The following is a 230207-nucleotide window of genomic DNA, read 5'->3' as shown; positions in this document are numbered from 1 at the left end:
CAGCTCCACATCCTTGGATGAGAGCAGCCCTTGATGGGTGACAATTCGTTCGATCAACTCCGACTTCGTCATATTTTTCCCTTCTTTTTCAAGCAGCTAGGAAAAGCGCTTCGAAGGTTTTAGCATGACTTGATGAATTTGAACAGCCCACGCAGCAACATATCTGCACGCATCTTGAGCCCTCAATTACAGATCACCAGCATGGTGCGGGTGACTGCGCCGGCGGGGTTCCAGCCGAACAGGTAGTCGCCCTCCTCGTCCTTGGCATCGCTGGATCGAGTGATGACCTTGTAGCCCTGCATCTTGCACTCACGGGCCGCGCGTTTCTCGCACTTGTCCCAGTTATTGCCAAGGCCCGAGCAGTCGACCTCGATGCCGCTGACGCCGCGCCTGGCGTGGGTCTTGGCGCTGGTGGCGGAACAGCCTGCAAGCATTACCACGACGAATAAGACGATAAGCCTGTTCATTCAAATCCTTATTAAAACCACTACGCTGGAACAGCTTTCATGAAGACTATAGACAGTTCTGACACTGAACCGTAAGGCTTGGTTCTCAGTGGTTGATTCAACGAATTTCAGGCACAAAAAAGGGCGACCGAAGTCGCCCTTTTTCTATGGTCTGACAGAACTTAGTTCTGTTTTTCCATTTGCGCACGCAGCAGAGCACCGAGAGTGGTGTCAACTGGGGTATCCGAGGAGACTGGCTTGTCGCGCAGGCTCTGGATAGCTTCTTTCTCTTCAACTTCGTCTTTCGACTTGATGGAGAGTTGGATTACGCGGCTCTTGCGGTCAACGCTGATGATCTTGGCTTCTACTTCCTGGCCTTCTTTCAGAACGTTGCGCGCGTCTTCAACGCGGTCACGGCTGATTTCGGAGGCTTTCAGAGTCGCTTCGATATCGTCGGCCAGAACGATGATGGCGCCTTTGGCGTCAACTTCTTTCACAGTGCCTTTAACGATGGCGCCTTTGTCGTTCTCTTGAACGTACTCGGAGAACGGATCGCTTTCCAGTTGCTTGATGCCCAGGGAGATGCGCTCGCGCTCTGGGTCAACCGACAGGATAACGGTGTCCAGCTCGTCGCCCTTCTTGAAACGACGAACAGCTTCTTCGCCAACTTCGTTCCAGGAGATGTCGGACAGGTGAACCAGGCCGTCGATGCCGCCGTCCAGACCAATGAAGATACCGAAATCGGTGATCGACTTGATGGTGCCGGAGATTTTATCGCCCTTGTTGAACTGGCCAGAGAAATCTTCCCATGGGTTAGATTTGCACTGCTTGATGCCCAGGGAGATACGACGACGCTCTTCGTCGATGTCCAGAACCATAACTTCCACTTCGTCGCCGACTTGTACGACTTTCGAAGGGTGGATGTTTTTGTTGGTCCAGTCCATTTCGGAAACGTGTACCAGGCCTTCCACGCCTTCTTCCAGCTCTGCGAAGCAGCCGTAGTCGGTCAGGTTGGTAACACGCGCGGTTACGCGAGTGCTTTCTGGGTAACGAGCTTTGATAGCAACCCATGGATCTTCGCCCAGCTGCTTCAAGCCCAGGGAAACGCGGTTACGCTCACGATCGTACTTCAGAACCTTTACATCGATCTCGTCGCCAACGTTGACGATTTCGGAAGGATGCTTGATACGCTTCCAAGCCATGTCGGTAATGTGCAGCAGGCCATCGACGCCACCCAGATCGACGAATGCGCCGTAATCGGTGAGGTTCTTGACGATACCTTTGACTTGTTGGCCTTCCTGCAGGGATTCCAGCAGAGCTTCACGCTCGGCGGAGTTCTCTGCTTCCAGGACGCTGCGACGGGAAACGACAACGTTGTTGCGCTTCTGGTCGAGTTTGATGACCTTGAATTCGAGTTCTTTGCCTTCCAGGTGCGTGGTGTCGCGCACAGGACGAACGTCGACCAAAGAACCTGGCAGGAACGCACGGATGCCGTTAACGTCGACAGTGAAGCCGCCTTTAACCTTACCGTTGATAACGCCCTTGACCACTTCTTCAGCTGCGAAGGCTGCTTCGAGAACAATCCAGCATTCAGCGCGCTTGGCTTTTTCACGGGACAGCTTGGTTTCACCGAAACCGTCTTCAACCGAGTCCAGAGCAACGTGAACTTCGTCACCGACATTGATAGTCAGGTCACCAGCATCGTTGTAGAACTGTTCCAGCGGGATCAGAGCTTCAGACTTCAGACCAGCGTGAACGGTTACCCAGCGAGCTTGGTAATCGATATCAACGATAACACCGGTGATGATGGAGCCTGCCTGAAGGTTCAGGGTTTTTAGGCTTTCTTCAAAGAGTTCCGCAAAGCTTTCGCTCATTTTAATTCCTGTTGATAAGGGCGAAGAATACGCCCATCTCCACACCCCAGACGGTATGGGTCAGTTTCAGTTAAAAGAAGCCACCGCAGGACTATGACTGGTCCCCTGCGGCCTTCTTGATCACCCGGCGATATCGCGAATGGCGATTTCACTCAAGATGCGTTCCAGCACCTGCTCGATGGACAACTCCGTGGAATCCAGCTGTATGGCATCAGCCGCCGGTTTAAGCGGGGCTACTGCGCGCTGTGTATCACGCTCATCGCGTGCACGGATCTCATCTAGCAGACTCGACAGACTAACACCATCGACTTTGCCCTTCAACTGCAAGTAGCGGCGGCGAGCCCTCTCCTCGGCGCTGGCCGTGAGGAAAATCTTCAGCGGCGCCTCGGGAAACACCACGGTGCCCATGTCTCGACCGTCGGCGACCAGGCCCGGCGGCTCCTGAAATGCCCGCTGACGCTGCAGCAAAGCGTCACGCACGGCCGGCAGCGCGGCAACCTGGGAAGCCCAGGAGCCGACTTGTTCGTTGCGCAGGTCATCAGTTACATCATCACCTTCGAGGATGATGCGCTGGGGATGACCTTCCGTCGCCCCGACGAACTGCACATCGAGGTGCGCCGCCAGCAGCTTCAGGGATTCTTCGTTGGTCAGGTCGACGCCATGGTTGCGTGCGGCGAAGGCCAGCAGGCGGTACAGCGCGCCGGAATCCAGCAGGCACCAGCCCAGGCGCTTGGCCAGGATGCCGGCGATCGTGCCTTTGCCCGAGCCGCTTGGCCCGTCGATGGTAATCACCGGTGCTTTGATATTCACAATTGAGCCTCTTGGGCAACACGGATGCCGACTTGGGCACACAGTGTAAGAAAATTCGGAAAAGACGTAGCAACGTTGGCGCAGTCACGGATACGAATCGGTGCAGCCGTCCGCAGGGACGCCACACTGAACGCCATGGCGATCCGATGATCACCGTGGGCATGCACTTCGCCGCCGCCGATCAGGCCACCATCAATGATAATCCCATCAGGGGTTGGTTCACACTTCACACCCAACGCCTGCAGACCGTCGGCCATCACCTGGATACGGTCGGACTCCTTCACGCGCAGCTCCTGCGCCCCACGCAGCACGGTGCGCCCTTGCGCACAGGCCGCCGCGACAAACAGCACCGGGAACTCATCAATCGCCAAAGGCACCAGCGCTTCGGGAATATCGATACCCTGCAGCGGCGCCGAGCGCACCCGCAGGTCAGCAACCGGCTCGCCGCCCACTTCGCGTGGGTTTTCCAAGGTGATGTCCGCGCCCATCAGCCGCAGGATATCAATCACCCCCGTGCGGGTCGGGTTGACGCCGACATGCTCCAGCAACAGCTCGGAACCCTCGGCAATTGACGCCGCCACCAGGAAAAACGCCGACGAAGAAATATCCCCCGGCACTTCTATATGGGTAGCGGTCAGCGCATGCCCGGACTCCACCGACGCCGTCGCGCCCTCCACCGCCACCGGATAACCAAACCCGCGCAGCATGCGCTCGGTATGGTCGCGGGTCGGCGCAGGCTCAGTCACTGAGGTTTTACCTTCGGCATACAAACCCGCCAGCAACAGGCAGGATTTGACCTGCGCACTGGCCATCGGCATCGAATAGGCCACGCCTTTCAAACCCTGCCCACCACGAATAGTCAGCGGCGGGCGCCCTTCCGGCCCGGTTTCGATCACCGCGCCCATTTCTCGCAGCGGCTTGGCCACGCGATTCATCGGACGCTTGGACAAAGACGCATCGCCGGTCAACACGCTGTCAAAGCTTTGCGCCGCCAGCAACCCTGACAGCAGGCGCATGGACGTACCGGAGTTGCCTAGATAGATCGGCCCCGGCGCGGCCTTCAGGCCATGCAAACCCACCCCATGGATGGTCACGCGCCCATGGTGCGGCCCTTCAATCACCACGCCCATGTCACGAAACGCCTGCAAGGTGGCCAGGGCGTCTTCGCCTTCAAGGAAGCCCTCGACTTCCGTCACGCCTTCAGCCAGCGAACCGAGCATGATCGAGCGATGGGAGATCGACTTGTCGCCCGGCACCCGGATGCGCCCGCTCAAGCGGCCGCCGGGGTTGGCGAGGAAGGTCAGCTCATCGGCGTTCACAGCGGTTTCCATGTAGGCCCGGCGCGCCAGGATCTTGCTGAAATGCTCACGCGCCACCCGCGCACGGGTGAACACGCCCAATAATTGATGGCCATCTCCGGCATCGACCGCGTCACGCAAGGCGTCGAGGTCACTGCGAAAGGTGTCCAGGGTGCGCAACACTGCTTCGCGATTGGCGAGGAAGATGTCGTGCCACATCACCGGATCGCTGCCGGCGATCCGGGTGAAATCACGGAAACCACCGGCGGCGTAACGGAAAATCTCGAGGTTTTCGTTGCGCTTGGCCAACGAGTCCACCAGACCAAACGCCAGCAGATGCGGCAAATGGCTGGTCGCCGCCAATACTTCGTCGTGGCGCTCGACCTGCATATGCTCCACATCCGCGCCCAGCTCGCGCCAAAGGCGATCCACCACCGCCAAGGCTGCCGGGTCGGTTTGCGCAAGCGGCGTAAGGATCACTTTATGGCGACGGAACAGTTGCGCATTGGACGCCTCCACCCCGCTCTGCTCGGAACCGGCAATCGGATGGCCCGGCACGAAGCGCGCCGGCATGCCGCCAAAGGCCAGTTGCGCAGCGTGCACCACATTGCCCTTGGCACTGCCAACGTCCGTGAGGATCGCCTGGCCCAGGTCGATGCCGGCCAATATCCCCAGCAACTTCTCCATGGCCAGGATCGGCACGGCCAACTGGATCACATCCGCACCCTGGCACGCGAGCGCCAGGTCGGCTTCACAACGATCCACCACGCCCAATTCAACCGCCAGCTTGCGCGATTGCGGGTCCAGGTCCACACCGACCACTTCGCCACACAGCCCGCTTTCACGCAGGCCTTTGGCGAAGGAGCCACCGATCAACCCCAGGCCGACCACCACCAGGCGACCGATCATAGGCACAGCAGGTTGCAATGCAGTGACATCAACCACGAGCCAGGACCTTGGCCAGCGCCTCCAGGAAGCGGGCGTTTTCCGCCGGCAGGCCGATGGTGATACGCAGGTGGTTCGGCATGCCGTAATTGGCCACCGGACGCACGATCACACCTTCGCGCAGCAGACCCTGGAAGACCGGCGCGGCCACTTGGCCGAGGTCGACACAGATGAAGTTGCCCTTGGACGGAATCCAGCCCAACCCCAACTCAGCAAAGCCTGCCTGCAATTGCAGCATGCCGCTTTCGTTGATGCGGCGACCTTGCTCCAGGTACTCGGCATCCTTCACCGCTGCACAGGCCGCCGCCAGGGCGAGGCTGTTGACGTTGAACGGCTGGCGCACGCGGTTCAGCACGTCGGCCACGACCGCGCTGGACAGGCCATAACCGACGCGCAACGACGCCAGGCCATAGGCCTTGGAAAAGGTGCGCGACACCAGCAGGTTCGGGTAGGCCTCCAGGAAGTCCAGGCCGTCCGGCAGGTCGCTGCCCTCGGCGTACTCGATGTAAGCCTCGTCCAGCACCACCAGCACGTGCTCGGGCACATCCTGCAGGAATTCATTCAGCGCCTGCGCATCGAACCAGGTGCCGGTCGGGTTGTTCGGGTTGGCGATGAACACTACGCGGGTCTGGGCGTCGATGGCGGCCAGCATCGCCGGCAGGTCATGCCCCCAGTCCTTGGCCGGAATAACGCGCGCGTCAGCACCAACGGCCTGAGTGACGATCGGATAGACCGCAAACGCGTGCTCGCTGAATACCGCATTGAGGCCCGGCGCCAGGTAGGCACGGCCGACCAGCTCAAGAATGTCGTTGGAGCCGTTGCCGAGGGTCACCTGGTTCAGCTCTACCCGGCACTTTTCGGCCAGCAGCGATTTGAGGGCAAAGCCGTTGCCGTCCGGATAACGGGTCAGCTCGGCCAGCTCTTCGCGAATCGCCGCCAGCACTTTGGGGCTCGGGCCCAGCGGGTTCTCGTTGCTCGCCAGCTTGACGATGTTGGACGGGTCCAGATTCAACTCACGCGCCAGCTCGTCCACAGGTTTGCCTGGAACGTAAGGCGACAGTTGTTGCACGCCCGGCTGTGCCAGGGCGAGGAAGTTGCCACTCATGTTAAAGCCTCACAAAACCGCTTTCGGGTAAGAGCCCAGCACCTTGAGTGCCACGGCTTCCTGACTGATTTGCTCGAGCACACCTTTGACCAGCGGGTCGCGGTGGTGGCCGACGAAGTCGATAAAGAACACGTAAGTCCATTTACCGCTGCGCGAAGGACGAGTCTCGATACGCGTCAGGTCAATCCCGTTGTCGTGGAACGGCACCAGCAGCTCATGCAGCGCGCCGGGCTTGTTGCTCATGGAGACGATGATCGAGGTCTTGTCGTCGCCGGTCGGCGGCACTTCCTGGTTACCGATCATCAGGAAGCGCGTGGAGTTGTCCGGGCGGTCCTCGATTTTCTCGGCCAGGCGCGTCAGGCCGTACAGGCCTGCTGCCATGTCACCGGCGATGGCCGCCGAGTTCCACTCACCCTTGACCCGCTTGGCCGCCTCGGCGTTGCTGGACACCGCCACACGCTCGACATTCGGGTAATGGGCGTCCAGCCACTTGCGGCATTGGGCCAGGGACTGGGCGTGGGAGTAGATGCGGCTGATGCTGTCGGTCTTGGTGTTCTCGCCCACCAGCAGGTGGTGGTGGATACGCAGCTCGACTTCGCCGCAGATCACCATGTCGTGCTCGAGGAAGCTGTCCAGCGTGTGGTTGACCGCGCCTTCGGTGGAGTTTTCCACCGGCACCACGCCAAAATTCACCGCACCGGCTGCCACTTCACGGAACACTTCGTCGATCGCCGCCATCGGCTTGCTGATCACCGCATGGCCGAAGTGCTTCATCGCCGCCGCTTGAGTGAAGGTGCCTTCAGGACCGAGGTACGCCACTTTCAGCGGCTGCTCCAGCGCCAGGCACGAAGACATGATTTCACGGAACAACCGCGCCATCTCCTCGTTGCCCAACGGGCCCTTGTTGCGCTCCATCACACGCTTGAGCACCTGGGCTTCACGCTCCGGCCGGTAGAACACCGGCACTTCGCCTTCAGCCAGGGACGCCATCTTCACCCGTGCCACTTCCTGGGCGCAGCGCGCACGCTCACTGATCAGCTCCAGGACTTTCTCGTCCAGGCTGTCAATGCGTACACGCAGGGCCTTGAGTTCTTGCTCAGACATTAGCCGTGTTCCTTTTCGAACTCTGCCATGTAGGCAACCAGCGCGTTGATCGCGTGGATGTCGACAGCGTTGTAGATGGAGGCGCGCATGCCACCCACCGAGCGGTGGCCCTTGAGGTTCAGCAGGCCACGCGCGTCGGCACCGGCCAGGAATGGCTTGTCCAGGCGGTCGTCGGCCAGGCGGAACGGCACGTTCATCCACGAGCGGTCGGTGAGGTTGATCGGGTTGCTGTACAGGCCGCTGGCGTCGATGAAGTCGTACAGGGTGCGCTTCTTCTCTTCGTTGAGCTTGCCCATGGCAGCCACGCCGCCCTGCTCCTTGAGCCACTCGAACACCAGGCCCGACAGGTACCAGGCGAACGCCGGCGGAGTGTTGTACATCGAGCCGTTATCGGCCGCGACCTTGTAGTTGAGCATGGTCGGGCACAGCGAGCGGGCGCGACCTAGCAGGTCTTCACGGATGATGTTGACCAGGATGCCGCTCGGGCCGATGTTCTTCTGCGCACCGGCGTAGATCATGCCGTACTTGGACACGTCGATCGGACGCGAGAGGATGTCCGAAGACATGTCGCACACCAGTGGCACGTCGCCCACTTCCGGCACCCAGTCGAATTCCAGGCCGCCGATGGTTTCGTTCGCGACGTAGTGCACATAGGCCGCGTCCTTCGACAGGTTCCACTCGTTCTGACCGGGGATAGCGAAGTAGTCGTAGGGCTTGGCGGTACCGGCAACATTTACGTGGCCGTAACGCGAAGCCTCTTCAATGGCCTTCTGACCCCAGATACCGGTGTCGATATAGTCGGCCGTGCCGTCTTCCGGCAGCAGGTTCAGCGGAATCTGGGCGAACTGCTGGCTCGCGCCGCCTTGCAGGAACAGCACTTTGTAGTTGGAGGGGATGCCCAGCAAGTCGCGCAGGTCCTGCTCGGCCTTGGTGGCAATGGACACGAACTCATCGCTGCGATGGCTCATTTCCATCACGGAGAGGCCTTTTCCATGCCAGTCGAGGAGTTCACCCTGCGCACGCTGCAGGACTGCTTCAGGAAGCGCCGCGGGACCGGCACAGAAGTTATAGGCTCTCTTGCTCACATCCAATCTCACTCTGATCTGGTGGTAGTCACACAAACATATCAGCCGACACCCGACCCAATGTGGGAGCGGGCTTGCTCGCGAATGCGATCCAACAAGCGACATTTTTACTGAATGTCAGACCGCTTTCGCGAGCAAGCCCGCTCCCACACTGGATCTCCATAGCTGTCGATATTTCCATCCGGACAAACAACAAGGGGGCGAATCTTCATCCGCCCCCTGTGTGTCCGCTTATTCCTGCGGTTCTTCTTCGTCTGCGGCAGCGTCGAGGGTTGGCTCGTCGACGTTGTCATCGCCTGCTGCGATCACCTCGCCTTCAAATTCCTCGCCTTCCAGCTCTTCGCCTTCGACTTCCGACGGCTCCTGCACACGCTCCAGGCCCACCAGTTTTTCGTCCTTGGCCAGCTTGATCAGCGTCACGCCCTGGGTGTTACGACCCAGGCTCGACACTTCAGCGACACGGGTACGTACCAGGGTGCCCTGGTCGGAAATCAGCATGATTTCCTCGCCGTCGAGCACCTGGACCGCGCCGACCAGACGGCCGTTGCGGTCGTTGCTGACCATGGCGATTACGCCCTGGCCGCCACGTTTGTACTCCGGGAACTCGCTGATGGCGGTACGTTTGCCGTAACCACGCGCCGAAGCGGTGAGGATCTGGCTGCCTTCTTCCGGGATCAGCATCGAAATCAGCTTCTGCCCTTCCGGCAGGCGCATGCCGCGCACACCGCGGGCGGTACGGCCCATGGCGCGAACGTCGGATTCCTTGAAGCGCGTGACCTTGCCGCCATCGGAGAAGAGCATGACTTCACGCTCGCCATCGGTGATGGCCGCGGAAATCAACACGTCGCCTTCGTCCAGTTCCAGGGCGATCAGGCCCACGCTGCGTTGACGGCTGAAGGATTCCAGCGGGGTCTTCTTCACGGTGCCTTTGGCGGTGGCCATGAAGATGAAGTGACCTTCGGTGTATTCCTCTACCGGCAGCATGGTGGTGATGTATTCATCACTGTCCAGAGGCAACAGGTTGACCAGTGGGCGACCACGGGCGGCGCGGGACGCTTCCGGGATTTCGTAGGTCTTGAGCCAGTACACCTTGCCTTTGCTGGAGAACAGCAGCAGCGTGGTGTGGCTGTTGGCGACCAGCAGGTGAGCGATGTAGTCCTCATCCTTCACGCCAGTAGCCGACTTACCTTTACCGCCACGACGCTGGGCCTGGTACGCAGCCAACGGCTGGGTCTTGGCATAACCGCCGTGGGAGATGGTCACCACGCGCTCTTCTTCCGGGATCATGTCACCCAGCGTCAGGTCGAGGCGAGCATCGAGGATTTCGGTGCGACGCACGTCGCCGTATTCGGCGCGGATCACTTCCAGTTCTTCGCGGATCACTTCCATCAGGCGCACGGCGCTGCTGAGGATGCGGATCAACTCGCCGATCTGGTTGAGAATCTCCTGGTACTCGGCCAGCAGCTTCTCGTGCTCCAGACCGGTGAGGCGGTGCAGGCGCAGTTCCAGAATGGCCTGAGCCTGTTCCGGCGACAGGAAGTACTTGCCTTCGCGCAGACCGTATTGCGGGTCCAGGGTCTCCGGACGGCACGAGTCGGCGCCGGCGCGTTCAACCATGGCCACCACGGCGCTGGATTCCCAAGGTGTGCTGATCAGCGCTTCCTTGGCTTCCGACGGGGTTGGCGAGGCTTTGATCAGGGCGATCACCGGGTCGATGTTCGACAGCGCAACGGCCTGGCCTTCCAGGATGTGGCCGCGCTCGCGGGCCTTGCGCAGTTCGAACACGGTACGGCGGGTAACTACTTCGCGGCGGTGACGGACGAAGGCTTCGAGCAGATCCTTGAGGTTCAGGATACGCGGGCGGCCGTCGATCAGTGCCACAACGTTGATACCAAACACGCTTTGCAGCTGGGTCTGGGCGTAAAGGTTGTTGAGGATAACCTCAGGCACTTCGCCACGACGCAGCTCGATCACCACGCGCATACCGTCTTTGTCAGACTCGTCGCGCAGCTCGGTGATACCTTCGAGCTTCTTCTCTTTAACCAGCTCGGCGATCTTCTCGATCAGACGCGCCTTGTTCAGCTGGTAGGGCAGTTCGGTAATGACGATCTGCTGGCGGCCACCGACCTTGTCGATGTCTTCGATCATCGAGCGGGCGCGCATGTAAATGCGGCCACGACCGGTGCGGTAGGCTTCGATGATGCCGGCGCGACCGTTGATGATCGCGGCGGTCGGGAAGTCCGGACCAGGGATGTATTGCATCAGCTCATCGACGGTCAGCTCAGGGTTGTCGATAAGGGCCAGGCAACCGTCGATGACTTCACCGAGGTTGTGCGGCGGGATGTTGGTGGCCATGCCCACGGCGATACCACTGGAGCCGTTGACCAACAGGTTGGGGATCTTGGTCGGCATGACCGCCGGGATCATTTCGGTGCCGTCGTAGTTCGGCACCCAGTCCACGGTTTCTTTGTGCAAGTCGGCCAGCAGTTCGTGCGCCAGCTTGGTCATGCGCACTTCGGTGTATCGCATGGCGGCGGCGTTGTCGCCGTCCACGGAACCGAAGTTACCCTGGCCGTCTACCAGCAGGTAGCGCAGGGAAAACGGCTGGGCCATCCGAACGATGGTGTCGTACACCGCAGTGTCGCCGTGAGGGTGATACTTACCGATCACGTCACCGACAACACGGGCAGATTTCTTGTACGGCTTGTTCCAGTCGTTACCCAGCTCGCTCATCGCGAACAGCACACGCCGGTGCACGGGCTTCAAGCCATCGCGCGCATCAGGCAGTGCCCGACCGACAATTACGCTCATCGCGTAGTCGAGGTAGGACTGTTTCAGCTCGTCTTCGATATTGACCGGGAGGATTTCTTTGGCCAGTTCGCCCATGAGAAGCCTGATTCCTTTTTCGGGTGAAACCTCGTCGCATCCATATGGGACGAACGAAGCTCGCCGCTGCCGGCAGAGTGCCTGACAACGACTTACGACAAATCAACGAGTTATGACACGGATCTGCACGTTATAGGCAACCCCTCGGGGCGGCCCTGGAAACCGCCGGATGTTATCACAATCGCCGCCACGCACCTATCCCCCTGATGCGCATGGAGCATAGTAAGTTGACGGGTGACAGGCTTGAGGGCGACGAGAGGGGCTCAGAAGCCAATCAGATGCGATTTTCAGTCACGAATCCAGCGCATCCGAGGGCGCAAAAGCGATCATTCCTGGAAATTGACAGCCCCGCTGGGCGCGCGCGCGCCAGAAAGGCTGACATCCAGCTCAAGCTGCACATCGCCCACAGGCCCGCCCGGCGTATAAAGGCGCTCCCCGGGAATCTTGATCGCCATGCGCTGCAGGGGTTTCGCATCCTTCACCAGCAGCCCCAGCGTCCCCGTCAGCTCGGCAAGGCCGGGCACCCCCTCCGCAGTGTTCATATGGTTGGCGCCAACCCAGGCGACCCACTTGCCATCGTCGCTACCGGGAGGGTGATAAGTTTCAATTTGCCGGACCGCAAAATAATTCATCTCCTGCAGTCGGGTCTGAATGTTGATGTGTGGGACATCCGTGTCGCGATTTCGGTGCAAGGTCAGATAATCATCATCCAGGCCTCGAACCGCCATCCCGCACGCGCTCGCTTTGCTGGCCACACGACGACGCGCTTCGTTCCCGGAACCTGGCCGCACCCAAAGCGTGGCATCCTCGGTCGCATGGCTTCCCTCGATGAAAAGCGTGCGCACGCCGTTGCCATACAAGGTCTGCATGTTGTCTTGCAGAAAGGTAACGCAAGCCATTTCGCTATGCCGTTCGCCCAACACCAAGCCATAACCGTTATCAAAGATGCTTTTGATCAGGTCAATCACCGTTGCGGTGGGTGCCAGCACCGGCGTCGCAGGCCGGGCCGGCGGAATATTTTCTTTAAAAAAACGCTGCCAATCCCGCTTGAACCAATCATCGTAAAACGCGATGAGCTCTTGGGAGAGCGAGAGAATCCCGTGTTTATTTTCCGCATACCCATCGGTCAACAGATATTCCGCCTCCGGCAGATCCCGTACCGGTTTGGAGAACACGCCTGCGCCCGCCCCCTTGACCGCGACAGACTGCCACTGCCCACGCGCCCCGGCATGCAACAGCCCTACCTCAATGCGACTGGATGCGTCGATGACCTGCACCGTCAGATCAGCCCCACTGTATAACTTGAAGTCAGCCTTGATGCGGTACACCGCCGCCTGCCCGTTGGCGTCTATCGGGCGTATCAGATATTCGCCTGCCGCCGTGCGATAAATTCCCCGGCTGTTGGGCTCAAGCCCGCTCAGGAGCGTTTCGGCCTGTTTCTGCGGCAGCGCCGAGGTATGCCACCCCTTGGGGATGAATGAAACGGAGGGGGCAGTCTCGGGCACCTGCAAAAGTGGCAGTCGGGTGGTGGCCGGCGCCTGAAATCTCGGGACGTACACTTGCAAAGGCTTGACCCCGATCGAAACCGCGCGCTCAGCGGCCGCCTCCATGGTGGGCAGCCATCGCCCGCCTGGCCCGAGGCGCAGTATCAGCCCTGGAATATTCTGCCCGCGAGCACGGAAGGTCTGCACAGCAGTTCGCGCCAAACGCCCCCAAACCCTTGCAGTCGAGGAAACCCAATGCGTCACCCAGGGAAACATATCCAGCAGCTGCCCCGCCACTTCAATCCCGAACATCACCTTGTTGAAGGCCGACTGGCGGCTGACTTGCGCATTACTGACCGCCCCGCGCCCGGCAACCTCCATTAAACGCACCACCTGCAAAACGTAAAGGCCTTGCAACAAAGGCGCTTCACACGGCACAAGGTTCAAGGCCAACGGCAGTAGGTGCTGCCTGAGCGGTGGATCCGTCAGTTTCCTGGTCAGAAAGCCGGCAATGCGGGCGAGCGTGGGCCACAGACTCAGCGGTCGCTCAATGGCATACGGCCCCCTGACCAGAAGCCGCGCGACCCAGTAGCGCTGCCATTGCAGCTGCTCCAGCAGGTCGCGTAGGGCCAGCGCCCCCGAGACCTCGCGCAACTCCCGGCCATCAGGCGCGTCCGGCGCATACAGCACCCACTCGGGGTCACTGGCGGTGGTAAAAATAATCACGCCGTGTACCAGCTGGCTCCCACCGCTCTCGGCGTCCAGATTCGGAGTGCCGACCGTCAGGAAGTTCGCCACAACCGACCGACCGTCGACTTTCGGCCTGGTGTGCGGCACCTCAGACGCCAACACCGCCGCCACCCACTGTGCGCCGCGTTTTTTGCCGGGGTCTTCAGAAAGCGCAGTGCTGTAGGCAATCTGGCTCAAGCTGGCCAGCGCCGCCTCGTAGGCCAGGGTGGACGCCTGTGCCGCCATCCACGCCTGCGCCATGCTACGGGCCTGCTCTGATGCCGTCGGCGGGGCAAACGCTTGCTTGAGAATATCTTCCCGGTAGTGATGACCCACGTTGATGCCCTTCACCCAGTCCTCAAGCACCTCCTTGGTAAGGCTGAGCGCCTCGCCGGCACGGTTGAACACGGTTGCGCCGTCGGCGTAGGTGAGAACGGCGCCCATGCTTTCGCTTGAACTCCACGACAGGCTCTTTTCCCATGGGTTCAGGTTCTTCAACGCCAGGTCGGTGAGGCTCATGCGCTCCACCGACACCCGCTCAATGGGGCGCGTGATGCCTGGACCGGGCACGTAATTAACCCTGACTGACTCCGATCTGACCACCATTACGCTGTCCGGATCGATCAGGCCCGCAGCGGTACCGGGTAAACCGTGGGTCTCCAGAAAGGCCTGCAGCTTGAGTCGCAGCTTTTCCTTGGCATAACCGGACAAGCTGGGAATCGCCTGAAGCAAGGTCGCCAGCGCCCGATTGCTTTCCCTGGCAACCGTTTCCAGGTTCAGCAAATGTTGCCGATCTTGCGCACCCAACGCTTTTTGCCACGCGGGCACCAACGCCTCTTCCAGGTAACGGTTGCGGGCGACAAACAGCGTGGCGACATCCAATTGGGGTACAAGGTCGACAATCAACCCCACCCGGCCGATCTCCAGCGCGGTGTCACTGCGCAGCACTGACGCTAGATCCTGCTGCTGCCGGCTGATCAGGGCCCCAACGGCATCAGCCACACAATCATCCGTGACCGCCGCCAGGGTAAAAGCCAGGGGGTCGTCCCAGCTTCCGGTTTTCTGTTCACGCATCGCCAAAGGCAAACTGCTCGCCAGTAACACGCCCGCATCCCCTCCCTCATTCAGACGCCGACAGAGCGCCTCACGCAGCGCAGCCAGGTCGGAAAACGCCTCGAAACCCTCGCTCGGGCTCCAGAAAACCAGCGCCCCGCCCGCAGGCTCCGCACTGTCGGCACTGAGGGCAAAGACCCCGGCGAATCGCGAACCGTCAGCCAGGCATACGGCAAAAACCTGCGGGCGCGGCGCCTGTGGAAACGCCAGCATGCGGGCGCTATGCGCCGGGTATTTCAGCACGTCGTCAATCAGCGCCCGACTAACCACTGTTAAAGTGCCATCTACCGTGCGCAAGGCCGCTTCAGTGGCTAACAGCTGTTTGCGCAGGCTCACCAGCAGGTCCTGTCGGGAGCCACGGCCCCCCTGAAAGCTGTGCCAAAACTCACGCAACAGCGTCGGGTATGCCGTTTTCAGTGCCGCCGCCAAGCTGCTCAGTGTGCCGACCGGTTGCAGCCGATAAGCGTCATCCAGCGTATCGGGCTCTGTATAGAACGCCTGCGCCTGGCCGTCCGCCCCAGGGCCTTCGACCCCAGTGATTGCCAATGACCGCGCAAGCGCCGACTTCAATGTCTGACAGGACAGCAGGTGCTTTTGCCCCTGCTCATCGAGACGATAACGGCTGAGATAAATTTGCAGCGGGCTGATCGGCTCGCCCATGGCTGGAAACATCGCCCTCAACTGCGCCTGGAAAAACCGATCAAACCCAGGTGATCCCTCGAGCACCCTGCCCGTCAGGGCGTTGAGTGCGTCGAGCTGGCGCATCAGATTGTGCTGCTGATCGCCCACCGCGAGGTCGGCAGACGGCACAACCGGCAAGGTATCGGGCCTCAGCGGCCTACGCGCCAGATCTCCCGGCATACCGCCTGTAAGCGCCAGCGCTGCTGCGACCCGCGCCTGCAGGCCAGGCCTGGGAGGCACAAAAGCGGCGCGGAGGTTGGCCTGCTGCTGAGCCAGCTGCGCATCCAGAAACGGCCCCAATAGCGAACCCTCACGGTCGGAGGAACGTTCGACGATCGCCCAACTGCCGCGCCCGCTGACGAGCACATCGAGCGCCCGTGCACGGTCACACACGCAGACATTCAGTAGCAGCTCATCACGAGCATCGGGTGTGACCTGGCGCAAATTCAGCTCGTTGAGCAGCGCCGCCCCGGAGGCAAACGCCTCCAGGCCCCGTTGCGGGGTGGACAACAGCACTGGCTTGCTGCGGAACAAACCACCTGGCGGCGCAAGAACCATGCTCGCGCCAAGGTCGATATCGTGCGCTGCACCGCGAATGGCCACGCTGTACGTCACAACCTCTACCCGTCTCGCTGCATGCACCTCGTGGCGCGCCAGCCCTTGCATCAGCGACAAGCCCTCGACGCTGATCCCTTGCGTCGGATCCGCAAGGTTATCGGCGCGTCGCAGCGCAGCCTCCGCCTCAAGCTCGCTTCGCCAGTAACGAAGCAAGGCATCACGCATGGCAATGTCACCCGCTTGACGGACAGGGCTGCACCAAAAGTGGCGCAACTTGAGTGTGTAGTGCTCAAACAGCCCACGCAGGTGCTCGGTGGCGACCTCAGCGAAGACTGTCGAATCAATGCCGGTAAGCGTCGTACGGCGCCCATCGCCATCCTCAACCGCGCAAAACCCGACGATTTCAGCGGCCTGTGGCACGCGCCCCGACACGAGCGCCTCTTGCATCACCTGCATCATGGAGCGCGGTGATGCACCTTGCGGACGCCCTTCAAGAAGAAAAACCTTTTCTGGGTCAATCCCTTGACCGCTGAATGCAGCATTGATCGAAAGCCGAAACAACCCTTGGCTGACACTCGCCAGGGACGGCTGATGGCGGAGCAGGCGCTGCCTGAAAACAACGGCGTGCTGCAACTGCTCCAGATGCCAGGCCCGACTGGGCTCCGGGAGCACGCCACGCATTTCGTCGGCGCCTGGGGCGAGGGAGGATGAAGCGGTTGTAACCATGGGTGAATGCCCTGAGAGTGCTCAAAGGCCTACTCTGCAAGGCACACCGCCGCGATGGGCAGTAGACATCTGCCGCCCGCGTTACTTAATGCAGGCGTTTACGGCACATCAGCTTGGCCAGCTTGGCGGCGTCCGGCCGCTCGACGACGCCTTTTTCGGTGACGATCACGTCGATCAAATCCGCTGGGGTCACGTCAAATACTGGATTGAACGCCTGCACCGCCAGCCGTTGACCATTAGCCTCCAACAACTCATCGGCATCGCGCTCTTCCAGGGCAACGTCCTCGCCAGTGGCCATCATCAGGTCCAGGGTCGAACTCGGCGCCACCACCATAAAACGCACGCCATGGTGCATGGCGCATACCGCCAGCTGGTAAGTGCCGATCTTGCTGATCACATCACCATTGGCGGCAATGCAATCGGCGCCGACGATCACCCAGGTCACGCCCTTGGTCTTGAGGATATGCGCGCCCGCCGAGTCGGCATTCACCGTCACCGGGGTGCCCTCGCCCGCCAGCTCCCAGGCGGTCAACCGCGAACCTTGCAGCCACGGGCGGGTTTCGTTGACGTAGACCTGTTCGACCAAGCCCTCGAGAAAGGCCGCGCGAATCACCCCGAGGGCCGTGCCGACACCGCCCGTGGCCAGGGCACCGGCGTTGCCGTGGGTCAGAATCGCCTGGGCATTGCCCTGGTGCTTGCGAATGCGCTCAACGCCGAGCTGGGCCATGACGAGATTGGCTTCGCGGTCACTTTCATGGATCGCGATCGCTTCGGCTTCCAGCACCGCCAGCGGGTCGGCATGCGTCTTGACGCGGTCCAGGCGGTCGCGCATGCGCTTCAGGGCCCAGAACAGGTTGGACGCAGTCGGTCGGGTATCGGCCAGCAGCGCGTAGTCTTCTTCCCACGCCGCCTGCCACTCATCGCCCTGCGCGATGCGCTCACGGGCAGCCAGTACCAGGCCATAGGCGGCGCTGATACCAATGGCCGCCGCGCCGCGCACCACCATCGCGCGAATGGCCGCGGCCACCTCGGCGACCGTGGAACACGCCACCCAGCTTTCCCGGGACGGCAGCGCGCGCTGATCGAGCAGGTGCAGTGCGCCATCACGCCAATCGATGGCCTTCACTTTCTCCGCTGCCAACAGTCGATCGCGCATCCCTCACCCCGTACTCATCAACAAAAGCCGCCGATTATAGCGATCCGCCAGCCCGGACGCTCGGGTATACTTCGCCCTTCTTTTATAGCTGCCCAGGAAGAAGCCCGCGATGACCTCCACTGCCGCCCCGCTCGACTTGCTGCTACTGCCGACCTGGCTGGTACCTGTCGAACCCGCCGGCGTGGTACTCAAGGAACACGCCCTGGGCATCCGCGATGGGCGCATTGCGTTTATCGGCCCACGGGCCGCCGCGCTGAAGCTGGCCGCCAGCGAAGTCCGCGAACTGCCGGGCATGCTGCTCAGCCCCGGCCTGATCAACGCGCACGGGCACGCGGCGATGAGCCTGTTTCGCGGCCTGGCCGACGACCTGCCGCTGATGACCTGGCTCGAAAAACACATCTGGCCCGCCGAGGCCAAGTGGGTCGATGAGGCGTTCGTGCGTGATGGCACCGACCTGGCCATCGCCGAACAGCTCAAGGGCGGCATCACCTGCTTCTCGGACATGTACTTCTACCCCAAGGTCGCCAGCGATTGCGTGCACAACAGTGGCATGCGCGCGCAGATCGCGATTCCGATCCTCGACTTCCCAATTCCCGGCGCCAGCAACGCCGACGAGGCGATCCGCCAGGGCATCGAGCTGTTCGGCGACCTCAAGCACCACCCACGCATCAAGATCACCTTTGGCCCCCACGCGCCCTACACCGTGTGCGATGCCAACCTGGAAAAGATCCGCGTAATCGCCGAAGAGCTGGACGCCGCGATCCATATGCATGTGCACGAAACCGCCTTTGAGGTACAACAGGCTGTCGAGCAGACCGGCGAGCGGCCATTGGCGCGACTCGGCCGCCTCGGGCTGCTGGGCCCGCGCTTCCAGGCCGTTCATATGACCCAAATCAGCGAGGATGACCTGGCTTTGCTGGTAGAAAGCAACACCAGCATCATCCATTGCCCGGAGTCCAACCTGAAACTGGCCAGTGGCTTCTGCCCGGTGGAGCGCTTGTGGCAGGCTGGGGTCAATGTGGCCATCGGCACCGACGGCGCCGCCAGCAATAATGACCTCGACCTGCTGGGCGAGACCCGCACCGCAGCGATGCTGGCCAAGGCCGTCGCCGGTTCGGCCACGGCCCTGGATGCCCACCGCGCCCTGCGCATGGCCACGCTCAACGGTGCCCGTGCCATGGGCCTGGACAGCGAGATTGGCTCGCTGGAAGTCGGCAAGGCCGCGGATATAGTGGCCTTCGATCTTTCCGGGCTGGCGCAACAACCGATCTACGATCCGGTCTCACAACTTATATATGCCACCGGGCGCGATTGCGTGAAACACCTTTGGGTCGCCGGCAAGCAGTTGCTCGACGACCGGCAATTGACCCGCATGGATGAGCAACAGTTGACCGCCACCGCCATTGCCTGGGGCCAACGCATCAGCGGGCACAACGAATAACGACGCTGTTGAACCTGCGGGTTCAGCACCGACACACCGATTTATCAGGTTTAGAGGATTCACCATGAGCAACGTCGACCACGCCGAAATCGCCAAATTCGAAGCCCTGGCTCACCGCTGGTGGGACCGCGAGAGCGAATTCAAGCCCCTGCATGACATCAACCCCCTGCGGGTCAACTGGATTGACGAACGCGTCAACCTGGCCGGCAAGAAGGTGCTGGACGTCGGTTGCGGCGGCGGCATCCTCAGCGAAGCGATGGCCCAGCGCGGCGCCACCGTGATGGGTATCGACATGGGCGAAGCACCGCTGGCCGTGGCCCAACTGCACCAGCTGGAGTCGGGCGTGAACGTGGAATACCGCCAGATCACCGCCGAGGACCTGGCCGAAGAGATGCCAGAACAGTTCGACGTGGTGACCTGCCTGGAGATGCTCGAACACGTGCCGGACCCGTCTTCGGTGATCCGCGCCTGCTTCCGTATGGTCAAGCCGGGCGGCCAGGTGTTCTTCTCCACCATCAACCGCAACCCCAAGGCCTACCTGTTCGCGATCATCGGCGCCGAATACATCATGAAGTTGCTGCCGCGCGGCACCCATGACTTCAAGAAATTCATCCGCCCGTCCGAGCTGGGTGCCTGGAGCCGCCAGGCCGGTCTCAGCGTAAAAGACATCATCGGCCTGACCTACAACCCGCTGACCAAGCACTACAAGCTGGCCAACGACGTTGACGTCAACTACATGATCCAGACCCTGCGCGAGGAGTGAGCCTGTGAAGTTGCGAGCGGTTCTCTTCGATATGGACGGTACCCTGCTGGACACCGCGCCGGACTTTATCGCCATTTGCCAGGCCATGCGCGCCGACCGTGGCCTGGCGCCGATCAACCCCCAGCACATCCGCGATGAAATCTCCGGCGGTGCGCGGGCGATGGTCGCCGTGACCTTTTCGATGGACCCGGAGTCGCCAGGCTTTGAGGAGCTGCGCCAGGAGTTTCTCGAGCGCTACCTCAAGGACTGCGCGGTCCACAGCAAACTATTCGACGGCATGGCCGAGCTGCTGGAAGACATCGAGAAAGCCAAGTTGGTGTGGGGCGTGGTCACCAACAAGCCGCTGCGCTTTGCCGAGCCGATCATGCAGCAGCTGGGCCTGGCCGAGCGCTCGGCGCTGCTGATCTGCCCTGATCACGTAAAAAACAGCAAACCGGACCCGGAGCCGATGATCCTGGCGTGCAAGATGCTCGGCCTGGACCCGGCCAGCGTGTTGTTCGTGGGCGATGACCTGCGCGATATCGAGTCCGGCCGCGACGCCGGCACCCGCACGGCGGCGGTCACCTACGGCTACATCCACCCGGATGACAACCCACGCCACTGGGGTGCGGATGTGGTGGTGGACCACCCGCTGGAGTTGCGCAAGGTGCTGGATAACGCGTTGTGCAGTTGCTGATTGCTCGAAGAGCTTACTGATCTTACTGACTGTTGAAGATCTAATGTGGGAGGGGGCTTGCCCCCGATGGCTGAGTGTCAGTCACTGTATCTGCTAACTGATCCACTGCCATCGGGGGCAAGCCCCCTCCCACATTTAGATCTGTGCAATGCCTGAGTGCTGGTCACCTACTGAATTCTGTCGAGGATGTTTATGTTTGATTACTCCGCACGTCCAGAACTGCTCAAAGGCCGGGTCATCCTGGTGACCGGCGCCGGTCGCGGGATTGGCGCGGCGGCGGCAAAGACCTATGCCGCCCATGGCGCCACCGTGCTGTTGCTGGGCAAGACCGAAGCCAACCTGGCCCAGGTCTACGACGAAATCGAAGCGGCCGGCCACGCCCAGCCAGTGGTGATCCCCTTCAACCTGGAGACCGCCCTGCCCCATCAATACGATGAGCTGGCCGCAATGATCGAAAAGGAATTCGGCCACCTTGACGGGCTGCTGCACAACGCCTCGATCATCGGCCCACGCACGCCGATCGAACAGTTGTCCGGCGAGAATTTCATGCGGGTGATGCACGTGAACGTCAACGCGATGTTCATGCTGACAGCCACGCTGCTGCCGCTGCTGAAATTGTCCCAGGACGCGTCGGTGGTGTTTACCTCCAGCAGCGTCGGGCGCAAGGGTCGGGCGTATTGGGGGGCTTACGGGGTGTCGAAGTTTGCCACCGAAGGTTTGATGCAAACCCTGGCCGACGAACTGGACACGGTTGCGCCGGTTCGCGCCAACAGCATCAACCCAGGCGCTACGCGCACCAGCATGCGCGCCCAGGCGTATCCGGGGGAGAACCCGACGGATAACCCGACCCCGGAAGAAATCATGCCGGTGTACCTGTACCTGATGGGGCCGGACAGTAGCGGCATCAATGGGCAGGCGTTTGATGCGCAGTAATCCCTGAAACAATAGAGATCAAATGTGGGAGGGGCGGTGCGACGATTCGACTTGCCCCCGATAGCTGTGGTTCAGTTGCTTATTAAGTGACTGACACTCTGCCATCGGGGGCAAGCCCCCTCCCACATTTTGTATTGCAGTGTTCTCTGGATTTTAGTTTTTCACGACTTCTTCAAGGGTGAAGCGCCCCAACGGGTTCTGCAGGAAGTTGCTCACATTCTTGCGTGAGATATTGATGTACGGGCTGTAGTACAGATCAATCCAGTTCACATCCTGTTTCGCCAGTTTCTGCAATTCCACATACATCTGCTCACGCTTGACCGGGTCGGCCTCGATGCGCGCCGCCGCCACCAGATCCTTGACCTTGTCGTTCTTGTAGCGGGTCATGTAGTTCTGGTTGGTGTCGTGGCCCAACACGAAGGTGGTTTTCTGGTCCGGGTCGAGGATGTCGTTGGTCCAGTACATCACCGAAATATCGTACTCACCGTCCACCAGCATCTGCCAGCTTTGGGTCGGGTCGACTTTCTGCAGGTTGGCCGTTACGCCGACCTTGGCCAACTGGTCCTTGATGATCACCGCAATCTGCTCGTCGGCTTCGTTGCCGGCGTTGACCACGTAGTTGAGCTTCAAGTCCTTGGCACCGGCAGCGGCCAGCAGCTTCTTGGCCTCGGTAGGGTCATACGGGCGTTGCAGGTTGTTGGCGTAGTGGTACAGCGAGCCCTTCGGGATGTAGGAATAGGCCACGGTGCCCTGACCGTACGTGGCGGTTTTGACCAGCGATTGCTTGTCGATCGCCATGTCCAGCGCCTGGCGCACTTCCGGCTTGGCCAGCAGGCCGTGTTCGTGGTTGATCAGCAGGTGATCTTCACGGGTGGACGGGTCGGAGTGGATCACCACGTTCTTGTCTTTCTTCAGCTCTTCAACCCGCGAGAACGGTACGAAGATCGCCGTGTCCAGTTCGTTGTTCTGCACCATGCGCATGCGTGTGTTGTCGTCGGTCACCGACACCCACTCCACGCCATCCAGGCTGACCTTGTTGGCCTGCCAGAAATTCGGGTTCTTTTTCAGGATTACCCGATCGCCCTTGCGCCATTCGTCCACGGTAAACGCGCCGGACGTCACCGGGTTTTCCGAGTAAGCGTCTTCGCCCATTTTGGTCATGGCTTTTTCCGACAGGATCGACACCGTCGGCGACGCCAGTTGCGAGAGGAAAGCTACGGCTGGAGTCTTGAGCGTGACCACCAGGGTTTTCGGGTCGGCGGCCTTGGCGGTGTTGATCAGGTTGAAGGGGTCGGCCCACAGCGAGGCTTTGTTGTCGCGGATGCGCAACAGGCTGAACGCCGCGTCGGCGGCGGTGATCGCCGAGCCATCGGAGAATTTCGCATCACGCAGCTTGAAAGTGTAAGTCAGGCCGTCCTTGGAGATCTCCCAGCTTTCAGCCAGGCCCGGCTCCATCTTGGTGCCCAGGTTGTCCACGCGTACCAGGGTGTCGTAGACGTTGGCGAACACCCAGGTGTCGCGGTTTTGCGCGCTTTTGATCGGGTCGAACGTGGTGCTGTCTTCACGGCAGCCGATGGTCAGGACGCCGGCGGCCTGGGCGAAGCCGGCGGTCAGCGACCAAGCGGTTAACGTAGCGGCGGCAAGCAACTTCAAGTGGCGCGATTGCATATCACAACTCCTTGTTAATGAATGGCAGAGGGTTAAAGCAAAGGTTCTTCAAGCACGCAACTGTATCGATGCTCGTGCAGGAAATGGGTCGGCGGCAACACCACGGAACACATGGCCCGGGCATGCCGGCAACGCGGGTGAAAGGCACAGCCTGTAGGCAAATTCAGTGGGCTCGGTGGCTCACCCGGCAAAGGCTCAGTAGGCAACGGCCGATGCGGATCAATCTCGGGAATCGCCTGGATCAACGCCGCCGTGTACGGATGGCGTGGCGCGCTAAACACCGCTTCCACCGGGCCTTCTTCGACGATCTTGCCCAGGTACATCACCGCCACGCGATCGCACAGGCGGCGCACGATGGCCAGGTCATGGGCGATAAACAGGATCGCCAGGTTCATGCGCTGTTGCAGTTCCAGCAACAGGTTGATGATCTGGCCCTGGATCGACACATCCAGCGCCGCCACGCATTCATCGGCGATGATCAGGCGCGGCTCCACCGCCAATGCCCGAGCGATCCCCACGCGCTGGCATTGGCCGCCGCTGAGGGAGCCGGGTTTACGCCCGGCCAGCTCGGGGCGCAGGCCTACCAGGTCGAGCAGCTCAACCACGCGCGCCGGGATTTGCTGCGGGCTGACTTTGCGCTGCACCCTTAGCACTTCGGCGATGGTTTCGCCGATGGTGTGGCGCGGGTTCAGTGCTGCGTAAGGGTCCTGGAAGATCATCGCGGTTTCATGCCGCAGGCGGGCGATGTCGATGGCGCTGCCGTGGGCCATGTCGATACCGTCAAACAACACCTGCCCGGCGCTGATCGGGTTGAGGTGCAAAATCGCCCGGCCCAGGGTGCTTTTACCACTGCCGGACTCACCGACCAGGCCCAGGGTTTCACCGGCGGCCAGGTTCAGCGACACGCCGTTCACCGCCCTCACCCACTGTTTGTTCAAGCCAAACAGGCCGCTGCCGGACGCCGCGAAGCGCACTTCAAGGTCCTTGATTTGCAACAGGCTCATGGGTGCACTCCCAGCGGGTAATGACAGGCGACGCGCGCGCCTTCCGGCAGCACCTCGGTACATAACGCGCCCACCTGCGGGCAGCGCGGGTTGAAGCGGCAACCGGCCGGTAATGCATCCAGCAACGGTGGCTGGCCAGGGATGGTGCGCAGCAATGCGTGCCCGCTGCTGTGGGCCGGCTGGCAGTCGATCAGGCCGGCGGTGTAAGGGTGCTGCGGATGGGCCAACAGCTCGTACTTGCTGCCGTGTTCGCACAGGCGCCCGGCGTACATTACCGCGATGGAGTCACAGGTCTGCGCCACCACGCCAAGGTCGTGGGTGATCATGATGATCGACAGGCCGCGCTGGTCGCGCAGGTCCAGCAGCAACCGCAAGATCTGCGCCTGCACGGTCACATCCAGGGCCGTGGTCGGCTCGTCGGCGATCAGCACTTTAGGGTTGCAGCCGAGGGCCACGGCGATCATCGCGCGCTGGCGCATGCCGCCGGAAAACTCGTGGGGGTAGTTGTCGACCCGCGCCTGGGGGTCAGGAATACCGACCTGGCGCAGCACCTCGATGGCCTGCCGGCGCGCGTCTTTTTTCGATGCCCCTTGATGCAGGCGGATGCCCTCGGCAATCTGCTCGCCGATGCGCATCAGCGGGTCCAGATGGCTGCTGGGGTTCTGGAAAATCATGCCCAGTTGCCCGCCGCGCACGGCGCGCATGCCGGCATCGTCCAGTTGCAACAGATCCTGGCCGGCCAGCCGTACTGCGCCGCCTTGCACCCGCAGGCTCGGCGACGGCAGCAAACGCATCAGGCCGCGACAGGCCATGGTCTTGCCCGAACCGCTCTCACCCACCAGGCCGAGGATTTCGCCTTCGGCCAGGTCGAAGGACACGCGGTCGACCAGGGTCACATCGCGCCCGGTGCTGTTGGCGATTACGCTCAGGTCCCGGACCTGCAACAGACTCATGCGCGATCCCCCAGCACTTGGGCCACGCCATCGGCCAACAGGCTGAAGCCCATGGCCAGGGTTACGATAGCCAGGCCTGGAAAGGTGCAGATCCACCAGGCGGTGGTGATGAACGCCTGCCCTTCGGCGACCATCGTGCCCCACTCGGCGGTCGGCGGTTGCACGCCAAGGCCCAGGTAGCTCACGGCCGCGCCGTTGAGCAGCACCAGCACCGCGTCCGACATGGAAAACACAATCGAACCGAACATGGCGTTAGGCAACAGGTGACGAAACAGAATGCGCCCATGGCCAAAGCCCAGGCTCTTGGCGGCCAGGGCAAAGTCGCTTTCCTTGAGCACCAGGATCTGCGAGCGGATCAGCCGCGCATACGACACCCAGCCCACCAGCGCCATGGCGATATAAAAGCTCTGCAAGCCCGGGCCAAGGATGGCCATGATCGCCAGCATCAACACCAGGAACGGGAACGCCAGGATCACGTCAATCACACGCATGCAGAAACTGTCGAAACGCCCGCCGATATAACCGGACACCGCGCCGATAAACGTGCCGATCATGAACGGGAAAATCACCCCGACGACGGCCAGTTGCAGGTCGATCCGCGCGCCCCAGATCACCCTCGACAGAATGTCCCGGCCGTAGTTGTCTGTGCCGAAGGGATGCGCGAGGCTCGGCCCGAGCAAACTCAAATCGGTGTTCTGCGCAATCGGGTCATACGGCGCGATCCATGGCGCAAACACAGCGAGGGCCAACCACACCAAGAGAATCAACAGGCCCCAGGCGGCGGTCAGGCGGCCATTGCGAAAACCAAAGCGCAGGCGCAAGCGCCACGGGGCAATCAACGGGCGGCTGCTCATTGCATCTTCACCCGCGGGTCCAGGGCCACCGTCACCACATCGGCGATAAAGTTGACCACCACCGTCGCACAGGCCAGCACCATGGCCACGCCCTGCACCACCATGTAGTCACGGGTGAAAATGCCACGCACCAGCAACTGGCCGATGCCGGGAATGGCGAACAGGCTTTCAATCACCACCGTGCCACTGATCAACCAGCCGATATTCACCGCCAGCAGGTTGACCGCCGGCACCAGCGAGTTAGGCAACACATGGCGCCGGAATACAGCCGCCTCGGACAGCCCGCGCGCCCGGGCAGCGGTCACGTGATCAGCCTGCAACTCCATCAACATGCTGGCCCGCAGGTTGCGCACCAGCACTGCCGACAGCGCGAGGGCGATGGTCAGGCAGGGCAACAGCATGTGGTGGGCCTTGTCCAACACGGTCCGCCCATAGCCGGACACGGGGAACAGGCCCCACTGCACACTGAACAACAGGATCAGCATCAAGCCCAGCCAGAACGCCGGCATGCCCAGGCCGACGGTGGTGAACACGCGGATCAGGTTATCTGCCCAACCGCCTTTATTGCGCGCCGCCACGGTGGCCAGCGGCACCGCGATCAGCAACGCCAGCAGCACACTGCCGAGCACCAGCACCAGGGTCGGTTCGATACGCGTGACGATCAGCTTCAAGGCATCGACCTTGTACAGCAGCGACTGGCCGAGGTCGCCCTTGAGCAGGTTTTTCAGAAAGTAGAAATATTGCAGCCACAACGGCTGGTCGAGGCCGTACTGGGCGCGGATTTTCAGCAAGGCGTCCGGCGTGCTGCGTGAGCCCAGCAGGGCACGCGCCGGGTCACCGGGGATCGAGCGCACCAGCACAAAGGTAATCAGGCTGATGCCAAACAGCACCGGCAGCAATTGCAGCGGCCGGGACAATACAAAACGGTAGCGCGCCAGGTTCATCCGTCAGCCTCGATGACGAGCGAGAAAGTCCAGCAGCACCGGAAAATACGCCTGGGGCTCTTCATAAAACGGCATATGGCTGCTGTTGGGGAATACATGCAACTCGGCGTGCCGGGCCGCCATCTTCATGCGCATGGCGCAGGCCGGGGTGAGTTCGTCGTGCTGGCCGGTGGTGATCAGCATCGGCATCCTGAAGTCGGCCATCTCCTTGATGCGGTTCCAATCCTTGAGGTTGCCGACGTAGAGGAATTCGTTGGGGCCCTGCATGGTTTCGTAGGGCCCCATGTTCCAATCGCCGAGGGAGCGCTTGACCGGCTCGGGCCATTCGTCCAGGCGGCATACGTGGCGATAGTTGAGCAAGGTGATTGCGGCCTGGTACTGGGGGTGGTCCAGGGTGCCCATGGCTTCATGGCGTTGCATCATGGCCACGGTTTCGCTGCCGAGGGCGCCGCGCAGGCGCTCCAACTCCTGGGACAGGTGTGGAATGTCACCCACGGTGTTTTCCAGGATCAGGCTTTTCAGCGCGTCGGGATAGTGAATGGCGTACTCGATACCCAGCCAGCCGCCCCAGGAATGCCCGAGCAGATGCACACGGCCAAGGCCCAGGGCCTGGCGCACGGTTTCGACTTCTTCGACATAACGGCCTATTTCCCACAAGGAAATGTCGGTTGGTCTGGCAGAAGCGCCAGTGCCAAGCTGGTCGAATGCAACCACTCGCAGGTTATGGTCCTTGAGCCAGCCATGGGCGTCGCGCAAGTAGTCACACGGCAGGCCCGGCCCGCCGTTGAGGCACAGCAGCACCTCATCGCCTTCGCCAAAGCTGTAGACCACGAGGTTATGGCCATCGACTTGCACGTTGTACTGCTGGTCGGGGGCAATTTCACGCCACATGCATACATTCCTTGTGTTGTATCGGCCTGGCAGGTAGCGGCCGTTTATCAGGCCAACACTACCGAGGAAGCCGTGCGTCCATAACCTAGTATTTCTTATAGGTTTGGCCTGGCAGTCCTTCGCCGGGGCGTGGCATTCTACTTGCAGCAAGTCGAGATTCAAATGAATTCGGGAGCAGAACGGATGCTGGCCAAGCTAACTGCCTTCAACAATCGTCTGATGCCGGGCAGGAGCCTGGATGAGCAGATGGACAACAGTTTTATCCTCGCCCAGCAGTTGGGCTTCGACGCACTGGTCTATGACTACACCCCGGTGCCGATCGACCAGGAAGGTGCATTGATCACCCCCTCGGTGCTGGAATTGCGCAATACCCCGCCCGACTGGCACGCATTATGGTGCAGCCAAGGCTACTACCAGATCGACCCGGTGCAACACCTGGCGCTGAGTACGGTGTCGCCGTTTGTGTGGTCCTACGAGGCCAAGGCCGATACGGCCCTGCAAAAGATCATCGACCCTTGCCACGCCCCGGTGTCCTCCTACCTGCATGACCAGCAACTGACCTGCGGCGTGAGCGTGCCAATGCATTTGCCCCGTGGCGGCTTCGCGTCGCTGACGGGCCTGCGTACCGGCACAGCCCGCACCGTGTTGCGGGATGTGCAGAAGACCCTGTCGGATTTCAGCCTGATTTCCCATGCCTTGCAGGAAGCGGCCTACCCGTTGTTCAGTAAAGAGCTACGCACCTACCCGCATATTCACCTGACTAAACGCGAACGCGAGTGCCTCAAATGGGCGGCCGACGGCCTCACCGCCGCCGAAATCGCCACCCAATTGAGCCGCTCCCTGGCAGTGGTCACCCTGCACCTGGCCTCGGCGATGCACAAACTGGGGGCCAGGAATCGCGTACAGGCGGTGGTCCGCGCCACCCATTACCGCCTGCTCGAAGACTGAACCGCGGAAAAACCTAGCTGTTTTGCTAGTTACCTGAATGTCGCGCACGGTTTATCGTAACCCTGATCTTTTTTTTCAGAGCAGGGTACGAAATGGAATTCATCGAAAAAATCCGCGAAGGGTATGCGGCGTTTGGCGACCACCAGACCTGGTACCGCGTGACCGGTGACCTCTCAAGCGGCCTCACCCCCCTGGTGGTCATCCACGGCGGCCCCGGCTGCACCCATGACTATGTCGATGCGTTCAAAGACGTCGCCGCCAGCGGCCACGCCGTGATCCACTACGACCAGTTGGGCAACGGCCGCTCCACTCATTTGCCCGAAAAAGCCCCGTCCTTCTGGACCGTCGAGCTATTCCTGAAAGAATTGGATAACCTGCTGGATCACCTGCAAATCAGCGATAACTACGCGATCCTCGGCCAGTCGTGGGGCGGCATGCTCGGCAGTGAGCACGCGATTCTGCAGCCCAAGGGCCTGCGCGCGTTCATCCCGGCCAACGCGCCGACGTGCATGCGCACCTGGGTCAGCGAAGCCAACCGCCTGCGCAAGTTATTGCCCGAAGGCGTGCATGAAACCCTGCTCAAGCATGAAGCCCTGGGCACCTATCAGGACCCGGAATACCTCACCGCCTCGCGGGTGTTCTATGACCACCACGTGTGCCGGGTCAACCCTTGGCCGGAAGAAGTGGCGCGCACCTTTGCCCAGGTTGATTCGGACCCCACGGTGTACCACGCCATGAGCGGCCCCACCGAATTCCATGTAATCGGCAGCCTGAAGGATTGGAAGTCGATTGGCCGTCTGTCGGCGATCAATGTGCCCACCTTGGTGATTTCCGGTCGGCATGATGAGGCCACGCCGCTGGTGGTCAAGCCGTTCCTGGAGGAAATCGCCGACGTGCGCTGGGCGCTGTTTGAAGACTCCAGCCACATGCCCCACGTGGAAGAACGCCAGGCGTGCATGGGGACAGTGGTGAAGTTTCTGGATGAGGTGTGTTCGGTGCCTTACAAAGCACTCAAGGCCGGCTGAGATCGGCTGAATTCAAATGTGGGAGGGGCAAGTCGAATCGTCGCACTGCTCCTCGCACATTTTCAGACCTCTGTGGTTTCGGCCTTTGCGGTCTTTCTTGGAGCATCCGCCACCAGCGGAATCTCCCTGCCCTCGGCATCGAACAACTTGCCGCCTTTGAAGTAATCCCCATCACGCAACTCCGACACATCGCGGAAGCACAAGCTGCGCTCGGTCCCCGCGACAAACACTGACTGCTGGTCCGAGTTACCCGCGGTGAAGTGGTTGAACGCCAGGTTCAGCAGGATCGCCATGATCGCCGACGAACTGATGCCCGAATGGAAAATGGTCGCGAACCAGCTGGGGAAATGGTCGTAGAAACTCGGCGCGGCGATGGGGATCATGCCGAAACCGATGCTCGTTGCCACAATGATCAGGTTCATGTTGTTGCGGTAATCCACCTTGGACAGCGTGCGAATACCGCTGGCCGCTACCGTACCGAACAGCACGATCCCGGCACCGCCCAGCACCGAGGTGGGCACCGCCGCAATCACCCGGCCCATGAATGGCAGCAGGCCGAGGATCACCAAAAACAGCCCGCCCGTGGCCACCACAAAGCGGCTCTTCACCCCAGTCACCGCCACCAGGCCAACGTTCTGGGCGAACGCGCTCTGGGTGAACGAGCCGAAGATCGGCGCAAACATACTCGACAGCATATCGGCGCGCAGGCCGTTGCCCAGGCGCTTGGAGTCGACCTTGGTGTCGATGATTTCACCCACCGCCAGGATATCCGCCGAGGTTTCCACCAGGGTCACCATCACCACGATGCACATGGAAATGATCGCCGCGATATGAAAGGTCGGCATGCCGAAATGGAATGGCGTGGGAAACCCGAACATCGGCCCCTGAGCCACGCCGGAGAAGTCGGCCATGCCCAGAAACACGGCAATCACGGTACCGATCACCATCGCCAGCAGGATCGACAGGCGCGAGATGGTGGCGCTGCCGATTTTGCTCAATAACAGCACCAGCACCAGGGTCAGCGCCGCCAGGCCGATATTGGGCATGCTGCCGAAATCCGCCGCGCGGCTATTGCCGCCCATGGCCCAGCGTGCCGCCACCGGCATCAGGGTGAGGCCGATGGTGGTGATCACAATGCCGGTGACCAGCGGCGGGAAAAACTTGGTAATCCGCGAAAATATCGGCGTGATCAGCAAACCGATCAACGACGCGGCCATCACCGCCCCGAGAATCGCCGGCACCCCGCCGGCGCCGTCGCTGCCGACAATCGCCACCATGGTCGCCACACCGGCAAACGAAACGCCCTGCACCAACGGCAGCTGACAGCCAAAAAACGGCAACCCAAGGGTTTGCAACAGCGTGGCCAAGCCACCGGCAAACAGCGACGCGGCAATCAACAGACCGATATCCGCCGGCGACAAACCCGCCGCTTGGCCGACGATCAACGGTACCGCGACGATGCCTCCGTACATGGTGAGCACATGCTGCAGGCCATAAGCCATGTTGGCGGCGACGCCGAGATTCTCATCTTCTGGCCGCTGCGGTGACGCCTTCGGGATAGTCATGGTGAGGGGTTCTCTGTTTTTGTTGTGCGGCCACTGTATGCAATGTTAGGACTAGATGTCCATAGAGTTGTATACAATCAATCGAACAAGATACCCTCCGTCGGCGTTACAAAAATAATCCGGCCGTGATGAGCCAGAACGCCAAAGGATCAGAACCATGAAAAAGGCATTACAGGGCGCAACCGTTGCACTCACCCTTCTCGGCGGCGGGGAGGCTGTCGCGGTGGAATGGATGAACAACAGCGTCGGTTTTCGCTACGGCCAGCAGTTCACCAACCCGAATAACCCCGACGACTTCAGCAAGCGCATTTACAGCTTCACCCACGCCAGCGGCTACCGCTACGGCAGCAATTTCCTCAACCTGGACGTGTTTCTGTCCGACAGCCGTGACCCGCGCAAGGGCACCGATCACGGTGGCAGCGAGGTGTATGCGGTGTACCGGCATCAGCTATACGCATCGCGCGTATTCGATCAGCCGCAGGGCACGGGGTTGATCAAGGATTACGCGCTGACCCTGGGCTTCGACGCCAACCGCAACAACAACTTCGCCTCGGCGAAAAAGCGCGCACTGGTGCTCGGCCCCACCTTGAAGTTCAACACTGTCGGGGTGCTGGACCTGAGCCTGATGTACTACAAGGAACGCAACCACACCGGCATCCCCGGTGCACAGGAGTCAAACCACACCTTTGACGACACCTATATGCTCAACCTGACGTGGATGCGCCCGTTCGAGATCGCCAACCATGGGGCGAAATTCCAGGGGTTCATCAACTACGTCGGGGAAAAAGGCGAGGACTACCATGGCCGTGATACTGCGCCGGAAGCGCTGATGCGCACGGCGCTGATGGTGGCGGTGCGGCCAGGTAAAAGCGTGAAGCCGAACCTGTACCTGGGGGTGGGTTACGAGTACTGGCATAACAAATTCGGTGTGGATGGCGGTCGGGGTACCCGGACCTCCACACCAACGGTCAACATGGAAGTCACCTTCTAACCCCCGATGAAACACGGTCAAAATGTAGGAAGGGGCAAGTCGAATCGTCGCACCGCCCCTCCCACATTTTAAAATGTATTATCACTCCAGCTCAGTGGCCATCTGGGAGCCATCCACCTTGGGCCGCGCCAGCCAATAACCCAACACCGCCAACGGCGCGGTCGCCAGCATCACAATCACGGTGATCAGCAACGGCTGCTCCAGCATCGACGACACCAGCAGGCTGCTGAGAAAGCACAAACCCAGTTGCAGGGTGTTTTGCAGTGCCGCCGCCTTGCCGGAATTTTCCGCAAACGGCATCAGCGCATTCGCCACCACAATCGGGTAGCTGGCGCCGTTGACCAACGCCATCAGGCAGAACGGAATCAGCAGGGTGGTGAGGCTCGGCACAGTCAAGGTCGCGACCAGGTACAACGCCAGCATGCTGATGCAATAGGCCAGCAGCAGCCAGGGCAGCAGTGTCTTGCCCTGGAAATGCTGCAAGGCGCTGCGGCAGCTGTAGCCGCCGATCAAGAAAGCCAGGGTTGGCAGCACATAGCTCAGCCCGATGTCATTCGGGCTGTAGCCCATGTCGCCAAGGATAAAGGGCGACGCGGTGAGCCAGGCGAAGAAACTGGCCGAGCACGCGGCGAAGATCATCACATTGCCGGTGAATACCCGGGAGGTGAGCAACTGCGCATAACCCAGGCGTGCTGGCGCTTGCGTAGGGCTTTTCGGCAAAGGGCGCAGGAACAACGTCGGCACCAGCAACAGCAGCGACGCCCCCAACAACACGCCGAAGATCGCCTGCCAGCCAAAGTGATTCAACACCATCGCGCCCAGCAGCGGCGCCAGTGCTGGCGACAACGACATCAGCGGCATGATGCTGGCGAACACGCGGTGCGCCTTGTCCGCCGGGTAGCGATCGATCACCAGCGCCTGCCAGCTCACAGCGGCGGAACACACGCCAATCGCCTGCATAAAACGCAGGGCCAGCAACTGCGGCGCCGTCTCGACCCAGAACATCCCTGCACAGCCGAGCACAAACAAACCGAGGCCCGCGAGCAGGATCGGCTTGCGCCCCAGCCGGTCGGACAACGGCCCCCAGAGCAACTGCCCCACGGCGAAGCCGGCGAGGAAAATACTCAAGCTGGCACCCACCGCGCCCGCGCCAATCTGCAATTGCTCGCCCATGGCGCCGAACGCCGGCAAGTACATGTCCATGGCCAGATAACCGAGCATGCTCAGCCCCGCCAGATACCAGGTGAAACCAAAAGAATTTTTCATTGAAGCCTTGTAGGTACTGCCATCAAACTATTTGCTGACTGGCGCCTATTATGAAGCTGACAGATTTTGTGTGAAGCGAGAATAATTGGGCGCTCTTATCAATAATTTTGAAGGCAACTGCTATGTGGTCTGAATATTCCCTGGATGTAGTCGATGCCGTGGCGCGCCATGGCAGCTTCAGCGCCGCCGCCCAGGAATTGCACCGCGTGCCGTCGGCCATCAGCTACACCGTGCGTCAACTCGAGGAATGGCTGGCGGTGCCACTGTTTGTGCGGCGCCATCGCGACGTCGAACTGACCCCGGCCGGCCGTCTATTTATAGACGAAGCCCGTGGCGTGATGAAAAAAATGCTCGGTACGCGGCGCTTGTGCCAGCAGGTAGCCAATGGCTGGAGCGGCCAGTTGAAGGTGGCGGTGGACTCCATCGTCAAGCCCCAACGCTGCCGGCAGTTGGTGCTGGATTTCTATCGGCAGTTCCCGGAGGTGGAATTGCTGCTGGAATATGAGGTGTATAACGGCGTGTGGGATGCCCTGGCGGATGAGCGCACCGACATTGTGATCGGCGCCACCAGCGCGGTGCCGGTGGCCAGCCACTTTACGTTTCGCGATATGGGCTTGTTGAACTGGCTGTGTGTGGTCAGCGCGCGGCACCCGTTGGCGAGCGTGGAAGGCTTGCTCAGTGACGACCAACTGCGGCCCTTCGCCTCGCTGTGCATGACCGACACGTCACGCAACCTGCCCAAGCGCGACACCTGGACCCTGGATAACCAGCGCCGCCTGGTGGTGCCCAACTGGGCTTCGGCCATCGACTGCCTGCGCGACGGCCTGTGCGTCGGCATGGCGCCGGCGCATCAGGTGCTGCCGTGGATCGAGCGCGGTGAGCTGGTGGCGTTGCAACTGACCCGGCCCTTCCCCGCCAGCCCGTCGTGCGTGGCCTGGGCACAGAACAAGCTGTCCCCGGCCATGGCGTGGTTGCTGGAGTACCTGGGAGATACACAAACCATGAATCAAGAATGGCTGAATGGCCCAGGCCTGTGAAATCCCACATTTTGATCGGGTTTCAATCCAGTAGTCGGGTGATGGCCCTTACGATCATCTCGACTTCTTTTGCATCCAGGGTCAGCGGTGGCAGCAGGCGAATGACTTTCCCCCGCGTCACGTTAATCAACAGTCCATATTCCTCGGCGGCACGCTGCGCCAGGTCGCGATAAGGGCTGGCCAGTTCGATACCGATCATCAGGCCTTGCCCGCGAATCGCCAGTACCCGCGGGTGGTCAGCCAGCTCCATGCGCAAGCGCGCCAGCAGGCGTTCCCCCTGTTGTGCGGCGTTCTGCAACAGGCCTTGCTCTTCGATAATGTCCAGCACTGTGCAGCCGACCCGACAGGCCAGCGGGTTTCCGCCGAACGTGCTGCCATGGCTGCCTGGAGTAAACAGCTGGGCCACGGCGGCACGGGCCAGGCAGGCGCCGATGGGCACGCCATTGCCGAGGCCTTTGGCCAGGGTCATCACATCTGGCACGATGCCTTCATGCTGAAAGGCAAACCAGCGGCCGGTGCGGCCGATGCCGGTCTGGATTTCGTCGAGCATCATCAGCCAGCCGTGGCGTGTGCAATGGTCGCGCAGGGCCTGCAAATACCCGGGAGGCGCGGGGAGCACGCCACTTTCGCCCTGGATGGGCTCCAGCAGGACCGCCGCGATACGCGCGCCGAATGCCTCGGTGAGCGCCTCAATCGCCGCCAGGTCACCAAACCTGACCTTGAGAAAATCCCCCGGCAAGCGCTGGAAGCCAAGGCGCACCGATGGCCCATCGCTGGCCGCCATAGTGCCTAAGGTGCGGCCATGAAAGGCATTCTCCATCACCACCACCAAGGGCTCCTCAATGCCTTTTTTCCAACCGTGCAAGCGCGCCAGTTTCAGCGCGGTCTCATTGGCTTCGGCGCCGGAGTTATTGAAGAAAGCGCGGTCCAGGCCGGATAACTGGGCCAGGCGCTGGGCCAGGCGCTGTTGCCAGTCAATGCTGTAGAGGTTGGACGTGTGCAACAGCAAGCCAGCCTGTTCGCTGATGGCTGTCACCAGTTTCGGATGAGAGTGCCCGACGTTGGTCACCGCCACGCCGGCCACCGCGTCCAGGTATTCGCGGCCTTGCTTGTCCCACAGGCGCGTGCCCAGGCCACGGGTAAAACTCAAGGCCATGGGTTGATAAGTGGTCATCAGGCAGGCGGCGGTCATGGTGGCAGGCTCCAGTGCAGCGTAAGGGTGGTTGAAGTATCGTTAGCCACCTCAGCTGGATAAACTGTGCTTTCCTGCAATGACTTTAAACCAGGGCTTGATAATGGATTTGTTCCAGGCAATGTCGGTGTACGTAAAAGTGGTCGAGGCCGGCAGCATGACGGCGGCGGCCCACGCCTGCGGGATGTCGACCACCATGGTCGGCAACCACCTGCGCGCCCTCGAACAGCGCCTGGGCGTCAGCCTGCTCAAGCGCACCACGCGCAAACAAAGCCTTACGGAATTTGGCGGGCAGTATTACCAGCGCTGCCTGGAAGTGCTGGGGCTGGTGGCCGACTCCGAACAACTCGCCGAGCAAGCCCACAGCGACGTGCCCAAGGGCACCCTGCGCATCACCGCCCCACCGGTGTTCGGCACCGAACGGCTGACACCCGCGCTGAGCGAATTTTCCCAGCGCTACCCGCAGATCAACCTGTACGTAGAGCTGAGCAATGAGCGCGTGGACCTGGTCGACAGCGGCTTCGACGTGGCGATCCGGCTCGGCGAACTGGAAACCTCCAGCCTGATCGCCAGGCCCATGCAAGCGTACACCCTCACCCTCTGCGCATCTCCTGCCTACCTGGCGCGACGTGGCACGCCGCAAACGCCCGAGCAGCTGCAGCATCACGACTGCCTGGCGTTCGCTTACCCTGCGACCGACAACTGGCGTGATACCGATAAACTCTGGCGCATGACTGGCGAGGGCGGTGAGGTGGAGGTTCCGGTGTCTGGCTCATTGACCATCAACAGTTCGCAAGGCTTGCGCCAGGCGGCCGTAAACGGCATGGGCATCATCATGCTGGCCGATGCATTGGTGCAACCAGATCTGGAGAGCGGCAAGCTGGTGGCCTTGTTGACCGAATACCAACTGCCCAGCCGGCCGATGCACCTGCTGTATCGCCAGGACCGCTATCGCTTGCCGAAGCTGCGAGCGTTTGTGGATTTCGCGATGGAAAAGTGGGCGCGGTAACAATGTGTATGCAAAGCAAAAATGTGGGAGGGGCTTGCCCCCGATGGCAGTGTGTCAGTCATACATAGGCTGACTGACACTCCGCCATCGGGGGCAAGTCGAATCGTCGCACCGCCCCTCCCACATTTATTAACGGGGTGTTCAGGCCTGGATCAGGCCATTGATCTTCACAGTCGGGTTCACGTCAGCCTCGTAGTCCACGCCGTCGATCTCAAAGCCGAACAGGCGCAGGAACTCCGCCTTGTAGCCGGCAAAGTCGCTGATCTCGTTGACGTTGTCGTCGGTGACCTGGTTCCACAGCGCCGCGACGGCGTCCTGAACCTTCGGTTCCAGCTCGGCCAGGTCGGCGCGCAGGCGGCCGTCGGCGTCGAGTTTCGGCTGGCTGCCGTACAGGCTGTCCTTGAACAGGCCGTAGACCTGCTCGATGCAACCTTCGTGGGTGCCCTGCTCTTTCATCACCTTGAACAGCAGCGACAGGTACAGCGGCATGATCGGGATCGCCGAGCTGGCCTGGGTGACCACGGCCTTGAGTACCGACACACGGGCGTCGCCTTTCAGCGCAGCGAGGTTGTCACGCAGGGTCAGGACTTTCTTGTCGAGGTCTTTCTTGGCTTCGCCGATGGAGCCGTTCCAGTAGATGTCCTGGGTCAGCTTCTCGCCAAGGTAGGTGAACGCGGTGGTCTTGGCGCCTTCGGCCAGCACATCGGCGTCACGCAGCGCGTCGATCCACAGCTGCCAGTCTTCGCCGCCCATCACTTTGACGGTGCCGTCGATTTCTTCCTGGGTGGCAGGTTCCAGGGTGGTGTCGACTACAACGCCCTTGTCGGTGTTGATCCCGCGCAGGGTCACAGCCTTGCCGATCGGCTTGAGGGTGGAGTTGTGCACCACGCCTTGCGGGTCGGTACGGCGTGGCGCGGCCAGGCTGTAGACCACCAGGTCGATCTTGCCCAGGTCTTTCTTGATGGTTTCGATGGTCAGGCGCTTGATCTCGTCGGAAAACGCGTCGCCATTGATGCTATTGGCGTACAGGCCTTTTTCAACGGCAAACTTCTCGAACGCGGCGCTGTTGTACCAGCCGGCGGAACTCAGCTTGCCTTCTTCGCCTTCTTTCTCAAAAAACACGCCCAGGGTGTCGGCGCCGCAGCCAAACGCAGCACTGATGCGCGCGGCCAGGCCGTAGCCGGTGGAAGCGCCGAGAACCAGCACCTTTTTCGGGCCGCTTTCGATGACGCCGTGTTGAGTCACGTAGTCGATCTGTTCCTTGACGTTCGCTTCACAGCCAACAGGGTGAGCGGTCACACAGATAAAGCCACGAACCCGCGGTTTGATGATCATAAAATTTCTGCCTCTTCCAAGGTGCCGAAGGCCAGTGGTGGCCATTCAACTTAATCGTACCGGTCTATGACGCCTGAAAAACCGAAGCGTCACGATAGTCGCAAATGTTCTGTTTACAAAATCCAATCCCACACAGCGTTCACACCGTGCAAATCTGCGTAATGCCTTCACAATTTCGCACTATTTAAAACGCCAATCCGCCGCAGAACGCCTTATCATGACGTAGTTGTTTCAATATGTTTCAAAACCCCCACCACTCGCAGCCAGGGATCCGGACCTGTCGAATGGCGCCCTCCTGGAGCTGTGTCATGAACAAGCCTGCTTTGCGTAAAAAGGCGATCTCGGTCGCCTGGGTACTCGGCGTACTGCTGATTATCGATGTATTCCCTGAAACCACGCTGGTGTTTCTCTGCCTGGTGCTGGTCTGCGGTATCTACGATTTCCTACGCAACGGTTTGTACGACGCGCCCACGATCAAGAAATACTTTGTCGGCAGCGGCCGCAACACCTGGCTGCTGGCGCCGTTCAACACGCTGTTCGACCTGCTGAGCTCGCGCAACCGCCACGTTTATACGATGCGCGACCTGCCACCGGCCTGGCGTGAAGACCTGCAACAAGTGATCAACGATGCCATGGCCCACAAGGATGAGATCATCGGCTACCTGGATGAGCGGATGGCCGAGAAAAAGCGCGGCATGTTGTTCTTCCAGTGGTATGGGCGGTCGATCGAGACCACCCTGGATATCCCGCAACTGCGCGAAAAGCTGCCGTTCGTGAAGACCATCGGTGTCTCGGTATTCAACGAAAACCGCTCCACCTCGTTTCACTTCGGCCCGCTGCGCATGATGTTCCGTGTGCTCTACAACATGGCCCCGGCGCCCCATCACGACGGCGTCTACATCCAGGTGGGCAAGCACAAGCATTACTGGCACGACGACCCGCTGTTCATCTTCGATGACACGTTGATGCACGCGTCCTTCAACAAAAACGACGCAAAGCGTTACTGCCTGTTTATCGATATCGTGCGGCCAACACCCGTACCCTTGGTGCTCAACGCCGTGATCGCGGGGTTTGCCGGGATGGTCTTTACCCTGCGTCGGGTTTTCTACAAAAACTGGAAGCTGATTCAGTAAGTTCTGCGGCATGATGGTGGTAGACGGCATTTGCGCTCGGCCTTGCGCCTGAGGTAAATAACCGTCTCGTGTGCCGTGATCGGCACCCATCATTCTCAAGCCATCGCCCCGCACGGGCGCGGTGGCTGTGCTTTCAAGGAATCAGAATGCCCCAACGTCAAGTCATCAATGCCTCCGTCAGCCCCAAGGGCAGCCTCGAAACCCTGTCCCAACGTGAAGTCCAGCAACTGAGCGAAGCCGGTACCGGCAGCATCTACACCCTGTTCCGCCAATGTGCCCTGGCGATCCTCAACACCGGCGCGCATATCGACAACGCCAAGACCATCCTCGACGCCTATAAAGACTTTGAAGTGCGTATCCACCAGCAGGATCGCGGCGTACGCCTGGAATTGCTGAATGCGCCGGCCGACGCCTTCGTCGATGGCGAAATGATCGCCAGCACCCGCGAGATGCTCTTCAGCGCCCTGCGCGACATCGTCTACACCGAGAACGAGCTGGACAGCCAACGCATCGACCTGAGCAACTCCCAAGGCATCACCGACTACGTGTTCCACCTGCTGCGCAACGCCCGCACGTTGCGCCCAGGTGTCGAGCCGAAAATCGTGGTGTGCTGGGGTGGGCACTCGATCAATACCGAAGAATACAAATACACCAAGAAAGTCGGCCACGAACTGGGCCTGCGCAGCCTCGACGTGTGCACCGGTTGCGGCCCTGGCGTAATGAAAGGTCCGATGAAGGGCGCGACCATTTCCCACGCCAAGCAACGTATTACCGGCGGCCGCTACCTGGGCCTCACCGAGCCGGGGATCATCGCCGCCGAAGCGCCGAACCCGATCGTCAACGAACTGGTGATCCTGCCGGACATCGAAAAGCGCCTGGAAGCCTTCGTACGCGTCGGCCACGGCATCATCATCTTCCCGGGCGGCGCCGGTACCGCCGAAGAGTTCCTGTACCTGCTGGGCATCCTGATGCACCCGGACAACCGCGACCTGCCGTTCCCGGTCATCCTCACCGGGCCAAAACACGCCGCCCCGTACCTGCAACAGTTGCATGCCTTCGTCGGCGCCACCTTGGGCGAAGCGGCGCAGGCCCACTATCAGATCATCATCGACGACCCGGCGGAAGTGGCACGCCAGATGACCGCCGGCCTCAAGGCGGTGAAGCAGTTCCGCCGCGAGCGCAACGACGCGTTCCACTTCAACTGGCTGCTGAAGATCGACGAGGGCTTCCAGCGCCCGTTCGACCCCACCCACGAAAACATGGCCAGCCTGCAACTGAGCCACGCGTTGCCGCCCCATGAACTGGCGGCCAACCTGCGCCGCGCGTTCTCGGGGATTGTGGCCGGCAACGTCAAGGACAAGGGCATCCGCCTGATCGAGCAGAACGGCCCGTACGAAATCCACGGCGACCCGGCCATCATGAAACCGCTGGACGAGCTGCTGCAGGCGTTTGTCGCCCAGCATCGCATGAAGCTGCCGGGCGGCGCGGCGTATGTGCCGTGTTATCGCGTGGTGCAGTAATCAGTCAGCGCTGTATTGCCACACATTTGATTTCCACCAGCAACCCGGGATGCGCCAGTTCGGACACACCTAGGGTGGTCCAGGCGCAATGCCCACGTGGGAACAGGCGGTTTTTCACCTCCCGAAAAACCGCCATGTGTTGGCTCATATTGACGTGGTAGGTGGTCATGTCCACCACGTCTTCGAAGGTGCAGCCGCCCTCTTCCAATACCACCCGCAGGTTGTCCCAGGCGGCAACGAATTGCGCCTCGGGGTCTTCGATTACGGCCAGTTCCGGCGTGCGGCCCACCTGCCCTGCGCAGTAGAGCGTCTTGCCGACCTTGACGGCGGGCACGTAGCCCGCGCGCTCGACAATCGGCAGCATGGCGGTCGGGATGACGAGGTGGCGGTCAGTCATATGCGGTATCTCTTTTCGGTCGTGTTCAGACGTGTCGACGGGAGGAAACGGGCTATCTTTTTACCTGTTCCTTTCAACCCACACCAGATGAGCGACCTATGGACCAACGGATCTTGTCCTCCATAATTCCTTACCCTAAGGTAAGGCGTATCACGATGGAGATTTTCGATATGGCAACCGCCACACTGACCTCAAAAGGGCAAATCACCATTCCCATCCAAGTCAGGACTGCCCTGGGCCTGGAAACCGGGGACCGGGTTGAATTTGTCGAAATGGAAGACGGCAAGTTTTCCATGATTGCCGCGAGCAAAACCGTTCACGACCTCAAGGGGCTGATCCAAAAGCCCGTCAGGGCAGTCTCCATCGAGGACATGAACCGCGCCATTGCAACACAGGGAGCGAAAGCTGGATGATCGGCCTGGATACCAACGTTTTGGTGCGCTATGTGACCCAGGACGATCCGGTTCAATCCCCCAAGGCCTGCGAGTTGATCGAATCTTTCACCGCGTTTTCACCGGGGTTTGTCAGCCTGGTGTCGGTAGTCGAGTTGGTCTGGGTGTTACAGAGCTGCTACCAGTCAGCCAAGAGCGATGTGGTCACGGTACTCGAAACGCTACTGCGCACCCGCGAACTGACCATCGAACACGCTGAGGTCATCTGGCAGGCACTGCGACGATTTTCCGCCAACAAAGCCGACTTCGCCGACTGCCTGATCGAGCGCTGCGCCCACGCCGCCGGTTGCGAGTACACCGCCACCTTCGACCTCAATGCGGCCAAGGCTGCAGGCATGAAACGGCTGGCGTGAGTCGCAGCGTTGCGGCAAAGGGCAGGCTTTGGTAAAAACCGCATCTACCCCTTGATCGAGAGAAATCCCCACGTGCGTACGCTTCTTCTCGCCGCCTTGGTGATCGCGCCAACGTTCGCCCAGGCCAACACCATCACCTGGCCCGAACTGCCGCAAACCTGCTTTGTGAGCGGTCGCTCTGCCACCAGCCTGGATGTCGACAGCGGTTGTGCGGCGTTCCTGATCAATGTGAAAGGCCAGGCAGCAGGTACGCCGATCAAGCTGGATATTCCCCAGTACGCGATGCACATCGACGAAACCACTGGCAAAGAGACGCCGGTGATCATCATCCAGGCGGAAGAGAACGGCGAAATCAAGGCCGTGGGTTACCGGGAACTCGGCACCGACCAGCTCGGTGCCGCGCTGTTGCGCGAAGTTCGGTTATTGGGCACCCAGAAACCGGGCTAACCAGGGCTCAGCGAACCCAGCCACCGCCCTGCCAGTGGTAACCATCGTTGCGTTGCACCCAGTGCGGATGCACATAGCGATAGCCCTCGCGCACTGGCTCCCAATGGCCGTGAACCGCGACGTAACGGCCGCCGTCCCAACGCCAGTAACCGCGTGACCATACATAGCCGTAGCGCACCGGCGGCTCGACTTCGATCACTTGCACAGGCGGCGGTTGCGGCGCCACGACTTCTACATACTCACGTTGCACCGGCCTGCGCTCATGCACCACACGCTCTTGAACACACCCGGATGCCGCGACGACCACGGCCGCCAATGCTGCATAACGTAGCAACATACAAAACCCTCGGGCGCTGACGCCCACTACCTGCAAACCGGAAAAAATTCCCCCTTGTTACAGCCATGCTCCTGCTTGGCCTGGGTAAGTTTTAACAGGTGGTGTCTGTCAGCTTGCTGAACCCCAGGGCCTCAAGAAGCGCACACGACGGTCGGTCGCTTCAGGCGCAGCAGAATCAGCCCGGCCACCACGACCGCAATGCCGGCGTAGGTCGAACCTTGGATCACATCCCCAAACATCAAGGCCGCCCACACCAAGGTGACCGGTGGTTCCAGATAGACCAGCGCCGCCACGTGAGTCGCCGTCATTACGCGTAACAACATCCACAGGCTCAAATAGGCGACGAAGGTGGAGAACAGCGTGAGCCAGACAATTGAGATCAACACGTCAGCGTCGTGGGGAATACTCAACGTATCGGTGTAGATCACCGCGCCGGTAAAGCCGACCAGGGTCAGCAATGACTGAATAAACAGCGGCAACGCCAGGCCGGCGTTCTGGTCTTGTACGGTGCGGCGTTCATACACGATTGCCAACGTCAGCCCCAAGGCCGCGGCCAATGGCAGCAGGTACATGACCAAGCCAACGTTTTGGCCCGCGCTGGCGTATTGCCCGGCAATCACGATCGACACTCCGACAAAGCTGATCATCAACCCGAGCCACTGCCAGCCGCCACTGCGCTCAGCTGCGCTTCCCGTGGACAACGCCGCCGTCATCAACGGCTGAAGGGCCGCGATGATCGCAGCAATGCCAGGCGGCAAGCCGTTTTGGATAGCGACGTAGAGGCAACTCAGGTACAGGAACTGCGACAAAAAGCCGATGACGGCGTAATGACGAATCTGCGCCCAGGTAACCCTCAATAACCTGACATTGATAAACAGCCCCAGGCATATCGACACCAACAGGAAGCGCCAGAACAGCAGGTTAAACGCCCCACCGCCCTGGGTGCCTAACTTGGCGCCGATATAGCCGGAGCTCCATGACAGCACAAACGCCACCTGCAACAGCAGCAGCTTCAAGGTTGATCGCGGCATGAAGCCTCCAGTCAGTGTTCGTTGACTGAAAGGCTAAGGGGCGCGCATGATTCTGTATATTTGAATAACACGCACAACTAATCCCAAAAACAGGAATCATGGCTAAACAATTGAACATCGAGCTGTTGCGAACCTTCCACGCCGTGGCGCGCTTTGGGCGGTTCAATGAGGCCGCCGAGCATGTGCACCGCAGCGCGTCCACCGTGACCACGCAAATCCAAAAGCTGGAAAACCAGGTCGGCCAACGCCTGTTCAGTCGCAGCAACCAAGGCGTGGAATTGACGCTGTATGGCACCAAATTGTTGGGCGAAACCACTGAATTCCTCAAAAGCCACGACCGCCTGCTGATCTCCCTGATGCCCCAGCGCATGCAGGGCAAGATCCGCCTGGGAGTGCCAGACACCTATGCCCCCGCTTTCATGCAGGAATTCCTGCCACGGTTGATCGCCGACAACCCATTGCTGGAACTGGAAGTCGAAGCGCGCACCAGCGGTGAGCTGCTGAATTTGTTTATGGCAAATCGGCTGGACTTGGCGATCACCGTTACAGCGCACCCGTTGGCACAAGGCGAACGCTTGGGGCCTGTGCAGCCGCTGTGGGTCGCGGCCGAGCATTTCAGTTGCGCCGCCAATGGGGCGCTGCCCATCACCGTGCCGATCGCCGGCTGCCCGTATCGCGCAGCGGCGCTGCAGACGCTGAAAGACCACGGAATTTATCACCGGGTGTTGCTCGAAAGCCCTAACTCCACAGCCGTCGAAGCCTGTATTCGCAGCGGTGTAGCAGTAGGCCTGATCGAGGAAAGCCGCATGGGCAAAGGGCTGACGCAGGTAATCCCGGGTTTCACGTTACCGCCGCTGCCGGTTCACCATCTGTACCTGCTGTGCGATAGCAGCAATGCGCTGGCCTTGCACCTGTACGAGCAAGTCAGGCACGGGTTCCACATTTGATGGTTTACAAGGGGCCGAAACGCCCCAATACAGCGTCGACAAAACGCCGCAGCTTGGCGGTGCGCTGGCGGTTAGCCGTGTAGACGAGATGCATCTGCCGGCTCGGCGAATCAAAACCCGGCAGCACCCGTACCAGCTCGCCCTTGGCCAGCGCCGTGCGCAGAAAGTCTTCGGGGCCCAGGACGATGCCAAAACCATCCAGCGCGGCCGACATCAAGGCGCGGCTTTCATTGATCTGCAAACGGCTGGAGACCTGCACCTTGTGTGGGGTCGCCCCTTCGTAAAGTACCCATTCACGATCCGCTGGACGCGACCAGAAGGCGTAGCCCAGGCATTCGTGGTGTTCGAGGTCTGCCGGCGCCTGCGGCGTACCGCGTGCCGCCAGATAAGCCGGCGCCGCGCAGACCACCAGGCGATAAGGGGCGAGCGGCCGGGCAGTGAGGCCGTTGGTCGCCAGGGGGCCGATACGAAAGGCCGCCTCATAGCCCTCCTCCACCAGGTCGACGAAACGATCGGTCAGGTGCAAGTCGATTTCCACATCCGGGTTGTCGCGCAGAAAACCGGTAATCAACGGCATCAGGCTGTATGAGCCGAAAGTCACCGGGGCGGTAATTTTCAACTTGCCACGCGGGGTGTCATTCATGACCTGCGCAAGGGAGTCGGCAGCCTCGGCCTCCGTCAGTATGTGCTTGCAACGCTCGTAATACGCGTTACCCAACTCCGTCAGGCTTTGCCTGCGCGTGGTGCGGTTGAGCAAACGAGCGCCCAGGCGCTGCTCCAGCGCGGTGACATGTTTAGCCACCATCTGCGGCGACATATTCAAGCGCTCGGCGGCGCGCGCATAGGAACCCAACTCAGCCGCCGTCACAAACGCACTCATGCTGGATAGACGATCCACCATTCACCACTCCGAGTAATAACACCCACGCAAAAACGCTTATTTATCGCCAACTGGTTGCCAATCATCATAGCGGCTTCGCTCTTCTACAAGGAACAAGGCCATGCAGATTGGTGTGATAGGCGCAGGATTTATCGGGCGCGCCGTGGCGCAACTGGCGCTGGCCGCCGGGCACGAGGTGATGTTGAGCAACTCCCGTGGGCCACAGACGATGAGCAGAGTGCTGAGCGGCATACTCGGGGTGCAGGTGGGCACCTCCGAAGAGGCGGCCAGATTTGGCGATGTGGTACTCGTGGCGATTCCCCTGGAACATTACCGCAGCGTACCCGCGCACTGGCTTGAGGGTAAAACGGTGATGGACGCCAACAATTACTACCCCGTGCGCGATGGGCACATCCCAGAGCTGGACCGCTTTGAAACCACCACCAGCCGGCTGCTCGCCGAGCATTTGCCGCACTCACACGTGGTGAAAGTGTTCAATGCGATCTTCGCGCCAGACCTCACCGAGGATGCCCGCCCCCAAGGCGCAGCGGGTCGCCGAGCATTGCCGGTGGCGGCAGATGACGCAGCGGCCAAGGCGCAAGTGATCACGCTGCTCGACGAACTGGGATTCGATGCCGTGGATGCGGGCGGGCTGGATGAAAGCTGGCGGTTTGAACGGGCCAAGCCTGCGTATTGCGTCCCGCTCGATCAGGCAGGCTTGACGGCCGCGCTGGCGGCGGCCGAGCGCAGGGTTGAACTGCCTCCCGTGGCGCGAACGCATCGTCGCACCTGAACAACGGCCACAAAAAAGCCCGCTGACCGTTACCGGTTCAGCGGGCTTTTTATGGGTGTTGCTTACAGCGCCAGATCAGACGCCGGCTTGCTCGGCTCAGCCGCAGGCTTGGCAGCCTCGGTAGCCTTTGGAGCAGCGCCCTGTGGGATCACGGGCGGTGTAGGCAGCTGAAGGATGTTGGCGGTGTAGGCCCATTCCTTGGCAACAGCTTCTGGGCTGTCGTTCAGCTTGGTGCCGTAGCTAGGCACGATCTGGTGCAGCTTGGCCTGCCACTCAGGGGTCGCAACCTTGTCCTTGAACACTTTCTGCAGCACGGTCAGCATGATCGGAGCCGCGGTAGACGCGCCTGGCGATGCACCCAACAGACCTGCGATGGTGTTGTCGGCGGAGCTGACCACTTCGGTGCCGAGTTTCAGGACGCCGCCCTGCTCTTCGTCACGCTTGATGATCTGCACGCGCTGACCGGCTTGCCACAGACGCCAGTCTTCTTTCTTGGCGTTCGGGAAGTATTCTTGCAGGGCTTTGAAGCGGTCGTCGTCCGACAGCATCAGTTGACCGGCAAGGTACTCGACCAGTGGGTATTCACGAATACCGACTTTGGTCATTGGCCAGATGTTGTGGGTGGTGGTGCTGGTCAGCAGGTCCAGGTACGAGCCTTCCTTCAGGAACTTGGTCGAGAAGGTCGCGAATGGGCCAAACAGGATTACGCGCTTGCCATCCAGCACGCGGGTGTCCAGGTGCGGAACCGACATCGGTGGTGCGCCAACCGAAGCCTTACCGTAGGCCTTGGCCAGGTGCTGTTCGGCTACCGTTGGGTTATCGGTCACCAGGAACGAACCCCCTACCGGGAAGCCAGCGTATTCCTTAGCTTCTGGAATGCCCGACTTCTGCAGCAGGTGCAGAGCACCGCCGCCGGCGCCGATGAAGACGAACTTGGCGTCGGTTTCAGTCTTGGTGCCGTCTTTCAGGTTTTTGTAGCTGACACGCCACGAACCGTCGGCGTTCTTGGTGATGTCCTGCACTTCGCTCGACAGTTTCAGGTCGAACTTCGGCGTGGTCTGCAGGTGAGCGACGAACTGGCGGGTGATCTCGCCGAAGTTCATGTCGGTACCCAGCGGGCTCCAGGTGGCCGCGATTTTCTGGTTCGGGTCACGCCCTTCCATCATCAGCGGAACCCACTTGGCGATTTGCACCGGGTCTTCGGAGTACTGCATGCCAGCGAACAGCGGGCTGGCCTTCAGGGCTTCGTAGCGTTTTTTGAGGAACTTGATGTTGTCATCGCCCCACACGAAGCTCATGTGCGGTGTGGTGTTGATGAACGAACGTGGGTTCTTCAGTACGCCCTGCTGCACCTGCCAGGACCAGAACTGACGGGAGATCTGGAACGCTTCGTTGATTTCGACCGCTTTCGGGATCTCAACGTTGCCGTTCTTGTCTTCCGGGGTGTAGTTCAACTCAGCCAGGGCAGAGTGACCGGTACCGGCGTTGTTCCAACCGTTGGAGCTTTCTTCGGCCACGCCATCGAGACGCTCGACCATTTCCATCGACCAGTCCGGCTGCAGCTCATTGAGCCATACACCCAGGGTTGCACTCATGATGCCGCCGCCGATCAGCAGCACATCGACTTTCTTTGCCTCTTCCGCCTGAGCGGACGCTATCCCCAGCGACAAAGCCAGCCCCAGCAGGGCAGTGTTTACTTTTTTAAACATCAGTAGCACCTATGATAAAACGCCATCCGCCCTACCGCCCCCGATCATGGGCAACCGTCAATCACGCTGCGCCAGGCAACGCACCGCGGGGTTTGCACATTCACGTGAGGACCGCAGGGTGGGCACACAAGGCCGATATATCGACCTCACTTTTATGTCCCTTCTGCGCTGACTTCTTATCATTATTGGCTTCAGCTACCTGGGCGACAGCCAATCGCCGGGACGTATACGGGTGTACGTACCAGAGAGAGACTAGACCAAGACGGCGCGCAGAATATCACGGCAAACGGCCGTTATGCGCTGTTTGGCCAATTGACAGCGCTAAAACGCGGGTTTTAGCGCTCCAGTGTCAAGCCCGATAGGCGCGACCTGGGGTCACAGGGCCACAACCGGCACGGAACTCTGGCGTAAAAGGCTGTTCTAGACACCTTCGCCGCTGCTTGCGTAGCATCGGCGGCTCTCCTTCGTGCTATCCACTCCAACAGGGCTACCCATGACTATCCTGCAAACACCCGGGCACGTACTGCCTGCGCGCAGCGCAGCCAAAATGGAAGCGGCCATGGCCGTGGGCGCTTTTGCGATCGGCACCGGCGAATTCGCGATCATGGGCCTGATGCCCGACATCGCCCACAACCTGAACCTCAGCGAGCCGCAAGTGGGCCATGCCATCAGCGCCTACGCGCTGGGCGTGATGGTCGGGGCGCCGCTGCTGGCGATCCTCGGCGCCAAGCTGCTGCGCAAACACATGCTGCTGCTATTGATGGGCCTGTATGCCCTGGGCAACCTGGCCACGGCGTTCACGCCGACGTTCAGCTCGCTGGTGGCCTTCCGCTTTATCAGCGGCCTGCCCCATGGCGCCTACTTCGGCATTGCGGCTGTAGTGGCTTCGAGCATGGTGCCCACCGACAAACGTGCCGGCGCCGTCGCCCGGGTGATGATGGGGCTGACCCTGGCCATGCTGCTGGGCAACCCGATTGCCACCTTTCTCGGCCAATACCTGGGCTGGCGCTCGGCGTTTGCTTTGGTCAGCGCAATTGCCCTGTGCACTATCGCGCTGGTCTGGCAGTACGTTCCCGACCGCCGCGATGAACCGCGCAGCGACCCGCGCAAGGAACTGCGCGCGTTCACCAAGCCCCAGGTGTGGATGGCCCTGGCCATTGGCGCCATCGGCTTTGCCGGGATGTTCTGTGTGTTCAGCTACCTGGCACCGACGATGCTGGAAGTGACCCAAGTATCGCCACAGTGGATCCCGTTCGGGCTCGCCGCGTTTGGCGTCGGCGGGATCATCGGCAACATCGCCGGCGGCAAGCTGTTTGATCGCCTGCAATTTCGTGCGGTGGGCTTGATCCTGGTGTGGTCGATGGCGGTATTGGTGTTCTTCCCCTTTGCCGCGGGATCACTCTGGGGTGTGCTGCTGGGTATCGGTCTGGTCGGCACCATGGTGTCGCTGGCCGCACCGCTGCAAATCCGCCTGATGGATATCGCCCACGAGGCCCCGAGCCTGGCGGCAGCGTCCAACCACGCAGCATTCAACCTGGCTAACGCGCTGGGCCCATGGTTTGGCGGCATGGCGATTACGGCAGGGCTGGGATGGACGAGCACCGGGTATATCGGTGCGGCGACGGCGCTGGTCGGGCTAGGCGTCTACCTGATAGCGCGACGGATGCAGGGCGGCCATTGAATGACGGGGGCAGAGAAACCTGCCCCATTACGATATGACACGCATGAACGATTGTAGTCTCGACGTGATCATATGCAGGTAACTGAGCATTACCCGATACAACAAACAGGAATTATTCTCAGCTGAACCGCTCAGGAATAAAAAATACTGTATTGCGGCTTTTTCTCTACAATCCGAGAACGCAAAGAAAGGAATTTTTCGTGAGCATTAGAACAAACTCGACACCCCGCCCCGCTGATGACGAAATAGATTTGGTTCCACTGCTCCACGCCCTGTGGTCCAGCAAAAAAACCGTGATAGCCACAACAGTTGCCGGTGCAGCTATTTCGTTTGCGATCAGTGCAGCCGCGCCAGAACAATGGAGCGCCAGCGCTTACATTACCAAGTCGTCGCTTTACAGCTTATATAACGGCGTGAAAGAACAGTACGCGAACACCTCGGTAAGCCCGCCACCGCTGGAAACCAAACTCTATAGCTCGATACAAAACGATATGTTCTATACCGCCATGGGCGTGATGACGGCGAACGCCATTACGTTGAGGGAGACGGCACCCAAGTCCGGCAATAACGAACCTGTTATATATATCGCGTCGACGACGGCCGTAACTGAGGACCAGGCGAGGGCACAGCTGAAATCAGTGCTGGACAGCGCCAACACGGACGCTATCAACCTTAACTTGCCCGCCTTGGCCGCCGGCAATAGCGTCCGGGCCTTTAACACGCTGGACGAAGTAAAAGTCGCCAATAGCAAAAACCCGAAAAAGTTTTTATTACTCGGCGCTTTCCTGGGACTTATTTTAGGCAGTTCATTTGTGATCGGCCGGTTTCTCATGCAGCGCTACAAACAAAACAATCAGGCTTGATGCAACTTATAGAAACTCATCAGCCAACAAATAAACAATACAGACCAAGGATGCGGCAATAAAAACGATAAACAATTTCACGGAAAATGTTGTTTTCATTAATAACACTTTAAAAAATAAAATAATGGCCTAGAGCCATTATTGCACCGTGCAAGTCTTTTTTCACAACATTTTTTTGCTGCCCACTGCGCGGCAACCTTCCGCAAGACCCCACAAAGCCACTCACTGAGCGAAGACTTTGTCAATACGGGAAAACCATTAGCCCGCATCAGATGACAATAATTTCATTTCCGTTCAGGTTAGGTTCAGGTTGGATCCAATAGCTACAGCATGTAACATGTCTGTAATATTTTTCTGACATGACAAGGACGTGTTTTGAGCTTTCCTGACAGCAGCGTGCTGCAAAACTTTCCCTCTACACTGACCCATCGCAACGCTACGGTTTTCACTACACGCCGTACCGACGAGAGTGCACAGCAAGCGATTCAGGACCTGATCGACACGCGCCATCAGATGAAAGACCGCATCAGCGCACCGCTGAAAGGGATGGAGAACAACCTGTTCGCTAAATCCCAACCGCTCGACAGCCTCCGGCCAAAATTAAGAGTCACCTTCGGGCGCGCCAAGCGTGACGGCACATTCGACTGGCCGGTCGAAGAAGTCATCAACACCTTCGGCGCCCAGAAGCGCGGCGCCCCGGTTGCCGGCCTCTACGGCTTCGGCTACAGAAAATCGGCACTGGGCCTGATCCAGGAATTCTTCATTTTCACCGAGATGCTCGATGGCTACGTCAGCGGTCTTGAGTGGCTCAACCAGGCGCGCGACATTCAAAGCCTGATCAAGGTCTCGTTCAAATTGCTGCACTCCCTGCACAGCAAGGGCGTCGTCCATATGGACTTCTGGGCCAACAACGTGATGATCGACCCGAAGCAGCCCGCAACGGCCAAGGCCATCGACCTGGAAAACTGCTTCCTCAGTTCAACGGACTACCTGAGCGAGGTACTGGCGTTTCAGTTCGGGTTCTATTACCGGCGCGAGGTTTTTCGGTTCGTGATCGAGAAGGAATACGACCAGATGGTGCTGGAGGAACTGGCTAAATACGACGGCATCGATCGTGCGCGTTTCGACGAGATGTACGCGGCAAGCAAACACGAAAACATCAGCCGCCGCGCACGCCGGGAAATTTTTCACAAAGGCACCGTTGTTACCGGCTAACCCCTGTCCTTGCGGCAGGCAGCCAGCTCCCGCCGGGCTGCGCAGCGGCCCCACTTGCAATCAATCGTCGTGCAGCAAGCCCGAGCTGTACTGACTGAAGCTGCTGCCAATCGCACTGCCGCCAAAACTTACTTTAGTGGCGTTATTGCCAGCGCTGTGCCCATCAAACGACTGGCACCCCTCAGAGAAACACGTACTGCTGCTCATACCGGAACAGGCACTCAATAGCAGCGCGCTTGTAATCATCACGACTTTAGCGAGATTCAAGACCATTTCAGTTTCCCCTGAGCCAGAGACGCGGGCGTCGCCTCTTGCGAGTGATCGTAGCCCGCAAAGACATCGGGAATTATGAAACCTGGAGGCGAGACAGGCGTGGTTCAGGTTGCCGCCTATGGGTAAGGCGGTCGGGTTGTTTGTCAGGCTGCAGTCGATATCGCCCGGCTTGAGTCCGAACCCGCCCCACACCCCAGATACATCCCTGATAAACTGCACCATTCGCCTCGCTGACTCAGATTCCCATGTCCTTTCAAACCGCCCCACTCTCCCGCCGCTTCTCCGTCGCCCCGATGATGGACTGGACCGACCGCCACTGCCGGTTCTTCCTACGCCTGCTGTCCAAACACGCCCTGCTCTACACCGAAATGGTCACCACCGGCGCTATCCTCCATGGCGATCACGACCGCTTCCTGCGCCACAACGAGGCCGAGCATCCGCTTGCGCTGCAGTTGGGCGGCAGTGTGCCGGCGGATTTGGCCGCGTGCGCGCGCATGGCCGAGGCGGCGGGGTATGACGAGGTGAACCTGAATGTGGGCTGCCCGAGCGACCGGGTGCAGAACAATATGATCGGCGCGATCCTGATGGCGCATCCGGCTTTAGTGGCCGACTGCGTGAAAGCCATGCGCGATGCGGTGTCGATTCCGGTGACGGTCAAGCATCGTATCGGCATCAATGGCCGCGACAGTTATGCCGAGCTGTGTGATTTTGTCGGCCAGGTGAAGGACGCGGGTTGCACCAGTTTTACCGTGCATGCGCGAATTGCGATTCTGGAGGGGTTGTCGCCGAAGGAGAATCGCGACATTCCACCGTTGCGTTATGACGTGGCGGCGCAGTTGAAGCAGGATTTTGCCGAGTTGGAGATTATTCTCAACGGCGGGATCAAGACGCTGGAGCAGTGCCATGAGCATTTGCAGGCGTTTGACGGGGTGATGCTGGGCCGCGAGGCTTATCACAATCCGTATCTGCTGGCAGAGGTGGACCAGCAGTTGTTTGGCAGCACGCAGCCGGTGATCAGCCGGGCTGAAGCGCTGGCGCAATTGCGACCTTATATTGCCGAGCATCTGGCGACGGGCGGCTCGATGCACCACATCACACGCCATGTGCTGGGGTTGGGCACGGGGTTCCCGGGGGCGCGCAAGTTTCGGCAGTTGTTGTCGGTGGATATTCATAAAGCCACTGACCCTTTGGCGCTGCTGGATCAGGCTGGGGCTTTGTTGGAAGGGCGCTAGCGGAGCCGGGATTTTTTGGGGCTGCTGCGCAGACCAACGGGAGCAAGCTCCCTCGCCACAGGGGTTGAGGCTGGCCTCAGGCTATTCGGTTGAACCTGTCAGTCGTTTTGCCCTCCTATTTAGCGCCAAGGCCGGGGATTCAAACGGCTGTTTTCAGGTTGTTGCCCTCGCAAACGATCGAACGCATTTGCGCCCTTGAGCGCCTGCAGGCGCTCGGGTAATGTCATCAGACCCATAGGACAGAGCACGCCCATGACTTCCAAGCTGGAACAACTCAAGCAGTTCACCACCGTAGTAGCGGATACCGGCGACTTTTCCACCCTCGCCAAGCTCAAGCCGCAAGACGCCACCACCAACCCTTCCCTGCTGCTCAAGGCTGCCTCTATCCCGGGCTATGCCAAGCTGCTGGAAGAATGCGTGCAGGATTGCAACGGTGATGTTGGCCTGGCCAGCGACCGCTTTGCGGTGGCAGTGGGTCAAGAGATCTTGAAAGTGGTACCAGGGCGCATCTCCACCGAAGTGGATGCCCGCCTGTCATTCGACACCGACGCCGTACTCAAGCGCGCGCACCGTCTGATCGACTTGTATGAAAAGGCCGGCGTAGGCCGTGACCGCGTGCTGATCAAGATCGCCGCCACCTGGGAAGGCATCCGCGCCGCAGAGAAGCTGGAAAAAGAAGGCATCCAGACCAACCTGACCCTGCTGTTTTCCTTCGCCCAGGCCGTGGCCTGCGCGGAAGTCGGCGTGTTCCTGATCTCGCCGTTCGTGGGCCGTATCTACGACTGGTACAAGAAGGCCAACGGCAACGACTACACCGGTGCCGATGATCCGGGCGTGCAGTCCGTGACGCGCATCTACAACTACTACAAGGCCAATGGCTACAAGACCGTGGTGATGGGTGCGAGCTTCCGCAACCTCAGCCAGATCGAAGAACTGGCCGGTTGCGATCGCCTGACCATCAGCCCGGACCTGCTGGAGAAGCTGGCGGCGGATGAAGGCAAGCTGGAGCGCAAGCTGTCGCCAGGCCATGCGGGTGAAGCGCGGGTGCATTTGACTGAAGCGCAGTTCCGTTGGGAGTCCAACGAAGATGCGATGGCCACCGAGAAGCTGGCCGAAGGCATCCGTCAGTTTGCTCGGGACCAGGAGAAGCTGGAGGCGTTGCTGACTGCCAAGCTGTAAGGCAAGCGACGACAAAAAGGGCGGTACCCTCGCGGGTACCGCCCTTTTTTGTGTTTCGCTGTTCTCAAGCCGAACTCAGCACACAGTGTGGGAGCGGGCTTGCTCGCGAATGCGGTGGGTTAGTCATGAGTTTGCTGACTGACACGCCGCATTCGCGAGCAAGCCCCCTCCCACATTTGGATTGTCTTTCAACTGGGGCTTAGTGGCGTTCCAGCGCATTCACGAGGTCATGGAACGCTTCGCGATTGGACTCGTTCAGGCCCATCAGGATCTTGTGCGCTTCCAGCACCTTGACCCGCACCACTTCCTCGGACTGGTCCTGGGACGGCAGGTCGGTCAGGCATTCCGGGCAAGGGATAGGGCGATCAACGATGTTGAACACCTGGTCAAAGCCCATGGATTGCAGCAGACGGGTGATGTCTTCGTGGGTGGTGACGACCGTTGGCAACAGGCCGACCTTCTGCCGAGACAGAATGGACAACTTGGCCAGCAGGCCAAGGGTGGTGCTATCGATGCTGCGGGTTTCAGTCAGATCGATCACGATCGCCGAAAAATTCAACGCTGTGAAAATCCGCTCAATCGTCGCATCCAGCGCCGAACACAAGGTCAGGCGCACTTCACCGACAAATTTCAGGACGAAAGTCCCGTCTTGCTCGGCGAATTGGATTCTTCCGGTACTCATCAAAGATTCCTGCTCAACACCAATAGGGCGATATCATCCGGCATCTCCCCTAGCGTGGCCAATCCAAAAACCTGCCGCAGGCCATCCAGGCTGCCGCCCGCCGACTTGACCTTTTGGGGCAAGGCGGCTTCCTTCTCTTTGAGTGTAGGCTCTGGAAGAAGGTCCAGGATGCCATCGGACATCAGTGTAAGGCTGAATGTCGGTGGCAGCTCCAGAATGTGGTCTTCGTAGGTGGCTTCATTGAACAAGCCCACGGGCAGACCACGTCCTTCCAGGTAGCGCACACTGTCAGGAGTGTACAAAACCGGCATCGGCAGGTGACCGCCAATGCTGTAGGTCAAAAGACCGGTTTCTTCGTCAATCACGCCGCCCACCATCGTTACGTGCTTGCCCAGCTTGCAGCTGATCAGGCCTCGGTTGATGTGGCCCAGCACCTCGGAGGGGGTGAACTCCGGCAAGGTGCCATTGCGTTTGGATTCGAACAACAACCGTGTGGTCATGAACTTCAACAACACGGTGACAAAAGCAGAGGAAGCCCCATGGCCGGACACGTCGGCCAAGTAGAACGCGACGCGGCGCTCATCAACGCGGAAGTAGTCGACAAAATCACCCGACAGGTACAACGACGGGATGATCTGGTGCGCGAACTTGAACTCGTCGATGCTCCACGGGCTGACCGGCAGCATGTTCATCTGCACCTGGCGACCGGCGTTCTGGTCTTCCTGCAGCAGGTTCAGGCTGGCTTCGAGTTCGCGGTTGGCGGTTTCGAGCTTTTCGCGGTAACGCTGGTTTTCTACCAGCAGGCGTGCACGATCCAGGGCACGGCGCACCGAGTGCTCCAGCACTGCAAGGTCTTCCAGGGGTTTGATCAGGTAGTCGGCGGCGCCCAGGCGCAGGGCCTCGACGGCATCGTTCATCACCCCGGCGCCGGACACGACAATCACCGGCGTCTGCGGCGCACGCTCGGTCACCTGGCGAATCAGCTCCAAGCCGCCCATCTGGGGCATGCGCAGATCGCAGATCACGAGGTCGGGCTGGTCGCGCTCGAACACCTGGAGACCCTGTTGGCCATTACTGGCCTGCAGGACGCTGAAGCCACTGTCTTCCAAATAGGCCGCGAGGCTCGCGCGCACTACTTCGTCGTCATCGATTATCAGCAGCGTGGCACTGGTTTTTTGCATGTGGGCAAACGGCGCCAGAATTAGGTTGGCGTAGGTGGCTCGGCAATGGCCGGGCTCACATACTGGATTCGCTTTCTAGCCTCTCTGTCCTACAAAGCATGGGTTGTTTACCCACGCACAACGGTAAAGCAGAGGTGCCCTTCTAAGGCGCAGACGGTACTCCCATCCGACAGGGGTTTCAAGCTCATGCCGATGGTCGCCGGGCGTCTTTACACGGCAAATCACTGGGAGTTATAAGAACAGGCACGACCACAACACAAAGTAAGGATGGAACCTGTGAGCGAGCACGAGCGCGACTACGCCGAAAAACGCGACTTCATCCGCATGCGAGTGGATGCCGACGTGTCACTGATCCACGCCGGGCAAGAGATTGCCGGGGTTTGCGTGGACCTTTCCAGCTCCGGGATGCAGGTACAGGCGCCTCGCCAGTTCCAGGTGGGCGACCAACTGACCGTGCGCATCGATTCAGAGCACGCCGCCCTCAAGGGCCTGGAGGCGGACACCGAAGTGGTCTGGACCAAGGCCACCGGTGCAGACCAGCACTTGGGCCTCAAGATCCTGAAAATGCGCTGAAAACCGCGCATGAAAAAGGCGACCGCTAGGGTCGCCTTTTTTCATTTCAAAGTGTCACGGCTTAAAAGTCGTCGACGACCTTGCCATCCTTGACCTTGAACTCGCGGTTCTGCAGGTAGGCGTTGCGGATAAAGGTGTACTTGTCACCGGTGATCAACTTCTCGCTGTCGAGCAAGCTGGCACGGGTGTCGACGATGTTCAGGCCGAAGGTGCTGTTGCGCCAGCCAATATCGTTCATGTAGCGGTACGGCTGGGTGTAGCTGTCCACGTACTTGGACGGCGCGTCACGCACGGTGCTTGGACCCAGCAGCGGCAACATCACGTAAGGACCGCTGCCAACGCCCCAGTAGCCGAGGGTCTGGCCGAAGTCTTCGTCGCTGCGCTGCAGCCCCATTTTGGTGCCTACATCGATAAAGCCGAGCACACCGAAGGTGGTGTTCATCAGCAGACGCGCAGTGTCTACCCCCGCCGCATGCGGCTTGAGCTGCAGCACGTTGTTGGCCAGGTTGCCGACATCGCCGATATTGCGGAAGAAGTTGTGAACGCCGTCCTGCACGAATTGCGGGGTCACGAACTGATAGCCTTGGGCCAATGGCTTGAGGGCGTAGGTATCAACGGTATCGTTAAAGGTGAAGATCGGACGGTTGACGCTTTCCCACGGGTCATCTTCCGATGCAGCCTGGGCAGCGAATGGGGCCAGCAGGACGGTGGCACACACCGACAGCTGAGCGAAGTAATGGCTCCAGCGCATAGCTTTTGCTCCTTGAATGGTCTGTCATGGGCGCTATGCCCTGAATAAGGTGATCAGTATATGACGGAAGTGTTGAATTAGGCAGCATGCAGGAAACGTCATACGTCAAACACACAAAATTCCTACAAATACCGCCGCCATCACAGCTTTGTCATCGATTTGTCATCCCGCCCCGATAGCGTCAAAGCTATTTCAGGGATGTCGAAATGCCTCACGCCGAAATTGCCAGCGCCAACGCGCCCGCCTTGACTGCTGTTCTGTTCGGGCTGAGTGGTTGCCTGGTGGACTTTGGTTCCCAGGCCCGCACCGATGCCCCCTCCCCTGATTCCCAGGCCACGCCAGGCGCGCTGAAAATCCTGCGCAGCCTCAAGGAACAAGGCGTCCCCTGCGCCTGGCTGGATGAACTGCCGCCCGAAGTCAGCCTCCCGCTGTCCGCCACACTCCCAGGCTGGCTGAAGGCCGCATCGCCCTCCGCCATTCGCTGGCCTGCACCCCATGCTTGCTGGCAGGCCTTGATGGAACTGAACATCGAACGCCTGGAAGGCTGCGTGCTGGTCAGCGGCGAACCGCGCTTGCTGCAATCCGGGCTCAATGCAGGGCTGTGGACCATCGGCCTGGCGTCCTGCGGCTCACTGTGCGGGCTGGCACCCGAGCAATGGCAGGCACTGAGCGAGCAGGAGCGCGAGCACAAGCGCGGCAAGGCCACCATGGCGCTGTACGCGCTGGGCGTGCACTCGGTGATCGATCACCTGGGCGAACTCGGCAGTTGCCTGGCCGACATCAGCCTGCGCCAACTCAAAGGCGAGAAGCCCTGATCGAGATCATGCACAGTCGGCGCCGGTGGATTAATCTACAGGTCAGCCCGTAGACCTTTCTCGGCGTGCCGCGGTCTATGCCAGTGCCTATCGATAAAAGGAAGAACGTCATGCCTGATCGCAAAAAGTTGGAAGAACAGGTCGAGATCCTGCGCGGGCAGTTGGAACAGCAACCTCCGCTGCCGGAAGAAAAGCGTGAAGCGCTGGAAGAGTTGATTGCCAAATTCGAAGTGCAACTTGAATTGGAACCGGCCACCCAAACCCCAAGCATCGCCGACGATGTGAACCGGGCGGTAGAAGGCTTCGAATTGGACCACCCGGGCATTGCCGGGACATTGCGCAATATTGTGATTACCTTGGGCAATATCGGGATCTAATTTTCTCGTCAGCCAAACGCAGGTCCAAATGTGGGAGGGGGCTTGCCCCCGATGGCGGCGGGTCAGGCACACATGCTGTGACTGACACTCAGCTATCGGGGGCAAGCCCCCTCCCACATTATTTGTTTTTGGGTGAAGGCTACTGACGAGCCAGGCGCAGGTTTTGGAACTGCGTAGCCTCAGTACTGCGATACGGGTTGATATCCAACCCGCCCCGCCGCACATACCGCGCATACACAGTCAATTTCTCCGGCTTCAGCAGGCGCTGCAGGTCCAGGAAGATGCGCTCCACACATTGCTCGTGGAAGTCCGAGTGCTGGCGAAAGCTGACGATATATTCCAACAGGCTGGCGTGGTCCAGCGCCGAACCGCGGTACTCCACCGCCACGCTGCCCCAATCCGGCTGGCTGGTGACCGGGCAGTTGGATTTGAGCAAATGACTGTGCACGCTCTCCTCGACAATGCGCGACTCATCGCACCGCAGCAGTTCCGGGCGCGGGTGCTCGTAATTGCTGACACTGATATCCAACTCGTCGATGCACACGCCTGGCAGAGCCAGTACACCTTCGGCCTCGACCTCGGCCAGGCTACGGATGCGCACAGTCACCGGCTTGCCGGCAGCCGCACTGAGGTCGGTGCGCAGGGTCGCTTCCAGGCTTTGGGTATCGACGAACGCCGTCTGGTTCAGCGAGTTGAGGTACAGCTTGAACGACTTGGATTCGATGATGTTCGGCGAATCGGCCGGGATGCTGAATTCACCGATGGCCACCACCGGCTTGCCCGACGGCAGCAACCAGGACAACTCGAAGCAGTTCCAGAAATCCACGCCTTTGTAAGGCAGGGTCTCGGCGCTCAGGCCCAGCTCGGCCCACTTGGCGGCGCGCGGAATCGGGAACAGCAACGAAGGGGTGTAAGTGGAGATGTATTCACTGGACTTGCCCAGCGGCGAATGTTCGGCTGCGGGATGCATGGCGGAAACCTGGCTAAATAAACCGCGCCAGTCTACCAGCCTTTGCTCCCGCCCTTAAGAAACGCCTTACTCAACGGTCAGCTTGCCGACCATCCCCGCCTGGTAGTGCCCGGGAAGGTTGCAGGCGAACTCCAGGCCCGTAGCCTGGGTGAAGGTCCAGGTCAGCTCGGCGGTCTTGCCCGGTTCCACCAATACGCTGTTGGGGTCGTCATGCTTCATGCCGCCCATATCGCCATGCCCCATGGCGCTGTGGTCCATCTTGCCCATGCCGGTCGCGGTGAGCATGCCGCTGGCCTGCATCTGCAACATTTCCTTCTGGTGTTCGGCGTGCATCGCCGCGTCGCCCAGGTTGAATTCGTGCAGCAGCTGGCCTTTGTTGACCAGCACAAAGCGCACCGTCTCACCGGCTTTCACGTCAAGGGACTTGGGCGAAAAGGAAATATCCTGCAGGGTTACTTCCACCGTACGCGTGGCCTTGCTCGCCGCTGCCGGCTGGCCGAATGCATAGGTGTGGGCCGTATCGGCCGCCACATATAAGCTCAATGTCATCAGGCAGCCCGCCAACAACAGGGGTGTACGCAACGCCATCGCTGTTCTCCAAAAGTGTGTAACACGCTTGGGCAGCACTCTAAGATGGCGCCGCTGCCAGCCAGCTGACTGCTAGATTACAACTTTGTCAGGTTGCGCACCCAGCCTGATACCCACGGTATAAAGCCTCTCGCCACACGCTGCCAAGAGTTGCCCATGAAACTGCTGATCGTCGAAGACCAACCGAAAACCGGCCACTACTTGCGCCAGGGCCTGGCCGAAGCGGGGTTTACCACCGAATTGGTGGCCGACGGCACCAGCGGCCAGCACTTGGCGCTCACCGGGGATTACGACCTGCTGATCCTCGATGTGATGCTGCCCGGCCGCGACGGCTGGCAGATCCTCCAGGCGGTGCGCAATGCCGGCCTGGAGATCCCCGTGCTGTTCCTCACCGCCCGCGACGCCGTGGAAGACCGCGTGCATGGCCTTGAACTGGGTGCCGACGACTACCTGGTCAAGCCTTTCGCCTTTTCCGAACTGCTGGCACGCGTACGCAGCCTGTTACGCCGAGGCAACAGCACGCCCCAGGAAACCGCACTGCAACTCGCCGACCTGCGCCTGGACCTGATTCGCCGCCGCGTCGAACGCGACGGCCAGCGCATCGACCTCACCGCCAAGGAGTTCGCCCTGCTGGAACTGCTGCTGCGCCGCCAGGGCGAAGTGCTGCCCAAGTCGCTGATCGCCTCCCAGGTGTGGGACATGAACTTCGACAGCGACACCAACATCATCGAAGTGGCGATCCGCCGCCTGCGCCTAAAAGTCGACGACAACTTCCCCAACAAGCTGATCCACACCGTGCGCGGCATGGGTTATGTGCTGGAGGAACGCTTCCATTGATCAAGCACCTTTCGCTGACCAGCCGCTTGGCGTTGCTGTTTGCCGCGTGTACCGCCGTGGTATCGCTGCTCGCCGGCGTGCTGTTCAACCACGCCAGTGAGGCGCACTTTATCGAGCTGGACCAGCAACTGCTCGACAGCAAGCTCATCGCCCTGCGCAGCACTTTGCAGGGTGTCGATTCGCCGGAGACCTTCACCCAACGCGAAGCCCAACTGCGCGCCGAACTCAACCGCCAACCGGACCTCGCCCTGCGCATCACCGCCGCCGGCCGGCGCTGGCTGGACACCGCCCCCAACGTCAGCCTGCCCACCGCGCCCGGCCTGCACAGCCTGCAAAATGCCGGCACCGATTACCGGGTGTACAACGCGCCATTGCTGGCCGGCCAAGCGGATTCACCACAACTGAGCCTGATGCTGGACATCACCCACCACCAGCATTTCCTGCAACGCATGCAGCATTTGATCTGGCTCACCGTCGGCCTCTCGGCCCTGGCCACCGCGTTGCTGGGCGCCTGGGCCGCACGCAGCGGGCTGCGGCCGCTGCGGCGCATGAGCGAAGTGGCCGCTGGCGTCTCGGCCCACTCGCTGACCCAGCGCCTGCCCCAACAACCGATGCCGGCCGAACTGGCCGAGCTGGCGCAGGCCTTCAACGCCATGCTGGGTCGGCTGGACGACGCGTTCCAGCGCCTTTCGGCCTTCTCCGCCGACATCGCCCACGAACTGCGCACGCCCCTGTCGAACCTGCTGACCCAGACCCAGGTCATCCTCACCCAGCCGCGCCCGCTGGAGGATTACCGCGAGGCGCTGCACAGCAACCTCGAAGAGCTGCAATGGATGGCGCAACTGGTCAACGACATGCTCTACCTGGCCAAGGCCGATCATGGGCTGCTGGTGCCCAAGCGCGAACCCTTGGCACTGGCCGATGAAGTCGAGGCGTTACTGGAGTTCTTTGCCTTGCTGGCCGAGGACGCTCACGTCAGGCTGGTGCGCGAAGGCACGGCGCAAACCCTGGGTGATCGCGGTATGTTGCGCCGGGCGCTGTCGAACCTGCTCGATAACGCGCTGCGGTTTACCCCAGCGGGCGGCGAAGTGCGGGTACGCATGGTGGATGGCGTGACACTCACGGTTGAAAACACCGGAGAAGGCATCCCAGCGCAATTGTTACCGAGGTTGTTTGACCGCTTCTACCGGGCTGACCCGGCGCGCCATGAAGGCAGCAGCGAGCATGCGGGGCTGGGGCTGGCGATTACCCAGTCGATAGTGCGGGCGCATGGGGGGCGGATTTATTGTGAGTCTGGGGCGGGGTGGACGCGGTTTGTGATTGAGTTGCCAGCCGTCGGTTGATGCAAGCTGTACCGGCCCTATCGGGGGCAAGCCCCCTCCCACACTTGACCGCATTCCAGACAAGCCCCCTGCCACATTTTGATCTGTGAACACATTCAAAGGTGGGAGCTGGCTTGCCCCCGATAGCGGTCTAAAGCCTTACGAATATCTCAGCGCATGCGCCCGCTCAATCGGCCACACTTGACCGCATTCCAGACAAGCCCCCTGCCACATTTTGATCTGTGAACACATTCAAAGGTGGGAGGGGGCTTGCCCCCGATAGCGGTCTAAAGCCTTACGAATATCTCAGCGCATGCGCCGGTTCAATCTTCGCCGCGCGATACGCCGGGTAAAGCGTTGCCAAAAAGCTCAATACAAACCCGGCCGTGCAAATCAGCAGCACATCCCCACCTTGCAGCTCCGAAGGCAGGTTGCTGACGAAGTAAACATCCGAACTGAAGATATGCTGCCCGGTCACCCGCTCCAGCCAGCCCACCAGTTCACTCACATTCAGCGCCGCAATCACGCCGAGCACACCGCCGATCAAGGTGCCGACAATGCCGATCACCGTGCCCTGCACCATGAAGATCGCCATGATCTGCCGGGGCGTGGCGCCGATGGTACGCAGGATAGCGATATCCGCGCCCTTGTCGTTCACCACCATGATCAACGTGGCGATGATATTGAACGCCGCCACGGCGACGATCATCAGCAGCAACAAGCCAATCATGGTCTTTTCCATCTTCATCGCGCTGAACAGGCTGCCCTGGGTGTGGGTCCAGTCGTCAGCCTTGTAAGCGGCGCCGAGGCTGCCGGCGATGTCCGTCGACACCTTGGGCGCCGCGTACAAGTCCTTCACCGCCAGGCGCACGCTTTGCACCTGGTTTGGCTGCCAATGCTGTATCTCTGCGGCGTCAGCCATATGGATCAGGGCCATGGAGCCATCCAGCTCGGCACCGACCTTGAAAATACCGACCACGTTCAAACGCTGCATGCGCGGAGTGATACCCCCCGGCGCGGTGCTGATTTCCGGGACGATCAGGGTCAGCTTGTCGCCCACATTCAGGCGAAACCGCCGCGCGGTGATCTCCCCCACCACCACACCGAACTCACCGGGTTTCAAGTCCTCCAGTTTGCCCCGCACGATATGCTGGGCCACGATCGACACCTTGCCTTCCTGGGCCGGGTCGACGCCGCTGATCTCGATCGGCTGCATGGCGCCCTTGTAGGAAAACATGCCATCCATCTGTGTGAACGGTACGGCGGCAGTGACTTCCGGGTTCTTCATCGCGGCAGCGGCCACCGGCTGCCAATCATCAATCGGGTTGACGCCGACGATAGTGGCGTGGGGCACCATACCGAGGATGCGCGAACTCATTTCGCGCTGAAAGCCGTTCATCACCGACAACACCACGATCATCGCCAGCACGCCCAGGGCGAGGCCGATCATCGAGGTCATCGAGATAAATGAAACAAAACGATTGCGGCGCTTGGCGCGGGTATAGCGCGTGCCGATGAAAATCGATAACGGTCTGAACATTCGCGGGCACCGTTGAAAAAATGAAAAAGCCCAGCGCCAGGCGCCGGGCTTGAAACGGGTCAGATGGCGACCAGATGACCTTCCTGCAGGTGCAACACGCGGTCCATCTGCCGGGCCATGCTCATGTCATGGGTCACCACCAGGAACGCGGTGCGCATCTGGGTGCTCAGTTCCAGCATCAAGTCCTTGATGCCCTGGGCGGTGTGGGAGTCGAGGTTGCCGGTAGGCTCGTCGAGCATCACCAGGCCCGGGTTGTTGACCAGCGCACGCGCAATGGCCACACGCTGGCGCTCGCCGCCGGACAGTTCGGCCGGCTTGTGCTCCAGGCGATGGCCGAGGCCGACGCGGTCGAGCAGGGCCTTGGCGCGTTGGCGGGCTTCCGGGATCGCGGTCTTGCCGATCAGCAGCGGCATGCACACGTTTTCCAGGGCGGTGAATTCCGGCAGCAGGTGGTGGAACTGGTAGACGAAACCCAACGAACGGTTGCGCAACTGGCCACGGGCTTTTTCACCGAGGGCCGAGAGTTCTTCGCCGGCCAGCCATACGCTGCCCTGGGACGGCGTATCGAGGCCGCCCAACAGGTTGAGCAAGGTACTTTTGCCGGAGCCGGAACTGCCGACGATCGCCACGCGCTCGCCCGGGTGCAGTTCCAACTGCAGGTTGGACAGCACCACCACGGATTCCGGGCCTTCCTCGTAGGATTTGCCCAGGTTGCGGCAGCTCAGGATTGCTTTTTCACTCATGCCCGATTCACTCATAACGTAAGGCCTGTGCTGGCTGGGTACGTGCCGCGCGCCAGGCTGGATACAGGGTGGCAAGGAAACTCAAGACCAACGCGGCGCCGCCCACCATCAACACGTCCTGGGCTTGCACCTGGGACGGCAGGTAGTCGATGAAGTAGACGTCGGCGTTGAGGAACTTGTGGCCCAGGACTTTCTCCAGCGCGGCGATGGCGGCGCTGACATTCAATGCGGCCAGGATGCCGACGGCAGTGCCGATCAGGGTGCCGACCACGCCGATCACGGTGCCCTGCACCATGAAGATCGCCATGATCTGCCCCGGCGTGGCGCCCAGGGTACGCAGGATGGCGATATCGCCCTTCTTGTCGTTCACCACCATCACCAGCGTGGAGATGATATTGAACGCGGCCACGGCCACGATCAGCAGCAACAGCAGGCCGATCATGGCTTTTTCCATGCGGATGGCCTGGTACAGGTTGCCGTGGGTGCGGGTCCAATCACGGGCGTAATACTGCGATTCACCCAGGTGCTGGGCGATTTCCCAGGCGCCGCGCGGGGCGTCGAACAGGTCGTTGAACTTCAGGCGCAAGCCCTGCACCTGGTCCGGCTGCCAGCGATGCAGGCGCGCGAGGTCGGTAAGGTTGGTCAGGCCCAGGTAACCATCGATTTCGCCGGCGCCCACGTGGAAGGTGCCGACCACGGTAAAGCGCTTCATGCGCGGGAACATGCCGGCCGGGGTCACGGTGACTTCCGGCGCGACGAAGGTCAGCTTGTCGCCGAGGCCCACGCCGAGCTTGGCCGCCGCCTTGTCGCCGATGACAATGCCGAAGCTGCCGGGCGCCAGATCGTCGAGTTTGCCCTGCAGCATGAACTTGTCGATGATCGAGACGTTACGCTCCTGGGCCGGGTCGATGGCGTTGAGCAGGATCTTCTGCACCTTACCGTCGTTGGTCAGCAACCCCTGCATCTGGGTAAACGGCGCAACGGCCACTACCTTGGGGTTCTGCTTGACCTTGGCGGCCAGGCTTTGCCAGTCACTGATGGGCGCATCGCCCTCAATGGTCGCGTGGGGCACCATGCCCAGCACGCGGGTGCGCATCTCATGATCGAAGCCGTTCATCACCGACAACACCACGATCATCACGACCACGCCCAAGGCGAGCCCGATCATCGAGGTCAAGGAAATGAACGACACAAAATGATTGCGACGCTTTGCACGGGTATAACGCGTGCCGATAAATACGAAGAGAGGTCTGAACATGTCGGGGCTTGTTCGGAGGAAAAGAAGACGTCCCGGTGGCGGGGTCTGGTAAGCAGCTTTACACTCAGACCATTACCGTTACCTGGGGTTCGCCATGTCGACATTAGATGAAGAAGAACGCCGCGAATACTACCGTATCGACGACATGATCGCACTTCAAATCAAAAGCCTGTCTGCCCCCGAAGCGGCGAGCAAGGAAGTGTTGCTGGATGATTCCCCACTCTTCAATCTGCTCAGTGAACTGCACCTGAGCGAATTCGAAGCCCAGCACCTGTTGCGCCAGCTCAGCGAGAAGGATCGCACCCTCGCCGCCTTCCTGCGCGTGCAGAACAAACGCCTGGACCTGCTCAGCCAGATCATGGCGCGCGGCCTGCTGGACGAAGTCGGCGCGCCACAGCCGGTGATCATCTCCGAAGGCGGCATCGACTTCCAGCACCCCACGCCCCTGCCGGCCGGTGCGCACCTGGCGGTCAAGCTGGTGCTGATGCCCCAGGCGCTCGGCCTGCTGCTGCGCGCGCGGGTTACCCATTGCGATCCCAAGGGCACAGGCTTTGACGTCGGCACCGAGTTCGAATCCATGACCGACGCCCAACGCCAATTGCTCGCGCGCTACATCCTGCAGAAACAGGCACAGGAACGCCGCCTGGCCCGAGAACAAAGCGACGACCTCTGAATACGTATTGACTACGCCAGCCAGCCTGGCGCAAAGGAGCAACTGTGACCCTGATTTATGGCCACCGCGGTGCCAAAGGCGAAGCACCGGAAAACACCCTGACCAGCTTTCAAGAGTGCCTCAAGCACGGTGTACGCCGTTGCGAGCTGGACTTGCACCTGTCCATGGACGGCGAGTTGATGGTCATCCACGACCCGACCCTCAAGCGCACCGCCGACCGGCGCGGCAAAGTCGTCGAGTACTCGGCGGCAGACCTGGTGAAGATGGACGCGCGCAAGGGCGGCCCGGGTTGGGTCAAGCCGTGCCCGATTCCGCGCCTGGAAGAGCTGTTCGAAAAATGTGATTTCGATCACTGGCAACTGGAAGTCAAAAGCGCCTCACGCACCCGCGCCGCGACTACCGTGCTGGCGATCCGCGAAATGGCCGTACGCTTTGGCCTGATGGACAAGGTCACCGTGACCTCAAGCTCGCGGGAAGTGTTGAAAGCCGCGGTTGAACTCACTCCGGACCTGTCACGCGGCCTGGTCGCCGAATACGCCTGGCTCGACCCGTTGAAGGTCGCGCAGAACTATGGCTGTGAGTATCTGGCGTTGAACTGGACGTTGTGCACCCCCGAGCGTCTGGAAAAAGCCCAGCGCCAGGGTTTGCACGTGTCCGTGTGGACAGTCAACGAACCTGCGCTGATGCGCAGGCTCGCCGACTTCGGCGTAGATAGCCTGATTACAGACTTTCCCGGTTTGGCCACTGCCACCCTCGGGAATTACTGAAATCGGTCTCCCCGGCCGGCTCAGGCCACCGGCCGGAGCCGCTCAAAAAAGCCGGTTGAGGCCGTCGTAGGCCGCTACCCGATAGGCTTCGGCCATGGTCGGGTAGTTGAACGTGGTGTTTACAAAATACTTGAGGGTATTGAGTTCACCCGGCTGGTTCATGATCGCCTGGCCAATGTGCACGATCTCCGAGGCTTGGTAGCCGAAGCAATGCACGCCGAGGACTTCCAGGGTTTCACGGTGGAACAGAATCTTCAGCATGCCCTGCGGCTCGCCAGCGATCTGTGCACGCGCCATGCTCTTGAAGAACGCCTTGCCCACTTCGTAAGGCACCTTGGCCTTGGTCAGTTCGTGTTCGTTCTTGCCGATCGAGCTGATCTCGGGAATGGTGTAGATCCCGGTCGGCACGTCGTTCACATAGCGCCAGCTGCCGTTGTCGACAATGCTGCCAGCGGCCGAACGGCCCTGGTCATGCGCCGCACTGGCCAGGCTTGGCCAGCCGATCACGTCACCGGCGCCGTAGATGTTGGCCACGCAGGTGCGGTAGTTCTCGTCGACTTCGATCTGGCCACGGCTGTTGACCTTGACGCCGATGTTTTCCATGCCCAGCTTGTCGGTGTTGCCGGTACGCCCGTTGCACCACAGCAAGGCGTCGGCCTTGATCTTCTTGCCGGACTTGAGGTGCAGGATCACCCCGTTGTCCAGGCCTTCGACCCGCTCATACTCTTCGTTATGGCGCACGGTGATGTTGTTGTTGCTGAAGTGGTAGCTCAACGCCTGGGAAATTTCCGAGTCAAGGAAGCTCAGCAGCTGGTCACGGTTGTCCACCAACTCCACCAGTACACCCAGGCCGCTGAAGATCGAGGCGTATTCACAGCCGATCACCCCGGCGCCGTAGATGATCAGTTTGCGCGGGGTGTGGCCCAGGCTCAGGATGGTGTCGCTATCGTAGATACGCGGGTGGTGGAAATCGATGTCCGCCGGGCGATACGGGCGCGAACCGGTGGCGATGATGATGTGCTTGGCCACCAGCTTTTCAACCACACCGTTGGGGCAGACCACTTCGATGGTTTGCTCGTCGGCGAAGCTGCCGGTGCCGAAGAACAGGTCGACGCGGTTACGGGCGTAGTAGCCGGTACGCGAGGCAACTTGTTTGGAGATGACTTTCTCGGCGCTTTTCAACACGTCCGGGAACGAGAACCAGCGCGGCTCACCAATGGCCCGGAACATCGGGTTGGTGTTGAACTGCATGATCTGGCGGACCGAGTGACGCAAGGCCTTGGACGGGATGGTACCCAGGTGGGTGCAGTTACCGCCGACCTGGCGACGGCTATCGACCATCGCCACCTTGCGCCCTGCCTTCGCGGCGTTCATCGCCGCACCTTCTCCAGCTGGGCCGGAACCCAGTACCACCACGTCGTAGTTGTAGACAGCCATGCGTACTCCTCAGAACAGGCCAGGCGTACGGTTGGACGCCGGGCTAAATCATGCCGCGGCCAGCGGTCATGAAGGACAATTTGGCTCAAGTGTGTGAACCGGGGCACAGTCTATATAAGGCTCAACGCCGCGCACATTAACCCTTGGTCGCGTCGTAGGCCAGTATTGCCTTTACTACAGGGCGCTGATTACGGTTTTGCCGCCGTCAACTGCTCGAATGCCTTGTTACTACGTGTGACGAAACCCTCCCCCTCACGCATCACAAAAAACGCGGCGATGTGCTGCTGTTCGGCGTAGGCCCAGCCTTGCTCAGGCCCGAGGATCAGCAATAACGTCGACAGGCCATCGGCCGCCAGCGCCGAAGGATGAAGCACCGTCACCGACGCCAGTCGATGGGTGATCGGCGCGCCGGTCCGCGCATCCAGTGTGTGCGAATAACGCCGACCATCCTGCTGGAAATAATTGCGATAGTCACCTGATGTGGACACACCAACGCCATCCACGGCGATGATTTTCTCTGCCACCTGCTGATCATCACGCGGTTCTTCGAGGGCGATACGCCACGCCGAGCCGTCGGGTTTACGCCCGGCGGCCTTGAGTTCGCCGGTGGCTTCGACCAGGTAGCTGTGGATGCCTTGGCTACCCAGCAAAGCGACGATCCGGTCCACCGCGTAGCCCGCAGCGATGCTGTTGAAGTCGACTTCGACGGCGGCATCCTTGCACAACTGCTCGCCGTCGATACGCAGGTGCTGGTGGCCGACCCGCTGGTGGGCCTGCGCCAGTGCCTGTACATCCGGCACCTTCAGCGCGCGTGCCTGGGGGCCGAAGCCCCACAGGTTCAGCAGCGGCTCCACCGTCAGGTCAAACGCGCCAGCGCTGGCCTGGGACAACTGCTCGCCGGTGCGTACCAGCTGCAGCACCGGCTCGGGCATCGCCTGGCAGCTGTTCGCCGGCAGGCGGTTGAAGCCCTCGATCACAGAGTCGCTGCGGTAGGTGGACAGTTGCCGGTCGAACTCCCCCAAAATGCTTTCCACTTGGCGCTGAAGCTCTTTCGTACTCGGGCTGCTCGCTGTTCTGACGTACTGGATCGAATAGGTACTGCCCATGGTCGGGCCGCCAAACTGCTCTAACCCGTCGCCGCACCCGGCCAGCAACGCGAACCCGCAGCCCATCGCCATTTGACGCAGTTTGCCCATAACCCCTGCCACTGCCGAAAATTGAATTAACCTGTAGGCACGCACCCTTTCAGGACGAGCCATTATGCGACATGTAGTTATCGCTTTATTGCTGATGTTGTCGCTCACGGTGCAAGCCAATGAAGCGGATCGACTCAAGCAAGCCGGCTTCCCGGCACAGTCCCAGGAACTTGCGCTGAAAAACCAGGCGGTGCTCACCTACCTCTGGGCCGATGTGTACGCAGCGGCGCTGTATGCCCCGAAGGATTTGAGCGCCAGGCAGGCCTGGAACCAGCAGAAGGCGCTGCGCCTGGAGCTGTATTACTTTCGCGATATCGATCGCAGCGATGTGATCAAAGCTGCCACAGCGACCCTGGAGCGCCAGCAAGCCAGCGAACGCCTGAGGGCCGAGATTGAAAAGCTGCATGCCAGCTTTCGTAATATCCGCAGTGGCGATCGCTATGCACTGGATTTTCGGCCAGGGCGTGGGTTGAACCTGGAGATTAATGGGCAGGTGGTGTTTAGCAGTCGCGATGATGAGTTGGCCAGGGCCTACCTGGGGATCTGGCTGGCGCCCAAGGGGTTGTCCGACAGCCTGCGCGACAAACTACTGAATTGAGGAGGCTCGACTACCGCCTTCGCGAGCAAGCCCGCTCCCACATTCAACCGTATTTCTTCAGGATATACGCGGTTAAATGTGGGAGCGGGCTTGCTCGCGAAGAGGCCCTTACAGCCACCACAAACCTTATGACCACAAAAAAGCCCCGAACCAGTCGGGGCTTTTTCACTTACCGCTAATGCTTAGCGCGGAAACGCAGGCGGGTTGACCCCAGCCATGTCTTCCATCACGCGAACCACCTGGCAGCTGTAGCCGAACTCGTTGTCGTACCAAACGTACAACACAACGCGGTTGTCCTGGCTAATGGTCGCCTCAGCGTCCACCACACCAGCGTGGCGCGAGCCAACGAAGTCGGTGGAGACCACTTCCTGCGAGTTGACGAAGTCGATTTGCTTGTGCAGATCGGAGTGCAGCGCCATGTAGCGCAGGTACTCGTTCATCTCTTCACGGGTGGCGGCGTTCTCAAGGTTGAGGTTGAGAATGGCCATCGACACGTTCGGCGTCGGTACGCGAATCGCGTTACCGGTCAGCTTGCCGGCCAGTTCAGGCAGGGCCTTGGCGGCAGCGGTGGCAGCACCGGTCTCGGTGATCACCATGTTCAACGCGGCGCTACGGCCACGGCGATCGCCCTTGTGGAAGTTGTCGATCAGGTTCTGGTCGTTGGTGTACGAGTGAACGGTTTCGACGTGGCCGTTAACGATGCCGAACTTGTCATTCACAGCCTTCAGCACCGGCACGATGGCGTTGGTGGTGCAGGAAGCGGCGGACACGATCTTGTCGTCAGCAGTGATTTCGCCATGGTTGATGCCATGCACGATGTTCTTCAGCTTGCCCTTGCCCGGTGCGGTCAGGACAACGCGGTCGATACCCGGGCAGGCCAGGTGCTGGCCCAGGCCTTCGGCATCACGCCATACGCCGGTGTTGTCCACCAGCAGGGCGTCCTTGATGCCGTACTGGGTGTAGTCCACCTCAGTCGGGTTCTTCGCGTAGATCACCTGGATCAGGTTACCGTTGGCGGTGATGGTGTTGTTTTCTTCGTCGATGACGATGGTGCCGTTGAACGGGCCGTGGACCGAATCGCGACGCAGCAGGCTGGCGCGCTTGGTCAGGTCATTCTCGGCGCCTTTGCGCACCACGATGGCACGCAGGCGCAGGCCGTCGCCACCACCGGTTTTTTCGATCAGGATGCGCGCCAGCAGGCGGCCGATACGGCCGAAGCCGTACAGCACAACGTCGGTGCCTTTGCGGGCAGCGGCGTTTTGCTGGCCAACCACATCGGCCATTTCTTCACGCACGAACTGCTCGGCGCTGCGGCCGGCGCCTTCTTTGCGAAATTTGTAGGCCAGCTTGCCCAGGTCTACCGAAGCCGCGCCGAGCTTGAGCTCGCTCATGGCTTTAAGCAGAGGGAATGTTTCGTGGACGGAGAGTTCGCTGTCGTCGGCAGAACGATGGCGAGCAAAGCGATGCGCCTTGAGAATCGCGATGACTGATTGGTTGATCAGGCTGCGGCCATAGATCGAGCTCACCACATTATTATTGCGGTACAGCTGACCGATAAGCGGGATCATCGCTTCTGCGAGTGCTTCACGGTCGATCCATTCACCAAGACACTGGTCGGGCTTCTGAGTCACGGGAACCTTCCACATGTAGGGGCTGAAAAAAGGGGCTACATTATGCCGCCCGACTGCCCTCGGAGCAATGCGCGCCACCCAACAAAAACCCCTTGCCAAAAATCAACACCCCGCTACAGCCCAGCAAATACGCGGGTTCCAGAAGGCCACTAGTGAAGCGCCTACGCCGACTTGTCCGTAACTCTCCAAAACTTACGCGTAAAATGGCACTACATATTGAGTCAAAATGCGCCATTGTTTGTCTTAGCCACTACATTTCCTACAAACCGTAATAGGCTCAGTCAGCAACTGACAGGCGGCACCTCGGGCCGTTACAATTACCGACTTTGTCGCAACGCTTGGAGCTCAACCTTCCGTGCCCGTTCTGCGTCTACCGCTTCTCCCTGCCGCGGCAGGTAAACAGCACTGGGGCAACCTGCCCGGTGCCGCCCTGAGCCTGGCCATCGCCGAGGCTGCCAGCGCAGCCAAGCGCTTTACCCTGCTGCTTACCGCCGACAGCCAAAGCGCCGAGCGGCTGGAGCAGGAGCTGAGCTTCTTCGCCCCCGATTTGCCGGTGCTGCATTTTCCCGATTGGGAAACCCTGCCTTACGACCTGTTCTCACCGCATCAGGACATCATTTCCCAGCGCATCGCCAGCCTGTACCGCCTGCCGGAACTGGCCCACGGCGTGCTGGTGGTGCCGATCACCACGGCCCTGCATCGCCTGGCGCCGACCAAGTTCCTGCTGGGCAGCAGCCTGGTGCTGGATATCGGCCAGAAACTCGATGTGGAGCAGATGCGCACGCGCCTGGAAGCCAGCGGCTACCGTTGCGTCGACACGGTCTACGAGCACGGCGAGTTCGCAGTGCGCGGTGCACTGATCGACCTGTTCCCGATGGGCAGCAAGTTGCCTTACCGCATCGACCTGTTCGACGACGAAATCGAGACCCTGCGCACCTTCGATCCGGAAAACCAGCGCTCCATCGACAAGGTCGAATCGATCAAGCTGCTACCGGCGCGGGAATTCCCGCTGCAAAAAGACGCGGTCACGCGCTTCAAGGCACGCTTTCGCGAACGCTTCGACGTGGACTTCCGCCGCTGCCCGATCTTCCAGGATTTGAGCAGCGGGATTACACCGGCCGGTATCGAGTACTACCTGCCGCTGTTCTTCGATGAAACCTCCACCCTGTTCGATTACCTGCCCCAGGACACCCAGGTGTTCTCGCTGCCAGGCATCGAACAGGCGGCAGAAAACTTCTGGAACGACGTGCGCAACCGCTATGAAGAGCGCCGCGTCGATCCGTCCCGGCCTTTATTGCCGCCCGCCGAGCTGTTCCTGCCGGTGGAAGACTGCTTCGCGCGCCTGAAAAGCTGGCCGCGTGTGGTCGCCAGCCAACAGGACGTGGAAGCCGGCAGTGGCCGCGAACGTTTCCCCGCCGGGGCGCTGCCGGATCTGGCGATCCAGGCCAAGGCCACCCAGCCGCTGGAAGCGCTGTCCAACTTCCTCGGCGACTTCCCGGGGCGCGTGCTGTTTACCGCCGAGTCCGCCGGGCGCCGCGAAGTGCTGCTGGAACTGCTCGAACGCCTCAAGCTGCGGCCGAAAACCGTCGACAGCTGGCCGGACTTCGTAAAAAGCACCGACCGCCTGGCGATCACCATCGCGCCGCTGGATGAAGGCCTGCTGCTCGACGACCCGGCGCTGGCACTGATCGCCGAAAGCCCGCTGTTCGGCCAGCGCGTGATGCAGCGCCGCCGCCGTGAAAAACGCGCCGACGCCAACAACGACGCGGTGATCAAGAACCTCACAGAGCTGCGTGAAGGCGCGCCGGTGGTGCATATCGACCACGGTGTCGGCCGCTACCTGGGCCTGCAGACCCTGGAGATCGATAACCAGGCCGCCGAATTCCTCACCATGGAATACGCCGAGGGCGCCAAGCTCTATGTGCCGGTGGCCAACCTGCACCTGATCGCCCGCTACACCGGCAGCGATGATGCGCTGGCGCCGTTGCACCGTCTGGGCTCGGAGACCTGGCAGAAAGCCAAGCGCAAGGCCGCCGAACAAGTGCGCGACGTGGCCGCCGAGTTGCTCGACATCTATGCCCGCCGAGCAGCGCGCGAAGGGTATGCCTTCGCCGACCCAAAAGCCGACTACGCCACCTTCAGCGCCGGGTTTGCCTTCGAGGAAACCCCGGACCAGCAAACCACCATCGAAGCCGTGCGCGCCGACATGCTCGCGCCCAAGCCGATGGACCGCCTGGTGTGCGGCGACGTCGGCTTCGGCAAGACCGAAGTGGCCATGCGCGCCGCCTTTATTGCGGTGCACGGCGGCCGCCAGGTGGCGATCCTGGTGCCGACCACCCTGCTGGCGCAGCAGCACTACAACAGCTTCCGCGACCGCTTCGCCGACTGGCCGGTGACCGTGGAAGTGATGAGCCGCTTCAAATCCGCCAAGGAAGTGAATGCCGCCGTCGCCGACCTCGCCGAAGGCAAGATCGACATCGTGATCGGCACCCACAAGCTGCTGTCGGACGACGTGAAGATCAAGAACCTGGGCCTGGTGATCATCGACGAAGAACACCGCTTTGGTGTACGCCAGAAAGAACAGCTCAAGGCCCTGCGCAGTGAAGTCGATATTCTTACGCTCACCGCGACGCCGATCCCACGCACCCTGAACATGGCGGTGTCGGGCATGCGCGACCTGTCGATTATCGCCACGCCGCCGGCGCGACGCCTGTCGGTGCGCACTTTCGTGATGGAGCAGAACAAAAGCACGGTCAAGGAAGCGCTGCTGCGCGAATTGCTCCGTGGCGGCCAGGTGTACTACCTGCACAACGACGTGAAAACCATCGAGAAATGCGCCGCCGACCTCGCCGAACTGGTGCCCGAAGCGCGCATTGCCATCGGCCACGGGCAGATGCGCGAGCGCGAACTCGAACAGGTGATGAGCGACTTCTACCACAAGCGCTTCAACGTGCTGATCGCCTCGACCATCATCGAGACCGGCATCGACGTGCCGAGCGCCAACACCATCATTATCGAACGTGCCGACAAGTTCGGCCTGGCCCAACTGCATCAACTGCGCGGCCGCGTAGGTCGCAGCCACCACCAGGCGTATGCCTACCTGCTGACGCCACCGCGCCAACAGATCACCTCCGACGCGGAAAAGCGCCTGGAAGCAATCGCCAATACCCAGGACCTGGGCGCCGGCTTTGTGCTGGCCACCAACGACCTGGAAATCCGTGGCGCCGGCGAACTGCTGGGTGACGGCCAGAGCGGGCAGATCCAGGCCGTGGGTTTCACCTTGTATATGGAGATGCTCGAGCGCGCGGTGAAAGCCATCCGCAAGGGCGAGCAACCGAACCTCGACCAACCCCTGGGTGGTGGCCCGGAAATCAACCTGCGTTTGCCGGCGTTGATTCCCGAAGACTACCTGCCGGACGTGCATGCGCGGCTGATCCTGTACAAGCGCATCGCCTCGGCCACCGACGAAGAAGGCCTCAAGGACCTGCAGGTGGAGATGATCGACCGTTTCGGCTTGCTGCCGGAACCGACCAAGAATCTGGTGCGCCTGACCCTGCTTAAATTGCAGGCCGAACAGTTGGGCATCAAGAAGGTCGACGCCGGGCCGCAGGGTGGGCGCATCGAATTCGAAGCGCAGACACCGGTGGACCCACTGGTGCTGATCAAGCTGATCCAGGGCCAGCCCAACCGCTACAAGTTCGAAGGGGCTACGCTGTTCAAATTCATGGTGCCGATGGAACGCGCCGAAGAACGCTTTAATACATTGGAGGCGTTGTTCGAGCGCCTCATCCCGAAATCTGCTTGAAGGACGCCCCAATGCGCCTGTTCCGCATTTTGAGCCTGATGTTGGTGGTAGTGGCACCGGCGGCGTTCGCCGACAGCCCGTACCAGGTAGAAATGATCCTGGTGCGCCAGAACGCCGAACCGGTGATCAGCAGCCGCCCCGCTCCGGAAAACTGGGATGCCGGCGCCGTGCGCCTGGGCGACAAAACGAGCCCGCCGCGCCTGGGCAACATCGTCGACAAACTGCGCGCCGACAACAGCTACACCGTGCTGGCACACAAGGCCTGGGAACAGAACCTTGGCGAGCAACCGGTGAAAGTGGCGATCACCGAAGGCCAGGAGCAGTTCGGCCAGTTTCCCATTGAGGGCGTGTTGAACCTGCAACTGGGGCGCTTCACCGATATCGATGCGAATTTCTGGATCAATCAGTTCGACGCCAATGGCAGCGTGGTAGCCAGCGAACACCTGAGCCAGACCGACGTACGCACCAAGAACAACCAACTCAACTACCTGGATGGCGGCCACCTGGCACTGCTGATCAAGATCACTTCGCTGACCGCCAAGCCCCCCAGCGCACCACCGCCCGACATTCAGGACTGATCCAGCGCCATGCCCCTGACGTCGTCGCTGACCAAACCCCTGGCCCCTTCATGGGCCAATCGCTTCAAAGAGCAAAGCCTGGAGCGTGGGCGGCGTTACGCGCTGGAGAACCGCGTGCGGATCGTCGAGTCCGGCGACAGCACCATCCTGGCCAGTTGCGAAGGCTCGGGCGGCAACGTCTACCGGCAGACCATTTCGTTGCGCGAATCGGCCAAGGGCACGTTGATCCTGGTGGACAGCCGCTGCACGTGCCCGGTACACACCAACTGCAAACACATTGCGGCGGTGCTGCTCAAGGTCCAGGAAACCCTGGCCTACCCGGCCGCCGCCCAGGACGCCGAGTTGCTGGAGAAGCTGCAGGCCGTGCTGGATAACCGCGTGGTGCTCCCGCAAGTGGTCATGGAAGAGGTGCGGCCGGTGCCGCGCCTGTGGCTGGCCAGCGTCGAATTCAGCGCGTTCGAACCGCGTAACGGCAAGATGCAGCGCTATATCCAGCACCGTGCGGCACTGTCGTTCAACTACCTCGGCAATTATGTCAGCGGGCAAAAGAACGCCGACATCATCGTCCGCCAGGAAACCCAGAGCCTGCGGATCAAGCGGCATCCCGAGCTGGAGCAACCCTATCGCGAGCAGTTGCGCCTGCTGGGGTTCAAGATCGCCACGCGGCAAAGCAAGGCCCTGCCGGAAAGTGCCGGCGAGCTGTTCGAAATGGTCAATGACAGCGCCTGGCTGAACTTCACCCTCAATGCGTCGCCGACCTTGCGCGCCGAGGGCTGGGAGCTGCAGATCGATGAGGATTTCGGCTTTGACCTGAGCGCGGTCGATGACTGGTACGCCACCGTCGATGAAGGCCCCGAGCGCGACTGGTTTGACTTGGAGCTGGGCATCATCGTCAATGGCGAACGCCTGAGCCTGCTGCCGATCCTGCTCAACCTGATGCGCTCCCACACCGAAATCCTCAACCCGGAAAAACTCGCCCGGCGCCGCGACGATGAGCTGATCCTGGTGAATATTCCCGGGCTGCCCAACGGCCACGGCCCACTGCAAGTAGCTTTGCCCTACGGGCGGTTAAAGCCGGTACTGGCAACCCTTGGCGAGTTTTACCTACAGGAAACCGGCACCACCACACTGCGCCTGGCCAAGGCCGATGCGATCCGTCTCAACCCGCTGGAAGACCTGCCGCTGCAATGGGAAGGTGGCGAGAAGATCCGCAACTTCGCCCAACGTCTGCGGGATATCAAGGGCTTCACCTGCGAGGCGCCTGAAGGGCTGAACGCGACCCTGCGCCCGTATCAGCTGGAAGGCCTGAGCTGGATGCAGTCGCTGCGGCAATTGGATGTCGGCGGGATCCTCGCGGATGACATGGGCCTGGGCAAAACCCTACAGACCCTGGCGCATATTCTCAGCGAGAAAGCCGCCGGGCGCCTGGACCGACCCTGCATGGTGGTGATGCCTACCAGCCTGATCCCCAACTGGCTGGACGAGGCCGCGCACTTCACACCACAACTCAAGGTGCTGGCGTTATACGGCGCGACGCGTAAGAAACATTTCGCAAGCCTGCAGGACTATGACCTGCTGCTGACCACCTATGCCCTGCTACCCAAGGACATCGAAACCCTCGCCGCCCAGCCCTTGCATGTGCTGATCCTCGATGAGGCCCAATACATCAAGAACCCGTCGAGCAAAGCCGCTCAGGCCGCACGCGAGCTGAATGCGCGACAGCGCCTGTGCCTGAGTGGTACGCCGCTGGAAAACCACTTGGGCGAATTGTGGTCGCTGTTCCACTTCCTGCTGCCAGGCTGGCTGGGTGATGTAAAAAGCTTCAACCGCGATTACCGCGTACCCATCGAAAAGCGCGCTAGCGACGTGCGACTACAGCACCTCAATGGTCGGATAAAGCCGTTTTTGCTGCGCCGTACCAAGGAGCAGGTTGCGACGGAATTGCCGCCCAAGACCGAGATCATCCACTGGGTCGACCTCAATGAAGCCCAACGCGACGTGTACGAAACCATGCGCCTGGCCATGGATAAAAAGGTCCGCGACGAGATTACCCGCAAAGGCGTAGCGCGCAGCCAGATCATCATTCTTGAAGCGCTGCTCAAGCTGCGCCAGGTGTGTTGCGACCTGCGCCTGGTCAACGATGCCACCCTGCCCGGCCGCGGCAGCAGTTCGGGCAAGCTCGACAGCATGATGGAAATGCTGGAAGAGTTGTTTGCTGAAGGGCGGCGGATTTTGCTGTTCTCCCAGTTCACCTCGATGCTCAGCCTGATCGAAGTGGAACTGAAAAAACGCGGCGTTGCCTACGCACTGCTGACCGGCCAGACCCGTGATCGGCGCACGCCGGTGAAGGATTTCCAGAGCGGCAAACTGCAGATTTTCCTGATCAGCCTGAAGGCCGGTGGCGTAGGCCTGAACCTGACCGAAGCCGACACGGTGATCCACTACGATCCGTGGTGGAACCCGGCTACAGAAAACCAGGCCACTGACCGTGCGTATCGCATCGGGCAGGAAAAACCGGTGTTCGTCTACAAGATGATTGCGCGGGGCACGGTGGAGGAGAAAATCCAGCACCTGCAGAAGGAAAAGTCCGATCTGGCGGCGGGTGTGCTGGATGGTCGTACGACCGGGGACTGGCAGTTGGGCAACGAGGATATCGAGGCGTTGTTTGCGCCGTTACCGCATAAGCCAGATAAGCGTTGACGGTTGGATCGCCATCGGGGGCAAGCCCCCTCCCACACTTTGATTTGTGAATGCGATCAAATGTGGGAGGGGCTTGCCCCCGATGGGCGCGACGCGGTCGTCAGTCGATCAACTGAGCATCCCGCAACGCAGTAAGCGCCGCCAACCAACGCGGGTCCTGCTTGTAATCCGTCGACGCAACCACCTGCCCACGCATCCGCGCAATCCGCGCCGACGGCGTGACCTTCATGCGCTGCGCCGCACTCAATGCCAGCTCAGCAGCCGCACGGTCATTGCACACCAGGCCCATGTCGCAACCCGCCGTCAGTGCCGCTTCGATCCGACTGGCCGCATCACCAACCACATGGGCGCCGGCCATTGACAGGTCATCGCTGAAAATAACCCCGTCAAACTGCAACTCGCCGCGCAGGATGTCCTGCAACCAGCGGCGCGAGAAGCCTGCCGGCTGAGTATCGACCTGCGGGTAGATCACGTGGGCCGGCATCACAGCCGCCAATTGCTTGCTCAGGCGTGCGAAAGGCACCAGGTCATTGGCGCGAATCTGTTCCAGGCTGCGTTCGTCATTGGGAATCGCGACGTGGGAATCGGCCTCGGCCCAACCGTGGCCTGGGAAGTGTTTACCGGTGGCGGCCATACCGGCGCTGTTCATGCCGCGGATAAACGCACCCGCAAGCACGGCGGCGCGCTCAGGGTTGCCTTCAAACGAGCGGGTACCGACCACGGCGCTGCGCTGGTAGTCCAGGTCCAGTACCGGGGCGAAGCTCAGGTCGAGGCCCACCGCCAGCACTTCAGTGGCCATGATCCAGCCGCACTGCTCGGCCAGGTATTCGGCGTTGGGGTTATCCGCCAACGCGCGCATGGCCGGCAGGCGCACAAAACCCTGGCGCAGGCGCTGCACGCGGCCACCCTCCTGGTCGACGGCCAGCAGCAGATCCGGGCGCACGGCACGGATCGCCGCGCTCAACTCGCGCACCTGGCGCGGATGCTCGATATTGCGCGCAAAAATGATCAGGCCGCCCACCTCAGGCTGGCGTAACAGCTGGCGATCCTCGGCCGTCAGCCAGGTACCGGCCACGTCGACCATCAAAGAACCTTGTAGGGCAGCAGTCATAAACCTTCCTTAAATAACGCACACAACCCGTTGCACTCATGGCGCGCGATACGCGCGGCGAGCACAACGGGTTGCGAGTAAATAGCTGAAATCGGCATGGCGGCTAGCTTAGCGGATGCAAGCGGCCGCGCACACCCGGAGCGGTCAAACCTTGGCGACGGTTGGCGTGGTTTTGCTGCGTGGGCGCAGTTGGGCGGCGGCCATGGCCGGGTCGGTTACGCCGGTTTCTGCGCGCATGCCGGCCGCCAGGAACGGCACCATCAGGCGCATGACCTGCTCAATGGACGTATTCACGCCAAAATCGGTCTCGGCAATCGCACGCAACGCCTTGATCCCGGACATGCTGAACGCCGCCGCGCCGAGCATGAAGTGCACGCGCCAGAACAGCTCGATCGGTGGGATACGCGGCGCGGCTTCGTTGACCAGCAACATATAGCGACGGAATACTTTGCCGTACATGTCTTCCAGGTAACGCCGCAGGTGGCCCTGGCTCTGACTGAAAGCCAGGCCCAGCAAACGCATGAAGATCGACAGGTCATTGCCACTGCGCGGTTGCACCACCAGCGCTTGCTCCACGAGGATTTCCAGCAGGTCTTCCAGGCTTGGCTTGTGGTCGGCCTTGGCCTGGCGGCGCTCCAGTTCACGGTCGAGGCTGGCACAGAACGGCCCCAGGAAGCGCGAGAACACTGCCTGGATCAGGGCCTTTTTCGAACCGAAATGGTAGTTCACCGCCGCGAGGTTGACCCCCGCTTTGCTGGTGATCAGCCGCAATGAAGTTTCAGCAAATCCTTTTTCCGCGAACAATTGCTCGGCAGCATCGAGAATGCGTTCAACGGTTTCCGACTGGGCCATGGCTACTCCGCCTGACAAACACTTGTTTGAAACATACGTTTCAGGGTGTGTCTTGTCAAGTCTACGAGTCCGTTTTCCGGCTGGGCAGTCATCTATTTCATCGCTATTTAATCACATCCTTCCCGCTGTGTAGGCAGCGCTATCTCTGCCCTCCAGGGCGGGTGACGAATGACCGTCCAGCGGAGCAGCCAAAAAGGATGATTGCCAAGCGCAGTTCACTGTATATAATCCCAGTCACTGTATAAAAAGACAGAGCGATCAACATGCTAAAACTGACGCCACGCCAAGCTGAGATTCTGGCTTTTATCAAGCGCTGCCTCGATGACAACGGCTACCCGCCGACACGAGCGGAAATCGCGCTGGAGCTGGGGTTCAAATCCCCCAACGCTGCCGAAGAACACCTCAAGGCCCTCGCTCGCAAAGGCGCGATCGAAATGACCCCAGGTGCTTCGCGCGGTATTCGCATCCCTGGCTTTGAAGCCAAGGCCGACGAATCGACACTGCCAATCATCGGCCGCGTCGCCGCCGGTGCGCCGATCCTGGCACAGCAGCACGTCGAAGAATCCTGCAACATCAACCCGACCTTCTTCCATCCTCGCGCCGACTACCTGTTGCGCGTGCACGGCATGAGCATGAAGGACGTGGGTATTTTCGATGGCGACCTGCTGGCCGTCCACACCACTCGCGAAGCCCGCAATGGCCAGATCGTCGTTGCCCGTATTGGCGACGAAGTTACCGTAAAACGCTTCAAGCGCGAAGGCAGCAAGGTCTGGCTCCTGGCCGAGAACCCTGAGTTCGCGCCGATTGAAGTGAACCTGAAAGATCAGGACCTTGTGATCGAAGGCTTGAGTGTCGGCGTCATTCGCCGCTAAAGGAGACATCATGCAGCTCGTGCACACGCCCCAACACACACAACTGTCGCTGTTTGAGGCCTTTATGGCCCAACCCCTTGCGCCGATCCTCAAGGAAACGGTCGAGGCGCCCTGGAGCGCCGAGCCCGAGGCGTTCAGTGAATTGTCGTTGCGCGGTGCGGCTGGGAGCTGCCTGAGCCTGCTGGCGCCGATCCTTCGTGAATTGAGCGAGGAACAGGACGCCCGCTGGCTGACTCTGATCGCCCCGCCCGCCAGCCTGACCCAGACCTGGCTGCGGGACGCCGGACTCAACCGCGAACGCATCCTGTTGCTGCAGCCGCGCGGCACGCAAAGCGCCCAGCAATTAACCTGCGAGGCGTTGCGCCTGGGCCGTAGCCATACGGTTGTAAGCTGGTTGAACCCACTGAACGCCAGTGCCAAGCAGCAACTGATCAGCGCCGCACGTACGGGCGATGCGCAGAGCTTGAATATTCGATTGGGTTGATGCGGCAAAAGGGCGGGCTTGTTGTGGCCAACAGACTTGTTGTGGCCAGCAGAATTGTTGTGGCCAACGGGCTTATTGTGGCGAGCGGGCTTGCCCGCGTTGGGCTGCGAAGCGGCCCTAAATAGATTAATGCGGTATATCAGGTATTACACAGTGGCTGCTTCTGGGGCTGCTTCGCAGCCCAACGCGGGCAAGCCCGCTCGCCACAACAAGCACGCTCGTCACACTAAGCACGCTCGCCACAACAAACCCGGGCAACTACAACAAGCCCACTCAACCACAACAAGCTTGCTTGCAACACAGACTCAGTGAAGAACCCGCGGCCCATCGTCTTTCTCCGGCTCGCCTTCCGCCAGGCGACCAGCCATCTGCACACCTACGCTCAACATGGCTTTTGCCACTTCCACGTGCTGGCCTTGCAGGAACGCTTTGGCGTCTTCGGAAAAGTCCAGAATAACCAGAGAACCCTCGTCCTCAGCCCGGCGCAACTCGATTCGGCCGTCAGGCAGTTCAACAATTTCCAGAAAGGACGTCGGCATAAAAGTCTGTTCTCCACGAAATGCCGGGATTATATCAGTCATCCACCCGGCCTCGCTGAGGATCTGAAGAGGTTTCTTTACGGCTTGATGAACGGTGCCGGGATGACTCGTTCCCACAGTGATGAATGGTGTCTATCCGCAACACCGTCTCAGCACTCGTTCAGGCCTTCACGAAAACGCAGCGCCATCTTCTTCAACTCCTGGCGCCAGCCTTCCAGCTCTTCGCGGCTCAGGGGCTTGGGCTCTTCCTCCTCCAGCGCCACCGCTACGATCAGCGGTTGGGTCACGTCACCCTTGGGCACGTGGGGTATACGTGGCGGCTGGAACATATCCGCATGCGCCTTGAGCAGGCGTGCAACCCAGCTGTCCGGGCTCTGGGCCATTTCCACCAACTCGGCCAGTTCAGGGATCGCCATGGACTCCAGCACTTCGCGATTCATGATCATTTCTGCGCGGGGCGAACCGGCCTGTGGCAAGCGGTAGAACCCGGCGATCTCATGGCACAGCCCCAACAAGGCGCCGTACAGGTGGAACAAGGCTGCCTCACGCCCCGCCTGGACCAGCGCGATGGCATTCATCTCCTTCCCTTCCTCGGCACGGCCAAGGGCTTCCAGGGACAAACCCGCGAAGTAAATTTTCTGATTGGTACGGGTATAGAGTTCGTTGGCCATAACGGCAATCTCCACAACGAATAGACGTGATGCTGGCTTTGCAGGAGCGAGCTTGCTGTGGAGGGGAGCTTTCTCCCGTTCGACTGCGTAGTGGTCGCCCGCTTTTTTGGGGCGCTTCGCACCCCAGCGCAAGCAAGCTTGCTCGCCACAATGATCTCACTTTTACACTAAGAAAAGGCCGCCTATGCAGGCGGCCTTTGTAGTGGTCAGATTAGACGATCAAGCGCCCTGGCGCTTGTCCTCGACCTTCCACTTGCCGCCATCGTAGAACGCTTTCCAGCCCGTAGGCTTGCCGTCCACTTCGGTCTGCACATACTGCTCCTTGGTCTTGCGGCTGTAGCGGATCACGGCCGGGCGACCGTCGGGATCCTTCTTCGGCGCTTCGCACAGGAAGTGATACTTAGGATCGATCTCGTCCTTGTGCGGCACGATCTCCAACACCAACGGTGCACGGGTTTCGCGGTTTTTCGGGAACTGGCTGGCAGCCAGGAACAGGCCCGAAGCGCCGTCACGCAGGATGTAGGTGTCGTTGACCTTCTCGCACTTGAGTTCGGGCATCTTCACCGGGTCCATCTTCGGCGGCGCCGCATCACCGCTCTTGAGCAGCTTGCGGGTGTTCTTGCACGTCGGGTTGGTACAACCGAAGAACTTGCCGAAACGGCCGGTCTTGAGCTGCATCTCGCTGCCGCACTTGTCGCATTCCAGGCTCGGGCCTTCGTAGCCCTTGATGCGGTAGCTGCCTTCCTCGATCTCGTAGCCGTCGCAATCCGGGTTGTTACCGCAGATGTGCAGCTTGTGCTTCTCGTCCAGCAGGTAGGCGTCCATCGCCGTGCTGCAGATCGGGCAGCGGTGCTTGCCACGCAGTACCAGCGACTCGGATTCACCCTCGTCGTCGGCCGCAATTTCATCGCCCGGCACCAGGTTGACGGTGGCCTTGCAGCGCTCTTTCGGCGGCAGGCTGTAACCCGAGCAACCGAGGAAAACGCCTGTGGATGCAGTACGAATCTGCATCGGGCGGCCGCAGGTCAGGCACGGGATGTCGGTCATCACCGGCTGGTTGGCGCGCATGCCGCTCTCAGGGCTTTCGGCCACTTCGAGCTTTTTCTTGAAGTCGCCGTAGAACTCATCCAGCACGTTTTTCCAGTCGCGCTCGCCCTGGGCCACGTCGTCGAGGTTCTCTTCCATGCCGGCGGTAAAGCCGTAGTCCATCAGGTTGGAGAAGCTCTCGGACAGACGCTCAGTAACAATATCGCCCATCTTTTCCGAATAGAAACGACGGTTATGCAGCGCGACGTAGCCACGGTCCTGAATGGTCGAGATGATCGCCGCGTAGGTCGAAGGACGACCGATTCCGCGTTTCTCCATCTCTTTCACCAGGCTGGCTTCAGAGTAACGCGCCGGCGGCTTGGTGAAGTGCTGGGACGGGTCGAGCTTGATCAGCTTCAACGTGTCGCCCTGGGCCATGTCCGGCAGCACGTCGTCATCGCCAGGCTTGGCGATCTGCGGCATCACCCGGGTGTAACCGTCGAACTTGAGGATGCGGCCCTTGGCACGCAGCTCAAAGTCCGCAGCCGCCACGGTGACGGTAGTGGACAGGTATTGCGCCGGCAGCATCTGGCACGCCAGGAACTGGCGCCAGATCAGCTCGTAGAGGCGCTCAGCGTCGCGCTCCATGCCACTGAGCTTGCTTGGCTCGGTGTTGGCGTCGGAAGGACGAATCGCTTCGTGAGCCTCCTGGGCGCCCTCTTTGCTGCTGTAGACGTTCGGCTTCTCCGGCAGGTACTTCTTGCCGAATTCGCTTTCAATATAAGTACGCGCCATCGCCACCGCGTCTTGCGACAGGTTGGTGGAGTCAGTACGCATATAAGTGATGTAGCCGGCTTCGTACAGACGCTGGGCCATCATCATGGTTTTCTTCACGCCGAAGCCCAGGCGGTTGCTCGCGGCCTGTTGCAGGGTGGACGTGATGAACGGCGCCGACGGCTTGCTGCTGGTCGGCTTGTCTTCGCGCTTGACGATGCTGTAGCTGGAAGCCTTGAGCTTTTCCAGCGCGGCCATGGCCTGGGCTTCGTTCAGCGGCTTGAACGCCTCGCCTTTCTCACGGGCCACTTCAAAGCGCACGTTGGCGCCCTTGGCGGTACCGAGGTCGGCATGCACTTCCCAATATTCTTCGGGGTTGAACGCACGGATCTCGCGCTCACGCTCCACCACCAGCTTTACCGCTACCGATTGCACACGGCCGGCGGACAGGCCACGGGCGATCTTGGCCCACAGCAGTGGCGAAACCATGTAGCCCACGACGCGGTCGAGGAAACGACGGGCCTGTTGGGCATTGACGCGGTCGATGTCCAGTTCGCCCGGCTTGGAGAAGGCTTCCTGGATGGCTTTCTTGGTGATTTCGTTGAACACCACACGCTTGTAGCGGCTGTCGTCACCGCCGATGGCTTCCCGCAGGTGCCAGGCAATGGCTTCCCCTTCGCGGTCCAAGTCCGTTGCGAGATAGATGGTGTCGGCATCTTTGGCGAGCCGGCGCAGCTCTTCGATGACCTTTTCCTTGCCCGGAAGGATTTCGTACTTGGCCTTCCAGCCATGTTCCGGGTCCACACCCATGCGCGAGACCAGCTGCTTGCGCGCTTTCTCTTTAGGCGTGAGTACCGGACCTTCGCCCGCAGCCGCCTTGCCGCGCTTGGCAGCAGGCTCCTTGCTGGCGCTAGCCGAACCGCTGGTGGGCAGGTCTCGGATATGGCCGATACTCGACTTCACCACGTACTCGTTGCCCAAGTACTTGTTGATGGTCTTGGCCTTAGCCGGGGATTCCACAATGACCAGCGATTTGCCCATGGATCAGAAAATTCCTGAATTCGAGAAGTGAAAGGCAGTTGGCGCCTGACGCGGCAACGCTATATATAGTGGCAACAAGGTGAGGTCAAGCGCAGCATTCTGCGCGGCCTGCCGTTATTGCCCTGAAAAAACACTGGGTTCGGCCTGGACCAAAGCAAAGCGCGGGACCTGCTCGCCGTCAACTTCGACGGTCTCGAGGAACATGCTCAACGGGCGCACCCAAAAGCCGTAATCGCCATACAGTGCTTGGTAAAACACCACTTCTTCTTCGGTCTCGGAGTGCCGTGCCACGTTAAAAACGCGGTACTGCGGCCCCTTATAATGTTGGTAGAGCCCTGGTTCGACTTTCATGCTCTGGCCCTCTTACAAAATTTATTAAAAAAAAATTCAAAACTGCCCAAAAACAAAAACCGGGGCACTGGGCCCCGGCTTCCGCCAACCGAACGCTTAAACGCGTTCGAAGACGGTGGAAATGCCTTGGCCGAGACCAATGCACATGGTTGCAACCCCAAGGTTGCCGCCATTTTGCTTCATCACGTTAAGCAAAGTGCCGGAAATACGTGCACCGGAGCAACCAAATGGGTGGCCCAGGGCAATCGCACCGCCGTGCAGGTTAACCTTCTCGTTCATCTTGTCGAGTACTTTCAAATCTTTCAGCACTGGCAGGGCCTGTGCGGCGAAAGCTTCGTTGAGCTCGAAGAAGTCGATATCGGAGATGGTCAGGCCCGCGCGCTTCAAGGCTTTTTGTGTGGCCGGTACTGGACCATAGCCCATGATCGCCGGGTCCACACCCGCCACGGCCATCGAACGGATCACGGCCAGCGGCTGGATGCCCAGGTCCTGGGCACGCTGCGCCGACATCACGATCATGCACGAAGCACCGTCGGTAATTTGCGACGAAGTGCCGGCTGTCACGGTGCCGCCCTTTGGATTGAAAGCGGGTTTCAAGGCCGCCAGGCTTTCCAGGGTGGTGTCCGGACGAATGGTTTCGTCGTAGTCGAACAGTTTCAGGAAGCCGTTCTCGTCGTAGCCGTTCATCGGGATGATTTCATCCTTGAACTTGCCTTCCACGGTCGCCTTGTGGGCGAGTTGATGGGAACGCAGGCCGAACGCGTCCTGGGCTTCGCGGGTAATGCCGTGCATTTTGCCGAGCATTTCTGCGGTGAGGCCCATCATGCCCGAGGCTTTTGCCGCGTACAGCGACATGTGCGGGTTAGGGTCCACGCCGTGCATCATGCTGACGTGGCCCATGTGCTCCACGCCACCGACCACGAACACATCACCGTTGCCGGTCATGATCGCCTGGGCGGCGGTGTGCAGCGCGCTCATCGACGAACCGCACAGGCGGCTCACGGTCTGGCCGGCTGCCGTGTGAGGGATCTGGGTCATCAACGACGCCATGCGTGCGATGTTCCAGCCCTGCTCCAGGGTCTGGTTGACGCAGCCCCAGATCACGTCTTCGACTTCGTTCGGGTCGACCTTGACGTTGCGTTCCAGCAATTTGCTGATCAGGTGCGCCGACATGTCTTCGGCACGGGTGTTGCGGTGCATGCCGCCCTTGGAGCGGCCCATCGGCGTGCGACCGAAGTCGACAATCACCACGTCTCTTGGATTCAAGCTCATAAATATTCTCGCTCTAGTCGTCTGGGCGCTTAACCGAAGAAGCTCTGGCCGTTCTTGGCCATCTCACGCAGCTTCGCGGTCGGGTGGTACAGCGGGCCCAAATCAGCGTATTTGTCAGCCAGGGCAACGAACTCGGCCACACCGATCGAATCGATGTAACGCAGCGCACCACCACGGAATGGAGGGAAACCAATACCGTACACCAGGCCCATATCGGCTTCGGCGGCGGTTTCAACGATGCCGTCTTCCAGGCAACGCACGGTTTCCAGGCACAGGGCGATCATCATCCAGTTGATGATGTCTTCGTCCGACACCTCACGCTGCTCGTAGATGACCGGAGCGAGTACTTCGTGCACCGACGGGTCGGCCACTTTCTTCTGCTTGCCCTTCTTGTCGGCCTCGTAGGCGTAGAAGCCCTTGCCGTTCTTCTGGCCCAGGCGCTTGGCCTCGTAGAGCGCGTCGATCGCCGAGCGGCGGTCGTCTTTCATGCGGTCCGGGAAGCCTTCAGCCATTACGTCGCGACCGTGGTGGCCGGTGTCGATGCCGACCACGTCCATCAGGTACGCCGGGCCCATTGGCCAGCCGAATTTTTCCATCACTTTATCGATGCGTACAAAGTCCACACCGGCGCTGACCAGCTTGGCAAAACCGCCGAAGTACGGGAAGAGCACGCGGTTGACCAGGAAGCCCGGGCAGTCATTGACCACGATCGGGTTCTTGCCCATTTTCTTGGCATAGGCAACGGTGGTGGCAACCGCCAGTTCGCTGGACTTCTCGCCACGGATCACTTCCACCAGCGGCATCATGTGCACGGGGTTGAAGAAGTGCATGCCGACGAAGTTTTCCGGACGCTTGAGGGCCTTGGCCAGCAGCGAGATGGAAATGGTCGAGGTGTTCGAGGCCAGGATGGTGTCGTCTTTGACCTGGGCTTCCACTTCGGCCAGTACGGCTTGCTTGACCTTCGGGTTCTCGACAACGGCTTCGACCACCAGGTCGACGTGGCCGAAATCGCCGTAGGACAGCGTAGGACGAATACCGTTAAGCACTTCGGCCATTTTCGCCGCCGTCATGCGACCTTTATCCACGCGGCCCACCAGCAGCTTGGCGGCTTCCGCCAGGCCCTGCTCGATACCGTGCTCGTTGATATCTTTCATCAGGATCGGCGTGCCTTTGGACGCCGACTGATAGGCGATACCACCGCCCATGATACCGGCGCCAAGTACGGCAGCCTGTTTCACGTCGCGGGCGATTTCGTCGTAGGCCTTGGCCTTTTTCTTCAATTCCTGGTCGTTCAGGAACAGGCCGATCAGGCTCTGGGCAGCCGAGGTTTTCGCCAGTTTGACGAAGCCTGCTGCTTCCACTTCCAGGGCTTTGTCGCGACCGAAGTTCGCGGCCTTCTGGATGGTCTTGATCGCTTCAACCGGCGCCGGGTAGTTCGGGCCGGCCTGGCCTGCCACGAAACCTTTGGCGGTTTCGAACGACATCATTTGTTCGATGGCGTTGAGCTTGAGTTTCTCCAGCTTCGGCTGACGCTTGGCCTTGTAGTCAAATTCGCCGCTGATGGCGCCCTTGATCAGGTTCAGTGCGGCTTCGGCGAGTTTGTCCGGGGCAACCACGGCATCGACGGCACCGACTTTCAGCGCGTCTTCAGCACGGTTTTCCTTGCCGGCGGCAATCCACTCGATGGCGTTGTCGGCACCGATCAGGCGCGGCAGGCGGACGGTGCCGCCAAAGCCCGGGTAGATGCCCAGCTTGACTTCAGGCAGGCCAATTTTTGCAGTGGCCGACATGACGCGGAAGTCTGCGGCCAGGCACATTTCAAAGCCGCCGCCCAGCGCGATACCGTTGATCGCGGCAACGGTTGGCACGTTGAGGTCTTCGAAATCGCTGAAAATCTTGTTGGCTTCGAGGTTGCCAGCCACCAGCTCGGCATCGGGCAGCTTGAAGTTGTCGACGAATTCGGTGATGTCAGCGCCGACGATAAACACGTCCTTGCCGCTGGAGACGATCACGCCCTTGACCGACGCATCTGCTTTGATGGTGTCTACGGCCTGACGCAATTCATTCAGGGTTAGACGGTTGAACTTGTTGACGGACTCACCCTTGAGGTCGAATTTCAATTCGACGATGCCACTTTCAAGAGCCTTAACCGTGATGGCTTTACCTTCGTAAATCATCAACTGATCTCCACGATATGGAAGCTGAACAGTACACATTGGACGCTGGCCTCTGGTTGGACATTGACAGTTGCGTCAATGCTCACGCCAATCCGCCAGGCACACCCGCCAATGCGCTAGTCGGGGTTCTGTATGAGCGGTCTGACAGACAAACGCTCAATTCATACGCCCGTTTGATTTGGGTACGCCACCTTCATCCAATTCCGAGCAATTGTCAATCGCTCGAAAGGCTAGGAAAAACGCGACTTTCCAGTCATTTCAGAACCTCGCCCCCGAGCACGTGCTCGACCAATATGGAGGTATTCACAGGATCAATAATCGAAAAGGCGCCGGAAAAGGCTGTACAGATCCGGATATACCGCTAGGCTTGCGGCACTCGTTACAGAATAGTCAGAACGCTTGGGCGAACACCCGGCGTGATGTATCAGCGATTTACCGGCCTGCCTGGCCAACTCCAGCCCGATGATGATGTCGGGCTTTTTATTGCCCGGGATTCGGTCAGGCCAATGCCTTGAGTAACGTATCGATGTCTTTCAACACGCTCGGCTCGCCTTTCTCGCCCCAATACAAGGCGATCATTTGCGCGTCGGCCTCGACCTTATAGACGTTTGCCGGCAGCGTTGCAAAATGCGGCAACAACTTCGCATCCGTACACACTTCACGCCATTGGTTGACCCACACCCCCGGCTCCAACTGCCAGTAACTCCAGGTGGCCGGCGCACTGCCGCGTCGTGGCCGGCAATACTGCGCGCAGGGGCTCGGCGGCTCCTGTTTGAGCCAGTGCGGCCACTCCTGGGGCGCCAGTTGCATGCTCAGGCCGATGCGGCGCGCCTCCATGCGCAGGGCCATGCGCCCGCTCTGATGACGCGACGGACGCAGCCATGCCAGAGGGCTAAGAACCACTGCAAGGATTGACACCACTATCCAGACCGTCATATGTGTACTCCCGAATTTCTAGATGAGCGGATTTGATCTGTCGCAACCCCATCCGCTTGAAAGCAGCCATACTGAACTTATTGCAGTCCCCTGGAGGAACGCCTCATGCCCTACCAACATATTCTGGTCGCTGTCGATCTGACCGAAGAGTGCGACCCAGTGATCAAGCGCGCGCAGGAATCTGCAATTGCCAATGGCGCCAAACTGTCTCTCGTGCACATCGTAGAGCCCATGGCCATGGCCTTCGGTGGCGACGTGCCGATGGACCTTTCCCAGTTGCAGCAACAACAATTCGACCAGGCCAAAGAGCGCCTCGACCGCCTGATCCTCAAATACCCGCACCTGCAAAAAGATGACTGCCACCTCACGTACGGCCAACCGCGCCAGGAGATCCACCATCTTGCCAAGGAAAAGGCTTGCGACCTGATCGTGGTTGGCAGCCATGGCCGACACGGCCTGGCGCTGCTGCTGGGCTCTACTGCCAACGACGTACTGCACGGCGCGCCGTGTGATGTGCTGGCGGTGAAGCTGGTCAAGGACACCAACAAGTAAGACCTGTGGGAGGGGGCTTGCCCCCGATAGCAGTCTGTCAGTTGATACATCTGGTGACTGAAACACCGCAATCGGGGGCAAGCCCCCTCCCACATTTGAACTGCATTTCATATGAAAAACCCGGTGCTCATCAGATGAGCACCGGGTTTTTTATTGCGTGCGGATCAATCAGGCATCCAGCTCGGCCCAACGCTCCATCAGCACTTCCAGCTCCTGGTTCAACGTCTCCAGGGAGGCGATGACCTTGGCGGTTTCCGCCGCCGGGCGCAGGTAGAAGCCTGCGTCAGCCATGTCCGCTTCTACGGCGGCAATCTGCTGTTCCTTGGCGTCGATATCGCCCGGCAAGGCTTCCAGCTCACGCTGCAGCTTGTAGCTGAGTTTCTTCTTGGCGGCCGGAGCAGCTTCTACCGCAGGTGCCGCAGCGGCCACCGGGGCAACGACCGCCGAGGTCAAGTCGGCCTTGCCGGACTTGCTCTCGGTCACGCCCAGCAGGCGCGGCGAGCCGCCCTGACGCAGCCAGTCCTGGTAACCACCGACGTATTCACGCACCTTGCCTTCGCCTTCGAAGACCAGGGTGCTGGTGACCACGTTGTCGAGGAATGCCCGGTCGTGGCTGACCATCAGCACGGTGCCATTGAAGGTCAGCAGGACCTCTTCCAGCAGCTCAAGGGTTTCTACGTCGAGGTCGTTGGTCGGTTCGTCGAGTACCAGCAGGTTGGCCGGCTTGCTGAACAGCTTGGCCAGCAGCAGGCGCGCGCGCTCACCACCGGACAAGGCTTTCACCGGCGTACGTGCACGTTGCGGGCTGAACAGGAAGTCGCCCAGGTAGCTGAGTACGTGGCGGCTCTGGCCGTCGATATCGATAAAGTCGCGGCCTTCGGCCACGTTGTCGATCACGGTTTTTTCCAGATCCAACTGGTGACGCAACTGGTCGAAGTAAGCCACGTCGATACGCGTGCCCTCTTCCACCGTACCGCTGGTCGGCTGCAGACCGCTGAGCATCAGCTTGAGCAAGGTAGTCTTGCCGGTGCCGTTGGCGCCCAACAGGCCGATACGGTCGCCGCGCTGCAGGACCATGGAGAAGTCCTTGATCAGGAACGGGCCGTCCGGGTGATGGAAGCTGACGTTTTCCAGCACCATCACCTGCTTGCCCGACTTGTCGGCGGTGTCCAGCTGGATATTCGCCTTGCCGGTGCGCTCGCGACGCTCGCTGCGCTCTACGCGCAAGGCTTTCAGGGCGCGCACGCGGCCTTCGTTACGGGTACGGCGGGCCTTGATGCCCTGGCGGATCCAGACTTCTTCCTGGGCCAGCTTCTTGTCGAACAGCGCGTTGGCGGTTTCTTCTGCCGCCAGTGCCGCTTCCTTGTGCACCAGGAAGCTGGCGTAGTCGCCGTTCCAATCGATCAGGCCGCCACGGTCCAGTTCCAGGATGCGCGTGGCCAGGTTCTGCAGGAAGGAACGGTCGTGCGTGATAAACAGCACGGCGCCCTGGAATTCCTTGAGGGCTTCTTCCAGCCAGGCGATGGCGCCGATGTCCAGGTGGTTGGTCGGCTCGTCAAGCAGCAGCAGGTCCGGCTCGGACACCAGCGCCTGGGCCAGCAGCACACGGCGACGCCAGCCGCCGGACAACTCGGCGAGGGTCTTGTCGGCCGGCAGTTGCAGGCGGCTCAGGGTACTGTCGACCAATTGCTGCAAGCGCCAGCCATCACGGGCTTCGAGGTCTTGCTGAACGTGCATCAGCTTGTCCAGGTCAGCTTCGGTGACGCAGTTCTGCGCCAGGTGATGGTATTGCGCCAGCAACTCGCCCACGCCATCCAGGCCTTCGGCAACCACGTCGAACACTGTCCGTCCGTCGGCCACCGGCAATTCTTGCGGCAATTCGCCGATCTTCAGGCCTGGGGCACGCCAGACAGAGCCGTCATCGGGCTTCTGGTCGCCTTTTACCAGCTTCATCATGCTGGACTTGCCGGTGCCGTTGCGGCCGATGATGCACACCCGCTCACCACGGGCGATCTGCCAGGACACCTTGTCCAACAACGGCATAGCGCCGAAAGCAAGGGACACATCGCTGAATTTGAGCAGGGTCATACGCTTCTCCAAAAACTGGGCGCGCATTCTACCTGACTTGAGGGTGGGATGCGGCCAGCATTTTCGCAACAGACACGTCCTGTAGGACATTTGCAGCGAACTTGAACGAACCGGCCGGCAAAGCTTTCGCCGCTCGCTGGCAAAAGGCTAAGCTAGGGGCAATCAGTGTCGGCGATGCCGGCGCTAGTCGTGATTTCTCTGCACGGACGTCTCATGCGCAGTCGCCTTTTCAACTTTTTATCTTGTCTGCTTCTTTCCGCCACCGCCGTTCAATCCGCCCAGGCCGTGGACCTCACCACCCAACGTCAATACTACGATGAAGCCAAGCGCGCACTGGCCAAGGGCGACACTGGCCCTTACATGCAATACAGCCAGGCCCTGGCCGACTACCCGCTGACGCCCTACCTGGCCTACGACGAACTGACCGCGCGCCTGAAAACCGCGAGCAACCAGGAAATCGAACAATTCCTGGCCAAAAACGGCGACCTGCCCCAGGCCAACTGGATGAAACTGCGCTGGTTGCGCTGGCTCGCCGACCGTGGCGACTGGCAGACCTTTGAAAAGTACTACGACCCCAAGCTCAATTTCGTCGAGCTGGACTGCCTGCATGCCCAGTTTCAACTGACGCACAACCTTAAAGCCGAAGGCTACAAGAACACTGAAAAACTCTGGCTCACCGGTAAATCCCAACCGGCCGCCTGCGATGCCACCTTCGGCCAGTGGGCCGCCGATGGCCAGCTCACCGAACAAAAAATCTGGGACCGCGCCAAACTGGCCGCCGAGGCCCGCAACTACGCGCTGGCCAACAGCCTGGTGAAAACCCTGCCGACGCTCGGCGCCCAGGGCCGCCTGATGGTCGATGTGGCGCAAAAGCCCGACATGCTCAGCGACCCGTCGCGCTTCCTGCCGGCCACCGAGGCTATGTCCGACGCCGTAGGCCTGGGCCTGCGCCGCCTGGCGCGCCAGGACCCGGACAAAGCCATGGCCCTGCTCGACGGGTATGCCAGCAGCATGCACTTCTCCCGTGACGAAAAAGTGTCGATCGCGCGTGAAATCGGCCTGACCCTGGCACGCCGATATGACCCGCGCGCACTCGATGTGATGACCAAGTACGACCCCGAGCTGCGCGACAACACCGTGTCCGAATGGCGCCTGCGCCTACTGTTGCGCCTGGCCCGCTGGGAAGATGCCTACCAGTTGACCCGCAAGCTCCCACAAGACCTGGCCACCACCAACCGCTGGCGCTACTGGCAGGCCCGCAGCCTGGAACTGGCCGAGCCGAAGAACCCGCAACCGCTGGTGCTGTACAAAAACCTCGCGCAGGAACGGGACTTCTACGGTTTCCTCGCCGCCGACCGCTCCAAGGCGCCGTACCAGCTGAAGAACAAACCGCTGTTGATGAGCCAGGCGCTGGTCAATAAAGTCCGTAACACCCCGGGCGTGCGGCGTGCCCTGGAGTTCTACGCACGTGGCCAGATCGTCGATGGCCGCCGCGAGTGGTACCACGTCAGCCGCCACTTCAACCGTGACGAGATGGTCGCCCAGGCCAAGCTGGCCTACGACATGAAGTGGTACTTCCCGGCGATCCGCACGATCAGCCAGGCGCAGTACTGGGACGACCTGGACATCCGCTTCCCCATGGCCCACCGCGACACCCTGGTGCGCGAAGCCAAGGTGCGTGGCCTGCATTCCAGCTGGGTATTTGCTATCACGCGCCAGGAAAGCGCCTTCATGGACGACGCCCGCTCCGGCGTCGGCGCCAGCGGCCTGATGCAACTGATGCCCGGGACAGCCAAGGAAACCGCGCGCAAATTCAGCATCCCGCTGGCCTCGCCCGCCCAGGTGCTGGACCCGGACAAAAACATCCAGCTTGGCGCCGCTTACCTGAGCCAGGTGCACAGCCAGTTCAACGGCAACCGCGTGCTCGCCTCCGCCGCCTACAACGCCGGCCCCGGCCGCGTACGCCAATGGCTGCGCGGCGCGGACCACCTGAGTTTCGATGTATGGGTGGAAAGCATCCCGTTCGACGAAACCCGCCAGTATGTGCAGAACGTGCTGTCTTATTCGGTGATCTACGGCCAGAAGCTCAACTCACCACAGCCGCTGGTGGATTGGCATGAGCGCTACTTCGACAATCAATAACGCCTAACCTGTGGCAGCCGGCTTGCCGTGGCAAGCCTGCTTATTGTGGAGAGCCGGATGATTGTGGCAAGCGGGCTTGTTGTGGCGAGCGGGCTTGCCCGCGTTGGGCTGCGCAGCAGCCCCATAACAGTCAACGCGGTCTACCCGTATAGCTACGGAGCCTGGAGTGGGAGCGCTTCGCACTCCAACGCGGGCAAGCCCGCTCGCCACAACAAGCTCACAAGGCACAGGGTTAGTGTTTAACCGGCATCCCAATCACTAAACTGCAGCGCCGCCCTCCGCGCGTACAGCGGGTTGCTGGCGATCAACTGCTAGTGCTACTTCGACGATCAGCAACGCATACCTGTGGCAGCAGGCTTGTTGTGGAGAGCCGGATGATTGTGGCAAGCGGGCTTGTTGTGGCGAGCGGGCTTGCCCGCGTTGGGCTGCGCAGCAGCCCCATAACAGTGAACGCGGTCTACCCGTATAGCTGCGGAGCCTGGGGTGGGAGCGCTTCGCACTCCAACGCGGGCAAGCCCGCTCGCCACAAAGCCCGCTCGCCACAGCAAGCCTGCTCACTACATAGAGCGCGCTAGCCTTGGCTTTTTGCGACATCGTCCCCATCACTGAACTGCAGCGCCGCCAACCGCGCGTACAGCGGGTTGCTGGCGATCAACTGCTGGTGCGTGCCCACTGCCACGAGCTTGCCCTGGTCCATCACGGCTATCCGGTCTGCGTGTTTTACCGTCGCCAGGCGGTGGGCAATCACCAGCGTGGTGCGGCCCTGCATCAGTTGCGGCAAGGCTTGCTGGATCAAGTGTTCACTCTGGGCGTCGAGGGCGCTGGTGGCTTCGTCCAGCAGCAGGATCGGCGCGTCCACCAGCAGCGCACGGGCGATGGCCAGGCGTTGGCGTTGGCCGCCGGACAGCCCCATGCCGCCGTCGCCGAGGTGGGTCTGGTAGCCGTCGGGCATTTGCAGGATGAAGTCGTGGGCGTGGGCGATACGCGCGGCGGCTTCCACCTGTTCCGTGGTCGCCGCAGGGTTGCCGTAGCGGATGTTCTCTTCGACGCTGCCAAAAAACAGCGCCGGGCTCTGGGACACCAGGGCGAACTGACGGCGCAGGTCAAGCGGGTCGAGGTCGGTCAGCGAGTGGCCTTCGAGCAGGATGCGGCCTTGCTGCGGGTCGTAGAAGCGCAGCAGCAGGTCGAAAATCGTCGATTTGCCGGCACCCGACGGCCCGACCAATGCCAGGGTTTCACCGGGGTTGATGGTCAGGTTCAAACCATCGATAGCGTAGCTGTCCGGCCGCGAAGGGTAGGAAAAGCGCAGGTCCTGCAGCTCCAGGCGGCCGCTGACCCGCTCAGGCAATTGCACCGTGCCGGCGGCCGGCGCCTGGATTTCATTATTGGACTGCAACAGCTCGCCGATCCGTTCCGCTGCACCGGCAGCGCGTTGCAGCTCGCCCAGCACTTCGCTGAGGGTGCCGACGGCGCTGCCGACGATCAGGCTGTAGAACACGAAGGCCGCCAGTTCGCCGCCGGAAATGCGCCCGTTGATCACATCCATGCCGCCGACCCAGAGCATCACGCCCACGGCGCCAAGCACCAACATGATCACCAAGGTAATCAGCCAGGCCCGCTGGGTGATGCGTTTGCGCGCGGTGGTGAAGGCGTCTTCCACGGTCACGGCGAAACGCTGTTCGTCCTGCACTTGGTGGTTATAGGCCTGCACGGTCTTGATCTGGCCAAGAGTCTCGGACACATAGCTGCCCACGTCGGCAATCCGGTCCTGGCTCAGGCGCGACAAGCTGCGCACGCGCCGACCAAAAATCAGGATCGGCGCCAGCACCAACGGCAACGCCACCACCACGATGCTGGTGAGCTTGGGGTTGGTGACAAACAGCAGCACGATGCCGCCAATGACCATCAAGGCATTGCGCAGGAACAGTGACAGCGACGAGCCGATCACCGATTGCAGCAGGGTGGTGTCGGTGGTCAGCCGCGACTGGATTTCCGAACTGCGGTTGTTCTCGTAGAACCCGGGGTGCAGGTAGATCAGGTGGTTGAACACCTGCCGGCGAATATCCGCGACGACCCGCTCGCCAATCCACGACACCAGGTAAAACCGCGCAAACGTGCCCACGGCCAGGCCGAGCACCAGCACCATGAACAGACCGATGGACTGGTTCAGCAGGTGCGGCGATTGGGTCATGAAACCCTGGTCCACCAGCAGGCGAATGCCCTGCCCCATGGACAAGGTGATGCCAGCGGTGACAATCAGCGCCAACAAGGCACCCAGCGCCTGCCAGCGGTAAGGCGCGATGAAGCGGCTGGCCAGGCGAATCGCACGGCGTTGTCGGACTGAAAACATGGAGGGCACTACCTGCGCAGGGGGATAAGTATCTACACCCACAACATTGGGGGAACTTGAGTAAATAACAATGAGTCAGGTTAATTATGCCCGCCGACAAGGGCCTCTAGAGGCTATCGGTCTAATGGCTGGCTGGAAATCCGTAGCGGTTTCTGGTGGACTGGATGTTCGAACCGAAGATCGTGCAAGGAGTTGTAACAGCGCGGTCACGCGGCGGGTTCAGAGTAGGTATACAACCTGATGAGGAGACAGGCCATGACCTTGCAAAACAGCAGTGAAGCCAAGATTGAAGTGATCCGCCAACCGCAGCAGTTGCCCTGCTCGTACATCGACGCCAAGGGCCAGGAAGTGCAGATTACCGAAGAGATGATCCAGCAAGCGTGCAGCGAGCTGGAACAGCGACTGGTCAAGCCTGCCCAGCAAGGCTGAAGCGCCCAAGCTCTTTCAAACCGGCCCTGGTGGCCGGTTTTTTTATGGCCTCACATCATGCTCAAACCAGCTCGGTGGCACCCAGGGCCGAAACGATGTTCGACAACACCGCCGATTCGCCATTGATGCGCACTTTCAAGCCATCGATCTCGCGGCGCGCGGGATAGTGCTTGCGCAGCAGGTCGAATGCCTTGCGTTGTTCTTCTACGGTTCCTACGAGGCTACGGCGGAAATCCGCATCGTCCCGGCGTGGGTCATACACGCTGCGGCACAGCGTCGCCAGCGCCCAGGCCGGGTCGGTGGCGGCATCCACATGCACCTCGGCCAGCCACGTTTTTGGCAGCAGCTCGCTCAACTGAATCGTGGGTTCCTGGCCCAGGTGGGCGCAGAATGCCTGGTAGATCTGCGCCGTACCGCGCTGCCTGCCGTCCAGGCTATAGCCGGCGATATGCGGCGTGGCCAGCACGCACAGGTCGGCCAGGTCGACGTCCACCTCGGGCTCGCCTTCCCACACGTCCAGCACCGCTTGCAGGTCTTCGCGCGCCAGTAACACCTCGCGCAGGGCGGCATTGTCCACCACCGGACCACGGCTGGCGTTGATCAGCCAAGTGCCGGGCTTGAGCTGCTCCAGGCGCTGGCGGTCAAACAAATGCCAAGTGGAACCGTTGCCTGACTTGGTCAACGGCGTGTGCAGGCTGATCACGTCGCACCGCTCAATGATCTGCTGCAAACTCACGTAATCGCCATCTTCGGCGATCTGCCGCGGCGGGTCGCACACCAGCACGTTCCAGCCCAGGCCCTTGAGCACCTTGACCAACCGCCCGCCGACTTCACCGGCGCCCACCACACCATAGGCGCGCTGATTGAGATCGGCGCCCTCGATTTCGGCCAGGGTCTGCAGGCTGCCCAGCACATAATCCACCACGCCGCGGGCATTGCAGCCGGGGGCGCTGGACCACTGGATACCGGCCTGCTTGAAGTAATCGAGGTCGAGGTGGTCGGTGCCGATGGTGCAGGTGCCGACAAAACGCACGTTGGTGCCGTCCAGCAGGGCACGGTTGACGTTGGTTACCGAGCGCACCAGCAGCACGTCGGCCTGCTCGACGGTGGCGCGGTCGATGGAGCGGCCAGGCACCCGGCGAATCTCGCCAAATCCTTGGAAGAATGCGTCAAGCAGAGGGATATTTTCGTCGGCAACAATCAGCATGGCAGGCTCCTTTCACGGACCAGCAGTGTACAGGCTTGCGATGTGTGTTCCACCGTAGATCAAGAGTGGGAGCGGGCTTGCTCGCGAATGCAGGGGGTACCGGGCACCCGGGGGAACGCTTACAAATCAGCAACACAGGTTTTTTCCTGACCACTGCGTCAAAGCGTAGAATCCGCCGTCCTTGCGCTGCTCTTACTGGACACCTGTACGTGAACACTGCCATCGCCCCCCTCACCCGCCCCGCCCGGATCAGCCGGGAAGTGCGCGACCTGATGACGCTCGCGCTGCCGATCATGATCGGCCAACTGGCCACCACCGCCATGAGTTTTGTCGATGCGGTGATGGCCGGCCGCGTCAGCCCTCAGGATTTGGCGGCGGTGGGCCTGGGCAACTCGATCTGGATCCCGGTGTACCTGCTGATGACCGGCACCCTGCTCGCCACCACGCCAAAAGTCGCCCAGCGCTACGGCGCGGGCCAGTTCCGTGAGATCGGGCCGTTGGTGCGCCAATCCTTGTGGCTGGCGGTGGTGGTGGGTATCTGCGGCGCGCTGCTGTTGCTCTGCGCCGAACCGGTGCTGCGCGCGATGAAGGTCGAGCCCGACCTGATCGAGCCCTCCATGGGCTACTTGCATGGCATCGCCGCCGGCATGCCGGCCATCGCCCTGTATTACGTGCTGCGCTGTTTCAGTGATGGCCTCGGCCGTACGCGCCCGAGCATGGTCATGGGCCTGGTGGGGCTGGCGCTGAATATTCCGCTGAACTACATCTTCATCTACGGCCACCTGGGCCTGCCGGCCATGGGCGGCGTGGGCTGCGGCTGGGCCACGGCGATTGCGATGTGGGTGATGATGCTCGGCCTGGCCGGCTGGACGCGGTTTGGCCCGGCGTACCAGAGCAGCGAATTGTTCAAGCGCTTCGACTGGCCGCAATGGGCAGTGATCAAGCGAGTATTGGGCATCGGCCTGCCGATTGGCATCGCGATCTTTGCCGAGTCGAGCATCTTCGCGGTGATCGCCCTGCTGCTCGGCAGCCTCGGCGCCACAGTGGTGTCGGGCCATCAGATCGCGCTGAATGTCAGCTCGCTGGTGTTCATGATCCCCTACTCCCTGAGCATGGCCGTCACCGTGCGCGTCGGCCAGGCCTTGGGGCGTGGCGAGCCGCGTGAAGCACGCTTCGCCGCAGGGGTCGGCATGGGCACGGCGCTGGCGTATGCGTGCCTGTCGTGCAGCCTGATGCTGGTGTTTCGCGAGCAGATCGCGACGATCTACACCCCGGACCCGGTGGTTATCCACCTGGCGTCTACGTTGATCGTGTTTTCGGCGCTGTTCCAGTTCTCCGACTCTATCCAGGTCACCGCTGCCGGCGCCCTGCGGGGTTATCAGGATACCCGCGTGACCATGGTGCTGACCCTATTCGCCTATTGGGGCGTGGGGTTGCCGGTGGGTTACGCCCTGGGGCTGACCGACTGGCTCGGCGCACCCAGCGGCCCGAGCGGTTTATGGCAGGGGCTGATCGTGGGCCTGAGCTGTGCGGCGGGGATGTTGCTGGTACGCCTGGCGCGCAGTGCACGCCGGCGCATTCGTGTGGACAAGGCGCGGCGTCTGCTTCCAACCTTGTGACAGCACCGCTTACAGAACCTCTGGCAGAACTTGTGAAAGCACCTGTGGCAGCACCTGTGGCAGCACCTGTGGCAGCACCTGTGGCAGCACCTGTGGCAGCACCTGTGGCAGCACCTGTGGCAGCACCTGTGGCAGCACCTGTGGCGAGCGGGCTTGCCCGCGTTGGGTCGCGAAGCGGCCCCAAAAATGGGCCTGCTGCGCAGTCCAACGCGGGCAAGCCCGCTCGCCACAAGTGCAGTGTTCTTTCCACAAGTGCAGTGTTCTTTCCAAAAGTGCAGTGTTCTTTCCACAACGGCAGGGCTTTTCCACAAGTGCAGTGTTTTTCCACAAGTGCGGTGCTTGCCACCAGTGCAGTGTTTAAAGGCCTTAATCGGCCTTCTTGCGAATCCAGTACAGGTAGGTACCGGCCTGCTCCTGCTGATCCACCAGTTCATGGTCGAGAAACACACAAAACTTGGGAATATCACGGCGCGTCGACGGGTCGGTCGCGATTACCTTGAGCAAGCCGCCCGCAGGCAGGTCACGGATGTGCTGGTGCAGCATCATCACTGGCTCAGGGCAGTTGAGGCCGGTAGCGTCGAGCACGGCGTCTGCAGGCAAATCGAGGGGCTGATTCATACATCACTCCTGAAACGGGCGCCGCTCAACAGGTGGGAGCGGGCTTGCTCGCGAAGACGCGGGCACATTCAACATACATTTCGACTGTTATACCGCTTTCGCGAGCAAGCCCGCTCCCACGGTTGATATCAGTGTTTTTTGGGTTTCTTGACATCCACCAGCCGACGCAGGTGGCAGGTCACTTCCTCGCGGTCGTGATACAGCTGCTTGCAGCCGATCTCCACGCGAATGCCGCGCGCCTTGAAACCGTCTTCGATGCGCTCCAGCAGGCGCTTCACCTCGGCGTAACGCTGCTTCATCGGCAGCTTGAGGTTAACCACTGCCTCGCGGCAATGCCCTTCGCCGATCCAGGTCTCCAGCAAGGCGGCGTTGCGCGCCGGTTTCTCGACAATATCGCAGACCATCCAGTCCACCGGCTGCTTGGGCACGAAGGTGAAGCCGTCGGCCATCAGGTGTTGCACCAAACCAGTGTCCATCAGGCTTTCGGCCATGGGGCCGTTGTCGATGGCGGTCACCAGCATGCCACGGTTGACCAACTGCCAGGTCCAGCCACCAGGGGCTGCGCCGAGGTCGACGCCGGTCATGTCGCCGTGTAGGCGCTCGTCCCACTGGTCGCGGGGGATAAAGTGGTGCCAGGCCTCTTCCAGCTTGAGCGTCGAACGGCTGGGCGCGTCACGCGGGAACTTGAGGCGCGGGATGCCCATGGGCCACATCGCCGAGTTGTTTGACTCGGCCAGGCCCATGAACACTTCGCGGCCACTTTTGAAGGTCAGCAGCAGGCGCGGCTTGCTCGCGTCGTCGACCAGCTTGCCGGCGTTGAGCAAGGCTTTGCGCAGGTGCACTTCGAATTTCTTGCAGAAATTCGACAGTTCCTTGCCGTCGTTGGTGTCGACCATCTCCAGCCACAGGCTGCCGCACACGGGAAACTCGCGCAGGTGGGCAAGGATCACGCTGATACGGTCGGTTTCCGGCAGGTCGATGAATACCCCGCGCGCCCACTGCCTCGGGAAGATCAGCTCGGCAAAGCGCTGGCCGTGCATCAGGCGCTGGGCGCCGTCTTCTTCGGTGCAGACGAATTCGGCGCAGGCGCTGCCGGTCTTGGCCTTGGCGTAGCCGGAAACGTTCAGGCGCGCGGCGTGCTCCGCGATCTCGGAACAGACTTCGCCTTCAAAACCCGGGCGGCAGTGCATAAAAAGGGTGTTCATTGGATCTCCTGGCAACTGGCTTGCTGTAGCGCAATGCCTGTCATGAAAACGCGCGCATGATAGCCGAGTTCGGAACCTTGGACTCAGCGATAGAGTCCAGTTATTAGCCTGCTAATGAAAACAGGGCTAAGTTGAAAGCTCTGTTCGTCCCGTCAGGTCCGTAGCCGTGCGGACCATAAGGAGTCGCGTCATGTCATCGCTTGATAGCCTGAGAACCCTTAAAACCCTGCAAATCGACGACAAAACCTACCACTATTTCAGCCTGCCCGAAGCCGCCAAGAGCCTGGGTGACCTGGATAAGCTGCCGATGTCGCTCAAGGTGCTGCTGGAAAACCTGCTGCGCTGGGAAGACAACAAGACCGTCACCGGCGCCGACCTCAAGGCGATTGCCGCCTGGCTCAAAGAGCGCCAGTCCGACCGCGAGATCCAGTACCGCCCCGCCCGCGTGCTGATGCAAGACTTTACCGGCGTGCCCGCCGTGGTCGACCTGGCCGCCATGCGCGCCGCCGTGGCCAAGGCCGGTGGCGACCCGCAGCGCATCAACCCGCTGTCGCCCGTGGACCTGGTGATCGACCACTCGGTGATGGTCGACAAGTTCGGCAACGCCGACGCATTCGAGCAGAACGTCGATATCGAAATGCAGCGCAACGGCGAACGCTACGCCTTCCTGCGCTGGGGCCAAAGTGCCTTCGACAACTTCAGCGTGGTACCGCCGGGCACCGGCATCTGCCACCAGGTCAACCTCGAGTACCTGGGCCGCACCGTGTGGACCAAGGACGAAGACGGCCGCACCTACGCCTTCCCCGACACCCTGGTGGGCACCGACTCCCACACCACCATGATCAACGGCCTGGGCGTACTCGGCTGGGGCGTCGGCGGCATCGAAGCGGAAGCGGCGATGCTCGGCCAGCCGGTGTCGATGCTGATCCCGGAAGTGATCGGCTTCAAGCTCACCGGTAAATTGAAAGAAGGTATTACCGCCACAGACCTGGTGCTGACCGTCACCCAGATGCTGCGTAAAAAAGGCGTGGTGGGTAAGTTCGTCGAGTTCTATGGCGACGGCCTGGCCGATCTGCCCCTGGCCGACCGCGCCACCATCGCCAACATGGCCCCGGAATACGGCGCCACCTGCGGCTTTTTCCCGGTGGATGAAGTGACGCTGGACTATCTGCGCCTGTCGGGCCGCCCGGCACAAACGGTAAAACTGGTGGAGGCCTATACCAAGGCCCAGGGCCTGTGGCGCAACGCCGGCCAGGAGCCGATCTTCACCGACAGCCTGGCGCTGGACATGGGCAGCGTCGAAGCCAGCCTCGCCGGGCCGAAACGCCCGCAGGACCGTGTGTCGCTGCCGAATGTGGGCCAGGCGTTCAGTGACTTCCTCGACCTGCAATTCAAACCCACCAACAAGGAAGAAGGCCGCCTCGAAAGTGAAGGCGGTGGCGGCGTGGCGGTGGGCAACGCCGACCTGGTGGGCGAAACCGACTACGAATACGACGGCCACACCTATCGCCTGAAAAACGGCGCGGTGGTGATCGCCGCCATCACCTCCTGCACCAACACCTCCAACCCCAGCGTGATGATGGCGGCGGGCCTGGTGGCGAAAAAAGCCGTGGAAAAAGGCCTGACCCGCAAGCCGTGGGTGAAAACCTCCCTGGCGCCCGGTTCCAAAGTGGTGACCGACTACTACAAGGCGGCAGGCCTCACCCAGTACCTGGATAAGATCGGCTTCGACCTCGTGGGTTATGGCTGCACCACCTGTATCGGCAACTCCGGGCCACTGCCCGAGCCAATTGAAAAAGCCATCCAGAAAGCTGACCTGGCCGTGGCTTCGGTGCTGTCCGGCAACCGTAACTTTGAAGGCCGCGTGCACCCGCTGGTGAAAACCAACTGGCTGGCCTCGCCGCCGCTGGTGGTGGCCTACGCGCTGGCCGGCACCGTGCGCATTGATATCAGCAGCGAGCCGCTGGGTAACGACCAGGACGGCAAGCCGGTGTACCTCAAGGACATCTGGCCAAGCAGCCAGGAGATTGCCGACGCGGTGGCCCAAGTGAGCACCGGCATGTTCCACAAGGAATACGCCGAGGTGTTTGCCGGTGATGAACAGTGGCAGGCGATCGAAGTGCCACAGGCGGCGACCTATGTGTGGCAGCCCGACTCCACCTACATCCAGCACCCGCCGTTCTTCGACGACATTGCCGGCCCGTTGCCGGTGATCAAGGATGTCCTGGGCGCCAACGTGCTGGCCCTGCTGGGGGATTCGGTGACCACCGACCACATCTCCCCCGCTGGCAACATCAAGGCCGACAGCCCTGCTGGCCGCTATCTGCGCGAGCAGGGCGTGGAGCCGCGTGACTTCAACTCCTACGGCTCACGCCGGGGCAACCATGAAGTGATGATGCGCGGCACCTTTGCCAATATCCGCATCCGCAATGAAATGCTCGGCGGCGAGGAAGGCGGCAACACGCTGTATATCCCCACCGGCGAGAAAATGCCGATCTACGACGCGGCGATGCAGTACCAGGCGTCGGGCACGCCGCTGGTGGTGATCGCAGGCCAGGAATACGGCACTGGCTCCAGCCGCGACTGGGCGGCCAAGGGTACCAACCTGCTGGGGGTCAAGGCGGTGATCGCCGAGAGTTTCGAGCGCATCCACCGCTCCAACCTGGTGGGCATGGGCGTGCTGCCATTGCAGTTCAAGCTGGATCAGAACCGCAAGGCGCTCAAGCTGACCGGCAAGGAGAGGATCGACATTCTCGGCCTGACCGACGTGGAGATCACCCCGCGCATGAACCTGACACTGGTGATTACACGGGAGGATGGCAGCAGCGAGAAGGTCGAGGTGCTGTGCCGGATCGATACGCTGAATGAAGTGGAATACTTCAAGGCGGGTGGGATTTTGCACTATGTGCTGCGCCAGTTGATTGCCAGCTAAAGCACACTGGAGATCAAATGTGGGAGGGGGCTTGCCCCCGATAGCAGTGGATCAGTCAACACATCCAGTGACTGAAACACCGCCATCGGGGGCAAGCCCCCTCCCACATTTTGACCGCGTTTAACCTTTCAGATCAGCCGAACAGCCACTTCCACAGCAGCACCAGCACCACCACCGCCAACACCGGCCGCGCAATGCGGTACGCCTTCGGATGCTTGCGCTTCCACTGCTTGACCTGACCGCTGAACTTGTCGCTGAAGGTCTTGCTCCAGGCATACGCCTGGTTGATCCCGCCTACGCGTTCGTCGTCGAGGTTCTGCGGTGCGGTCGCGCGGCCCAGTTGCTTGCTGACCCAGCGGTTGACGCGGGTCATCACGCGATTGCTCAGCGGGCGCTCGATGTCGCAGAACAGGATCACGCGGGTCTGCTCGGTTTCGTTCTTCACCCAGTGCACGTAGGTTTCATCGAACATTACGTCCTCACCGTCACGCCAGGCGTAGACCTGGCCATCGACGAAGATGCGGCAGTCGTCGGAATTCGGCGTGGACAACCCCAGGTGATACCGTAGCGAACCGGCAAACGGGTCGCGGTGCGGGTTGAGGTGGCTGCCGCCCGGCAACAGCGCGAACATCGCGCCCTTGACGTTAGGGATGCTGCTCACCAGCGCCACGGTTTTCGGGCACAGCGCCTCGGCCGATGGCAGGGGTTTGTCGTACCACTTGAGGTAGAAACGTTTCCAGCCCTTCTTGAAGAACGAACCGAAACCGGCGTCGTTGTTCTTTTCGGCGGCGCGGATGTAACCCTCGTCGAACAGGTGCATGGCCTCTTCGCGGATCACTTCCCAGTTGTCCTTGAGTACATCCAGTTCCGGGAACTTGCTGCGGTCCAGGTACGGTTTGGACGGCACTGCCGAAAACAGGTACATCAAGGCGTTATACGGGGCGAACAGCGCCGAATGGTTGACGAACTGGCGCAACATCGGCAAACGGGCCTTGCCGCGCAGGTGCACATACAGCGTGCTGCCGATAAACAACAGCAACACCGACAACTTGGCGGCCAACGAAAAGGTCATGCAGCAACTCCTGGAAATAAGCGCCTGGCCAATAGCAGACGTAGCAGCCGGCCATGATAAACAGTTGGGCCATTATGCAGAAGGCCCGAGCTGACCGGCTGACACAAATCAAACATTACATTGTGGTGAGCAGGCTTGTTGTGCCGAGAGGGCTTGCTGTGGCGAGCGGGCTTGCCCGCGTTGGGGCGCGAAGCGGCCCTGAAACCAGGCACCGTGTTCAGTCTGGAAAAATGCGGTGGGGCTATTGGGGCTGCTGCGCAGCCCAACGCGGGCAAGCCCGCTCGCCACAGCAAGCCCTCTCACCACAATAAGCCTGCTCACAGCAGCAGGCCTGTTCACCACAGCAAGCCTGCTCACAGCAGCAGGCCTGTTCACCACAATAAGCCTGCTCACAGCAGCAGGCCTGTTCACCACAACAAGCCTGCTCAACACAGCAGTCCTGCTCACCACAATAAGCCCGTTCACCCCAGGACTTACATCACGCCTGGTTTTCCTGCTCGGTAAACAGATCGCTGAACAGCATGCTCGACAGGTAGCGCTCACCGGAGTCGGGCAGGATCACCACGATGGTCTTGCCTTGCATTTCCGGCTTCTCGGCCAGGCGCACGGCCACGGCCATCGCTGCGCCGCAGGAGATGCCGCACAGGATGCCTTCTTCCTGCATCAGGCGCAGGGCCATGGCCTTGGATTCGTCATCGGTCACCAACTCAACACGGTCGACCATCGACAGGTCGAGGTTCTTGGGCACAAAACCGGCGCCGATGCCCTGGATCTTGTGCGGGCTGGGCTTGATCTCTTCACCGGCCAGCGCCTGGGTGATCACCGGCGACACCATCGGCTCCACGGCCACCGATAGAATCGGCTTGCCCGCGATGTTCTTGATGTAGCGCGACACACCGGTGATGGTGCCGCCGGTACCCACGCCCGCCACCAGCACGTCGATGGCACCGTCGGTGTCGTTCCAGATTTCCGGGCCGGTGGTTTTTTCGTGGATCGCCGGGTTGGCCGGGTTTTCGAACTGGGCCGGCATAAAGTAGGTGGCCGGGTCGCTGGCGACAATTTCAGCGGCTTTTTCGATGGCGCCTTTCATGCCCTTGGCCGGCTCGGTCAATACCAGCTCGGCGCCGAGGGCCTTGAGCACCTTGCGCCGCTCGATGCTCATGGACGCAGGCATGGTCAGCAGCAGCTTGTAGCCACGGGCGGCGGCGACAAACGCCAGGCCAATCCCGGTGTTGCCGGACGTCGGCTCGACAATGGTCATGCCCGGCTTGAGCTTGCCGGTGCTTTCGGCGTCCCAGATCATGTTTGCGCCAATCCGGCACTTCACCGAGTAGCCCGGGTTACGCCCTTCGATCTTGGCCAGGATGGTCACGCCACGCGGGGCGATGCGGTTGATCTGCACCAGGGGCGTATTACCGATGGAGTGCGCGTTGTCTGCAAAAATGCGGCTCATGACGGGTCCTTTAGGCAATTTCAACAAGGCCACAAGGGTATGCCTCGTGCTGCAAAGCGTCCAGTCGGAGGAACGTTGGGCGCGTCCGCACAGTCCATCTCCTACATGCAAGGAGAACCGCCATGAAACGTCGCTACAGCTGGCCACTATGGACCGTCGCCGGAGTGCTGGTATTGCTGGTTGCCATCAGTGTCGCCCTGCCCTACCTGGTGCGTAACTACCTCAACGACAAGCTCGCTGACATGGGCGACTACCGTGGCCAGGTCACCGACGTGGACTTGGCCCTTTGGCGCGGCGCGTACAGGATCAATGGCCTGGAGATCATCAAGGTCGACGGCAAGGTGCCCGTACCGTTCGTCAAGGCGCCGCTGATCGACCTGGCGGTGAGCTGGCATTCGCTGTGGTACGACCATGCGGTAGTGGCCAAGGTGCGCTTTATCAACCCCGAGGTGAACTTCGTCGACGGCGGCGCCAACAAGCAGGCGTCCCAGACCGGTAAAGGCACGGACTGGCGCGAGCAGTTGAGCAAACTGGCGCCCATCACCCTGGATGAGGTGCGCATCGAAGACGGCAAAATCGCCTTCCACAACTTCAACTCCAAGCCGCCGGTGAATATAAACGCCACCTCGGTGAATGCCAGCTTCTACAACCTGACCAACGTGGTCGACGTCAAAGGCAAGCGCGACGCACGCTTTGAAGGCAAGGCTCTGCTCCAGGGCCAGGCGCCGCTGGAAGCCACCGCCACCTTCGACCCGCTGAGCAATTTCGAAAACTTCGAATTCCGCTTCCGCGCCAAGGATCTGCAGCTCAAGCGCATGAACGACTTTGCCTCGGCCTACGGCAAGTTCGACTTCAAGGCCGGCACCGGCGACGTGGTGATTGAAGCCCAGGCCGAAAAAGGCCAGCTGACCGGCTATATCAAGCCCTTGCTGCGCGATGTAGAGGTGTTCGACTGGCAGCAGGACGTGGAAAACAAGGACAAGAATATCTTCCGTTCCATCTGGGAAGCCGTGGTCGGCGCCAGCGAGACGGTGCTGAAAAACCAGGCGAAGAATCAGTTCGCCACCCGCGTCGAACTGAGTGGCAGCGTGCATCAGCAAGATGTCAGCGCGTTCTCTGCGTTTTTGGCGATTTTGCGCAACGGCTTCATCCAAGCGTTCAATGCACGCTATGAACAGCCCAAGCCCTCGGCGGACTGACCTTGACCGGTCATTCAGAGACTGAATAACCCGTCTGCGTTCACAGTCGCCGGGGCTGCGCGGTATAGTCCGGGCATTGATGAATGCGAGGAAACACCGATGAAGTTCGAAGGCACCCAGGCCTATGTGGCTACCGATGACCTGAAGCTGGCCGTCAACGCCGCCATCACCCTGGAGCGACCGTTGCTGGTCAAGGGCGAGCCCGGTACCGGCAAGACCATGCTCGCCGAGCAACTGGCCGAATCCTTCGGTGCCAAGCTGATCACCTGGCACATCAAGTCCACTACCAAGGCGCATCAGGGCCTTTATGAGTACGACGCGGTCAGCCGCCTGCGCGACTCGCAGCTGGGCGTGGACAAAGTGCACGACGTGCGCAATTACCTGAAGAAGGGCAAGCTCTGGGAAGCGTTCGAGTCTGAAGAGCGGGTGATCCTGCTGATCGATGAAATCGACAAGGCCGACATCGAGTTCCCCAACGACCTGCTGCAAGAACTCGACAAGATGGAGTTCTACGTCTACGAAATCGACGAGACCATCAAGGCCAAGAAACGCCCGATCATCATCATTACCTCCAACAACGAAAAAGAGCTGCCGGACGCGTTCCTGCGCCGCTGCTTCTTCCACTACATCGCCTTCCCCGACCGTACTACCCTGCAAAAGATCGTCGATGTGCACTATCCCGACATCAAGAAGGACCTGGTCAGCGAAGCGCTGGACGTGTTCTTCGACGTGCGCAAGGTACCGGGCCTGAAGAAAAAGCCGTCCACCTCCGAACTGGTCGACTGGCTCAAACTGCTGATGGCCGACAATATCGGCGAGGCCGTGCTGCGCGAGCGCGACCCCACCAAGGCCATCCCGCCCCTGGCCGGTGCCTTGGTAAAAAACGAGCAAGACGTGCAACTGCTGGAACGGCTGGCGTTCATGAGCCGTCGCGGTAACCGCTGATGCTGCTCAACCTGTTCAATGAAATGCGTGCCGCCAAGGTGCCGGTGTCGGTGCGCGAGCTGCTCGACCTGATCAACGCGCTCAAGCAGCGCGTGGTGTTCGCCGACATGGACGAGTTTTATTACTTGGCCCGGGCGATCCTCGTGAAGGACGAACGGCACTTCGACAAATTCGACCGCGCGTTCGGCGCCTACTTCAATGGCCTCGAAAAGCTCGACGACCACCTGCAGGCGCTGATCCCCGAAGAGTGGCTGCGCAAGGAGTTCGAACGCTCGCTGAGCGACGAGGAACGCGCGCAGATCCAGTCCCTCGGCGGCCTCGACAAGCTGATCGAAGAGTTCAAGAAACGCCTGGAAGAACAGAAGGAACGCCACGCCGGCGGCAACAAATGGATCGGCACCGGCGGCACCAGCCCGTTCGGTTCCGGCGGCTACAACCCGGAAGGCATCCGTGTCGGCGATGCTGGCAAACGCCAGGGCAAGGCCGTGAAGGTCTGGGACCAGCGCGAGTACAAGAACCTCGACGACCAGGTTGAACTGGGCACGCGCAATATCAAGATCGCCTTGCGCCGCCTGCGTAAATTCGCACGCCAGGGTGCGGCCGAGGAGCTGGATATCGATGGCACCATCGACCACACCGCCCGCGACGCCGGGTTGCTGAATATCCAGATGCGCCCGGAGCGGCGTAACACCATCAAGCTGCTGTTGCTGTTCGATATCGGCGGCTCGATGGACGCCCATGTGAAGATCTGCGAAGAACTGTTCTCCGCGTGCAAGACCGAGTTCAAGCATCTTGAATATTTCTACTTCCACAACTTCGTGTACGAATCGGTGTGGAAGAACAACGCACGCCGCACCTCGGAACGCACCTCGACCCAGGATTTGCTGCACAAGTATGGCGCCGACTACAAAGTGATCTTTATCGGCGATGCGTCGATGGCGCCGTATGAAATCACCCAGGCCGGCGGCAGTGTCGAGCATTGGAACGAGGAGCCGGGGTATGTGTGGATGCAGCGCTTCATGGCCAAGTACAAGAAGCTGATCTGGATTAACCCGTATCCGAAAGACACCTGGGGGTATACGGCATCGACGGGGATCGTGCGGGAGTTGGTGGAGGATCAGATGTATCCGCTGACGCTGCGCGGGCTTGAGGAAGGGATGCGCTTCCTGTCCAAATAACCACCGATCTCATTCATGCTGGAGATCCAATGTGGGAGCCCGTGGTGAACCGCTGCAAATACTCGATATGCTGCCGATGCGCCGTCTCCTGCACCACCGGCGCCAACCTGACCTTCTCTCCCGGCAGACACTGCGCCAGCCGCGCCAGCGCCAACGGCGTCAACGCCCCCAGGCGCGGGTAACCGCCGATGGTCTGCCGATCATTGAGCAACACAATCGGCTGCCCATCCGGCGGCACCTGGATCGCTCCCAGCGGAATCCCTTCGGAGATCAACGACGGCCCCTGGTACTGCAACGGCGTGCCCAGCAGACGCATGCCCATGCGGTCGGCGCGGCTGTCGAGGGCCCAGTCGCTGTTGAAGGCATCGAACAGGCTCTGGCCGCTGAACTGGCCGATCTGTGCGCCGACGATGACATCCAGCGGGGCATTGGCAGGCAACGTCGGCGTGGTCAGCACTTTCATCGCCCCGCCCGTGCCGGAATAGGCCAAGCGCCCGCCTTCGGCCAGCGCCTTGCCGAAACCATCCACCCCGCCCAACTCCTCACGCACAACGGTGGCGCAACTGCCCAGCACATCCGGCGCATCAAACCCGCCGGGTGCCGCCAGGTAAGCCCGCGCGCCCGTGAACGGCTGGGTAAAGCGTAACCGCTGGCCCTTTTGCAGGATAAAACTGCGGCCCGGGCTAATCGCACGCTCATCGATGTACGCACCCAGGTCCGCGCCGGCCAAGGCCAGCAGGCAGTAGTCTTCGGCCTGAATGGTAAAGCCGCCCAAGGTGATTTCCACCACCGGCGCATCGAGCGCATTGCCCAGCAGCCAGTTGGCCCAGGACATCGACACCCAATCCAGTGCGCCGCCCTGGGTTACGCCCAGGTGTCGTACGCCAAAACGGCCGGCGTCCTGCAACAGGCACAGCGGCGTGCTGGCCTCGATCAACAAGTGGCTCATGCCTGCGCCTCCAACGGCGTGTCATCGCCACCCAGTTTGATGAATTCGGCGTGATCAACCGCTTCAAAACGCACCGTGTCGCCCGGTTGCATCAGGCTGTAGCCGTCGCGCTCGCGGTCGAACAGCTTTGCCGGGGTGCGGCCGATCAGGTTCCAGCCACCGGGGGAGACCACCGGGTAGGCGGCGGTTTGCCGCTCGGCGATACCCACGCTACCGGCCGCCACGCGTTTACGCGGGGTATTGAGGCGTGGCGTGGCGAGGATTTCATCCACCAGCCCCATAAAGGCAAAGCCAGGGGCGAAGCCGAGGGCGAACACCTGGTATTCGTGGGCGCTGTGGCGGCGGATCACTTCGCTGACGGCCAGGCCACTGCGCTGGGCCAGCACGGTCAGCTCGGGGCCGACGCTCAGGTCGTACCACACCGGCAACACATGGCACTGGCCGCTGCCTTGGCGCTGGGGTTGCAGGTCGCTCAGGGCCTGGTCGATCAGCTCCCGTGCCTGTGCCGGGCTGAGCGCGGTGAGGTCGTAATGCACCATCAGCGTGGTGTAGGACGGCACCAGGTCCACCAGCGCCGCGCCAAAACCGCTGCGCAGGCGCTGGGTAGCGGCGAGCATCCACGGCATGTTGGCTTCGGCGATCACCTCGAACAGACGCACCATCAGGCAGTCGATGGCCACCACTTCAATGCGTGGCTTCATGCTGGCTTCAATGCCTCGCGGATGCGCTGCACGGCAGCAACCGAGCTGGCGTTGTCGCCATGCACGCACAGGGTATTGGCCTGCAACACCAGCGCGCTGCCGTCGCTGGCGGTCAGCGGCTCGCCGCGGGAAATGGTCAGGGCCTGCTGCACGATGGTATCGGCGTCGTGGTGCACGGCGCCGGGCAACTGGCGCGAAACCAGGTGACCCTTGTTGTCATAGGCACGGTCGGCGAAGGCTTCGAACCACAGGGTCACGCCGTATTCGTCGCCCAACGCCTGGGCCGCGCCGTTGTCGCGGGTGGCCAGCAGCATCAGCGGCAGGTCGCCATAGGCGGCGATGGCCTGGATCACCGCACGCAGTTGCGTCGGGTTGGCCATCATGTCGTTGTACATCGCACCGTGGGGTTTCACGTAACTGACCCGCCCACCTTGGGCACGGCAGATGCCGTCGAGGGCGCCGATCTGATAGTGCAGCAGGTCCTGGATTTCCTGCGGCGTGTAGGCCATGGAACGGCGGCCGAAGCCTTGCAGGTCCTGGTACGCCGGGTGCGCACCCACTTGCACGCCGTGCTTGAGCGCCAGGCTGACGGTCTTGCGCATGATGCTCGGGTCGCCGGCATGAAAGCCGCAGGCCACGTTGGCGCAATCAATGAACGGCATGACCTCGGCGTCCAGACCCATGGTCCAGTTGCCAAAGCTTTCGCCGATATCGCAATTCAGTAAAAGGCGGCTCACGCGGGTCGCTCCTGTAGGCTTTGTTTTTTTGTAGTGTGGGATTTTTAACGCAGAACTCGCAACTTGTCCTGACACCCAACCACGCTTATCGTGGAATAGCTCGATTTTTGGCGCTGGCCCGGTGCGGCGTCCAACTAATAAAAACCGATCCATGCATAAGAAAAAGTTGATCCCATGAATTTGAAGTTCCTCGAAACCTTCGTCTGGGTGGCCAAGCTCAAGAGCTTTCGCCTGACCGCCGAGAAGCTGTTCACCACCCAGGCCTCGATCTCCAGCCGCATCGCGGTGCTTGAAAGCGAGTTGGGGGTGAAGCTGTTTCTGCGTGATTCACGGGGTGTGAGCCTGACCCCGGAAGGCCTCAAGGTGCTCGATTATGCCGAGCAGATGATGGTGACCATGCAGGGCTTGAAGCAGTCCCTGGAGACCACCAGCAGCAAGGTCGGGCGCATTCGGATCGGCGCCATGGACACGGTGATCCACACCTGGCTGAGCCCGTTGGTGGCCGAGTTGATGGACCATTTCCCGTTGGTAGAAATCGAATTAGTCGCCGATACCGCACTGAACCTCAGCGATCAGCTGCAAAAAGGCTTCCTCGACCTGATCCTGCAAACCGACCTGCTGCGCCTCGAAACCGTGCGCAGCCTGGAACTGGCCAGCCACCCGATGGCCTGGATCGTCGCCAGCCACTCGATCTATAACCGCGACTACGCGTCTCTCGCCGAACTGGCCCAGGAGCGCATCATCACCTATTCGAAAAACTCCCACCCGCATCAGGATGTATTGAGCCTGATGCAGGCCAACGGCGTGGCCGCGCCGCGGATGAACTGCGTGAATTCGGTGTCGGCGATCACCCGTTTGCTGCGCGATGGCTTTGGTATCGGCGCGCTGCCTCCGGTGCTGGTCAGCGAAGAGTTGGCGCGCGGTGAATTGGTGATGCTGCCGATGGCGCAGAAACTGCCGAATTTGCAGGTGGTGGTGTCGTGGCGTGTGGGGGTGGAATTGGTGGAGGAGATCGTCGGGCTGTGCCAGAAGGTGGTGGCGCGGTATGCAGAGGAAGTCGGTGAAGAGCGGATGGTGCTGAGCAACTGAAGAAACCGAGTTCAAATGTGGGAGCGGGCTTGCTCGCGAATGCGGTGTGTCAGTCAAATAGATGGCGACTGAACCAGCGCATTCGCGAGCAAGCCCGCTCCCACATTTAGATTAGCGGCGGTATTTATAGCCCTTTCAAATCCCGCTCTTCGATCGGCCGGCTCTGGCGCAGGCGCTTGCCGCCCAACACCACCCAGTCGATCAGGCGGAACAGGCACTCCAGGCCGAACGACAGCAGCATCGCCCCGCCCAACCCCCAGCCCATGGCCTCGGGCGTCAGCAGGATCTGGTAGCTATAGCCATTCCAGGTTTCCAGGCGAATATCCGGGTCAGCCGCCACCGCCACTTGCAGGGCGCGGATATACCAAGGGCCTTGCATGGCTTGGAACTGTTTATCCAGTGCCACCTGGCGATCAAGCATGGCGCCCAGGCTGTTGGCGTCGCTCTGGAACACCGGGTCATCACTGGCGCGGTAGTGCGCCACCAGCGCCTGCAAATCCCCGTTGAAAAACTGCTGCGCGGTGGATTCAAACCCACGCAGGCCGGTCTGGGCCTCGATCAGGTGGGCTTCGACACGCTTGGCGTAATCACTGATAAACCCCGGCACTTGCACACCGACCAACAAGCCAATGGCAAACAGCACCAACCGCAGATAACTGAGCAACATGGTCAATATCCTTACTCGGTAACGCCCTGGCTGACGCATTCACCGCGTCGCCACAGGCTCCATTGGCCCGGTTCGTAGCGGGTCCAGTTTTCGTTGTCGGTCAACGGTTCGGTGGCGATCACCGTCACCACATCGTTGGGGGTGGTTTCGGCCTGAAAATCGACGATCACGTCGACATCTTTGAGCCGCGCAGGGCCAAACGGTGCACGCCGGGTAATCTGCGCCAATTTGGTCGAGCAGAAGCAAAACAGCCAGTCGCCATCACTGAGCAGGCAGTTGAACACACCTTTGCTGCGGTATTCGGCGCAGGCGGCGATCAGGTCCGGCAGCATCCGTTCGATGTCCACCGGCTCCGGGAAGGCTTCGCGCACGCGGTTGAGCAGGTCGCAGAAGGCCGCTTCGCTGTCGGTATCGCCGACCGGGCGGTAGAACGTGGCGCGTGGGTTGAAGTCCGCCAGTTGGCCGTTGTGCGCAAAGCACCAGTTGCGGCCCCACAGTTCACGCACGAACGGGTGGGTATTGGCCAGGCTCACCTTGCCCACATTGGCCTGGCGGATATGACCGATCACCACTTCGCTTTTGATCGGGTAACGCTGAACCAGCAGCGCGACTTCGGACTCGCTGCTCGCGGCCGGGTCCTGGAACAGGCGCAGGCCGCGGCCTTCGTAGAAGGCGATGCCCCAACCGTCACGGTGGGGGCCGGTGCGCCCACCGCGCTGCATCAGCCCGGTAAAGCTGAACACGATATCGGTGGGGACGTTGGCACTCATGCCCAATAATTCACACATGCCAGGGCTCTCGCTGCAACGTTAAAGGCGCGGTTCTACGCGCATGCCGCTGACCGGCGCCGGACGGCGGAAGGGCTCATCATCTTCAGCAGGCTCGGCGGCCAGGGCGGCATCGACCGCTGCCTTGCGCTCACGGCGGGCGTTGGCGGCGCGCTCGATGGGCCAGCGGATCAACACAATGACGAGGTACACGCCAAACGCGATCATCGCGTACATGACCAGATCGGAAATGGCCCGCCAGGCGTTATTGCCGACCTTGAGCACCAGGTCCAGCGCAGTGATGGCCACGGCCGGCGCGAACTGGGTCTTGACCGGGTCGACGATGGTCGGGCTGAACAGCAGCACGGCCATCAGCAATTGCAGCGGCTCGCGCAGCCAGCGCCAGATCCAGCGGGTCATGCGCCACCACACCAACAGGCAGCCCAAAGCGGCGAAGGCGTAAAGGCCCCAAGCGGTCAGATAGTCGTTCTCGGTCATGGTGTCCATGGCAAGGTAGGCAAACAGGCGGCTATGATAACGGCTTTTGCGTGTCGCGGCTGCAAAGCCTGCCACCGTCCGCCAGACAGAGAGTGATCCATGCCTTCTTCCAACGCCCCGATTGCCCGCAAGGCCCCAGGCCAGGACCCGTATGCCTGGCTGCAGGAACGTGACACCCCGGAAGTGCTCGATTACCTCAAGGCCGAAAATGCCTGGCAGGAAGCCCAGCTCGCCGACCAGCAGGCGCTGCGGGACAGCCTGTTCGAGGAGATCAAGGGCCGCATCCTCGAAACCGACCTGTCACTGCCCTCCCCGTGGGGCCCGTACCTGTATTACACGCGCACCACTGCCGGTGACGAATACGCCCGCCACTACCGCTGCCGCCGCCCCGCCGACGACAGCAACCAGGTGGACGACAGCAGCGAAGAACTGCTGCTGGACCCGAACGTGCTGGCCAATGGCGGCTTCTTCTCCCTCGGCGCGTTCAGCATCAGCCCCGACCATCAGCGCCTGGCCTACAGCCTGGATACCAGTGGCGAAGAGATCTACACCCTGTTCGTGAAGGAATTGGCCACCGGCAAGGTCAGCGAACTGGAATTCGAAGACTGCGACGGCAGCATGACCTGGGCCAATGACAGCCTGACCCTGTTTTTTGGCGAACTGGACGACACCCACCGCCCGCACAAACTGTATCGCTACCGCCTGGACGGCACGGCGGCGCAGGAAGTGTTCCATGAGCCCGACGGACGTTTCTTCCTGCACTGCTACCGCTCCAGCTCCGAGCGCCAGTTGCTGCTGGCCCTGGGCAGCAAGACCACCAGCGAAATCTGGGCCTTGGACGCCAACCAGCCGCAGTTGGATTTCACCTGCCTGGCACCACGGGTCGAAGACCACGAATACGATGTCGACCACGGCCAGTTGAATGGCGCGTGGACCTGGTTCATCCGCAGCAACCGCGATGGCATCAACTACGCCCTCTTCGTGGCGACCGACATTGGCGACGTGCCGACCGAAGATGAGTGGCAGAACCTGATCCCCCACAGCGACGAGGTCATGCTCGACGGCGTGAGCCTGAACGCCGGTGCCATGACCTTGAGCCTGCGCATCGGCGGCCTGCCGGTGATCGAAGTGCACCCCGAGGGCCTGCCGGCCTATCGCGTGGAATTGCCCGACGCCGCCTACAGCCTCTACGTACAGAACAGCCTGGAATTCCCCAGCGATAAAATCCGCCTGCGCTACGAAGCCCTGAACCGCCCAGCCCAGGTGCGTCAGCTGGAATTGGCGACAGGCACGCAAGTGGTGCTCAAGGAAACCCCGGTACTCGGCGTGTTCAATGCCGACGACTACGTGAGCCAGCGCCTGTGGGCCACTTCCGCCGATGGCACCCAGGTGCCGATCAGCCTGGTGGTCAAGCGCGACCAGCTCGGCAAGGCCACGCCGCTGTACCTGTATGGCTACGGCGCCTACGGTTCGAGCCTCGACCCGTGGTTCTCGCATGCGCGCCTGAGCCTGCTCGACCGTGGCGTGGCGTTCGCGATTGCGCACGTGCGCGGCGGCGGCGAGCTGGGTGAAGCCTGGTACCGCAACGGCAAGCAGGAACACAAGCAAAACACCTTCAGCGACTTTATCGCCTGCGCTGAACACCTTATTGCGCAAGGCCTGACCACCTCCAAGCAACTGGCTATCAGCGGCGGCAGTGCCGGCGGGCTGTTGATCGGCGCCGTGCTCAATCAGCGCCCGGCGCTGTTCCAGGCGGCCATTGCCGAAGTGCCGTTCGTCGATGTGCTCAACACCATGCTCGACCCGGAGCTGCCGCTGACCATCACCGAGTACGACGAATGGGGCAACCCCGAAGAGCCTGAGGTATACGAGCGCATCAAGGCCTACGCGCCGTACGAAAATGTGAGCGCCCAGGCCTACCCGCACCTGCTGGTGATCGCCGGCTACAACGACAGCCGCGTGCAGTACTGGGAAGCGGCCAAGTGGGTGGCCAAGTTGCGCGATACCAAGACGGACGACAACCTGCTGCTGCTCAAGACCGAGCTGGGTGCCGGCCACGGTGGGATGAGCGGTCGTTACCAGGGATTGCGTGACGTAGCGCTCGAATATGCATTTGTGTTCAAGGCGCTGGGGCTGATTTAGGAACTTAGCGGGGCGGCCCTGTCTGAACACAGGACCGCCTAACTGTTTGATGGACCAAGATTGCAGCTATGCCACTACCGACCCTGATGAACAACGAAATCCGCGACATGCTGATGGACTGCGGCCTGTTCGACCCGCTGCTCCCGGAAGATTTTCATGTGGCGGCGGGCTACTTCAATATCAGCAGCATTGCCCGCGATGAAGTGATCTTCCTCGAAGGCGATGCCGGCACCTTCATGTGCATCATCCACAGCGGCCAGGTGGCGGTGCAGAAAACCCATCACGACGGCCAGCGCCTGACCATCGCCACCCTGCGCAGTGGCCGGGCCTTCGGCGAAATGGCCGTGCTCGACGGCGAGCGGCGCTCGGCCAGCTGTGTGGCGGCCAGTGATTGCGTGTTGCTCAACCTGGGCAAGGACTCCCTGGAAAAGATGCTCAACGAAGCGCCCAGGGTCGCCGCAAAAATCATCCGCGCCATCGCCATTGCCCTGTCCAGGCGCCTGCGCATGGCCGACGGGCAATTACTGACGCACCAGGTTTAACCGCCAGGCGTCTTGGGCTTGCTGTCGTTTTGCTGCAGGCCAGGTACGGTCTGGTCCTTGGGTGGCGTCGGCAGCACGATGGGGGCCAAGGGCGGTGAGCCGTTGGTCTTGGGCAAGGCTGGCGGGCTGACTTGCGGGTACAGCGTCGGCGTCGGGGTGCCCGGCGCGCCTGGGGTGGGTGCGGGCGCAACCGGTACGGTTTGCAACTCCTGCGCCTGCGCCGCACCCAATGTGAGCGCGCCAAGCACAATGACCGTTAGAATGCTGCACTTCATCGATGGCTCCATGGCCTGACCGGAATATCGTAAGGCTACTCCCAACCGCGCAAGAATGCCCTTCCCAATGAGATTTCCATGAAACGTTTCGTTCTGCTGGACACCACTCCGATCCCCGATAACGGCGGTGCCTTGTGCCTGTTCGAATACGGTGAAGATTTTGTCATCAAGATCCAGGGCGGTGACGGCGGCCAGTTGATGAACACGCGCATGCACGGCTCCGAAGACGCGCTGGCGGAAATCCCCTGCCGCAAGGTGGCCGGTCGCCCAGGTTCGCGGGTGTTGATTGGCGGGTTGGGCATGGGCTTTACCCTGGCCTCGGCACTCAAACATCTGGGCAAGAGCGCCGAAGTGGTGGTGGCGGAGCTGGTGCCGGGCGTGGTCGAGTGGAACCGTGGGCCGCTGGGCGAAAAGTCCGGCCGCCCGTTGCTGGACCCGCGCACAGTGATCCGCATGGAAGACGTGGCCAAGGTGCTGCAGGCCGAGCCCCAGGGTTTTGACGCGATCATGCTGGATGTGGACAACGGCCCCGAAGGCCTGACGCAAAAGGCCAATAGCTGGCTCTACTCTGCCGGCGGCCTGGCCGCCTGCGCCAAGGCCCTGCGGCCCAAAGGGGTGCTGGCGGTGTGGTCCGCCAGCGCCGACAAACTCTTCAGCGACAAACTGCGCAAGGCCGGTTTCAAGGCCGAGGAAGTGCAGGTGTTCGCCCATGGCAACAAGGGCACCCGGCACACCATCTGGATTGCGGAGAAGCTCAAGGGCTGATCACGCTCAACCAGCCCCCTCCCACATTGGAAATGCGGTTCCGCGTCAGTGGTGGGAATTGCGGTAGTCGATCACGTACGGCACTTTTTTGTCGAAGGTCTTCTCCAGCTCATCACGGTCGAGGGCGGGCATGCCTCCCAGTTGATGGGCGGTGAAACCGCTGTCGCCCACCGGTGAGCCCGGCGCCAGGCTGACCATGCGCTTGGCCACGGCTTCAATGGCGTCCTTGTAGCCACCTTTCTTGTTCAGGTTGAACGCGCTCAGGTCCATCTGCGTGCGCAGCCAGTTGCCCCAGTAGAACTCCAGGAATTCCGGTGCGATCTCGCCGCCGTCCGGCTTGGCATACGCAGCCTTGCGGGTGAAATACACCAGGCTGCGGAACATGTCGTCCTGCAGGTTCTTGAAGCCCAATTGGGCCGGCAGTTCGTTCGGCGTCAGGGTTTGCCCCTGGTTATCCTTGAGCCAGACCTTGCGCGCCGCTTCCATGCGCTGCCAGAAGACGGCGAGGCTCGGGCTGTTGCTGAAGTCGTCGGTGACCTTGACCCACATCTTCAAGCGCGGGCCGCCGCCGGGGGCTTCCCACAAGGTGGTGAAACTATGGTGACCGTCGGTCAGGTAGAGCTGGCCGGCGGGGCCGACGACGACGGTTTTCATGTCCTCGGGGTGGGTGCCTACCGGGCTCTTGCAACTGAAGCTCGACGGGGTGTGCAGGTCGGCGTGCTCGGGCACCTTGTCGGACTCGCCCTGGCCATTGGTCTCGCAGTATTCATCGAAGAGCTTGGCCCGTTTGTCGGTAAACAGCCCCAGGCTGTAGTAAATCTGGTCGAACCCCACCACGGCCTGGGTCGGGTGCAGTTGGTCGAGAGCTACCTCGATCACCTGGCCTGGCTGGGGTGTGGAGAATGCCTGGGCGTGAGCCGCCAGCCCGCAGAAAAACAGTGCAACTGTCCATGTAGGTAAACGCATAGGTTTCAGATCCTTATGAAAGTGAGTGAACCGATACTACAAACGTTCGCTGGCGGCTAGAATCAACGCTATCCGTGACCACCCAATATCAGGAGCCATGATGAGCTCGACCAACCCGCCCTCCCACACCGCCAAGCTGGACCGCATCCTTGCTGATGCCCAGCGTGACCGGGAAATGGGCTACCGCGACAAAGCCTTGAAGATGTACCCGCATGTCTGCGGCCGTTGTGCGCGTGAATTCGCCGGCAAACGCTTGAGTGAACTCACCGTACACCACCGAAACCACAATCATGATGACAACCCCCAGGACGGTTCCAACTGGGAGTTGCTCTGCCTGTACTGCCACGACAACGAACATTCGCGCTACACCGACCAGCAGTACTTCGGCGAAGGCTCCACCAGCAGCCCGACCATTGCCAAGGCCACGCACAACCCGTTTGCGGCGTTGGCGGGGTTGATGAAGAAAGACGACTGAGATTGCTGTTGCAAGTGAGTTTGTATGGTTGCAGGGCTTGGGTGGCAAGTGAGCTTGTGTGATTGAAGGGCTTGTGTGGCGAGCGGGCTTTGTGTGGCGAGCAGGCTTGCCCGCGTTGGGGCGCGAAGCGGCCCTAAAACCATTCACCTCATATTTTTCTGAAAAAATGAGGTGATTCTATTGGGGCCGCTTCGCAGCCCAACGCGGGCAAGCCCGCTCGCCACATAAACTCGCTTGCCACAAAATCCCTGCAACCACCCAAGCCTTCAACCACACAAGCTCGCTTGCCACACGGCTTAGGCCAATCCCCGTATAATTGCTGCTTTTCTCCAAGGCACCCTTCCCCGTGGGCAATAAACGCTACAGCTGCATCGGTCTGTATAACCCCAAATCCCCCGAAAACGTCGGTTCGGTCATGCGCGCCGCCGGCTGCTACGGCGTGGCCTCGGTGTTCTACACCGGCGTCCGTTACGAGCGCGCACGGGACTTCATCACCGACACCAAGAAGGTCCATCACGATATTCCGCTGATCGGCATCGACGACCTGAAAAAAATCCTGCCCCTGGGCTGCATCCCGGTCGCCGTGGAACTGGTGGAAGGTGCCCGCCCGCTGCCCGAATACACCCACCCCGACCGCGCGCTGTACATCTTCGGCCCCGAGGATGGCTCGCTGGATAAAGAGATTCGCGACTGGTGTGAAGACGTGGTGTACATCCCGACCACCGGCTGCATGAACCTCGCCGCGACTGTCAACGTAGTGCTCTACGACCGCCTGGCCAAGGGCAACAACACCCGTTCGGGCCCCAAATACTGATATTTTTGGAACATCCGGCGCCCGCCAGCAGTCAGCTATTTACACTTGCCCTTGTTGGAGACCGATCATGAGCGACAGCAAAACCTTGCGACCTATTATCGAACACGCGCCCTTCCAGACCGAGCCCACGCAGAACGTGCACGGTTGGGAGCGCATCGGTTCGGTAGCCGGCGGCGTGATGATGGTAGGCAAAGGCCTGCGCCGTGGCGGGATTTTCGGCTTGATCCAAGTGGCGATCGGCGGCGTGGCCCTGGCTCGCGGCTTTACCGGCCACAGCTCGCTCAAGGACAAGCTGGAACAGGGCCGTCAGGAGATGAATAGCCTGCGTACCAAGGTCGAACGCGCCGGCGCCGAGTTGAAAAACTTGAAGACCAAAGCCGAAGTGGCGGCCGAGAAAGCCACCAAATAGTCAGACTTAACCACAATCAAATGTGGGAGGGGGCTTGCCCCGATAGCAGAGTGTCAGCCACCACATACAGTGGCTGAGCCACCGCTATCGGGGGCAAGCCCCCTCCCACATTTTTGCTTTATGCATGGCTTCGGATCAGTGCAGTAGCTTGGAGTCCAGCACCACCGACGATTCGCCGATGATGCTCTCGGCCAACTGCACGAACTCCGCAGTCGTAATGCTATTGGCCCGCATCACCGCCTGTGCGAGGTCATCCAGGGAACGCTTGTTATGGGTTTTCACGCGGATCTCGCGGTCCAGCTCCTGCAACACCACCACCGCCCGTGACACCGTCGCGCCGCTGATGTGCTCGCCGCGCAGGCTGCTCACGTCCTTGCCGTCCTTCACCAATCGCGCTTGGATCGCCTGGTAGCGTTCATCGGTGATGCCACCGGCACGGCGCAGCAGTTCAATCGCGTAATACTCGCCCAGGCCTTCGCTGATCCAGTCACTGGTGTCATGGTCGTTGAAGCGGCCAATCGCCTGCACCACCTCGCGGATCAACGGGCTGCTGCCGTTTTCGCTGACCAGCGGCGTGCGGCTGTTGAGGTAGATCGAGTCGCGTGCCGAGAAGGCGCCACGGCGCATCGGGTCGCTGGCGCCGACCACCAGCAACTTGGCCGGATGACGCGGGAATGCCGCCTCCACCTGGGGCCAGACGAAGGTCAGCAAGGTCAGCACATCCATGCGGCGCATGGCCTGGCCTTTGGGCGAGGCCACGGTCACTTCGCTCTCGCCCAAGCGAATACGGCGGCTGCCGAGGTTGCCGGCGAGCATCCAGCCGGTGGGCCGGTCGAACAGGCGCGAAACGTTATCGATGCGGAATTTGTTCTTGCCGATGCGTGGCCATGCGGTTTCGACGCTTTTCCAGCCGGCCGGCAATTCGAACACCAGCCGCGAGACCAGCTCGACGCCGTCCTGCTGGTCGAGACGCGCGGGCGGCACCAGGTCTTCGCCGCGAAACAGTGCCCAACTCGGGGTCATCCGCGCTTCATAAATACCCGGCTTGCGCGCGTGGGTCAGGCGTACACGGTAGGTCAGGCTGGCCTTACTGGCGCTTGGCTGCCACAGGCCGCGGTGCTCATTGACACTCCATTGGCCATCGGCCTTGAAGTCGCTGTAGTCACCGTCGTGGCCCAGGTCGAAGTTCAAGCTGCGCACCGCCGAGCCCTGGGACAGGCTGACCCGCACCTCGGCCTGGTCGCTCTGGGGTAACAGCTTGACGTGATAATCCAGGTCGACTTTCTTCGCGCACCATCCCGGCGTGCTCAGCACCAGCAACATCAGGCTTGCCGCCAGCTGGGTTCCCACCTTCATACACACTCCTTTTTAACCCGCGCGGAAAATCAGGTAATCCTCCCAGTCATCTTCGGGCACGCTGCCTTCGCTGAGCATGCGCCCGGACTGGGAAATGCGTTCATGGTGCACGGCATCGCGGTCGCCGCAGACCAGGTGGTGCCACAAGGGCAGGTCCTTGCGCTCGCTGACCAGGCGATAGCCGCAGGTGGGCGGCAGCCATTTGAACTGGTCGGCCTGGCCCGGGGTGAGCTGGATGCAGTCGGGCACCGAGGCGCGGCGGTTGGGGTAGTCGCTGCACTGGCAGGTTTTCAGGTCCAGCAGTTTGCAGGCGATACGCGTGTAATAGACGCTGTTGTCATCTTCGTCTTCGAGCTTTTGCAGGCAGCACAGGCCACAGCCGTCGCACAACGACTCCCACTCCTCCTGATCGAGGTGTTCAAGGGTTTTGCGTATCCAGAAAGGTTCGACTTTGGCGGCCATGGCTCTACATCGGTAGCGGTACATTAAAAGGCCGCCAGTCTAGTGCCCAAGCCCCTTATAACCAAGTGCTTACGACTGGCGGTGTAACAACACTTGTCAGTGTAGTGGCCGCGCAGTAGCTTTGAACGCCGAATTGACGATCAGGAACTGCTCATGACCCGTGTTGCCGACTATCCGATCCACACCCAGTTCACCGACCGCTGGTCGCCTCGCGCCTTTACCGGCGAGAGTATCCCGCAAGAAACCCTGCTGAGCTTTTTCGAAGCCGCACGCTGGGCGCCGTCGGCGTACAACTCGCAGCCTTGGCGTTTTCTCTACGCGCGCCGTGACACGCCGAACTGGGAGCGTTTCCTGGGCCTGCTCAATGAGTTCAACCGTAACTGGGCGCAGCACGCGTCGGCCCTGGTGATCATCGCCTCGAAAACCGACTTTATCGCCCCTGGCGCCACGGAAGAAACCCCGGCGCTGTGGCACACCTTCGACACCGGCTCGGCCTGGGGCCACCTGGCGCTGCAAGCCAGCCTCAGCGGCTGGCACACCCACGGCATGGCCGGCTTCGATCAGGAGCTGACCCGCCAGGAGCTGAAGATTCCAGAAGGTTATGCGCTGCACGCGGCCGTCGCCGTCGGCAAACTGGGGGACAAGTCGACCTTGCCGGAATACCTGCAAGGCCGTGAAGCGCCAAGCCCGCGCAAGCCGCTGAGCGAGTTGGTCTCGGAAGGTGATTTCAGCCTCTGACAGCCGCTCAGCCGTGACAGTGAGTTGCCCCTTTGCCGGGGCAACTCACTGTCACGGCCTAGGCTTCAAGGTGCGGCTGCGAACAATGCTGCATATTCGTTGAGTACCGTTTGTTTGTTGCGCTGGTACATCTCCATCAGGAACGGCGGCATCCATTCAGCCTGCATCGCGTCCAGGTCCACCGGGTAGACCTTTTTGTCCGTGGCCGAGTACATGTAGTTTTTAAGCTGCATGTCGTTATGGTAGATATTCTTTGCCTCCATTTGCTCGAACACATCCGCCAACAGTGAGCGTGCCTCAGGTGGTAAATCGCCCTTTTTGATATGCCCAAGATCCGTCCCGTCGATGCGGCCCATGACTAAATAAAGACGCCCGTCATCAACTGCCGTATGCGCAAACCCATCGCCATAATATTTATTGAGGTACTCGACTTCCGACAGTTCGGTAATCTCGTCGGGTGCTTGCGAGGTCGGACCAAAATCCTTGTACGCGCGTTTCCCGTCACGGCTGGCGTAAACGATGCCCTCGCCGCCCTGACCGATCACGGGGCCAAGGTCTGCCTTGATCGACGGCGGTTGGCCGCCCAGCAGCCCCAAGCGCTGCCACCGATTAGCCTCGACCTGCTCCACCAGCAACGATGTCTGCCGGTTATTGTGGTACACCCGCGCCTGGATTTTCCCCTCAGCGGTACGCGTGACCTGCCGCACTTCGTAAACCGCGGTATGGCCTGTACTGTCGGTGTGACGGATATGGGACAGGCCCCCGTCAGCAGCTACATACACGCCCTGACTGTTGGGCGAGAGCCCGGCAATGTTCGACTCGGGCACGTTGAATTGGCGAAACAATGCGTTACTCAGCTCGCCGTCGGGTACCGAGGACAACGGCGGCGGACGGAACCGCCCAACCACTTTCGCCACGGCATAACGACCGCCGCCCAGCAGCAGATCCCCCACCCCAGCCAAGGGGTTGAAGGCTTCGATCACGCTCGCCCCGACAAACCTCGCCGCCTTGGCCGCCTGCCCCACCGATGACACCGCCTTGCCCAAGACCTTGCCCGCCTGCGCCGCCTTGCCCGCGCCCAACGTAACCAGGCCCACCGCATCCAGGGCCAGGTCAAACAGGCCTTGGCCAATATGGCCGTTTTGAAAGTTGACGATGGCTGAACGCAAGGGGATCAGGTTCAGGAAAAACTCGGCAACCGCCTCGTCTCGCGCACTGTCCTGATCATAGGAAGTGATGCCCCTGGCCTCATTGAGCAGATCAGCGTTTTTCAAGTCGAGAGCCTTCACGAAGGCATCCGCAATCGCGTGACTGCGCCTGGAATTGAAACTGTCAGGCGCCGCCGTGCCCTCGGCCCGCGCCTGAAACTGCCCGGCGTCATCAGGTTCAAGCAACGCGGTTCGCGAGAGGATATTCGCCTCGCGCGTCTCCAGCTTGGAGGCGGTGTAAGGCTCGGTACGGCGGCGGATCAGAGAGTTGTGCTTCTCGATGACGCCACGTCGCGTGTCGATCGTGTAGACATTGACTTGCCCATTTCTCGTCGCCTTCACCTCCAGGGTATGCCCACGGGTGCGCAGGGTGGGCGGGGTCAATAAGTCCGTAGAAATTTTGTATTGGTGGGTCTGGAAAAACTCCAGCTTGCCAAGTTCCAGGTTCTCGCGGTCGTCCAATGGCAATGTACAAATCAGGTTGTGCACGGCCGTCTGGTGCCCCACTTCGTGGGCGTGGATGGCGGCGTCGTAGGCGGTCTTGAACGAACCGGCGACCCCGAGCGTGCCCGCTTCATACAGGGCGCAGAATTTACCGATGGGGATACGCGCGTCTTGGGTAATCCAATGTTGCTGGTTCCTCAGCGAGTCTCCCTCCATAACGATATCCAGCATCGAGCGCATTCCCGGATAAACCCCCGGCCGCCCTTTTTTCAACGAGGCCTTTTGCAGGTGCCTGACCTTGAACAGCTTGGTATCCAACTCGGGAAACGCCGCTTCAAGCTCGGCAAGCGCCATCGTTTCCCGGCTGGGAATCGGCGTTTGCAGCAGGGTGCTGGCGTTTTTCAAGGCATTCAATTGGTTGTTGTACGCGAGCCGCACCCGCTCCATCTCATCGTCCGAGGGCTGCGATTGAGTGCTGGCGAGAAACCCGTTGGCCACCCCCCACGCCCGCAAGGCCTGCTGGGCCGTCTGCTGGCTGGCCGCGTCGTTATCGAGCGCCTCGGCAACCAGCAGAATCTCGGCGTACCCCATGGCGAGTGTGCGCCCGGGGGTCTGCGCCTCGATCCTCGCCACGGCTATCGCCAATTGGGCCCAAAGCACACTGGCGTTAGTCACGCTGGGCGGGATGTCCTTGACCAGATAGTGCGGCGCCACCCTGGCCAACAGCAGATAGGCCCCGAGATAGGCGGTTTGCGTGCTGGCCCGGCCTTGCTCAATCAAATGGGCGGCCAGGTCTGCAATCACTGCCGACGCGGGTTGCCCCCAGTGCCGACGGTGCGCCAGGTCAAATCCCGCCACCGACGTACCGGTGGGCGCCGCCAGAGGTTGCGGGTCAAGACCGAGGTGGATGGCCGTCATCACGTAATCGTCGGCGTTGCCGTCAGTGGCCGCCCCGCCCAGCCGGGTCTGGATCGCCAGCCCCAACGCCTGCGCCTTGGATGAGCCGAGCAGTTTCTCCATGGCGACCACCGGCTTTTTCAGGTCAGACTCAAGCACCGTGCTGCCGCTGAGCAGATACCCCAGCGCCCCCTTGGTGTCGTCTGCCAACGGCAGGTCGGGCAACCCACTGGTGTTGCTCTGCATCAGCGCGAGAATGCGCTGCTGATCCTGAGCGGGCATCGGCAGCGCCCAGGACAGCCCGCCACTGAAGTTCCCCAGAGGATGGACCTGCGCCTGCCGGGTCATTTCCTCCGTAAGGTCAGCCAGGGCTTTCAGGGTTTTCGGGAGCGGCAAGCCGCTGCCGAGGATAAACGCTTCAAGGCTGACCAGACGGTTGGGCGGCAGCGGCTGAAGGGGTCGGTAGGAAGCGTCTTCGCACACGTACATCGTGGTGCTTTTCAAGTGCGCGGTCAGGGCGGCTTCCATCTGAGCCCTGGCCTGCGCCATCGAGGTCGACTGTTTCGCAACGAGCTGCCGCGGCAGTGCCTGCAGGATTCCCTGGAGCTTATCGGCCAGGGCGGCTCCGTTGCAGTGGTCGCCCAGCGCGAGGTTCAAGGCCGATGGTTGCGCACGTGGCGACTCGGGCGCCGGCGCTTGCGACGGTGCCTCATCGTTGGAAACAAGGGATTGGAACGGCGCCATAGGGCGCGTATGAATGGCGGGCGATGCAAGCGTAGTCATGCTGGAACCTGTCCTTAGTCAAATGGATCCTTCAAAAGACGCGACCTTGCGCCCTTTGCCTGTACTGGGTGTAAAACCCCGCAAAGGCGGTTCCATCTTGACTGTCAGGTTGTGTGTATATGAGCAAATGTGAACAACTACGCCCGCCCGCCGGGCGTGCCGTCAATAACCGCGGTCGAAACTCACTTCGCCGCGCAGGGCCTGCTTGGCCTGATACGCGCGCAGATTTTCCAGGAACAACGCCACCATCATCGGCGGCGATGTCGGCGCGGAACTGTGCCCGGTCAACAGCAGGCCCCAGGCGGTCCAGAACGGATGGCGTTGTGGCAACGGTTCCTGGCGGCACACATCGATCACCGCGCCGGCCAGGTGCCCTTCTTTCAAGGCCTCGACCAGGTCGGCATCGACGACGGCCACACCGCGCCCGACGTTGATAAACAGGCCGGTCGGCTTGAATTGCTTAAACAGCGCTGCGTCGTACAGGTCATGGGTGTTCGGCGTGTTGGGCAGCAGGTTGATCACATAATCCACCTCGCCCACCAGCCGGCCCAATTGATCGAGCCCGGCCACTTCGAGAAACGGCGCCTGCTCCCGCTCGCTGCTGGCGATGCCGTAAAGCTTGACGCCAAACGGCAGCAGAAACTCGGCGACACTCTGGCCAATATCGCCGGTGCCGACGATCAGCACCTTGCGCCCGGCCAGGCTCTGGCCGGTGCGGTTGTCCCACTTGCGCTCGACCTGGCTGACCAGCCGCGCCAGCACTTCGCGCTCATGGCCGAGCATATAAGTGAGGACAAATTCGGCCATGACCTGGCCATAGATGCCCACCGCGCGGGTCAGGCGATAGTCACGCGGCAAGCCTTCGGCCAGCAGCGGCGTGATGCCCGCCCAGGTCGATTGCAGCCACTGCGGGCGATGGCCCTGGCGCAGCAGCGTGGCCAGCAGGTCCGGTTGGCCCAGCCACACCGGGCAATCGGCAGCCAGGCGCGACAGTTCGGCCGAGTCGCCGCTGGTGAGCACCTCAAGGTCCGGCGCCACTTCATTGAGCAGTTGGGCGTAGAGCGGGTGATCCTGTTCAGCAATCAGAACACGCATGGTTCAAACCTTTCAAAAACAGTGCAGACGGCCGCCCGCTTCCTTACGGCCACCGCCCACTAATACGATTTCATTCAAACACGTGCCCCGGACAGGGCACGGACCCGATCACATCGGGTCGTTGCGACGCAGCAGCTCTTCGGGCAAGTGTTCGATGTACTCGTCCTCGGCCGGCGGCATTTGCAGGTGGTAGCCCTGCTTGTCGAGGTTTTCCAGAACCACCGTGATGTCTTCACGCGACAGCTTGCGCTCCGGCGTCAGTATCATCTCGAACGCCAGATGAGCCTTGCCGAAGGCGGCCATCAACGGTTCCGGCACACGCTCCAGGGCGTCGCTCTTGAGCACGTAGAGGTACATGCCGTCTTTTTTCAGGCTGCGGTAGATGGAGCAGATACGTTTCAAGGCTGTTCTCCGGCAGTGGCCAGGCTGTCGAGCAGCGCTTGGCCCATCAACTCGCGGCGCCAGCCACGCAGCGAGTCTGGCAATTTATAAGGCCCATCGGGGTAGCCACTTTTAACCAGGGCTTCGAGGGTTTTCTTGCGCAGCATCAGTTCCGGCGCCATGTCGAGGCGCTCGGCTTCGGCCTGGCCCAGGGCGCGCAGGTGCTTGATCAGTGTAGCGGCGTCTACCGGCAACGGCTCGGCCACGGCGGGCGGCCATTGGTCCACGGGTACGCTGCCGGCACGCTTGATCAGGTCCAGCAGGAACTGGCCATCCTGACGGACGGTGCGCGGGTGCATGTCTTCAATCTTACCCAGCGCGGCGAGGTTATCCGGCTGGGATTTGGCCAGGGGCCACAGCGAGTGTTCGCGAATGATGCGGTTGCGCGGCAGGTCACGGGCACGCGCCTGCTGCTCGCGCCAGGCACACAGTTCGCGCAGCACGGCGAGTTGGGCACGGGACAGTTTCCACGCCAGCTTGGCGTCGCGGTACACCTCGTACGGGTCGACCTCACGGCGCAGGTTGGCCACCAGTTCGGCGCCGTCTTCCAGCACCCAGGCGTATTTATCGTCCGACAGGCGCGGGCGCAGGCGGGTATAGACCTCGGCCAGGTGCACCGCGTCTTCGGCGGCGTAGCTGATTTGCGTCTCCGACAACGGCCGCTGCAGCCAGTCGGAACGGGTTTCGCCCTTGGGCAACTCGATATCGAGTACGGCCTGCACCAGGCGCGAATACCCCATGGAGAAACCAAGGTTCAGGTACGCGGCGGCCAATTGGGTGTCGAACAGCGGCACCGGCAGGCTGCCGGTCAAGCGCAGCAACACCTCAAGGTCTTCACTGCAAGCGTGCACCACCTTGATCACCGCAGGGTTTTCCAACAGGGCGGCCAACGGTTGCCAGTTGTCGATGGTCAGGGGGTCGATCAGGTAAGCGCGCACGCCATCACCGATCTGGATCAGCCCGGCAATGGGATAAAAGGTGTCGACCCGCATGAATTCGGTGTCGAGGGCGACGAATGGCAACTGCTGCCATTCGGCGCAATGCTGGCCGAGGCTATCGTTGTCGCAGATCCAGTGAATATCGATGGCCACACGGCTCTCCCTTGAAGAATGGCGCGCAGTATATATCGCGAAAGGGACTTGCGAGCATTCGCAGTGCACAGGCAACCATGAAAACTCAGACAGGAGATGAAGAATAGTCCTACAACCGGGACTTATCCTCTCTTACGCAGCACGTAGACCCGCCACAGGCTGGAGCCTGGCATGAATTCCTGCTGGTGCAGGACCTTGAAGCCGGCCTGGCGGAACTCATCTTCTGCGGCCGTACGCGCATTGACGGAGATAATCACCGTGTCGCGGCTGACCCGGTGGAACTCGCGCAGTAACGCCAACCGCCCTTCACTGCTGGGTACATGGCGAAACAATTCCAGGCAGAAAATGCAGTCCACCGCATTCGCCGACAGCCCGATGGAAAACGCCGAACCCTGAAACGTCTTGACGCGCTTGAGCAGCGTCGCCGGGTGGTGGGTGCAGGCGTGGTCGAGCATGTCCTGGGAATTGTCCGAGGCCAGGATCACGCGGTTGACGTGCTCGGCCAATACCGGCCAAAAGCGCCCAGAGCCACAGGCCAGGTCCAGCACCAGCCCCGGTTCGCCGGCAACTTTCAGCGCCTGGCGCACCATCCACTCGTCGCGCCATGACGCCAGGCGCCGCCGCAAACCGGGTGGCCGAGTGTCGCCGCAGACCCTGGCGTGCTCACGGTCACAGCGCTCGGCGTATTCAATCTCGATGGGTGAGGGAGGTTGTGGCGACATCGCGGGCTCATATGAGTGAAACGGTAGTGAACGACCTTGATCCGCAGCTTAACCACTGCAATGTCAAAAAAAGGTCGAAAGCTTCACCCCAGGCATATTGTGGCCGGCGGGCTTGTTGCAGTGAGTGGGCTTCTTGCGGCTAGCGGGCTCTTTGTGGCTAGCAGGCTTGTTGTAACTAGCAGGCTTGTTGTGGCGAGCGGGCTTGCCCGCGTTGGGGCGCGAAGCGGCCCTAAAACCATTCACCGCATTTCTGTCTGAACGGGTGGGGCGGCCTGATTGGGGCGGCTCCGCCACCCAACGCGGGCAAGCCCGCTCGCCACAACAAGCCCGCTCGCCACAACGAGCCCGCTCACTACAACAGGCCCACCGTCCACTCACGCCTGATGCAGGTACCAGCGCCAATCCTGCTCACCCACCTCGCCCATGAACTGGCGGTATTCAGCACGTTTTACCGCCAGGTACACACCCAGGAACTCACTGCCGAACGCCTCCCGCGCCCAGCTCGAACCTTCCAGCGCACGCAGGGTGGTGAGCCAGTCGGTAGGCAGCAACTCCTTGGCCTGGGCGTAGCCGTTGCCCTCCACCGGGGCGCCGGGGTCGCGTTGTTCGCGGATGCCCCGGTGTATACCCGCGAGGATCGCCGCCGCCGCCAGGTAGGGGTTGGCGTCGGCGCCGCAGATGCGGTGCTCGATATGCCGCGAGTTGGCCGGGCCGCCAGGCACGCGCAGGCTGACGGTGCGGTTGTCGACGCCCCAGGTGGCGGCCAGCGGCGCATAGCTGTTGGTCTGGAAACGCCGGTAAGAGTTGGCATTGGGGCAGAACATCAGCAACGCATCCAGCAAGGTGCTGAGCATGCCCCCCACTGCTTGGCGCAGCAGCGGCGTGCCGTCGGCGGCTGCGCTGGCGAACAGGTTGTTGCCCTCGGCATCCGCCAGGCTCACGTGCATATGCATGCCGGTGCCCGCCAGGTCGTCGAACGGCTTGGCCATGAAGCAGGCGGTCATCCCGTGCTTGTGCGCCACGCCCTTGACCAGGCGTTTGTAGCGCACCGCTTCATCCATCGCCTGCAACGCATCGGCGCGATGCTCCAGGGTGATTTCCACCTGGCCCGGGGCGTATTCGGAAATCGCCGTGCGTGCCGGGATGCCTTGCAGTTTGCAGGCGCTGTAAAGGTCGGCGAGGAACGGCTCGATCTGCTCCAGTTCGCGCAGGCCGTACACCTGGGTCGAGCGTGGCCGCCCGCCGTCCACATCCCGTGCCGGTTGCGGGCGGCCGTTGCTGTCGGGCTTCTGGTCGAGCAGGTAGAACTCCAGCTCCGCCGCCATCACCGGGTAATAACCGTCGGCCTGCAGCCCTTCGATTACCTTTGCCAGCAGGTGCCGGGGGTCAGCCACGGTGGCGGGCAAGCCCTCGCTGGGGTGCATGCTGACTTGCACCGCCGCCGTGGGGATAAGGCGCCACGGCATGCGCTGCAAACTGCCGCTGATCGGGTAGGCGCGGCAGTCGATATCGCCCACCTCCCACACCAGCCCGGAGTTTTCCACGTCATCGCCATTAATGGTCAGGCCAAGGATAGTGCTGGGCAACGGCCGGCCGCTGGCATACACCGCCAGTAACTCGTCGCGGTGCAATAACTTGCCGCGTGGCACACCGTTGTTGTCGAGGATAAACAGCTCGAACATCTCAATGTCCGGGTTTTGCTCAAGGAAGGACTGGGCTTCATGCAGGCTGGCAAAAACACTCATGGGCTTTCTCATACGTTTGCGTCAGGCAGGCGCGCCGGCGCCGCCGGGCAGATGCGCACAGGTGCGCGTCATCCATGGGGCAGATCAACGTAGGAGGCAGGAGTCTGGTGGGCGCGCATGTCGGCAGTGGAACAGCGCCCAGAAGGCCAGCGCGGACGGCAGTAGCGCGGGATGTGTATCGGAGCAGCCGTCCATGCGGGGATCACATTGAAGTAGGTACCGGCAGCGTCACACGCCGGGATAGGCGATTAAATTCAGGGTTGGCGGAGTTTGGTTGCGGTTTGACTAAACATTCACGCCGCCTTGCCACCCTGCCCCGCGCTGGAAATAATGACCGCCCGACATGCTCCAAGGATTCGACCGCATGAAAACAACAATAACCCTGTGCGTACTGGCGAGCCTGGCCACCTCCGCCCTGGCAGACACCGCCCCCTCGCGCCTTGACGCGGTGCTTGCCCGTGGCACGCTCACCGTCTGCACTACCGGCGACTACAAGCCCTACACGTCGCTGCGCTCCGACGGCAGCTATGAAGGCATCGACATCGCCATGGCCGAGTCCCTGGCCAAGAGCCTCAACGCCAAGATCGCCTGGGTGCCCACGACCTGGAAAACCCTGATGCCGGACTTCCTCGCCCAGCGCTGTGACATTGCCGTGGGCGGTATTTCGGTGTCCCTGGAGCGCCAGAAAAAAGCCTTCTTCAGCCAGACCCTCGGGGTGGACGGCAAGATTCCGCTGGTGCGCTGCGCCGATGTGCAGCGCTATCAGACCGTCGAGCAGATCAACCAGCCGCAGGTGCGTGTCATCGAACCGGCGGGCGGCACCAATGAGGTATTTGCCCGCGCCCACCTGGGCCAGGCGCAGATCCGCCTGCATGACAATGTCACGATCTTTGACGAATTGCTGGCGGGCAAGGCCGATGTGATGATCACCGATGCCAGCGAGGCGCGTTACCAGCAGAAGCTCAAGCCTGGGCTGTGCGCGGTCAACCCGGACCGGCAAATGCAATACAGCGAAAAGGCCTTCCTGCTGCCACGCGATGACGTGGCATGGAAAAGCTACGTCGACCAATGGCTGCACCTGAGCGTTGCCACCGGGGTATACGACGGCATCGTCAACCAATGGTTGGCAGCGCCCTGAGCCAGGGCCGTCTACGCTCTGGTCACACTTATAACAACGAGGGATGGACCATGAAGGCAATGCTGCGAATCAGCTGGCTGCTGCTGTTGTGTTTCAGCCAGGTGCATGCCGCAACCACCGAGGATAAGGACGCCGAGGCGGCCAAGGCCTTGCTCGAAAAAGCCCTGGCTTATTACCAGAGCAATGGCGACAAGGCGTTCGCCGCGTTCAGCCGCCAGGGCGAGTTTGTCGACCACGACCGCTACGTATTTGTGGTGGATACCCACGGCGTGCTGCTGGCCAGTGGCGGCCCCTCCTCCGCGCTGATCGGCCGGGATGTCAACGAAGTGCTCGGGCCGGATCTGCGCGAATCATTCCAGGCCGCACTTGATGTGCCGGAAGGCCAGGGCATCCAGCAGGCCGACTACCGCTGGCAGAACTGGAACGACGGCAAGGTCGAGCGCAAGCATGTGTTCTACCAGCGGGTGGGCGAGCGCATCGTGGCCGTCGGTTATTACCTGCCACGGGCCACCCCGGAACAAGCCCGGGCCCTGCGCAACAAGGCGGCCACCGCGCTGCTCAAGGATGAGGCCGGCACGCTCAAGGCCATCAACTCATTGCAGGGTGGTTTCCTGCAGGATGACCTCTATGTGTTCGTGGTGGACCTCAACACCCAGCGCTACGTGGCCCACGGCACCAACCTGCGGCTGATCAACACCGACTTCAGCAAGATCAAGGACCCCGACGGCAAACCGGTGGGCGAGCCGATCCTCAAGCTGTTGGCCGAGCAGGACCAGGGTGAGTACAAATACCGCTGGAAAAACCCGGTGACCGACAAGGTCGAGAACAAGCATGCCTATGTGCGCAAGGTCGGGCATTTCATGGTAGCGGTCGGGTACTACAGCCCCTAAGCCAATGGACTGAAGTGTAATCAAAGGTGGGAGTGGGCAAGCCTCCTCCCACCTTTTGATCTCTATCTTGTCAGTTATTTGGCCTTGTCTTCACGGCCGCGCAGCACCCGATTCGGCATCGCAATTGCCGCCGCCAGCCCCAGCAGCGATACCGCCGCGCTGACCATCAGCAAATGCCGGAACGTGACCCCCAACTCCCCGCGCAGGGCATCCTGCGCTGGGCCCGGGGCGGCGTTCAGGCCATCGAGCAACACGTTGCCGGAACTGCCTTCGGCCACCAGCGCACCACTGGCCAAGTGGGCGAAGCTGGAATCCTGCAACAGCGCCAGCAGCAACGCCGACATGCACGCCACCCCCACCGCGCCACCAAGGGAACGAAACAGGTTGGTGGTACTGGTGGCGACACCGATGTCGCGTTGTTCCACCGAGTTTTGCGACCCCACCAGGGAGGTGGGGAACTGCATGCCGGCGGCGATCCCGCACAGCAACATGAACACGCCGGTCAGCAGCACATCCTGGGGCGCGCTGAAGGCCATGCCAAGGATCGCCAGCGGGCTTAGCAACGCGCCAGAAAGGATCATCGGTTTATAGCGCCCGGTCACCGAGGTCATGCGCCCGGCGGAATACGCGCCCATGGGCAAGCCCATCGCCAGGGGCAGCAAATGCAAGGCGGCGCTGTCGGCACCGCCACCGGTAACCGTCTGAAAGCGCAGCGGCATCAGCACCGTCAGGGAAATCGCCTGGAAGCTGGTGAAAAATACCGTGCACCAACACAGCACCGCACTGCGGTTGGCAAACAGGTGCATCGGCAGCAAGGGCTCGCGTGCGCGGCGCTCGTGCCAGACAAACAGGCTCAAGGCCACCAACGCGCACGCCAACAACCCCAGCACTTCATCATCACGCCAATGATGCCCCTGGCCGATTTCGGTGATGCCCAGCAACAAGGCGCTCAGGCCGATAATCATCAGCACCGTGCCGAGGTAATCGATGATCGGCTTGCGCTGCGGCACCGGCAGCCCCACCAGCGTGCGATGGGCCACATACCAGGCACCGGCGCCCAAGGGCAGGTTGATCAGGAACACCCAGCGCCACGACAAGTACTCGGTCATATAGCCGCCCAATACCGGCCCGGCCACGCTGGCCACCGCGTACATGCCGCTGAAATACCCCTGGTAGCGCCCGCGCTCGCGGGGCGGGATGATATCGCCGATGATCGCCTGGCTCACCGAGATCATCCCCCCGGCGCCGATGCCCTGCAGCACCCGCGCCAGCACCAGTTGCTCCATGCTTTGGGCCATGCCGCAGAACAGCGACGCCACGGTGAACAGGCCCATGCCGATCAACATCATCGGCCGGCGCCCGTACAGATCGCCGAGCTTGCCGTAAATCGGCACTGCCACCGTCATCGCCACCATATAGCCGGAGATCACCCAGGCCAGCAGGTTGACGTCATGGAATTGCGCGGAAATGGCCGGCATGGACACGGCGACAATGGTCTGGTCCAAGGCGCCGAGGAAGATCGCCATCATCAACGAGGCGAGAATACTGCGCACCGCGGGCAGCGGTGCAGCGGGCTGATTGAGCTGAGTCACGGCAGAACCTTCGAGCAAGGCCCGCAGGAAAAGGCAGCCCGCGGGAATGCTCGATACGATAGCAGGCTATTCGATAGCTTCGTAAGGAAGCCCGACGTAATTTTCCGCGATGGTTCTGCGACCGGCTTCGGAGCCGATGAAATACTCCAGTTCGCTCTGGGCAATACGCTGGCTGAAACCATCCGCCTGCGGAAACTGGTGCAGCATGGAGGTCATCCACCATGAGAACCGCTCGGCCTTCCACACCCGGCGCAGGCAGATGGCGGAATAGCGCTCGAGCAACTCCACCCGCCCCTCGCGATACACCTTGAGCAAGATCCGAAATAGCGTGCTCACGTCACTGGCCGCCAGGTTCAAGCCCTTGGCCCCGGTAGGCGGCACGATATGCGCGGCGTCCCCCAGCAGGAACAGGCGCCCGTACTGCATCGGTTCCACCACAAAACTGCGCAACGGCGCGATGCTTTTTTCGATCGACGGGCCGGTCACCAACTGCTCTGCCAGATCGCTGGGCAGGCGGGTTTTCAGTTCATCCCAAAAGCGTGCATCCGGCCATTCATCCAGCGCCTCGTCGACCGGCACTTGCAGGTAGTAACGGCTGCGGGTCGGCGAACGCATGCTGCACAAGGCAAAGCCACGCGGGTGCTTGGCGTACACCAACTCCGGGTGAATGGGCGGCGTATCGGCAAGAATCCCCAGCCAGCCGAACGGGTAGACGCGCTCGAAGACCTTCAGCGATTCAGCCGGGATCGACTGGCGGGCAATACCGTGGAAACCGTCGCACCCGGCGATGTAGTCGCAGTCCAGGCGAAACGCCTCGCCCGCGTGCTCGAAAGTCAGCCAGGGCCGATCACTTTTCAGGTCGTGAGGCTGTACGTTGCACGCCTCGTACAGGGTGGTGGCACCAGCGGCGGCGCGGGCGGCCATCAGGTCGCGGGTGACTTCGGTCTGGCCGTAGATCATCACCGATTGGCCGCCGGTCAAGGCTTTGAGGTCGATATGCGTGAGCTGGCCATTGAGCGCCAGTTCGAAGCCGTCATGCACCAGGCCCTCGGCATCCATGCGTTGGCTCACGCCGGCCTCGCGCAGCAGGTCGACCATGCCTTGCTCCAGCACCCCGGCGCGGATGCGGCCTTGCACGTAATCGGCGCTCTGGCGCTCAAGGATCAGGGTTTGGATGCCGGCGTTGTGCAGCAGCTGGCCGAGCAACAGTCCGGAGGGACCGGCGCCAATGATGGCGACTTGGGTTTTCAGCGTTTTCATTATTTTTATGGCCCGCAAATTACACTCGAACGGATTCAATGAAAGAGTTGTCATTGATGTTGTTGCTGACATTTTTCACTTGAGTGAGCGGCATAAGAAGGTGAAAACTGCGCCAAAGCCTGCGCTTTTTGCCAATCGGGGCGATTACCGCACCAATCTCCTGGCTATTGGATTGAAATCATGACCAAAACCGCGATTCCGGTCTTCAAGCTTTACGGGGAAAGCCAGCAATGGCCGACACCCGATTTGTTGCACTGTGAAACCATTTCCCGGCGCAGTCGGGAATACCAGTGGGAAATCCAGCCCCACCGGCACGCGGATCTGTGCCAGTTGCTCTACGTGCACAAAGGCCAGGCACAGTTGGAAATCGAAGGCCAGCGCACCACGCTCAACGAAGCCACGTTGCAGGTATTACCCCCGCTGTGTGTGCACGGGTTCCGTTTTTCGGAAGATGTCGAAGGCTACGTGGTAACCCTGGCGGCGCCGCTGGTCAGCCATTTGCAAGCCCAATTGGGCGCCGCCGTGGACGGCCTGCAGGCCCTCGGCAGCTACCCGGCGGGCAAGGACCGCGACTACCTCAATAGCCAGTTCGCGCGCCTGCAGGACGAATACGCCGATGAGCAACCCGCCCGGGACATGATGATGCACGCCCTGGTCAGCGTGTTATTGGTGTGGATCAGCCGCCAGGCGATCCAGCGGCGTCACCCACGGGCCCCGAGGGGGCGCGAGTATTTCCGGCGCTTCACCCAACTGGTCGAGCAGCACTACCGTGAACACCCGAAAATTGAGGACTTGGCCCACAAGCTCGGCATCTCGGTCTCACACCTGAACGGCACATGTCGGGAATTGGGCGGGCAGCCTGCATTGCAGATCATGCATGACCGCCAATTGCTGGAAGCCAAGCGCCTGCTGACCTACACCAGCATGACCATCAATGAAATGTCGGAGGTATTGGGGTTTTCCGACCCAACCAACTTCTCCCGGCTGTTTCGCCGACGGGTCGGGTTCTCGCCCAAGGCATTTCGCGAACAGTTAAAGGCCGAGCAGCCTACCTGAGCGCACTGAAACTGCCGGTATGGGGAACGCATTGGTCCTGATGGCAGCTGATCGCAAAGGTCGGCTGCATACGGGTCTGCTCCACGCGGTAGGCGGCGGTGCCATACAGCGCACTCGCCAAGGCGCAAAGGGTGAAAATCATCAGGTATTTTCTGGTTTTGATGCCCATGGCAAAGACCTCTGAGCGGATCTGTACGCTACTGTTTAAAGCATAGGCCAGCCAGGGCGAGTTGCCATTATTGGACGACATTCAACCGGTTTATGTCGCCTTACAGATCGATGTCCCACACGGGCTCTTCCGGAAACCTCAGCACCAGGAAATCCAGCAGGCTGCGCAGCGCCGACGGCATGTGCTTGCGCGAAGCGTAGACCGCGTAGATGTTCATCTGACGGGGTTCTGCAGCGGGCAGCAGGCGCACCAGCTGGCCGCTGCGGATGTAGTCGCCGGCCTGGTAACTGGGCAGCATCGCCACCCCGGCCCCGGCCAATGTCACGCGCAGCAAGGTGCTGGCCTCGTTGGCGGTGATATTGCCGTGCACCGGCACTGACACGTGATCGCCCTTCTCTTCGAAATGCCACAGGCTTTTGCCGAAGTAGGAATGGGTCAGGCAGTTGTGTCGGGCCAGGTCTTCGACTTTCTGCGGGGCCGGGTGCGCCAGCAGATACGCCGGCGTGGCACACACCACTGAGCGACAGACGGTCAGGCGCCGGGCGATCAGGTTGGGGTCCAGGTCATTGCTGGTGCGGATGGCCAGGTCGATGCGTTCATCCACCAGGTTCACCGTGCGGTCGAGCATCTGCATGTCGACCGTGACCAACGGATAGCGCCTGACATACTCGGCGATGGCCTCGGCCAATTGCGCCTGGCCGAACGAGGTGCTGACACTCAGGCGCAGCAGCCCACGGGGCGCGTCATCCGGCTCGCTGACGGCGGCCTGCATGTCGCCGCACAACTCCAACAGTTGCCGACAGCGCGGCAGGGTTTCACCGCCCGCCGCGGTAAGGCTGAGCTTGCGCGTGGTGCGGTGCAGCAAACGCGCGCCCACCCAGTCTTCCAGCTCGGCCAGGTAGCGCGACACCACCGGGCGCGACAGGTCCAAATGGTCGGCAGCGGCAGACTGGCTGCCCAGGTCCACCACCGTGACAAACACGCGCATTGCTTGAAGACGGTCCATGATTTGCCCGATTTTAGAAACAAACTATGTTCCAGCATCGCATTTTTAGTCTTGTTTGGTGCAACTAAGCTCTGTGCATCCTTCAACCACTGCTGGAACTGCCCCGATGCTCTCGACCCTCAAGCGCCTGACCCTGGCCACCGCCGCCCTGGCTTTTGCCGCCCATGCCGCCGCGGCCGAGCTGACCCTCGACGTGTACAACCCAGGCGAAGCAGCCATCTTCCCGGTCAGCTCGGTGCTGGTCAGCGGCGCCAAGGACGCGATCCTGGTAGACGCCCAATTCGGCAAGGGCCAGGCCGAACAGTTGGTGCAGAAGATCCGCGCCAGCGGCAAGCACCTGACCACCATCTACATCAGCCATGGCGACCCGGACTACTACTTCGGCCTCGACACCCTGACCGCCGCTTTCCCCGACGCCAAGGTGCTGGCGCCCCAACCGGTGGTCGACCATATCAACGCCACCGTGGCCGCCAAGCTCGCGTTCTGGGGCCCCAAAATGGGCGCCGACAAACCCGCTAAAACCATCGTGCCGCAGGTACTGCAAGGCGCCAGCCTGAGCCTGGAAGGCCAGCAACTTGAGGTGATCGGCCTGGACGGCCCACAGCCGGATCGCAGCTTTGTGTGGATCCCGTCGATCAAGGCAGTGGTCGGGGGTGTGGTGGTCTCGGAAAACATTCACCTGTGGATGGCCGACACCCAAACCGCCAAATCCCACAAGGATTGGCTGGCCACCCTGCAACGCATCGAGAACCTGAAGCCGCGCACGGTGGTGCCGGGCCACTACCTGGGCACGCCGACCCTTGAATCCGTGGTGTTTACCTCCGATTACATCCAGGCCTTCGACGATGAAGCCCACAAGGCCAAGAACTCCGCTGAGCTGATCGCGGCGATGAAAAAGCGTTACCCCACACTCGCCGACGAAAGCTCGCTGGAACTGAGTGCCAAAGTCGCCAAGGGCGAAATGAAGTGGTGAATGGTTTTAAACCCTGACGAACTGGAGAAGATCATGAGCAAGCTCGCAATTATTGGTGCCACCGGCCGCGCGGGTAGCCAACTGCTGGAAGAAGCGTTGCGTCGTGGGCATAGCGTTGTGGCTATCGCGCGCAATATTGAATCGATTGATGTGAAGCCGGGTGTGACGGTTAAACAGGTCGATGCGCTGGATGCTGACGCGCTGCAACAGGCCATCAGTGGCAGTGATGTGGTGATCAGTGCGGCGCACTTTGCCACGGTGCCCGCCGAGGCAATTATTGGCCCGGTGAAAAATGCCGGGGTGAAGCGCTTGCTGGTGGTGGGCGGCGCGGGTTCGCTCTTATTGCCCACCGGAGAAAGAGTCATCGACAGTGCCGGTTTCCCTGAGGAATACCGCAAAGAAGCCAGCGCCGGCAGTGAGTTTCTCGAAAAATTGCGCCAGGAAAAAGACTTGGATTGGTCCTTTCTTTCGCCATCAGCGGAGTTCGTTGAAGAAGCACGTACTGAAGATTTCCGTTTGGGCCACGACCATTTGTTGATCAGCAGCAAAGGTCGGAGCTGGATCAGTTTTGCCGACTATGCCATCGCCCTGATCGATGAAGTCGAAACGCCGAAGCATTCCCGCCAACGCTTCACCGTGGGTTACTGACCCAACGCGGTCAAAAATGTGGGAGGGGCGGTGCGACGATTCGACTTGCCCCCGATGGCGGTGGTTCAGTTGGAGCATCTTTGACTGACCCACAGCCATCGGGGGCAAGCCCCCTCCCACATTTTGATCTTCGGTGTCAGGGCTGTTGCGCCTGGCTGACGAGCCAGTTCATCAGGGCCTCCAGCCCTGGCGAAGGCTCGGTACCCGGCGGGTACACCAGGTAATAGCCCATCCCCGTCGGCACCCTTAGTTCAAACGGCGTAGCCAACCGCCCCGCCTGCAAATCCTCGCCGATCAGTGCACTATCCCCAATCGCCACACCGGAACCTTGCGACGCCACGGTCATGGCCAAATCCAGCGTTTCAAAATGATGCCCCTGGGCCATATTGCTCAGCCGCGCATTAGCCGCCTTCAGCCACAACGCCCAATCCCGCTCATCCCGCGTGGGGTGCAGCAGCACCTGTTGCTGCAAATCCGACGGTGTGCGCAAACGCCCAAGCAGGCCTGGCGCACAGACCGGCGTGAGTTGCTCATCAAACAGATGCCGGGCCTCGGCCGACTGCTCAGCGATAGGCGCGTAGATCACCGCCGCGTCGAACGGCTCGCGGCGAAAATCCACGGTGTAGGCCACGGTGGTGGTGAGTTCCACCGGCACGTCCGGCCGCTCGCGTTGCCACTCCATCAGGCGCGGCAGCAGCCAGCGCATCACGCAGGTGGAGGCCTTGAGTTGCAGGGTTTCGCGGCGGCCGCCGATCTGCTCTACCGCGTCGACGATCAGGCCGAATACCTGCTGCGTGCGCAGCGACCATTCGCGGCCTTCTTCGGTCAGGCTCAAGCCCCGCGCCTGGCGCTGGAACAAGGCGTAGCCCAGATGGCTTTCCAACCCGGCGATCTGACGGCTCACGGCGCCCTGGGTGATGTGCAGTTGCTCGGCGGCACGGGTGAAGTTGCAGCACTGGGCCGTGACCCAAAAGGTGTGCAGCGCAGGCAGTGGCGGAAGGCGTTTCATACGGGCATGAGCCATGACGTGAAGACATGGCTAGTATGACTTTTTATCGATTGTTGCCGCTACCGGCCAGCCGCTCCAATAGCGCCTCGAATCAATAACAAGAGCGACATGTATGGCGACCTGCGGCGAAGTATTGGTCAACCTCCTGGAAAGCTACGGCGTGGACCAGGTGTTCGGCATCCCCGGCGTGCACACCGTGGAGCTGTATCGCGGCCTGGCCCGGTCCAGCATCCGCCACGTCACCCCGCGCCACGAACAGGGCGCCGGCTTTATGGCCGACGGTTACGCGCGCACCAGCGGCAAACCGGGCGTGTGCTTCATCATCACCGGCCCCGGCATGACCAATATCACCACGGCCATGGGCCAGGCCTACGCCGACTCGATCCCGATGCTGGTGATTTCCAGCGTGCAATCGCGCAGCCAGTTGGGCGGCGGGCGCGGCAAGCTGCATGAGCTGCCGAACCAGGGCGCGATGATGGCCGGGGTGGCGGCGTTCTCCCATACCCTGATGTCGGCGGCGGAGTTGCCGGGCGTGCTGGCGCGTGCATTTGCGCTGTTCCAGGCCGGCCGACCGCGCCCGGTGCATATTGAGATCCCGTTGGATGTGCTGGTGGAAAACGCCGACGCACTGCTCGGCAGTGAGCCGGTCAGCGTGGCCCGCGCCGGTGCCGCGCCGTCTGCGGTGAAGCAGATGAGCCAGTTGCTGGCAGCCGCCAAGCGCCCGCTGATCCTGGCCGGTGGCGGCGCCATTGATGCCGCCCCCGCGCTGACCCGCCTGGCCGAAACCCTTGGCGCCCCGGTGGCCCTGACCATCAACGCCAAGGGCATGCTGCCTGGTGATCACCCGCTGCTGATCGGCTCGACCCAAACGCTGCTGGCCACACGCGCGCTGGTGGCCGAAGCCGACGTGGTGCTGGCGATCGGCACCGAGCTGGCAGAAACCGACTACGACGTCACCTTCGCCGGCGGCTTTGAAATCCCCGGCGCATTGCTGCGCATCGATATCGACGCGGACCAGACCGTGCGTAACTACCCGCCGCAGGTCGCGCTGGTGGCTGACGCGCAGATTGCCGCCGAGGCCTTGCTGGCCGAGTTGAGCAGCACGCCCTTGGCCACCCGCGATGCGCAATGGGGAGCCCAGCGTGTCGCGCGTCTGTGGGCGGACCTGGCGCCCACCTGGGACGCCGCCACCCGCGCGCAAACGCTGTTCCTCAACACCATTTTGGAGCAACTGCCCGGCGCCGTGCTGGTGGGTGACTCGACCCAGCCGGTGTACAGCGGCAACCTGACCCTGAACCTCGACCACCCGCGCCGCTGGTTCAACTCTTCCACCGGCTACGGCACCTTGGGCTACGCCCTGCCCGCCGCCATCGGCGCCTGGCTGGGGCGTGGCGATGGGCAACCGGTGGTGTGCCTGATCGGCGATGGCGGGTTGCAATTCACCTTGCCGGAACTGGCCAGCGCGGTGGAGGCGCGCACGCCGATCATCGTGCTGCTGTGGAATAACCAGGGCTATGAAGAGATCAAGAAATACATGCTCAACCGCGCCATCGAACCGGTGGGCGTGGACATCTACACGCCGGACTTTATCGGGGTGGCCAAGGCCCTCGGAGCTGCTGCCGAAAGCGTCCACAGCGTTGCGCAGTTACGCATTGCCTTGCGCAGCGCCGCTGATCGCCAGGGACCGACGCTGATTGAAATTGACCAAGGGCTCTGGATGCAAGAGGTGGCGGTATGAACGCAGTGTTGAACGGTGTGTATATCAATGGCGCATGGCGTGCCGGCCATGCGGTGCTGGAGGTCATCAACCCGGCCACCGAGCAAGCCTTGGCCGAGGTCAGCGTCGGTGATGCCGGCGCCGTGACCCAGGCAGTCGACGCGGCCAGTGCAGCCTTTGCCGACTGGTCCAAAAGCACCGGGCGTGATCGCGGCGCGCTGTTGCGCAAGGTCGCCCAGGGTGTGAGTGAACAGCGCGAACAGTTGATGCACGTGCAGTCGAGCAACAACGGCAAGCCGCTGTTTGAAGCGGGCATCGATGTCGACGACGTGATCGCCACCTTCGAATACTACGCCGCCGTCGCCGAAGGCATGGACGCCGGGCAGGACAGCCCGGTCGCGCTGCCCAGCGAGGAGTTCAGCGCACGCCTGCGCCGCGAGCCGTGCGGCGTGGTGGGTCTGATCGTGCCGTGGAATTTCCCGATGGTAACCACCGCGTGGAAACTCGCCCCGGCCCTCGCCGCCGGTTGCTGCGTGGTGCTGAAACCGTCGGAAGTCACGCCCTTGGCGGAGCTGCAATTGGCGCAAATCATTGCCGACGCGGGCTTCCCGGCCGGCGTGTTCAATCTGGTCTGCGGCACCGGGTTGGCGGTGGGTGCACCGCTGGCCGCAGACCCGCGTGTGGCCAAGATTTCCTTCACCGGCAGCAACGCCGTGGGGGTGCAGGTGATGCAACGCGCCGCCGAAACCATCAAGGGCGTGAGCCTGGAGTTGGGCGGTAAATCTTCGCTGCTGGTGCTGGCGGATGCCGACCTCGACCTGGCGGTAGAGCTGGCGTGTGGCGGGGGCTTTTTCAACGCTGGGCAAATCTGTTCAGCCACCAGCCGTGTGCTGGTGGCTGACAGCCTCGCGACTGAATTCCTACAGCGTTTGCAGGCGCGGGCTGAAGGAATTCGCGTGGCGGACCCGTTCGCCGAAGACGTGGAAATGGGCGCGCTGATCAACCGTGCGCAGTATCAACGGGTGCTCGGGCATATCCAGCGTGGTGTGCAGGATGGCGCGCGGTTGCTGTGTGGCGGTGAGCGCCCGGCAGACCTGGCACAGGGCTATTTCATCCGCCCCACCGTGTTCACCGATGTGCCGTTGGACAGCGCATTGTGGAACGAAGAAATCTTCGGCCCGGTGCTGTGTGTACGACGCTTTGCCACAGAGGCCGAGGCCATCGCCCTGGCCAACGACAGCGATTTCGGCCTGGTGGCGAGCGTGGTCAGCGCCGATACCGAAACTGCCGAGCGCGTAGCCAACGCGTTGCAAGCTGGCCTGGTGTGGATCAACGCACCGCAGGTGATCTTCCCACAGACGGCGTGGGGCGGTTACAAGCAAAGCAGCCTCGGCCGTGAGCTGGGCCCGTGGGGGCTGGCGGCGTTTCAGGAGATCAAGCATGTGATCCGGGCAAACTGATCACCTCGTTTTGTCGCAACTGGGCTTGTGTGGCAACTGGTTTTTTGTGGCAACTGGTTTTTTGTGGCAGCCAGTTTTTCGTGGCGAGCGGGCTTGCCCGCGCTGGGGCGCGAAGCGGCCCCAGTGCAGAGGAACACGGTGCATCAGTCATTCCTCTTCGTATGGTTTTTAGGGCTGCTTCGCAGCCCAACGCGGGCAAGCCCGCTCGCCACAAAAAGCCTCTTAGCCACACACGCCCGCTGGCAGTGATCTGTATTTTTTAGCTTGTGTGGCAACTGGTTTTTTTGTCACAGCCAGTTTTTCGTGGCGAGCGGGCTTGCCCGCGTTGGGGCGCGAAGCGGCCCCAGTGCAGAGGAACACGGTGCATCAGTCATTCCTCTTCGTATGGTTTTTAGGGCTGCTTCGCAGCCCAACGCGGGCAAGCCCGCTCGCCACAAAAAGCCTCTTAGCCACACACGCCCGCTGGCAGTGATCTGTATTTTTTAGCTTGTGTGGCAACTGGTTTTTTTTCAGCCAGTTTTTCGTGGCGAGCGGGCTTGCCCGCGCTGGGGCGCGAAGCGGCCCCAGTGCAGAGGAATACGGTGCATCAGTCATTCCTCTTCGTATGGTTTTTAGGGCTGCTTCGCAGCCCAACGCGGGCAAGCCCGCTCGCCACAAAAAGCCTCTTAGCCACACACGTCCGCTGGCAGTGATCTGTATTTTTTAGCTTGTGTGGCAACTGGTTTTTTTGTCACAGCCAGTTTTTCGTGGCGAGCGGGCTTGCCCGCGTTGGGACGCGAAGCGGCCCCAGTGCAGAGGAATACGGTGCATCAGACATTCCTCTTCGTATGGTTTTTAGGGCTGCTTCGCAGCCCAACGCGGGCAAGCCCGCTCGCCACAAAAAGCCTCTTAGCCACACACGCCCGCTGGCAGTGATCTGTATTTTTTAGATACCCCCTGCGACTTTCTGATTTGCCCCTCTCCCCCGCCCATGGCCTGATTCGCCCTTGTTCATTCAAGGCTTGCCCATGGAAACCGTTCACGCAAAACCCACCACCGCCCTCTGGCTGATGATCAGCGTGGTACTCGTCGCGCTTAACCTGCGTCCGTCGATGGCCGCCGTGGGGCCGCTGCTGTCGTCGATCCGCGCCGACGTGCCGTTGAGTTTCAGCAGCGCGGCGTTGCTGACCATGCTGCCGGTAATGGCCATGGGCTTGGCGATGTTTTTCGGCATGGGCCTGTCCAAGCGTGTTGGCGAGCACCGCAGCATTGTGGTGTCGTTGCTGGTGATTGGCGTGGCCACGCTGTCGCGGTTGTTTCTGGATTCGGCGCTGGAATTGATTGTCAGCGCCATCGCGGCCGGCGTGGGGATTGCGATGATCCAGGCGTTGATGCCGGCGCTGATCAAATCGCGCTTCAGCGACAACGTTTCGCTGTTCATGGGGCTGTACGTCACGGCCATCATGGGCGGCGCGGCGTTGGCCGCGTCCTTTTCGCCGTTCGTGCAGGTACACACCAGCAGTTGGCGCATCGGCCTGGCGATCTGGGCCGCGCTCGCGTTGCTGGCCCTGGTGTTCTGGTACGCCCAACGCGCGGTGCTGCCACCCTTGCCGAATGCGGGTGGCGGCGCGCACGAGGGGTTTTTCGGCAATCGTCGCGCCTGGTTGCTGGCGATCTTTTTTGGCCTTGGCACCGCGTCCTACACCTGCGTGCTGGCGTGGCTGGCGCCGTATTATGTGGAGCAAGGCTGGAGCGAACAGAACGCCGGTTTGCTGCTGGGATTCCTGACCGCAATGGAAGTGGTGTCCGGCCTGGTCACCCCGGCCATCGCCAACCGTCGCCGGGATAAACGCGGTGTGGTCGCAGTGCTGCTGGTGCTGATCATTCTCGGGTTCTGCGGCCTGATTCTTTTACCGCAACACCTGAGTTTGCTATGGCCGTGCCTGCTCGGCCTGGGTATCGGCGGGCTGTTCCCCATGAGCCTGATCCTGTCCCTCGACCACCTGGACAACCCTCGCCGTGCCGGTGGCCTGACCGCCTTCGTGCAAGGCATCGGCTACCTGATCGCTGGCCTGTCGCCACTTATCGCGGGGATGATCCGTGACAGGCTTGGCAGCTTCGAATGGGCCTGGTGGTCACTGACCGCCGTAGTCGTGGTGATGCTGCTGATCCTCACACGCTTCAACCCAGCGCATTACGCACGGCATATTCGCTGACGTCGCGTTGCAAACAGTATTTGTCCCACACCTAAAATAGAAAAGGCCTACAGAGCTTTCTAATGGCACGTCCGTTCCGTTAAGCTTTTGCGCTTGCCGCAGTGCCAAGGCTTACCGGACGGAATGGATGCTAAACAGTAACTTGCTCAGAAAGCTCGACATGCAGGACCTGATGGTGTTTATCGCCGTCTACGACCAGAGCAGTGTTACCGAGGTGTCAGAAACGCTGTTTGTCAGCCAGTCCACCGTGAGTTACAGCCTGAAGAAATTGCGCACCAGTTTCGAGGATGAGCTGTTTATCAACACACGGGCGGGTATGCGTCCTACGTACAAGGCCACCACCATGTACGGCCATGTGCAGAAAATCCTCGAAAGCATCAACCTCTGCCACGCCGGTGGCCAAGCCTTCGACCCCACCCAGAAGGCCGTGACGTTCAACGTGTGCGCACCGGAATACTTCGAACAGTTGATCCTGCCGCGCCTGTTGAAAAACTTCGACCAGGCCGACCTGCCGGTCATCGTCAATGTGCAGAAGCTGGAAACCGATATCCCCGCCGACGACCTGCGCGAAGGCCGATTGGACCTGGTGATCTGCTTCGGTCCGCACTTTCATCGCGCCCACAAGGATTTCAAGACCCAGATGCTGCTGGAGGACGACCTGGTATGCGTCTTCGATAAACGCTCGGCGCCCCGGGAGCCGGCGTTCAGCCTGCAATCCTTCGTGGAACGGCGCCACGTGTTCCCCACACCGTGGACCTCCGACACCAACATGATCGACGGCTGGCTGGCGCGCCAGGCGCACAAGCGCCAGGTGATCGCCCGGGCCAACAGCTATGGTGCGGCACTGAAAATGATCACCGGCACCGACTTTGTCGTCACCCTGCCGCGCCGCGTGCAAAAACTGTTGGCGCCAGCCTCGGCATTCGGCCATTGCGAGGCGCCCAACGGGTTGCCAGGGTTTACCTTGGATATGCAGTGGAATGAAACCAGTGAACAGGACAGCGCCAATACCTGGTTTCGCGAGCAGGTGGTGAAGGTGTGCGCGGATCAGGGGTTGTTATAACCCCCTGTGGAGAGGGAGTTTGCTCCCTCGCCACCGAGGATTGCGCGTCAGCCGATGGCGACTTTGCTGTAGGAATCGCGATCCATATCCACCAGCAGGACACTGAGTTGAACCTGCACATCCGCCGGCCAGTCGCTCTGATCCTGCAACGCTGCCAACAGGCTCTGCGACAACTCCTGCTTGACCTGCGGCGACCGCCCACTGAGCAGCGACAGCTTCACCGCGATAAAACCGCGTGGGCTGAGGGAAGTGCCGACCTGAAAGCTCTCGACTTTCACCGCGCGGCTTTTGATGTCGAACTCGGAACCGAACTGCCCGGACGCCATCAGCACGTTATTGAGCCGCAACAGGGTTTTCTCGACGGCGAGATTCGTCAGGTTGGCGGTGTATTCCAGGTGCAGATGCGGCATGGGTGGCTCCGAATTATGAGTAGGAAGATTCGTAGATATACCACGGAAAGAGCCTCAGGCCTTGGTCCCGAGGCCTCGATCACTCATGAATGCTTCCAGCCGCGAGCGCACCCAGCGCTCAGCCGGGTCGGTATCCACATGGCTGAGCCAGACCATGGATAAATCCAACGTCGGTGTCTCGAACGGAAACGGCTCACAGAACAGGTTGCCCGACACCGCCATGGCTTCAGCGGTGTAGTCCGGCAGGCTGGCAATCAGGTCCGTGCCGGCCAGCAAGGCGGGCAATGCGCTGTATTGCGGCACCGACAGCACCACATGGCGCTTGCGCCCGATTTCCGCCAACCACTCATCGGCAAACCCCGCTACGTTGGCGGTGTGGGACACCAGCACATGGGGGCGTGAGCAATATTCATCGAGGGTCAACGGTGTGTCGGACGCGTCGGCGCGCAACAGCCGTGGGCGGATATGGCGCAGCAGCTTGCGCTTGGCATTGGCCGGCAGGCCGCGGGTTTGGGTGATACCTACGGTGATATCGCCGGACGCCAACAGATCGGGAATCCGCCAATAGTCGACATGCTGCACCACGAACACCACCTGCGGCGCCTCCTGGCGCAGCGCACGCAGCAACGGCGGCAGCAGGCCGAACTCAACATCATCGGACAAGCCGATGCGAAAGGTCATGGTGCTGATGGACGGGTCAAAATCGTGAGTCAGGCTCAGGGCCGACGACAATGAGTCCAGGGCTGGTGACAAATGCTGAATGATTTCTTCGGCCCGCGCGGTGGGCTCCATGCGGTGGCCGACGCGAATAAACAGCGGGTCATTGAACAAGGTACGCAAACGGTTGAGGGCCGAGCTGATGGTCGGCTGGCCGAGAAACAGCTTCTCGGCCACCCGTGTCACATTGCGCTCCAGCATCAGTGCTTCGAAGACCACCATCAGGTTGATGTCGGCCTTGCGTAATTCATTGCGATTCATCGGCGCCTGCCCCTTCCCCAAGACAAGCCGCAGTTTAGAAAGCCCTGGGGGCTGCGTCTATGTGCACACTGTTCATCCACTGGCTTTGGGGCTATAAATCAGCTCTTTAAGGTTTCAGGAACACCATCGTGCTGTTCATTCTCGCCTTGGCCATCGTCGTGGCCGGGTTCTGCCTCTGGGTCATCCGCTTTGTCGCCCACCCCACTGCCCGCACCTTGTTGCGGGTGTTTGTCGGCCTGTGCCTGGCGGCGGTGGGGGCGTACCTGGTGCTGGCGTGGGGGTTTCCTATTTCGTTGCTGGTTTCATAACCCCCTGCGGGGTGGGCGCTTGTTCCTGGCCCTGGCGCAAACGCAGGGCCGCCAACGCGGCGATCACCAGCACCACGGCGATCACTTTGAGGCCATTCATCGCATTGCCCGTGCTCATCTCGATTGCGCCCATCACCGAAGGCCCGACGAACCCGCCCAACAGCCCACACGCGTTGACGAAACCCAGCCCGCCTGCCAGCGCCACGCCCTTGAGGCGTGACGCCGGGTACAGAAACACAATCGACTGCACCACAAAGAACATCACCGCCGACAGGCAAAAGCCCAACAGGCTGAACACCGGCCCCGACACCGAAGCGATACCCAACCCCAACGCCATGGTCAGCAAGCCGGTGACCAGCAATCGTCGGCAACGCCCCGGCGTGGTCGCAAAACGCGGGATCAACACGGCGCCGAGTGCCGCCGCAATCCACGGCAACGAGGTCAGGAGGCCGACGCTCATGGTGCTCAGCTCGCCGTATTTGCTGATGATGCTCGGCAGGAAAAAGATCACGGTGTAGACGGTGATCTGGTGGCAAAAGTACACAAAGATCGCCAGCAGGATTTGCGGGGTCAGCCAGTTTTTCAACGAGTGGCCGCCCTCCCCTGCACCTTCCTCGGTCTCCCGGGCAATGCGCTGTTCGATCCCGCGTGCTTCTTCGGCCGACAACCACGGCGCCTTGCTCGGGCGATCCGGCAACCTGCGCCACACCACCCAGGCAAAGGCCACGGCCGGTAAGCCTTCGAGCAAGAACATCCATTGCCAGCCGTGCCAGCCCAGCAGGCCATCCATGCGCATCAAAGCCGCGCCCACCGGGCCACCGATGATGTTGGCAAAGCACACGCCGAGCAGGAAGTAACCGGTGGCTCGCGCGCGTTGTTCACGGTTGAACCAGTAGGTCAGGTACAGCATCACACCGGGAAACAGCCCCGCTTCGGCGATGCCCAGCAGCAGGCGCAGCGCGTAGAACGAGGTCTCGCCCTGCACAAAGGCCATGGCCGCCGAGATCAGGCCCCAGGTCACCATGATGCGGGCGATCCAGAAGCGTGCGCCGACCTTGTGCATGATCAGGTTGCTGGGGATCTCCGACAGCGCATACGTCAGGAAAAACAAACCCGCGCCCAGCCCATACGCAGCGGCGGAAATGCCCAGGTCGACGTCCAGATGATGCTTGGCCAGGGCAATGTTGGTGCGGTCCAGAAAGCTCAGGATGTAGGCGATGATCAGCAAGGGCATCAGCTTGGCGAACATCAGTTTGTTCAACGCCTGCGGCTCGCGGGCGTGGGTGGCGGTAGTCATCGGCAATTCCTCTTGGCGCCCCGCCAGCCAGGCTGGGGGGCGCATCGGTGTTGTTCTAGGAGTCGAGTTGCACAACCAACGCCTGCGGGCGATGGGAAAACAGTTGCAGCAATGCGCCACCCAGGGCGCAGCCGGCCATCACGAAGAAACACACGGTGTAGCCATGCAGTGTGGTCCAGCCGCCGCCCATGGCGATCAGGCTGCCCATCAGCACCGGCGCCAGGCCGCCACCGATAAACATCGCGGTGGTGATGATGCCGTTGGCCGTGGACGTCGCCGAAGGCTCGGCCGAGTCGCAGGCCACCGCGTAGTAGATCGGCCACACCGCATTCGCCACCAGGCCGAACAGCAGTTGCACCACCACGATCAAGGTCAGGGTATTGGCGAAGTAGAACGCGCCGACACTCGCCGCCATCCACACCCCGCAGATGATCAAGGTGGTACGCCGGCCGATGATGTCCGACAGCGACGGCCACACCAGTTGCCCGAGAATGCCGGTGAGGGTGAACACCACGCTCATCCCCGCCGACTCCGCCAGCGACAACCCGGCGATGTTGTAGAGGTAGGCCGGCAGCACGATATTCACGCCCATGTACACCACTTGCGTGAGCATCGTGTTGCCCGCCGTGAGCGCGATATTGCGGTTGCGCAGCGTGGCGATAAAGGTGCGCCAGGCTTCGCCCTTCACCGAGCTGGCCGGGGCGTTGTCCGGTGGGGTCATGCCCTTGGCGGCGATGTCGACGTACAACGCGGTAATGCGTTCGGCGGTGGAATAACGCGCCCAGAAAATCATCAGCGGCAGCGCCACCACAAAGGCGAAGAAGAACACGTAGCGCCAGTTGTCCTCACCAAACACGGTGATCACAAAACTGGCGACGATGCCGCTGAGCATCGCGCCGATCGGGTAACCGGTGTGGTGCGCGCCCAGGGCAAACCCGCGACGTTCCACCGGCCACCATTCGGCGGTGTTGCTCACGCCCACCGGCTCGCCCCAGCCCGCGCCCAGGTTGACGCCGACACGCAAGGCGATAAAGGTCGCGAGGTTGCCGCTCAACGCCTTGAAGCCGGACAGAAACGAAATCGCCGTGTAGCCCAGTACCAGCGGCACTTGGAAGCGCGCGCGTTTCCAGCCGCCACCGTAGCGGTCGCTCCACATCGAGCCGGGAATATCCAGCACGGCAAGGGCCAGCATGACCACCGTGGCCACGGTGCCCCATTGGTCAGCGGACAAATCGAAATGCTTGGAGATGGTCGGCCCCAGGCGCAACACGATCTCGCGGTCGTAGGCGTTAAGAATCCAGATCATCCAGCAGACCAGCAGCGACACCCAGGAATGCCGGTGAATATTGCGCAGCGACGCTTTTTTTAAAGTTGCCATGGGCCTCTCCAGGCGCGCGAGGGCGCGCACTGACACAAGGTTGCGAAGGAAGGTGCCTTGTCAAACAAACGCGCTAGCTGGCGAAACGTCGCTCGGCTATTCCTTGCACGCCCAACCCGGTAATGGCGAACAGCGCGCCCCGCTGCTGGCCGTCGGCCGGAAAACGCGGGAGCGGCGGCTTGGCCATCGAGGTCACGAACAGGGTGTCGAGGTTCGGCCCGCCGAAAGTCAGGCTGGTGACCTTTTTTACCGGCATTTGAATGATGCGATCGACCTGGCCGTCGGGGCTGTAGCGCACCAATTTGCCGGCGTAGACCAGCGCCTGCCACAGGCAGCCTTCGGCATCCACGGTGCAGCCGTCGGCCGCGCCACCGCTGGAGGTGTCGACCTTGGCGAACACGCGGCGGTTGCTCACATTGCCGCTGGCCAGGTCGTAGTCGTAGGCCCAGATCTCACCGGACCAGGTGTCGCAAAAGTACAGGGTTTGTCCCGACGGGCTCCAGCACGGGCCATTCGAGACGATGATGCCTTCGTCCAGGGTGTGCAGGCTGAGGTCGGCGTCCAGGCGATACAGCTTGGCGCTGGCGCTGTCTTCCAGGGTGTCCATCGAGCCGAAGACAAAGCGACCCTGGCGGTCGACCTTGCCGTCATTGAGGCGGTTGTTCCGCAGGTGCGGTTCCGGGTCCTCGATCAGGTCCAACTCGCCAGTGGCCAGGTCCAGGTTGTGCACGCCATTTTGCAGCGCGACGATGGCCGACTCACCGCTGTCGCGCAGGGCCATGGAGCCGATTTTCTGGCCCACGTCCCAGGCGCGCAGTTCGCGGCCGTCATCGGTGCAGCGCAGCACCCGGCCATCGGCACTGTCGATCCAGTACAGCCGTTGTTGTTCGACGTCCCATACCGGGCCTTCGCCCAATGTGGTCTTGACGTCTACCAGCACTTCGATACGCATGGTGTTATCCCCTTATTGTTGTTGTGCGGGATGCGGGCCGCGCCATGACGCGACCTCTGATATCGTCAGAAATTGACTTGGTCACGCCCCTTGAGCCCGAGGATTTCCCGCGCTTCATCAGGCGTGGCGACCCGATGGCCGAGGGCTTCGATCACCGTGCGAATGCGCCGTACCTGGTCGGCATTCGACGCCGCCAGCTTGCCCGGACCGTCCCACAGCGAATCCTCCAGGCCAACGCGCGCATTGCTGCCCATGGACAGGCCCATGGTCGCCAGCGGAATCTGCCCACGCCCGGCGCCGAGAATCGACCACACGTAGTCGTCACCAAACAGGCGGTCGGCGGTGCGACGCATGTGCGCTAAATCTTCCGGATGCCCGCCGATGCCGCCGCGCAGGCCGAACACCGACTGGATAAACAGCGGCGGCTTGAGCAAGCCGCGCTCCAGGAAGTGTGCGGCGGTGTACAGGTGGCCGATGTCGTAGCATTCGATTTCAAAACGGGTGCGGTTCTCGGCGCAGGAATTGAGGATGTGGGCAATGTCGCGGAAGGTATTGCGAAAAATCCGATCGTCGCTCTCTTCCAGGTACGGGCGCTCCCAATCGTGCTTGAACTCGGTAAAGCGGTTGAGCATTTCGTACAGGCCGAAATTCATCGAGCCCATATTCAGCGAAGCCAGCTCCGGCTTGAACTGCATCACCGGCTGCAGCCGCTCTTCCACACCCATGGTCGGTGCGCCGCCGGTAGTGATGTTGATCACCACATCACTGGCAGCCTTGATGTGCGGCAGGAATTCGGCGAACAGTGCCGGGTCCTGGCTGGGGCGGCCGTCAATCGGGTCACGGGCATGCAAGTGGACGATGGCCGCGCCGGCCTCGGCCGCACCGATGGCGGCGTCGGCGATTTCCTGGGCGGTGATCGGCAAATGCGGCGACATCGACGGCGTATGAATCGCACCGGTGACGGCGCAGGTGATGATCACGGGGCGTTTTTTGGACATGACGATTCTCCGACTTTTATTCTTATGAAAAAAATCCTGGGTCCAGCGCTGTGTGTTCTTCCGTGGCTTACAGGTACTCGACGTTACCGTCGACACTGATCGCCTGGCCGGTCACGTTGTGGGCGGCGGGCGAACAGAGGAACAACGCCATGGCCGCGACGTCTTCGGCGGTGACCATGCGTTTGAGGGAAATCTTGTTGAGGTATTCCTGGCGCATCTCGGCCTCGGGCACGCCGACCTGTTCGGCACGGGCGCGAATCACGCCGTCCATGCGCGGGCCTTCAACGATGCCGGGCAGCAAGGCATTCACGCGGATATCGCTTGCGCCGAGTTCCGCCGCCAGGGATTTCATCAGGCCGACAATTGCCCATTTGGTCGCCGCGTAGGGCGTACGCCAGGCGTAGCCGAGACGCCCCGCCACCGAGGCGATATGCAGCAGATGAGCGTGGGACGATTCCTTGAGCATCGGCACCGCGTAGTGGGCAAAGCGGTATTGCGCAGTCAGGTTGATATCGATGGTGGCTTGCCACTCGGCGTCGCTGATCGCGTCGATACCGCCGGTAGGCCCAGCGATCCCGGCATTGTTGACCAGCACATCAAGGCCGCCGAAATGCTCGCGCTGCACCTTGAACACGGCCTCGATCTGCGCGGCATCACTGACGTCGGCACGGGTGGCGACGGTGCCCGGGTATTTATCGCGAAACGCGGCCAGGGCCGGCTCGCTCACATCACACACATGCACCTGGGCGCCGGCTTCCAGATACGCCGCCGCCAGCACTTCACCAATGCCGGCAGCCCCGCCGGAAATCAACACACGTAACCCAGGATAGGGCTGCAGCCGCTGTAGGACACTCATGCACGTTTACCTCCTGATGCAGACGACCGCGAACGGTCGCTCTTGACGAGCAGGCGCGCCAGGGAATCGGCGGCCTGCATGATGTCATCGGTCACCGCTGCACGGGCACCGGCGCCATCACGGGCGGCCAGGGCTTCGACGATCCGCGTATGCGCCTCCATCGAGCGTTGCAGGTGAGCTTTATCCGGGGCGACCAGCGCGAAGCACGGGCCCATGTGCAGCCAGAAATTCTCCACGGCCGCCATGGTCAACTCGGCTTGGGCCACCGCGTAGATACGTCGGTGGAAGGCGAAGTTGGTCCACAAGTAGCGGGACACGTCGACTTCATCGGCCGCGTGCTGCATCTGCCGGCACAGCTCGGTGATTTCGTCGAGGTCGGCCTTTTGCAGGCGCAGCACGGCTTTTTCCGCCAGCAAGCCTTCAAGGGCGACCCGCGCATCGCGAATTTCGCGCAGGCGATCGACCGTCATCAGGCGTACCCGCAGACGGGAGGTTTCGGTGACTTCAAAGGCGTTTTCGGCGCTGAGGCGTTGCAGCGCTTCACGCACCGGCATGGGGCTGGAACCGAGGGCTTCGGCGAGGCCGCGAATGGTGAGTTTCTGGCCGGGCTGGAAACGGCCACTCATCAGGGCTTCGCGGATCTGGCGATAGACCTGATCTTGCAAAGTATCGCGGGACACCTGGCGGAGGGTGGGCAGGAGGATCGGACCATCGGTCATGAGGCAAAACCTGTGTTGTGGTTCTTATGGCCTCAGTATGTGATCACAAATCAAATATGTCAAATAGTTTCCTATTTTCAGGCGTGCCTAAAAAATGTGGGAGCGGGCTTGCGCGCGAAAGCGCTGTATCAGTCCACACATCAGTTGACTGTTACAGCGCATTCGCGCGCAAGCCCGCTCCCACATTTGGATCGTGTTTGTCCTGATAGTCAGGGTTTCAGCGGACGCTCCTGATCCCGTTCGGACAGCTCCGTGCCGTCATCGGGATGCTTCCAGGTTTGCGGCTTTTCTTGCTCCTGCCGCCGGGGTTGCTCGCGCGCAGGCTCATCTCGGCGTTTTTGTTGGTCAGCCATCGCCATCTCCCATCCGTAAGAATTGGTCACCTCTTGAGCATAGAACAGCCAATGGGTTTTCGACTAAGTGGCCGATTGATAGCCAAAACACATCAATCTATCCAAATTTGTCACTTATCATTTCTAAATGTGTCAGCCACTATTCCAGGTCTTAAGCGAAACAAGCACTTTAAAAAGAACGCTGGAGACACAAAACCATGACTAGCCCTACCCGGCCCGACTCTGCCCGTTCGAAAGTTGGTGCGGTATTCCGCGTTACTTCGGGCAACTTCCTCGAACAGTTCGACTTCTTTCTGTTCGGTTTCTACGCCACCTATATCGCTGCCGCATTCTTCCCCGCCGCTAATGAGTTTGCGTCATTAATGATGACCTTCGCCGTGTTTGGCGCAGGCTTCCTGATGCGACCGCTGGGCGCAATCATTCTGGGTGCCTATATCGACGACGTGGGTCGCCGCAAAGGACTGATCGTCACCTTGTCGATCATGGCCAGCGGCACCCTGCTGATCGTGCTGGTGCCCGGTTATCACACCATTGGCCTCTGGGCGCCGCTGCTGGTGCTGTTGGGCCGCTTACTGCAAGGCTTCTCGGCCGGTGCGGAACTGGGCGGCGTGTCGGTTTACCTGTCGGAAATGGCCACCCCGGGCCGCAAAGGCTTCTACACCAGCTGGCAGTCGGGCAGCCAACAGATCTCCATCGTGGTCGCCGCCGCACTGGGCTATGGCTTGAACGTGTGGATGGAGCCTGCCGTAGTTGCCGATTGGGGCTGGCGCATCCCGTTCGCCATCGGCTGCGTCATCATCCCGTTTATCTTTGTACTGCGTCGCAACCTGCAGGAAACCGAAGAGTTCGCCAACCGCAAGCATCGCCCGACCATGCGCGAAGTGCTGGCGACCCTAGTGAAGAATTGGACCGTCGTGATCGGCGGCATGCTGATGGTGGCCATGACCACCACCGCGTTCTACCTGATCACCGTGTACGCACCGACCTTCGGCAAGACCGTACTGCAACTGAGCACCTCCGACGCCTTGCTGGTGACCTTGCTGGTGGCCGTGTCGAACTTTGTCTGGCTGCCGATCGGCGGCACCTTGAGTGACCGCTTCGGCCGCAAACCGGTACTGATCGCTATGACTGCGCTGACCGTTCTTACGGCTTATCCAGCGCTGTCCTACGTGGTAAACGCACCGAGCTTCGCCCATATGCTCGAAACCCTGCTGTGGTTCTCCTTCCTCTACGGCATGTACAACGGCGCGATGATCCCGGCCCTGACTGAAATCATGCCGGTGGAAGTGCGTGTGGCGGGCTTCTCCCTGGCCTACAGCCTGGCGACCGCGATCTTCGGTGGTTTCACCCCGGCGATCTCCACCTGGTTCATCCATATCACCGAAGACAAGGCCTCGCCGGCCTACTGGATGATGTTTGCCGCCGTGTGCGCGCTGTGCTCGACCCTGGCGCTGTATCGCCGCGCCAACACCCGTGGGCAGGTGATGCAGGGGGCCGCGTGATGAAGCCCCTGTTCAAGACCCTGACGGCACTGGCCCTCGGCGCCCTGGCGCTGACGGCCCAGGCCGAACAGCTCAAGGTGATGACGTCCGGTGGCTTCACCGCCGCGTATAAGTTGCTGGGCCCGCAATACGCCCAGCACAGCGGCGACAGCCTCGACACGATCCTCGGCCCGTCGATGGGCAAGGCGCCGGAAGCGATCCCCAACCGCCTGGCCCGTGGCGAACATGCCGATGTGGTGATCATGGTCGGCTACGCCCTGGATGATTTGATCAAACAGGGCAAGGTCGACCCCGCGTCCCGCGTGGAACTGGCGGACTCGCGCATCGGCCTGGTGGTGAAGGCCGGCGCGGCTAAACCTGCGATCGGCACCGACGCCGAACTCAAGGCGGTGCTGCAAAAGGCCAAGTCCGTGGCGTATTCCGATAGCGCCAGTGGCGTGTATGTCGAGAAAGAGTTGTTCAAGAAACTCGGCATGCCCGCCAAGGGCACCATGATCGAACGCATCCCGGTGGCCGAGCAGGTCGCCAAGGGTGACTACGAGGTGGGCTTGCAACAAGTCGCAGAATTGTTGCCGGTGCCAGGCGTGACTTACGTAGGCAAGATCCCGGAAGACGTGCAGTCCGTGACGCGCTTTGCCGCGGGCATTCCGATCAACGCCGAGCACCCGACACAGGCCAAGGCGCTGCTGCAGTACCTGGCCTCGCCCGAGGCGCAAGCGGTGGTGCAATCCACTGGCCTGGACTCGGTGTCACGCTGACCGGAACGGCATCTCCCGCACCAACCGCTCCAACTCCAGCGCCGCTGGCGGCAAGGTCCGCCCGCGGCGTTTGATCAAGCCCACATTGCGCATCACCTGCGGCTCCACCAACGGCACACTCACCAGAATCGGGTGTTCCAGGGCCGGCATGGCGATCGACGGCACCATCGCCACCCCCAACCCCGCCTCCACCAAGCCGATCATCGTGGTCACGTGGTGCGTCTCGCAGATACTCGGTTTTTTCACCCGCACGCCACGCAAGGCCTGGTCCAATAGGAAGCGATTGCCTGAGGTTTTGTCCACGGTAATGTAGTCGTGCTCATAGGCCTCGGCCCACGTCACACTCTCGCGCGCCGCCAACGGATGATCACGCCGGCACGCGAGCACGTAGCGCTCCTGCAACAGCAACTCGAACTCCACCTCATCGGCCAGGCTGCCGCTGAAACTCACGCCGAAATCCGCCTCGCCACTTTCCACCGCGTTGCACACCTCACCGGCACTGGCATCCAATACCCGCAGGCGAATTTTCGGATAGAGCTTGTGGAATTCGGAGATCACGTGGGGCATGAAGTAATACGCAGTAGACGGCACACAGGCGATGGTCACGTTGCCCATGCGCGTGGAGGCGACGTTGCTGATACCCATCAGGGCAACGTCGAGGTCGTCGAGCATGCGCTCGACCTGCGGCAGGAACGCACGGCCGACCATGGTCAGGCTGACGCGCCGCGTGGTGCGCTCGAACAGCTTCACATCAAGGGCGGACTCCAGCTTTTCGATACGCCGGCTGAGGGCCGGTTGCGAGATACGAATGGCCTCGGCGGCGCCGCGAAAACTGCCCTTGTCTACCACGGCGCGGAAGGCTTGGAGGTCGTTGAGGTCGAAGTTGATGATCACGGGAAGCAGCCAGGATGGTCGAGGTGGAGGGCATTATCGTACGCGAGCGAGTGAGGCGCCATGCACGCTGATAGCAGATTGGCGTAATACCCTTGCTACAAATATGAAGTCATACATATCAGTGGCTTATTTGCCGACTGGCGCCACGCATCCGGTAATTAGGGTCAATACTTCGAGCCTGACCGCATCCCGCTGGTCTTACTGGAGAGACGCCTGCCATGCAAACCTGCCACTTCTGGATAGACGACGAGACACTGCAGATCAGCATCGATCAGTTGCTTCTTGCATCCCGCCAATGGTCGAGTAGGATTGAATCCTACTCATCGTCGGCGGACTTCGAAATGCGCTCAACCCAGCAAATGAGCATTACCTTGCCAATCGAGATGGCCGCATGGGTCAAAGCCAAGGTCGCCGCCGGTGAGTACGCCACTGAGAGCGAAGTGATACGTGACGGCCTGAGGGCCCTGCTGGCACGTGATCGGGCGATGGATGACTGGCTGCGGGACGAGGTGATGCCAGTGGCAGCGTCCCTTGAAATCGACCCTGGCCGGGCGTTATCCGCCGAGCAGGTTCGCGAACACATGGCGGCTAAACGCCAACGTAAAGGCACTGAGCCACGGTGAGTCGTTCGGTAGCTTTTTCACCTGAAGCGCTGGCACACCTTGACGCCCTTGAAGACTACATCAGCGACACCGGCTCCCCACTGGTCGCTGCAGGTTTTATCGACAACATCATCAGCTATTGCGAAAGCCTTGCCCTGTTCCCCTTGCGCGGCAGCTGCCGTGACGATCTGCTGGCTGGCCTGCGCATCACCCACTATCGACGCACCACCGTCATCGCGTTCAGGGTGGGTCCTGATTCCGAGAGAGTGTCGATCCTGGGCGTGTTTTATGGCGGGCGCGATTACACGACAGGGCTACAGGGCGACGGAAAACAGCCTCGACAATTAGAGTGATCAATGACCAACACCGATGGAAAAAAGAACAGCAGCGGCCCGCACTATCGAGCGCTGAAACCGGGGCTATGGAGCATCGGCCTGCTGTGCGTCGCCACCCTTGGCTTCTTCGCCTGGCAAAGCTACTACCCCGTCAGCGCGGCCACCGGCTGGAGCGTCCAGGTGCTGCACCGTGATGTCCCCAAAGCAGCCTCGCTGATGCCACTGGCGGACGGCTCGTTGATGGTCAGCCAGGAACTCGACAAGGCCAAAGGCAGCATCGTGCGCATCCACCTCGACGGCACACGTGAGGTGGTGGTGGGCAACCTGTCGAAACCCGACGGCATGTTTGCCACCCGTGGCGGTTGGGTATTCAGCCAGGAGTCCACCGGTTTGCCCGTGAGTTTTTTCAAGGACGGCGTCGTTAGCGAACTGTTCAAAGGCGAAAGCGTGCAAGGATTGTGGGATGACGGTGAGTACCTGTACGCCATCGAAGACCGAAAGCCCGCAGGGCGCCTGCTGCGCTATCGCTGGAGCGACCAGTCCCTGAGCGTGCTGCGCGACCAGCTCCAGGAAGGCGAGTCCATCGTGCGCTGCACCGATGGGCGCATGCTCTATACCGAGAAACAAAAAGGTGTGGTGCGTGAACTGACCGACGATGGCAGCGACCCGGTGGTGTTGAGCAAGCTCAACCAACCGACGTTCTTGATGTGCGATGAGCGCGGGTTGTGGATCAATGAAGACGCAACCCATCGTGCGCGGCTGTTGCTGATTGATAAGCAGGGGCGCCAGCAGACCATCCTTTCATTTCTCAAAGCGCCGCAATCCATTGTACCGACGGGCCATGGCACCTATCTGCTGGCCGAAGGCGGGAGGGATCGGGTGCTGGAGTTGTCGCCGCCGGATGCACGCATTGCCGTGCATGATGACGCTTCTAAAAAGTAATGACCGGCGCCACTCGCCCCTGAGACTCCATACACACGGTGAAATCGGCCTTTGGAGAAAACGAAATCAATAGCACCGCTTGCATAAGTCCCACGGCGGGACTAGGATCCTTCATGAGAATTATCGCAATCAGCCAACTCAAGACCTTTTGGCGCAAGCACCCGGATTCGGAACAATCGTTACTGGCCTGGATAGACGAGGCGAAAAATACCAATTGGTCGACGCCGGCGGATATCAAGGAACAGTACCGTAATGCCAGCGTTCTCAAGAGCCGAAGAGTCGTCTTCAACATAAAAGGTAATGACTACCGGCTCGTGATCGCCGTGGCGTACCGCTACGGAGCTATCTATATCAAGTTCGTCGGCACACATAAGCAGTACGACGCGATTGACGCCGATACCGTTGAAACGGAGTAACTCATGAACATCCGCCCTATCCATACGGCACAGGACTACAAGGACGCACTGAAGTCGGTTTCCTCGCTGTTTGACAACGAACCAGATCCCGGCACCCCTGAAGGTGATTACTTTGACGTGATGATCACCCTGATCGAAGCCTATGAGGCGAAACATTTCCCAGTGGATCTGCCCAACCCGGTTGACGCCATCCGTTTTCGAATGGAACAGTCTGGTTTATCCGCAGCCGATCTGATTCCTGCCATTGGCCGTCAGAATCGGGTTTATGAAGTGCTGAATGGGAAGCGAGCGCTGACATTGCCGATGATCTGGAGGCTGCATGAGATGTTTGGAATACCAGCAGAAAGCCTGATCAAACCAGTAAAACCCTGCTGACCCGTTTCAACACCAACGCCCGAACCGGTGCGCCACAAACTCACATTCGCGGCACGCATTGCACTACAGCTGAAACCGCGCCACCGCTTCGTTGAGCGCAACCGCCAACCGCGTCAGCTCCTGGCTGGAGCCGTTGATCTGCCCCGCGCCGGAAGACGACTGCGCCGACAGGTCACGGATATTGACGATGTTGCGGTCGACTTCCTTGGCCACCTGGGCCTGCTCCTCGGCGGCGCTGGCGATCACCAGGTTGCGCTGGTGGATCTGGTCGATGGATTGGGTGATCTGGCTCAACGCGCCGCCGGCGCCTTCGGCCAGGGTCAAGGTCTCGGTGGCACGTTGAGTGCTCGACTGCATTGACGTCAACGCATCGTTGGAACCGGTGCGCATGGCGGTGACCATCTGGTCAATCTCCAGGGTCGATTGCTGGGTGCGATGGGCCAGCGCGCGCACCTCGTCTGCCACCACCGCGAAACCACGCCCGGACTCACCGGCACGTGCAGCCTCAATGGCGGCATTGAGTGCCAGCAGGTTGGTCTGCTCGGCGATGGAGCGAATCACGTCGAGCACCTTGCCGATGTCCCGCGACTGCTCGGCCAGGTTCTGCACCAGGGTCGAGGTTTCGCCGATATTGCCGCTCAATGCCTGAATCGCGCTGACCGTTTCACCGACACGATGCTGGCCTTCGCGCGCGGTTTCATTGGAGAGGCGCGTGGACTCGGAAGTCGAGACGGCATTGCGCGCCACTTCCTCGGCGGCCGAGGTCATTTCGTTGACCGCTGTCGCTGCCTGTTCGATTTCGGCAGTCTGCTGTTGCAGGCTGCGGCTGCTTTGATCGGTAATGCCGTTGAGGTCAGTGGCGGACGCCGCCATTTGCGCCGCTGACTGACGGATCAGTTGCAGGGTGCTGCGCAGGCTGCCTTGCATGGATTGCAGCGCCACCAGCAGGCGGGTCACCTCGTCGTTGCCGCTGACTTCCACGGTCTGGGTCAGGTCGCCCCGGGCGACGTTTTCCGCAGCGCGCATCGCTTGCCCCAGCGGGCCGACAATACTGCGAGTGAGCAACCAGGCCAGGGCCACCGTACTCAAGCCCGCCAGGATCACGAAACCAAACACCATGGTGCGCGATTGGCCGTACTGCGCCTCGGCGGTCTGGCCCTGCTGGTTGATCTGGGTGTTGTAGTAGTCGGCGAGTGCGTTGAGCTGGGCGCCGGAGCCATCGACCACGGTTTTCATGTCCACCAGCAGCAACTTGTTCAGTTCGGCGCCCTGCTGCTTATCGGCAAGGATGAACGACTGGGCCAGCCCCTGTTGGTACTGGCGCAGCGACACCTGGAATTGGTCATAGAGCGCGCGCACTTCGGGGGTGTCGATGACCTTGTCGAGGTCAGCCAGCCGTTTTGCCAGGTCCTGGCTGCGCGTGTCCATCTGGCTGCGGTACTGCGGGATGCTTGCGGGGTTGGGGTCCAGCGCCATGCGCAAAGAGATCGTGCGAATGCGCAGCATGATTTCACGAATGTCGGCCACCAGGCGCATCTTGGGTACCAGCCCGCTTTCAACCTGCACCGCACTCGCACGAATGCTCGCCATGTTCGACAGCGCAAAAAAACCCAACAGGGCTACCAGCAAAGCAATCAAGGCAAAACCCAGACCCGCACGGCGGGCGATGGACAGGCTGCGAAGGGACATTTAGGGGGGCACTCTTATTAGGGATACGACATCGTATGAGAGCATTTCGGCCGCACCGATAAGGACTTTAGGGCGCCCTGCCCTAATAGACAAAAAGCCTGCCGGGCATTCAGCTCGACAGGCTTTTTCGGTTGCATGCAGCCGTTGACACGGCACTGCGTTGATCTTGCGATCAATAGGTTACTGGCACGTCCCACCCTTGTGATGCGACCCCGTTCCGCCAACCGGATGAGTGCCTTTCGGGCAACCCATTGCAAACATCGGGCTCACGGCCAGCACTATGAGCAACACCACCCCGGACAACCTCTTCATAACATCCTCCGTGACCATCACGACGCGTGATGGCACAAAGATATCACGCTTCGAGAAAGTCAGCAGTTTTCACCAATGGATGTTACGAAGACATCAACGTGCTCTGGGCGCTGCTGGCCATACTCTGCAAAGCCTCGAATGGGTTTCTACCGATCAGCATGAAAGCATGGGACGGGTTGGCCCAATACACCACGTTCAGCCCTCGACGCTGTTCGGTGGCGATGGGTTGCGCGCCCTTTTTGCCGGCCGTAATGCACAGCGCCAAGGGACCGTGTCGCGGGTCCAGATAGGTCAACTGGCCGATCAATACGCCGTCATAGTCAAGGATCTGCGCCCGCCGGAACTCGGCGCCAGGCAGATTGACGGACGCCGGGGACAACGCCAGGCCCAATTGAGCGCCCACCGAGTTGAGCTGGGCGATGTGTGAGGCGGGATCAGCGCTGAGGTGCTCCAGGGTCTGAGGCGTATACAAGGCCATGTATTCGGCGACCGAGGCACGCCAGCCTTGGCCGGATTCGGCATGGGTCCAGCTCATGAACAAACGGTCGGCGGCCACGCCAGCCACGGCAAAACCGGCCGCCATCGCGAGGAAACGACGACGGCTCAGAGGGGCGACTTGCGTCGGCGGCAAGGCGTTGAGCATGGCGTGCAGACGCTCGGCGGGGGCTTGCGCCAACAGCGAATCGAAGGCGGCCTTAAAGGGCAAGTCGGCGCACTGCAACGCCTCTATGCGCGAGGCCAGCACCGGGTCATTGCACACCTGATCAGCGATCAACCGACGCTGTGCGTCATCCAATTCGCCATCCAGGTAGGCCACCAACAGCTCATCGGACGGTACGTTCGTGTCAGTCATCGCCGTTCTCCGCTGGCTTTATCCGGCTGGGCGCTTGAGGGTCGGGCCTCGGCAAGTTTCATGCGTGCCGCCGCCAATCGACTCATTACGGTACCCAGCGGAATCTGCAGTACCTCGGCAATCTCCTTGTATGAAAGGCCTTCTACATACGCCAGAAAAACCGTTTCGCGCTGCGCTTCAGGCAACCCGTTTACCCGCTTGATCACTTGTGCGGCCAAGACCTGCTCCTGAGCCTGACGCTCGCCATCGAACGACAGCTCCTGCTCCGCGTCGACAAACCCCTGCCCTTGGCGTACCCGCTGTGCGCGCAGTTCGTTGAGCCAGATTGAATGCATGATCGCCAACAACCAGCGGTCGAACCGCGTACCGGCCGCAAACTGCCCGGCACGCTCCAGCGCCCGCACACAGGTGGCCTGTACCAGGTCCTCGGCCAGGTGCTTTTGTCGCGATAACACCAAGCCGTATCGCCATAAACGTGGCAACAACAGGCCCAACTCACGCCGAAACTCAGCCTCTGGGATAATGGCTGCCCCCTGGGAATTCACGCACCGGCTTCACGCTTGCGGCGCGGCGGCAATGGCTTCGGCCAAGTCTTCGTACTCTTCGCAGGTGGTGCTGCACAAGGCTTTGATCTTCAGCAGTTGTTCTTGCGCCAGGTCGACGCGCCCCTTGATCACATACGCTTCGCCGAGGTACTCGCGAACTTGGGCGTAGTTGGGGTCGAGGGCCACCGATTTGAGGTAATAGCCGATGCCCTCATCGGTACGCCCGAGCTTGCGCGTGGCGTAGCCGCGGTAGTTGAGCGCCTTGGCGGTGTTTGGATTTTGCAAGGTGTCGAGCAAGGCCAGGGCCTCGTCGTAGCGCCCATCTTTGGCCAGGCGGTAGGCGTAATCGGTGCGATCGGCGTCAGACGTGGCCTTGCTGGTTTGCAGGACGCACTTGCCGGTCTTGGTGTCCCAAACCTGGCCTTTGGGGCAATTAGGTTTGGGCGGCGCCGATTCATCACCGGAGGCCTGGGCGTTCCCTGCGAGCAAAGCGGCGGCCAGGCAAGCGCCGTAAAAGAGCGCGCTGCGGTAACCAATGGCATGTTCGTGGCGATTGTTCATGGTTGTCTTGCTCCGTAACAATAGGCGGGTACAGCAGCAAACATCATTTTTGAAACGCATTGCGCGGGCCGGGCAGCATGCGGCGCAGCGTGCCGTCGCCCTTCACATAGTGGTGCCAGAGCGCGGCAGCGGCATGCAGCCCCGCCAGCACGATAATCGCCCACGCCACCTTGTCATGCAGGCCGCCCAGGGTGCCGCGCCACGCGTGATCAATCACCAGCGGCGCCGGAATAGGCAACAGCCCGAAAAAGTTGAACGGTTCGCCTTGAGCCCAGCGAAACAAAAAGCCCAAAACGATCTGCGCCAGCAACAACAGGTACAGGCAACCATGCGCCATTTTTGCCAACCGGTTAAGCGCCGGGTGATTGCCGGCTGCCAGGCGACTGCCGCCGAACAGGCGCCAGCAAATCCTCACCGCAATCAACACCGCCATGGCGATGCCGAGGGAGATATGCACCGACTGCAAACCCTTGCGCAGCGGCGTGCCCTTCTCCAGATTTTCCCAGATATGCGCACTGGCAAACATGAAGATCACCACGGCGGCAGTTAGCCAATGGAAGAGGCGGGTCAGGCGGTCGTAACGATCGGAGGGCGTATTCATCGGTGTTCCCTGGGTGGTCTGTAGGGTGAACACCGCAACCCAGGAAATTATTCGGTACAGCGCGAACAATTTATACCGAGCCGCCGACGCCCATAAACGAAAAAGCCCCGTAACGCACTCAGCGACGGGGCTTCTTTTATGTGGCCCTACAGAGGGCGCAGATGCCGCTCAGTGCTAGCGCTCCTTGTTGGCCTGAGAGAGCACCGAGGCGGCCAGGGACTTGGTGTCCTCACTGTACTTACCGCTCTGAAGCGCCTTCCCCGCCTTCTCTTCCATCTGTGCGCCGGTTTGCTTATCGGTACCGCTTTGCGCCAGCGCTGAAGCAGCGAGGCTTTTGGCAATGGCCGAAGCATTGGGATTGCTGAGCGTTTCGGCTGCCAACGTGGCCAGCTTGTCGGAGGTCTTTTTCGTATTCGTGCTCATGGTGCATTTCCTTTGCAGTTTGAGGATGAGTACGCGACTGAAAAATCATCGCCAGCGAAAGATAAGGCGTTGGGCACAGGGTCGCAACGCGCTGGGTGTAGGGTGCGTTTGGCAAACATGTAAGAAATGCGTATTTGCTTTGTAGTAACGGTGAGAGCGAGGCGAACCGGTCTAAAAACAGCAGAAACGAAAAAGCCCCGTAGCTTATTCAGCTACGGGGCTTTTTCTATGTAATGGCGGAGAGATAGGGATTCGAACCCTAGGTACCGGTGAAGGTACAACGGATTTCGAATCCGTCCCATTCGGCCACTCTGGCATCTCTCCAACGGCGCGCATCATAACAGTGTGTTTCACGGAAGCAAACCCCAAACGCGATTTTTTTCCGTGCTATCAGATGCTTGCGTCGATTAAAGCGGTACGCCAAGACGATTGGCGACTTCTTCGTAGGCTTCGATAACGTCACCGAGGCCCTGGCGGAAGCGGTCTTTGTCCATCTTCTTCTTGGTGTCCTTGTCCCACAGGCGGCAGCCGTCCGGGCTGAATTCGTCGCCCAGGACGATGGAGCCGTCGTGGAACACACCAAATTCCAGCTTGAAGTCCACCAGCAGCAGGCCGGCGTCGTCGAACAGCTTGCTCAGCACGTCGTTGACCTTGAGGGACAACTCCTTCATGCGCGCCAGTTGCTCAGCAGTGCCCCAACCGAACGCCACCACGTGGGATTCGTTGATGAACGGGTCGCCCTTGGCGTCGTCTTTCAGGAACAGCTCGAAGGTGTACGGGTTGAGCTTGAGGCCCTCTTCCACACCCAGGCGCTTGACCAGGCTGCCGGCAGCGTAGTTACGCACGACGCATTCGACCGGGATCATGTCCAGCTTCTTCACCAGGCACTCGTTGTCGCCCAGCAGTTTGTCGAATTGGGTCGGAATGCCGGCCTCTTCGAGTTTCTGCATGATGAAGGCGTTGAACTTGTTGTTCACCATGCCTTTACGATCAAGTTGTTCGATGCGCTTGCCGTCGAACGCCGAGGTGTCGTTGCGAAACAGCAGGATCAGGCGGTTGGCGTCGTCGGTCTTGTAAACCGACTTGGCTTTGCCGCGGTAGAGTTCTTCACGTTTTTCCATGATGGGCTCCGCTTTGAGTGAGGTGGGCTAGGCGATGTGTCGCCAGTCGAGCCCTGAATCTTGATCGGCCAGTTGCAGCCAGTCCGGGTCGCACCCGAGGGTGTCGACAAAACATTGCCGGGCAAGCGTCGGCAGGTTGTTCTTGCTGCTGAGGTGGGCCAGGACCAGGTGTTGCAGGTCTTGCCAGCCCAACTCATACACCAGGTACGCCGCCTGGTGGTTGTTCAAATGCCCCAGTTCGCCGCCTACCCGTTGCTTGAGAAAGTACGGGTAATGGCCACGAGCCAACAGGTCTCGGCAGTGGTTGGACTCGATCATCAACGCATCGAGGTTCCGGTAACCGTCCAGCACCTTGGCGCAGTAGGAGCCCAGGTCGGTGAGCACGCCGAAACGTCGCTCACCGCCACTGAATACATACTGCGTCGGTTCCTGAGCGTCGTGAGCGACCGCAATCACATCAATGCTCAAGGCACCGATTTGCAGTTGCTCGCCACCAGCCAGGAAACCTGCGGGTTCAATAGGTTTACGCATCCCGCGCAAGGTACCGCGACTCAAGTACACCGGAAGATTGTAGCGCCGAGACAGCAAACCCACGCCATGCACGTGATCGGCATGTTCGTGGGTCACCAGAATCGCGCTCAGCTGCGCGGGGTGAACCCCCAGGCGCAGCAGGCGCCGCTCGGTTTCCCGTAACGAGAAACCACAATCTACCAGCACGTACGTGTCCTCGTGGGCGACCAGCGTGCCGTTCCCTTGGCTACCGCTACCGAGAACAGCAAAACGCATCGGATCAGCCCAGGTTGTCCTGAATCACGCCCAGTACTTTGCGCGCTGTTTCAGCTGGCGCAACGGTATTGATGTTCTTCTCGACGGTGACTTGCACGCTTTCGCCAACCTTGCTCAAACGAACCTGGTAACGCTCGGCGCGGGTCTCGATTTCTTCCTTGGTCGGCGTGCTGCCGAACAATTTACCGAAGAAACCAGGCTCTTCATCTTTGCGCTCGGCCTTTTCAGCCACGTTGATGTAGTACAGGCCCAGGCTGCGGTTGATGTCTTCAACACGCCAAGGGCCTTGTTCCAACGCGCGACCGACGCTGGCCCAGGCACGGTCCAGGTCTTCACCGAGGTTCAGCACCACGTTGCCGCTGCCGTCTTCGGTAAGGCTGACACGGCTCGGGGTGTCGTAATCACGTGCAGCGAGCAGGGATACGGAACCGCCCTTCTCGGAGATACGGCTCATGCTGGCCAGCATCTCGTCAACCAATGCCGAGTCGACGCCGGTGTTGACCGAGCGGTTGGTGAAATCGACATTGGCCGTGCTGCCGGCAGGACGCTCGGCGCTGACCACATAGACTTCACTGGTATTGCGCTGCACGCCTGGCTCAATGCGCACACGCACGCGGGCTTCGCTGTCGGCGGCGACACCGCCGGCCTGCAGGCGCTTGGCCATGGTGGCGGACAGTTCGCTGCCCTGCTGCCATGCAGTGGTGAACTCACCGGTCTGCGGGCGCTGCTCTTCAATGCGGAAACCGTTGTCCTGGAAGAACTGCACGGCCACCGGCCAAACTTCGGCAGGTGGGCGCTGAGCCACGATCCAGCGGGAATCACCGCTCTTCTGCAGGCTGTAGTCGCTGGCATCGGCCACGGCCGAGATCGGCTGTGGACGCGGCACGACGTACTCACCCTTGGTGGTGTCGTCGGCTACGTTGCGCGGAATCGGCAGCAACGGGTCGAGGCGCTTGGCCACGTTGACGCCCGGCGGCAGTTCCATCGGTTTGGTGGGTTGTGCTTCCAGGTAATCGCTACCGCGGTCACGGAAGTAACCTTCCGGGCCCCAGATCCAACCGCAGCCACTGGTGCTGGAGATAATCAAGGCAAGTGCGGAAAGTCCGGCCAATCGCTTCATGCGTAGTGCTTCCTCAATTAAACCAGGACGCCGGACTGGCGCAGGGCCTGTCGCAGCGGTTCGTGACAGGCTTCGCTGAGGCGGGTGAGCGGCAGACGGATACCGTCCGGCATCAGGCCCATCTCAAACAGCGCCCATTTCACGGGGATAGGGTTGGATTCGATAAACAGTGTCTTGTTGAGCGGCATCAGCTTCTCGTGGATCGCGCGAGCGGTCACGGCGTCACCGGCGATGGCGGCGGCGCACATGTCGCTCATGGCACGCGGGGCCACGTTGGCGGTTACGGAGATGTTGCCCTTGCCACCCAGCAGGATCAGCTCTACGGCGGTGGCGTCGTCACCGGAATACAGCAGGAAATCGCTGCTCACGCCGGCCAGGATGTCCTTGGCGCGCTGCAGGTCGCCCGTGGCTTCCTTGATACCGATGATGTTCGGCACGGTGGACAGGCGGATTACGGTCGCGGCCTGCATGTCGCACGCGGTGCGGCCAGGTACGTTGTAGAGGATCTGCGGGATGTCGACAGCTTCGGCGATGGTCTTGAAGTGCTGGTACAAGCCTTCCTGGGTCGGCTTGTTGTAGTACGGGGTCACCAGCAGGCAGGCATCGGCGCCGGCCTTCTTGGCGTTTTTGGTCAACTCGATCGCTTCACGTGTCGAGTTGGCGCCTGTACCGGCGATCACGGCGATACGGCCCGCGACGCGCTTGACCACGAATTCGATGACCTGGATGTGTTCTTCCACATCGAGGGTGGCCGATTCACCGGTGGTGCCGACCGCCACGATGGCGTTGGTGCCTTCTTGCAGGTGGAAGTCCACCAGTTTGCCCAGGCTGTCCCAGTCGAGATGACCTTGTGCATCCATGGGTGTGACCAGTGCCACCATACTGCCCGCAATCATGCAACCGCTCCTGCCGGAAAAAGAGAGCCGTAATGGTACTGGCGCCAAGATGCTTGTACAAGCGAAGTACCGCGTGAGGACGCGTTCTGGCACAACTAAACGACGGGCAATGCCATCATTGGGCCAAAGCAGCGGTTGCAACAGGGTGAAATCAAGCCGTTCACGCAATGAAAACGCCACCTCCTATCCCTTGGCGACGCTTTTCGCTACCCTTCATCCTTTGATCGATACAGCCCTCACCGTATCGACCGCTCATCGTTTTAGGAAGGCTGCATGTCCACCCCCACAGTTCGCGAACAATTCCTTGTTATCAGTGCCCTCGGCGCCAACCCCATGGAGCTGACCAACGTCCTGTGCCGCGCCAGCCATGAAAACCGCTGCGCCGTCGTGACCTCCCGCCTTACCCGGCATGGCGAGTGCAGTGCACTGGTGCTGCAGATCTCCGGAACCTGGGACGCCCTGGCGCGCCTGGAAACCGGCCTGCCGGGCCTGGCCAAGAAGCACGATTTCACCGTAAACGTGGTGCGCAGCGCCGCGCTGGAGAATCGCCCCCAGGCCCTGCCTTATGTGGCGTATGTCAGCTCGGCCTACCGCTCGGACATCGTCAATGAGCTGTGCCAGTTCTTTATCGACCATAACGTCGAGCTGGAGAACCTGACCTGCGATACCTACCAGGCCCCGCAAACCGGCGGCACCATGCTCAACGCCACGTTCACCGTGACCTTGCCGGCCGGCGTGCAGATCAGCTGGTTGCGTGACCAGTTCCTCGACTTTGCCGATGCCCTGAACCTCGACGCACTGATCGAGCCTTGGCGCCCACAGAACCCAATGTAAGGAAGTACCCATGGCGGTTGTCATCGACAAACCCGTAGCCGATTTCGAAGCCCAGGCCACCAGCGGCCAGACCTTCAGCCTCGCGGCCCTCAAGGGCAAGCAGGTGGTGATCTACTTCTATCCGAAGGACAGCACGCCGGGCTGCACCACTGAAGGCCAGGGCTTTCGTGACCAGTACGCAGCCTTCAAGGCCGCCGACACCGAGGTGTTTGGCGTGTCGCGCGACAGCGTGAAGTCCCACGAGAACTTCAAGGGCAAGCAGGAATTCCCCTTCGAGCTGATCAGCGACAAGGACGAAGCGGTTTGCCAGCTGTTTGATGTGATCAAGCTTAAGAAGCTATACGGCAAGGAATACCTGGGTGTGGATCGCAGCACCTTCCTGATCGACAAAGATGGCGTGCTGCGCCAGGAATGGCGCGGCGTGAAAGTGCCAGGGCATGTGGATGCCGTTCTGGCAGCAGCTCAGGCGCTGAACAAGGCCTGAATTCGCCCCGAAGCGAGCTTGCAGCGTGCTTGTTTTGAGCTTGTTGCGGGCTTGCTTTGAGCTTTTTGTGGCGAGCGAGCTTGCTCTCGCTGGGCTGCGCAGCGGCCCCAAAAAAAGACGGAGCGCTTCGCACTCCAACGGAAGCAAGCTCCCTCCCCACCTATAACCGCCGCTACAACAACGGCGCCACCACCGGCTCTTGCCGTGGCCACGCATCCAGCACCGCCTTGAACAGCGTTGCCAGGGGAATCGCAAAAAACACGCCCCAGAACCCCCACAGCCCACCAAACAACAACACCGCGCAGATAATCGCCACCGGGTGCAGGTTGACCGCCTCCGAGAACAGCAGCGGCACCAGCACGTTGCCATCCAGGGTCTGGATAATCCCGTACACCGCCATCAGGTAGATGAATTGGTCGCTCCAGCCCCACTGGAACAGCGCGATCAACATCACCGGCACCGTCACCACCACGGCGCCAACATAGGGCACCACCACCGACACACCCACCAACAACGCCAGCAAGGCCGCGTAGTTCAGGTCCAGGGCAATAAAGGCGATGTAGGTAACGCCCCCGCAGATAATGATCTCGATGACCTTGCCGCGGATGTAGTTGGCGATCTGCCGGTTCATTTCTTCCGCCACCCGGGTAATCAGTGCCCGCTCACGAGGCAGGTAGCCGCGCACCCAGCGACCGATCATGGCGCGGTCTTTGAGGAAGAAAAACACCAGGATCGGCACCAGCACCAGGTAGATCATGATGTTGACCAGCAGCGGCAGACTGGACAGGGAAAAAGTCAGCGCCCACTGCCCGAATTTTCCGATCTCGCCACGCGCCACCTCGATGGCCTGCAACACTTGCTCATCCGACACCAGGTGCGGGTAGCGCTCGGGCAACAGCAGCAACAGCGATTGCCACTTGGCGAGCATGCCGGGCAACTCGTTGAACAGGGTGATCAGTTGGTGCCACAGCAACGGCAACACCACCACGATAAACACCACCAGCAGCCCCATGAACAAGGCGAACACCAGCCCCACCGCCGCCGCACCCGGCAAACGCAAACGCTCCAGGGTGGTGACCAGGCCCTGCATCAGGTAAGCCAGCACCATCCCCGCCAAGACCGGCGCCAGCATGCCACCCAAGGTGAGTACGGCGGTAAAGGCCAGGAATAGCAGGACCGCCAGCACCACGGCTTCTTCATCGGAGAAGTAGCGCTGAATCCAGTCTCGTAACACTTTGAACATCAATCAACCTCGGGTGGTGGGGGCAAACGGTTCAGGCCTTGCGCAACCAGTAACGGTACACACCGGCGGCGTCTTCTTCATGCAATAAGGTATGCCCCGCCAACTTGGCGAAGGTGCGGAAATCACGCTGGGAGCCCGCGTCAGTGGCGATAACCTTGAGTACCGCACCACTGGCCAATTGATTGAGTTCCAGCTTGGCCTTGAGCAGGGGCAACGGGCAATTGAGGCCGCTGGCATCGAGTTCGGCATCAAAGGCTACAGCGTCGGTCATGGCTTTACTCCGGGCACGCATTCGGGTTGCTTAGAATATCTGGTCCGAAGCTCAGTGTCCGGCTACAGTAAGCTCTTTGTCGAAAGGCTCTGTGCATGACTTTTTTGCGCCCCACCCTGCTGACGCTGGCTTGCCTGCTGGCCTCCCCGGGCTTCGCCGACGACCTGCCGTCACTTGGCGACGCCAGTTCTGCCATTGTCTCGCCACAACAGGAATACCAGTTGGGTCGCGCGTGGCTGGCCTACCTGCGCGGCCAGGTCTCGCAACTCAACGACCCTCAGCTCAAGGATTATGTCGAAACCAGCGTGTACAAGCTGGTGGAGACCAGCCAGGTGAATGACCGGCGCCTGGAGTTCATCCTGATCAATAGCCCGCAACTCAACGCCTTTGCCGCACCCGGTGGGATTGTCGGGGTCAACGGCGGCCTGTTCCTCAATGCCCAGACCGAAGGTGAATACGCCTCGGTGCTGGCGCATGAATTGGCGCACTTGTCCCAACGCCATTTCGCCCGTGGTGTTGAAGCGCAGCAGCGCATGCAACTGCCGATGATGGCCGCGCTGCTGGGTGGCATCATTGCCGCCGCCGCAGGTGCAGGCGATGCGGGGATTGCCGCGATTGCCGGCACCCAGGCCGCCGCAATCCAGGAACAACGGCGCTTCTCCCGTCAGAATGAACAAGAGGCCGACCGCATCGGCATCCTAAACCTGGAAAAAGCCGGTTACGACCCGCGCTCCATGCCGACGATGTTCGAACGCCTGATGCGCCAGTACCGCTTCGACGCCAAGCCGCCGGAATTCTTGCTGACGCACCCGGTTACCGAATCGCGCATCGCCGACACCCGCAACCGCGCCGAACAAGCCAAACCCGGCGGCAAGGAAGACAGCCTGCGCTATCAACTGATCCGCGCGCGGGTGCAGCTGCAATACGAAGACACACCCGGCCTCGCCGCCAAGCGCTTCCAGGCCCAACTGGACGAGAACCCGAAGAACGATGTGGCGCGTTATGGTTTGGCCATCGCCCAGATCAAAGGCTCCCAATTCAAGCAGGCTCGAGACAACCTCGCCCCCCTGCTGGCCAAGGCGCCCAACGACATCACTTACAACCTGGCACTGATCCAGCTGGACATCGATAACAACAAGCTGCCGGATGCGCAGCAGCGCACTGATCGGATGTTGACCCAATATCCCGGCAACTACCCGCTGAACCAGGTAAGAGTCGATCTTCTGCTTAAACAGAACCGTACCGCCGACGCGGAAAAAGCCTTGGACGGCCTGCTCAAGTCGCGCCCGGACGATCCTGACGTGTGGTACCAGGTCGCCGAGACGCGCGGCCTGTCGGGCAACATCATTGGCTTGCACCAAGCCCGTGCCGAATACTTTGCATTGGTGGGCGACTTCCAGCAGGCCATCCAGCAACTGGACTTCGCCAAGCGTCGCGCAGGCAGCAACTTCCCGTTGTCATCACGCATCGATGCTCGCCAGCGTGAGCTGATCGAACAGGAACGCCTGGTAAAAGGGATGATGAGCTAAACCTGTCACCCACAAAAAAGCCCCGCCCTCGTATAACGAAGGCGGGGCTTTTTTATGCGGCTGGCGGGTTACTCAGCCAGCTTGAACGTAATGAAGCTGGCACGCCCCTGACGCAGTACGCGCATCGACACCGAACGGTTCTTCGGCAGCGCCTTGGCGATGTCGGTGAACTGCTTGGTGGTGTCAATCGCCTGGTTGTTCAGGTGGGTAATCACATCACCTGGCTGCAGGCCGATCAGGGAGGCAGGACCGTCCTGCACTTCCTTGATCACAACACCGCTTTTGAGGTCGAAGCTCTTCTTCTGCTCATCAGTCAGCTCCGCTACAGCAATGCCCAGGCGGTTGCTGCTGCGCTCGGCACCTGGCTTCGCGTTACCCAGGGCGTCCAGGGTTGCGCCTTCTTCTGGGATTGCGCCCACGGTCAACTCAACGTTCTGGCGCTTGCCTTCACGTATCACTTCCAGCTTGGCTTTGCTGCCCGCCTTAAGCGCGCCCACCAGGTGTGGCAGGTCGGCCGACATAACGATCGGCTGGCCGTTCATGCTCAGGATCACGTCGCCAACCTGCAAGCCACCTTTGGCCGCCGGGCCGTCGTCCTGGATCTGCGCGACCAAGGCACCGGCCGGCTTGTCGAGGCCGAAGGATTCAGCCAGGTCCTTGTTGACTTCCTGGATCACCACGCCCAACCAACCACGGCTGACCTTGCCACCGCTTTTCAGCTGGTTGGAAACGTCCATGGCGACATCGATCGGGATTGCGAAGGACACGCCCATGAAACCACCGGAGCGCGTGTAGATCTGCGAGTTGATCCCCACCACTTCGCCTGCCAGGTTGAACAGCGGGCCGCCGGAGTTACCCGGGTTGATCGGCACATCGGTCTGGATGAACGGCACGTAGTTTTCGTTTGGCAGGCTGCGGCCGATGGCGCTGACGATACCTTGGGTCACAGTGTGGTCAAAACCAAACGGCGAGCCGATGGCGACTACCCACTGCCCGGCTTTCAGGTCCTGGGATTTACCCAGTTTGAGCACGGGCAGGTCTTTGCCTTCGATCTTCAGCAAGGCCACGTCGGAACGCGGATCAGTGCCCACCAACTTGGCTTTGAGCTCACTGCGGTCTGCCAGGCGCACGAGGATCTCGTCGGCGTCGGCAATCACGTGGTTGTTGGTAAGGATGTAGCCATCCGGGGAAATGATGAAGCCCGAGCCCAGGGACTGTGCTTCACGCTGACCACCACCGCCACGCGGGGCGCGTTGTTGCGGCATGCCGCGCTCGAAGAACTCGCGCAGCATCGGCGGCAGGCCTTCGAGGTCCGGCATCTGCTGGTTGGAGACTTTACGGTCCGGCAGCTTCTGCGTGGTACTGATGTTCACCACGGCAGGCGAGGCCTGCTCCACCAATTGGGTGAAGTCAGGCAACTCGGCCGCTTGCGCAGGCAAGGCCTGGCCCAGCACCAACACCGTGGCGACTATGGATAGGTAAGACTTCAAACGTGGTATCGACATACAGCTCCCGTTACGACGAGCAGGGTTGAGCGACAGGGTTCAAGAAACGCCGAAAACTGCGACCGACATCTTTGTTCCGCGAACAAAACAAGGCCAGAGCCGACAAGCCCTGACCTATAAAAAACATGAGAGATTTTTGCAAGTGAAAATGCTGATCCAGACATTTCATGCTCTCGGCAGCCAACCTGGCATGGGTACACACTGAGAGATCAGGATGAACATAGGATTAACGGCTCAAGGCTGGCTAACCGGCTTTTTTTCACCACGCACCGACAGCGCGATGCGCTCGGCGGTACCGATGGGGATTTCACCCACCACCGTCACCATCATTTCACCGTCGACCGTATTCAGGCGACGGGACACGGCAACCGTTGGGCCCAACTGCGTGCGGGTCTCCGTAACGCTTACGTCGCTGATCGGCTCCAGGAACACAGAGAAACGCGCCAGCCCGTCTTCATACATCAGGCTGTCTACCGTGGCTTTGGTCTGGGTGTCTTTGCGGGCACTGGTGTTGGTCAGCTGAAAGCCTGGCGGCAGCCATTCCAGGTGCCAAGTCTCGGTAGCGGCGACCGCTGGCGCAGTGCTGTTAACCACGGCAATAGGTGTGCATTCAGTGCTGGGCTGCAAATCGCGGTCGCTGGGTGCGGTCGACGTATCCAGCCGCGTGAACTGGAAACGCTCCAGCAACTGCCCCTGCTCATTAATCAACAGAGACTTGAGCGGCAGCGCGGTATCACGGTCCAGGTGCAGCTCAAAACCGTAACGATATTGGTCACGCGGCGTGATCGACACAATCACCGCATTCCGACCGGCCACGCGAGATTTGCCGATAACGGCCAGTTCGTAGAATTGATTGAGTTTTTGCGGATCGAGCGCACGTGAAGGTGCATCACGTGAGTTGCCAATGCCGGCGACAAGGGTGCCGCTGACGCATTGAGTACGACCATCCAGCCGCACAACTTCCTGGGCAGAACCATCGAGCTGCAAAAGCCGCTCACGGACCTGACCATTCTGGACACGGTGCCAGATGTCATGGGTGGAAAAACTGCCGTTACGCTCGTAGACGAACGTACCTTGAAAGCTTTGCTGTTGCTCTGCACGCCCAAGTCGAGTCAGCCAGTCTTGGGCTTCATCGGCATGGGCGGGGAGTGCAAACCAACTACTGAGCAAAAGCGTAAGGAGCGGTATGGCGCGCATAGGGCCCCTTAGCGGTTCAGCGGTTTTCCAGGCTTGCTGCGCGAGCGTATGGCAGAGCGCTTTCAGTGCCTTTCAGGGCCGATTCCTGTGCGTGTTGGCGCAGGTAGCCTGGAAGACGCTGGTCCTGCCAGCCGGATTGCCCTTGCAACACACCGTTGGCCATTGGGCCGGTGGTGTCGGAGCTTTCCTTGTAGCCGGCCAGTACGGCTGGGCCTTTGACTTGCGGACCGGCCATGACCGGTTGCTGAGTCTGTTGGGCCAACTCGGCGCCAGCGATCTCGTCCTGGTTGTACAGGCGAACACCGGCCAGCACGGCAACAGTCACCGAGGCAGCGACTGCCAGGCGACCCAGGCTACGCCATGGACCACGAGCAGCTTTTGCCGGAACGGCTTCATCAGCCAGCGCAGCAGAAACAGCCGCAGCAATATCCAGACGAGGGATTAGAAGATCCTTGTGCATCACCGCCCGAGCGACTTGGTAACGAGACCAGGTATCACGGGTTTCGGCATCATCAAATGCATTGAGCACTCGACGAAGTTCCAGTTCATCCGCTTCGTTATCCATCACTGCGGACAGCGATTCCTGCAGGGCATCACGACTCATGGCGGTTCCTCTCTTGGCTGTCGCCGCTGTCTTTAGTTTTCCTGCAACAACGGTTGCAAGGCTTTATCGATGGCTTCCCGGGCCCGGAAAATCCGTGACCTTACAGTCCCCACCGGACACTGCATGACGCTCGCAATGTCTTCGTAACTCAGACCATCGAATTCACGTAAAGTTAACGCCGTACGTAAATCTTCTGGCAGTTGCTGAATTGTGCGATGAACGGTTCCTTCGATCTCGTCGCGCAGCAATGCACGCTCCGGCGACTCGAGATCTTTGAGGCCGTGATCACCATCGTAAAATTCCGCATCTTCTGAACTAACATCACTATCCGGTGGGCGGCGCCCGCGAGACACCAGATAGTTCTTCGCCGTGTTAATGGCGATGCGATATAGCCACGTATAAAACGCACTATCACCGCGGAAATTGCCCAGTGCACGGTACGCCTTGATAAAGGCTTCCTGTGCAACGTCCTGCGCTTCATGGGTGTCGTGCACAAACCGCACGATCAACCCGAGAATTTTGTGCTGGTATTTCAGCACTAGCAGATCAAAAGCTCGCTTGTCGCCGCGTTGAACGCGCTCGACCAGCTGCTGATCCTCTTCCTGGGTTAGCATGAACACTCCTCGTTGTACTTGAAGGAGGCTTGCATAACTAAACGATCAGGCTTGCAAACATAGACTCGGACTTTTCGCAAAAGTTCTCCCCCTCCAAGCAAGTTTCCGGCATGCACTGATTTGGCACACACGAAAAACGCAGCACGGGCAACGCCGACTGCGCGAATAATCTTGTCGCCGGTTTTCTGACGCGTCCAATGCTCCCGACGGGCCAATAAACTCAACGTTTTCCCAGCTTTCGGGCAACCTGCTATTGAGTCGGGGCTTATGCAAAAAGTTCCCTTTCCAATAACCAGGCGATTTAGCCCAAGCCGTGCACCGTAATCTCACATTGCCACGAATGCCTGGCTATTGTGCCGCTCCCCCCCTCTATATACTAGTGGGCCGTGTGACCCTTTGATTCGCCGATCCAGGCGTCCTGTTTGCGCCAGCCCTTTGGATCGCTTTTTGCGGAATCCCTCAAATGAGCCAACAGTTCCAACACGATGTCCTGGTGATCGGTAGCGGCGCGGCCGGCTTGAGCCTTGCGCTGACCCTCCCCAGCCACCTGCGTATTGCCGTACTGAGCAAAGGCGACCTGGCCAACGGCTCGACATTCTGGGCCCAGGGCGGTGTCGCCGCCGTGTTGGACGACACCGACACGGTGCAGTCCCACGTCGAAGACACCCTCAACGCCGGCGGTGGCCTGTGCAATGAAGACGCAGTGCGCTTCACCGTCGAACATAGCCGCGAGGCGATCCAATGGCTGATCGACCAGGGCGTGCCCTTCACCCGCGACGACCATGCGGGCAGTGATGACGGCGGCTTCGAGTTTCACCTCACGCGCGAAGGCGGCCACAGCCACCGCCGCATCATCCACGCCGCCGATGCCACCGGCGCCGCCATCTTCAAGACCTTGCTCGAGCAGGCCCGCCAACGCCCCAATATCGAACTGCTGGAGCAACGCGTCGCCGTCGACCTGATCACCGAAAAACGCCTGGGGCTGCCCGGCGAACGCTGCCTGGGCGCGTATGTGCTCAACCGTGGCAGCGGCGAAGTCGACACCTACGGCGCGCGCTTCACCATTCTGGCGTCCGGCGGCGCAGCCAAGGTCTACCTGTATACCAGCAACCCCGACGGCGCCTGTGGCGACGGCATCGCGATGGCCTGGCGTTCGGGCTGCCGGGTGGCCAACCTGGAATTCAACCAGTTCCACCCCACGTGCCTGTATCACCCCCAGGCCAAGAGTTTCCTGGTCACCGAGGCCCTGCGCGGCGAAGGTGCCCACCTGAAACTGCCTAACGGCGAACGCTTCATGCAGCGCTTCGACCCGCGCGCCGAGCTGGCCCCACGGGATATCGTCGCCCGCGCCATCGACCACGAAATGAAGCGTTTGGGCATCGACTGCGTTTACTTGGATATCAGCCACAAGCCCGAAGCCTTCATCAAAAGCCACTTCCCGACCGTCTACGAACGCTGCCTGGCCTTCAACATCGACATCACCAAAGGCCCCATCCCCGTAGTGCCGGCCGCGCACTACACCTGCGGCGGCGTGATGGTCGACCAGCACGGGCGTACCGATGTACCCGGCCTGTATGCGATTGGCGAAACCAGCTTCACCGGCCTGCACGGCGCCAACCGCATGGCCAGCAACTCGCTGCTCGAATGCTTCGTCTACGCCCGCTCGGCGGCGGCGGATATTCTCGAGCAACTGCCGCACATCCCGGTGCCAGCCGCCCTGCCCCGCTGGGACGCGAGCCAGGTAACCGATTCGGACGAAGACGTGATCATCGCCCACAACTGGGACGAGCTGCGGCGCTTCATGTGGGACTACGTGGGGATCGTGCGCACCAACAAGCGCCTGGCACGCGCGCAACACCGGGTGCGCTTGCTGCTGGATGAGATCGATGAGTTCTACAGCAACTATAAGGTCAGCCGCGACCTGATCGAATTGCGCAACCTGGCCCAGGTGGCGGAGCTGATGATCCGCTCGGCCATGGAACGCAAGGAAAGCCGAGGCCTGCATTACACCCTCGACTACCCGCAGATGCTGCCCGAGGCCCGTGACACTATTCTGGTGCCAACCACCTACGGCGGCTGAACTTGAGGCGTACCCGCAGGCGCCGATGCACATTGGCCGCCTGCGAATCCTTGGGCACACAGATCGAACGCGTCAACCATTCGCCCGGCAGCCGATAACGCAGTACCACAATCAGCGGCAATGCCAGGCTGTCGCGGCGTAATTGCACGCTGTGCCAACCCCGCGCATGACTGAACAACTGCCAGCCGTCCTCATCGCGGCGCAGGCCGCGAATCGACGAACGATGGGTCAGCAAGACATGGCGCGGCAGCACCCAGGCGGCATGCGCCAGGCTTACCAGCATTGCAAGGGAAGCAAACGGCAGATCAAGGTTCAGCAGCGCCGCCAACGCGAACAGCTGGGCAGCGAGGTACGCCGCCAGCAACAGCCGCGAGGCCTGCCAGCGGCATTCGAAGCGATTACTTGGGCTGGACACGATCCAGGATCATCCGAACCATGCGCTGCAGCTCCGGGTCTTCCGACTCGGCCCGCTCCATGAACCAGCCGAACATGTCCTGGTCTTCGCATTCCAGCAAGCGCACATAAAGGTCGCGATCCACCTGATTGAGGGTGGCGTAAACCTCTTTGACGAACGGTACCAACAACACGTCCAGCTCAAGCATGCCACGACGGCTGTGCCAATAGAGGCGATTGAGTTCTACATTTTCGACCATGGAGCGCTCCTCAAATAGCGCGCAAGTATACAGGCCCGGCGGCACCGGAACAGTCGGCTTTGGTCGACCCATACTGAAACTATCCATTTACCGGGCGCCCCTCTATGATGCACCCATGACTTTTTGACCTGCGATGACCCATGGCCGACTCTGCTTTCTTCTGCCCCCTGTCCCACGAAGGCGTTCTCGCCGTCCGCGGCGCCGACGCTGCCAAATTCCTGCAGGGCCAACTGACCTGCAACCTCAATTACCTGAGTGATACCCAGGCCAGCCTCGGCGCGCGCTGCACACAGAAAGGCCGCATGCAGTCGAGCTTTCGCATCCTGTTGCAAGGTGACGGCGTACTGCTGGCCATGGCCACCGAGCTGCTCGAACCGCAGCTGGCCGACCTGAAGAAATACGCGGTGTTTTCCAAGTCCAAACTCACCGACGAAAGCGCTGCCTGGGTGCGTTTCGGCGTGATCAATGGCGACCAGGCCCTCAGCGGCCTTGGCCTTGAGCTGCCGGCCGAGACGGATAGCGTCGCGCGTCATGAGCAATTAGTTGCCATTCGTGTCTCGCCGAGCCGCGCCGAACTCTGGGCGCCTGCCGAGCAAGGCGAAAACCTGCGCAGCCAACTGGCCGCGCACCTGCAAGAAACCGATCTGAATCAATGGCTGCTGGGGCAGATTCGCGCCGGCATTGGCCAGGTCATGCCGCAGACCCGCGAGCTGTTCATCCCGCAGATGCTCAACCTGCAAGCCGTGGGCGGCGTAAGCTTCAAGAAAGGCTGCTACACCGGCCAGGAAATCGTCGCGCGCATGCAGTACCTGGGCAAACTCAAGCGGCGTTTGTACCGTTTGAGCCTCAACTCGGCTGAAATGCCCGAGCCAGGAACCCCGCTGTTTTCCCCCAGCCACAACAGCTCGATCGGCGAAGTGGTGATTGCAGCAAAAGCTGACCAAACCGTTGAACTTCTGGCTGTATTACAAGCCGAAGCAGCCGATAGTGGCGATGTGCACATCGGCACGCTGGAAGGCCCCGGTCTGCAACTGCTTGACCTGCCATACACCCTCGACCGCGATCGAGAGATCCAGCGTTAGTCGCCGTACCCTTTTGCAACACCCTAGAGATCATGAATGAACAAGCTGGCGGAAAAAGTCCAACAGGCTTTGATTAAGGCCATCGACAACGATGACCTGGTTCTGCCGACATTGCCGGAAGTGGCCCTGAAAATTCGTCAGGCCGCGGAAAACCCGGATATCAGCATCAGCCATTTGAGCAAAGTGATCGGTCGCGATACCGCGCTGTCGGCGCGCCTGATCAAAGTTGTGAACAGCCCGTTGTTGCGCGCCACCCAGGAAGTTACCGACCTGCACACCGCCATCACGCGGCTGGGCACCAACTACAGCAGCAACCTGGCCATTGGCCTGGTGATGGAACAGATTTTCCACGCCCGTTCCGACGCCGTCGAACAGAAAATGCGTGACGTGTGGCGTCGCAGCCTGGAAGTGGCCGGCGTCAGTTACGCCTTGTGCCGCAGCCATAGCCAACTCAAGCCGGACCAGGCGGCCCTCGGCGGCCTGGTGCACCAGATTGGCGTGCTGCCGATCCTGACCTACGCCGAAGACCACTACGAGCTGCTCTCAGACCCGGTCAGCCTCGACCACGTGATCGACAGCATCCACCCTTTGCTGGGCACCAAGCTGCTCAGCGGCTGGGACTTCCCGGAAATGCTGGCGAAATTGCCTGGGCAATACCTGGACCTGGAGCGCGACTCGGCCAGCCTGGACTACATCGATCTGGTGCAGATTGCCGTGCTGTACTGCCATCACGGCACCGACCACCCGCTGGCAAAAGTGGACGTTACCAGCGTACCGGCGATGAAAAAGCTGCGGGTCGACCCCTACAGCGAGAAGCTGCGCGCCGAGCTGGAAGATGCGCGCGCAATGTTCGATTGATCACCCGGCGATAAAACTCACCCGCACCTTCAGCCCCGCCTGCGCGCCATCATGCAGGCTGATCTGCGCCAGATGCGCGCGGCAGATTTCACCGACGATCGCCAACCCTAGCCCTGAACCCATGCCTTGCTGGCTGCGCCGGTAGAAGCGCTCGAACACCCTATCCCGCTCATCCAGCGGGATGCCCGGGCCATCATCTTCGACTTCCAGCACCGCCGGCGCCGTCACCCGCAGAATCACATTGCCGCCCGGCGGCGTATGCGCCAGGGCGTTGTCCACAAGGTTGCTCAACAACTCGTTGAGCAACGTCGGCTCACCGCGCAGCCACACCGGCTCATCGGCCTCCAGTGCCAGCGCCACACCGCGTGCATGCGCCAGCGGCGCCATGGCCATGCCCAACTCACGGGCCAGCTGGCTGAGGTCGAGCAACTGGGCGCCGCCTTCGGCAATCGCCCGGGCACCGTTTTCGATACGGGCCAGGGACAACAATTGATTGGCCAAGTGTGTCAGGCGGTCGGTGCCTTGGGCGGCGGTTTCCAGGGTGCTGCGCCAGGTGGCCGGGTCCTCTGCGCGCAAGCCCAGTTCCAGGCGCGCCTTGAGTGCCGCCAGCGGCGTGCGCAACTCATGGGCGGCGTCGGCAATGAACTGCGCCTGGCGCTCGAACTGGCCGCGCAGCCGTTCGGTAAAGTGGTTGAGGGAACGCACCAGTGGGCCGAATTCATGCTGCACTTCCACCAACGGCAAGGGCCGCAAGTCGTCGGGCTGGCGCTCTTCCACCGCCGTGCGCAGGCGCTCCAACGGGCGTAACGCCGCACTGACGGCAAACCACACCAGCAACAACGCGCCGATCGCCAGCATGCCCAGGCGCAGCAAGGTGTCGGCCATCAGGCTACGGGCCATGCTCACCCGCGCTTCATCGGTTTCCGCCACGCGAATTTCCGCCATGCCGTTCATGTTCGGTTCGGAAACAGCCTTGAGCAGGCTCACCACCCGCACGGGCTGGCCCTGGTAAACAGCATCATAAAAGCGCGCCAGCGCCGGGTAGTCATCGGTGCGCGGCGTACCGGGAGGCGGCCCGGGAAGGTTTTCGTAACCAGAGATCAGTTTCTGGTCAATGTCGTTGACCTGGTAATAAATGCGCCCGGCGCTGTCGTAAGCGAAAGTGTCCAGGGCCACGTACGGCACGTTGGCACTGAGGGTGCCGTCCACCTGGGTCAAACCGGCGGCGATCGTGCGCGCCGAGGCCAGCAGCGTGCGGTCGTAGGCTGTATCGGCCGCCTCGCGGCCATTCCAATAAGCGCTCATGCCGCTGGCAAGCATGAGTAATACCAGCAACACCGCCAGGTTCCACAGCAGGCGCCAGCGCAGGCTGCTGGGCTTATGCATCGCGGGCTTCCAACAGGTAGCCGAGGCCACGGAAGGTCACGATAGCGATGGGTTGGCCGTCAAGCTTCTTGCGCAGGCGGTGCACGTAGATTTCGATGGCATCCGGGCTGGCTTCCTCATCCAGGCCGAACACCTGGGACGCCAGTTGCTCCTTGCTCATCACCCGCCCCGGACGTGCAATCAGCGCTTCGAGTACCGCCTGCTCACGGGAGGTCAATGTCATCAGCTCGCCGCCCACGGTGAAACGGCGAGTGTCGAGGTCATACACCAACACACCGCAGGCCTGCTGGCGCTCGCCGCCCAACACACTGCGGCGTAGCAGGGCCTTGACCCGCGCCTCCAGCTCCGTCAGCTCAAAGGGCTTGGCCAGGTAGTCGTCGGCGCCCAGGTTCAGGCCGTGCACGCGGTCTTTCACGTCGCTGCGCGCGGTCAGCATCAACACCGGCAGATTTTTCCCACGGGCCCGCAGCCGCGCCAGTACCTCGAAACCGTCCATGCGCGGCAGCCCCACATCAAGGATCGCCGCCGCGTATTCCTCACTGCTCAAGGCCAGGTCCGCGGCGACGCCATCGTGCAACACGTCGACGGTCAAACCCGTGCTCTTGAGCGCCTGGGCGACACTTTCGGCGAGTTGCAGATGGTCTTCAACCAGGAGGACACGCATGGATTTCTACCTCATTCAGGGGTGGTCGACGCCACACTTTGGCGGGCAGTTTACAGGCGCCGCTTGCCCTGTGAAGCCCGAAAACATTGAAAGGCAACTGAAAGGTTAGTGAAAGCTTCGCCCTTTAGCATCCGGCTACGGTGGTCTATGCCCACCGAGCTACCCGATCCGTAGCGCCCGAAAAACGCCTCGATGCGTTTTCGCCAAAATAAGAACAATAACGGAGTGCACAACGATGCTGTCGACACAGCCCCAGGCTTGCCCGCCTGTTCGTTTTTCCCGCCTTGCCCACACCACCCTAGCCAGTGCCGCTGCCCTTGCCGGCTTTTCGCCGCTCAGCCAGGCTGCCTTCTTCGAAGACAGTAGCGCGACCCTGGAAACCCGCAACATGTACTTCAACCGCGACTTTCGCGACGGCACCAGCGCGCAACAATCCAAGCGGGACGAATGGGCCCAGGGCTTCATGCTCAACCTGCAATCGGGCTACACCGACGGCACCGTCGGTTTTGGCGTGGATGCGCTGGGCATGCTCGGCGTCAAGCTCGACTCCAGCCCAGACCGCACCGGCACTGGCCTGCTGCCCACCCATGACGACGGCCGCGCCGCCGACGAGTACTCCAAGCTGGGCCTGACCGGCAAAGTAAAAATCTCCGCCACGGAGCTTAAGATCGGTGCATTGATCCCCGAACTGCCCACCCTCAAGCCGAATGACGGACGCATTCTGCCGCAAACTTTCGAAGGCGGTTTGTTGAGTTCCAAGGAGTTCAAGAACCTGGTGTTTACCGGCGGCCGCCTGAACAAGGCCAAGGACCGCGACGACACCAATTACGAAGACATCGGCCTCAACAACCGCAACAGCCGCTTCGTCGCGGGCGCCACTGGCAAGCATTTCGACTTCGGCGGCGTGGACTACAAGTTCGCTGACAAAATCACCGGCAGCTATCACTTTGCCCAACTCGATGATGTGTACCGCCAACACTTCCTCGGCCTGGTCGCCTCGCGCCCGATGGGCCCCGGCACCTTCGGCGCCGACCTGCGGCTGGCCATCAGCGATGACACCGGCAGCGCCCGTGGCGGCGACATCGACAACAAATCGCTCAACGGCCTGTTCAGCTATGCCCTCAATGGCCATAAGCTCAGCGCCGGTTACCAGCACATGTCCGGCGACAGCGCCTTTCCCTACGTGGATGGCAGCGACCCGTACCTGATCAACTTCGTACAGATCAACGACTTCGCCGGCGCCGAAGAACGCTCCTGGCAGGCGCGCTACGACTACGACTTCGCCAAACTGGGGATTCCCGGCCTGAGTTTCATGAGCCGCTACATGTCAGGTGACAACATCAAGCTTAGAAACGGCGAGACCGGCAAGGAGTGGGAACGCAACACGGAGATCCGCTACGTCGTACAAAGCGGCACGTTCAAGGATGTAGGCCTGCGCCTGCGTAACGCCACCTACCGCTCCAACTATTCAGCCCGTGATGCAGATGAAGTGCGCGTGCTGGTGAGCTACAGCATTGCCCTTTGGTAACACCTAATAACAACAAACACGGAGATAACCATGACCTATTCACTGCGTAAATTGGCCCTCGCCGCCGGCTGCATGCTGTTCGCCGGCCAACTGCTGGCCGCCGACGAGCCCAAGCGCCCGGAATGCATCGCCCCGGCCTCCCCCGGCGGTGGTTTTGACCTGACCTGCAAACTGGCGCAAAGCGCGCTGGTCAACGAAAAGCTGCTGAGCAAGCCCATGCGCGTGACCTACATGCCCGGCGGCGTCGGCGCGGTGGCCTACAACGCGGTGGTCGCCCAGCGTCCAGCCGACGCCGGCACGCTGGTGGCCTGGTCCAGCGGTTCACTGCTGAACCTGGCCCAAGGCAAGTTCGGTCGCTTCGATGAAAGCGCCGTGCGTTGGCTGGCGGCTGTCGGCACCAGCTACGGGGCTATCGCAGTGAAAGCCGATTCGCCCTACAAAACCCTCGACGATCTGGTCAAAGCCTTGAAGAGAGATCCAGGCAGCGTGGTCATCGGTTCCGGCGGCACCGTCGGCAGCCAGGACTGGATGCAAACCGCACTGATCGCCAAGGCCGCCGGGATCAACCCGCGCGAGCTGCGTTACGTAGCCCTCGAAGGCGGCGGCGAAATCGCCACCGCCCTGCTCGGCGGCCACATCCAGGTGGGCAGCACCGACATCTCCGACTCCATGCCGCACATCCTCAGCGGTGACATGCGCCTGCTGGCAGTGTTCTCCGAGCAGCGCCTGGACGAGCCGGAAATGAAGAATATTCCGACCGCCAAAGAGCAAGGCTACGACATCGTCTGGCCGGTAGTGCGTGGCTTCTACCTCGGGCCAAAAGTCAGCGATGCCGACTACGCCTGGTGGAAAGAGGCTTTCGACAAACTGCTTGCCTCCGACGAGTTCGCCAAGCTGCGTGACCAGCGCGAGCTGTTCCCGTTCGCCATGACCGGCCCGGAGCTGGACACCTACGTGAAGAAACAGGTGGCTGACTACAAAGTGCTGGCCAAAGAGTTTGGCCTGATCCAGTAATCGCCCCTCTTCTTGCTCGGCCACGCCTTGCTTACCGCGGGCGTGGCCCAGGAGTTCCGCATGCTCTTACAACGCGTTTTCGCCGCCGTGCTGCTGCTGGCCTGCGCCGGCCTGGCACTGATGGCCTGGCCTTACCAGGCATCATTTTCCTACGAGCCCGTGGGCCCTCGGGCTTACCCGCTGCTGATGCTCGGGCTGATGAGCCTGGCACTGATCTACATGCTGTTTCGCCCACAACCGACCAAGCACACCGAAGAAGAACCCGCACTGGACCGCGAAACCCTGATCAAGATCGGCATCTGTGTCGGCCTGTTGATCGTGTTCGCCGGCACCTTCGAACCGCTGGGTTTCATCCTCAGCAGCATGCTGATCGGCATCCCCATGGCGCGCCTGTATGGCGGCCGCTGGGTGCCCAGCGTGGTGATCGTCAGCCTGATGGCCATCGGTCTTTATCTGCTGTTCGATAAAGCCATGGATGTTCCGCTGCCCCTCGGCCTGCTCGACGTTCTGGAGAACTGATATGGATACTTTCGGCTATTTGGGCCAGGGCTTCGGCGTTGCGCTGTCCCCTTACAACCTGGTGACCGCGCTCTGCGGCACTCTGATCGGCACCGTGGTCGGCCTGTTGCCGGGCCTGGGCCCGATCAACGGCGTGGCGCTGTTGATCCCCATCGCATTCGCCCTCGGCCTGCCGCCGGAGTCTGCGTTGATCCTGCTGGCAGCCGTCTACCTGGGCTGCGAATACGGCGGCCGTATCAGCTCGATCCTGCTGAACATCCCCGGCGAAGCCTCCACCGTGATGACCACCCTCGACGGCTACCCAATGGCCCGCAAAGGCCTGGCCGGTGTGGCGTTATCGCTGTCGGCGTGGAGTTCGTTCATCGGCGCGTTTATCGCCACCTGCGGCATGGTGCTGTTTGCGCCGCTGCTGGCCAAATGGGCGATTGCCTTCGGCCCGGCGGAATATTTCGTACTGATGGTGTTCGCGATCGTCTGTCTCGGCGGCATGGCCGGTGACAAACCGTTGAAAACCTTTGTGGCGGCCCTGATCGGCCTGTTCCTTTCGGCGGTGGGCATCGACGCCAACAGCGGCGTGTACCGGTTTACCGGCGACAACATCCACCTCACCGACGGCATCCAGTTTGTGGTGTTGGTGCTGGGCCTGTTCTCCATCAGCGAGATCCTCCTGCTGCTGGAAAAAACCCACCGTGGCCAGGAAGCGGTCAAAGCCACCGGGCGGATGATGTTCAACCTGAAGGAAGCTTCTGCGGTATTCGTAGTGAATATCCGCTGCGGCCTGCTCGGTTTCATCATGGGCGTGTTGCCCGGTGCCGGTGCAACCTTGGCGTCGGCCGTGGCCTACATGACCGAGAAACGCCTGGCCGGTGCCAGCGGTAAATTCGGCCAGGGCGACATGCGCGGCCTGGCCGCGCCGGAAACCGCGATCGGTGCATCCGCCTGCGGCGCCCTGGTACCGATGCTGACCCTCGGCGTACCCGGTTCGGGCACCACGGCGGTGATGATCGGCGCACTGTCGCTGTACAACATCACCCCTGGCCCGCTGTTGTTCCAGCAGCAGCCGGACATTGTCTGGGGCCTGATCGCCTCGTTGTTTATCGCCAACATCATGCTGGTGATCCTTAACATCCCGATGATCCGCATCTTCACACGCATCCTCGCCGTGCCGAACTGGGCGCTGGTGCCGGTGATCGCCATCATCACCGCGATTGGTGTGTACGCGGTTCACGCCACCACCTTCGACCTGTTCCTGATGGTCGGTATCGGTATCTTCGGCTACATCCTGCGCAAGCTGGACTTCCCGCTGTCGCCGGTGCTGCTGGGCTTTATCCTCGGCGGCTTGATGGAACAGAACCTGCGTCGTGCGCTGTCGATTTCCAACGGCGCGCTGGACATCCTCTGGTCGAGCCCGATCACCTTTGGTGTATGGGTGCTGACCGCCTTGATGCTGATGTTCCCGCTGGTGCGCATCTACCGTAAACGGGCCCTGCAGCGTCGTGCCGTGGCCGATGTCTGAGGTCACCTTTAAACATTGGTGGGGAACACCGCTGGTCGGCCTGGCCGGCGGTTACCTGGCCAGCCTCGTCGGCTGGCCATTGCCGTACATGGTCGGCTCGTTGCTGGCGATTATCCTGGTGCGCTGCCTCACGCCGTGGCAATTGGCGGAGATTCCCGGCGGGCGCAAATGCGGCCAATGGGTGGTGGGTATCGGCATCGGCCTGCACTTCACCCCGGTGGTGATCGAGCAGGTAATGAGCCACTTCGGCTTGATCTTTTTCGGTGCGCTGATCACTAGCCTTTCGAGCATTGTCGGCGTGTGGTTGATGCGCCGCAGCGGCGAAGACCGCGCCACCGCGTTTTTCTCCAGCATGCCGGGCGGGTCCGGGGAGATGGTCAATCTCGGCGCACGCAATGGCGCCGTGCTTAGCCGTGTTGCGGCAGGCCAGAGTCTACGTGTGCTGGTGGTGGTGCTGTGTGTGCCCGCGATCTTCAAGTATTTGCTCGAAGGCGGCACACCGCAGTTTCATCCGGCGCCGGTGAGTTGGGTGTGGCTGGCGCTGCTGTTTCCCCTTGGCGCGCTGGTGGCCTGGGGCTGGCAGCGTTTACGGCAGCCGAACCCATGGCTGTTCGGGCCGTTGTTGGTAAGTGCCACCGCCAGCGTGGTGTGGGACCTGCACATCGGCCTGCCCGATGGCGGCAGCCAGATCGGCCAATGGCTGATTGGCAGCGGCTTGGGTTGCCACTTCAACCGTCAGTTCTTTCGCCGCGCACCGTCGTTCATGGGCCGCACCTTGGTGGGCACGGCGCTGACCATGGCCTTGGCGACATTGGCGGCGGTGGGGTTAAGCGCCTTGACCCAGCTGGACCTACGCTCGCTGACCCTAGGCATGATGCCCGGCGGGATTGCCGAGATGAGCCTCACGGCCGAAACCCTGCAACTGTCGGTGCCGTTGGTGACGGCGATGCAGGTGATGCGCTTGTTGTTTGTACTGTTTCTGGCGGAACCGATGTTTCGGTATTGGAACCGCCAACCGTAGTTTACCTAACCGGAGTGGCCCACCCTGGGCCACTACCGTCTGTCGGCACTGTCAATTCTCACAGCTAGTCCCTTTCCTGCCCGAAGCGTTCAATCGGTAGTGCGGCACTCATCCGCTCTCACCCCGAACTCAACCGCAACAGGCAAACAGGAATACGCTCATGGCTCACTCACCCGATCTCCCAGACGACAGCCCCACCGCTCAAGCTCCTGCGTGGCGCCCTTCAGGCTTCACCCTGCCGCAACCGGACGGGCAGTCATTGACGCCTCAAGCCTTCGAGAATGTGCCCTTTGCTGATCTGCCGCTGTACATCCCTAACCTCAGCAACCCGATCGTCGGGTTTGACGGCGGTTTGAACCGGGCGGCGTTAGTGGTCAGCCCCCTCGGGGTGTTGTGCATCCTGCCAGCGTATCTGGGCCAGGCAGAGAACGATTTTATCGAGTTATTTCTCGACGGTAATCGCGTCGACTTCCACACCGTCGACAAGGAGGAAGCCGACAACGGCAGGCCAATCAACCTGTATGTAGAAAGCTCGCGGTTTGTCCGAGAGGCGGGCAACCCATTGCAAGCCGTGGTCACTCGATTCAGCGGCGGCTCCGACCAAACCCTGCTGTTCAATATCTATGTCGATGTCGAAATTCCAGGCGGGCGCAATCCGGTAGACAGCTCCTCGGAAAACGAAAACCTGCCCAAGCCGGTATTTCCTCAGGACATCATCGACTTTGGCGTCGACGAAGAGGCGGCCCGCAATGGCGTGCCGGTGATCATCGGCTACTACCCCCGCAACCCTGTGCTGCCCGCGGTCCATGCCCGAAAGGCCTACGACCTGATTCGCCTAAGCATTGGCGGGGTCATCCTCGAACACCGCGTAACCGAACTGGAGGCCGCCGGCCAAGCCCCCATCACCCTCACGATCTTGGCCGATACCTGGGCCGAAGTGGGCAGCGGCGTGCATGTCTGCGAGTGGAACGTGATCGACGAGGTGGGCAATTGGTCCGATGGCTACTCGCCCGCCCAGTTGCTGGAGGTACGGCTCGATGATGGTGCCGAACCGCTGCTGCCGACGGCCTATATTCTTGAATCCGTGGAGCGCCCAGGCAACAGCGACCTGCTTGATGTCGACGCCCTCAACGGTGACGACGCCACCATCGGCGTGGATGTGACCCGCCTGGGCTATGTACTGGGCGATATCATCCGCGCCAGGATCGTTGGGCGCACGGTCGACGGTGTAACCATCAGCTACGTGTATGACCACCCCATCGACTCGACCACCCGCCCACAGAACATCCCCTGGCCGAATGCCGATATCTTGCCGCTGATCGGTGGGCGTATTCTGCTGACCTATCAACGGATTCGAAGCGGCGAGCTGCCACGCAATTCCGAGGGCAACCGGGCAGAGTTAATCGGCACCCCGGTAGAGGCTGAGCTGGAGGCACCGCAAGTGCCAACTGCCCCAGGCAATGAACTGCCCGCAACCACCAACCCGGTGCCCGTGGTGGTCAAGACCTATACCGGCCAAAATGAAAATGACCTGGTGACTCTGATTCTGGAAGGCGCCTACGCCAATGGTCGCCCCTACTATAAGGAGCAAGATCAGCGCGCCGGCACCAACGACCAGGATGTGATCATCGAGGTGCTCAATGGCCCCAACGGTGATATCCGCCAACTGGAAGGTGGCTGGCTGCGGCTGTATTACAAAATCAACAATGCTCAGGAACGGCCGCCTTCTCGCTCGCGGACCCTGCAGGTTGTCGGGCAAGTGGCCAGCCTGCCAGCGCCGGTAAGCGAACAAGTCGTGCCACCGGATTATGTCTTCGATCCGGATATTGAAACAGGCAACTTAAGCATCAGGGTCCTGTCCAACCCCGCGTTTACGGAGGGCAGTACGGTGTACCTGCACTTCGAGGGCAGCGCCGCCGGGGGCAGTGCACCGCCCATCGAGTTTCCGATCGATAACAACTGGGTCGGAAGAAACCTGCCCTTCACCATCCCTCGTGCCTTTGTCATCGCCAACCTCAACGGCTCAGCGCGTACGTACTACAGGCTGGAAAAGACCGGAGAAGCACCCCGGACCTCCGACGAGCTGGTGTTCCGGGTAGGCCCGGCCCTGAGCCTGCCAGTACCCGAAGTGCTGGAAGGAACGCCGATCAATCCTACAGAGACCCGCCTCAACCCCTTGCGTGTACTGCCGCCGAACCCGGAAGTGGTGACCGTTCGCGTACGCTATGTGCCGATGCTGCCAGCGGACGACATCAAGGTGCGAATCGTCGGCAAACCAGGAGTTGGCGCGCCGGATATTCCCGCGCAGCCGGCGATCCCCTTGCCTGGTAATGACTTTGTGGACATCACGGTGCCCAATGCCTTTGTCGGTGCCTACCTTGGGCAAGAGTGTTCCGTGTACTACGACGTTATTCGCGCCGGCAAGGACGAACCGTCCGATACGCTGACCCTGCGAGTAGAGGCGTTGGCGGCACAGGAATGGGATTTGGTCAGTATTCCAGAGGCCATTGGAGGGGAGATTGATACCAGCAAAGCTAACACGGTGAGTATTAACGGCTGGCCGTTTATGCAGGCTGGTCAGCTGTTGTATATTTCCCTGCGATCCCCAGCAGGTCTGTTCCCGCTCCTTAACAGAGCAGTGACGAGCGCAGAGGCCGTGGCCAAGCGTGTGAGTGTGCCGATCCCGGCAGAGTATCTGGGTACATTGACCCCTGGCAGCCTTGTACAAGTGGAAGCATCTGTATCTCTGGATGGCAGCGGCAATTTGGATACTGCACAGCCCTTTACAGTTCCAATTTATCGAGTAAGTGTGCACTTTGAAGATTTAACAACATTCGAAAAGAACTCCCGGAATGGTTGGGTAGTTGGCCCAGCTGCAAGACCCGGAGACGTGTATGTTAGCACCGCTGACTATGGAGGAAGATGGCTGGTAAACACCACTACCGGATCGGAAAATATAGGGATAGTCCTGCAAAAAACGTTTACCGCGCTCATACCAGGGAAGTCTTATACTTTCAGTATTGACGCCGGAAACACCCGCGTAACTGTTCCCTTCAACCCTATATTATCTCTTAGCACCGACACTGGTGATATGAGCACACCGACGGAGCTGATTACTGCTGGCCCTTACAAGCTGTCGCTGGATTTTACAGCCTATTCGTCCACAACACAGGTAAGAATAAACAGCCATGTCCGCTCAGGCAATGGGAATGATTACTATGTTGACAATTTGAAAGTAACTTCACGGTAGCCCGACGCTGGTAACTGAGACACATCTATTAAATTTTATGTTGTCTTAAATCCACAAAAATGCCCCGTATCTTTCGATACGGGGCATTTACCTAAATACAGAAACCCTGGGATTCAATTCAGCGCTACTGCACAACATCCCACCCAAACCAACCCTTAAAAATCGTAACGCACCCCCACGTTAACCCCCCATGGCTGGTCAATATTACGGCCCTTACTGTGCTCAACATCAGCATGCAGTTTCCAGCTCTCGGACACCGACATTGCCACACCCGCACCCACCTCAACCCGCGTGCCCGACAGGTCATTGTTGAACTTGTTGTCGTTCACAAACACGTGGTTACTCTGGTTGAACTCATGGGCAACCGCGGTGCGCAGATACGGTTGCAGGATGCTGCCGCTGTCGAGTTGAATGTTGCGCCCGGCCGTCACACCGGCCTTGCCCACCACTGAGGCGGTGCGATCGCCCTTGGCCTGCAGGCCGTTGTCCAGCTCATAACTTTGGCTTTGAATGATGACCGCCGCCAACTGCCCGTAAGGCTCAACGAAAAAGCCATCGTCCAAGGTGATATGGCGACCGAATTCACCCGAGGCACCCACCGCATTCTGATCAAAATTGCCCTTGGCTTTCCTGCCATCACTCATGGCGACGTTCGACTCGCTGTGCAAGCGGTTAAGCTTGAGCACACCATCAAAGTAGAAACCGCTCTCGGCATCCAGCCAGGAGGCATAACCGCCCACATAGTAGCTCTTGATCGTTGCGCTGCTACCACGCGTCAAGTCCAGGTCCGAGGTGCTGTGACCGGCCATAAAACCCGCCAGCCACTGGCCATCGCCACCGGCAACAGGTGCGTCGGCACCCAGGGTAAAGCCGCTCTGGGTCTGGTTGTATTCCACGCCCGTGTTGTTGTTGGACACTTCATACTTGTTGCCATAGGCACGGGTCCATAACCCCGATGACTTGCCATCACTGAGGCGCAACTCGCCCATACGCGTACGCAGGTTGCTCATTTCACCATACAGCACGCTCGGCGCGGCGTTGGCCAACGCCAATACGGACCCGGTGCTCGGGCTGATGACCTTGGTGCTCGGATCCAGCAGCCAATCCTGATTGCTGTTTTCGCTGATCAGGCTGTAGGAATAGGTGCCCACATCCACACGGTCGCCCAGCAGGCTGAAGGTCGCGCCGCCGTCTGCGGTATGCACCACGTGCAAGCGATCATCAGACAACGGGTCGGCTCCGCTGCTGGCGATCAGCAATTTATGCGCGCCGGAAGAAGTCCCGGTTACGTTCAGGAAGTCGCCGGTCATCGTCGAGAAATCCGCCGTCATCATGAAGGTGCCGTTACCCGACAGGTTCTCTACATCCAACTGGTAAAACACACCGGGGTCACCGAACTTGATGTAGCCATTATTCATCGACAGATCGCCCACCTGTTGGTTATCAACCATGACCCAAGTGGCATTGCTGTTGATCGACAGCGTGTTGACGTTTTCCAGGCGCCCGGTCAACACCGAGCCATTGTTCAGCCCGACACTGGCGTTACCACCGGAATTGATCACGTCGCCGCGCATCGATGCGCCGTCCAGACTCAGGTCCAGCTCGCTATCCAGACCGACCTGAATATTGCCGACCAACGCACTGTTGTTGACGCGCATGTTGGCGTCGCCGCCGTTGATCAGCTCCAGCATATTGCCGTTGCCACCGACCAGGGTGGAGCCGTTGTTCACATCGATTTCAGCGGTAATCAGCCGGTCAACCAGGATCGCCGCGCCGCTGCCGCCCTCTACATGCGAGCCTTCCAGTACCAGCGTCGGGGAAATGCCCGTGGCCACGCTATCACGCACCATCCTCACGCCGTTGGTGGCACCGTTGATGGTGCTGTTGACGGCTGTCGCGTTGCCGCCCACCAAACGCAGGCCTTCCTCGCTGTCGCCGATCACCGTAGAGCTATTGAGTATCAAATTACTGTAAGCCGAGACCGCCGCACCATAGGTGGCGCCCTGGATCAGGCTGCTGTTGACGACGGCCAGGGAACCGCTGGTGTCTAGCGGGCTGCGGGCCACGTCCAGAGCCCCCCGGGTGGTGCTGGTGACGGAAGAGTTGGAAATCGTCGCGTTACTTCCGATCAACGAAATAGCCGGGTTAATGAGTTCAGTCGATCTGACGTGAGCGCTATCCATATTCAGCGTAGAACCAATGGCGCGGATGTCACGCGCATTAGCACCGTCCACCAAGTTCAGTGTACCGCCATTTATCAAGGCATAATTAGTGACCACTGTAGTGCGGTCCGCCGTTACAACCGGGCGGCCAGTCTCGCCGGTGCCATCGACAATGGTCAGTGCGAATGCAGGATCAACCAGCAGACAAAACGGCGCGACCGCCAGCAACTTGATACAGGAGGTTAACTTGGAGTAGTGAAAGCCTGGTGCGGGGATGAGTGTCATGTACTACCTCTACTGAGAGAAATATCCAGTTAGAACCCGGAACCTGTATCGAATAGGCTGCCGTTTCCTACGAGGGCAAAGACTAGAGAGCACAATGGAATTTTTATGTAGGACTAATCCTCAGTGCTCGGGTAAAAAGTCCCCTATTTGAAGGGGACTTTTGGACTACTCCGATCGGAAAATTCCGCGCAATGGGTTAAACCAGCGAACCGCCCAAAGTAATGGGGACACAGTGCCCCACGGAGGAGCCGCTACGCACACTCCAGATTACATGGACTGGGTCGGAAGTACCTCGCATCGGTATCGGCGAGGGGCGAAAAAGGGTCCAAGTCACCTCGACCCATCCCACGTTCTTAGTTAAATCAATAGCGTCCCCATAAAAATAAGGCAGCATAAAGTTATGGGTAAAACCGTTGGCCACTTCTTCCGGTCCAATCGGGATAGGATCGGTGTTCACTTCACTGTCGATCACAGCGGGTGGAGTTGGACTAGGATTAGGACCGGTATAGGCATAGTTCACCGCGGTGATAGTCACGAGGTCGCCTTCCTTGAGTAAAAGCGGGTCGAACACTCTGATGGGCACTCCCAACCACGGTGTCTCCGGGCAATCGATCCGCCCAAAGATGTTCAGACGGGCAAATTCCGGATCGCTCAACTTACCCAAGGCAAAGGCCTCTACCCGAACAGTCTGCGGCTGCGATTGTTTATAGTTAACCGCATTACTCACTCGGTACCAGCAGGGGATATCACCATTACCGTAGGCTTCTACCTCGTCGACAGGAATCATCAGGTCCACCACAGTGGTGTCGCTATCAGTCGACTGCACCGTATAGGTGGCCACAAGAGTGCCCGTACCTGTACCGTAATACAGATCGATGACTTCATCAGTGGCATGACCAGCATACATTAGAAAAGTGGCATGAATTTCGCCAGCCAGGTCGAGCGCAACCAAGCTGTTCGGCACTGCCGAATCGCCAATCACTTCCGGCAGCACCAGGGTGATATCAATGGGACCAGGGCCGACGATAGGCCCCCCCGGCACGGTCAAATCGACGTTCACAGTGGTAGGGGGGGAAGGATAGCTTTCGATACCACGCTCCACAGCAAGCAAGACCGTCCCGGGGTAGAACTCTCCGCCAGCTGCGATATCCTCGTATTGCGGGAAGAGGTTCATGGGCATCGTCGGCGAGGTACCCAGGCGCTGATGGTAGAAGCGTCTCCCCGCCCAAGTGGCGGCCAAGAAATCGTCGGGCAAATGGTTGGTGATACTATCTACTCTCACCACTACACCGTCACGTGCCTCTTGCCTATCCACTGTCGGCCCCTGCACAACCACTGGTGCGCTAACTGCGGGCGCGGGGTTAAAAGTCACCGGAAGGTTGCGCCCTATCGAGAGATCGGTATCGTTACCCGCCCGGTCGATGTACTGATATCTCAGCAGGAAAGAGCCCTCGCCAAAACCTAGGATCTCAGCAGTGGTGTACGTAACAAGAGTCGGCCCAGGGACCAATGCCGCCCCTTCCTTGCCATCAGAGTCATTTACACCATAAAAAACCTTGTACCTATCACCACCCCTTGCATCAGAGGGCCGTGGCAAGGTGAAGGTCACCCCGCCGTTTGCTGCCAAGTACTCCGGTGTCACACCGTTGGAAGGCAAATCGACAGGCAGCAAAAGTGCGCTGGGGGTGAACTCGTTGTTCGGGTCGTGGGTGTCGACAAATATAGAAGTCGGGTCCGAAAAGGCCTGATCAATCGCCCCATGGAGCCTCACTGAATACTTGAAGATCTTCCTACCGTGGACTCTGAGGCTAGGCGTATTCACCGTAATGTCCTGGCTACCAACAACAGGGCCAGGAACGCTTGTTAAAGAGACGGGGATATCATCAATATACATAATCAACTCATCAGATTCCCCCAGAAACGGGGTCGCATTTGGCCAGAGTGGAATCGTGACCGGCAGCCCGTTTATCTGCTGATCAGCGCTCACCAGATTGTTTTGATCAGGATCAGCTGCATCATCGGGTAGTGTATGAATGATGGGAGGTAAAGCCGGTGCTGGCTGGACTTGCGTGGCACCAGCGGCTTTTTGCGTGTCGGCTGGGCGGCCTTTCGGCTGACGTGAGTACTTTGTCATGACCATAAACTCCTTGCAGTGGCGACGAGCTCCAGGACAGGCATGACGTCCCAGAACAGTGATTAACGATTAACCTCCACTCGCCAGTGCTGGGGGACCACTACTCGGCTGTCTAACAATGACGACAGGTTCATTTAACAAGCTTTCGCCCGATGGCGTAACTGTGAAACTTGACAGGTTGCAAAATACAAAAAATGCGCGTCAGTACTATTGGTTCACAGGCAGGTAAGGCGGTAAAGATGCCCGCCCCCCGCAGCGGAAGGGCATTGCGCCCTTCCGCCGTTTGCTGGGCTGCACCCGCGTTTCAGTCATCCGCAACGCACGGCGGTAAATTGGGCCGAATCAGCGAGATAGCGACCAACACCCTTTCGGAATCACCCATCCCCCCGCCTGCCGGCTTGACTACCTGGTATTGCACTACCCCAGAACCGTTGCGCGGATCGGTTTGCCCAGCAGGCGGCGTAACCAGCCCCGGCAACCTTATGTAGGGGGTAAATGGCACCCGGAATACATAGCCGTTCTCAGCCTCACTCTGCGTGAGGGTATGGCTCAACGTCAGCTCCGTACCCACAATAAGGCCGCTGTCGGCACCGTTGGTATTTCGATAACTGGCCCAGAACATCCGCACTTCATCGCCCCCGTCCAGGCGGCTGCGATCTCCGGGAATCCTGACCCTGACCCCGCCGTCCCAAGGCCGCAAATCGCAGTTGATAAAACCTGACCCTGGCCCGGGCCCGTAATGCACATCAGGAAATTCAGGCGGCAGCAAGCCGATGATCTTCACAATATTGACCGTCACCCGCGTCTCTATCGAGCGCTGGCGATTGACCCCGTTAAACGTCCAGTAGAAGGTGGGCACAGGGCTGCCCGGCGTTGACTCGATCAGCGCCCAGGGCACAAAAAACTCGATTTCGTCACCCGCGCGATCCCCGGGTTGTACGGTATAGGTGTCGGCAAGCACACCCGGGTCGCCCCACCTCAACTCCAACACTTGATCGACCACAGGGTTGTTGTAAAGCGGCAGTACCACACGGGCGGGCTGGTTCTGATCATCGATGGTCAGAAGGTTATCGCCGTTCACACCCTTGACCGTAACCTGATCCAGCAAACGGTTGATCGGGTTCGGGTTAGCCGGGCTCACGGGGCCGGCGACGGTCAGGTCCACAGGTACAAAACGCGGGTCTGAATCAATCGCCGGGCTCGAGCCCCGCTGCCAGGTGTAGTAAGCCCTGATCACAGCCGGAATGAATTCGGCGCCACCACGGGCCAGGGTTAGATAGTCGATGTTGACGCGGATTGGCCAGGTTTGCCCTGTCGTGAGGGTGATCGAGGCAAGTGGGATCAGGTTCCAGAACGGCTGCAGCACGTCACCGTCGGCCCAGCCGACCATTTCCAATATATTCATATAGACGCCACCTGGCGCGCGGGCGTCTTCGAGGTCGATCCGGCCGTTCACCAACTGCGGCATGTCTACAGGCGGCAGAATTGATGGTGTGGGGGTGAGATCAATCAGCAAGTTCGCAGTGATCGACCGTGGGCCCTCGTTACCGCCGCGGTCGGTCAAGTAATAGTGGGCATCGTAATTGCCGTTTGGATGGGCGCGCAGTGCAGCGCCTTCGAAGACCAACTCGATCGGCGCGCCAGCCTTATGTGATGCATCGATGGTGAGCGTGGCGACCTTATTCACCAAACGATTGCGCAGCAGTCGTCTATCGCGAAACGGCAGCAACAACAAGTAACCGTCAACACGGTCCTCGAGACGAATATCGGGCCAGGGCTGGACCTCGGCCACCACCCTGTCTCCGTGGCTGGCCAGGTATGCGTCAGTCACTCCGTCGCGCACTATTTCTGCAGGAAAAATCAGCGGCGTACCGCGCTGGCCCTGATTCGGAGCCTCTTTATCGAGATTGATCAGAATCGGAGCGGACGGCTCGACAGTGCTCCCCAGCACCAATTCGACCTCATAGCGCAGCAGGTGCAAACCGGGCACGCTGAGTTTGATCTGGGGTATATAGCCTGTGACCGGCAAGTCTGAAGCACCATAAGGTGCGGTGATCATCTGGGTATCGGAGGGGGTCAATTCGTTATCCCAGTAAAAGTATACGTAGGTGGTCTCCCCCGGGAACAGGCCGCCGACACCGCCCCACAACACCGTCACGTCGACCGGTAAATCTGCCGCCTGGGCCGAGCGCGGGATGGTGTACGCTGACTCGTCACTCAGCAGCGGCAACGCATAAGGTGGCGGTACCTCAGGCGGAGCCAGAGCCCTCAGGTTAGTTTGGCCAGCACCTTCTGCGGGCGTGGCCGATGGTCTTTTGTTGAACATTTCCACTCTCCTTAACAAGCGATCATTGCCGGCCGTGGACCACCGAAGGGTGCTCACCCACGTGACGAGGCCAGGCAACTAGTTAAGGGGTAAAAACGCCCGATGGATACTGTCAGAATTAACAGGTAGGGCTGTACTGCATGCGCTGCCAGCGAGGGATGGCGGAGGATAAAAGCCCGCCCCGGCAGTGTGTTCAGGCGGCCGAGGCGGTTTTGCACCACAGGGAAAATGTCAGACCGACGGTAGCGCCCAATTAATCGGCGTCTCGCCACTTTGCTGCAAAAACTTGTTGGTACGGCTGAAATGCCCGCAACCCAGGAACCCGCGATACGCCGACAACGGCGAAGGATGCACCGACGTCAGCACCAGGTGCTTGGTGGCATCAATCAGCTTCTGCTTGCCCTGCGCATGGGCGCCCCACAGCAAAAACACCAGGTGCGGCTGATGCTCGCTGACCACTTCGATAATCCGATCGGTAAAGAACTGCCAGCCCTTGCCAGCGTGGGCATTGGCGTTGGCGCGTTCCACGGTCATCGTGGTGTTGAGCATCAGCACGCCCTGGTCGGCCCAGCTTTGCAGGTAGCCGTGGTTGGGGATGTCGATGTTCAAGTCGCGCTTGAGCTCTTTATAGATATTGACCAGCGACGGCGGCGCCGGCACGCCCGGTTGTACCGAGAAGCACAGGCCATGGGCCTGGCCGGGGCCGTGGTAGGGGTCCTGGCCGAGGATCACCACCTTGACCTTGTCCAACGGCGTTGAATTGAGCGCATTGAAAATCAGCGGGCCAGGCGGGTAGATCTCCTTGCCGGCGGCATGCTCCTGGCGCAGGAACTCGCGCAATTGGGTCATGTAGGGCTGCTCGAACTCATCCCGCAGGGCGTGTTTCCAGCTGGGTTCGAGTTTGATACGGTCGCCTTCGGTCATAGTTGAACTGTCTTGTAGAAATGAATGAGGCGAACCCTAGGAAAGCCCACCCCGCTTGTCAATTGATCTAACACAGCATCGGCACTTTCCTATGAACCGATCATACTGATCCTTCACTTTCTCGATTGAGGTCATGATGAACCTGCACTTCGAAGAGCTGACCGGCAGCGACGGTGCCCGCATCGGCATCGCCAGCCTGGACGCTGAAAAGTCCCTCAATGCCCTCTCCTTACCGATGATCCTGGCCCTGGGCGAGCGCCTGGACGCCTGGGCCAAAGACCCCAACATCGTCTGCGTGCTGCTGCGTGGCAACGGGCCCAAGGCGTTTTGCGCCGGTGGCGAGGTGCGCAGCCTGGCCATGGCCTGCCGCGAACAACCCGGTGTGGTGCCCGCCCTGGCCGCAGAGTTTTTTGCCGCGGAATATCGCCTCGACTATCGCCTGCACACCTACCCCAAACCACTGATCTGCTGGGGCCATGGCTATGTGCTGGGTGGCGGCATGGGCCTGCTGCAAAGCGCAGCGGTGCGTATCGTCACGCCGAGCAGCCGGTTGGCCATGCCCGAAATCAGCATCGGCCTGTACCCGGATGTGGGCGCCAGTTGGTTCCTGTCGCGCCTGCCGGGCAAGCTGGGGTTGTTCCTCGGCCTCACCGGCGCCCACATCAACGGGCGGGATGCGTTGGACCTGGGCCTGGCCGATCGTTTCCTGCGTGACGATCAACAGGACGAACTGCTCGATGGCCTGCTGCAGTTGAACTGGCAGGAACAAACCCCGATGCAACTCAACAGCCTGCTCAAGGCGCTGGCCCAGGAAGCCGTCGACCAGCAACCCGAAGCCCAATGGCTACCACGCCGTGCGCAGATCGACGCGTGGCTGGACGTGGCGGATGCACGCAGTGCCTGGCGCGCCTTGAGCCCCTTGCGCGACCACGCCGACCCGCTGTTGAGCCGCGCCGGCAAGACCCTGAGCGAAGGCTGCCCGCTGACCGCGCACCTGGTGTGGGAACAGCTCCAGCGCGCGCGCCACTTGTCCCTGGCCCAGGTGTTTCAGATGGAATACACCCTGAGCCTCAATTGCTGCCGGCATCCGGAGTTCAGCGAAGGGGTGCGTGCGCGGTTGATCGACAAGGACCAGACACCCCACTGGCATTGGCCGGACATCAATACGGTGCCGGAGGCGGTGGTGCAGGCGCACTTCCACAAGGCCTGGGAGGGCCGCCATCCATTGGCGGATTTATCTGATTACTAATTAGTTTTCGCCCACAAAAAACGGCGCTTCCTGCGCCGTTTGCATTCAAGGCATGTTACCGGTGACCACCGCGGCCGCCGCCATGGTCTCCACCACGACCATGCCCGCCATTGCGTCCACCTCCATGGTCACCCCAACCTTGGTTCGGGTAGGGCCGGTAACCCGCCCTTGGCCCCGAAGGGTAGTAGCGCGGAGCCGGCTGGTAGTACCTCGGCGCCGAGTAGTAGCGCGGTGCGGGGGCGTAATAGCGCGGAGCCGGTGCGTAATAACGTGGCGCCGAGTAGTACGTGCCCCCGCCGTAGTAGTACGCCGGCGCCGGCGCGGTGTAGACCTCGGATCGATAGTAGCTCTGGCCTCCATCGTAGTAGGGCACACAGGCAGAAAGGGTTAGACCGAGTAAAGCGCTGAGCAGCAGTCGTCGATACATGGCGGCCTCCTGGACCGCGGAAGAGCACCTCCAGCGACGCGGGAGGGCGGCACCCAGCTTGCGCCGGATGACACAGTATCGGACATCAAAAAGCGCATCTGGTGCGTTTTGGTAACAACTTGATACATCAACGTAGCCGCGCTGATACGCCCTTGCGGGTTGCACGCTGGCATAGCATTTCACTATCGAGTTACTTTATCGATTCAGTAAATTTATCTGGCTCGGAACCTTGGCGATTGCGATGATGTCACTATGACATCGCACAAAGCCAGGGAGGCTCTAGCGTACGTCCCCCGCTAATATCGCCGGATTCGAGCCATGAAAATTTCAACCAAGCTGCTGCTTTCATTTTTACTCTGCGCGCTGGTCACCCTCGGGGTTGGCCTGCTGGGCATCAAAAGCGTCGTGCGGCTTTCCAGCGCATTGGAACTCACCTTCTCCAACAACCTGGTTTCGGTCAGCAACACCGCCGCCACCCTCAATGGCCTGGTCGCCCACAACCGTGGTCTGTACCGCTTGCTGGATGCCAGCAAGGGTGACGTCTCGGCCCAGGACCGCGACCGCGTAAGCCAAGACATCGCCAACGAACTCAAACGCAGCCAGAGCGCCTACGCCACCTACCGCGCCACGCCGCTGGAAGACGACGAACGGGCAGCCGGCGACAAGCTCGACCAGATCTGGCCCAACTACATCGGCAACTCCGAACGCATCATCGCAATGATGAACGGCGGCCAACTCGAACAGGCGCGCGCGCAGCTCAACAGCACCAACAATGAGCTGTTCCGCCAGGCCCGCGAGCTGATCCGCGTGATGATCGACTCCAACAACCGCCAGATCCAGGAAGGCGCCGTCGCCGCCGACGACCTGCGCAGCAGCGCGTTGACCTGGATGATCAGCGGCATTGTGCTGGCCTTCATCATTGCCCTCATCATTGGCGTGCTGATCACCCGCCTGATCACCCGCCCCATCGCCCAAGCGGTCGAGAGTGCCCAACGCATTGCCAAGGGCGACCTGACCCAAGCCATCGTCACCGACCGCACCGACGAAGCCGGGCACTTGCTGATGGCCCTGGCCGACATGCAGGGCGGCCTGAAAAGCACCCTGGTGGAAATCGCCAATGCCGCCGACCAACTCGCCTCGGCCGCCGAAGAACTCAGCGCAGTTACCGACGAAAGCAGCCGTGGCCTGACCCGCCAGAACGACGAAATCCAACAAGCCGCGACTGCCGTCAACCAGATGACCGCGGCGGTGGATGAAGTGGCCAGCAACGCCGTATCGACCTCCGAAGCTTCACGCCAGGCCACCACCGAAGCCGAAGACGGCCGCCAGCAGGTGGAACAGGCGGTGTCCGGCATGCGTTCGATGGTCGGCGAAATCAACGACTCGACCCAATCGGTCGCCGACCTGGCCGGCCAGGTGCGCGAGATCGGCAAGGTGATCGATGTGATCCGCGGCATCGCCGACCAGACCAACCTGCTGGCCCTCAACGCCGCCATCGAGGCCGCCCGTGCAGGTGAGCAAGGCCGCGGGTTTGCAGTGGTGGCCGATGAAGTACGCGCGCTGGCCCATCGCACCCAGACGTCCACGGTCGACATCGAAAAAATGATCGGCGAAGTACAGGTCGGCGCCGATGACGCCGTGGCCGCCATGAACAAAAGCCTCACTTGGGCCAACAACACTCAGACCCTGGCGCAAAGCGCCGGCGAAGCACTGGAACGCATCACCGCCAGCGTGGCGAAGATCAACGAGCGCAACCTGGTGATTGCCTCGGCCTCCGAAGAACAGGCCCAGGTGGCCCGCGAAGTGGATCGCAACCTGCTCAACATCCAGGACCTGTCCACCCAGACCGCCGCCGGCGCGCACCAGACCAACGCTTCCAGCCAGGACCTGTCGCGCCTGGCCACGTCGTTCAACGTGCTGGTCAGCAAGTTCCAGTTGTAACCGCCTCATTGCAGTGCGCCGGCGCACCCGCTTGGCGCACATCTACTGCCCTTCCCTGCCATGCCCGGCCGTAAACCGGGCCTCTGGCCCAGTTGGCACGACTCTCGCTTTGCCTCTCCCCGTGCAGGATTCATTACAGGTTCGCGGCACCACAATTTGCAATGGCCGACTAGGGTTCCGGCTCGCGAAAAGCGAGTGGCTGGTCCGAGAGTCGGCGACCTCCAGTTGAGGTTACACGGCGGGATAAAAGCCCGGGAGACAGCCACCGTTTACGGTGCCGCGTTGCTCCTGCTCGCCCACGTTCAACTGGAGAAGCCCTATGCCTTCCATCCGTTTACCCGCCCTGCTCGCCGCCGCGTTCGCCGCCGTGCTGAGCTTCCAGACCCAGGCCGCCCCTAAAGAGCACTTCAGTGTGTGCTGGACCATTTACGCCGGCTGGATGCCGTGGGAGTACGCCGGCAGCCAAGGCATCCTCGACAAGTGGGCCAAGAAGTACGGCATCACCATCGACATGGTGCAGCTCAATGACTACGTCGAATCCATCAACCAATACACCGCCGGCCAGTTCGACGGCTGCACCATGACCAACATGGATGCCCTGACCATCCCCGCCGCCGGTGGCGTGGACAGCACTGCGCTGGTGGTCAGCGACTTCTCCAACGGCAACGATGGCGTGGTCATCAAAGGCACCGGCAAGACCGTGGCCGACCTCAAGGGCATGAACGTCAACCTGGTCGAACTCTCGGTGTCCCACTACCTGCTGGCCCGCGCGCTGGAGTCCGCCGACCTCAGCGAAAAAGACCTCAAGGTGGTCAACACCTCCGATGCCGACATCGCCGCCGCCTTCAACACCGACCAGGTGCAGGCCGTCACCACCTGGAACCCGATGCTCTCGGAGATCAAGGCCAAGCCCGGCGTCACCGAAGTGTTCGATTCGAGCAAAGTGCCCGGCGAGATCATGGACATGATGGTGGTCAACACCCAGACCCTCAAGGACAACCCCAAGCTGGGCAAAGCGCTTACCGGCGCCTGGTTCGAAGTGGTTGCCTTGATGAACGCCAAGGGCGCCGCCAGCACCGAGGCCCTGGAACATATGGCCAAGGCCTCCGGCACCGACCTCAAGGGCTTCCAGTCGCAACTGGACACCACCAAGCTGTTCGCCACGCCCCAGGAAGCCCTGGCCTTCGCCACCAGCGCGCAGTTGCCGGCCACCATGCGCAAGGTCGCCGAGTTCTCGTTTGAACACGGCCTGCTGGGCGAAGGTGCCAAGGACACCAGCGCCGTGGGCATGAGCTTCGCCAATGGCGTGACCAGCGGCGACACCGCCAACCTCAAGCTGCATTTCGACCCCAGCTACGTGCAGATGGCCGCCGACGGCAAGCTGTAAGAGGACCTGGCCATGCGCCTGATCAACCGTCACCCGGAACGCTCCAGCCGCCTGCTGTTGGTGCTGCTGCCGTTCGCGTTGCTGCTGTTCGCCTACTTCGTGGGCTCGGCCGAGCGCCTGGCAGACAACCCCAACGACAAGCTGCTGCCCAGCGCCATGCAAATGGGCGACGCCGTAAAGCGCCTGGCGTTCAGCGCCGACAGCCGTACCGGTGAATTCGTGCTGTGGCAAGACAGCGCGTCGAGCCTGCGCCGCCTGGCCATCGGCCTCGGTATCAGCGCCCTCGCCGGCCTGTGCCTGGGGATTGCCGCCGGCACACTGCCGCTGTTTGGCGCGCCGTTGTCACCGCTGCTGACGGTGCTGTCGATGGTGCCGCCGCTGGCGATCCTGCCGATTCTGTTCATCGTGTTCGGCCTTGGGGAATTGTCCAAGGTGATGCTGATCGTCATCGGCATCACCCCGGCCCTGGCGCGCGACCTGGAGCAGCGCGCACGGGAAATCCCGGTCGAGTTGCTGGTAAAGGCGCAGACCCTCGGTGCCTCCACCTGGACCCTGGTGTTGCGCGTGGTACTCCCGCAATTGCTGCCGCGCCTGCTGATCTCCCTGCGGCTGATGCTGGGCTCGGCGTGGTTGTTTTTGATTGCCGCCGAAGCCATCGCCTCCACCGACGGCCTGGGCTACCGGATTTTCCTGGTACGCCGCTACCTGGCGATGGACGTGATTGTGCCTTACGTGGTGTGGATCACGCTGCTCGCCTGGCTGATGGACTGGGGCCTCAAGGCCCTGACCCGACGTGCGTTCCCTTGGTACGAAGGAGCGCGGGCATGAGTTTTATCAGCGTCAATAATGTGTGGCAGCGCTATGGCGACCAAGTGGTGCTGGAGGGCCTCAACCTGCAGGTGGCCGAGGGTGAATTCTGCACGCTGGTGGGCACCTCCGGGTGTGGCAAGTCGACCTTCCTGCGCCTGTTGCTGGGCCAGGAAACCGCGAGCAAAGGCACGATCCTGCTCGACGGCCAACCGCTGGCCGCCGAGCCGGATGCCAGCCGTGGCGTGGTGTTCCAGCGCTACTCGGTATTCGCGCATTTGAGCGTGCTGGATAACGTCGTCCTCGGCCTTGAGCTGCCGCGCTCACGCCTGCTCGGCCGACTGTTTGGCCAGGCCAAAAAGGACGCCCGTGAACAGGCCGCCGCGTTGCTGCACAAAGTCGGCCTCGGCCATGCCCTTGGCAAGTACCCCGCGCAGCTCTCCGGCGGTATGCAACAGCGCCTGGCCATCGCCCAGGCCTTGATCATGCAGCCCCGCGTGTTGCTGCTGGATGAACCCTTCGGCGCCCTCGACCCGGGCATTCGCAAAGACATGCACCAGTTGCTGCTGGAGCTGTGGCGCGAAACCCGCCTGACGGTGTTCATGGTCACCCACGACCTGAGCGAAGGCTTCAGCCTCGGTACACGCCTGCTGGTATTCGACAAGGTTCGCGTCGACCCCCACGCCCCCGGTGCCTATGGCGCCCGCATTACCTACGACATCCCTTTGAACAGCGAGCGCCGCAAAGCGCTCGCCGCCGAACTTGGAGCCACTTCCAAATGACCGATTCCAGCCAACTGTTCCCGCCCTTCGCCGAAGAAATGCTGCCCGGCGGCGGCCACCGTTCGTTCGTGCTCAAGCGCGGCCAACTGCTGCGCCTCACCGACATCCGTGGCGGTGCGAATGTCAGCCTGACCCTGCTCAACGCCAACGAAAAAACCGAGCGCCTGAACCTGCCCGACAGCCTCAAATGCCAACACACCGCCAAGCTCACCCGTGGCCACTGCCTGTACTCGGACATGGGCCGCGTGCTGGCCGCGATCAGCGCCGACACCTGCGGCTGGAGTGACAGCATCGGCGGCGTGCTGTGCGCCGCCGAGGTCGCCGAAAAATACGGCCAGGGCCGCTATCAGGAACTGCGCAACGGCTTCTACCGCAACGGCACCGACAACCTGCTGGTGGAATTGGGCAAGTGGGGCCTGGGCCTGTCCGACCTGCTGATGACTCTCAACCTGTTCAGCCGAGCCAACGTCGATAACGACGGTGGTCTGCACTTTGTGCCCGGCAATTCCAAGGCCGGCGACTACATCGAACTCTACGCGCCGATGGACACCCTGGTGGTGCTCACCGCCCTGCAACACCCGATGGACCCCAACCCCGAGTACGCGCCGCAGCCGCTGAAACTCAGCTGGATGAACGCCGACAAAAGCGTCGCCGAACACTGCCGCACCTCGCGCCCGGAAAACGAGCGCGGCTTTATCAACACCGACCGTCTGTTCGCCTGAGGAGCTGCCATGTCTATCGCAACCAAACAACCGGACGCGGCCGTGTACCGCGCCACCATCCCCGCCGGCGAGCCGTGGCTGATGGAGGTCAAGGCCGGCCAGACCCTGCGCATCCTCGACCTGGAGGGCAACCAGGCGGTGGATACGCTGTTCTACAGCGCTGAGAACCCCAAGGAACGTTACGACGTGCAGCGCACTCTGCGCCGGCAGAACCGCGTGTACCTGGGCACCGGCAGCGTGCTGTATTCCAACCTCGGCCGGCCGCTGCTGACCATCGTCGACGACACCTGCGGCAACCACGACACCCTCGGCGGCGCCTGCGCCCAAGAGAGCAACACCGTGCGCTACGCCCTGGAAAAACGCTACATGCACAGCTGCCGCGACAACTACCTGCGCGCCTGTGCCCACGACGGCCGGCTGGGTAAAAGCGACATCGGGCCGAACATCAATTTCTTCATGAATGTACCGGTCACGGCCGACGGCGGGCTGACCTTCGAAGACGGCATCAGCGCCCCCGGCAAATACGTCGAACTGCGCGCGGAAATGGACGTGATCGTGTTGATCTCCAACTGCCCGCAGTTGAACAACCCGTGTAATGGCTACAACCCCACTCCGGCGGAGGTGTTGGTATGGAACTGAAAATGAAGCGGTTGCGTGAGTGGTTGTTCGCCCTGTGCCAGTCCCGCGCCGGGCAGTGCCTGCGAAAACGATGAAGATCAAATGTGGGAGGGGGCTTGCCCCCGATGGCGGCGGGTCAGTTACACATATTTTTACTGAACCACCGCTATCGGGGGCAAGCCCCCTCCCACAAGGGATCTCCATCAACTCCCGAGACTTGCGCCATGGACGACCCTGGCGTGTACCTCACTTTGCGGGACGACCCGCAGGGTTTTGCCATGTTTGAAAAACTGCTCATCGCCAACCGTGGCGCCATCGCCTGTCGCATCCTGCGTACCCTGCGCGAGCTTCAGGTCAAGGGCATCGCCGTGTACGCCGAAGCCGATGCCGCCAGCCTGCATATCCAACAAGCCGACGAGGCCTATAGCCTGGGGGAAGGCGCGGCGGCCGGTACTTACCTGGCAGTGGAAAAAATCCTCGCCATCGCCAAGGCCTGTGGCGCCAAGGCGATCCACCCCGGCTACGGCTTCCTGTCGGAAAACGCGGCCTTTGCCGAAGCCTGTGAAAACGCCGGTATCGCTTTTGTCGGGCCAACGCCTGAGCAGCTGCGCGTATTCGGCCTAAAGCACACCGCGCGGGCGTTGGCCAAGAGCCATCAGATCCCCTTGCTGGAAGGCACCGAGCTGCTCGACGGCCTCGATGCCGCCCTGCTCGCCGCCGACCGTGTGGGCTACCCGGTGATGCTCAAAAGCACCGCCGGCGGTGGCGGTATCGGCATGCGTGTGTGCCGCAACGCGGTGGAGTTAAGTGAGAGTTTCGAGGCGGTCAAGCGCCTGGGGCAGAACAACTTCAGTGATGCCGGTGTGTTTATCGAGAAATACATCGAGCATGCGCGTCACCTGGAAGTGCAGGTGTTCGGCGATGGCGCGGGAGCAGTCATCGCCCTCGGTGTGCGCGACTGTTCCGTACAGCGGCGCAACCAGAAAGTCCTCGAAGAAACCCCCGCGCCAAACCTGCCCGACGGCATGGCCGAGGCCCTGTGCGCGGCGGCGATCACCCTGGCCAAGGCGGTGAATTATCGCAGCGCCGGCACCGTGGAATTTATCTTCGACAGCACCGACGGCCGCTTCTATTTCCTCGAAGTGAACACGCGCCTGCAAGTGGAACACGGCGTGACCGAACAAGTGTGGGGCGTGGACCTGGTGCGCTGGATGGTGCAACTGGCAGCGGGGGAAATGCCACCGTTGCACAGCCTGGATTTGAAACCCCAGGGCCATGCGATTCAGGCCCGGTTGTATGCGGAGGATCCCGGCCGGGATTTCCAGCCCAGCCCTGGGCTGTTGACCCGCGTGGACTTCCCCCGCGCCGACGGCCTGCGCATCGACACCTGGGTGGAGGCCGGTTGTGAGATCCCACCGTACTTCGACCCGATGATCGCCAAGCTCATCACATGGGCGCCAACCCGCGAACAGGCGCGCCTGGATCTGCATCATGCCTTGAGTGGCAGCCAGCTCTACGGCGTGGAAACCAACCGCGATTACCTGCGCCAGATCCTCCTCGCGGCCCCTTTCGCCAGTGGCCGGCCGTGGACGCGTTGCCTGGAAGACCTGGTCTACGTCGCCGAGACGTTCGAAGTGCTCAGCGCCGGTACGCAAACCAGTGTGCAGGACTACCCCGGCCGCCTGGGTTACTGGGCCGTGGGTGTGCCGCCGTCGGGGCCGATGGACAGCCGCGCGCTGCGATTGGGCAATCGCCTGCTGGGCAATAACGAGGGTGCCGCCGCGCTGGAAATCACCATGAGTGGTCCACTGCTGCGCTTCAATTGTGCGGCGGTGGTCGCGGTGACCGGTGCACAGATCCCACTGCTGTTGAATGACCAGCCGGTGCCGATGAACACGGCGCTGCTAATCCCTGCCGGGGCCACATTGAGCCTGGGCACAATCGCGGGGGCAGGCGCACGCAGCTACCTTTGCCTGCGTGGCGGGCTGCAAGTGCCGGATTATCTGGGGAGCAAAAGTACCTTCACCCTCGGCCAGTTCGGTGGCCATGGTGGGCGGGCTTTGCGCGCCGGTGATGTGTTGCATTTGTTGCCCCTGGAAGACATGCGCGCAGGACAAGCAATGGTCGCCGAAGCGCTGGCGCAGACCCGCACCCTGCGCGTGATCTACGGTCCCCATGGCGCGCCGGAATACTTCAAGCCCGAGTACATCGACACCTTTTTCGCCACGCAGTGGGAAGTGCACTTCAACTCCAGCCGCACCGGCGTGCGGCTGATCGGGCCCAAGCCCGTGTGGGCGCGCACCGACGGCGGTGAAGCCGGGCTGCACCCGTCGAACATCCACGACAACCCCTATGCCATCGGCGCGGTGGATTTTACCGGGGATATGCCGGTGATCCTTGGCCCGGACGGGCCAAGCCTGGGCGGGTTCGTGTGCCCGGTCACAGTGATCGAGGCGGACCTGTGGCAGTTGGGGCAGCTCAAGGCCGGGGACAAACTCCGCTTCGAACCCATCGACCTCAAAACCGCCCGCGACCTGGCCCTGAAATGGGATCAAGTGGGGGAGCCGGGCTTGCCCGCGATGCAGGCGACGCGGTCCGACAGCCAGACCGAGGTGAGGCCATCGCGGGAGAGCCCACTCCCACATTTGACCGCGTCGCCTGTGGTATTGGACATCGGCCACGCCGACACCCGCCTGGTCGCGCGCCTCGCCGGCGACACCCACCTGCTGCTGGAAATCGGCGCCCCCGAGCTGGACCTGGTGCTGCGCTTTCGTGGCCACGCCCTGATGCAAGCCCTCGAAACCCGCGCGCTGCATGGGGTAATCGACCTGACCCCGGGCATCCGCTCGCTGCAGATCCACTACCAACCCGAGCAACTGCCCCTGGCCGACCTGCTGGCGCTGATCACCGACGACTGGGCCGCCGTGTGCGCCCGGCAAAACCTGCAAGTGCCGTCGCGCATTGTGCACTTGCCGCTGTCCTGGGATGACCCGGCGTGCCAGCTGGCCATCGACAAATACATGACCACCGTGCGCAAGGACGCGCCCTGGTGCCCGAGCAACCTGGAGTTCATTCGCCGTATCAACGACCTGGCCAACCTCGACGCAGTGCGCCACACGGTGTTCGATGCCAGCTACCTGGTGATGGGCCTGGGCGACGTCTACCTCGGCGCCCCGGTGGCCACGCCGCTGGACCCGCGCCATCGCCTGGTCACCACCAAATACAACCCGGCCCGCACCTGGACCGCCGAAAACTCGGTGGGCATTGGTGGCGCCTACCTCTGCGTGTATGGCATGGAAGGACCCGGCGGCTATCAATTCGTGGGGCGCACCTTGCAGATGTGGAACCGCTATCGGGACGTCGCCGCGTTTGAGGGCAAGCCGTGGTTGCTGCGCTTCTTCGACCAGATCCGGTTCTACCCGGTGAGCAGCGACGAGCTGCTGCAGATTCGTCGGGACTTCCCTCTGGGGCGCTTCGAACTGAACATCGAAGACAGCGTGCTGAACCTGGCGGACTACCAGGCCTTTCTGGCGCGGGAAGCCTCAGGCATCAACGCCTTCCGCGAGCACCAGCAGCACGCCTTCAACGCCGAGCGCGAACGCTGGATCGCCAGCGGCCAAGCGCACTTCGACAGCGAAGAGCTGGCGGCGCCACTGGGCGCAGACACGCCGCTGCAGGCCAACGAGTACAGCATCGACAGCCATATCGCCGGCAACCTCTGGCAGGTCCAGGTGGCCGCCGGTGAACGCGTGGCGGCGGGCGATGTGCTGGTGATTCTGGAGTCGATGAAAATGGAAATCCCAGTGCTGGCACCCTTTGCCGGCGTGGTGCGCGAGATTCCCGTGCAGCCGGGAAGCGGCATCGGCGCCGGGCAGCGGGTTGTGGTGCTGGAACGGGACTGACCGGCGCTGTATCGTGCAGGGACTTCCAAGGCCCTGCACGACCCATGACCACACCCACCCTTTGCCCTGCCTGCGGCGCCCGCAACGACTGCACCCTGGCCGACCCACGCACCGCAGGCCAGGCCTGCTGGTGCTACAGCGTCACCATCGACCCGGCGGTGCTTGAAGCGCTGCCGGATGCGCTGCGCAACAAGGCCTGCCTGTGCCCGCGTTGCGCCCAGGTGGACGAACAGTTGCGTAACCGCGATGCGCGTTGATCGTTTCCTCAGCAACCTGCCGCGTTTCAACCGTCAGCAAGTTCGCATGTTGTTGGTTGAGCGCCGGGTGACGGTCGACGGCGTGGCGGTCAGCGACCCGCACCATGAGGTGCGTGAGTTCAGCCGTGTATGCGTAGACGGTGACGTGCTGCAAGCCGGCAAACCGGCGCGGTATTTCATGCTGCACAAACCCCAGGGTTGCGTGAGCGCCACCTCGGACCCGCAACACCCGACCGTGCTGGACTTGCTGGATGAGCCGGATAAAGGCGAGCTGCATATCGCCGGCCGCCTGGATTTCAACACCACCGGGCTGATGCTGATCACCAACGATGGCCAGTGGTCGCGGCGCCTGACGCAACCGACCACCAAACTGCCCAAGGTCTATCGCGTGGAGACCGAACAGGAGATCGGCCCCGAGTACGCGGCGACCTTTGCCACGGGCCTGTATTTCGCGTTTGAAGACCTGACCACCCAACCGGCCGAGCTGCAACTGCTGGGCCCGCGCCTGGCGCGCTTGAGCATCATCGAAGGCCGCTATCACCAGGTGAAGCGCATGTTCGGGCACTTCAACAATAAGGTGCTCGGCTTGCACCGCGAACGCATGGGGCCGCTTGAGTTGGATTTGACGCTGGCGCCGGGTGAATACCGGGCACTGACCTACAACGAAATCCAACAGGTCTGACGACCGTTCGGCCGGTGATGGCAAAAACCCATTTCTGTCCCTTGCGACATCCCCAGTCTGTGCTTGAATCAAGCTCACCAGTTTAAATATGACTGGCGAGTCGCCTATAACCTCCAAGAAACACTTTGCCCCGCCCGCGCCTTATCCACGGGTCCTCCAGGCAAATTGCCCGCCATAACAACACCCGTCGGCCAGCCGTCATCGGACCGACATGGGCCTTCATCTTTCAGGCGTATGCCTACCTGTCACAAAGCTCGTGCAGAGTGATCTGCGCGCCCTACCCGCTTGCCAGGAGTCTTACGACATGAGGCCAGAAATCGCTGTGTTGGATATACAGGGTCAGTATCGGGTTTACACGGAGTTCTATCGCGCGGACGCTGCGGACAAGACCATCATCCTGGTCAATGGCTCCATGGCCACCACGGCCTCCTTCGCCCAGACCGTGAAAAGCCTGTACCCGCAATTCAACGTGGTTTTGTACGACCAGCCCTACGCCGGTCGCTCCAAAATCCATAACCGTCATGAGCAGATGCTCACGAAGGAAGTCGAAGGCCAGATCCTTCTGGAACTGATCGACCACTTCGCCGCCGAGCACGTGCTGTCATTTTCCTGGGGCGGCGCAGCCACCCTGGTCGCCCTGGCCCACCGCCCCCGCCGCGTGGAAAAGGCCGTGATCAGCTCGTTCTCCCCGGTGATCAACGCGCCGATGCGCGACTACCTCGAACGCGGCGTCGACTACCTCGGCAACCTCGACCGGGACCGCGTCGGCCACCTGGTCAACAGCACTATCGGCAAACACCTGCCGTCGCTGTTCAAGCGTTTCAACTACAAACACGTGAGCAGCCTGGCCGAGCACGAATACGGGCAGATGCACTTTCACATCAGCCAAGTGCTCAACAGCGACCGGCTGTGCTACCTCAAGGCCGCGCGCCAGATCGACGTGCCAGTGCTGTTCCTTAACGGCGAATGGGACGAATACACCAGCGCCCAGGATGCCCGGCAGTTCGGCCAATACGTGCCCAACAGCAGCTTCAGCACCATCCAGGCGACCGGGCATTTTCTGGATATGGAACACAAGGCGGCATGCCGGGACAGCAAAGAGGCAGTGGTGGGCTTTCTGAAACCGCAGCGCCAGGCCAGCCGATTGCGTTATCACCAAGGCCAGACACAGCATGCGTTTGCGATTTGAACCGCAGGCTTACTGTGGCGAGCAAGCTTGCTTGCGCTGGGGTGCGAAGCAGCCCCACTCATTCAGGAGCGCTTAGCACTCCAGCGCGAGCAAGCTCCCTCGCCAGACCTGCACATTTTTAGAAGAAAAACTTCAAATCCCGGCGAACATCTGGTACAAAGTCAGCCGCTCTGAGCGGGTATAGTTTAATGGTAGAACAGTAGCTTCCCAAGCTTCCGACGAGGGTTCGATTCCCTCTACCCGCTCCACTCAAATTTTGCTCCTGCGTCAGCTTGGTCGTGACGGGGGATGCATAAAAAAACCGGTCCTTGATGGCCGGTTTTTTTATGCGCGGGATTCAGGAAAAGCCTGCTAAAGCGCCCCACTTCAAATAATGAAGCGACCAAAAACCTGTACAAATTAATTTTTCTGTACAAGTATCAAGCTTCGAGCGGTGGCGTGTCGCCTCGCCCAATCGAAGAGCCAGGCCATGATCCGTCTACTGGTTTCACTGTTACTGGCATTGAGCTTGGCCAGTTGCAGCAATGTGCAGGTCGAGCACTACGCCGACCAGCAACCGCAGTTGGACCTCAAGCGCTTCTTCAGCAAGCCTGTGAAAGCCTGGGGCATCTTCCAGAAACGCTCGGGCGAGGTCGCCAAGCGCTTTGAGGTGACGATTGCCAGCCGGCAAGCAGGCGACGCGTTGATCCTCGACGAACGCTTCCTGTACAGCGACGGCACGCGCCAGCAACGCGTATGGACGCTGACGCCGGACGGCCCGGGACGCTGGCGCGGGCGGGCTGGGGATGTGGTGGGCGAGGCAATCGGCGAAGTGGCGGGGAATGCGCTGCGTTGGCGCTACCGACTCAACCTGCCGGTGGATGGCTCGGTGTACGAAGTCAGTTTTGACGACTGGATGTACCTGATGGATGAGGACACGATGATCAATCGTTCGAGCATGTCCAAGTTCGGCGTGGAGTGGGGCCAGGTCACGCTGTTCTTTCGTCGCCAATGAACGAGCCAAAGCGAGGTGATGCATGAATCTGCAAACGCTGACTGAGCTGGCCGAAAAAGGCGAGGTACGTGAACTGGAGTTGCTGTCGCTGGAAGGCGGTTTCTACCTGGCGCGCATCAACCTGGGCCACGGCCAGAAGACGCTGATGAATGATGCTGGCAAGCCATTGCGCATCGGCTCCACTACCCATCTGCGCGACCTGTTGCAGCGGGTGCCGCCGTTTCCCTGCGTGCTGGTGCAGCACTGCGTCCACGATGAAATGTGCGGCGTGCGAGAAGGGCCTATCGGTGCGTTACGCATTCCGTTTTCGTTGACGTCGAGCCTGTAAGGGGCTGTATATTTTGGTAGCGTCGCAAGATTAAAAAGCCACTCTCAGGCCTCGCCTTCGACTGCAAGATCTAGCAATAGGAAAACCCTTAAAAGCGTTTGAAACCGACGCGTGCTCGCAGCATTCTCCCCCACCTTGCTGTCAGTCATCCCTATTGCTAATCCGTATCCATGTGGATACAGTAAGTCTGTGTGAGGCCCTGTGAGCTATTCGATTCAGCAAACGCAAACCTTCACTCAATGGCATTCAGCCATACGCGACCTGCGAGCAAAGATCGCAGTGGGTCGACGTATTGAAAGAGCCAGCATGGGCAACCTGGGGGATTTCAAAACGCTCGGCGAAGGCATTTCAGAAATGCGGATAGATGTCGGCTTGGGTTACCGGGTTTACTTCACCCTACGCGGCAGAAAGATCGTCTTATTGCTGGCAGGCGGCGACAAATCCTCGCAAGACGCCGATATCCGACGAGCAAGAAAATTAGCAAAGGAGATCTGATCATGGTTCAAACATTAACCACATTTGACATGGCCGAGTTGCTCGACAGTGACGAGGCCATCAGCGAATACCTTTCTCAGGTTTTGGCCGACGGCGACAATGAGGAGTTTCTCCGGGCGCTCGGTTATGTGGCCAAAGCCCGAGGGATGACAAAGCTCGCCACCGATACAGGCATGGGCCGTGAAAGTCTTTACAAGGCATTTTCTCCGGGTGCAAAGCCTCGTTTTGAAACAGTGCTCAAGGTACTTCACTCCCTCGGCATTGATCTATTTGCCCGGGCAGGTCATGTCGCGAACCAGTCAATTATCTAAGCGTGCAACTCCGCTCCACCACCCACGCCAACGGCAACGTCACCAACAACACCCCCGCCAACACCATCATCGCCACCGGCACGCCCAGCGCATCTCCCACCCCACCAAACACCACCGGTGCCAACGCGCCGCCGCCAATCGTGCCGGTGTAGAACAGCGCAAACGCCTGCTCGCGCTTGCCCGCTCCAGCCAGGTCCGGCACGGCGCCGTACAGCACCGAGGAGGTGCCATTCAGCGCCAAACCCAACACCGGCAGCATCACCATCAACCCGGTGAGGGGCAGGTACACCGCCGCGACGATCAGCAGTGCGGTGCTGGTTTCGGTGATCCAGACGGTTTTCATCATGCCGATGCGAGCACCCAGGTAGCCGCAGAGCAGTTTGCCGAATGCGCCGCCGATAAACAGCAGGGTCAAGGCCAGGCCGATGCCGGCAGTACCCGCGCCTTTGGCCTGGAGCAAAAAGGGCAGGAAGGTGAGGAAGCCCATGCGCACCGCACTGTCGAGGGTGCCGGTAAGAATCAGGGCGCGCAGGCCGGTGGCGGAGCCGTTTCCACTGCGGGGCTTGGCCTTTTTTGTCAAAGCGGATTCAGATGATTGCGTAGGAATTAACCACCACAGCAGCCCCGCCGCTGCCAGGCCGAGCAGCCCCAGCAGCGTGGCGCTGGCCCGCCAGCTGATCACGCTGAGCAGCAGTCCGACCAGGCCGGGAATCAGGGTTTTGCCGATGTCGCCCGAGAAGTTGTATTGGGACAACGCCTGCTTGACCCCACCTCCGTCCTCATAGGCATCGGTGATCATCGAGGACGCCAGCGGGTGTTGGGTGCTGGCGCCTAGGCCGCCGAGCAGCAGTGCTATCAGCAACAGGCTCAGCCCGGTCGCCTGCCCCACCAACAGGTACGCAACACCGGCCAGCGCAGTACCGCCGACCAGCATCGGCGTGCGGCCCCAACGCCGGGCGGCGCGGCTGGCCAGCAGTTGGAACACGGCCATCATCCCGGAATAGGCACCCCGTAAAAGGCCGATCTGGGCGTAGGACAAGCCGAACTGAGCCTGCCAGATAGGCAGCAACACATAGATCACATCGGTAAGGCCATCATGCACTGCATGGGCGCTGCAACCGGCGAACAAGGCGCGCCGGCGTGTGGGGATTTCAGGCGTAGGCACAGCGACAGTGTCGTTCATGGTGTAGGAACCAACTCAGGCTTGGGGGATTTCCAGCCGGTCAAGGCGATCAACAGGGTCAGCAATTGGAAACCGATAATCAGCATCACGCAGCCGGCCCAACCCCAGCGCTCCCAGATCAGCGCCGGGACGACAGCCCCGCAACTGCCACCCAAGTAGTAGCAGGTGAGATAAACCCCCACCGCGCCCGCCTTGTTGTCGCCAGCATTGGCCGTGGTGAAAGCATTGGCGGCCGCCTGGGCCAGGAACACGCCGGTAGAACTCAGCGCCAGGCCCGCCACGATGCACCACAGGGACGGCAGCAACGTCAGGGCCGAGCCGCTCACGCCGAGCACGGCGGCGACGGTTAGCAATTCGGCATGCGGTCGGGCTTTGCTGAGCCGACCAGCGATCGGAATCACGACCAAGGCCAACAGGAACACCATGTAAAGCGTACCCAAGGCGGCAGGCCCGAGGTTGAACGGCGGTAGGCCAAGGTAAAGACCTGCGTAGGTAAACGCCGCGACCTGGGAAAACAACACGCAAAAACCTACGGCGTACGCGGCCAGCAGCGGTTTGCGGAAAATGCCCGATGAAGGCGCTTCGATCTGCACCGCGCGTGGTCGATTGGCCGGCAACAGGAACTGGATAAACCCACCGACCATCAAGCTCAATACCGCCAGCAGCTCAAAGGCTTCGCGCCAGCCGACATACTCGGTCATAACCCCAGTGACAAAGCGTCCGGCGAAACCGCCCAGCACCGTGCCCGCGACATACAGGCTGGTCACCTCGGTGACCGTGCCACCCCGCCAGCGATCGCCGATATAGGCCACGCTGGTGGCAAACACCGCGGGTATCAACATGCCTTCAACGAACCGCCACGCCAGCACTTCGGCAAAGCTGGTGGCATAAGCGGTCATCAGGGCCGGCACCGCCAGCAGCAGCGCAGCCACGCTAATCACTGTGCGCTGCTGGAAACGCCCGGTAACGCGACTGACAAACGGCGCGGTGATCGCCACGGCCAGGGTGGTGACGGTGATGCTCCAACCTGCATCCTTCGCGCTGATCTGAAACTGCGCCGCAAACGTCTGCAGAATGCTCTGGGTCGCATACAGGTTAAGAAACGCCGCACAGCCACACAGGAACAGGGCAAGGCGGGCACAATGCAGGCGCAGTTTCATGAAACCTCTCGTCTTATTTTGAAAGGTCTTTATAGAATGGCCGATGGGTCGTGAACCAATACCGATTTGCGACCGATCAATACCCAAGGACCAGGATGCTCGACCTACGCAAGCTGCGTTACTTTCTGACGGTCGCCGAAGAACTGCACTTCGGCCGTGCCGCCCTGCGCCTGCACCTGGCCCAGCCCCCCTTGACCCGGCAAATTTCCGCGCTGGAAGCAGAGTTGGGTTTCAAGCTGTTCGATCGCACCAGCCGCACCGTGACCCTCACCGCCCAGGGTCGGGCGTTTTTGCCCTACGCCCGTGGGGTGCTGGAGCAGGTGGAGCTGGCGCAGGTGATCGCCGGCAAGCTGGCCGCCGGAACCGCCGGGCAACTGGCACTGGGGTATGTCAGTTCGATTGCCCTGTCGGACCTGTTCAGCCAAGCAATCCAGGCCTTCGCCCAGCGCTTTCCCGATGTGCAGTTGACCCTGGTGGAATGCGCCTCCGGCAGCCTCGGCGCGCAGGTCGCGGATGGGCGCCTGGATATCGGCCTGAGCCGGCTGTTACCGCAAGACGATGAGGTAAAGGCCTTGTCGCTGGGTGAGGAGAGACTCGTGGCCGCGCTGTCCAGCGACAGCCCGCTGGCGCGCCAGGCTGAGGTGAACCTGGCGCAGTTGAGCGCCTACCCCTTGATCCTGTTTCCCGCCGACTACGGCTCGGGGCTCAACCGCTCCATCGAGCAGCTGTACCGCCACCACGGCGTACCCTTAAGGCCTGGGCCGACCGGTCGGCAGATCACTTCGATCATCGCGCTGGTGGCGGCCGGGCAAGGCGTAGCGTTGGTGCCCGCGTGCACCCGGAGCTTGATGAACAAGGGTGTTACGTACCGGCCGCTGGTGGAGGTGGATGCGTGTGCGCAGTTGTTGGTGCTGACCCCGGCGCGACGCCACAGCGCATTGGTTGACGCCTTTCTCGCCGTTATTGGCGACGTGTTACACCCCCGTTAACGCATTCGCAAAACCTCGCAATACCTCTTCCGGGCAGCGTTCCTGCTCAGTCATACACTCCATTTAACGCCTACCGAAATGCCGACCATCGGCCATTGGTAGGTAGAGTGTTGATAAAATAATTTCAGTGGTTATAGTCACCACCAACACACACCACAAGGAGGTGATGTGGATAGCCGATATTTGATTGGACATATCGTTGCGGACGGCTGGTACCTGGTGCGCATCAGGGGCAGCCACCACCACTTCAAGCACCCGACAAAACCGGGGCTGGTGACGATCCCCCATCCAAGGAAAGACCTGTTGGACAAGACCGCCAAGAGCATTTTGAAACAGGCTCTGCTGAGTTAATCGTCCGTGGAGGACAACATACATGCTGTACCCCATCGCAATTTCAACCGGTGACCAAGACCATGCCTGGGGCGTGGAAGTCCCTGATATTCCTGGCTGCTATTCGGCAGGCGACGACCTGGATGACGCCATGGCCATGGCCCGTGAAGCCATCGAAGGGCACTTCGAGATTCTCGCTGAGGACGGTGCGCCGATTCCCAGCGCCCAGAAGGTCACCCTGCATGCGGCTAACCCACAGTTCGCCGGGTGCACTTGGGCGGTAGTCGACATTGATGTCACCAAATACCTTGGCAAGGCGCAGAAGCTCAACATCACCTTGCCAGGCTATCTGCTCAATCGCATTGATGAATATGTGCTGCACCATCCCGAGGAAAAAAGCCGTTCAGGTTTTCTCGCCTCGGCAGCGCTCAAAGTTCTGCAAAAAGAGCACTGATCTTCTCAAATTCAACCGCAAGAAACGCAGTTTCCGGTGGCGCGGGCTGCCGTAGAGTGCAACAACACCCGCCCACCCAGGAGCCCGCTCATGCCCAACGAATACAAACTCATGCCCTCCCCGGTCGGCGTACTCACCCTGGTAGCCCGTAATGGCAAGCTCGGCGCCATCCTGTGGGAAACCGAGCGCGCCAACCGCGTACGCCTGGGTGAATTGGTCGAGGCCAACCACAGCCCGGTGCTGCTGGAAACCGAACGCCAGTTGCGGGAGTACTTCGACGGCACGCGCAACAGATTCGAACTGGAACTGGACTTCGCCGGCACCGACTTCCAAAAGCAGGTATGGCAGGCGTTGCTGACCATCCCCTTTGGCGAAACCCGCAGCTACAGCCAAATCGCCCAACAGATCGGCAACCCCAAAGCCGTGCGGGCGGTGGGTGCGGCCAATGGCCGAAATCCCATCTCGATCATTGCACCGTGCCATCGCGTCATTGGCGCTTCGGGCGGACTGACCGGGTTTGCCGGTGGGCTGGCGGCCAAGCAGTATTTGCTGGCGCTGGAAGGCCCTGACCAGGCCGAACTGGGGTTTTAGCAGACAAGCTAATTGTAAAAAGAAATTTCAGCGCGCTGCTGCGGTCCATCATTTCATCACCCACCTATTTAGGAAGACGGTCATGAAATTCTCCGCAATCTCGCAAGCCCTGTCGCGCTGGGCAGGTAGCCCTCGCACGTTCTATGCAGCGGTGGCGTTGATTCTGGTATGGAGCCTGAGCGGGCCGTATTTCCACTACAACGACACCTGGCAACTGATCATCAACACTTCGACCACCATCATCACCTTCCTGATGGTGTTCCTGATCCAGAACACGCAAAACCGCGACAACGACATTCTGCATATCAAGATCGATGAGCTGCTGCGCGTCTCCAAGGATGCGCAGAATGCGGTATTGAGCCTGGACGGCCTGGACCGCAAAGAACTGGAAAAACTGCGCCAGGAATACCGCAGCATCGGCAACACGGGCACCGTCAGTTTGAACAGCAGTTGCGGCGCAGCTGCCGACGACGCGGCGCAGACCAAGACGGATTTGAACCAGGCATAAAAAAACGGCGGTTGGAGAAGATCCAACCGCCGTTTTAGCGATCAAGTAGCGGACTCAACCGTCGCCTTGATGGCCTTTGCCGTAGGTCGACGCCAGCGCGCGGGCTTTTTGCAGGCGCTCTTCCAATTTGGGCAGCGTCTCATCCACCAGCGCTTTTATTTCCGGCACATCCGACGCCGCGCCTTCCCGTTTGAACAGGGCGATGGCGTCTTCATTTTCCTTGACCTGCTGCGCGGTGTAGGCGGCGTCGAACGAGTCGCCGTCCTTGAGCTCGGGCATCAAGGTTTCGGCCTTGTCGACGATCTTCTCGCGCGGCGCCACGGGCAGGTCGAGCTTCTTGGCGATGGCCGCCAGGTGCTGGTTGGCCAGGGTGCGCTCGTTGATCACCTCGATGGTGTAGTCCTTGATTTCCTGGGACGAGGTCTTGGCGTGGGCCATGCGACTGGTTTCGATATCGGCCATGCCTTTAGCCGAAGCCTGCTCGATGAATTCAGCTGGCGACTGGGCGAAAGCATTGCTGGCGCCGAGGCCCAGCAGCATCGCGAAACTGGCGGTGCGTAACCGGATAGCCATGCGGCTCATGATGGGTTCCTCCAGGGCAAAAATAGATGCGGGGAATACACCCCGCCCTGAATTCGAATTTTATGCGCGGCAAAGGTTTAGAAAAAACTCGCCAGTGCGACGAACGGTCATAACCGCGCCAAGACAGACGGCAAGAAGCTAGAGGTTTTCTCCTGTGCAACATGGAGGCAAATAACCATAGCAAGCAGGCTGTGTGGCTAGCAGCCTGTATGGCAAGCGGCCTTTGTGGCGAGCGGGCTGTGTGGCGAGCGGGCTTGCCCGCGTTGGGGCGCGAAGCGGCCCTGAAATCTGCGCAGGTGATTCTACTGGGAAAATGCGCTGGTCTTTTGGGGGCCGCTACGCAGCCCAACGCGGGCAAGCCCGCTCGCCACACAGCTCGCTCACCACACAGGCTGCTCGCCATAGAGCCCGCTTGCCACAAGTGCAGGCTCGCGTTTACAACAGCTCCCGCAATTTCCCTATCAACCACTGCAGCCCCGAATCCCCGCCCCGCCGTGTGTGCCAGGCCAGTTCAAAGGCGAACGCGGGGATATGAAACGGTGGCGGCACGGTCATCAGAGGCTCTTGATCGATAGCCTGCAAGCCTCGGGACGACACCGTCAGAATCAGGTCGGTGCCTTGGATCAACTGCGGCGCCACACCCCAGTGCGGCAGGCTGATTGCCACATGCCGGCGCTCGCGGATCGCGGTCAGCGCGCGCTCGATTTCCGGGGTACCGCTGCCGCGCATTTCCAGCAACACATGCGGGCGCGACACGTACGTGGGCAGATCCAGCACGCCGCTGTCCGGCAGGCTGCTGCGGTCCACCAGGCATGTGTAGTGCTCTTCGAATAATGGCGTAGTACGCAGCTCGGCGGGCATGTCAGGGAAAACGCCGGCGGCCAGGTCGAGGTCACCATTAAGCACGCCGTCCACCATGCCTTCGCGGCTGGCCTGGACGATTTGCAGGTCGATGCCTGGCGCGTCACGGCGCAGGGTACGCACCAAGCCGGGTAGGAATATCGCCGCGCTGTAGTCCGACATCGCCACACGAAACCGGCGCTTGGCCAATGCCGGGTCAAACCGATTCGGCGCCAGCAGTGCCTGCACCTGGGCCAGCGCTTCGGCCAGCGGTGCCGCCAGCTCCAGGGCGCGGGCGGTCGGCACCAATGTGCCGCCCTGGCGCACCAGCAACGGGTCACCGAGCAAATCCCTTAGCCGCGCCAACGCGTGACTCACCGCCGGCTGGCTCAGGTGCAAACGCTCGGCCGCGCGGGTGACGTGCTGCTCGCTGAGCAAGGCGTCGAGGATCACCAGCAGGTTAAGGTCGATCCGGCGCAGATCATTCATCAGCTGCATGCTCGGCATAATAATTCGGAATTTAAATTTGCTCGACGAATAGCCTAGAGTCCAGCAAAACCTCTGGGAGATTCAAAATGACCACGTTGCAGTGGCTGGGTGTGTTAGCACTGGCCGTGATCGCCGGCGCGGTGGTGCCGTTTCAAAGTGCAATCAATGCCAACCTCGGGCGCGGGCTCGGCCACCCGTTGTGGGCCACCCTGGCGTCGCTGTTAGTGAGCATTATCGTGCTGCTGCCAGTGATCATTGCACTGCGCTTGCCGTTGCCGAGCCTGGCGTTTATAGCTAAAGCGCCGCTGTGGATGTGGGC

The 230207-nt window shown here is 61.0% G+C and carries 215 protein-coding genes, 2 tRNA genes and 1 riboswitch (2 of these 218 running past the window's edge); of the genes, 101 read left to right on the top strand and 116 right to left on the bottom strand.

What is annotated here, in order from left to right; all coding sequences use genetic code 11:
* The 11 genes from ihfB to mtnA all read right to left on the bottom strand — a co-directional run.
* On the bottom strand, positions 1–72 hold the 5' end (the start) of the coding sequence (gene ihfB / locus CXQ82_RS08375) for an integration host factor subunit beta (protein WP_048382534.1). 225 nt of this gene lie to the left of the window's left edge; only the first 72 of its 297 coding nucleotides appear in the window; the start codon lies at positions 70–72; its stop codon lies beyond the left edge, outside the window.
* A 110-nt stretch (positions 73–182) separates the two neighbouring features.
* Positions 183–467, bottom strand: coding sequence for a hypothetical protein (locus tag CXQ82_RS08370; RefSeq protein WP_101267839.1), 285 nt, complete (start codon positions 465–467; stop codon positions 183–185).
* Positions 468–628: 161 nt separating this feature from the next.
* The gene (rpsA, locus tag CXQ82_RS08365) at positions 629–2320 is read right to left on the bottom strand and encodes a 30S ribosomal protein S1 (protein ID WP_101267837.1); all 1692 of its coding nucleotides are present in this window, start codon (positions 2318–2320) and stop codon (positions 629–631) included.
* A 120-nt stretch (positions 2321–2440) separates the two neighbouring features.
* Entirely contained in the window at positions 2441–3130 is a 690-nt protein-coding gene (gene cmk / locus CXQ82_RS08360; protein ID WP_003172653.1) for a (d)CMP kinase, read from the bottom strand.
* Complete coding sequence (locus CXQ82_RS08355) at positions 3127–5337, bottom strand: bifunctional prephenate dehydrogenase/3-phosphoshikimate 1-carboxyvinyltransferase (RefSeq protein WP_256581934.1); 2211 nt, start codon at positions 5335–5337, stop codon at positions 3127–3129. Before CXQ82_RS08355 ends, cmk begins: the two co-directional genes overlap by 4 nt.
* A 28-nt stretch (positions 5338–5365) precedes the next feature.
* Positions 5366–6478 carry a histidinol-phosphate transaminase gene (gene hisC / locus CXQ82_RS08350; protein WP_101267833.1) on the bottom strand — a complete coding sequence of 371 codons (1113 nt, stop codon included), beginning with the start codon at positions 6476–6478 and terminating at the stop codon, positions 5366–5368.
* 9 nt (positions 6479–6487) lie between these two features.
* Positions 6488–7582, bottom strand: coding sequence for a prephenate dehydratase (gene pheA / locus CXQ82_RS08345; protein WP_101267831.1), 1095 nt, complete (start codon positions 7580–7582; stop codon positions 6488–6490).
* Positions 7582–8667, bottom strand: coding sequence for a 3-phosphoserine/phosphohydroxythreonine transaminase (gene serC, locus CXQ82_RS08340; protein ID WP_101267830.1), 1086 nt, complete (start codon positions 8665–8667; stop codon positions 7582–7584). The genes pheA and serC overlap by 1 nt, the downstream gene beginning before the upstream one ends.
* 231 nt (positions 8668–8898) lie before the next feature.
* Complete coding sequence (gene gyrA, locus CXQ82_RS08335; protein WP_101267828.1) at positions 8899–11553, bottom strand: DNA gyrase subunit A; 2655 nt, start codon at positions 11551–11553, stop codon at positions 8899–8901.
* A 326-nt stretch (positions 11554–11879) separates the two neighbouring features.
* Positions 11880–16799, bottom strand: coding sequence for a membrane-targeted effector domain-containing toxin (locus CXQ82_RS08330; RefSeq protein ID WP_101267826.1), 4920 nt, complete (start codon positions 16797–16799; stop codon positions 11880–11882).
* A 130-nt stretch (positions 16800–16929) separates the two neighbouring features.
* Positions 16930–18000 (bottom strand): S-methyl-5-thioribose-1-phosphate isomerase, encoded by a 1071-nt coding sequence (mtnA, locus tag CXQ82_RS08325; RefSeq protein ID WP_101267824.1) that lies wholly within the window; start codon positions 17998–18000, stop codon positions 16930–16932.
* A 109-nt stretch (positions 18001–18109) separates the two neighbouring features.
* On the opposite strand from mtnA, the gene CXQ82_RS08320 reads away from it, so the two are divergent.
* The 4 genes from CXQ82_RS08320 to CXQ82_RS08305 all read left to right on the top strand — a co-directional run bounded on the left by CXQ82_RS08320 (position 18110) and on the right by CXQ82_RS08305 (position 21813).
* The gene (locus CXQ82_RS08320; protein WP_101267823.1) at positions 18110–19441 is read left to right on the top strand and encodes a TRZ/ATZ family hydrolase; all 1332 of its coding nucleotides are present in this window, start codon (positions 18110–18112) and stop codon (positions 19439–19441) included.
* A 64-nt stretch (positions 19442–19505) separates the two neighbouring features.
* On the top strand, positions 19506–20204 hold the full coding sequence (ubiG, locus tag CXQ82_RS08315; protein ID WP_101267821.1) for a bifunctional 2-polyprenyl-6-hydroxyphenol methylase/3-demethylubiquinol 3-O-methyltransferase UbiG: 699 nt from the start codon (positions 19506–19508) through the stop codon (positions 20202–20204).
* A 4-nt stretch (positions 20205–20208) separates the two neighbouring features.
* Positions 20209–20880 carry an N-acetylmuramic acid 6-phosphate phosphatase MupP gene (gene mupP / locus CXQ82_RS08310; protein WP_101267819.1) on the top strand — a complete coding sequence of 224 codons (672 nt, stop codon included), beginning with the start codon at positions 20209–20211 and terminating at the stop codon, positions 20878–20880.
* 192 nt (positions 20881–21072) lie between these two features.
* Positions 21073–21813, top strand: coding sequence for a YciK family oxidoreductase (locus CXQ82_RS08305; RefSeq protein ID WP_101273742.1), 741 nt, complete (start codon positions 21073–21075; stop codon positions 21811–21813).
* A gap of 153 nt (positions 21814–21966) precedes the next feature.
* Here the strand turns inward: CXQ82_RS08305 and CXQ82_RS08300 are convergent, their stop codons facing one another.
* The 6 genes from CXQ82_RS08300 to CXQ82_RS08275 are packed head-to-tail and all read right to left on the bottom strand — an operon-like array spanning position 21967 to position 28127.
* The gene (locus tag CXQ82_RS08300; protein ID WP_101267817.1) at positions 21967–23481 is read right to left on the bottom strand and encodes an ABC transporter substrate-binding protein; all 1515 of its coding nucleotides are present in this window, start codon (positions 23479–23481) and stop codon (positions 21967–21969) included.
* Positions 23482–23513: 32 nt separating this feature from the next.
* Positions 23514–24485, bottom strand: a complete 972-nt coding sequence (locus CXQ82_RS08295) for an ABC transporter ATP-binding protein (RefSeq protein ID WP_101267815.1) — start codon at positions 24483–24485, stop codon at positions 23514–23516.
* Positions 24482–25438 carry an ABC transporter ATP-binding protein gene (locus tag CXQ82_RS08290; RefSeq protein ID WP_101267812.1) on the bottom strand — a complete coding sequence of 319 codons (957 nt, stop codon included), beginning with the start codon at positions 25436–25438 and terminating at the stop codon, positions 24482–24484. The genes CXQ82_RS08295 and CXQ82_RS08290 overlap by 4 nt, the downstream gene beginning before the upstream one ends.
* The gene (locus tag CXQ82_RS08285) at positions 25435–26292 is read right to left on the bottom strand and encodes an ABC transporter permease (RefSeq protein ID WP_101267810.1); all 858 of its coding nucleotides are present in this window, start codon (positions 26290–26292) and stop codon (positions 25435–25437) included. Before CXQ82_RS08285 ends, CXQ82_RS08290 begins: the two co-directional genes overlap by 4 nt.
* Positions 26289–27236, bottom strand: coding sequence for an ABC transporter permease (locus CXQ82_RS08280; RefSeq protein ID WP_101267808.1), 948 nt, complete (start codon positions 27234–27236; stop codon positions 26289–26291). Before CXQ82_RS08280 ends, CXQ82_RS08285 begins: the two co-directional genes overlap by 4 nt.
* Positions 27237–27239: 3 nt before the next feature.
* A complete protein-coding gene (locus CXQ82_RS08275; protein WP_101267805.1) occupies positions 27240–28127 on the bottom strand; it encodes a proline iminopeptidase-family hydrolase in 888 nt (295 codons plus the stop codon).
* A 183-nt stretch (positions 28128–28310) separates the two neighbouring features.
* On the opposite strand from CXQ82_RS08275, the gene CXQ82_RS08270 reads away from it, so the two are divergent.
* Entirely contained in the window at positions 28311–29075 is a 765-nt protein-coding gene (locus tag CXQ82_RS08270; RefSeq protein ID WP_101267803.1) for a LuxR family transcriptional regulator, read from the top strand.
* Positions 29076–29167: 92 nt separating this feature from the next.
* Positions 29168–30100 carry a proline iminopeptidase-family hydrolase gene (locus CXQ82_RS08265; RefSeq protein ID WP_101267801.1) on the top strand — a complete coding sequence of 311 codons (933 nt, stop codon included), beginning with the start codon at positions 29168–29170 and terminating at the stop codon, positions 30098–30100.
* A gap of 62 nt (positions 30101–30162) precedes the next feature.
* Here the strand turns inward: CXQ82_RS08265 and CXQ82_RS08260 are convergent, their stop codons facing one another.
* The gene (locus CXQ82_RS08260) at positions 30163–31665 is read right to left on the bottom strand and encodes a nucleobase:cation symporter-2 family protein (RefSeq protein ID WP_101267799.1); all 1503 of its coding nucleotides are present in this window, start codon (positions 31663–31665) and stop codon (positions 30163–30165) included.
* A 157-nt stretch (positions 31666–31822) separates the two neighbouring features.
* On the opposite strand from CXQ82_RS08260, the gene CXQ82_RS08255 reads away from it, so the two are divergent.
* Positions 31823–32656: a nucleoside-binding protein gene (locus CXQ82_RS08255; RefSeq protein ID WP_101267797.1), complete on the top strand. Its 834-nt coding sequence runs from the start codon at positions 31823–31825 to the stop codon at positions 32654–32656.
* Positions 32657–32737: 81 nt separating this feature from the next.
* On the opposite strand, the gene punC is transcribed toward CXQ82_RS08255, so the two are convergent.
* Positions 32738–33922, bottom strand: coding sequence for a purine nucleoside transporter PunC (gene punC / locus CXQ82_RS08250; protein ID WP_101267795.1), 1185 nt, complete (start codon positions 33920–33922; stop codon positions 32738–32740).
* Positions 33923–34044: 122 nt separating this feature from the next.
* Between punC and punR the strand changes: the two genes are divergently transcribed.
* Positions 34045–34959, top strand: coding sequence for a DNA-binding transcriptional activator PunR (gene punR, locus CXQ82_RS08245; protein ID WP_101267793.1), 915 nt, complete (start codon positions 34045–34047; stop codon positions 34957–34959).
* Positions 34960–34981: 22 nt separating this feature from the next.
* Here the strand turns inward: punR and CXQ82_RS08240 are convergent, their stop codons facing one another.
* Positions 34982–36151 (bottom strand): aspartate aminotransferase family protein, encoded by a 1170-nt coding sequence (locus tag CXQ82_RS08240; protein WP_101267791.1) that lies wholly within the window; start codon positions 36149–36151, stop codon positions 34982–34984.
* 103 nt (positions 36152–36254) lie between these two features.
* Between CXQ82_RS08240 and CXQ82_RS08235 the strand changes: the two genes are divergently transcribed.
* The gene (locus tag CXQ82_RS08235) at positions 36255–37160 is read left to right on the top strand and encodes a LysR family transcriptional regulator (RefSeq protein ID WP_101267788.1); all 906 of its coding nucleotides are present in this window, start codon (positions 36255–36257) and stop codon (positions 37158–37160) included.
* A gap of 141 nt (positions 37161–37301) precedes the next feature.
* Here CXQ82_RS08235 and fabV read toward each other — a convergent pair whose 3' ends face one another.
* Positions 37302–38495, bottom strand: a complete 1194-nt coding sequence (fabV, locus tag CXQ82_RS08230; RefSeq protein WP_101267786.1) for an enoyl-ACP reductase FabV — start codon at positions 38493–38495, stop codon at positions 37302–37304.
* A 308-nt stretch (positions 38496–38803) separates the two neighbouring features.
* On the opposite strand from fabV, the gene CXQ82_RS08225 reads away from it, so the two are divergent.
* Both CXQ82_RS08225 and ppnN read left to right on the top strand, forming a co-directional pair.
* Positions 38804–39628 (top strand): aspartyl/asparaginyl beta-hydroxylase domain-containing protein, encoded by an 825-nt coding sequence (locus CXQ82_RS08225; RefSeq protein WP_101267784.1) that lies wholly within the window; start codon positions 38804–38806, stop codon positions 39626–39628.
* Between the two features lie 146 nt (positions 39629–39774).
* Positions 39775–41148 carry a nucleotide 5'-monophosphate nucleosidase PpnN gene (gene ppnN, locus CXQ82_RS08220; RefSeq protein ID WP_025856956.1) on the top strand — a complete coding sequence of 458 codons (1374 nt, stop codon included), beginning with the start codon at positions 39775–39777 and terminating at the stop codon, positions 41146–41148.
* Positions 41149–41152: 4 nt separating this feature from the next.
* Here ppnN and CXQ82_RS08215 read toward each other — a convergent pair whose 3' ends face one another.
* A complete protein-coding gene (locus CXQ82_RS08215) occupies positions 41153–41545 on the bottom strand; it encodes a RidA family protein (protein ID WP_101267782.1) in 393 nt (130 codons plus the stop codon).
* Positions 41546–41700: 155 nt separating this feature from the next.
* Between CXQ82_RS08215 and CXQ82_RS08210 the strand changes: the two genes are divergently transcribed.
* The 3 genes from CXQ82_RS08210 to CXQ82_RS08200 all read left to right on the top strand — a co-directional run bounded on the left by CXQ82_RS08210 (position 41701) and on the right by CXQ82_RS08200 (position 42797).
* Positions 41701–41958, top strand: coding sequence for an AbrB/MazE/SpoVT family DNA-binding domain-containing protein (locus CXQ82_RS08210; protein WP_101273741.1), 258 nt, complete (start codon positions 41701–41703; stop codon positions 41956–41958).
* A complete protein-coding gene (locus CXQ82_RS08205) occupies positions 41955–42350 on the top strand; it encodes a PIN domain-containing protein (RefSeq protein ID WP_101267780.1) in 396 nt (131 codons plus the stop codon). The genes CXQ82_RS08210 and CXQ82_RS08205 overlap by 4 nt, the downstream gene beginning before the upstream one ends.
* Before the next feature lie 72 nt (positions 42351–42422).
* The gene (locus CXQ82_RS08200) at positions 42423–42797 is read left to right on the top strand and encodes a hypothetical protein (RefSeq protein ID WP_101267778.1); all 375 of its coding nucleotides are present in this window, start codon (positions 42423–42425) and stop codon (positions 42795–42797) included.
* Between the two features lie 7 nt (positions 42798–42804).
* Here the strand turns inward: CXQ82_RS08200 and CXQ82_RS08195 are convergent, their stop codons facing one another.
* Positions 42805–43134: a YXWGXW repeat-containing protein gene (locus CXQ82_RS08195; protein ID WP_065874885.1), complete on the bottom strand. Its 330-nt coding sequence runs from the start codon at positions 43132–43134 to the stop codon at positions 42805–42807.
* A 131-nt stretch (positions 43135–43265) separates the two neighbouring features.
* On the bottom strand, positions 43266–44165 hold the full coding sequence (locus CXQ82_RS08190; RefSeq protein ID WP_101267776.1) for a DMT family transporter: 900 nt from the start codon (positions 44163–44165) through the stop codon (positions 43266–43268).
* A gap of 98 nt (positions 44166–44263) precedes the next feature.
* On the opposite strand from CXQ82_RS08190, the gene CXQ82_RS08185 reads away from it, so the two are divergent.
* On the top strand, positions 44264–45112 hold the full coding sequence (locus CXQ82_RS08185; RefSeq protein WP_101267775.1) for a LysR substrate-binding domain-containing protein: 849 nt from the start codon (positions 44264–44266) through the stop codon (positions 45110–45112).
* A 4-nt stretch (positions 45113–45116) separates the two neighbouring features.
* On the opposite strand, the gene CXQ82_RS08180 is transcribed toward CXQ82_RS08185, so the two are convergent.
* A complete protein-coding gene (locus CXQ82_RS08180) occupies positions 45117–46013 on the bottom strand; it encodes a LysR family transcriptional regulator (RefSeq protein ID WP_101267773.1) in 897 nt (298 codons plus the stop codon).
* A gap of 100 nt (positions 46014–46113) precedes the next feature.
* Between CXQ82_RS08180 and CXQ82_RS08175 the strand changes: the two genes are divergently transcribed.
* Positions 46114–46785 (top strand): NADPH-dependent F420 reductase, encoded by a 672-nt coding sequence (locus tag CXQ82_RS08175; RefSeq protein ID WP_101267771.1) that lies wholly within the window; start codon positions 46114–46116, stop codon positions 46783–46785.
* A 62-nt stretch (positions 46786–46847) separates the two neighbouring features.
* Here CXQ82_RS08175 and mqo read toward each other — a convergent pair whose 3' ends face one another.
* Positions 46848–48494 carry a malate dehydrogenase (quinone) gene (gene mqo / locus CXQ82_RS08170; RefSeq protein ID WP_101267769.1) on the bottom strand — a complete coding sequence of 549 codons (1647 nt, stop codon included), beginning with the start codon at positions 48492–48494 and terminating at the stop codon, positions 46848–46850.
* 493 nt (positions 48495–48987) lie between these two features.
* Between mqo and CXQ82_RS08165 the strand changes: the two genes are divergently transcribed.
* The 3 genes from CXQ82_RS08165 to CXQ82_RS08155 all read left to right on the top strand — a co-directional run bounded on the left by CXQ82_RS08165 (position 48988) and on the right by CXQ82_RS08155 (position 52253).
* On the top strand, positions 48988–50175 hold the full coding sequence (locus CXQ82_RS08165) for an MFS transporter (protein WP_101267767.1): 1188 nt from the start codon (positions 48988–48990) through the stop codon (positions 50173–50175).
* A 200-nt stretch (positions 50176–50375) separates the two neighbouring features.
* On the top strand, positions 50376–51038 hold the full coding sequence (locus CXQ82_RS08160; protein WP_101267765.1) for a Wzz/FepE/Etk N-terminal domain-containing protein: 663 nt from the start codon (positions 50376–50378) through the stop codon (positions 51036–51038).
* Between the two features lie 375 nt (positions 51039–51413).
* Positions 51414–52253: a lipopolysaccharide kinase InaA family protein gene (locus CXQ82_RS08155; RefSeq protein ID WP_101267763.1), complete on the top strand. Its 840-nt coding sequence runs from the start codon at positions 51414–51416 to the stop codon at positions 52251–52253.
* A gap of 60 nt (positions 52254–52313) precedes the next feature.
* Here CXQ82_RS08155 and CXQ82_RS31560 read toward each other — a convergent pair whose 3' ends face one another.
* Positions 52314–52526, bottom strand: a complete 213-nt coding sequence (locus CXQ82_RS31560) for a hypothetical protein (protein ID WP_101273740.1) — start codon at positions 52524–52526, stop codon at positions 52314–52316.
* Between the two features lie 245 nt (positions 52527–52771).
* Between CXQ82_RS31560 and dusA the strand changes: the two genes are divergently transcribed.
* Together dusA and tal are read left to right on the top strand one after the other, a co-directional pair.
* Positions 52772–53758: a tRNA dihydrouridine(20/20a) synthase DusA gene (gene dusA, locus CXQ82_RS08145; RefSeq protein ID WP_101267761.1), complete on the top strand. Its 987-nt coding sequence runs from the start codon at positions 52772–52774 to the stop codon at positions 53756–53758.
* Positions 53759–54010: 252 nt separating this feature from the next.
* Complete coding sequence (tal, locus tag CXQ82_RS08140) at positions 54011–54937, top strand: transaldolase (RefSeq protein WP_101267759.1); 927 nt, start codon at positions 54011–54013, stop codon at positions 54935–54937.
* 199 nt (positions 54938–55136) lie between these two features.
* Here tal and rssC read toward each other — a convergent pair whose 3' ends face one another.
* Both rssC and rssB read right to left on the bottom strand, forming a co-directional pair.
* Positions 55137–55619, bottom strand: coding sequence for an anti-sigma factor antagonist RssC (gene rssC / locus CXQ82_RS08135; protein ID WP_003172602.1), 483 nt, complete (start codon positions 55617–55619; stop codon positions 55137–55139).
* Complete coding sequence (gene rssB, locus CXQ82_RS08130; RefSeq protein WP_101267757.1) at positions 55619–56800, bottom strand: two-component system response regulator RssB; 1182 nt, start codon at positions 56798–56800, stop codon at positions 55619–55621. The genes rssC and rssB overlap by 1 nt, the downstream gene beginning before the upstream one ends.
* Positions 56801–57076: 276 nt before the next feature.
* Here rssB and CXQ82_RS08120 point away from each other — a divergent pair, with 276 nt between their 5' ends.
* Positions 57077–57373, top strand: a complete 297-nt coding sequence (locus CXQ82_RS08120; protein ID WP_101267752.1) for a PilZ domain-containing protein — start codon at positions 57077–57079, stop codon at positions 57371–57373.
* Positions 57374–57434: 61 nt separating this feature from the next.
* Here the strand turns inward: CXQ82_RS08120 and CXQ82_RS08115 are convergent, their stop codons facing one another.
* Entirely contained in the window at positions 57435–58124 is a 690-nt protein-coding gene (locus CXQ82_RS08115; protein ID WP_101267750.1) for a VacJ family lipoprotein, read from the bottom strand.
* Positions 58125–58330: 206 nt separating this feature from the next.
* Between CXQ82_RS08115 and CXQ82_RS08110 the strand changes: the two genes are divergently transcribed.
* Both CXQ82_RS08110 and CXQ82_RS08105 read left to right on the top strand, forming a co-directional pair.
* Positions 58331–58939, top strand: a complete 609-nt coding sequence (locus tag CXQ82_RS08110) for a phosphatase (RefSeq protein ID WP_101267748.1) — start codon at positions 58331–58333, stop codon at positions 58937–58939.
* A 110-nt stretch (positions 58940–59049) separates the two neighbouring features.
* The gene (locus CXQ82_RS08105) at positions 59050–59316 is read left to right on the top strand and encodes a DUF4404 family protein (RefSeq protein ID WP_101267746.1); all 267 of its coding nucleotides are present in this window, start codon (positions 59050–59052) and stop codon (positions 59314–59316) included.
* A gap of 139 nt (positions 59317–59455) precedes the next feature.
* Here CXQ82_RS08105 and queF read toward each other — a convergent pair whose 3' ends face one another.
* Together queF and CXQ82_RS08095 are read right to left on the bottom strand one after the other, a co-directional pair.
* Entirely contained in the window at positions 59456–60286 is an 831-nt protein-coding gene (gene queF, locus CXQ82_RS08100) for an NADPH-dependent 7-cyano-7-deazaguanine reductase QueF (RefSeq protein ID WP_101267744.1), read from the bottom strand.
* A 66-nt stretch (positions 60287–60352) separates the two neighbouring features.
* Complete coding sequence (locus CXQ82_RS08095) at positions 60353–60874, bottom strand: plastocyanin/azurin family copper-binding protein (protein ID WP_101267741.1); 522 nt, start codon at positions 60872–60874, stop codon at positions 60353–60355.
* A gap of 156 nt (positions 60875–61030) precedes the next feature.
* Here CXQ82_RS08095 and CXQ82_RS08090 point away from each other — a divergent pair, with 156 nt between their 5' ends.
* On the top strand, positions 61031–61711 hold the full coding sequence (locus CXQ82_RS08090; RefSeq protein WP_101267739.1) for a heavy metal response regulator transcription factor: 681 nt from the start codon (positions 61031–61033) through the stop codon (positions 61709–61711).
* On the top strand, positions 61708–63054 hold the full coding sequence (locus CXQ82_RS08085) for a heavy metal sensor histidine kinase (RefSeq protein WP_101267737.1): 1347 nt from the start codon (positions 61708–61710) through the stop codon (positions 63052–63054). Before CXQ82_RS08090 ends, CXQ82_RS08085 begins: the two co-directional genes overlap by 4 nt.
* 274 nt (positions 63055–63328) lie before the next feature.
* On the opposite strand, the gene CXQ82_RS08080 is transcribed toward CXQ82_RS08085, so the two are convergent.
* The 3 genes from CXQ82_RS08080 to CXQ82_RS08070 are packed head-to-tail and all read right to left on the bottom strand — an operon-like array spanning position 63329 to position 66574.
* Positions 63329–64573, bottom strand: coding sequence for a lipoprotein-releasing ABC transporter permease subunit (locus CXQ82_RS08080; RefSeq protein WP_101267735.1), 1245 nt, complete (start codon positions 64571–64573; stop codon positions 63329–63331).
* A 59-nt stretch (positions 64574–64632) separates the two neighbouring features.
* Positions 64633–65316 (bottom strand): lipoprotein-releasing ABC transporter ATP-binding protein LolD, encoded by a 684-nt coding sequence (lolD, locus tag CXQ82_RS08075; protein WP_177409890.1) that lies wholly within the window; start codon positions 65314–65316, stop codon positions 64633–64635.
* A gap of 7 nt (positions 65317–65323) precedes the next feature.
* A complete protein-coding gene (locus CXQ82_RS08070) occupies positions 65324–66574 on the bottom strand; it encodes a lipoprotein-releasing ABC transporter permease subunit (RefSeq protein WP_101267732.1) in 1251 nt (416 codons plus the stop codon).
* Positions 66575–66668: 94 nt separating this feature from the next.
* On the opposite strand from CXQ82_RS08070, the gene CXQ82_RS08065 reads away from it, so the two are divergent.
* The gene (locus CXQ82_RS08065) at positions 66669–67247 is read left to right on the top strand and encodes a PilZ domain-containing protein (protein WP_101267730.1); all 579 of its coding nucleotides are present in this window, start codon (positions 66669–66671) and stop codon (positions 67245–67247) included.
* 44 nt (positions 67248–67291) lie between these two features.
* Entirely contained in the window at positions 67292–68014 is a 723-nt protein-coding gene (locus tag CXQ82_RS08060) for a glycerophosphodiester phosphodiesterase family protein (RefSeq protein ID WP_101267728.1), read from the top strand.
* 42 nt (positions 68015–68056) lie between these two features.
* Here CXQ82_RS08060 and sthA read toward each other — a convergent pair whose 3' ends face one another.
* Together sthA and CXQ82_RS08050 are read right to left on the bottom strand one after the other, a co-directional pair.
* On the bottom strand, positions 68057–69451 hold the full coding sequence (gene sthA, locus CXQ82_RS08055) for a Si-specific NAD(P)(+) transhydrogenase (protein ID WP_016975273.1): 1395 nt from the start codon (positions 69449–69451) through the stop codon (positions 68057–68059).
* A 188-nt stretch (positions 69452–69639) separates the two neighbouring features.
* Positions 69640–70647: an FAD:protein FMN transferase gene (locus CXQ82_RS08050; RefSeq protein WP_256581884.1), complete on the bottom strand. Its 1008-nt coding sequence runs from the start codon at positions 70645–70647 to the stop codon at positions 69640–69642.
* A gap of 64 nt (positions 70648–70711) precedes the next feature.
* On the opposite strand from CXQ82_RS08050, the gene CXQ82_RS08045 reads away from it, so the two are divergent.
* A complete protein-coding gene (locus CXQ82_RS08045) occupies positions 70712–71245 on the top strand; it encodes a chalcone isomerase family protein (protein WP_101267726.1) in 534 nt (177 codons plus the stop codon).
* A 182-nt stretch (positions 71246–71427) separates the two neighbouring features.
* Here CXQ82_RS08045 and CXQ82_RS08040 read toward each other — a convergent pair whose 3' ends face one another.
* Positions 71428–72891 carry a glyceraldehyde-3-phosphate dehydrogenase gene (locus CXQ82_RS08040; protein WP_101267724.1) on the bottom strand — a complete coding sequence of 488 codons (1464 nt, stop codon included), beginning with the start codon at positions 72889–72891 and terminating at the stop codon, positions 71428–71430.
* 340 nt (positions 72892–73231) lie between these two features.
* Here CXQ82_RS08040 and mfd point away from each other — a divergent pair, with 340 nt between their 5' ends.
* The 3 genes from mfd to CXQ82_RS08025 are packed head-to-tail and all read left to right on the top strand — an operon-like array spanning position 73232 to position 79959.
* Positions 73232–76681, top strand: coding sequence for a transcription-repair coupling factor (gene mfd, locus CXQ82_RS08035; RefSeq protein ID WP_101267722.1), 3450 nt, complete (start codon positions 73232–73234; stop codon positions 76679–76681).
* Between the two features lie 11 nt (positions 76682–76692).
* Positions 76693–77259, top strand: coding sequence for a CsiV family protein (locus tag CXQ82_RS08030; RefSeq protein WP_101267720.1), 567 nt, complete (start codon positions 76693–76695; stop codon positions 77257–77259).
* 9 nt (positions 77260–77268) lie between these two features.
* The gene (locus tag CXQ82_RS08025; protein WP_101267718.1) at positions 77269–79959 is read left to right on the top strand and encodes a DEAD/DEAH box helicase; all 2691 of its coding nucleotides are present in this window, start codon (positions 77269–77271) and stop codon (positions 79957–79959) included.
* A 100-nt stretch (positions 79960–80059) separates the two neighbouring features.
* Here the strand turns inward: CXQ82_RS08025 and nagZ are convergent, their stop codons facing one another.
* Complete coding sequence (gene nagZ / locus CXQ82_RS08020; RefSeq protein WP_101267716.1) at positions 80060–81070, bottom strand: beta-N-acetylhexosaminidase; 1011 nt, start codon at positions 81068–81070, stop codon at positions 80060–80062.
* Positions 81071–81214: 144 nt separating this feature from the next.
* Positions 81215–81922: a TetR/AcrR family transcriptional regulator gene (locus CXQ82_RS08015; protein WP_101267713.1), complete on the bottom strand. Its 708-nt coding sequence runs from the start codon at positions 81920–81922 to the stop codon at positions 81215–81217.
* 263 nt (positions 81923–82185) lie between these two features.
* On the opposite strand from CXQ82_RS08015, the gene lexA reads away from it, so the two are divergent.
* Together lexA and sulA are read left to right on the top strand one after the other, a co-directional pair.
* Positions 82186–82794 (top strand): transcriptional repressor LexA, encoded by a 609-nt coding sequence (gene lexA, locus CXQ82_RS08010; RefSeq protein WP_003172575.1) that lies wholly within the window; start codon positions 82186–82188, stop codon positions 82792–82794.
* Between the two features lie 10 nt (positions 82795–82804).
* Entirely contained in the window at positions 82805–83278 is a 474-nt protein-coding gene (sulA, locus tag CXQ82_RS08005; RefSeq protein WP_101267710.1) for an SOS-induced cell division inhibitor SulA, read from the top strand.
* 305 nt (positions 83279–83583) lie between these two features.
* On the opposite strand, the gene CXQ82_RS08000 is transcribed toward sulA, so the two are convergent.
* From CXQ82_RS08000 to CXQ82_RS07970, 7 genes are all read right to left on the bottom strand, one after another.
* Positions 83584–83817, bottom strand: a complete 234-nt coding sequence (locus tag CXQ82_RS08000; RefSeq protein ID WP_053255041.1) for a hypothetical protein — start codon at positions 83815–83817, stop codon at positions 83584–83586.
* Positions 83818–83966: 149 nt separating this feature from the next.
* On the bottom strand, positions 83967–84488 hold the full coding sequence (locus CXQ82_RS07995; RefSeq protein ID WP_101267708.1) for a DUF6586 family protein: 522 nt from the start codon (positions 84486–84488) through the stop codon (positions 83967–83969).
* 219 nt (positions 84489–84707) lie between these two features.
* Positions 84708–87329 (bottom strand): type I DNA topoisomerase, encoded by a 2622-nt coding sequence (topA, locus tag CXQ82_RS07990; protein ID WP_101267706.1) that lies wholly within the window; start codon positions 87327–87329, stop codon positions 84708–84710.
* A gap of 114 nt (positions 87330–87443) precedes the next feature.
* A complete protein-coding gene (locus CXQ82_RS07985; RefSeq protein WP_101267704.1) occupies positions 87444–87680 on the bottom strand; it encodes a DUF1653 domain-containing protein in 237 nt (78 codons plus the stop codon).
* A 96-nt stretch (positions 87681–87776) separates the two neighbouring features.
* Positions 87777–88952 carry an acetyl-CoA C-acyltransferase FadA gene (gene fadA, locus CXQ82_RS07980; RefSeq protein WP_024074080.1) on the bottom strand — a complete coding sequence of 392 codons (1176 nt, stop codon included), beginning with the start codon at positions 88950–88952 and terminating at the stop codon, positions 87777–87779.
* A 29-nt stretch (positions 88953–88981) separates the two neighbouring features.
* Entirely contained in the window at positions 88982–91129 is a 2148-nt protein-coding gene (fadB, locus tag CXQ82_RS07975; protein WP_101267702.1) for a fatty acid oxidation complex subunit alpha FadB, read from the bottom strand.
* Positions 91130–91627: 498 nt separating this feature from the next.
* Complete coding sequence (locus CXQ82_RS07970; protein ID WP_101267701.1) at positions 91628–92065, bottom strand: hypothetical protein; 438 nt, start codon at positions 92063–92065, stop codon at positions 91628–91630.
* Positions 92066–92170: 105 nt separating this feature from the next.
* On the opposite strand from CXQ82_RS07970, the gene CXQ82_RS07965 reads away from it, so the two are divergent.
* The gene (locus CXQ82_RS07965; RefSeq protein WP_101267699.1) at positions 92171–92617 is read left to right on the top strand and encodes a universal stress protein; all 447 of its coding nucleotides are present in this window, start codon (positions 92171–92173) and stop codon (positions 92615–92617) included.
* Between the two features lie 168 nt (positions 92618–92785).
* Here the strand turns inward: CXQ82_RS07965 and CXQ82_RS07960 are convergent, their stop codons facing one another.
* Positions 92786–94705, bottom strand: a complete 1920-nt coding sequence (locus CXQ82_RS07960) for an ATP-binding cassette domain-containing protein (protein WP_101267698.1) — start codon at positions 94703–94705, stop codon at positions 92786–92788.
* A 213-nt stretch (positions 94706–94918) separates the two neighbouring features.
* Between CXQ82_RS07960 and CXQ82_RS07955 the strand changes: the two genes are divergently transcribed.
* Positions 94919–96847, top strand: coding sequence for a transglycosylase SLT domain-containing protein (locus CXQ82_RS07955; protein WP_101267696.1), 1929 nt, complete (start codon positions 94919–94921; stop codon positions 96845–96847).
* Between the two features lie 571 nt (positions 96848–97418).
* On the opposite strand, the gene CXQ82_RS07950 is transcribed toward CXQ82_RS07955, so the two are convergent.
* Positions 97419–99197 (bottom strand): ABC transporter transmembrane domain-containing protein, encoded by a 1779-nt coding sequence (locus tag CXQ82_RS07950; protein WP_101267694.1) that lies wholly within the window; start codon positions 99195–99197, stop codon positions 97419–97421.
* Between the two features lie 255 nt (positions 99198–99452).
* Between CXQ82_RS07950 and CXQ82_RS31395 the strand changes: the two genes are divergently transcribed.
* A complete protein-coding gene (locus CXQ82_RS31395) occupies positions 99453–99626 on the top strand; it encodes a PA1571 family protein (protein WP_164445024.1) in 174 nt (57 codons plus the stop codon).
* Between the two features lie 61 nt (positions 99627–99687).
* Here CXQ82_RS31395 and pdxB read toward each other — a convergent pair whose 3' ends face one another.
* The gene (pdxB, locus tag CXQ82_RS07945; protein WP_101267693.1) at positions 99688–100833 is read right to left on the bottom strand and encodes a 4-phosphoerythronate dehydrogenase PdxB; all 1146 of its coding nucleotides are present in this window, start codon (positions 100831–100833) and stop codon (positions 99688–99690) included.
* 209 nt (positions 100834–101042) lie between these two features.
* Here pdxB and CXQ82_RS07940 point away from each other — a divergent pair, with 209 nt between their 5' ends.
* Positions 101043–102452 carry an MATE family efflux transporter gene (locus tag CXQ82_RS07940; protein ID WP_101267691.1) on the top strand — a complete coding sequence of 470 codons (1410 nt, stop codon included), beginning with the start codon at positions 101043–101045 and terminating at the stop codon, positions 102450–102452.
* Positions 102453–102461: 9 nt separating this feature from the next.
* Here CXQ82_RS07940 and CXQ82_RS07935 read toward each other — a convergent pair whose 3' ends face one another.
* The 3 genes from CXQ82_RS07935 to rlmM all read right to left on the bottom strand — a co-directional run bounded on the left by CXQ82_RS07935 (position 102462) and on the right by rlmM (position 104275).
* Positions 102462–102722 (bottom strand): hypothetical protein, encoded by a 261-nt coding sequence (locus tag CXQ82_RS07935; RefSeq protein WP_157832149.1) that lies wholly within the window; start codon positions 102720–102722, stop codon positions 102462–102464.
* A 96-nt stretch (positions 102723–102818) separates the two neighbouring features.
* Complete coding sequence (gene tusA, locus CXQ82_RS07930; RefSeq protein ID WP_101267688.1) at positions 102819–103070, bottom strand: sulfurtransferase TusA; 252 nt, start codon at positions 103068–103070, stop codon at positions 102819–102821.
* Between the two features lie 128 nt (positions 103071–103198).
* Positions 103199–104275, bottom strand: coding sequence for a 23S rRNA (cytidine(2498)-2'-O)-methyltransferase RlmM (gene rlmM / locus CXQ82_RS07920; protein ID WP_101267685.1), 1077 nt, complete (start codon positions 104273–104275; stop codon positions 103199–103201).
* A gap of 190 nt (positions 104276–104465) precedes the next feature.
* Here rlmM and acnA point away from each other — a divergent pair, with 190 nt between their 5' ends.
* Positions 104466–107207 carry an aconitate hydratase AcnA gene (gene acnA, locus CXQ82_RS07915; protein WP_101267684.1) on the top strand — a complete coding sequence of 914 codons (2742 nt, stop codon included), beginning with the start codon at positions 104466–104468 and terminating at the stop codon, positions 107205–107207.
* 133 nt (positions 107208–107340) lie between these two features.
* Here the strand turns inward: acnA and CXQ82_RS07910 are convergent, their stop codons facing one another.
* Complete coding sequence (locus CXQ82_RS07910) at positions 107341–108279, bottom strand: aspartyl/asparaginyl beta-hydroxylase domain-containing protein (protein ID WP_032877227.1); 939 nt, start codon at positions 108277–108279, stop codon at positions 107341–107343.
* Between the two features lie 478 nt (positions 108280–108757).
* Positions 108758–109732, bottom strand: a complete 975-nt coding sequence (gene cysK, locus CXQ82_RS07905; RefSeq protein WP_101267682.1) for a cysteine synthase A — start codon at positions 109730–109732, stop codon at positions 108758–108760.
* A 122-nt stretch (positions 109733–109854) separates the two neighbouring features.
* Between cysK and CXQ82_RS07900 the strand changes: the two genes are divergently transcribed.
* The 3 genes from CXQ82_RS07900 to CXQ82_RS07890 all read left to right on the top strand — a co-directional run bounded on the left by CXQ82_RS07900 (position 109855) and on the right by CXQ82_RS07890 (position 113054).
* Positions 109855–110931 carry a DUF748 domain-containing protein gene (locus CXQ82_RS07900; RefSeq protein ID WP_101267680.1) on the top strand — a complete coding sequence of 359 codons (1077 nt, stop codon included), beginning with the start codon at positions 109855–109857 and terminating at the stop codon, positions 110929–110931.
* Between the two features lie 99 nt (positions 110932–111030).
* Positions 111031–111876, top strand: coding sequence for a MoxR family ATPase (locus CXQ82_RS07895; RefSeq protein WP_003210690.1), 846 nt, complete (start codon positions 111031–111033; stop codon positions 111874–111876).
* Entirely contained in the window at positions 111876–113054 is a 1179-nt protein-coding gene (locus CXQ82_RS07890; RefSeq protein WP_101267679.1) for a VWA domain-containing protein, read from the top strand. Before CXQ82_RS07895 ends, CXQ82_RS07890 begins: the two co-directional genes overlap by 1 nt.
* Before the next feature lie 13 nt (positions 113055–113067).
* On the opposite strand, the gene CXQ82_RS07885 is transcribed toward CXQ82_RS07890, so the two are convergent.
* From CXQ82_RS07885 to CXQ82_RS07875, 3 genes are read right to left on the bottom strand one after another with little or no spacing between them, the layout of a single operon-like run.
* A complete protein-coding gene (locus CXQ82_RS07885; protein WP_101267677.1) occupies positions 113068–114003 on the bottom strand; it encodes a biotin-dependent carboxyltransferase family protein in 936 nt (311 codons plus the stop codon).
* The gene (pxpB, locus tag CXQ82_RS07880) at positions 114000–114704 is read right to left on the bottom strand and encodes a 5-oxoprolinase subunit PxpB (RefSeq protein ID WP_101267676.1); all 705 of its coding nucleotides are present in this window, start codon (positions 114702–114704) and stop codon (positions 114000–114002) included. Before pxpB ends, CXQ82_RS07885 begins: the two co-directional genes overlap by 4 nt.
* Positions 114701–115441 carry a 5-oxoprolinase subunit PxpA gene (locus CXQ82_RS07875; RefSeq protein ID WP_101267674.1) on the bottom strand — a complete coding sequence of 247 codons (741 nt, stop codon included), beginning with the start codon at positions 115439–115441 and terminating at the stop codon, positions 114701–114703. The genes pxpB and CXQ82_RS07875 overlap by 4 nt, the downstream gene beginning before the upstream one ends.
* A gap of 174 nt (positions 115442–115615) precedes the next feature.
* Between CXQ82_RS07875 and CXQ82_RS07870 the strand changes: the two genes are divergently transcribed.
* Positions 115616–116530 (top strand): LysR family transcriptional regulator, encoded by a 915-nt coding sequence (locus CXQ82_RS07870; RefSeq protein WP_101267673.1) that lies wholly within the window; start codon positions 115616–115618, stop codon positions 116528–116530.
* 124 nt (positions 116531–116654) lie between these two features.
* Here CXQ82_RS07870 and CXQ82_RS07865 read toward each other — a convergent pair whose 3' ends face one another.
* Genes CXQ82_RS07865 through CXQ82_RS07855 form a run of 3 tightly spaced genes read right to left on the bottom strand, consistent with a single transcriptional unit; the run spans position 116655 to position 118537 of the window.
* A complete protein-coding gene (locus CXQ82_RS07865) occupies positions 116655–117197 on the bottom strand; it encodes a DUF2937 family protein (RefSeq protein WP_101267671.1) in 543 nt (180 codons plus the stop codon).
* Between the two features lie 11 nt (positions 117198–117208).
* On the bottom strand, positions 117209–117985 hold the full coding sequence (locus CXQ82_RS07860) for a class II glutamine amidotransferase (RefSeq protein WP_101267669.1): 777 nt from the start codon (positions 117983–117985) through the stop codon (positions 117209–117211).
* A 21-nt stretch (positions 117986–118006) separates the two neighbouring features.
* Positions 118007–118537 carry an MFS transporter gene (locus CXQ82_RS07855; RefSeq protein ID WP_101267667.1) on the bottom strand — a complete coding sequence of 177 codons (531 nt, stop codon included), beginning with the start codon at positions 118535–118537 and terminating at the stop codon, positions 118007–118009.
* A 24-nt stretch (positions 118538–118561) separates the two neighbouring features.
* Between CXQ82_RS07855 and CXQ82_RS07850 the strand changes: the two genes are divergently transcribed.
* Positions 118562–120604, top strand: a complete 2043-nt coding sequence (locus CXQ82_RS07850) for a S9 family peptidase (RefSeq protein ID WP_101267665.1) — start codon at positions 118562–118564, stop codon at positions 120602–120604.
* Positions 120605–120672: 68 nt separating this feature from the next.
* The gene (locus CXQ82_RS07845) at positions 120673–121146 is read left to right on the top strand and encodes a cyclic nucleotide-binding domain-containing protein (RefSeq protein ID WP_101267664.1); all 474 of its coding nucleotides are present in this window, start codon (positions 120673–120675) and stop codon (positions 121144–121146) included.
* Here the strand turns inward: CXQ82_RS07845 and CXQ82_RS07840 are convergent.
* On the bottom strand, positions 121143–121421 hold the full coding sequence (locus CXQ82_RS07840; protein WP_101267662.1) for a hypothetical protein: 279 nt from the start codon (positions 121419–121421) through the stop codon (positions 121143–121145). The two genes, CXQ82_RS07845 and CXQ82_RS07840, sit on opposite strands and share 4 nt — an antisense overlap.
* A 78-nt stretch (positions 121422–121499) precedes the next feature.
* Between CXQ82_RS07840 and CXQ82_RS07835 the strand changes: the two genes are divergently transcribed.
* A complete protein-coding gene (locus CXQ82_RS07835; protein WP_065929156.1) occupies positions 121500–122186 on the top strand; it encodes a spermidine synthase in 687 nt (228 codons plus the stop codon).
* Positions 122187–122231: 45 nt separating this feature from the next.
* Here CXQ82_RS07835 and CXQ82_RS07830 read toward each other — a convergent pair whose 3' ends face one another.
* Positions 122232–123152: a ParB/Srx family N-terminal domain-containing protein gene (locus CXQ82_RS07830; protein ID WP_101267661.1), complete on the bottom strand. Its 921-nt coding sequence runs from the start codon at positions 123150–123152 to the stop codon at positions 122232–122234.
* 100 nt (positions 123153–123252) lie between these two features.
* Between CXQ82_RS07830 and CXQ82_RS07825 the strand changes: the two genes are divergently transcribed.
* From CXQ82_RS07825 to CXQ82_RS07815, 3 genes are all read left to right on the top strand, one after another.
* The gene (locus tag CXQ82_RS07825) at positions 123253–123627 is read left to right on the top strand and encodes a YajD family HNH nuclease (RefSeq protein ID WP_003210675.1); all 375 of its coding nucleotides are present in this window, start codon (positions 123253–123255) and stop codon (positions 123625–123627) included.
* A 346-nt stretch (positions 123628–123973) separates the two neighbouring features.
* A complete protein-coding gene (locus CXQ82_RS07820) occupies positions 123974–124441 on the top strand; it encodes an RNA methyltransferase (RefSeq protein WP_003189607.1) in 468 nt (155 codons plus the stop codon).
* Between the two features lie 67 nt (positions 124442–124508).
* The gene (locus CXQ82_RS07815; protein WP_101267659.1) at positions 124509–124850 is read left to right on the top strand and encodes a DUF2892 domain-containing protein; all 342 of its coding nucleotides are present in this window, start codon (positions 124509–124511) and stop codon (positions 124848–124850) included.
* Positions 124851–124985: 135 nt separating this feature from the next.
* Here CXQ82_RS07815 and CXQ82_RS07810 read toward each other — a convergent pair whose 3' ends face one another.
* Together CXQ82_RS07810 and CXQ82_RS07805 are read right to left on the bottom strand one after the other, a co-directional pair.
* Entirely contained in the window at positions 124986–126206 is a 1221-nt protein-coding gene (locus CXQ82_RS07810) for a hypothetical protein (RefSeq protein ID WP_101267657.1), read from the bottom strand.
* A gap of 12 nt (positions 126207–126218) precedes the next feature.
* Positions 126219–126668, bottom strand: a complete 450-nt coding sequence (locus tag CXQ82_RS07805; protein WP_065950524.1) for a YcgN family cysteine cluster protein — start codon at positions 126666–126668, stop codon at positions 126219–126221.
* Between the two features lie 153 nt (positions 126669–126821).
* On the opposite strand from CXQ82_RS07805, the gene CXQ82_RS07800 reads away from it, so the two are divergent.
* Positions 126822–127406, top strand: coding sequence for a nitroreductase family protein (locus tag CXQ82_RS07800; RefSeq protein WP_101267655.1), 585 nt, complete (start codon positions 126822–126824; stop codon positions 127404–127406).
* 65 nt (positions 127407–127471) lie between these two features.
* Here CXQ82_RS07800 and CXQ82_RS31235 read toward each other — a convergent pair whose 3' ends face one another.
* The 6 genes from CXQ82_RS31235 to CXQ82_RS07770 all read right to left on the bottom strand — a co-directional run bounded on the left by CXQ82_RS31235 (position 127472) and on the right by CXQ82_RS07770 (position 135832).
* Positions 127472–130738, bottom strand: coding sequence for a hypothetical protein (locus CXQ82_RS31235; RefSeq protein ID WP_157832148.1), 3267 nt, complete (start codon positions 130736–130738; stop codon positions 127472–127474).
* 162 nt (positions 130739–130900) lie between these two features.
* Complete coding sequence (locus CXQ82_RS07790) at positions 130901–131833, bottom strand: D-2-hydroxyacid dehydrogenase (protein WP_101267653.1); 933 nt, start codon at positions 131831–131833, stop codon at positions 130901–130903.
* Between the two features lie 108 nt (positions 131834–131941).
* On the bottom strand, positions 131942–132235 hold the full coding sequence (locus CXQ82_RS07785; protein WP_056857316.1) for a YcgL domain-containing protein: 294 nt from the start codon (positions 132233–132235) through the stop codon (positions 131942–131944).
* A complete protein-coding gene (gene rnd, locus CXQ82_RS07780) occupies positions 132232–133365 on the bottom strand; it encodes a ribonuclease D (protein WP_101267651.1) in 1134 nt (377 codons plus the stop codon). The genes CXQ82_RS07785 and rnd overlap by 4 nt, the downstream gene beginning before the upstream one ends.
* A gap of 122 nt (positions 133366–133487) precedes the next feature.
* A complete protein-coding gene (locus tag CXQ82_RS07775) occupies positions 133488–134087 on the bottom strand; it encodes a class I SAM-dependent methyltransferase (protein ID WP_101267649.1) in 600 nt (199 codons plus the stop codon).
* Positions 134088–134461: 374 nt separating this feature from the next.
* Positions 134462–135832, bottom strand: a complete 1371-nt coding sequence (locus CXQ82_RS07770) for a glutamine synthetase family protein (protein ID WP_101267647.1) — start codon at positions 135830–135832, stop codon at positions 134462–134464.
* A gap of 364 nt (positions 135833–136196) precedes the next feature.
* On the opposite strand from CXQ82_RS07770, the gene CXQ82_RS07765 reads away from it, so the two are divergent.
* Positions 136197–136970 carry a transporter substrate-binding domain-containing protein gene (locus CXQ82_RS07765; protein WP_101267646.1) on the top strand — a complete coding sequence of 258 codons (774 nt, stop codon included), beginning with the start codon at positions 136197–136199 and terminating at the stop codon, positions 136968–136970.
* A 50-nt stretch (positions 136971–137020) separates the two neighbouring features.
* The gene (locus tag CXQ82_RS07760) at positions 137021–137860 is read left to right on the top strand and encodes a cache domain-containing protein (RefSeq protein WP_101267644.1); all 840 of its coding nucleotides are present in this window, start codon (positions 137021–137023) and stop codon (positions 137858–137860) included.
* A gap of 74 nt (positions 137861–137934) precedes the next feature.
* On the opposite strand, the gene CXQ82_RS07755 is transcribed toward CXQ82_RS07760, so the two are convergent.
* Both CXQ82_RS07755 and pobA read right to left on the bottom strand, forming a co-directional pair.
* Positions 137935–139452, bottom strand: a complete 1518-nt coding sequence (locus CXQ82_RS07755; RefSeq protein ID WP_101273738.1) for an MDR family MFS transporter — start codon at positions 139450–139452, stop codon at positions 137935–137937.
* Between the two features lie 66 nt (positions 139453–139518).
* Positions 139519–140703, bottom strand: coding sequence for a 4-hydroxybenzoate 3-monooxygenase (gene pobA / locus CXQ82_RS07750; RefSeq protein ID WP_177409947.1), 1185 nt, complete (start codon positions 140701–140703; stop codon positions 139519–139521).
* 189 nt (positions 140704–140892) lie between these two features.
* Here pobA and CXQ82_RS07745 point away from each other — a divergent pair, with 189 nt between their 5' ends.
* The gene (locus CXQ82_RS07745) at positions 140893–141768 is read left to right on the top strand and encodes a helix-turn-helix domain-containing protein (protein ID WP_101267640.1); all 876 of its coding nucleotides are present in this window, start codon (positions 140893–140895) and stop codon (positions 141766–141768) included.
* Here the strand turns inward: CXQ82_RS07745 and CXQ82_RS31390 are convergent.
* Together CXQ82_RS31390 and CXQ82_RS07735 are read right to left on the bottom strand one after the other, a co-directional pair.
* Complete coding sequence (locus CXQ82_RS31390; protein ID WP_164445027.1) at positions 141761–141937, bottom strand: hypothetical protein; 177 nt, start codon at positions 141935–141937, stop codon at positions 141761–141763. The two genes, CXQ82_RS07745 and CXQ82_RS31390, sit on opposite strands and share 8 nt — an antisense overlap.
* A gap of 100 nt (positions 141938–142037) precedes the next feature.
* Complete coding sequence (locus tag CXQ82_RS07735; protein WP_101267636.1) at positions 142038–142943, bottom strand: LysR family transcriptional regulator; 906 nt, start codon at positions 142941–142943, stop codon at positions 142038–142040.
* Between the two features lie 106 nt (positions 142944–143049).
* Here CXQ82_RS07735 and CXQ82_RS07730 point away from each other — a divergent pair, with 106 nt between their 5' ends.
* Together CXQ82_RS07730 and CXQ82_RS07725 are read left to right on the top strand one after the other, a co-directional pair.
* On the top strand, positions 143050–143916 hold the full coding sequence (locus CXQ82_RS07730; protein WP_101267634.1) for an MBL fold metallo-hydrolase: 867 nt from the start codon (positions 143050–143052) through the stop codon (positions 143914–143916).
* A gap of 33 nt (positions 143917–143949) precedes the next feature.
* A complete protein-coding gene (locus CXQ82_RS07725; RefSeq protein ID WP_101273737.1) occupies positions 143950–144564 on the top strand; it encodes an NAD(P)-dependent oxidoreductase in 615 nt (204 codons plus the stop codon).
* A gap of 136 nt (positions 144565–144700) precedes the next feature.
* Here CXQ82_RS07725 and CXQ82_RS07720 read toward each other — a convergent pair whose 3' ends face one another.
* Entirely contained in the window at positions 144701–145573 is an 873-nt protein-coding gene (locus tag CXQ82_RS07720; RefSeq protein ID WP_101267632.1) for a LysR substrate-binding domain-containing protein, read from the bottom strand.
* A 112-nt stretch (positions 145574–145685) separates the two neighbouring features.
* Here CXQ82_RS07720 and CXQ82_RS07715 point away from each other — a divergent pair, with 112 nt between their 5' ends.
* The 4 genes from CXQ82_RS07715 to CXQ82_RS07700 all read left to right on the top strand — a co-directional run bounded on the left by CXQ82_RS07715 (position 145686) and on the right by CXQ82_RS07700 (position 152008).
* Positions 145686–147311 (top strand): 5-guanidino-2-oxopentanoate decarboxylase, encoded by a 1626-nt coding sequence (locus CXQ82_RS07715; protein WP_101267630.1) that lies wholly within the window; start codon positions 145686–145688, stop codon positions 147309–147311.
* Positions 147308–148750 (top strand): aldehyde dehydrogenase family protein, encoded by a 1443-nt coding sequence (locus CXQ82_RS07710; RefSeq protein WP_101267629.1) that lies wholly within the window; start codon positions 147308–147310, stop codon positions 148748–148750. Before CXQ82_RS07715 ends, CXQ82_RS07710 begins: the two co-directional genes overlap by 4 nt.
* A 1007-nt stretch (positions 148751–149757) precedes the next feature.
* On the top strand, positions 149758–150945 hold the full coding sequence (locus tag CXQ82_RS07705) for a cyanate transporter (protein ID WP_101267627.1): 1188 nt from the start codon (positions 149758–149760) through the stop codon (positions 150943–150945).
* A gap of 127 nt (positions 150946–151072) precedes the next feature.
* Positions 151073–152008: a LysR family transcriptional regulator gene (locus CXQ82_RS07700; protein ID WP_101267625.1), complete on the top strand. Its 936-nt coding sequence runs from the start codon at positions 151073–151075 to the stop codon at positions 152006–152008.
* A gap of 47 nt (positions 152009–152055) precedes the next feature.
* Here the strand turns inward: CXQ82_RS07700 and CXQ82_RS07695 are convergent, their stop codons facing one another.
* Both CXQ82_RS07695 and CXQ82_RS07690 read right to left on the bottom strand, forming a co-directional pair.
* Positions 152056–152418, bottom strand: coding sequence for a 5-carboxymethyl-2-hydroxymuconate Delta-isomerase (locus CXQ82_RS07695; protein WP_101267623.1), 363 nt, complete (start codon positions 152416–152418; stop codon positions 152056–152058).
* 54 nt (positions 152419–152472) lie between these two features.
* Positions 152473–153396 (bottom strand): LysR substrate-binding domain-containing protein, encoded by a 924-nt coding sequence (locus CXQ82_RS07690; protein ID WP_101267621.1) that lies wholly within the window; start codon positions 153394–153396, stop codon positions 152473–152475.
* Between the two features lie 128 nt (positions 153397–153524).
* Between CXQ82_RS07690 and CXQ82_RS07685 the strand changes: the two genes are divergently transcribed.
* Positions 153525–153704, top strand: a complete 180-nt coding sequence (locus tag CXQ82_RS07685) for a hypothetical protein (RefSeq protein ID WP_101267619.1) — start codon at positions 153525–153527, stop codon at positions 153702–153704.
* Here the strand turns inward: CXQ82_RS07685 and CXQ82_RS07680 are convergent.
* The 7 genes from CXQ82_RS07680 to CXQ82_RS31385 all read right to left on the bottom strand — a co-directional run bounded on the left by CXQ82_RS07680 (position 153682) and on the right by CXQ82_RS31385 (position 160257).
* Positions 153682–155001 carry an MFS transporter gene (locus CXQ82_RS07680; RefSeq protein WP_177409888.1) on the bottom strand — a complete coding sequence of 440 codons (1320 nt, stop codon included), beginning with the start codon at positions 154999–155001 and terminating at the stop codon, positions 153682–153684. The genes CXQ82_RS07685 and CXQ82_RS07680 overlap by 23 nt on opposite strands.
* Positions 155002–155056: 55 nt before the next feature.
* Positions 155057–156379 (bottom strand): MFS transporter, encoded by a 1323-nt coding sequence (locus tag CXQ82_RS07675; protein WP_101267617.1) that lies wholly within the window; start codon positions 156377–156379, stop codon positions 155057–155059.
* Between the two features lie 73 nt (positions 156380–156452).
* Entirely contained in the window at positions 156453–157331 is an 879-nt protein-coding gene (locus tag CXQ82_RS07670) for an SMP-30/gluconolactonase/LRE family protein (protein ID WP_101267615.1), read from the bottom strand.
* Positions 157332–157396: 65 nt separating this feature from the next.
* Positions 157397–158329, bottom strand: coding sequence for a 3-keto-5-aminohexanoate cleavage protein (locus CXQ82_RS07665; protein WP_101267613.1), 933 nt, complete (start codon positions 158327–158329; stop codon positions 157397–157399).
* Positions 158330–158396: 67 nt separating this feature from the next.
* Positions 158397–159185, bottom strand: coding sequence for an SDR family oxidoreductase (locus CXQ82_RS07660; protein ID WP_101267611.1), 789 nt, complete (start codon positions 159183–159185; stop codon positions 158397–158399).
* Positions 159182–159904, bottom strand: coding sequence for a GntR family transcriptional regulator (locus tag CXQ82_RS07655; RefSeq protein ID WP_101267609.1), 723 nt, complete (start codon positions 159902–159904; stop codon positions 159182–159184). Before CXQ82_RS07655 ends, CXQ82_RS07660 begins: the two co-directional genes overlap by 4 nt.
* 209 nt (positions 159905–160113) lie before the next feature.
* A complete protein-coding gene (locus CXQ82_RS31385) occupies positions 160114–160257 on the bottom strand; it encodes a hypothetical protein (RefSeq protein ID WP_177409887.1) in 144 nt (47 codons plus the stop codon).
* Positions 160258–160454: 197 nt separating this feature from the next.
* On the opposite strand from CXQ82_RS31385, the gene CXQ82_RS07650 reads away from it, so the two are divergent.
* On the top strand, positions 160455–161759 hold the full coding sequence (locus CXQ82_RS07650; protein WP_101267607.1) for an MFS transporter: 1305 nt from the start codon (positions 160455–160457) through the stop codon (positions 161757–161759).
* Positions 161759–162517, top strand: a complete 759-nt coding sequence (locus CXQ82_RS07645; RefSeq protein WP_101267605.1) for a substrate-binding domain-containing protein — start codon at positions 161759–161761, stop codon at positions 162515–162517. The genes CXQ82_RS07650 and CXQ82_RS07645 overlap by 1 nt, the downstream gene beginning before the upstream one ends.
* On the opposite strand, the gene CXQ82_RS07640 is transcribed toward CXQ82_RS07645, so the two are convergent.
* Complete coding sequence (locus CXQ82_RS07640) at positions 162509–163411, bottom strand: LysR family transcriptional regulator (RefSeq protein WP_101267604.1); 903 nt, start codon at positions 163409–163411, stop codon at positions 162509–162511. The two genes, CXQ82_RS07645 and CXQ82_RS07640, sit on opposite strands and share 9 nt — an antisense overlap.
* A 341-nt stretch (positions 163412–163752) precedes the next feature.
* On the opposite strand from CXQ82_RS07640, the gene CXQ82_RS07635 reads away from it, so the two are divergent.
* The 5 genes from CXQ82_RS07635 to CXQ82_RS07615 all read left to right on the top strand — a co-directional run bounded on the left by CXQ82_RS07635 (position 163753) and on the right by CXQ82_RS07615 (position 166081).
* A complete protein-coding gene (locus tag CXQ82_RS07635; protein WP_371917352.1) occupies positions 163753–164034 on the top strand; it encodes a type II toxin-antitoxin system ParD family antitoxin in 282 nt (93 codons plus the stop codon).
* A complete protein-coding gene (locus tag CXQ82_RS07630; RefSeq protein WP_101267600.1) occupies positions 164031–164366 on the top strand; it encodes a type II toxin-antitoxin system RelE/ParE family toxin in 336 nt (111 codons plus the stop codon). Before CXQ82_RS07635 ends, CXQ82_RS07630 begins: the two co-directional genes overlap by 4 nt.
* An 81-nt stretch (positions 164367–164447) precedes the next feature.
* Complete coding sequence (locus tag CXQ82_RS07625; protein WP_101273735.1) at positions 164448–165290, top strand: hypothetical protein; 843 nt, start codon at positions 164448–164450, stop codon at positions 165288–165290.
* Positions 165291–165403: 113 nt separating this feature from the next.
* Positions 165404–165706 carry a type II toxin-antitoxin system HigB family toxin gene (locus tag CXQ82_RS07620; RefSeq protein ID WP_101267599.1) on the top strand — a complete coding sequence of 101 codons (303 nt, stop codon included), beginning with the start codon at positions 165404–165406 and terminating at the stop codon, positions 165704–165706.
* 3 nt (positions 165707–165709) lie between these two features.
* Positions 165710–166081, top strand: coding sequence for a type II toxin-antitoxin system HigA family antitoxin (locus CXQ82_RS07615; protein ID WP_101267597.1), 372 nt, complete (start codon positions 165710–165712; stop codon positions 166079–166081).
* 63 nt (positions 166082–166144) lie between these two features.
* On the opposite strand, the gene CXQ82_RS07610 is transcribed toward CXQ82_RS07615, so the two are convergent.
* From CXQ82_RS07610 to dapA, 11 genes are all read right to left on the bottom strand, one after another.
* Positions 166145–167770, bottom strand: coding sequence for a methyl-accepting chemotaxis protein (locus tag CXQ82_RS07610; protein ID WP_101267595.1), 1626 nt, complete (start codon positions 167768–167770; stop codon positions 166145–166147).
* 394 nt (positions 167771–168164) lie between these two features.
* A complete protein-coding gene (locus CXQ82_RS07605; protein ID WP_101267594.1) occupies positions 168165–168935 on the bottom strand; it encodes an anti-sigma factor in 771 nt (256 codons plus the stop codon).
* Positions 168932–169429, bottom strand: coding sequence for an RNA polymerase sigma factor (locus CXQ82_RS07600; RefSeq protein WP_101273734.1), 498 nt, complete (start codon positions 169427–169429; stop codon positions 168932–168934). Before CXQ82_RS07600 ends, CXQ82_RS07605 begins: the two co-directional genes overlap by 4 nt.
* Before the next feature lie 60 nt (positions 169430–169489).
* Entirely contained in the window at positions 169490–170041 is a 552-nt protein-coding gene (locus CXQ82_RS07595; protein WP_101267592.1) for a tetratricopeptide repeat protein, read from the bottom strand.
* Between the two features lie 43 nt (positions 170042–170084).
* Positions 170085–170642 carry a cytochrome b gene (locus tag CXQ82_RS07590; RefSeq protein ID WP_101267591.1) on the bottom strand — a complete coding sequence of 186 codons (558 nt, stop codon included), beginning with the start codon at positions 170640–170642 and terminating at the stop codon, positions 170085–170087.
* Between the two features lie 174 nt (positions 170643–170816).
* Positions 170817–171065 (bottom strand): hypothetical protein, encoded by a 249-nt coding sequence (locus tag CXQ82_RS07585; RefSeq protein WP_101267589.1) that lies wholly within the window; start codon positions 171063–171065, stop codon positions 170817–170819.
* Positions 171066–171299: 234 nt separating this feature from the next.
* Positions 171300–171389: transfer RNA gene (locus tag CXQ82_RS07580), tRNA-Ser, on the bottom strand.
* Positions 171390–171472: 83 nt separating this feature from the next.
* Positions 171473–172186 (bottom strand): phosphoribosylaminoimidazolesuccinocarboxamide synthase, encoded by a 714-nt coding sequence (purC, locus tag CXQ82_RS07575; protein ID WP_003172493.1) that lies wholly within the window; start codon positions 172184–172186, stop codon positions 171473–171475.
* A 27-nt stretch (positions 172187–172213) separates the two neighbouring features.
* Complete coding sequence (locus CXQ82_RS07570) at positions 172214–172972, bottom strand: MBL fold metallo-hydrolase (RefSeq protein ID WP_101267587.1); 759 nt, start codon at positions 172970–172972, stop codon at positions 172214–172216.
* Positions 172973–172976: 4 nt separating this feature from the next.
* Entirely contained in the window at positions 172977–174092 is a 1116-nt protein-coding gene (bamC, locus tag CXQ82_RS07565; protein ID WP_101267586.1) for an outer membrane protein assembly factor BamC, read from the bottom strand.
* A 17-nt stretch (positions 174093–174109) separates the two neighbouring features.
* Positions 174110–174988 carry a 4-hydroxy-tetrahydrodipicolinate synthase gene (gene dapA / locus CXQ82_RS07560; protein ID WP_101267585.1) on the bottom strand — a complete coding sequence of 293 codons (879 nt, stop codon included), beginning with the start codon at positions 174986–174988 and terminating at the stop codon, positions 174110–174112.
* Between the two features lie 273 nt (positions 174989–175261).
* Here dapA and CXQ82_RS07555 point away from each other — a divergent pair, with 273 nt between their 5' ends.
* Together CXQ82_RS07555 and CXQ82_RS07550 are read left to right on the top strand one after the other, a co-directional pair.
* The gene (locus CXQ82_RS07555; RefSeq protein ID WP_003172487.1) at positions 175262–175822 is read left to right on the top strand and encodes a glycine cleavage system protein R; all 561 of its coding nucleotides are present in this window, start codon (positions 175262–175264) and stop codon (positions 175820–175822) included.
* Between the two features lie 10 nt (positions 175823–175832).
* Positions 175833–176306, top strand: coding sequence for a peroxiredoxin (locus CXQ82_RS07550; RefSeq protein ID WP_101267583.1), 474 nt, complete (start codon positions 175833–175835; stop codon positions 176304–176306).
* Positions 176307–176478: 172 nt separating this feature from the next.
* Here CXQ82_RS07550 and CXQ82_RS07545 read toward each other — a convergent pair whose 3' ends face one another.
* The gene (locus CXQ82_RS07545; RefSeq protein ID WP_101267581.1) at positions 176479–177549 is read right to left on the bottom strand and encodes an AI-2E family transporter; all 1071 of its coding nucleotides are present in this window, start codon (positions 177547–177549) and stop codon (positions 176479–176481) included.
* Positions 177550–177580: 31 nt separating this feature from the next.
* The gene (locus tag CXQ82_RS07540; protein WP_101267579.1) at positions 177581–177820 is read right to left on the bottom strand and encodes a sulfurtransferase TusA family protein; all 240 of its coding nucleotides are present in this window, start codon (positions 177818–177820) and stop codon (positions 177581–177583) included.
* A 95-nt stretch (positions 177821–177915) separates the two neighbouring features.
* On the opposite strand from CXQ82_RS07540, the gene CXQ82_RS07535 reads away from it, so the two are divergent.
* Positions 177916–179349 carry a M48 family metalloprotease gene (locus CXQ82_RS07535; protein ID WP_101267577.1) on the top strand — a complete coding sequence of 478 codons (1434 nt, stop codon included), beginning with the start codon at positions 177916–177918 and terminating at the stop codon, positions 179347–179349.
* Positions 179350–179417: 68 nt separating this feature from the next.
* Here the strand turns inward: CXQ82_RS07535 and CXQ82_RS07530 are convergent, their stop codons facing one another.
* The 4 genes from CXQ82_RS07530 to rpoE form a co-directional block, all read right to left on the bottom strand.
* On the bottom strand, positions 179418–180854 hold the full coding sequence (locus CXQ82_RS07530; protein ID WP_101267575.1) for a DegQ family serine endoprotease: 1437 nt from the start codon (positions 180852–180854) through the stop codon (positions 179418–179420).
* A 234-nt stretch (positions 180855–181088) separates the two neighbouring features.
* A complete protein-coding gene (locus CXQ82_RS07525) occupies positions 181089–182051 on the bottom strand; it encodes a MucB/RseB C-terminal domain-containing protein (RefSeq protein WP_101267573.1) in 963 nt (320 codons plus the stop codon).
* Positions 182052–182067: 16 nt separating this feature from the next.
* Entirely contained in the window at positions 182068–182655 is a 588-nt protein-coding gene (locus CXQ82_RS07520; protein ID WP_003172479.1) for a sigma-E factor negative regulatory protein, read from the bottom strand.
* Between the two features lie 32 nt (positions 182656–182687).
* Positions 182688–183269: an RNA polymerase sigma factor RpoE gene (rpoE, locus tag CXQ82_RS07515; protein WP_003172477.1), complete on the bottom strand. Its 582-nt coding sequence runs from the start codon at positions 183267–183269 to the stop codon at positions 182688–182690.
* A gap of 463 nt (positions 183270–183732) precedes the next feature.
* Between rpoE and nadB the strand changes: the two genes are divergently transcribed.
* Positions 183733–185349, top strand: a complete 1617-nt coding sequence (nadB, locus tag CXQ82_RS07510) for an L-aspartate oxidase (RefSeq protein ID WP_101267571.1) — start codon at positions 183733–183735, stop codon at positions 185347–185349.
* Here the strand turns inward: nadB and CXQ82_RS07505 are convergent.
* Positions 185318–185764, bottom strand: a complete 447-nt coding sequence (locus CXQ82_RS07505; protein ID WP_101267569.1) for a protein YgfX — start codon at positions 185762–185764, stop codon at positions 185318–185320. The two genes, nadB and CXQ82_RS07505, sit on opposite strands and share 32 nt — an antisense overlap.
* On the bottom strand, positions 185748–186002 hold the full coding sequence (locus tag CXQ82_RS07500; protein ID WP_101267568.1) for a succinate dehydrogenase assembly factor 2: 255 nt from the start codon (positions 186000–186002) through the stop codon (positions 185748–185750). Before CXQ82_RS07500 ends, CXQ82_RS07505 begins: the two co-directional genes overlap by 17 nt.
* 140 nt (positions 186003–186142) lie before the next feature.
* Between CXQ82_RS07500 and CXQ82_RS07495 the strand changes: the two genes are divergently transcribed.
* Complete coding sequence (locus CXQ82_RS07495) at positions 186143–187084, top strand: folate-binding protein YgfZ (protein WP_101267566.1); 942 nt, start codon at positions 186143–186145, stop codon at positions 187082–187084.
* A 36-nt stretch (positions 187085–187120) separates the two neighbouring features.
* Complete coding sequence (locus CXQ82_RS07490; protein ID WP_101267564.1) at positions 187121–187942, top strand: HDOD domain-containing protein; 822 nt, start codon at positions 187121–187123, stop codon at positions 187940–187942.
* Here the strand turns inward: CXQ82_RS07490 and CXQ82_RS07485 are convergent, their stop codons facing one another.
* Together CXQ82_RS07485 and CXQ82_RS07480 are read right to left on the bottom strand one after the other, a co-directional pair.
* Positions 187943–189328 (bottom strand): sensor histidine kinase, encoded by a 1386-nt coding sequence (locus CXQ82_RS07485; protein ID WP_101267562.1) that lies wholly within the window; start codon positions 189326–189328, stop codon positions 187943–187945.
* On the bottom strand, positions 189321–189992 hold the full coding sequence (locus CXQ82_RS07480) for a response regulator (protein WP_010212220.1): 672 nt from the start codon (positions 189990–189992) through the stop codon (positions 189321–189323). Before CXQ82_RS07480 ends, CXQ82_RS07485 begins: the two co-directional genes overlap by 8 nt.
* A 235-nt stretch (positions 189993–190227) precedes the next feature.
* Between CXQ82_RS07480 and CXQ82_RS07475 the strand changes: the two genes are divergently transcribed.
* The 6 genes from CXQ82_RS07475 (at position 190228) to CXQ82_RS07450 (ending at position 198840) form a co-directional block, all read left to right on the top strand.
* Positions 190228–191520, top strand: a complete 1293-nt coding sequence (locus CXQ82_RS07475) for an OprD family porin (protein WP_101267561.1) — start codon at positions 190228–190230, stop codon at positions 191518–191520.
* A gap of 30 nt (positions 191521–191550) precedes the next feature.
* Positions 191551–192534 carry a tripartite tricarboxylate transporter substrate binding protein gene (locus tag CXQ82_RS07470; protein WP_101267559.1) on the top strand — a complete coding sequence of 328 codons (984 nt, stop codon included), beginning with the start codon at positions 191551–191553 and terminating at the stop codon, positions 192532–192534.
* Between the two features lie 60 nt (positions 192535–192594).
* On the top strand, positions 192595–193053 hold the full coding sequence (locus CXQ82_RS07465) for a tripartite tricarboxylate transporter TctB family protein (RefSeq protein WP_101267557.1): 459 nt from the start codon (positions 192595–192597) through the stop codon (positions 193051–193053).
* A 1-nt stretch (position 193054) separates the two neighbouring features.
* Positions 193055–194569, top strand: coding sequence for a tripartite tricarboxylate transporter permease (locus CXQ82_RS07460; RefSeq protein WP_101267556.1), 1515 nt, complete (start codon positions 193055–193057; stop codon positions 194567–194569).
* The gene (locus CXQ82_RS07455; protein WP_101273733.1) at positions 194562–195590 is read left to right on the top strand and encodes an AbrB family transcriptional regulator; all 1029 of its coding nucleotides are present in this window, start codon (positions 194562–194564) and stop codon (positions 195588–195590) included. The genes CXQ82_RS07460 and CXQ82_RS07455 overlap by 8 nt, the downstream gene beginning before the upstream one ends.
* A gap of 160 nt (positions 195591–195750) precedes the next feature.
* Entirely contained in the window at positions 195751–198840 is a 3090-nt protein-coding gene (locus CXQ82_RS07450; protein ID WP_157832147.1) for a hypothetical protein, read from the top strand.
* Between the two features lie 155 nt (positions 198841–198995).
* On the opposite strand, the gene CXQ82_RS07445 is transcribed toward CXQ82_RS07450, so the two are convergent.
* The 4 genes from CXQ82_RS07445 to ung all read right to left on the bottom strand — a co-directional run bounded on the left by CXQ82_RS07445 (position 198996) and on the right by ung (position 206671).
* Positions 198996–201287, bottom strand: a complete 2292-nt coding sequence (locus CXQ82_RS07445; protein ID WP_101267552.1) for an autotransporter outer membrane beta-barrel domain-containing protein — start codon at positions 201285–201287, stop codon at positions 198996–198998.
* A 196-nt stretch (positions 201288–201483) separates the two neighbouring features.
* Positions 201484–203421 carry a hypothetical protein gene (locus tag CXQ82_RS07440; protein WP_101267551.1) on the bottom strand — a complete coding sequence of 646 codons (1938 nt, stop codon included), beginning with the start codon at positions 203419–203421 and terminating at the stop codon, positions 201484–201486.
* A 304-nt stretch (positions 203422–203725) separates the two neighbouring features.
* Positions 203726–205747, bottom strand: coding sequence for a hypothetical protein (locus CXQ82_RS07435; protein ID WP_101267549.1), 2022 nt, complete (start codon positions 205745–205747; stop codon positions 203726–203728).
* Positions 205748–205978: 231 nt separating this feature from the next.
* On the bottom strand, positions 205979–206671 hold the full coding sequence (gene ung, locus CXQ82_RS07430) for a uracil-DNA glycosylase (protein ID WP_101267547.1): 693 nt from the start codon (positions 206669–206671) through the stop codon (positions 205979–205981).
* 136 nt (positions 206672–206807) lie between these two features.
* Between ung and CXQ82_RS07425 the strand changes: the two genes are divergently transcribed.
* Entirely contained in the window at positions 206808–207920 is a 1113-nt protein-coding gene (locus CXQ82_RS07425) for an enoyl-CoA hydratase/isomerase family protein (RefSeq protein WP_101267545.1), read from the top strand.
* A gap of 55 nt (positions 207921–207975) precedes the next feature.
* Here the strand turns inward: CXQ82_RS07425 and CXQ82_RS31555 are convergent, their stop codons facing one another.
* Positions 207976–208347, bottom strand: coding sequence for a hypothetical protein (locus tag CXQ82_RS31555; RefSeq protein WP_101267543.1), 372 nt, complete (start codon positions 208345–208347; stop codon positions 207976–207978).
* 318 nt (positions 208348–208665) lie between these two features.
* Here CXQ82_RS31555 and CXQ82_RS07415 point away from each other — a divergent pair, with 318 nt between their 5' ends.
* The 15 genes from CXQ82_RS07415 (at position 208666) to CXQ82_RS07340 (ending at position 222762) form a co-directional block, all read left to right on the top strand.
* Positions 208666–210288 carry a methyl-accepting chemotaxis protein gene (locus CXQ82_RS07415; protein WP_101267541.1) on the top strand — a complete coding sequence of 541 codons (1623 nt, stop codon included), beginning with the start codon at positions 208666–208668 and terminating at the stop codon, positions 210286–210288.
* A 158-nt stretch (positions 210289–210446) separates the two neighbouring features.
* A riboswitch (guanidine-I (ykkC/yxkD leader) is annotated at positions 210447–210548 on the top strand.
* Between the two features lie 59 nt (positions 210549–210607).
* Positions 210608–211675, top strand: a complete 1068-nt coding sequence (locus CXQ82_RS07405) for a putative urea ABC transporter substrate-binding protein (RefSeq protein WP_101267539.1) — start codon at positions 210608–210610, stop codon at positions 211673–211675.
* 12 nt (positions 211676–211687) lie between these two features.
* Positions 211688–212503, top strand: a complete 816-nt coding sequence (locus CXQ82_RS07400) for an ABC transporter permease (RefSeq protein ID WP_101267538.1) — start codon at positions 211688–211690, stop codon at positions 212501–212503.
* Positions 212500–213264, top strand: coding sequence for an ABC transporter ATP-binding protein (locus CXQ82_RS07395; RefSeq protein ID WP_101267537.1), 765 nt, complete (start codon positions 212500–212502; stop codon positions 213262–213264). The genes CXQ82_RS07400 and CXQ82_RS07395 overlap by 4 nt, the downstream gene beginning before the upstream one ends.
* A complete protein-coding gene (locus tag CXQ82_RS07390; protein ID WP_101267535.1) occupies positions 213261–213986 on the top strand; it encodes an urea amidolyase associated protein UAAP1 in 726 nt (241 codons plus the stop codon). Before CXQ82_RS07395 ends, CXQ82_RS07390 begins: the two co-directional genes overlap by 4 nt.
* Before the next feature lie 9 nt (positions 213987–213995).
* Complete coding sequence (locus CXQ82_RS07385) at positions 213996–214625, top strand: urea amidolyase associated protein UAAP2 (protein ID WP_101267533.1); 630 nt, start codon at positions 213996–213998, stop codon at positions 214623–214625.
* A 257-nt stretch (positions 214626–214882) separates the two neighbouring features.
* Positions 214883–218506 carry an urea carboxylase gene (uca, locus tag CXQ82_RS07380; protein WP_101273732.1) on the top strand — a complete coding sequence of 1208 codons (3624 nt, stop codon included), beginning with the start codon at positions 214883–214885 and terminating at the stop codon, positions 218504–218506.
* 44 nt (positions 218507–218550) lie between these two features.
* Positions 218551–218763 carry a cysteine-rich CWC family protein gene (locus tag CXQ82_RS07375; protein ID WP_101267532.1) on the top strand — a complete coding sequence of 71 codons (213 nt, stop codon included), beginning with the start codon at positions 218551–218553 and terminating at the stop codon, positions 218761–218763.
* A complete protein-coding gene (locus CXQ82_RS07370; protein WP_101267530.1) occupies positions 218753–219445 on the top strand; it encodes a pseudouridine synthase in 693 nt (230 codons plus the stop codon). Before CXQ82_RS07375 ends, CXQ82_RS07370 begins: the two co-directional genes overlap by 11 nt.
* Positions 219446–219749: 304 nt before the next feature.
* On the top strand, positions 219750–220634 hold the full coding sequence (locus tag CXQ82_RS07365) for an alpha/beta fold hydrolase (protein WP_101267528.1): 885 nt from the start codon (positions 219750–219752) through the stop codon (positions 220632–220634).
* A 174-nt stretch (positions 220635–220808) separates the two neighbouring features.
* A tRNA-Gly gene (locus CXQ82_RS07360) sits at positions 220809–220882 on the top strand.
* 221 nt (positions 220883–221103) lie between these two features.
* Positions 221104–221628, top strand: coding sequence for a DUF3833 domain-containing protein (locus CXQ82_RS07355; protein ID WP_101267526.1), 525 nt, complete (start codon positions 221104–221106; stop codon positions 221626–221628).
* A gap of 22 nt (positions 221629–221650) precedes the next feature.
* Positions 221651–221956 carry a DUF6482 family protein gene (locus CXQ82_RS07350; RefSeq protein WP_101267525.1) on the top strand — a complete coding sequence of 102 codons (306 nt, stop codon included), beginning with the start codon at positions 221651–221653 and terminating at the stop codon, positions 221954–221956.
* Between the two features lie 201 nt (positions 221957–222157).
* Entirely contained in the window at positions 222158–222451 is a 294-nt protein-coding gene (locus tag CXQ82_RS07345; RefSeq protein ID WP_101267523.1) for a type II toxin-antitoxin system RelE/ParE family toxin, read from the top strand.
* Positions 222452–222453: 2 nt separating this feature from the next.
* Positions 222454–222762, top strand: a complete 309-nt coding sequence (locus tag CXQ82_RS07340) for an addiction module antidote protein (RefSeq protein ID WP_101267521.1) — start codon at positions 222454–222456, stop codon at positions 222760–222762.
* Here the strand turns inward: CXQ82_RS07340 and CXQ82_RS07335 are convergent.
* Positions 222755–223945 (bottom strand): MFS transporter, encoded by a 1191-nt coding sequence (locus CXQ82_RS07335; protein ID WP_101267519.1) that lies wholly within the window; start codon positions 223943–223945, stop codon positions 222755–222757. The two genes, CXQ82_RS07340 and CXQ82_RS07335, sit on opposite strands and share 8 nt — an antisense overlap.
* Entirely contained in the window at positions 223942–225105 is a 1164-nt protein-coding gene (locus CXQ82_RS07330) for an MFS transporter (RefSeq protein WP_101267517.1), read from the bottom strand. Before CXQ82_RS07330 ends, CXQ82_RS07335 begins: the two co-directional genes overlap by 4 nt.
* Before the next feature lie 95 nt (positions 225106–225200).
* On the opposite strand from CXQ82_RS07330, the gene CXQ82_RS07325 reads away from it, so the two are divergent.
* From CXQ82_RS07325 to CXQ82_RS07305, 5 genes are all read left to right on the top strand, one after another.
* Positions 225201–226094: a LysR family transcriptional regulator gene (locus CXQ82_RS07325; protein WP_101267515.1), complete on the top strand. Its 894-nt coding sequence runs from the start codon at positions 225201–225203 to the stop codon at positions 226092–226094.
* A 168-nt stretch (positions 226095–226262) separates the two neighbouring features.
* Complete coding sequence (locus tag CXQ82_RS07320; RefSeq protein ID WP_101267513.1) at positions 226263–226445, top strand: type II toxin-antitoxin system HicA family toxin; 183 nt, start codon at positions 226263–226265, stop codon at positions 226443–226445.
* A gap of 22 nt (positions 226446–226467) precedes the next feature.
* Positions 226468–226878 carry a type II toxin-antitoxin system HicB family antitoxin gene (locus CXQ82_RS07315; RefSeq protein ID WP_101267511.1) on the top strand — a complete coding sequence of 137 codons (411 nt, stop codon included), beginning with the start codon at positions 226468–226470 and terminating at the stop codon, positions 226876–226878.
* 90 nt (positions 226879–226968) lie between these two features.
* A complete protein-coding gene (locus CXQ82_RS07310) occupies positions 226969–227469 on the top strand; it encodes a methylated-DNA--[protein]-cysteine S-methyltransferase (RefSeq protein WP_101267509.1) in 501 nt (166 codons plus the stop codon).
* An 82-nt stretch (positions 227470–227551) separates the two neighbouring features.
* A complete protein-coding gene (locus CXQ82_RS07305; RefSeq protein WP_101267507.1) occupies positions 227552–227977 on the top strand; it encodes a low affinity iron permease family protein in 426 nt (141 codons plus the stop codon).
* A gap of 54 nt (positions 227978–228031) precedes the next feature.
* Here CXQ82_RS07305 and CXQ82_RS07300 read toward each other — a convergent pair whose 3' ends face one another.
* A complete protein-coding gene (locus CXQ82_RS07300; RefSeq protein WP_027604356.1) occupies positions 228032–228559 on the bottom strand; it encodes a DUF4142 domain-containing protein in 528 nt (175 codons plus the stop codon).
* Positions 228560–228994: 435 nt separating this feature from the next.
* Positions 228995–229906 carry a LysR family transcriptional regulator gene (locus tag CXQ82_RS07295; RefSeq protein WP_101267505.1) on the bottom strand — a complete coding sequence of 304 codons (912 nt, stop codon included), beginning with the start codon at positions 229904–229906 and terminating at the stop codon, positions 228995–228997.
* Positions 229907–229974: 68 nt separating this feature from the next.
* Between CXQ82_RS07295 and CXQ82_RS07290 the strand changes: the two genes are divergently transcribed.
* Positions 229975–230207: the start of a DMT family transporter gene (locus tag CXQ82_RS07290; RefSeq protein WP_101267503.1), read on the top strand. 256 nt of this gene lie beyond the right edge of the window; the window shows 233 of its 489 coding nt (coding positions 1–233); the start codon lies at positions 229975–229977; the stop codon falls past the right edge of the window.

Source organism: Pseudomonas sp. S09G 359 (genome assembly GCF_002843605.1).
Classification (GTDB): Bacteria; Pseudomonadota; Gammaproteobacteria; order Pseudomonadales; family Pseudomonadaceae; genus Aquipseudomonas.
Note: the sequence above shows the minus strand (reverse complement) of the source record. Positions and strands in the feature narration are given on the sequence as shown.

Coding starts and splice junctions, on each gene's coding strand:
- CXQ82_RS08270 (WP_101267803.1), top strand. CDS start 28,311: ATGCTGGCCAAGCTAACTGCCTTCAACAATCGTCTGATGCCGGGCAGG.
- CXQ82_RS07400 (WP_101267538.1), top strand. CDS start 211,688: ATGCGCCTGATCAACCGTCACCCGGAACGCTCCAGCCGCCTGCTGTTG.
- CXQ82_RS08185 (WP_101267775.1), top strand. CDS start 44,264: ATGGCTAAACAATTGAACATCGAGCTGTTGCGAACCTTCCACGCCGTG.
- CXQ82_RS07970 (WP_101267701.1), bottom strand. CDS start 92,065: ATGACGGTCTGGATAGTGGTGTCAATCCTTGCAGTGGTTCTTAGCCCT.
- CXQ82_RS07355 (WP_101267526.1), top strand. CDS start 221,104: ATGATCCGTCTACTGGTTTCACTGTTACTGGCATTGAGCTTGGCCAGT.
- CXQ82_RS07375 (WP_101267532.1), top strand. CDS start 218,551: ATGACCACACCCACCCTTTGCCCTGCCTGCGGCGCCCGCAACGACTGC.
- CXQ82_RS07300 (WP_027604356.1), bottom strand. CDS start 228,559: ATGAGCCGCATGGCTATCCGGTTACGCACCGCCAGTTTCGCGATGCTG.
- CXQ82_RS07485 (WP_101267562.1), bottom strand. CDS start 189,328: ATGCATAAGCCCAGCAGCCTGCGCTGGCGCCTGCTGTGGAACCTGGCG.
- CXQ82_RS07635 (WP_371917352.1), top strand. CDS start 163,753: ATGCGCTCAACCCAGCAAATGAGCATTACCTTGCCAATCGAGATGGCC.
- CXQ82_RS07590 (WP_101267591.1), bottom strand. CDS start 170,642: ATGAATACGCCCTCCGATCGTTACGACCGCCTGACCCGCCTCTTCCAT.
- rpoE (WP_003172477.1), bottom strand. CDS start 183,269: ATGCTAACCCAGGAAGAGGATCAGCAGCTGGTCGAGCGCGTTCAACGC.
- CXQ82_RS08175 (WP_101267771.1), top strand. CDS start 46,114: ATGCAGATTGGTGTGATAGGCGCAGGATTTATCGGGCGCGCCGTGGCG.
- CXQ82_RS07835 (WP_065929156.1), top strand. CDS start 121,500: ATGAAACGTTTCGTTCTGCTGGACACCACTCCGATCCCCGATAACGGC.
- CXQ82_RS07415 (WP_101267541.1), top strand. CDS start 208,666: ATGAAAATTTCAACCAAGCTGCTGCTTTCATTTTTACTCTGCGCGCTG.
- CXQ82_RS08110 (WP_101267748.1), top strand. CDS start 58,331: ATGCCTCACGCCGAAATTGCCAGCGCCAACGCGCCCGCCTTGACTGCT.
- CXQ82_RS08370 (WP_101267839.1), bottom strand. CDS start 467: ATGAACAGGCTTATCGTCTTATTCGTCGTGGTAATGCTTGCAGGCTGT.
- fabV (WP_101267786.1), bottom strand. CDS start 38,495: ATGATCATCAAACCGCGGGTTCGTGGCTTTATCTGTGTGACCGCTCAC.
- CXQ82_RS08210 (WP_101273741.1), top strand. CDS start 41,701: ATGGAGATTTTCGATATGGCAACCGCCACACTGACCTCAAAAGGGCAA.
- CXQ82_RS08000 (WP_053255041.1), bottom strand. CDS start 83,817: ATGCCGACGTCCTTTCTGGAAATTGTTGAACTGCCTGACGGCCGAATC.
- CXQ82_RS07660 (WP_101267611.1), bottom strand. CDS start 159,185: ATGAGTGTCCTACAGCGGCTGCAGCCCTATCCTGGGTTACGTGTGTTG.
- ung (WP_101267547.1), bottom strand. CDS start 206,671: ATGACCGAAGGCGACCGTATCAAACTCGAACCCAGCTGGAAACACGCC.
- CXQ82_RS08285 (WP_101267810.1), bottom strand. CDS start 26,292: ATGAGCAGCCGCCCGTTGATTGCCCCGTGGCGCTTGCGCCTGCGCTTT.
- CXQ82_RS07330 (WP_101267517.1), bottom strand. CDS start 225,105: ATGAAACTGCGCCTGCATTGTGCCCGCCTTGCCCTGTTCCTGTGTGGC.
- CXQ82_RS08180 (WP_101267773.1), bottom strand. CDS start 46,013: ATGGTGGATCGTCTATCCAGCATGAGTGCGTTTGTGACGGCGGCTGAG.
- CXQ82_RS08070 (WP_101267732.1), bottom strand. CDS start 66,574: ATGTTCAGACCTCTCTTCGTATTTATCGGCACGCGTTATACCCGTGCA.
- CXQ82_RS07675 (WP_101267617.1), bottom strand. CDS start 156,379: ATGGCAACTTTAAAAAAAGCGTCGCTGCGCAATATTCACCGGCATTCC.
- dapA (WP_101267585.1), bottom strand. CDS start 174,988: ATGATTGCGGGCAGTATGGTGGCACTGGTCACACCCATGGATGCACAA.
- CXQ82_RS08105 (WP_101267746.1), top strand. CDS start 59,050: ATGCCTGATCGCAAAAAGTTGGAAGAACAGGTCGAGATCCTGCGCGGG.
- CXQ82_RS07295 (WP_101267505.1), bottom strand. CDS start 229,906: ATGCCGAGCATGCAGCTGATGAATGATCTGCGCCGGATCGACCTTAAC.
- CXQ82_RS07960 (WP_101267698.1), bottom strand. CDS start 94,705: ATGACCCTGCTCAAATTCAGCGATGTGTCCCTTGCTTTCGGCGCTATG.
- CXQ82_RS07555 (WP_003172487.1), top strand. CDS start 175,262: ATGTCCACCCCCACAGTTCGCGAACAATTCCTTGTTATCAGTGCCCTC.
- sthA (WP_016975273.1), bottom strand. CDS start 69,451: ATGGCTGTCTACAACTACGACGTGGTGGTACTGGGTTCCGGCCCAGCT.
- CXQ82_RS31235 (WP_157832148.1), bottom strand. CDS start 130,738: ATGACTACGCTTGCATCGCCCGCCATTCATACGCGCCCTATGGCGCCG.
- CXQ82_RS07955 (WP_101267696.1), top strand. CDS start 94,919: ATGCGCAGTCGCCTTTTCAACTTTTTATCTTGTCTGCTTCTTTCCGCC.
- lolD (WP_177409890.1), bottom strand. CDS start 65,316: ATGAGTGAAAAAGCAATCCTGAGCTGCCGCAACCTGGGCAAATCCTAC.
- CXQ82_RS08045 (WP_101267726.1), top strand. CDS start 70,712: ATGCGACATGTAGTTATCGCTTTATTGCTGATGTTGTCGCTCACGGTG.
- CXQ82_RS07845 (WP_101267664.1), top strand. CDS start 120,673: ATGCCACTACCGACCCTGATGAACAACGAAATCCGCGACATGCTGATG.
- CXQ82_RS07440 (WP_101267551.1), bottom strand. CDS start 203,421: ATGACAAAGTACTCACGTCAGCCGAAAGGCCGCCCAGCCGACACGCAA.
- bamC (WP_101267586.1), bottom strand. CDS start 174,092: ATGAAGCGATTGGCCGGACTTTCCGCACTTGCCTTGATTATCTCCAGC.
- CXQ82_RS08255 (WP_101267797.1), top strand. CDS start 31,823: ATGAAAAAGGCATTACAGGGCGCAACCGTTGCACTCACCCTTCTCGGC.
- CXQ82_RS08115 (WP_101267750.1), bottom strand. CDS start 58,124: ATGCGCTGGAGCCATTACTTCGCTCAGCTGTCGGTGTGTGCCACCGTC.
- CXQ82_RS07700 (WP_101267625.1), top strand. CDS start 151,073: ATGCTAAACAGTAACTTGCTCAGAAAGCTCGACATGCAGGACCTGATG.
- punR (WP_101267793.1), top strand. CDS start 34,045: ATGTGGTCTGAATATTCCCTGGATGTAGTCGATGCCGTGGCGCGCCAT.
- CXQ82_RS07490 (WP_101267564.1), top strand. CDS start 187,121: ATGAACAAGCTGGCGGAAAAAGTCCAACAGGCTTTGATTAAGGCCATC.
- CXQ82_RS08275 (WP_101267805.1), bottom strand. CDS start 28,127: ATGTGGCGTGAAATTGCCCCCGACCAGCAGTACAACGTGCAAGTCGAT.
- CXQ82_RS08265 (WP_101267801.1), top strand. CDS start 29,168: ATGGAATTCATCGAAAAAATCCGCGAAGGGTATGCGGCGTTTGGCGAC.
- CXQ82_RS07350 (WP_101267525.1), top strand. CDS start 221,651: ATGAATCTGCAAACGCTGACTGAGCTGGCCGAAAAAGGCGAGGTACGT.
- CXQ82_RS08240 (WP_101267791.1), bottom strand. CDS start 36,151: ATGACCGCCGCCTGCCTGATGACCACTTATCAACCCATGGCCTTGAGT.
- CXQ82_RS07605 (WP_101267594.1), bottom strand. CDS start 168,935: ATGACTGACACGAACGTACCGTCCGATGAGCTGTTGGTGGCCTACCTG.
- CXQ82_RS31555 (WP_101267543.1), bottom strand. CDS start 208,347: ATGTATCGACGACTGCTGCTCAGCGCTTTACTCGGTCTAACCCTTTCT.
- ubiG (WP_101267821.1), top strand. CDS start 19,506: ATGAGCAACGTCGACCACGCCGAAATCGCCAAATTCGAAGCCCTGGCT.
- CXQ82_RS07395 (WP_101267537.1), top strand. CDS start 212,500: ATGAGTTTTATCAGCGTCAATAATGTGTGGCAGCGCTATGGCGACCAA.
- CXQ82_RS07495 (WP_101267566.1), top strand. CDS start 186,143: ATGGCCGACTCTGCTTTCTTCTGCCCCCTGTCCCACGAAGGCGTTCTC.
- CXQ82_RS08015 (WP_101267713.1), bottom strand. CDS start 81,922: ATGGCCCAGTCGGAAACCGTTGAACGCATTCTCGATGCTGCCGAGCAA.
- CXQ82_RS07585 (WP_101267589.1), bottom strand. CDS start 171,065: ATGAGCACGAATACGAAAAAGACCTCCGACAAGCTGGCCACGTTGGCA.
- CXQ82_RS07950 (WP_101267694.1), bottom strand. CDS start 99,197: ATGTTTTCAGTCCGACAACGCCGTGCGATTCGCCTGGCCAGCCGCTTC.
- CXQ82_RS07385 (WP_101267533.1), top strand. CDS start 213,996: ATGTCTATCGCAACCAAACAACCGGACGCGGCCGTGTACCGCGCCACC.
- CXQ82_RS07405 (WP_101267539.1), top strand. CDS start 210,608: ATGCCTTCCATCCGTTTACCCGCCCTGCTCGCCGCCGCGTTCGCCGCC.
- CXQ82_RS31395 (WP_164445024.1), top strand. CDS start 99,453: ATGACCTTGCAAAACAGCAGTGAAGCCAAGATTGAAGTGATCCGCCAA.
- CXQ82_RS07770 (WP_101267647.1), bottom strand. CDS start 135,832: ATGAGTGTTTTTGCCAGCCTGCATGAAGCCCAGTCCTTCCTTGAGCAA.
- dusA (WP_101267761.1), top strand. CDS start 52,772: ATGTCCTTTCAAACCGCCCCACTCTCCCGCCGCTTCTCCGTCGCCCCG.
- CXQ82_RS07985 (WP_101267704.1), bottom strand. CDS start 87,680: ATGAAAGTCGAACCAGGGCTCTACCAACATTATAAGGGGCCGCAGTAC.
- CXQ82_RS07475 (WP_101267561.1), top strand. CDS start 190,228: ATGCTGTCGACACAGCCCCAGGCTTGCCCGCCTGTTCGTTTTTCCCGC.
- CXQ82_RS07870 (WP_101267673.1), top strand. CDS start 115,616: ATGAATTTGAAGTTCCTCGAAACCTTCGTCTGGGTGGCCAAGCTCAAG.
- CXQ82_RS07765 (WP_101267646.1), top strand. CDS start 136,197: ATGAAAACAACAATAACCCTGTGCGTACTGGCGAGCCTGGCCACCTCC.
- fadB (WP_101267702.1), bottom strand. CDS start 91,129: ATGATTTACGAAGGTAAAGCCATCACGGTTAAGGCTCTTGAAAGTGGC.
- CXQ82_RS07840 (WP_101267662.1), bottom strand. CDS start 121,421: ATGAAGTGCAGCATTCTAACGGTCATTGTGCTTGGCGCGCTCACATTG.
- CXQ82_RS07480 (WP_010212220.1), bottom strand. CDS start 189,992: ATGCGTGTCCTCCTGGTTGAAGACCATCTGCAACTCGCCGAAAGTGTC.
- CXQ82_RS07470 (WP_101267559.1), top strand. CDS start 191,551: ATGACCTATTCACTGCGTAAATTGGCCCTCGCCGCCGGCTGCATGCTG.
- topA (WP_101267706.1), bottom strand. CDS start 87,329: ATGGGCAAATCGCTGGTCATTGTGGAATCCCCGGCTAAGGCCAAGACC.
- CXQ82_RS07995 (WP_101267708.1), bottom strand. CDS start 84,488: ATGGCCAACGAACTCTATACCCGTACCAATCAGAAAATTTACTTCGCG.
- cysK (WP_101267682.1), bottom strand. CDS start 109,732: ATGAGCCGCATTTTTGCAGACAACGCGCACTCCATCGGTAATACGCCC.
- CXQ82_RS07365 (WP_101267528.1), top strand. CDS start 219,750: ATGAGGCCAGAAATCGCTGTGTTGGATATACAGGGTCAGTATCGGGTT.
- CXQ82_RS08065 (WP_101267730.1), top strand. CDS start 66,669: ATGTCGACATTAGATGAAGAAGAACGCCGCGAATACTACCGTATCGAC.
- CXQ82_RS08050 (WP_256581884.1), bottom strand. CDS start 70,647: ATGGGCAAACTGCGTCAAATGGCGATGGGCTGCGGGTTCGCGTTGCTG.
- CXQ82_RS08095 (WP_101267741.1), bottom strand. CDS start 60,874: ATGGCGTTGCGTACACCCCTGTTGTTGGCGGGCTGCCTGATGACATTG.
- CXQ82_RS07665 (WP_101267613.1), bottom strand. CDS start 158,329: ATGTCCAAAAAACGCCCCGTGATCATCACCTGCGCCGTCACCGGTGCG.
- CXQ82_RS07450 (WP_157832147.1), top strand. CDS start 195,751: ATGGCTCACTCACCCGATCTCCCAGACGACAGCCCCACCGCTCAAGCT.
- CXQ82_RS07595 (WP_101267592.1), bottom strand. CDS start 170,041: ATGAACAATCGCCACGAACATGCCATTGGTTACCGCAGCGCGCTCTTT.
- CXQ82_RS31390 (WP_164445027.1), bottom strand. CDS start 141,937: ATGGGCATCAAAACCAGAAAATACCTGATGATTTTCACCCTTTGCGCC.
- CXQ82_RS07465 (WP_101267557.1), top strand. CDS start 192,595: ATGCTCTTACAACGCGTTTTCGCCGCCGTGCTGCTGCTGGCCTGCGCC.
- CXQ82_RS07615 (WP_101267597.1), top strand. CDS start 165,710: ATGAACATCCGCCCTATCCATACGGCACAGGACTACAAGGACGCACTG.
- sulA (WP_101267710.1), top strand. CDS start 82,805: ATGCAGCTCGTGCACACGCCCCAACACACACAACTGTCGCTGTTTGAG.
- CXQ82_RS07460 (WP_101267556.1), top strand. CDS start 193,055: ATGGATACTTTCGGCTATTTGGGCCAGGGCTTCGGCGTTGCGCTGTCC.
- CXQ82_RS08090 (WP_101267739.1), top strand. CDS start 61,031: ATGAAACTGCTGATCGTCGAAGACCAACCGAAAACCGGCCACTACTTG.
- punC (WP_101267795.1), bottom strand. CDS start 33,922: ATGAAAAATTCTTTTGGTTTCACCTGGTATCTGGCGGGGCTGAGCATG.
- CXQ82_RS07650 (WP_101267607.1), top strand. CDS start 160,455: ATGACTAGCCCTACCCGGCCCGACTCTGCCCGTTCGAAAGTTGGTGCG.
- CXQ82_RS07910 (WP_032877227.1), bottom strand. CDS start 108,279: ATGACCTTTTCGTTGGCCGCCAAGTTGTCGGTGTTGCTGTTGTTTATC.
- CXQ82_RS07435 (WP_101267549.1), bottom strand. CDS start 205,747: ATGTTCAACAAAAGACCATCGGCCACGCCCGCAGAAGGTGCTGGCCAA.
- CXQ82_RS07900 (WP_101267680.1), top strand. CDS start 109,855: ATGAAACGTCGCTACAGCTGGCCACTATGGACCGTCGCCGGAGTGCTG.
- CXQ82_RS07850 (WP_101267665.1), top strand. CDS start 118,562: ATGCCTTCTTCCAACGCCCCGATTGCCCGCAAGGCCCCAGGCCAGGAC.
- CXQ82_RS07720 (WP_101267632.1), bottom strand. CDS start 145,573: ATGAAACGCCTTCCGCCACTGCCTGCGCTGCACACCTTTTGGGTCACG.
- CXQ82_RS07540 (WP_101267579.1), bottom strand. CDS start 177,820: ATGACCGACGCTGTAGCCTTTGATGCCGAACTCGATGCCAGCGGCCTC.
- CXQ82_RS08215 (WP_101267782.1), bottom strand. CDS start 41,545: ATGACTGACCGCCACCTCGTCATCCCGACCGCCATGCTGCCGATTGTC.
- CXQ82_RS07455 (WP_101273733.1), top strand. CDS start 194,562: ATGTCTGAGGTCACCTTTAAACATTGGTGGGGAACACCGCTGGTCGGC.
- CXQ82_RS08025 (WP_101267718.1), top strand. CDS start 77,269: ATGCCCCTGACGTCGTCGCTGACCAAACCCCTGGCCCCTTCATGGGCC.
- CXQ82_RS08300 (WP_101267817.1), bottom strand. CDS start 23,481: ATGCAATCGCGCCACTTGAAGTTGCTTGCCGCCGCTACGTTAACCGCT.
- CXQ82_RS07775 (WP_101267649.1), bottom strand. CDS start 134,087: ATGTCGCCACAACCTCCCTCACCCATCGAGATTGAATACGCCGAGCGC.
- CXQ82_RS07760 (WP_101267644.1), top strand. CDS start 137,021: ATGAAGGCAATGCTGCGAATCAGCTGGCTGCTGCTGTTGTGTTTCAGC.
- CXQ82_RS07315 (WP_101267511.1), top strand. CDS start 226,468: ATGCTGTACCCCATCGCAATTTCAACCGGTGACCAAGACCATGCCTGG.
- CXQ82_RS08040 (WP_101267724.1), bottom strand. CDS start 72,891: ATGTGGAAGGTTCCCGTGACTCAGAAGCCCGACCAGTGTCTTGGTGAA.
- CXQ82_RS08165 (WP_101267767.1), top strand. CDS start 48,988: ATGACTATCCTGCAAACACCCGGGCACGTACTGCCTGCGCGCAGCGCA.
- CXQ82_RS07570 (WP_101267587.1), bottom strand. CDS start 172,972: ATGCGTTTTGCTGTTCTCGGTAGCGGTAGCCAAGGGAACGGCACGCTG.
- CXQ82_RS08030 (WP_101267720.1), top strand. CDS start 76,693: ATGCGCCTGTTCCGCATTTTGAGCCTGATGTTGGTGGTAGTGGCACCG.
- CXQ82_RS07340 (WP_101267521.1), top strand. CDS start 222,454: ATGGTTCAAACATTAACCACATTTGACATGGCCGAGTTGCTCGACAGT.
- CXQ82_RS07530 (WP_101267575.1), bottom strand. CDS start 180,854: ATGTCGATACCACGTTTGAAGTCTTACCTATCCATAGTCGCCACGGTG.
- CXQ82_RS07535 (WP_101267577.1), top strand. CDS start 177,916: ATGACTTTTTTGCGCCCCACCCTGCTGACGCTGGCTTGCCTGCTGGCC.
- CXQ82_RS07830 (WP_101267661.1), bottom strand. CDS start 123,152: ATGCGTTTACCTACATGGACAGTTGCACTGTTTTTCTGCGGGCTGGCG.
- mqo (WP_101267769.1), bottom strand. CDS start 48,494: ATGTTTAAAAAAGTAAACACTGCCCTGCTGGGGCTGGCTTTGTCGCTG.
- CXQ82_RS08290 (WP_101267812.1), bottom strand. CDS start 25,438: ATGAGTCTGTTGCAGGTCCGGGACCTGAGCGTAATCGCCAACAGCACC.
- CXQ82_RS07500 (WP_101267568.1), bottom strand. CDS start 186,002: ATGGTCGAAAATGTAGAACTCAATCGCCTCTATTGGCACAGCCGTCGT.
- ppnN (WP_025856956.1), top strand. CDS start 39,775: ATGCCCCAACGTCAAGTCATCAATGCCTCCGTCAGCCCCAAGGGCAGC.
- uca (WP_101273732.1), top strand. CDS start 214,883: ATGTTTGAAAAACTGCTCATCGCCAACCGTGGCGCCATCGCCTGTCGC.
- CXQ82_RS31385 (WP_177409887.1), bottom strand. CDS start 160,257: ATGGCTGACCAACAAAAACGCCGAGATGAGCCTGCGCGCGAGCAACCC.
- CXQ82_RS07705 (WP_101267627.1), top strand. CDS start 149,758: ATGGAAACCGTTCACGCAAAACCCACCACCGCCCTCTGGCTGATGATC.
- CXQ82_RS07715 (WP_101267630.1), top strand. CDS start 145,686: ATGGCGACCTGCGGCGAAGTATTGGTCAACCTCCTGGAAAGCTACGGC.
- CXQ82_RS31560 (WP_101273740.1), bottom strand. CDS start 52,526: ATGGTCTTGAATCTCGCTAAAGTCGTGATGATTACAAGCGCGCTGCTA.
- CXQ82_RS07645 (WP_101267605.1), top strand. CDS start 161,759: ATGAAGCCCCTGTTCAAGACCCTGACGGCACTGGCCCTCGGCGCCCTG.
- nagZ (WP_101267716.1), bottom strand. CDS start 81,070: ATGACTGCTGCCCTACAAGGTTCTTTGATGGTCGACGTGGCCGGTACC.
- CXQ82_RS07805 (WP_065950524.1), bottom strand. CDS start 126,668: ATGGCCGCCAAAGTCGAACCTTTCTGGATACGCAAAACCCTTGAACAC.
- CXQ82_RS07890 (WP_101267679.1), top strand. CDS start 111,876: ATGCTGCTCAACCTGTTCAATGAAATGCGTGCCGCCAAGGTGCCGGTG.
- CXQ82_RS07710 (WP_101267629.1), top strand. CDS start 147,308: ATGAACGCAGTGTTGAACGGTGTGTATATCAATGGCGCATGGCGTGCC.
- CXQ82_RS08280 (WP_101267808.1), bottom strand. CDS start 27,236: ATGAACCTGGCGCGCTACCGTTTTGTATTGTCCCGGCCGCTGCAATTG.
- pdxB (WP_101267693.1), bottom strand. CDS start 100,833: ATGCTGATTGTTGCCGACGAAAATATCCCTCTGCTTGACGCATTCTTC.
- CXQ82_RS08305 (WP_101273742.1), top strand. CDS start 21,073: ATGTTTGATTACTCCGCACGTCCAGAACTGCTCAAAGGCCGGGTCATC.
- CXQ82_RS07680 (WP_177409888.1), bottom strand. CDS start 155,001: ATGACTACCGCCACCCACGCCCGCGAGCCGCAGGCGTTGAACAAACTG.
- purC (WP_003172493.1), bottom strand. CDS start 172,186: ATGGAAAAACGTGAAGAACTCTACCGCGGCAAAGCCAAGTCGGTTTAC.
- CXQ82_RS07690 (WP_101267621.1), bottom strand. CDS start 153,396: ATGAATCGCAATGAATTACGCAAGGCCGACATCAACCTGATGGTGGTC.
- CXQ82_RS07370 (WP_101267530.1), top strand. CDS start 218,753: ATGCGCGTTGATCGTTTCCTCAGCAACCTGCCGCGTTTCAACCGTCAG.
- hisC (WP_101267833.1), bottom strand. CDS start 6,478: ATGAGTGGCAACTTCCTCGCCCTGGCACAGCCGGGCGTGCAACAACTG.
- CXQ82_RS07610 (WP_101267595.1), bottom strand. CDS start 167,770: ATGTCCCTTCGCAGCCTGTCCATCGCCCGCCGTGCGGGTCTGGGTTTT.
- CXQ82_RS07735 (WP_101267636.1), bottom strand. CDS start 142,943: ATGGACCGTCTTCAAGCAATGCGCGTGTTTGTCACGGTGGTGGACCTG.
- CXQ82_RS08355 (WP_256581934.1), bottom strand. CDS start 5,337: ATGATCGGTCGCCTGGTGGTGGTCGGCCTGGGGTTGATCGGTGGCTCC.
- fadA (WP_024074080.1), bottom strand. CDS start 88,952: ATGAGCTTGAATCCAAGAGACGTGGTGATTGTCGACTTCGGTCGCACG.
- CXQ82_RS08225 (WP_101267784.1), top strand. CDS start 38,804: ATGAACAAGCCTGCTTTGCGTAAAAAGGCGATCTCGGTCGCCTGGGTA.
- CXQ82_RS07810 (WP_101267657.1), bottom strand. CDS start 126,206: ATGAAGGTGGGAACCCAGCTGGCGGCAAGCCTGATGTTGCTGGTGCTG.
- CXQ82_RS07860 (WP_101267669.1), bottom strand. CDS start 117,985: ATGTGTGAATTATTGGGCATGAGTGCCAACGTCCCCACCGATATCGTG.
- queF (WP_101267744.1), bottom strand. CDS start 60,286: ATGCATCCCGCAGCCGAACATTCGCCGCTGGGCAAGTCCAGTGAATAC.
- CXQ82_RS07310 (WP_101267509.1), top strand. CDS start 226,969: ATGCCCAACGAATACAAACTCATGCCCTCCCCGGTCGGCGTACTCACC.
- CXQ82_RS07730 (WP_101267634.1), top strand. CDS start 143,050: ATGCTCTCGACCCTCAAGCGCCTGACCCTGGCCACCGCCGCCCTGGCT.
- acnA (WP_101267684.1), top strand. CDS start 104,466: ATGTCATCGCTTGATAGCCTGAGAACCCTTAAAACCCTGCAAATCGAC.
- CXQ82_RS07550 (WP_101267583.1), top strand. CDS start 175,833: ATGGCGGTTGTCATCGACAAACCCGTAGCCGATTTCGAAGCCCAGGCC.
- rpsA (WP_101267837.1), bottom strand. CDS start 2,320: ATGAGCGAAAGCTTTGCGGAACTCTTTGAAGAAAGCCTAAAAACCCTG.
- CXQ82_RS08195 (WP_065874885.1), bottom strand. CDS start 43,134: ATGTTGCTACGTTATGCAGCATTGGCGGCCGTGGTCGTCGCGGCATCC.
- CXQ82_RS08260 (WP_101267799.1), bottom strand. CDS start 31,665: ATGACTATCCCGAAGGCGTCACCGCAGCGGCCAGAAGATGAGAATCTC.
- CXQ82_RS08080 (WP_101267735.1), bottom strand. CDS start 64,573: ATGTTCAGACCGTTATCGATTTTCATCGGCACGCGCTATACCCGCGCC.
- CXQ82_RS08295 (WP_101267815.1), bottom strand. CDS start 24,485: ATGAGCCTGTTGCAAATCAAGGACCTTGAAGTGCGCTTCGCGGCGTCC.
- CXQ82_RS07390 (WP_101267535.1), top strand. CDS start 213,261: ATGACCGATTCCAGCCAACTGTTCCCGCCCTTCGCCGAAGAAATGCTG.
- nadB (WP_101267571.1), top strand. CDS start 183,733: ATGAGCCAACAGTTCCAACACGATGTCCTGGTGATCGGTAGCGGCGCG.
- CXQ82_RS07305 (WP_101267507.1), top strand. CDS start 227,552: ATGAAATTCTCCGCAATCTCGCAAGCCCTGTCGCGCTGGGCAGGTAGC.
- CXQ82_RS07895 (WP_003210690.1), top strand. CDS start 111,031: ATGAAGTTCGAAGGCACCCAGGCCTATGTGGCTACCGATGACCTGAAG.
- CXQ82_RS07325 (WP_101267515.1), top strand. CDS start 225,201: ATGCTCGACCTACGCAAGCTGCGTTACTTTCTGACGGTCGCCGAAGAA.
- CXQ82_RS07655 (WP_101267609.1), bottom strand. CDS start 159,904: ATGACCGATGGTCCGATCCTCCTGCCCACCCTCCGCCAGGTGTCCCGC.
- CXQ82_RS07725 (WP_101273737.1), top strand. CDS start 143,950: ATGAGCAAGCTCGCAATTATTGGTGCCACCGGCCGCGCGGGTAGCCAA.
- gyrA (WP_101267828.1), bottom strand. CDS start 11,553: ATGGGCGAACTGGCCAAAGAAATCCTCCCGGTCAATATCGAAGACGAG.
- CXQ82_RS07695 (WP_101267623.1), bottom strand. CDS start 152,418: ATGCCGCATCTGCACCTGGAATACACCGCCAACCTGACGAATCTCGCC.
- CXQ82_RS07445 (WP_101267552.1), bottom strand. CDS start 201,287: ATGACACTCATCCCCGCACCAGGCTTTCACTACTCCAAGTTAACCTCC.
- CXQ82_RS07670 (WP_101267615.1), bottom strand. CDS start 157,331: ATGCGTATCGAAGTGCTGGTAGACGTCAAGACCACATTGGGCGAAGGC.
- rssB (WP_101267757.1), bottom strand. CDS start 56,800: ATGCAAAAAACCAGTGCCACGCTGCTGATAATCGATGACGACGAAGTA.
- CXQ82_RS07620 (WP_101267599.1), top strand. CDS start 165,404: ATGAGAATTATCGCAATCAGCCAACTCAAGACCTTTTGGCGCAAGCAC.
- lexA (WP_003172575.1), top strand. CDS start 82,186: ATGCTAAAACTGACGCCACGCCAAGCTGAGATTCTGGCTTTTATCAAG.
- CXQ82_RS07865 (WP_101267671.1), bottom strand. CDS start 117,197: ATGTTGCTCAGTTATCTGCGGTTGGTGCTGTTTGCCATTGGCTTGTTG.
- rssC (WP_003172602.1), bottom strand. CDS start 55,619: ATGAGTACCGGAAGAATCCAATTCGCCGAGCAAGACGGGACTTTCGTC.
- CXQ82_RS08320 (WP_101267823.1), top strand. CDS start 18,110: ATGACCTCCACTGCCGCCCCGCTCGACTTGCTGCTACTGCCGACCTGG.
- CXQ82_RS07965 (WP_101267699.1), top strand. CDS start 92,171: ATGCCCTACCAACATATTCTGGTCGCTGTCGATCTGACCGAAGAGTGC.
- CXQ82_RS07800 (WP_101267655.1), top strand. CDS start 126,822: ATGACCCGTGTTGCCGACTATCCGATCCACACCCAGTTCACCGACCGC.
- pxpB (WP_101267676.1), bottom strand. CDS start 114,704: ATGAAGCCACGCATTGAAGTGGTGGCCATCGACTGCCTGATGGTGCGT.
- CXQ82_RS07885 (WP_101267677.1), bottom strand. CDS start 114,003: ATGAGCCACTTGTTGATCGAGGCCAGCACGCCGCTGTGCCTGTTGCAG.
- CXQ82_RS08235 (WP_101267788.1), top strand. CDS start 36,255: ATGGATTTGTTCCAGGCAATGTCGGTGTACGTAAAAGTGGTCGAGGCC.
- tal (WP_101267759.1), top strand. CDS start 54,011: ATGACTTCCAAGCTGGAACAACTCAAGCAGTTCACCACCGTAGTAGCG.
- CXQ82_RS07815 (WP_101267659.1), top strand. CDS start 124,509: ATGAGCGACAGCAAAACCTTGCGACCTATTATCGAACACGCGCCCTTC.
- CXQ82_RS07825 (WP_003210675.1), top strand. CDS start 123,253: ATGAGCTCGACCAACCCGCCCTCCCACACCGCCAAGCTGGACCGCATC.
- CXQ82_RS07525 (WP_101267573.1), bottom strand. CDS start 182,051: ATGCGCGCCATACCGCTCCTTACGCTTTTGCTCAGTAGTTGGTTTGCA.
- CXQ82_RS07520 (WP_003172479.1), bottom strand. CDS start 182,655: ATGAGTCGTGATGCCCTGCAGGAATCGCTGTCCGCAGTGATGGATAAC.
- CXQ82_RS07335 (WP_101267519.1), bottom strand. CDS start 223,945: ATGAACGACACTGTCGCTGTGCCTACGCCTGAAATCCCCACACGCCGG.
- CXQ82_RS07745 (WP_101267640.1), top strand. CDS start 140,893: ATGACCAAAACCGCGATTCCGGTCTTCAAGCTTTACGGGGAAAGCCAG.
- CXQ82_RS08205 (WP_101267780.1), top strand. CDS start 41,955: ATGATCGGCCTGGATACCAACGTTTTGGTGCGCTATGTGACCCAGGAC.
- CXQ82_RS07425 (WP_101267545.1), top strand. CDS start 206,808: ATGAACCTGCACTTCGAAGAGCTGACCGGCAGCGACGGTGCCCGCATC.
- mtnA (WP_101267824.1), bottom strand. CDS start 18,000: ATGCGCGATCGACTGTTGGCAGCGGAGAAAGTGAAGGCCATCGATTGG.
- CXQ82_RS07545 (WP_101267581.1), bottom strand. CDS start 177,549: ATGTTCAAAGTGTTACGAGACTGGATTCAGCGCTACTTCTCCGATGAA.
- pheA (WP_101267831.1), bottom strand. CDS start 7,582: ATGTCTGAGCAAGAACTCAAGGCCCTGCGTGTACGCATTGACAGCCTG.
- CXQ82_RS08330 (WP_101267826.1), bottom strand. CDS start 16,799: ATGCGTGGCGTGCTCCCGGAGCCCAGTCGGGCCTGGCATCTGGAGCAG.
- CXQ82_RS08190 (WP_101267776.1), bottom strand. CDS start 44,165: ATGCCGCGATCAACCTTGAAGCTGCTGCTGTTGCAGGTGGCGTTTGTG.
- CXQ82_RS07790 (WP_101267653.1), bottom strand. CDS start 131,833: ATGCGTGTTCTGATTGCTGAACAGGATCACCCGCTCTACGCCCAACTG.
- tusA (WP_101267688.1), bottom strand. CDS start 103,070: ATGAATCAGCCCCTCGATTTGCCTGCAGACGCCGTGCTCGACGCTACC.
- rlmM (WP_101267685.1), bottom strand. CDS start 104,275: ATGAACACCCTTTTTATGCACTGCCGCCCGGGTTTTGAAGGCGAAGTC.